At 65.6% G+C, this 163,345-nt stretch carries 149 protein-coding genes, 1 tRNA gene and 1 pseudogene; 75 read left to right on the forward strand and 76 right to left on the reverse strand.

Features of this window, described 5'->3' with window-relative positions; all coding sequences use genetic code 11:
- The first annotated feature begins 687 nt into the window (after nucleotides 1-687).
- Nucleotides 688-2,721: a M23 family metallopeptidase gene (locus ACFQU1_RS15340; protein ID WP_378134103.1), complete on the forward strand. Its 2,034-nt coding sequence runs from the start codon at nucleotides 688-690 to the stop codon at nucleotides 2,719-2,721.
- Nucleotides 2,722-2,753: 32 nt separating this feature from the next.
- On the opposite strand, the gene gluQRS is transcribed toward ACFQU1_RS15340, so the two are convergent.
- A complete protein-coding gene (gluQRS, locus tag ACFQU1_RS15345) occupies nucleotides 2,754-3,662 on the reverse strand; it encodes a tRNA glutamyl-Q(34) synthetase GluQRS (protein WP_378134105.1) in 909 nt (302 codons plus the stop codon).
- 41 nt (nucleotides 3,663-3,703) lie between these two features.
- Between gluQRS and ACFQU1_RS15350 the strand changes: the two genes are divergently transcribed.
- Together ACFQU1_RS15350 and ACFQU1_RS15355 are read left to right on the forward strand one after the other, a co-directional pair.
- Entirely contained in the window at nucleotides 3,704-4,444 is a 741-nt protein-coding gene (locus tag ACFQU1_RS15350; protein ID WP_378134107.1) for a DNA-3-methyladenine glycosylase family protein, read from the forward strand.
- A gap of 75 nt (nucleotides 4,445-4,519) precedes the next feature.
- Nucleotides 4,520-5,200 carry an alpha/beta hydrolase gene (locus tag ACFQU1_RS15355; RefSeq protein ID WP_378134390.1) on the forward strand — a complete coding sequence of 227 codons (681 nt, stop codon included), beginning with the start codon at nucleotides 4,520-4,522 and terminating at the stop codon, nucleotides 5,198-5,200.
- Between the two features lie 32 nt (nucleotides 5,201-5,232).
- Here ACFQU1_RS15355 and ACFQU1_RS15360 read toward each other — a convergent pair whose 3' ends face one another.
- On the reverse strand, nucleotides 5,233-5,553 hold the full coding sequence (locus ACFQU1_RS15360) for a DUF1476 domain-containing protein (RefSeq protein WP_378134392.1): 321 nt from the start codon (nucleotides 5,551-5,553) through the stop codon (nucleotides 5,233-5,235).
- 319 nt (nucleotides 5,554-5,872) lie between these two features.
- Between ACFQU1_RS15360 and purC the strand changes: the two genes are divergently transcribed.
- From purC to grxD, 8 genes are all read left to right on the forward strand, one after another.
- Nucleotides 5,873-6,667, forward strand: coding sequence for a phosphoribosylaminoimidazolesuccinocarboxamide synthase (gene purC / locus ACFQU1_RS15365; protein ID WP_378134109.1), 795 nt, complete (start codon nucleotides 5,873-5,875; stop codon nucleotides 6,665-6,667).
- A 92-nt stretch (nucleotides 6,668-6,759) separates the two neighbouring features.
- Nucleotides 6,760-7,272, forward strand: a complete 513-nt coding sequence (locus ACFQU1_RS15370) for a hypothetical protein (protein ID WP_378134111.1) — start codon at nucleotides 6,760-6,762, stop codon at nucleotides 7,270-7,272.
- Between the two features lie 104 nt (nucleotides 7,273-7,376).
- Nucleotides 7,377-7,619, forward strand: coding sequence for a phosphoribosylformylglycinamidine synthase subunit PurS (gene purS, locus ACFQU1_RS15375; RefSeq protein ID WP_378134113.1), 243 nt, complete (start codon nucleotides 7,377-7,379; stop codon nucleotides 7,617-7,619).
- Between the two features lie 4 nt (nucleotides 7,620-7,623).
- Nucleotides 7,624-8,307 carry a phosphoribosylformylglycinamidine synthase subunit PurQ gene (purQ, locus tag ACFQU1_RS15380; protein ID WP_378134116.1) on the forward strand — a complete coding sequence of 228 codons (684 nt, stop codon included), beginning with the start codon at nucleotides 7,624-7,626 and terminating at the stop codon, nucleotides 8,305-8,307.
- A 3-nt stretch (nucleotides 8,308-8,310) separates the two neighbouring features.
- Nucleotides 8,311-9,117, forward strand: a complete 807-nt coding sequence (locus ACFQU1_RS15385) for a DUF72 domain-containing protein (RefSeq protein WP_378134118.1) — start codon at nucleotides 8,311-8,313, stop codon at nucleotides 9,115-9,117.
- A gap of 244 nt (nucleotides 9,118-9,361) precedes the next feature.
- Nucleotides 9,362-11,572, forward strand: coding sequence for a phosphoribosylformylglycinamidine synthase subunit PurL (gene purL / locus ACFQU1_RS15390; protein WP_378134120.1), 2,211 nt, complete (start codon nucleotides 9,362-9,364; stop codon nucleotides 11,570-11,572).
- Between the two features lie 29 nt (nucleotides 11,573-11,601).
- A complete protein-coding gene (locus tag ACFQU1_RS15395) occupies nucleotides 11,602-11,838 on the forward strand; it encodes a BolA family protein (protein ID WP_378134122.1) in 237 nt (78 codons plus the stop codon).
- A 54-nt stretch (nucleotides 11,839-11,892) separates the two neighbouring features.
- Entirely contained in the window at nucleotides 11,893-12,231 is a 339-nt protein-coding gene (grxD, locus tag ACFQU1_RS15400) for a Grx4 family monothiol glutaredoxin (protein ID WP_378134125.1), read from the forward strand.
- A 183-nt stretch (nucleotides 12,232-12,414) separates the two neighbouring features.
- On the opposite strand, the gene ACFQU1_RS15405 is transcribed toward grxD, so the two are convergent.
- Complete coding sequence (locus ACFQU1_RS15405) at nucleotides 12,415-13,053, reverse strand: TlpA family protein disulfide reductase (RefSeq protein WP_378134127.1); 639 nt, start codon at nucleotides 13,051-13,053, stop codon at nucleotides 12,415-12,417.
- Nucleotides 13,054-13,376: 323 nt separating this feature from the next.
- Here ACFQU1_RS15405 and ACFQU1_RS15410 point away from each other — a divergent pair, with 323 nt between their 5' ends.
- From ACFQU1_RS15410 to ACFQU1_RS15465, 12 genes and pseudogenes are all read left to right on the forward strand, one after another.
- Nucleotides 13,377-13,619 (forward strand): lipoprotein, encoded by a 243-nt coding sequence (locus tag ACFQU1_RS15410; protein ID WP_378134129.1) that lies wholly within the window; start codon nucleotides 13,377-13,379, stop codon nucleotides 13,617-13,619.
- Between the two features lie 42 nt (nucleotides 13,620-13,661).
- Nucleotides 13,662-14,863, forward strand: a pseudogene (gene lysA / locus ACFQU1_RS15415) (diaminopimelate decarboxylase).
- A gap of 309 nt (nucleotides 14,864-15,172) precedes the next feature.
- The gene (locus tag ACFQU1_RS15420) at nucleotides 15,173-17,743 is read left to right on the forward strand and encodes a TIGR02302 family protein (RefSeq protein WP_378134131.1); all 2,571 of its coding nucleotides are present in this window, start codon (nucleotides 15,173-15,175) and stop codon (nucleotides 17,741-17,743) included.
- A gap of 159 nt (nucleotides 17,744-17,902) precedes the next feature.
- Nucleotides 17,903-18,082, forward strand: a complete 180-nt coding sequence (locus ACFQU1_RS15425; RefSeq protein WP_378134133.1) for a twin transmembrane helix small protein — start codon at nucleotides 17,903-17,905, stop codon at nucleotides 18,080-18,082.
- Nucleotides 18,083-18,381: 299 nt separating this feature from the next.
- Nucleotides 18,382-18,861 carry an acyloxyacyl hydrolase gene (locus ACFQU1_RS15430; protein ID WP_378134135.1) on the forward strand — a complete coding sequence of 160 codons (480 nt, stop codon included), beginning with the start codon at nucleotides 18,382-18,384 and terminating at the stop codon, nucleotides 18,859-18,861.
- A gap of 14 nt (nucleotides 18,862-18,875) precedes the next feature.
- Nucleotides 18,876-19,463, forward strand: coding sequence for a cob(I)yrinic acid a,c-diamide adenosyltransferase (locus tag ACFQU1_RS15435; protein ID WP_378134137.1), 588 nt, complete (start codon nucleotides 18,876-18,878; stop codon nucleotides 19,461-19,463).
- Entirely contained in the window at nucleotides 19,460-20,176 is a 717-nt protein-coding gene (locus tag ACFQU1_RS15440; RefSeq protein ID WP_378134139.1) for a rhomboid family intramembrane serine protease, read from the forward strand. Before ACFQU1_RS15435 ends, ACFQU1_RS15440 begins: the two co-directional genes overlap by 4 nt.
- Nucleotides 20,177-20,418: 242 nt before the next feature.
- Complete coding sequence (locus ACFQU1_RS15445) at nucleotides 20,419-21,168, forward strand: electron transfer flavoprotein subunit beta/FixA family protein (protein ID WP_378134141.1); 750 nt, start codon at nucleotides 20,419-20,421, stop codon at nucleotides 21,166-21,168.
- 1 nt (nucleotide 21,169) lies between these two features.
- On the forward strand, nucleotides 21,170-22,114 hold the full coding sequence (locus tag ACFQU1_RS15450; RefSeq protein ID WP_378134143.1) for an electron transfer flavoprotein subunit alpha/FixB family protein: 945 nt from the start codon (nucleotides 21,170-21,172) through the stop codon (nucleotides 22,112-22,114).
- Nucleotides 22,115-22,188: 74 nt separating this feature from the next.
- Nucleotides 22,189-23,070, forward strand: a complete 882-nt coding sequence (locus ACFQU1_RS15455) for a 3-hydroxybutyryl-CoA dehydrogenase (RefSeq protein WP_378134145.1) — start codon at nucleotides 22,189-22,191, stop codon at nucleotides 23,068-23,070.
- Nucleotides 23,071-23,249: 179 nt separating this feature from the next.
- Complete coding sequence (locus ACFQU1_RS15460; protein WP_378134147.1) at nucleotides 23,250-23,819, forward strand: HNH endonuclease; 570 nt, start codon at nucleotides 23,250-23,252, stop codon at nucleotides 23,817-23,819.
- Between the two features lie 437 nt (nucleotides 23,820-24,256).
- Nucleotides 24,257-25,561, forward strand: coding sequence for a multidrug effflux MFS transporter (locus ACFQU1_RS15465; protein WP_378134149.1), 1,305 nt, complete (start codon nucleotides 24,257-24,259; stop codon nucleotides 25,559-25,561).
- A gap of 5 nt (nucleotides 25,562-25,566) precedes the next feature.
- On the opposite strand, the gene ACFQU1_RS15470 is transcribed toward ACFQU1_RS15465, so the two are convergent.
- The 5 genes from ACFQU1_RS15470 to ACFQU1_RS15490 form a co-directional block, all read right to left on the reverse strand.
- Nucleotides 25,567-26,316, reverse strand: coding sequence for a peptidase (locus ACFQU1_RS15470; protein WP_378134151.1), 750 nt, complete (start codon nucleotides 26,314-26,316; stop codon nucleotides 25,567-25,569).
- Nucleotides 26,317-26,372: 56 nt separating this feature from the next.
- A complete protein-coding gene (locus ACFQU1_RS15475; protein ID WP_378134153.1) occupies nucleotides 26,373-27,203 on the reverse strand; it encodes a transglutaminase domain-containing protein in 831 nt (276 codons plus the stop codon).
- Nucleotides 27,204-27,338: 135 nt separating this feature from the next.
- Nucleotides 27,339-28,280 carry an alpha-E domain-containing protein gene (locus ACFQU1_RS15480; RefSeq protein WP_378134394.1) on the reverse strand — a complete coding sequence of 314 codons (942 nt, stop codon included), beginning with the start codon at nucleotides 28,278-28,280 and terminating at the stop codon, nucleotides 27,339-27,341.
- A gap of 88 nt (nucleotides 28,281-28,368) precedes the next feature.
- A complete protein-coding gene (locus ACFQU1_RS15485) occupies nucleotides 28,369-29,793 on the reverse strand; it encodes a circularly permuted type 2 ATP-grasp protein (protein ID WP_378134155.1) in 1,425 nt (474 codons plus the stop codon).
- Between the two features lie 213 nt (nucleotides 29,794-30,006).
- Nucleotides 30,007-31,827 carry a M3 family oligoendopeptidase gene (locus tag ACFQU1_RS15490; RefSeq protein ID WP_378134157.1) on the reverse strand — a complete coding sequence of 607 codons (1,821 nt, stop codon included), beginning with the start codon at nucleotides 31,825-31,827 and terminating at the stop codon, nucleotides 30,007-30,009.
- A 334-nt stretch (nucleotides 31,828-32,161) separates the two neighbouring features.
- Between ACFQU1_RS15490 and ACFQU1_RS15495 the strand changes: the two genes are divergently transcribed.
- The 3 genes from ACFQU1_RS15495 (at nucleotide 32,162) to ACFQU1_RS15505 (ending at nucleotide 37,856) form a co-directional block, all read left to right on the forward strand.
- Nucleotides 32,162-33,655 carry a sigma-54-dependent transcriptional regulator gene (locus ACFQU1_RS15495; RefSeq protein WP_378134160.1) on the forward strand — a complete coding sequence of 498 codons (1,494 nt, stop codon included), beginning with the start codon at nucleotides 32,162-32,164 and terminating at the stop codon, nucleotides 33,653-33,655.
- A gap of 132 nt (nucleotides 33,656-33,787) precedes the next feature.
- Entirely contained in the window at nucleotides 33,788-35,800 is a 2,013-nt protein-coding gene (locus ACFQU1_RS15500) for a L,D-transpeptidase family protein (protein ID WP_378134162.1), read from the forward strand.
- 400 nt (nucleotides 35,801-36,200) lie between these two features.
- A complete protein-coding gene (locus tag ACFQU1_RS15505; RefSeq protein WP_378134164.1) occupies nucleotides 36,201-37,856 on the forward strand; it encodes a DUF882 domain-containing protein in 1,656 nt (551 codons plus the stop codon).
- Between the two features lie 91 nt (nucleotides 37,857-37,947).
- On the opposite strand, the gene ACFQU1_RS15510 is transcribed toward ACFQU1_RS15505, so the two are convergent.
- Entirely contained in the window at nucleotides 37,948-38,205 is a 258-nt protein-coding gene (locus ACFQU1_RS15510) for a DUF2312 domain-containing protein (RefSeq protein ID WP_378134166.1), read from the reverse strand.
- Between the two features lie 197 nt (nucleotides 38,206-38,402).
- Nucleotides 38,403-39,263, reverse strand: a complete 861-nt coding sequence (locus tag ACFQU1_RS15515; RefSeq protein WP_378134168.1) for an N-formylglutamate amidohydrolase — start codon at nucleotides 39,261-39,263, stop codon at nucleotides 38,403-38,405.
- 252 nt (nucleotides 39,264-39,515) lie between these two features.
- Between ACFQU1_RS15515 and ACFQU1_RS15520 the strand changes: the two genes are divergently transcribed.
- Together ACFQU1_RS15520 and pyk are read left to right on the forward strand one after the other, a co-directional pair.
- A complete protein-coding gene (locus ACFQU1_RS15520) occupies nucleotides 39,516-39,971 on the forward strand; it encodes a DUF1036 domain-containing protein (RefSeq protein ID WP_378134171.1) in 456 nt (151 codons plus the stop codon).
- Entirely contained in the window at nucleotides 39,968-41,398 is a 1,431-nt protein-coding gene (pyk, locus tag ACFQU1_RS15525) for a pyruvate kinase (protein ID WP_378134173.1), read from the forward strand. The genes ACFQU1_RS15520 and pyk overlap by 4 nt, the downstream gene beginning before the upstream one ends.
- An 8-nt stretch (nucleotides 41,399-41,406) precedes the next feature.
- Here pyk and ACFQU1_RS15530 read toward each other — a convergent pair whose 3' ends face one another.
- The 4 genes from ACFQU1_RS15530 to cpdR all read right to left on the reverse strand — a co-directional run bounded on the left by ACFQU1_RS15530 (nucleotide 41,407) and on the right by cpdR (nucleotide 43,008).
- Complete coding sequence (locus tag ACFQU1_RS15530; RefSeq protein ID WP_378134175.1) at nucleotides 41,407-42,021, reverse strand: tetratricopeptide repeat protein; 615 nt, start codon at nucleotides 42,019-42,021, stop codon at nucleotides 41,407-41,409.
- 131 nt (nucleotides 42,022-42,152) lie between these two features.
- A complete protein-coding gene (ykgO, locus tag ACFQU1_RS15535; protein WP_378134177.1) occupies nucleotides 42,153-42,278 on the reverse strand; it encodes a type B 50S ribosomal protein L36 in 126 nt (41 codons plus the stop codon).
- 58 nt (nucleotides 42,279-42,336) lie between these two features.
- Nucleotides 42,337-42,411, reverse strand: a tRNA-Val gene (locus ACFQU1_RS15540).
- Between the two features lie 237 nt (nucleotides 42,412-42,648).
- Nucleotides 42,649-43,008: a cell cycle two-component system response regulator CpdR gene (cpdR, locus tag ACFQU1_RS15545; protein WP_378134179.1), complete on the reverse strand. Its 360-nt coding sequence runs from the start codon at nucleotides 43,006-43,008 to the stop codon at nucleotides 42,649-42,651.
- Nucleotides 43,009-43,166: 158 nt separating this feature from the next.
- Between cpdR and ACFQU1_RS15550 the strand changes: the two genes are divergently transcribed.
- Both ACFQU1_RS15550 and hisN read left to right on the forward strand, forming a co-directional pair.
- On the forward strand, nucleotides 43,167-44,057 hold the full coding sequence (locus ACFQU1_RS15550) for an N-formylglutamate amidohydrolase (RefSeq protein ID WP_378134181.1): 891 nt from the start codon (nucleotides 43,167-43,169) through the stop codon (nucleotides 44,055-44,057).
- A gap of 333 nt (nucleotides 44,058-44,390) precedes the next feature.
- Complete coding sequence (hisN, locus tag ACFQU1_RS15555; RefSeq protein WP_378134183.1) at nucleotides 44,391-45,173, forward strand: histidinol-phosphatase; 783 nt, start codon at nucleotides 44,391-44,393, stop codon at nucleotides 45,171-45,173.
- Here hisN and ACFQU1_RS15560 read toward each other — a convergent pair.
- On the reverse strand, nucleotides 45,140-46,135 hold the full coding sequence (locus tag ACFQU1_RS15560) for an alpha/beta fold hydrolase (RefSeq protein ID WP_378134185.1): 996 nt from the start codon (nucleotides 46,133-46,135) through the stop codon (nucleotides 45,140-45,142). The two genes, hisN and ACFQU1_RS15560, sit on opposite strands and share 34 nt — an antisense overlap.
- A gap of 213 nt (nucleotides 46,136-46,348) precedes the next feature.
- Between ACFQU1_RS15560 and ACFQU1_RS15565 the strand changes: the two genes are divergently transcribed.
- The gene (locus tag ACFQU1_RS15565; protein ID WP_378134187.1) at nucleotides 46,349-46,825 is read left to right on the forward strand and encodes an Hsp20 family protein; all 477 of its coding nucleotides are present in this window, start codon (nucleotides 46,349-46,351) and stop codon (nucleotides 46,823-46,825) included.
- A gap of 88 nt (nucleotides 46,826-46,913) precedes the next feature.
- On the opposite strand, the gene ACFQU1_RS15570 is transcribed toward ACFQU1_RS15565, so the two are convergent.
- Nucleotides 46,914-47,714 (reverse strand): hypothetical protein, encoded by an 801-nt coding sequence (locus tag ACFQU1_RS15570; RefSeq protein WP_378134189.1) that lies wholly within the window; start codon nucleotides 47,712-47,714, stop codon nucleotides 46,914-46,916.
- A gap of 95 nt (nucleotides 47,715-47,809) precedes the next feature.
- Nucleotides 47,810-48,871 (reverse strand): threonine aldolase family protein, encoded by a 1,062-nt coding sequence (locus ACFQU1_RS15575; protein WP_378134191.1) that lies wholly within the window; start codon nucleotides 48,869-48,871, stop codon nucleotides 47,810-47,812.
- A 597-nt stretch (nucleotides 48,872-49,468) separates the two neighbouring features.
- Between ACFQU1_RS15575 and gltB the strand changes: the two genes are divergently transcribed.
- Both gltB and ACFQU1_RS15585 read left to right on the forward strand, forming a co-directional pair.
- Nucleotides 49,469-54,151, forward strand: coding sequence for a glutamate synthase large subunit (gene gltB, locus ACFQU1_RS15580; protein WP_378134396.1), 4,683 nt, complete (start codon nucleotides 49,469-49,471; stop codon nucleotides 54,149-54,151).
- Nucleotides 54,152-54,328: 177 nt separating this feature from the next.
- On the forward strand, nucleotides 54,329-55,753 hold the full coding sequence (locus ACFQU1_RS15585) for a glutamate synthase subunit beta (RefSeq protein ID WP_378134193.1): 1,425 nt from the start codon (nucleotides 54,329-54,331) through the stop codon (nucleotides 55,751-55,753).
- A gap of 56 nt (nucleotides 55,754-55,809) precedes the next feature.
- Here ACFQU1_RS15585 and ACFQU1_RS15590 read toward each other — a convergent pair whose 3' ends face one another.
- The 5 genes from ACFQU1_RS15590 to ACFQU1_RS15610 all read right to left on the reverse strand — a co-directional run bounded on the left by ACFQU1_RS15590 (nucleotide 55,810) and on the right by ACFQU1_RS15610 (nucleotide 62,446).
- Nucleotides 55,810-57,045, reverse strand: coding sequence for a GDSL-type esterase/lipase family protein (locus ACFQU1_RS15590; protein WP_378134195.1), 1,236 nt, complete (start codon nucleotides 57,043-57,045; stop codon nucleotides 55,810-55,812).
- Nucleotides 57,046-57,230: 185 nt separating this feature from the next.
- Nucleotides 57,231-58,553: a lytic murein transglycosylase gene (locus tag ACFQU1_RS15595; RefSeq protein WP_378134197.1), complete on the reverse strand. Its 1,323-nt coding sequence runs from the start codon at nucleotides 58,551-58,553 to the stop codon at nucleotides 57,231-57,233.
- A 96-nt stretch (nucleotides 58,554-58,649) separates the two neighbouring features.
- Nucleotides 58,650-60,242 (reverse strand): outer membrane beta-barrel protein, encoded by a 1,593-nt coding sequence (locus tag ACFQU1_RS15600; RefSeq protein WP_378134199.1) that lies wholly within the window; start codon nucleotides 60,240-60,242, stop codon nucleotides 58,650-58,652.
- 243 nt (nucleotides 60,243-60,485) lie between these two features.
- Nucleotides 60,486-61,508 carry a ferrochelatase gene (gene hemH / locus ACFQU1_RS15605; RefSeq protein ID WP_378134398.1) on the reverse strand — a complete coding sequence of 341 codons (1,023 nt, stop codon included), beginning with the start codon at nucleotides 61,506-61,508 and terminating at the stop codon, nucleotides 60,486-60,488.
- A gap of 110 nt (nucleotides 61,509-61,618) precedes the next feature.
- Nucleotides 61,619-62,446, reverse strand: coding sequence for an AraC family ligand binding domain-containing protein (locus ACFQU1_RS15610; protein WP_378134201.1), 828 nt, complete (start codon nucleotides 62,444-62,446; stop codon nucleotides 61,619-61,621).
- Nucleotides 62,447-62,726: 280 nt separating this feature from the next.
- On the opposite strand from ACFQU1_RS15610, the gene ACFQU1_RS15615 reads away from it, so the two are divergent.
- Complete coding sequence (locus ACFQU1_RS15615) at nucleotides 62,727-63,140, forward strand: DUF2000 family protein (RefSeq protein ID WP_378134203.1); 414 nt, start codon at nucleotides 62,727-62,729, stop codon at nucleotides 63,138-63,140.
- Nucleotides 63,141-63,146: 6 nt separating this feature from the next.
- On the opposite strand, the gene ACFQU1_RS15620 is transcribed toward ACFQU1_RS15615, so the two are convergent.
- Nucleotides 63,147-66,683: an indolepyruvate ferredoxin oxidoreductase family protein gene (locus ACFQU1_RS15620; protein ID WP_378134205.1), complete on the reverse strand. Its 3,537-nt coding sequence runs from the start codon at nucleotides 66,681-66,683 to the stop codon at nucleotides 63,147-63,149.
- Nucleotides 66,684-66,951: 268 nt separating this feature from the next.
- On the opposite strand from ACFQU1_RS15620, the gene ACFQU1_RS15625 reads away from it, so the two are divergent.
- Together ACFQU1_RS15625 and ACFQU1_RS15630 are read left to right on the forward strand one after the other, a co-directional pair.
- Nucleotides 66,952-67,602, forward strand: a complete 651-nt coding sequence (locus ACFQU1_RS15625) for a DUF1007 family protein (protein ID WP_378134207.1) — start codon at nucleotides 66,952-66,954, stop codon at nucleotides 67,600-67,602.
- Nucleotides 67,599-68,633 (forward strand): nickel/cobalt transporter, encoded by a 1,035-nt coding sequence (locus ACFQU1_RS15630; protein WP_378134209.1) that lies wholly within the window; start codon nucleotides 67,599-67,601, stop codon nucleotides 68,631-68,633. The genes ACFQU1_RS15625 and ACFQU1_RS15630 overlap by 4 nt, the downstream gene beginning before the upstream one ends.
- On the opposite strand, the gene ACFQU1_RS15635 is transcribed toward ACFQU1_RS15630, so the two are convergent.
- Together ACFQU1_RS15635 and ACFQU1_RS15640 are read right to left on the reverse strand one after the other, a co-directional pair.
- Complete coding sequence (locus ACFQU1_RS15635; protein WP_378134211.1) at nucleotides 68,630-69,391, reverse strand: DUF1045 domain-containing protein; 762 nt, start codon at nucleotides 69,389-69,391, stop codon at nucleotides 68,630-68,632. The two genes, ACFQU1_RS15630 and ACFQU1_RS15635, sit on opposite strands and share 4 nt — an antisense overlap.
- Complete coding sequence (locus ACFQU1_RS15640; RefSeq protein ID WP_378134213.1) at nucleotides 69,388-70,587, reverse strand: amidase; 1,200 nt, start codon at nucleotides 70,585-70,587, stop codon at nucleotides 69,388-69,390. Before ACFQU1_RS15640 ends, ACFQU1_RS15635 begins: the two co-directional genes overlap by 4 nt.
- Before the next feature lie 213 nt (nucleotides 70,588-70,800).
- On the opposite strand from ACFQU1_RS15640, the gene ACFQU1_RS15645 reads away from it, so the two are divergent.
- The 11 genes from ACFQU1_RS15645 (at nucleotide 70,801) to ACFQU1_RS15695 (ending at nucleotide 80,699) form a co-directional block, all read left to right on the forward strand.
- Nucleotides 70,801-71,058, forward strand: coding sequence for a hypothetical protein (locus ACFQU1_RS15645; protein WP_378134215.1), 258 nt, complete (start codon nucleotides 70,801-70,803; stop codon nucleotides 71,056-71,058).
- Between the two features lie 89 nt (nucleotides 71,059-71,147).
- Complete coding sequence (locus tag ACFQU1_RS15650; protein ID WP_378134217.1) at nucleotides 71,148-72,752, forward strand: glucan biosynthesis protein; 1,605 nt, start codon at nucleotides 71,148-71,150, stop codon at nucleotides 72,750-72,752.
- Between the two features lie 47 nt (nucleotides 72,753-72,799).
- Complete coding sequence (locus ACFQU1_RS15655) at nucleotides 72,800-74,404, forward strand: glucan biosynthesis protein (protein ID WP_378134400.1); 1,605 nt, start codon at nucleotides 72,800-72,802, stop codon at nucleotides 74,402-74,404.
- Nucleotides 74,405-74,761: 357 nt separating this feature from the next.
- Nucleotides 74,762-74,893, forward strand: a complete 132-nt coding sequence (locus ACFQU1_RS15660; RefSeq protein ID WP_378134219.1) for a hypothetical protein — start codon at nucleotides 74,762-74,764, stop codon at nucleotides 74,891-74,893.
- A 2-nt stretch (nucleotides 74,894-74,895) separates the two neighbouring features.
- Nucleotides 74,896-75,651 carry a zinc ABC transporter ATP-binding protein AztA gene (aztA, locus tag ACFQU1_RS15665; protein WP_378134221.1) on the forward strand — a complete coding sequence of 252 codons (756 nt, stop codon included), beginning with the start codon at nucleotides 74,896-74,898 and terminating at the stop codon, nucleotides 75,649-75,651.
- A 1-nt stretch (nucleotide 75,652) separates the two neighbouring features.
- Nucleotides 75,653-76,519 carry a metal ABC transporter permease gene (locus tag ACFQU1_RS15670; RefSeq protein ID WP_378134223.1) on the forward strand — a complete coding sequence of 289 codons (867 nt, stop codon included), beginning with the start codon at nucleotides 75,653-75,655 and terminating at the stop codon, nucleotides 76,517-76,519.
- A 45-nt stretch (nucleotides 76,520-76,564) separates the two neighbouring features.
- Entirely contained in the window at nucleotides 76,565-77,491 is a 927-nt protein-coding gene (locus ACFQU1_RS15675; protein ID WP_378134225.1) for a metal ABC transporter substrate-binding protein, read from the forward strand.
- Nucleotides 77,492-77,760: 269 nt separating this feature from the next.
- Entirely contained in the window at nucleotides 77,761-78,723 is a 963-nt protein-coding gene (locus ACFQU1_RS15680; RefSeq protein WP_378134228.1) for a CobW family GTP-binding protein, read from the forward strand.
- Between the two features lie 34 nt (nucleotides 78,724-78,757).
- The gene (locus ACFQU1_RS15685; RefSeq protein ID WP_378134230.1) at nucleotides 78,758-79,756 is read left to right on the forward strand and encodes a WD40 repeat domain-containing protein; all 999 of its coding nucleotides are present in this window, start codon (nucleotides 78,758-78,760) and stop codon (nucleotides 79,754-79,756) included.
- A complete protein-coding gene (locus ACFQU1_RS15690; protein WP_378134232.1) occupies nucleotides 79,756-80,040 on the forward strand; it encodes a hypothetical protein in 285 nt (94 codons plus the stop codon). Before ACFQU1_RS15685 ends, ACFQU1_RS15690 begins: the two co-directional genes overlap by 1 nt.
- Before the next feature lie 131 nt (nucleotides 80,041-80,171).
- Entirely contained in the window at nucleotides 80,172-80,699 is a 528-nt protein-coding gene (locus tag ACFQU1_RS15695; RefSeq protein ID WP_378134234.1) for a DUF2937 family protein, read from the forward strand.
- A gap of 24 nt (nucleotides 80,700-80,723) precedes the next feature.
- Here the strand turns inward: ACFQU1_RS15695 and ACFQU1_RS15700 are convergent, their stop codons facing one another.
- Nucleotides 80,724-81,068, reverse strand: coding sequence for a hypothetical protein (locus ACFQU1_RS15700; RefSeq protein ID WP_378134236.1), 345 nt, complete (start codon nucleotides 81,066-81,068; stop codon nucleotides 80,724-80,726).
- A 256-nt stretch (nucleotides 81,069-81,324) separates the two neighbouring features.
- On the opposite strand from ACFQU1_RS15700, the gene ACFQU1_RS15705 reads away from it, so the two are divergent.
- Nucleotides 81,325-82,080 carry a class I SAM-dependent methyltransferase gene (locus ACFQU1_RS15705; RefSeq protein ID WP_378134238.1) on the forward strand — a complete coding sequence of 252 codons (756 nt, stop codon included), beginning with the start codon at nucleotides 81,325-81,327 and terminating at the stop codon, nucleotides 82,078-82,080.
- Nucleotides 82,081-82,277: 197 nt separating this feature from the next.
- On the opposite strand, the gene ACFQU1_RS15710 is transcribed toward ACFQU1_RS15705, so the two are convergent.
- From ACFQU1_RS15710 to ACFQU1_RS15720, 3 genes are all read right to left on the reverse strand, one after another.
- Nucleotides 82,278-83,708, reverse strand: coding sequence for a homospermidine synthase (locus tag ACFQU1_RS15710; protein WP_378134240.1), 1,431 nt, complete (start codon nucleotides 83,706-83,708; stop codon nucleotides 82,278-82,280).
- A gap of 111 nt (nucleotides 83,709-83,819) precedes the next feature.
- On the reverse strand, nucleotides 83,820-84,377 hold the full coding sequence (locus tag ACFQU1_RS15715; protein ID WP_378134243.1) for a GNAT family N-acetyltransferase: 558 nt from the start codon (nucleotides 84,375-84,377) through the stop codon (nucleotides 83,820-83,822).
- 113 nt (nucleotides 84,378-84,490) lie between these two features.
- Nucleotides 84,491-85,621: a type III PLP-dependent enzyme gene (locus ACFQU1_RS15720; RefSeq protein ID WP_378134245.1), complete on the reverse strand. Its 1,131-nt coding sequence runs from the start codon at nucleotides 85,619-85,621 to the stop codon at nucleotides 84,491-84,493.
- Nucleotides 85,622-86,223: 602 nt separating this feature from the next.
- Here ACFQU1_RS15720 and ACFQU1_RS15725 point away from each other — a divergent pair.
- Complete coding sequence (locus tag ACFQU1_RS15725; RefSeq protein WP_378134246.1) at nucleotides 86,224-87,819, forward strand: glucan biosynthesis protein; 1,596 nt, start codon at nucleotides 86,224-86,226, stop codon at nucleotides 87,817-87,819.
- Between the two features lie 59 nt (nucleotides 87,820-87,878).
- Here the strand turns inward: ACFQU1_RS15725 and ACFQU1_RS15730 are convergent, their stop codons facing one another.
- Entirely contained in the window at nucleotides 87,879-88,658 is a 780-nt protein-coding gene (locus ACFQU1_RS15730) for a creatininase family protein (protein WP_378134248.1), read from the reverse strand.
- A 268-nt stretch (nucleotides 88,659-88,926) separates the two neighbouring features.
- Here ACFQU1_RS15730 and ACFQU1_RS15735 point away from each other — a divergent pair, with 268 nt between their 5' ends.
- Nucleotides 88,927-89,361, forward strand: coding sequence for a MarR family winged helix-turn-helix transcriptional regulator (locus ACFQU1_RS15735; RefSeq protein ID WP_378134250.1), 435 nt, complete (start codon nucleotides 88,927-88,929; stop codon nucleotides 89,359-89,361).
- 33 nt (nucleotides 89,362-89,394) lie between these two features.
- On the opposite strand, the gene ACFQU1_RS15740 is transcribed toward ACFQU1_RS15735, so the two are convergent.
- On the reverse strand, nucleotides 89,395-89,931 hold the full coding sequence (locus ACFQU1_RS15740; RefSeq protein WP_378134252.1) for a hypothetical protein: 537 nt from the start codon (nucleotides 89,929-89,931) through the stop codon (nucleotides 89,395-89,397).
- Nucleotides 89,932-90,313: 382 nt separating this feature from the next.
- On the opposite strand from ACFQU1_RS15740, the gene ACFQU1_RS15745 reads away from it, so the two are divergent.
- The gene (locus ACFQU1_RS15745; protein ID WP_378134254.1) at nucleotides 90,314-91,348 is read left to right on the forward strand and encodes a DMT family transporter; all 1,035 of its coding nucleotides are present in this window, start codon (nucleotides 90,314-90,316) and stop codon (nucleotides 91,346-91,348) included.
- On the opposite strand, the gene ACFQU1_RS15750 is transcribed toward ACFQU1_RS15745, so the two are convergent.
- The 4 genes from ACFQU1_RS15750 to ACFQU1_RS15765 form a co-directional block, all read right to left on the reverse strand.
- The gene (locus tag ACFQU1_RS15750; RefSeq protein ID WP_378134256.1) at nucleotides 91,312-92,214 is read right to left on the reverse strand and encodes a carbohydrate ABC transporter permease; all 903 of its coding nucleotides are present in this window, start codon (nucleotides 92,212-92,214) and stop codon (nucleotides 91,312-91,314) included. The two genes, ACFQU1_RS15745 and ACFQU1_RS15750, sit on opposite strands and share 37 nt — an antisense overlap.
- 26 nt (nucleotides 92,215-92,240) lie before the next feature.
- Nucleotides 92,241-93,179, reverse strand: coding sequence for a carbohydrate ABC transporter permease (locus ACFQU1_RS15755; RefSeq protein WP_378134258.1), 939 nt, complete (start codon nucleotides 93,177-93,179; stop codon nucleotides 92,241-92,243).
- Nucleotides 93,180-93,396: 217 nt separating this feature from the next.
- The gene (locus tag ACFQU1_RS15760; protein WP_378134260.1) at nucleotides 93,397-94,710 is read right to left on the reverse strand and encodes an ABC transporter substrate-binding protein; all 1,314 of its coding nucleotides are present in this window, start codon (nucleotides 94,708-94,710) and stop codon (nucleotides 93,397-93,399) included.
- A 148-nt stretch (nucleotides 94,711-94,858) separates the two neighbouring features.
- Entirely contained in the window at nucleotides 94,859-95,923 is a 1,065-nt protein-coding gene (locus ACFQU1_RS15765) for an ABC transporter ATP-binding protein (protein ID WP_378134262.1), read from the reverse strand.
- 210 nt (nucleotides 95,924-96,133) lie between these two features.
- On the opposite strand from ACFQU1_RS15765, the gene ACFQU1_RS15770 reads away from it, so the two are divergent.
- Nucleotides 96,134-97,102, forward strand: coding sequence for a 2-hydroxyacid dehydrogenase (locus ACFQU1_RS15770; protein ID WP_378134402.1), 969 nt, complete (start codon nucleotides 96,134-96,136; stop codon nucleotides 97,100-97,102).
- Nucleotides 97,103-97,355: 253 nt separating this feature from the next.
- Here ACFQU1_RS15770 and ACFQU1_RS15775 read toward each other — a convergent pair whose 3' ends face one another.
- From ACFQU1_RS15775 to ACFQU1_RS15795, 5 genes are all read right to left on the reverse strand, one after another.
- The gene (locus ACFQU1_RS15775) at nucleotides 97,356-98,102 is read right to left on the reverse strand and encodes an SDR family oxidoreductase (protein WP_378134264.1); all 747 of its coding nucleotides are present in this window, start codon (nucleotides 98,100-98,102) and stop codon (nucleotides 97,356-97,358) included.
- A gap of 15 nt (nucleotides 98,103-98,117) precedes the next feature.
- Nucleotides 98,118-99,254 (reverse strand): GNAT family N-acetyltransferase, encoded by a 1,137-nt coding sequence (locus tag ACFQU1_RS15780; RefSeq protein WP_378134404.1) that lies wholly within the window; start codon nucleotides 99,252-99,254, stop codon nucleotides 98,118-98,120.
- A complete protein-coding gene (locus ACFQU1_RS15785; protein WP_378134266.1) occupies nucleotides 99,254-100,108 on the reverse strand; it encodes an isocitrate lyase/phosphoenolpyruvate mutase family protein in 855 nt (284 codons plus the stop codon). The genes ACFQU1_RS15780 and ACFQU1_RS15785 overlap by 1 nt, the downstream gene beginning before the upstream one ends.
- Nucleotides 100,105-100,269: a hypothetical protein gene (locus ACFQU1_RS15790; RefSeq protein ID WP_378134268.1), complete on the reverse strand. Its 165-nt coding sequence runs from the start codon at nucleotides 100,267-100,269 to the stop codon at nucleotides 100,105-100,107. Before ACFQU1_RS15790 ends, ACFQU1_RS15785 begins: the two co-directional genes overlap by 4 nt.
- A gap of 117 nt (nucleotides 100,270-100,386) precedes the next feature.
- Nucleotides 100,387-102,189 carry an IlvD/Edd family dehydratase gene (locus ACFQU1_RS15795; protein WP_378134270.1) on the reverse strand — a complete coding sequence of 601 codons (1,803 nt, stop codon included), beginning with the start codon at nucleotides 102,187-102,189 and terminating at the stop codon, nucleotides 100,387-100,389.
- A 201-nt stretch (nucleotides 102,190-102,390) separates the two neighbouring features.
- Between ACFQU1_RS15795 and ACFQU1_RS15800 the strand changes: the two genes are divergently transcribed.
- Entirely contained in the window at nucleotides 102,391-103,572 is a 1,182-nt protein-coding gene (locus ACFQU1_RS15800) for a pyridoxal phosphate-dependent aminotransferase (protein ID WP_378134272.1), read from the forward strand.
- A 49-nt stretch (nucleotides 103,573-103,621) separates the two neighbouring features.
- Here ACFQU1_RS15800 and ACFQU1_RS15805 read toward each other — a convergent pair whose 3' ends face one another.
- From ACFQU1_RS15805 to ACFQU1_RS15830, 6 genes are all read right to left on the reverse strand, one after another.
- Nucleotides 103,622-104,491 carry a tellurite resistance TerB family protein gene (locus tag ACFQU1_RS15805; RefSeq protein ID WP_378134274.1) on the reverse strand — a complete coding sequence of 290 codons (870 nt, stop codon included), beginning with the start codon at nucleotides 104,489-104,491 and terminating at the stop codon, nucleotides 103,622-103,624.
- Nucleotides 104,492-104,585: 94 nt separating this feature from the next.
- Nucleotides 104,586-107,720 (reverse strand): efflux RND transporter permease subunit, encoded by a 3,135-nt coding sequence (locus ACFQU1_RS15810; protein WP_378134276.1) that lies wholly within the window; start codon nucleotides 107,718-107,720, stop codon nucleotides 104,586-104,588.
- 52 nt (nucleotides 107,721-107,772) lie between these two features.
- Nucleotides 107,773-108,852: an efflux RND transporter periplasmic adaptor subunit gene (locus ACFQU1_RS15815; protein ID WP_378134278.1), complete on the reverse strand. Its 1,080-nt coding sequence runs from the start codon at nucleotides 108,850-108,852 to the stop codon at nucleotides 107,773-107,775.
- On the reverse strand, nucleotides 108,849-109,481 hold the full coding sequence (locus ACFQU1_RS15820; protein WP_378134280.1) for a TetR/AcrR family transcriptional regulator: 633 nt from the start codon (nucleotides 109,479-109,481) through the stop codon (nucleotides 108,849-108,851). The genes ACFQU1_RS15815 and ACFQU1_RS15820 overlap by 4 nt, the downstream gene beginning before the upstream one ends.
- Before the next feature lie 94 nt (nucleotides 109,482-109,575).
- Complete coding sequence (locus tag ACFQU1_RS15825) at nucleotides 109,576-110,139, reverse strand: sigma-70 family RNA polymerase sigma factor (RefSeq protein WP_378134405.1); 564 nt, start codon at nucleotides 110,137-110,139, stop codon at nucleotides 109,576-109,578.
- On the reverse strand, nucleotides 110,139-110,420 hold the full coding sequence (locus ACFQU1_RS15830) for a NepR family anti-sigma factor (protein WP_378134282.1): 282 nt from the start codon (nucleotides 110,418-110,420) through the stop codon (nucleotides 110,139-110,141). The genes ACFQU1_RS15825 and ACFQU1_RS15830 overlap by 1 nt, the downstream gene beginning before the upstream one ends.
- 837 nt (nucleotides 110,421-111,257) lie before the next feature.
- Here ACFQU1_RS15830 and ACFQU1_RS15835 point away from each other — a divergent pair.
- Nucleotides 111,258-111,434 (forward strand): DUF1328 domain-containing protein, encoded by a 177-nt coding sequence (locus ACFQU1_RS15835; protein ID WP_378134284.1) that lies wholly within the window; start codon nucleotides 111,258-111,260, stop codon nucleotides 111,432-111,434.
- Nucleotides 111,435-111,746: 312 nt separating this feature from the next.
- Here the strand turns inward: ACFQU1_RS15835 and ACFQU1_RS15840 are convergent, their stop codons facing one another.
- The 3 genes from ACFQU1_RS15840 to ACFQU1_RS15850 all read right to left on the reverse strand — a co-directional run bounded on the left by ACFQU1_RS15840 (nucleotide 111,747) and on the right by ACFQU1_RS15850 (nucleotide 114,628).
- Entirely contained in the window at nucleotides 111,747-112,214 is a 468-nt protein-coding gene (locus ACFQU1_RS15840) for a hypothetical protein (RefSeq protein ID WP_378134286.1), read from the reverse strand.
- 165 nt (nucleotides 112,215-112,379) lie between these two features.
- The gene (locus tag ACFQU1_RS15845) at nucleotides 112,380-114,074 is read right to left on the reverse strand and encodes a histidine kinase dimerization/phosphoacceptor domain -containing protein (protein WP_378134288.1); all 1,695 of its coding nucleotides are present in this window, start codon (nucleotides 114,072-114,074) and stop codon (nucleotides 112,380-112,382) included.
- 254 nt (nucleotides 114,075-114,328) lie between these two features.
- Nucleotides 114,329-114,628 (reverse strand): NepR family anti-sigma factor, encoded by a 300-nt coding sequence (locus tag ACFQU1_RS15850; protein WP_378134290.1) that lies wholly within the window; start codon nucleotides 114,626-114,628, stop codon nucleotides 114,329-114,331.
- A 205-nt stretch (nucleotides 114,629-114,833) separates the two neighbouring features.
- On the opposite strand from ACFQU1_RS15850, the gene ACFQU1_RS15855 reads away from it, so the two are divergent.
- Nucleotides 114,834-115,649, forward strand: a complete 816-nt coding sequence (locus ACFQU1_RS15855; RefSeq protein WP_378134292.1) for a response regulator — start codon at nucleotides 114,834-114,836, stop codon at nucleotides 115,647-115,649.
- 213 nt (nucleotides 115,650-115,862) lie between these two features.
- Here the strand turns inward: ACFQU1_RS15855 and ACFQU1_RS15860 are convergent, their stop codons facing one another.
- The 4 genes from ACFQU1_RS15860 to topA form a co-directional block, all read right to left on the reverse strand.
- Nucleotides 115,863-116,315 (reverse strand): hypothetical protein, encoded by a 453-nt coding sequence (locus ACFQU1_RS15860; RefSeq protein ID WP_378134294.1) that lies wholly within the window; start codon nucleotides 116,313-116,315, stop codon nucleotides 115,863-115,865.
- Nucleotides 116,312-116,653 carry a YqjD family protein gene (locus ACFQU1_RS15865; protein ID WP_378134296.1) on the reverse strand — a complete coding sequence of 114 codons (342 nt, stop codon included), beginning with the start codon at nucleotides 116,651-116,653 and terminating at the stop codon, nucleotides 116,312-116,314. The genes ACFQU1_RS15860 and ACFQU1_RS15865 overlap by 4 nt, the downstream gene beginning before the upstream one ends.
- A 239-nt stretch (nucleotides 116,654-116,892) precedes the next feature.
- The gene (locus ACFQU1_RS15870) at nucleotides 116,893-117,093 is read right to left on the reverse strand and encodes a CsbD family protein (RefSeq protein ID WP_378134298.1); all 201 of its coding nucleotides are present in this window, start codon (nucleotides 117,091-117,093) and stop codon (nucleotides 116,893-116,895) included.
- A 162-nt stretch (nucleotides 117,094-117,255) separates the two neighbouring features.
- Nucleotides 117,256-120,000, reverse strand: a complete 2,745-nt coding sequence (gene topA / locus ACFQU1_RS15875; protein WP_378134301.1) for a type I DNA topoisomerase — start codon at nucleotides 119,998-120,000, stop codon at nucleotides 117,256-117,258.
- 268 nt (nucleotides 120,001-120,268) lie between these two features.
- On the opposite strand from topA, the gene ACFQU1_RS15880 reads away from it, so the two are divergent.
- Nucleotides 120,269-121,375 carry a sulfite oxidase gene (locus ACFQU1_RS15880; protein WP_378134303.1) on the forward strand — a complete coding sequence of 369 codons (1,107 nt, stop codon included), beginning with the start codon at nucleotides 120,269-120,271 and terminating at the stop codon, nucleotides 121,373-121,375.
- A gap of 36 nt (nucleotides 121,376-121,411) precedes the next feature.
- Here ACFQU1_RS15880 and ACFQU1_RS15885 read toward each other — a convergent pair whose 3' ends face one another.
- The 7 genes from ACFQU1_RS15885 to ACFQU1_RS15915 all read right to left on the reverse strand — a co-directional run bounded on the left by ACFQU1_RS15885 (nucleotide 121,412) and on the right by ACFQU1_RS15915 (nucleotide 128,231).
- A complete protein-coding gene (locus ACFQU1_RS15885; RefSeq protein ID WP_378134305.1) occupies nucleotides 121,412-122,185 on the reverse strand; it encodes a VOC family protein in 774 nt (257 codons plus the stop codon).
- Nucleotides 122,186-122,324: 139 nt separating this feature from the next.
- Nucleotides 122,325-123,116, reverse strand: a complete 792-nt coding sequence (locus ACFQU1_RS15890; protein WP_378134307.1) for an alpha/beta fold hydrolase — start codon at nucleotides 123,114-123,116, stop codon at nucleotides 122,325-122,327.
- Nucleotides 123,117-123,131: 15 nt separating this feature from the next.
- Complete coding sequence (locus ACFQU1_RS15895) at nucleotides 123,132-123,878, reverse strand: carboxymuconolactone decarboxylase family protein (RefSeq protein ID WP_378134309.1); 747 nt, start codon at nucleotides 123,876-123,878, stop codon at nucleotides 123,132-123,134.
- Between the two features lie 20 nt (nucleotides 123,879-123,898).
- Entirely contained in the window at nucleotides 123,899-126,037 is a 2,139-nt protein-coding gene (locus ACFQU1_RS15900; RefSeq protein ID WP_378134311.1) for an acetate--CoA ligase family protein, read from the reverse strand.
- A 34-nt stretch (nucleotides 126,038-126,071) separates the two neighbouring features.
- A complete protein-coding gene (locus ACFQU1_RS15905) occupies nucleotides 126,072-127,277 on the reverse strand; it encodes a CaiB/BaiF CoA transferase family protein (RefSeq protein WP_378134313.1) in 1,206 nt (401 codons plus the stop codon).
- A 42-nt stretch (nucleotides 127,278-127,319) separates the two neighbouring features.
- A complete protein-coding gene (locus ACFQU1_RS15910) occupies nucleotides 127,320-127,775 on the reverse strand; it encodes a MaoC family dehydratase (protein WP_378134315.1) in 456 nt (151 codons plus the stop codon).
- A gap of 12 nt (nucleotides 127,776-127,787) precedes the next feature.
- Nucleotides 127,788-128,231, reverse strand: a complete 444-nt coding sequence (locus ACFQU1_RS15915; protein ID WP_378134317.1) for a hypothetical protein — start codon at nucleotides 128,229-128,231, stop codon at nucleotides 127,788-127,790.
- A 213-nt stretch (nucleotides 128,232-128,444) separates the two neighbouring features.
- Between ACFQU1_RS15915 and ACFQU1_RS15920 the strand changes: the two genes are divergently transcribed.
- Entirely contained in the window at nucleotides 128,445-129,344 is a 900-nt protein-coding gene (locus tag ACFQU1_RS15920) for a LysR family transcriptional regulator (protein WP_378134319.1), read from the forward strand.
- Nucleotides 129,345-129,356: 12 nt separating this feature from the next.
- Here ACFQU1_RS15920 and ACFQU1_RS15925 read toward each other — a convergent pair whose 3' ends face one another.
- Both ACFQU1_RS15925 and ACFQU1_RS15930 read right to left on the reverse strand, forming a co-directional pair.
- Nucleotides 129,357-130,124, reverse strand: a complete 768-nt coding sequence (locus tag ACFQU1_RS15925) for an alpha/beta fold hydrolase (RefSeq protein ID WP_378134321.1) — start codon at nucleotides 130,122-130,124, stop codon at nucleotides 129,357-129,359.
- A 10-nt stretch (nucleotides 130,125-130,134) separates the two neighbouring features.
- Nucleotides 130,135-131,013: an MBL fold metallo-hydrolase gene (locus ACFQU1_RS15930; RefSeq protein WP_378134323.1), complete on the reverse strand. Its 879-nt coding sequence runs from the start codon at nucleotides 131,011-131,013 to the stop codon at nucleotides 130,135-130,137.
- Nucleotides 131,014-131,270: 257 nt separating this feature from the next.
- On the opposite strand from ACFQU1_RS15930, the gene ACFQU1_RS15935 reads away from it, so the two are divergent.
- The 11 genes from ACFQU1_RS15935 (at nucleotide 131,271) to ACFQU1_RS15985 (ending at nucleotide 141,738) form a co-directional block, all read left to right on the forward strand.
- Entirely contained in the window at nucleotides 131,271-132,080 is an 810-nt protein-coding gene (locus tag ACFQU1_RS15935; protein WP_378134325.1) for an ABC transporter ATP-binding protein, read from the forward strand.
- A 7-nt stretch (nucleotides 132,081-132,087) separates the two neighbouring features.
- On the forward strand, nucleotides 132,088-132,963 hold the full coding sequence (locus tag ACFQU1_RS15940) for a branched-chain amino acid ABC transporter permease (protein ID WP_378134327.1): 876 nt from the start codon (nucleotides 132,088-132,090) through the stop codon (nucleotides 132,961-132,963).
- A complete protein-coding gene (locus ACFQU1_RS15945; protein WP_378134330.1) occupies nucleotides 132,960-134,009 on the forward strand; it encodes a branched-chain amino acid ABC transporter permease in 1,050 nt (349 codons plus the stop codon). Before ACFQU1_RS15940 ends, ACFQU1_RS15945 begins: the two co-directional genes overlap by 4 nt.
- Nucleotides 134,010-134,053: 44 nt before the next feature.
- The gene (locus tag ACFQU1_RS15950; RefSeq protein WP_378134332.1) at nucleotides 134,054-135,262 is read left to right on the forward strand and encodes an ABC transporter substrate-binding protein; all 1,209 of its coding nucleotides are present in this window, start codon (nucleotides 134,054-134,056) and stop codon (nucleotides 135,260-135,262) included.
- A 5-nt stretch (nucleotides 135,263-135,267) separates the two neighbouring features.
- Entirely contained in the window at nucleotides 135,268-136,032 is a 765-nt protein-coding gene (locus ACFQU1_RS15955; RefSeq protein ID WP_378134334.1) for an ABC transporter ATP-binding protein, read from the forward strand.
- A gap of 11 nt (nucleotides 136,033-136,043) precedes the next feature.
- Entirely contained in the window at nucleotides 136,044-136,808 is a 765-nt protein-coding gene (locus tag ACFQU1_RS15960) for an enoyl-CoA hydratase/isomerase family protein (protein ID WP_378134336.1), read from the forward strand.
- A gap of 25 nt (nucleotides 136,809-136,833) precedes the next feature.
- Nucleotides 136,834-137,823 carry a D-2-hydroxyacid dehydrogenase family protein gene (locus tag ACFQU1_RS15965; protein ID WP_378134338.1) on the forward strand — a complete coding sequence of 330 codons (990 nt, stop codon included), beginning with the start codon at nucleotides 136,834-136,836 and terminating at the stop codon, nucleotides 137,821-137,823.
- Nucleotides 137,824-137,902: 79 nt separating this feature from the next.
- Entirely contained in the window at nucleotides 137,903-139,984 is a 2,082-nt protein-coding gene (locus ACFQU1_RS15970) for a 3-hydroxyacyl-CoA dehydrogenase NAD-binding domain-containing protein (protein WP_378134340.1), read from the forward strand.
- Between the two features lie 131 nt (nucleotides 139,985-140,115).
- The gene (gene phnN, locus ACFQU1_RS15975) at nucleotides 140,116-140,721 is read left to right on the forward strand and encodes a phosphonate metabolism protein/1,5-bisphosphokinase (PRPP-forming) PhnN (protein ID WP_378134342.1); all 606 of its coding nucleotides are present in this window, start codon (nucleotides 140,116-140,118) and stop codon (nucleotides 140,719-140,721) included.
- Between the two features lie 176 nt (nucleotides 140,722-140,897).
- Entirely contained in the window at nucleotides 140,898-141,422 is a 525-nt protein-coding gene (locus ACFQU1_RS15980) for a DUF4142 domain-containing protein (RefSeq protein WP_378134344.1), read from the forward strand.
- Nucleotides 141,423-141,471: 49 nt separating this feature from the next.
- Nucleotides 141,472-141,738, forward strand: a complete 267-nt coding sequence (locus tag ACFQU1_RS15985; RefSeq protein WP_378134346.1) for a hypothetical protein — start codon at nucleotides 141,472-141,474, stop codon at nucleotides 141,736-141,738.
- A gap of 181 nt (nucleotides 141,739-141,919) precedes the next feature.
- Here ACFQU1_RS15985 and ACFQU1_RS15990 read toward each other — a convergent pair whose 3' ends face one another.
- The 3 genes from ACFQU1_RS15990 to ACFQU1_RS16000 form a co-directional block, all read right to left on the reverse strand.
- Entirely contained in the window at nucleotides 141,920-142,297 is a 378-nt protein-coding gene (locus ACFQU1_RS15990) for an SPW repeat protein (protein WP_378134348.1), read from the reverse strand.
- 153 nt (nucleotides 142,298-142,450) lie between these two features.
- Entirely contained in the window at nucleotides 142,451-143,677 is a 1,227-nt protein-coding gene (glf, locus tag ACFQU1_RS15995) for a UDP-galactopyranose mutase (protein WP_378134350.1), read from the reverse strand.
- Nucleotides 143,670-144,692, reverse strand: coding sequence for a glycosyltransferase (locus ACFQU1_RS16000; RefSeq protein ID WP_378134352.1), 1,023 nt, complete (start codon nucleotides 144,690-144,692; stop codon nucleotides 143,670-143,672). Before ACFQU1_RS16000 ends, glf begins: the two co-directional genes overlap by 8 nt.
- A gap of 236 nt (nucleotides 144,693-144,928) precedes the next feature.
- Here ACFQU1_RS16000 and ACFQU1_RS16005 point away from each other — a divergent pair, with 236 nt between their 5' ends.
- Both ACFQU1_RS16005 and ACFQU1_RS16010 read left to right on the forward strand, forming a co-directional pair.
- Nucleotides 144,929-146,272 carry a beta-glucosidase gene (locus ACFQU1_RS16005; protein ID WP_378134354.1) on the forward strand — a complete coding sequence of 448 codons (1,344 nt, stop codon included), beginning with the start codon at nucleotides 144,929-144,931 and terminating at the stop codon, nucleotides 146,270-146,272.
- Nucleotides 146,265-148,139 (forward strand): ABC transporter ATP-binding protein, encoded by a 1,875-nt coding sequence (locus ACFQU1_RS16010; RefSeq protein WP_378134356.1) that lies wholly within the window; start codon nucleotides 146,265-146,267, stop codon nucleotides 148,137-148,139. The genes ACFQU1_RS16005 and ACFQU1_RS16010 overlap by 8 nt, the downstream gene beginning before the upstream one ends.
- A gap of 101 nt (nucleotides 148,140-148,240) precedes the next feature.
- Here ACFQU1_RS16010 and ACFQU1_RS16015 read toward each other — a convergent pair whose 3' ends face one another.
- Nucleotides 148,241-148,702, reverse strand: coding sequence for a DUF2231 domain-containing protein (locus tag ACFQU1_RS16015; RefSeq protein WP_378134358.1), 462 nt, complete (start codon nucleotides 148,700-148,702; stop codon nucleotides 148,241-148,243).
- 143 nt (nucleotides 148,703-148,845) lie between these two features.
- Between ACFQU1_RS16015 and ACFQU1_RS16020 the strand changes: the two genes are divergently transcribed.
- Both ACFQU1_RS16020 and ACFQU1_RS16025 read left to right on the forward strand, forming a co-directional pair.
- Nucleotides 148,846-150,537, forward strand: coding sequence for an alpha-amylase family glycosyl hydrolase (locus ACFQU1_RS16020; RefSeq protein ID WP_378134360.1), 1,692 nt, complete (start codon nucleotides 148,846-148,848; stop codon nucleotides 150,535-150,537).
- A 79-nt stretch (nucleotides 150,538-150,616) separates the two neighbouring features.
- Complete coding sequence (locus ACFQU1_RS16025; protein WP_378134362.1) at nucleotides 150,617-152,209, forward strand: alpha-amylase family glycosyl hydrolase; 1,593 nt, start codon at nucleotides 150,617-150,619, stop codon at nucleotides 152,207-152,209.
- Between the two features lie 6 nt (nucleotides 152,210-152,215).
- Here the strand turns inward: ACFQU1_RS16025 and ACFQU1_RS16030 are convergent, their stop codons facing one another.
- Nucleotides 152,216-152,869, reverse strand: coding sequence for a class I SAM-dependent methyltransferase (locus ACFQU1_RS16030; protein ID WP_378134364.1), 654 nt, complete (start codon nucleotides 152,867-152,869; stop codon nucleotides 152,216-152,218).
- 233 nt (nucleotides 152,870-153,102) lie between these two features.
- Between ACFQU1_RS16030 and ACFQU1_RS16035 the strand changes: the two genes are divergently transcribed.
- Entirely contained in the window at nucleotides 153,103-153,447 is a 345-nt protein-coding gene (locus ACFQU1_RS16035; protein WP_378134366.1) for a DUF2934 domain-containing protein, read from the forward strand.
- A 53-nt stretch (nucleotides 153,448-153,500) separates the two neighbouring features.
- Nucleotides 153,501-154,280, forward strand: coding sequence for a DUF2243 domain-containing protein (locus tag ACFQU1_RS16040; RefSeq protein ID WP_378134368.1), 780 nt, complete (start codon nucleotides 153,501-153,503; stop codon nucleotides 154,278-154,280).
- 10 nt (nucleotides 154,281-154,290) lie between these two features.
- Here the strand turns inward: ACFQU1_RS16040 and ACFQU1_RS16045 are convergent, their stop codons facing one another.
- The 3 genes from ACFQU1_RS16045 to ACFQU1_RS16055 form a co-directional block, all read right to left on the reverse strand.
- The gene (locus ACFQU1_RS16045; protein ID WP_378134370.1) at nucleotides 154,291-154,611 is read right to left on the reverse strand and encodes a hypothetical protein; all 321 of its coding nucleotides are present in this window, start codon (nucleotides 154,609-154,611) and stop codon (nucleotides 154,291-154,293) included.
- Between the two features lie 104 nt (nucleotides 154,612-154,715).
- The gene (locus ACFQU1_RS16050; RefSeq protein ID WP_378134372.1) at nucleotides 154,716-155,786 is read right to left on the reverse strand and encodes an AI-2E family transporter; all 1,071 of its coding nucleotides are present in this window, start codon (nucleotides 155,784-155,786) and stop codon (nucleotides 154,716-154,718) included.
- Nucleotides 155,787-155,808: 22 nt separating this feature from the next.
- The gene (locus ACFQU1_RS16055; protein ID WP_378134374.1) at nucleotides 155,809-156,690 is read right to left on the reverse strand and encodes a cytochrome c oxidase assembly protein; all 882 of its coding nucleotides are present in this window, start codon (nucleotides 156,688-156,690) and stop codon (nucleotides 155,809-155,811) included.
- 228 nt (nucleotides 156,691-156,918) lie between these two features.
- Here ACFQU1_RS16055 and ACFQU1_RS16060 point away from each other — a divergent pair, with 228 nt between their 5' ends.
- A complete protein-coding gene (locus ACFQU1_RS16060) occupies nucleotides 156,919-158,091 on the forward strand; it encodes a sensor histidine kinase (protein WP_378134376.1) in 1,173 nt (390 codons plus the stop codon).
- A gap of 162 nt (nucleotides 158,092-158,253) precedes the next feature.
- Here the strand turns inward: ACFQU1_RS16060 and ACFQU1_RS16065 are convergent, their stop codons facing one another.
- The 6 genes from ACFQU1_RS16065 to ACFQU1_RS16090 form a co-directional block, all read right to left on the reverse strand.
- On the reverse strand, nucleotides 158,254-160,008 hold the full coding sequence (locus tag ACFQU1_RS16065; protein WP_378134378.1) for a DUF6600 domain-containing protein: 1,755 nt from the start codon (nucleotides 160,006-160,008) through the stop codon (nucleotides 158,254-158,256).
- A gap of 129 nt (nucleotides 160,009-160,137) precedes the next feature.
- Nucleotides 160,138-160,419, reverse strand: a complete 282-nt coding sequence (locus ACFQU1_RS16070; protein ID WP_378134380.1) for a DUF1236 domain-containing protein — start codon at nucleotides 160,417-160,419, stop codon at nucleotides 160,138-160,140.
- A gap of 221 nt (nucleotides 160,420-160,640) precedes the next feature.
- Complete coding sequence (locus ACFQU1_RS16075) at nucleotides 160,641-161,033, reverse strand: DUF1236 domain-containing protein (RefSeq protein ID WP_378134382.1); 393 nt, start codon at nucleotides 161,031-161,033, stop codon at nucleotides 160,641-160,643.
- Nucleotides 161,034-161,438: 405 nt separating this feature from the next.
- A complete protein-coding gene (locus ACFQU1_RS16080) occupies nucleotides 161,439-162,194 on the reverse strand; it encodes an anti-sigma factor family protein (RefSeq protein WP_378134384.1) in 756 nt (251 codons plus the stop codon).
- A gap of 32 nt (nucleotides 162,195-162,226) precedes the next feature.
- On the reverse strand, nucleotides 162,227-162,730 hold the full coding sequence (locus ACFQU1_RS16085; RefSeq protein ID WP_378134386.1) for an RNA polymerase sigma factor: 504 nt from the start codon (nucleotides 162,728-162,730) through the stop codon (nucleotides 162,227-162,229).
- 364 nt (nucleotides 162,731-163,094) lie between these two features.
- Nucleotides 163,095-163,345 (reverse strand): hypothetical protein (locus tag ACFQU1_RS16090; RefSeq protein WP_378134388.1); only part of this gene is annotated, 251 nt, incomplete at its 5' end.

The raw sequence follows: 163,345 nt of genomic DNA on the forward strand, positions 1-163,345 counted from the left end.
ACACAAGCCGAAACCCGCATCAAACCCAAACCCGAAACCAGAAGAAACCCGCAAGGACACCGCCGCCTACGCTTCTCTTCCTCTCAGATATAATTGTCAAAGAGCAGTCCGGCCGAAGCCGGCACCTTCTAACTAAGCCGACGAGAAGCTGTCCCGACTTTGAATGTCGGGCATCGCGCCCCGTCTCTCTTGGGAAGAAGTCCGTCGCTGAAACCGTCGTCGGCCAGCGCCAGTGATGGGGTATATAAGGACCTCTTCCGAGGCTGTCAACACGCCCGTGACGCTTTCATGACGAAAACCACCGAGAGATGCCAGCCTCAGTTCAACCCGTTGCAAAGCCTCATGATTCCAGACGTGCTCCCTGTGCAAAGCGACGATCGCCCCGGAATGCCCACCCATTTTCCCTCTGGCCCGCCCGTCGGCCGCGGACGCCTCACTCAGGCCACAGTCACCCCGTTCCTAGGATAGCGACTGGCATATCGAGCGACCCCTCCGGCAGACGATGCAGATTCAGGAGATCGCCGGCTCGCAGCCGCGCGGATCACATAGTTCCAAGCTCCTCGTGAAGCTCCGGCCGATCAAACGGATTTTGCTCCACGGACGAAGCGCGTTGCCTGCGCGCTGGCGATTGCTATACGTGAACCTAGTCTGCATGCTCGGAACCCGCCGGAGGGAGCACCACTCGCCTTGACGTTTCACCGTCACCCCATAGGTGATTTCACCGACTCGACCCGCGAGCGGAGCGAGCGCGGCTATCAGGTCGTCGATCTCGGGGAAGAGCCGCCCCTGGAGCCGGCCGGGCTTTCGGCGCGCCAGGACCGCCCGGCGATGAACCTGCGTTGGCTGGTGGGCAGCGTGCTCACCGGGGTGAGCGGCACGGCGCTTCTGGGTGCGGCGATCTTCGTCTCGCTGCAGGGTGAGACGAGCTTTGCGGCCCTGCCGGAGACGGTCGGCCCGACCGCCTTCCACCAGACCAGCAGCGACGGCAACGGCGATGTGCGTCGCGGCGACAAGCTCGTCCGCACGCAGGATTTCATCGCCGCCAAGCAGAGCTTCAAGGCGCCGATGACAATTCGCGTCGGCAACCGCGAGGTTATCAAGGTCCGCTCCTTCGTGCGGCTCGCGACGAATCTGTCCATGACGAGCGGCACCTACGCGACCGATATTCCACCCTTTAACCCCATGCAGCTCCTCGCCGACGATCAGGGCGACGAACCAACGGCCGAACCGGCGCCGGAAACCGCCGATGCGGACGTCTCCCTGGTCAAGAGCGATCTGGCCGGCGTGACGGTGCCGGACAGCGCCCCGCATCTGTCCGACGAGGAAGCCATCGCCCAGGCGGAAGAGGATGTGCGCCTCACCGCGGAGAGCGGCTCACGCCCCGCCCTGCCGCTTCCGCCGCAGCTGATGCTGACGCGTACGCTCGGCCAGCCTGCCGAAACAACGGCGCTCGCCTATGCGAGCCCCGGCGACGCGCCCTTTACCGGGCTCGACGTCCGCGTCATCCCGGAGAATGTGACGGTCGCGCCGAAAGGCGAGAACGCACCGGCCAAGGGGTCGTCGACCGAAGAAAGCCTTATCGTCCTGAAGAACGGCGAGACGCTCGAGGACGTGCTGAAGGCCAACGGCGCGACACCCGAAAGGATCGAGGCGATCATCGCCGCGTTGGGCGGCGCCGAACGGATACGGGCGCTCGGCGAAGGCCAGCAGGTCAAGCTGCTCATTGCGCCGCTCGACCCAGGTGACGACAAGGCGACCATCGTCAGGGTCACCCTGCTCGACCAGCGCGCCGTCGAGGCGATCGCCGCCGTCAATGATCAGGGCATCTTCGTGCCGGTCGCAGTCGCCCAGGACAGCAGCCCCGACGCGAAGACGGCAGCGGTGGACGAGGAGGCAGAAGAGGACGACGGCAGCGGCACGCGCCTCTATGACAGCCTCTATGAAACGGCGCTCAAGAACAGTATCCCCGCCCCGGTCGTCGCCGAACTCGTGCGCGTCTTCGCCTCGGACGTCGATTTCCAGCACCGCGTCGATCCGAGTGATTCGGTCGAGATCTTCTACGCGGACGGCGACGATGACGACGGCCAGCGGCCCGAGGTGCTCTACGCGTCGCTGAGCGTAGGCGGCGAGACGAAGCAGATCTTTCGCTTCCAATCGCCGGACGACAACTCCGTCGAATATTTCGACCAGGAGGGTCGTTCTCTGAAGAAGTTCCTTCTGCGCAAGCCTATCTCCGCCGGCATCATGCGCTCTGGCTTCGGCATGCGCTATCACCCCATCCTGCATTATTCCAAGATGCACACCGGCGTGGATTGGGCTGCCAAGATCGGCACTCCGATCGTCGCCGCCGGCGACGGCGTGGTCATCAAGGCAGGCTGGGCGTCAGGCTATGGCCGGCGCATCGAGATCCAGCACGCCAACGGCTATGTCACCACCTATAATCACCAGTCGGCCTTCGCGCGCGGCATCAAGCCGGGCGTCCAAGTCCATCAAGGCCAGGTGATCGGCTATCTCGGGGCAACCGGGCTCGCGACCGGGCCCCACCTGCACTACGAGGTGATGGTCAACAGCCATTTCGTCAATCCGCTGAAGATCAAGCTACCGCGCAGCCATGAACTCGACGGCGACCTGCTCGTCGAATTCCGGCGCCAGCGCGACCAGACGCGCGAACTCCTCGCCAAGGCCACGCCCACCAGCAACGTGGTGGCCGAAACGCGCTGAGCCAGGGCTCTTCGGCCGTCGTTTTGCGTTAACTAACCGGGCGGCGCAAAGCCGAGCGCACGGCGCAGCGCGTCTGCCGTGACGCCTCTTGCCCTCAGATCACGCAAGGGCTCGGATCGCCGGCTCTTCGCAAGCTTCTTTCCCACGGGATCGCTAACGAGCGCGTGGTGATGGTAGCGCGGCGCGGGCAAGTCGAGCAGCACCTGGAGCAGTCGGTGGAGATCGGTCGCTGATTCGAGATCGCCGCCGCGCACCACATGGGTCACGCCCTGGCGGGCATCGTCGACAACGACGGCGAGATGATAGCTCGTACCGATGTCCTTGCGCGCCAGCACGACGTCGCCCCAGCGAGCCGGGTCGGCGACGACATCCTCCTCATGGCCCGCGGGGTCGAAGCGGCGCCAGGTGAGCACAGCCCCCGCCATCGCCAGGGCGCGCGCCATGTCGAGGCGCCAGGCGACAGGCTCGCCGGCCGCTATCCGCGCCTCCGCCTCCGCCGGATCGAGCGCCGGCACCAGCCCGGGATGACGCGGCGCGCCGTCCGGGTCACGCGGCCAGGACCGGCCGGTCGCCGCCTCGCGGGCGGCAACCGCCGCCGCGATATCCTGCCGGCTGGCAGCGCAAGGGTAAAGCAGCCTCATCTCCTTCAGGCGCGCCAGTGTGGCCGCATAGACGGCCCCCTCCGCCGACTGCAGCAACACAGGCGTCTCCCACCTCAGCCCGAGCCAGGCGAGGTCCTCGTAGATCGCCTCTTCGAAATGCGGGCGGCAGCGGGTGGCGTCGATATCCTCGATGCGCAGCAGAAAGCGCCCGCCCCAGCCCGCAGCGAGCTCCGCATTGAGGAGAGCGGAATAGGCATGGCCGCGGTGCAGATAGCCGTTCGGACTGGGCGCGAAACGGAAAATCGGCTGCATCCGGCCGGCGGATGGGCCATGGTTCATCCATCGCTCCCCTTATAAGTCATCCCATCTATAAGTCCCCAATGACCATCATCGATTCCGAAGACGTTCTCACTGCGCATCTCGACGCCCTGATCGTCCAAGATCCGCTGATTGGCCGGCTCGTCACGGCCGGCGCCAAGCCGCCGCTGCGCCGCCGGACGGCGGGCTTTGCGGATCTGGTCGCCATCATCATCGCACAACAGCTCTCGACGGCGAGCGCCGACGCGATCGGGAAGCGCCTGACCGCCCGCTTCCCCGATCTCGCGCCGGCCGATATCGCAGCGGCGGACGAGGCGGAGCTGCGCGCGGCCGGGCTCTCCGCAGGCAAGATCAAGACGCTGAAGGCGCTCGCTGCTGCAATAACCGCGGGCGACCTGGTTCTGGAGGACCTCCATCGCCTCTCCGCTGAAGAGGCTGAGCGGGCGCTCGTGGCCGTGCACGGCATCGGCCGCTGGACGGCGGAAGTCTATCTGCTGTTCTGCACGGGACATCCGGACATCCTGCCGGCGGGTGATCTTGCTCTGCAAGAGGCGGCACGACTGGCGCTGGGCGCCGAGTGGCCGCACGACCGGCGTCCGACGGACAAGGAATTGCGCGCGATCGGCGAGCGTTGGCGCCCCTGGCGCGGCACGGCGGCGCGCGTGCTCTGGGCCTATTACCGCCTGGCCAAGGGACGCGAGGGCATCGTCCCGGCGACCCCGGTCGCGACCAGTGATGCCGCGGCAGGCCGAACCGGCGCGAAGGGCCGGCGACGTGGGGCTGCCAATCCCAAACCGGCATGATAAAGCAGGACGCTCGTCGGAGCGCTTCGCCAGGAGCCTTCCGAGCCCCTCATGCGCCCGATCAGCCTGGACATCATGGCTCAAGACCTGAATGGACCGAGATTGCCTGCCAAGAGCGGCACGGCCAAGCAGCTCGTCGTTTTCCTGCATGGCTATGGTGCCGACGGCAGTGATCTTATCGAAATCGGCCGACAGTGGCAGCCTTGGCTCCCGGATGCCGCCTTCGTGTCGCCGCATGCGCCGGAGCCTTGCGCCGGCGCGCCTATGGGGCGGCAGTGGTTTCCACTGACCTTCCGCGACCCGAACGAGCGCTGGCGGGGCGTATGCCATGCCGGCCCGACGCTCGACGCTTTCCTGGATGCCGAGCTCGCCCGCCATCAGCTCAGCCCGGACAAGCTCGCACTGGTCGGCTTCAGCCAGGGCACGATGATGGCGCTGCACGTCGGCCTGAGGCGGCAGATCGCGCCGGCCGCCGTCCTGGGTTATTCCGGGCTTTTCGTCGAGCCTGAAGCGTCGGTGCCGGATCCGGCCGCCGATGGACCCTTCGCCCGCCCGCCGGTGCTTCTGGTGCATGGCGACGCGGACGAGGTCATCCCCGCCGCCGCCTTGTTTCTCTCAGCAAATGCCCTCGCCAAGCGCGACGTGGCCTGCGAATGGCATCTCTCCACCGGGATCGGCCACGGCATCGACGGCGAAGGCCTGCGTCACGGAGGCCTGTTCCTGACGCGGGCCTTCGGGCTGCGCTATCCCGCCTAGGCGCGAATCGGGCGAGGCGCCCGCCGGCTCGCTCAGCCGGCGAGAACCTCCATTTTGGCCTTCGCCAACAATTCCTCCATCATCTGGCGGATCGCGTCGTCGGACTCGGACACGTTCGCCTCGTCGAAGTCCTTGCGGATCTTCCGGAACACGTCTTCGTCACCGGACTCCTCGAAATCAGCCATGATGACGCTTCTGGCATAAGCCTCGGCATCAGCGCCGGACTTGCCGAGCTTCTCCGCGGCCCATAGGCCGAGCAGCTTGTTGCGCCGCGCCATTGCTTTGAAACGCAGCTCCTCGTCATGCGCGAATTTCTTTTCCGCGGCGTCCCTGCGCTCGTCCATACTGGCCATGGTTACCCGCTCCTCCTCCATTGATCGGCTCAAGCCGCATATAGCCGCAGGAGCCGTCCAGCACCAGAGGGCGAGCGCGGGGAAAGCCTCGGCCCTACGCCGGGGGTGCGCCGGATCGCCACCCCCGCTTGATCGGCTTGCCTCAGAGGCCATATCGCAGCGCAGCAGCTGCCACGGCCTTTCGCCATCATTGTGCAATTGCGGCCAATCAGCTAGGTTGCGCGGTGCGGGCGAGGGCAATGTCCGTTCAGAGCCAAGGCCTCGAAGGCTCCCCGCCCCTATCGAGCCGCGGACTATTTCTTAGGAGCCACGGCAGTCCATGGACTTCCTCAAAACACGGTATACGCCGATGAATCGCCGCCGTCGTATCTACGAGGGCAAGGCGAAGGTCCTCTATGAGGGACCCGAGCCTGGCACTTTGATACAGCACTTCAAGGATGATGCGACCGCCTTCAACGCCAAGAAACACGAGGTGATCGACGGCAAGGGAGTGCTCAACAACCGCATTTCCGAATATGTCTTCCAGAACCTCAACGACATCGGCGTGCCGACGCATTTCATCCGCCGGCTCAATATGCGCGAGCAGCTGATCCGCGAGGTGGAGATCATTCCGCTCGAGGTGGTGGTGCGCAACGTCGCTGCGGGGTCGCTGTCGCAGCGTCTCGGCATCGAGGAGGGCACGCAGCTGCCTCGCTCGATTATCGAGTTCTATTATAAGAACGACGCGCTGAACGACCCGATGGTCTCGGAGGAGCACATCACCGCCTTCGGCTGGGCGACTCCCCAGGAAATCGACGACATCATGGCGCTTGCCATCCGCGTCAACGACTTCCTCTCCGGCCTCTTCCTCGGCGTCGGCATCCGCCTCGTCGACTTCAAGATGGAAACCGGCCGGCTCTGGGAAGGCGACATGATGCGTATCGTCGTCGCCGACGAGATTTCTCCCGATTCCTGCCGGCTGTGGGACATCAAGTCCGCCGACAAGCTCGACAAGGACCGGTTCCGGCGTGATCTCGGCGGCCTCATCGAGGCTTATTCCGAGGTGGCCCGCCGCCTCGGCATCCTCGGCGAGAACGAAAATCCCGGCCACGCGGCACCACGCCTCGTGCAGTGATCGCCTACGCCTTGCAGAAACGGCGACAACGGGGGCCCGACGGCCCCCGTTCCATTTGGCTCGGGCTCGGCAGGCCGAGCGCTCTCCTCTCCTTGGGGGCCGCCGTCGCGCTCGCCGCCTGCATGCCTTTCGCCGAAGGCTTTGTCGGCCTGCCCGAATCGGCGGGCTGGGAGGCGCTGCCCGTGCAGGACTGGCTGGTGGACGGGCTTGTGCCCGACAAGATGTCGATCTGCCAGCGCCCGGACTGCCCGCATGATGCGGTGGTTGCCCGCTTCACCGTCGACGGCGATGTCGACGGCGGGCTCGAGGCCCTGCGGCGCCGTCTGCTCGAGGGTTTTGGGACTGGGCAAAGCGGCGCCGACAGAGGCAAAAAGCCGGGCAGCACGATCGTCGTCCGCAAGCTGGCTGCCGGCCAGACCGGCGGCATGGAAGTGACCATGCGCTCCAAGGCCGATCCCGCCCGTTCGGTCGTCGCCGTCCTCGCCGAGCGCCCGTCCGGAGGCAAGACCGAGCTCGTCCTCTCCATCGCGCTCACCGAAGCCGTGGCCAAGGAGAACGCCTTTGCCGCATTGGGCACGAGCACGGCGGGAGCGGCGGCTCGCTGACAATGCCGCTCCCTCTTTCAAGGGGGTTTGATGCGCCAACGCTTGAGCCCGCGCGCGTTTTTCTCTATGCGATGGGCTTGGTCAGCCCCGCCCGGAGAGCCTTGATGAAAGCGCGTGTGATCGTCACCTTGAAATCGGGTGTGCTCGATCCCCAGGGCAAGGCTATCGAGGGTGCGCTCGCCTCGCTCGGCGTCGAGGGCGTCGCCAGCGTGCGCCAAGGCAAGGTCTTCGACGTGGAGCTCGCAACCTCCGACGCCGCGGGCGCCGAGGCCGCCCTCAAGCAGGCCTGCGAAAAGCTTTTGGCCAATACGGTGATCGAGAATTACCGCATCGAGGTGGGAGCCTGACCCGATGAAAGCCGCCGTCGTCGTCTTCCCCGGCTCGAATCGCGACCGTGACGTCGCGCGCGCCTTGACCGTGGCGGGAGCCGAGGTTGCCATGGCCTGGCATGCCGATGCCGCGCTGCCGGCCGGCACCGACCTCGTCGTGCTGCCCGGCGGCTTCAGCTATGGCGATTATCTGCGCTGCGGGGCAATCGCCGGCCGCGCGGTGATCATGGATGCCGTCAGGGCGCATGCCGCGCGCGACGGGCTCGTGCTCGGCATCTGCAACGGCTTTCAGATCCTGTGCGAATCCGGGCTGTTGCCGGGCATCCTCATGCGCAATTCGGACCTGCATTTCGTCTGCCGGCGGCAGTGCCTCAAGGTGGAGCGCACCGACACGGCCTTTACGCGCGCTTACAAGCCCGGCCAGGTCGTCGATGTCTGCATCGCCCATGGCGAAGGCAATTACGTCGCCGATCCCGAGACGATCGCCCGGCTCGAAGGTGAGGGCCTGGTGGCCTTTCGCTACTGCGACGCGGCGGGCGACATCGCGATGGCCAATCCAAACGGCTCCATCAACGCGATCGCCGGCATCTATTCGCCGGGCCGCAACGTGCTCGGCATGATGCCGCATCCCGAGAACCTGATCGATGACCTCGTCGGCGGCACCGATGGCTATGGGCTCTTCCACGGCCTGGCGCAGGCGGCCTGAGCCGTGAGCGCAGCGCAAGGCCGCATCCACGTCGGCATCGGTGGCTGGAATTTCGAGCCTTGGCGCGGCGTCTTCTATCCGCAGGGGCTCACCCAGGCCAAAGAGCTGCAGTACGCCAGCCGCCAGGTGACAGCGATCGAGATCAACGCCACCTATTACGGTTCGCAGAAACCGGCGAGCTTCCGCCGCTGGGCGGAGGAGACGCCGGACGGCTTCGTCTTTTCAGTCAAGGGCCCGCGCTTTGCCACCAACCGCAAGGTGCTGGCGGAGGCGGCTCCTTCCATCGAGCGGTTCATCGAGAGCGGTGTGACCGAACTCGGGGCCAAGCTCGGCCCCCTCCTCTGGCAGCTCGCCGGGACGAAACGCTTCGAGCCGTCGGATATGGAGGCCTTCCTCGACCTTCTGCCAGCCGAACACGCGGGCGTGCGCCTGCGCCACGTCATCGAGGCGCGCCACCCGAGCTTCCGCGACCCGGCTTTCTTGGCCCTTCTCAAGGCGCGCAACATGGCGGCCGTCGTCATCGACGATCCCGACTATCCCATGCTGCCCGACGTTACCGCCGATTTCGTTTATCTGCGGTTGGAGCGCTCGCAGGACAACGAGCCGACGGGCTATGCCGCAAACGACCTCGACGTCTGGGCGAAGCGCGCCCGCCTCTGGGCCGAGGGCGGCGAGCCGGCGGACCTCGACCGCGTCGAGCCCCTGCCGAAGGACAAGGCCGGGCCGCGCGACGTTTTCCTCTATTTCATCAGCGGCGCGAAGGTGAGAAACCCCGCCGCTGCCATGGCCATGATCGAGCGGCTAGGGTAAGAGGCTCACCATCACGGCCGTTGGCTGGAACATTTCGGTCATCCCGGACCCGAGCGCAGCGAGGTGTCCGGGATCCAGAACCGATGCCATATAGCGGAGGGCGCCGGCATCGTCGCGCCTCTCGCCTCGGCTCCATCGTTTCTGGATCCCGGGCTCAAGCCTGCGGCTTGCCCCGGGATGACCTCGTGACGGAAGGTCGGGGTGCCATTCCCCGGCCATGACAGGGAACAGGCTGAAGCAACCGATGCTCCGCAACGACATTGCCATCACGCCGCAGCTCGTGGCCGAGCATGGGCTGAAACCCGACGAATACGAGCGCTTCAAGGCGCTCATCGGCCGCGAGCCGACGCTGACGGAGCTCGGGATCGTCTCGGCCATGTGGAACGAGCACTGTTCCTACAAGTCCTCGCGCCTGCATCTGCGCGGCCTGCCGACCAAGGCGCCGTGGGTCATCCAGGGACCGGGCGAGAACGCCGGCGTCATCGACATCGGCGACGGCCAGGCGATCGTCTTCAAGATGGAGAGCCACAACCACCCCTCCTTCATCGAGCCCTACCAGGGCGCGGCGACCGGGGTCGGCGGCATCCTGCGCGACGTCTTCACCATGGGCGCACGACCGATCGCCGCGCTCAACCTGCTGCGTTTCGGTGCGCCCGAGCATCCCAAGACCCGCCACCTGGTGGGCGGCGTCGTCGCCGGCATCGGCGGCTACGGCAATTCCTTCGGCGTGCCGACGGTCGGTGGATCGGCGAATTTCCACACGCGCTACGACGGCAATATCCTCGTCAATGCCATGGCGGTCGGTCTCGCCCGCTCCGACGAGATTTTCTATGCCAAGGCGACCGGCATCGGCCGTCCCATCGTCTATCTCGGCTCCAAGACGGGCCGCGACGGCATCCATGGCGCCACCATGGCCTCGGCCGCCTTCGAGGCCGATGCCGAGGAGAAGCGCCCGACGGTACAGGTGGGCGACCCCTTCGCCGAAAAGCTCCTGCTCGAAGCCTGCCTCGAGATCATGGCCAAGGGCTGTGTCATCGCCATCCAGGACATGGGGGCCGCCGGCCTCACCTCCTCCGCCGTCGAAATGGGCGCCAAGGGCAATCTCGGCATCGAGCTCGACCTCGACAAGGTGCCCTGCCGCGAGGCGGGCATGACGGCCTATGAGATGATGCTGTCGGAGAGCCAGGAGCGCATGCTCATGGTGCTCGACCCGGCCAAGGAGGCCGAGGCCGAGGCGATCTTCCGCAAATGGGGCCTCGATTTTGCGGTGATCGGCCGCACCACCGACACGCTGCGCTTCGTCGTGAAGCACCAGGGCGAGGTGATGGCGGATCTCCCCATCAAGGAACTCGGCGACGAAGCACCGATTTACGACCGTCCCCATGCCGTGCCGCCGAAGCTGCCGGTCATCGCGCCCGAGGCGGTCAACGCCCCCATGCCGAATGGCGAGGCGCTCGTGAAGCTCCTCGGCACGCCCGACCTTTCGTCCAAGCGCTGGGTCTGGGAACAATATGACCACATCATCCTCGGCAATACCGTGCAGACACCGGGCGGCGACGCTGCCGTCGTGCGTATCGAGGACGGGCCCAAGGGCATTGCGCTGACGACGGACGTGACGCAGCGCTATTGCGAGGCCGATCCCGCCGAGGGCGGCAAGCAGGCGGTGGCGGAAGCCTGGCGCAACCTCACCGCCGTCGGCGCGACGCCGCTTGCGCTGACCGACAATCTCAATTTCGGCAATCCCGAGCGGCCCGACGCCATGGGGCAACTGGTCGAGGCGATCCGCGGCATCGGCGAGGCCTGCCGCGCGCTCGATTTCCCCGTCGTTTCCGGCAATGTCTCGCTTTACAACGAGACGCGGGGGCGCGGCATCCTGCCGACACCGGCCATCGGCGGCGTCGGCCTTGTCGCCGACGTCACCAAGACCGCGAGCCTCGCCTTCAAGGCAGCTGGCCAAGCCATTCTCCTCGTCGGCGAGACCAAGGGCTGGCTCGGCCAATCGGTCTATCTGCGCGACATCTGCGGCCGCGAGGAAGGCGCGCCGCCGCCGGTCGACCTTGCCGCCGAGCGCCGCAACGGCGATTTCGTACGCGGCCTTATCGTTGCGGGCCGCGTCACCGGCGTGCATGACCTCTCCGATGGTGGGCTCGCCGTGGCGCTCGCCGAAATGGCCATGGCCTCCGGTATCGGCGCGACCATCCCGAACCTGCCGGCCGGGTTGCCGGCGCATGCCTTCCTCTTCGGCGAGGACCAGGGCCGCTATCTTCTCACGGTCCGGCAGGAAGAGATCGCCGCGCTGATGGACGGGGCCGCGGCAGCCGGTGTCCCGGTCGGCCTCATCGGCACCACCGGTGGCGACGCGTTGCAGCTGCCCGGTGAAGCCCCCATATCAATCAATGCCTTGAAAAGCCGTCACGAAGCTTGGCTGCCGGACTATATGGCGGGTAAGCTCTGAAGACAGGCTTCTGGAGGACGTAAACTGCCATGGCGATGGATGCCCACGACATCGAGGCTCTGATCAAGTCCCATATACCCGATGCCGTCGTCGAGATCCGCGACCTGGCCGGTGACGGTGACCACTATGCGGCGACGGTGGTCTCGCCCTCCTTCAAGGGTAAGACCCGCCTGCAGCAGCACCAGATGGTCTATGCCGCGCTGCAAGGCCGCATGGGCGGCGTGCTGCATGCCCTTGCGCTGACGACGAGCGCACCACAAGATTGAGCACATGCTAAGGGCGCCCTACACGCTTGGCGCCTCGTAAAGGACGTAAGACCCATGACCGATGCCCGCGCCCTAATCGACAACGCCGTCAAGACGCATGACGTCGTGCTCTTCATGAAAGGCACGCCGCAGTTCCCGATGTGCGGTTTCTCCGGCCAGGTCGTCCAGATCCTGGATTATATCGGCGTGACCTATGAGGGCGTGAATGTCCTCGACGATGCCGATATCCGCCAGGGCATCAAGGACTATTCCAACTGGCCGACGATCCCGCAGCTCTATGTCAAGGGCGAGTTCCTCGGCGGCTGCGACATCGTGCGCGAGATGTTCCAGTCCGGCGAGTTGCAGACCCACCTCGCCGACAAGGGCGTCCAGGTTCGCCAGCCGGCGGCGTAAAGCGCTGCGTAGCTTCTTCGGCAAAGCAACGCCGAGTCATCCCGGGGCCGAGCCAAGCGAGGAGCCCGGGATCCCGAAACGATGCCGTCGGACGCAGGCCCGCGCGGCTGACCTTGCGTCCGCGGCTGATCCCAATTCGTGGCCAGATCTGGATCTCAGGCGCGCGCCCAGAACGGCGTAAGTTCAGGACTTCAGCGCCGCCCGGATAAGCGCGAGCGCGTCGTCCGAGGCCCATTCCGCCGGCCCCGCAAGGCTCGCCACCATGCAGCCGTTGTGGTCGACGATCACCGTCGTCGGCATGCCGAAGGCTTTCCCCTCCTCCTTCAGCGCCTGGAAGACCTTCGCCTCCGGGTCGGCATAATAGGCGAGCCGTGTGATGCCGTTCTCCTTGAGCCAGGCATGCGGCTTGTCGGTATTGCGCGTGTCGATATTGATCGCCACGACCTGGAAGTCCTCCCCGCCGAGCTTCGTCTCCAGCGCATCGAGCGCCGGCATCTCGCGCCGGCAGGGCACGCACCAGGTCGCCCAGAGATTGACAAGCACGGTCTTGCCGCGGAAATCGGCGATGCTGTGCGTCGCCCCCTCCGCATCGCGGAAGGTGAGCTGCGGCATTGGCCTCGGCGTCTTTTCAACCTGCACGGCGGCAACTTCGCCGCGCGCCAGCGGGCCGAGCGCGGCGGCGGTGCTCCGAGCCGCCTGGCAGACGCCCCCCTCCCCCGCGGATGCGCGCCAGTGGTAGACGGCAGTGCCAGCTGCGGCGACGACGCCGAGCGCAAGGACGGCACCCAGGATCCGCAGGCGCGGCGATGTGGTCAAGCGCATGGATAGCCTTCGGCAAATCAGCGATGGACGTAACGAATGTCTGCCTCCTATAAGGGCAGCGTCCGGCGAAATCGAGGTGACCGACCGGCGCAGGCTGCGGTGGGGCGTGGCCAAGTCCGGCCTTCGCACGCGATCGTGATCGGCGCCGCAACGGCTGAGGCAGGACGAGCGTAGCGCCACGACCATGCTCGCCGGGGCTGACATCGCCGCGTTGGCCATCGCCACGACGAGCCGGCGCGAGCATGATCTTGACAGGGCTCGCGCTCGCTCACGGTTTCGCTATAGTGCCGCCGCCATTCGGAGATTCCCTAGTGACTGGACCCATGCTGCCGAGCCCTCGCGCCCTCGCCCGTGCCGCGCTCCTCGCGGCCGTCCTGACAGGGGCTCTCGCAGCCTGCGGCAGACGCGGGCCGCTCGAGATGCCGCCCGATCCGAACGCGCCGAAGCAGGAAGAGCAGACGGGGCCGCAGACGCCGACATTGACGCCCGTTCCCACCCAGCAGCAGCGGCGCAATACCGGCTATGTGGTGCCGAACAAGCCTTTCATCCTCGACAAGATCCTGTAGGAGAAGGGCGGACAGACGCTGTCTGCCGTCCGAGCGCATTTCATGCACCATTTTGCTTATACGAACGGGGTCATGCACGCCGAGGGCGTCGATCTCCGCCGCATCGCGGCCGAGGTCGGCACGCCCTTCTACTGCTATTCGGCGGCAACGCTCACGCGTCATTACAAGGTCTTTGCGGACGCCTTCGCGGATGTGCCCTCGCTCGTCTGTTACGCGCTGAAGGCCAACTCCAACCAGGCGGTGATCGCGACGCTCGCGCGGCTCGGTGCCGGCGCCGACATCGTCTCCGAGGGGGAATTGCGGCGCGCCCTCGCGGCCGGCATTCCCCCCGAACGCATCGTCTTTTCCGGCGTCGGCAAGACGAAGGCCGAGATGGCCTTCGCGCTCCAGACCGGCATTCGCTGCTTCAATGTGGAGTCGGAGCCCGAACTCGAGGCGCTGTCCGAGGTCGCGAGCGGAATGGGGCGCACGGCGCCGGTTTCGCTGCGGGTCAATCCGGATGTCGATGCCCGCACCCATGCCAAGATCTCGACCGGCCGCTCGGAGAACAAGTTCGGCATCCCGCTGACCCGGGCGCGGGAAGTCTATGCCGGGGCCGCTGCCCTGCCTGGCCTCGTCGTCCGCGGCGTCGACATGCATATCGGCAGCCAGATCACCGATCTCGGCCCGGTCGAGGACGCCGCCCGACTGCTGGTCGAACTAGCGCGCGATCTGATGGCGGCAGGACATCCGCTGGAGCACATCGATTTCGGCGGTGGCCTCGGCGTGCCTTATGAGGAGGCGAAGGACCCGCCTCCCGACCCCGCCGCCTATGCGGCCATCATAAAGCGCCATGCGAAGGGTCTCGGGCTCACGCTCTTCTTCGAGCCGGGACGGATGATCGTCGGCAATGCTGGCATTCTGGTCACCCGAGTCACCTATGTGAAGAGCGGCGAGGGCAAGACTTTCGTGATCTGCGACGCGGGGATGAACGACCTCATCCGGCCGACGCTCTACGAGGCGTATCATGACATCAAGCCGGTGGTGGCATCCGCCCCGGACGCGCGACCGATCCAGGCCGACGTGGTCGGACCGGTCTGCGAGAGCGGCGATTATCTGGCGCTCGGCCGCAACATGCCGCCGGTTGCGGCGGGCGANCGCTCGTCCCTGAGGTGATGGTCAGCGGCGATGACTACGCCGTGGTGCGACCTCGGCCGAGCTTCGAGGCGTTGATCGGTCTCGACCGCCTACCCGCGTGGCTGTGATCGGCCCCGGGCTTTTCCTCAGCTTCTGACGTGCTACCTTAAAAAGGGCTCGATCTTTTGGTCGGCTTGGGTGTTGCGCGTGTCGGCGGGCGCCCGAGGGACCGATCGGCTGTGGATGGCACCGATCCAGGCCGATGACGTGAGATGGAATTCGGGTCGGGGCTCGGGTCGATTGAGAGCGCAGGATGCGGGCGCTCTTTAAAATGGCGGCTCTGCGGGCCCGTGCATCACCCGTTTTGTCTGTAATGTGAGTGGCAGGTCTGTCGGAAGCGCGGCACAGTTTCCGGACCCTGCTCAGGAGATCCAGGAATGCAGGACGCTCCACCGCCTCCGTCGCCGGCCGCCGGATCGGACCGCGCTTTGACGCGCCTGGAAAAGCTGGTGCAGCGCGCGCGCCTTGCTCTCTTATGGGAGCGGCTTTGGCCGGCGCTCTGGCCACCCGCTGCTGTCGTGGCGCTCTTCCTGGTCGCTTCCTGGCTCGGGCTCTGGGCGATCGTGCCGGCCGGCTACCGCGGAGCGGGCGTCGGCCTTTTCGCGCTCGCTTTCATCGCCTCGCTCTGGCCCTTGGCCCGTCTCAGCTGGCCTTCACGGTCGGCCGCGCTCCATCGTCTCGACCGCGATTCCCCCGTTCCCAATCGCCCGGCGAGCACCTTCGACGACACCCTTGCCATCGGCCGCGGCGATCCGGCGACGGTCGCCCTGTGGGAAGTGCATCGTCGGCGCACGCGCGCTGCCATCGACAGGCTCACGGTGAGGGCACCGCGCCCCGGCATGACCGGGCGCGACCGCTATGCGCTTCGCGCCATTCCCATCCTCGCCCTTATCGCGGCTGCTTTCGTCGCTGGGCCCGACGCCGGCTCACGGCTGCTCACCGCCTTCGACTGGCGCAATGCGCCGGACGCTGGTCCCGCCTTCCGCATCGACGGCTGGATCGATCCGCCGCTCTACACCCGCGTGCCGCCGGTGATGCTCGATCTGGCGCGTGCGGACGGAAACCCGGTGCGTGTGCCGGTCAAAAGCACGCTCGTGCTGCGCTTTGCCGGCCAGGGCGGCATTACCCTTAAGCCCGGCGCTGGACTGGCGGCGGTGCCTGCCGCGGCTGACGCCGCACCCGGCATCGAGGAGCACCGGTTCACGATCACCGGTGATGCTCGGCTCGATCTCGACGGACCGGACGGAGCGGCCTCGCTCGCGATCACCGCCATCCCGGACCACCCGCCGGAAATCCGCCTGAGCGGCGAGCCGGAAACCAATGGCCGCGGCTCGCTCACCCTCGCCTATCGCCTCAAGGACGATTACGGCATCGCCTCGGCGGAGGCGGTGTTCGAGCCCCAGGACGGCACGATCAAGCGGTCCCTCGTGCCGCCGCCGCGCATTCCGCTCGCTCTCCCCGGCGATCCCGCGGCGGACGAGGACACCCGCACGACGACGGATCTCTCCGCCCATGCCTGGGCTGGCGGCCGTCTCAGGATGACGCTCGTCGCTCGCGATGAGGCTGGCCAGGAGAGCCGCAGCCAGACGGTTCTGGTCACGCTCCCGCAGCGGCCCTTCACCAAGCCGTTGGCGCGCGCTCTGGTGGAGCAGCGCCGCAACCTCATCATGAATCCGGACGACACGAAGCGTGTCCGCACGGCGATCGAGGCCCTCATGGTCGCACCGGAGGACTTCACGCCCAAGGAGAGTGAATACCTCGGCCTGACCATCGTCGACAATCGACTCGCGAAAGCCAAGAGCGACCCGGACCTCCTCGACGTGGCCGAATTCCTGTGGGAGATGGCGGTTCAGATCGAGGACGGCGACCTCACCCAGGCCCAGCGTGACCTCAAGGCTGCGCAGGAGGCGCTCCGTCAGGCGCTCGAGCGCGGCGCGAGCCCCGAGGAGATCAAGCGTCTTACCGACGAACTGCGCCAGGCGCTCAATCGCTTCCTCAACGAATTCGCGCAGCAGCAGATGCAGCAGCCGCAGAACCAGCAATCGGCGCGCCAAGATCCATCGCGGACGATCACGCAGGACGATCTGAACCGCATGCTCGACCGCATGGAGCAAATGGCGCGCGAGGGTGCAACAGCCGAAGCCCAGAACCTGCTCGACCAGATGAAGGATATTCTGGACAACCTGCAAGGGTCGCAGCAGGCCGGCCAGGATCCTCTCGGCCGCGAGATGCAGCAGTCGCTCAACGAGCTCGATTCGATGATTCGCGACCAGCAAGCACTGCGTGACGACACCTACCGCCAGGACGGCGGGGAAAACTCCGAGCTCAGCCCGCCCCGCCGCGGCCGCAACAGCCGGCGCCAGCAGGGTCAACAAGGCCAGCAGGGTCAGCAGGGGCAACAAGGTCAGCAAGGCCAACAGGGCGAGCAGGGTCAGCAGGGCATGTCGAGCGAGGAACTCGCCCAGCGGCAGCAGGCCTTGCGCCAGCGCCTCGAAGAGCTCAAGCGCCGCATGAAAGGCATGGGGATGCAAGGCGAGGAGGGGCTCGACAGCGCCGAGGAGGCCATGCGCGACGCGGAGGGCCAGCTCGGCCAGGGCGAAACGGGCGAAGCGCTCGATTCGCAAGGCGAGGCGCTCGAAGGTCTGCAACGCGGTGCCCAAGGCATGGCGCAGCAGATGCAGCCCGGCGACGGTCAGGGCAACGAACAGGCCGGCAACGGCCAGCCCGGCCGCAGCGGCAGGCAGAGCGGCATGCGCGACACTGACCCCCTTGGCCGGCCAACCCGCAACCGGGATTGGTCGGATGGGCGCGTGCGCATCCCGACGGCTGAAGAATCGGCCACTGTCAGGGCCCGCCGCATTCTCGACGAGTTGCGCCGGCGCCTCGGCGATCAGCTCAGGCCGCGCGAGGAGCTCGACTATCTCGAACGCCTGCTGAGAAACCAATAGGTCGCAGGACCATCAGGACCCTCGTTTTCCGGTCCTGGAGGCTCTACATGGAGAGGATAGCCGGGCGCCACGCGCCCGGTCCGACGGCGTCGGAGCAGCTCCTTTCGCATTTCAGCGGAAATGCGAAAGCTCTGGACGCCAGCCTGAGAGGATCATCCCATGTTAGCAGCCGTTCCCATCGCGATCGGCGCCGTGGCGGTCGTGCTTGTGCTCGGCCTCGTCAATATGATGCGCGGCGGCAGCGGCCAGCGCTCGCAGAAGCTCATGCAGATGCGCGTGCTTCTGCAATTCATCGCCGTCCTCGTCATCATGGCCGTCATCTGGATGCGCAACGGCTGAGGACAAGCGAGCCAGCGTGGCCGTACCCATATGGCAGTTTGCGCGGATGGTGGCGCAAACGTTGCAGTTGCGCCACGTAGCTGTGCGAAATCGAGCGAGCGTGAGAAGAACTCTGGCCGCTGTGTGCGGCGGTTGGTAACGATATCGTCAGCGTTTGTTGGAAGTAGCTGATGAGATTGCTATCGACCGCCCTGATTAGCGCGATTGTCTCGGCCGCGATGGCAGGCCAAGTGCAAGCTGCGGACCTCCCCTCCCGCTCGGCGCCCCCCGAAGCTCCGCCTCCGGCACCAGCCACGATCATGCAGCCGCGTTTCCTTTCGGAATTGCGTTTCGGGGTGAGTGCGCAAGACCCCTGGAGCCCGGAGGAAGGCTCGGTCAACATCACCGGCGAAGTCCTAACGGGCAAGCTGTTCACGGCCGAGAGCGCCACGCTCGATCTCTTCATTCCGCGTTTCCACGTGGGCGGCAGCGCCAATACGGCGGGCCAGACGAGCTTCGCCTATGCCGGCTTCACCTGGACGGTGCCGATCACCCAGGCGCTATTCGTGGAAGCCACCTTCGGCGGGGCGATCCATAATGGCGAGACGGGCGAATTCGTGGGCCGCGATCACAGTGCCCTCGGCTGCTCGCCGCTGTTCCGTGAATCGGCATCGATCGGCTGGCGATTCGACGAGCACTGGAGCGTGATGGCGACGATCGAACATCTCTCGAACGCAGGGCTGTGCGAGCAGAACCGCGGTCTCACCAATGTCGGTGCGCGCATCGGCTACTCCTTCTAGGGCATCGGAGGCAAATGGTCCGGCTCAACCGCATCTACACCAAGACGGGCGACGACGGTTCGACCGGTCTTGCGCGGGGCGGCCGGCGGCGCAAACACGATCCGCGGGTTGCCGCTTTCGGCAGCGTCGATGAAACCAATGCCTTCATCGGCCTTGCGCGGCTGCAGCCCCTCGCCGTGGAAGCCGACGCCATTCTCGCCCGGATCCAGAACGATCTCTTCGATCTCGGCGCCGACCTCGCGACCCCCGAAGGCGACGCCTCCGAAGACGCTGCGAAGAAGGGCGAAGACCTGCGCGTCACGGCGAGCCAGGTGGAACGCCTCGAGGCCGATATCGACCGGCTGAATGCGGAGCTTTCGCCGCTCAAGTCCTTCATTCTGCCCGGCGGCACGCCGGCCGCCGCCGCGCTGCACGTGGCGCGCACGGTCTGCCGACGGGCCGAGCGGCTGGTTGTGGCGCTCGCCGACACGCCCGGCGAAACGGTCTCGCGCCCCGCATTGATCTATCTCAACCGCCTGTCGGATCTTCTGTTCGTCCTGGCGCGGCACGCCAACGGCAAGGGAGCCGGTGACGTGCTGTGGGTGCCGGGTCAGAATAGATGACGTTTCTCCCCCTCTATGACGGCGTGCCCATGCGCAATATGCGCACGCCTTACGTCACCTATGGCATCATCGCCTTCTCGACGATCGCTTACCTCGCCATCTGGCTCGACTTCCTGCCGATGCCGGAAGAATCGATCTCGGCAAGCTTCGGCCTGATCCCGGCCGTTCTTTTCGGCAGCGTCGTCTTGCCCGATGGACTGCCCGTGCTGCCGACCGGCTCGACGCTGGTGACGAGCCTCTTCATTCATGCGGGATTACTGCATCTCGCTGGCAATATGCTGTTCCTGTGGGTGTTCGGAGACAATGTCGAGGATGCGCTGGGGCATCTGCGCTTCCTCGTCTTCTTCCTGCTGTGCGGCTTGGCGAGCAGCCTGGCTTATGCCTTTTCGGTACCGGATTCGGAGCGCCCGCTGATCGGGGCTTCCGGCGCCGTCGCGGGGGTGGTCGCCGCCTATCTCATTCTGCATCCGCGCGTGCGCGTCTGGGGATTGTTCTTCTTCCGCATCCCGCTCCATCTGCGCGCCTTTTGGGCGATCGGCTTCTGGCTGATGATCCAGGTCGCGGAGATCTGGCTCAATATCGACGACTCCGTCGGTTGGCTCGCACATATCGGCGGCTTTGCGGCCGGCGCTCTGCTGGTCATCGTCCTGCGCCGCAAGAACCAGCCGCTGCTCGGTGCCGGCGACGGCCCGCAACTCACCGGCGATGTGTAATCGAAAGGTAAGGCGCCGTTGACAAGCCGGAAGACGCATCGTTACGGTCGCGCGGCGCGTTAAACGCTGGCGGGCGCATGCGTCGCTCAAAACTTTCGGCCAAGCGCTAGATCGTTCGGGCGCTCCCGTCCGGGAGGGCCGAGCTCAGTTTGACGCCGGCCGACAATCCTGTCCCGTCCTCTCGCTCGGAGGCGGGCGGGCAAACCTGCCGCAAGCGAGGATGCGCGAAGGAGAGTGGCTCGATGAAGATCCTTGTGCCCGTCAAGCGCGTGGTCGATTACAACGTTAAAATTCGGGTGAAGGCGGACGGCTCGGGCGTCGACCTCGCGAATGTCAAGATGTCGATGAACCCGTTCGACGAGATCGCCGTTGAAGAGGCCTTGCGGCTGAAGGAAGCGGGCAAGGCGAGCGAGGTCGTGGCCGTCTCCATCGGCCCGGCGCAGGCTGCCGAGACCATCCGCACGGCGCTCGCCATGGGCGCCGATCGCGGCATTCATGTGAAGGTGGACGGGCGCGTCGAGCCGCTCGCCGTGGCCAAGATCCTCAAGTCGGTGGTGGGCAAGGAGGAGCCGGGGCTCGTCATCCTCGGCAAGCAGGCGATCGACGACGATGCCAACCAGACCGGCCAGATGCTGGCCGCCCTTCTCGGCTGGCCGCAAGGCACCTTCGCCTTCAAGGTGGTGATCGGCGACGGCGTGGTCGATGTCACCCGTGAGATCGACGGCGGCCTGCAGACCGTGTCGCTGAAGCTGCCGGCCATCGTGACGACGGACCTGCGCCTCAACGAGCCGCGTTATGCTTCTTTGCCCAATATCATGAAGGCCAAGAAGAAGCCGCTCGAGGAGATAAGCCCGGAGACGCTCGGCGTGGATGTCGCGCCTCGACTGACGGTGGTGAAGACGACTGAACCGACGGGCCGCAAAGCCGGCGTGAAGGTGGGCTCGGTCGCCGAACTCGTCGACAAGCTCAAGAACGAGGCAGGAGTTCTCTGATATGACGACGCTGCTCGTCGCCGACCATGACAACGCCACTCTTTCCGACGGAACGGCCCGCGCCCTGACCGCGGCCCGCCAGCTCGGCGCCCCCGTGCATATCCTCGTTGCCGGCGCGGCTGCCCGGCCGGCCGCCGAAGCCGCCGCCAAGCTCGAGGGCGTGGAGAAGGTTCTGCTGGCCGAAGACGCGATCTACGCCCATGCCTTGGCCGAGCCGCTCTCGGCGCTCGTCGTCGGGCTCGCCTCGTCATACGACGCGATCGTCGCGCCGGCCTCGACCTCGGGCAAGAACGTTCTGCCGCGGGTTGCGGCCCTGCTCGATATCGCGCAGATCTCCGACGTCACCAAGGTCGTGAGCCCGACCACCTTCGAGCATCCGATCTATGCGGGCAATGCCGTAGAGACCGTCGAGACGAACCAGCCCAAAACGGTTCTGACCGTGCGGACGGCGGCCTTTTCGGCGATGCCTGCAGGCGCCTCGGCACCCATCGAGACGGCTCAGCCGGCCACCGATCCTGGTCTGTCGCAGTTCAAGGGCGAGGAAGTCGCAACGACCGATCGGCCGGAACTCGGCTCGGCCAAGATCATCGTGTCCGGCGGACGGGCACTCGGTTCGGCGGAGAATTTCGCAAAAGTGATCGAGCCTTTAGCCGACAGGCTCGGCGCCGCCATCGGCGCGTCCCGCGCAGCGGTTGATGCAGGCTACGCACCCAACGACTGGCAGGTTGGGCAGACCGGCAAGGTGGTTGCGCCGGAACTTTACATCGCCGTGGGCATTTCTGGCGCGATCCAGCATCTCGCCGGCATGAAGGACTCGAAGGTCATCGTCGCCATCAATAAGGATGAGGAAGCTCCCATCTTCCAGGTGGCCGATTACGGACTGGTCGGCGATCTCTTTCAGATCGTGCCCGAATTGGCCGAGGAGATCGCGAAGATCGGACGGTGAGTGCCTTTCGAGCATGCGAGATGGCCGACGTTCGGTCATGACCCACGTGAACGGCAAACCATGAGGCTGGTGTCATGTCGATCGACATTCGCAAGATAGGCATCGTCGGTGCCGGACAGATGGGCAGCGGCATCGCCCATGTCTGCGCTATCGCGGGCTACGACGTGGTCCTCAATGACGTGGACGACGAACGGATCAACAACGGCCTCGCCACCGTCAGCGGCAGCACGGCACGGCAGGTCTCGAAAGGCCTCATCACCGAGGAGAGCCGCCAGGAAGGGCTGAGGCGCATCCAGACGTCGCTCTCCTTCGAGGCGTTCGGCGATTGCGATCTCGTGATCGAGGCGGCGACGGAAAAGGAAGCGGTGAAGCGCAAGATCTTCACCGACCTCTGCCCCGCCTTGCGCTCCGATGCGATCATCGGCACCAACACCTCCTCGATCTCGGTCACACGGCTTGCCGCCGCGACGGATCGTCCGGAGCGGTTCATCGGCATTCACTTCATGAATCCCGTGCCGGTGATGCAGCTCGTGGAGATCATCCGCGGCATCGCGACCGAGGATCCCACCTTCAAGGCGATCCTGGATTTTGTCGCCCGTCTCGGCAAAACGGCGACGGTGGCGGAGGATTTCCCGGCCTTCATCGTCAACCGCATCCTGTTGCCGATGATCAATGAGGCGATTTACGTGCTCTACGAGGGGGTCGGCTCGGTGGACTCCATCGATACGGCCATGCGCCTCGGTGCCAATCATCCCATGGGGCCGCTGCAGCTCGCCGATTTCATCGGCCTCGACACCTGCCTGTCCATCATGCAGGTGCTTTACGATGGCCTGGCGGATTCCAAATATCGGCCCTGCCCACTGCTTGTGAAATATGTCGAGGCGGGCTGGCTCGGCCGCAAATCCGGCCGCGGCTTCTACGATTATCGCGGCGACAAGCCGGTTCCGACCCGCTGATGGTGGGTGATACGAGCCCCGGCCGGGAGACCGGCCTCGTGGCTGTGTGGAAGGCACCGATCGCGCCTGCGGCCATGAGCGCGCGTTTGGCACCTTTCACAATAGCGACACAGCTCATACACTACCACGTGCTTGGTCTCGGTGTTCGCCAATGAGCGATTCGCTTAGGAGGCGGTGCGGTGACGATCCACGTCCCCAATCCGGTGTCGCCGGAGGGTTGCCCAGCTCTGGTACTCAACGCCGATTATCGGCCGTTGAGCTACTATCCGCTGTCGCTCTGGAACTGGCAGGATGCGATCAAGGCGGTGTTCCTCGATCGGGTCAATATCGTCTCTGAATATGAGACGATGGTCCGAAGTCCCACCTTCGAGATGCGCCTGCCGTCGGTCGTCTCCCTCAAAACCTATGTCCAGGCGTCGCGGCAGCCGGCTTTCACGCGGTTCAACGTATTCCTGCGCGATCGCTTCACCTGCCAATATTGTAACGCCCGCGACGACCTCACCTTCGATCACCTGATACCGCGCTCGAAGGGCGGACAGACGACCTGGGACAACGTCGTGACGGCCTGTTCCGCCTGCAATTTGCGCAAGAGCGATCGTCTGCCGCGGGACGTCGGCATGTGGCCGGCACAAGCCCCCTACCAGCCCTCCGTTCACGACCTGCACCACAACGGCCGCCACTTTCCGCCGAACTATCTGCACGAAAGCTGGCTCGACTACCTCTACTGGGATACGGAACTCGAGCCATAGGCGGTTCCGCCACGCTCAAAAAATTTTTGTGGCAGTGCGGAACCAATCGCTGGACCCGCGGTTTTCCGTCCGGTGCTTATTCCCCCCAAGGAGCACCCTTCCCCGCCTACGTGCCCCCCGCGCAGGCGCGGCAAGCTAGCCCGCCCGCACCCCCCGCGGGCGGGCGTTTTGTTTCTGGCCCGCTTTCGCGATCATCTTCTCGGAACTGCCCCCAGCTGCGGCTGGGCCTCGGCGCCCCATGCGCGCGCATGCATCAACTGCTTGGCCGTCATTGCTCCCATGCAGCGGGGCCCCTTTCGCAACCGCGAAGGCGCCGTTAGAAAGGCGCCAAGGGTTGCTGCGCATGATCATTTTGCGCCGGCCCGCCTGACCCCACGTCCCTTCCGGCTCTGCATCCACGTCTCACGGCGTCGATGTGCCGGGAACGAGCTTGTCCCATGAGCGCGCCAGTCGATCAGTATGGCTTTGGATCGAGCCGGTCCAAGGTTGCTCCTGCGTTTGACGCAACCGGCGCGGAAGCGAATCCGAGCGGAAAGGCGGTTCCCGTGCCTGGCGAACGTGTTCTCACCCGCCCGGCGCTCGTCCTCGGCATATTGTCGACGATCGGGCCGGTGGCGATCGACATGTATTTGCCGGCCTTTCCGGCCATCGCCGAGAGCCTCCACACCAACGTCGGCCGGGTACAACTCAGCCTCGTCAGCTTCTTCGCGGCCCTGATGGTCGGCCAGCTCATTTATGGCCCGATTTCGGATGCCATAGGCCGTAAGAGGCCGCTCTATGCGGGATTGGGGCTGTTCGTCGTCGCCTCGATCGGCTGCAGCATGGCCCAGAGCGTCGAAGCGCTGATCGTGCTGCGCTTCGTGCAGGGGCTGGGCGCCTGTGCGGGCATGGTGCTGAGCCGCGCCATCGTGCGCGATCTGCACACGGGACGGGATGCGGTGCGCCTCATCTCGCTGATGATGCTCGTGCTCTCCGTCTCGCCGATGCTGGCGCCGCTCGGCGGCAGCCTCTTGGTCGAGTTCGCCTCCTGGCGGATCATCTTCTTCGTCATTGCCGCCGGCGCGCTGTTTTGCGCCTGGCTCATGTGGCGGTCCCTGCCGGAAACGCACCCGCCGGAAAAGCGGACGCGGGGCGGTTTGAGGTCCGCGCTTGCCGCCTATGCCGTGCTGGTCACCGATCTGCGCTTCCTCGGTGCCGCCTTGGTCGTTGGCTGCACGCAGGGCGTCATACTCTCCTATCTCGCCGGCTCGCCCTTCGCCTTCATCGAGATCTACGGCGTGCCGCCGGTGCTCTACAGCGCCATCTTCGCGGCCAATGCGGTGGGCTTCATCGGCGGCGCCCAGCTCAATTCGCTGTTCATCAGCCGCATCGGCCTGGAGCGACTCATTCGCATCGCAACCAGCGCACTCGCCGCTGCGTCTGTGCTCCTTCTTGGGCTGACGCTCACCGACATGGCTCCGCTGCCGGTGTTTGTGGGGCTGCTCTTCCTGTGCTTCAGCACGCTCGGTTTCATCATGCCGACGACGACGGTTTTCGCCCTCGAGTCGCATGGCGCGCGGTCCGGAGCGGCCTCGTCGCTTTTGGGCGCCCTGCAGTTCGGCTCGGGCACCATTGCCGGCAGTCTCGTCTCGTTCTTCTTCGACGGTACGACATTGCCGATGGTCGCCACGCTGGCCGGCTGCGGCGCGGGCGCCGGGCTGATGGCGGCCGCCTCATTGCGGCGGCGCAAGGCGGCAGTGTAACAGCCTCAGCCCGACGAGGGTGCATAAGGCGGTTTCGGAATCGCCATATGCGCCGCCTTGAGCGCATCCGACCAGCGCTGGCTGAGATCGGTGAAATAGGGTTCGCCCGGTTCGATGCGATGCGCGAGCTCGATCCTGTGCGTGTGGCGGCGCATCACCAGCAGGTCGATCGGCAGGCCGACCGCGAGATTGGAGCGCATCGTCGAATCCATCGAGATGAGCCCGATCTTCAAGGCGTCGTAGAGGTCGGTGTCGGAGGCGATCGCCCGGTCGAGAATGGGCTTGCCATATTTGTTCTCACCGATCTGCAGAAAGGGCGCATCGGCCCCGCATTCGATGAAGTTGCCTGCGGAATAGACCATGAAAAGGGTCATGGGCCCGCCGCGAATCTGGCCGCCGAGCAAGAAGGACACGTCGGCGGACACATGCGCGTCGTCGAGTGCTTGGCCGATCTCCTGGAGCACCTGCCGCACCGCATGGCCGATGAGTTGGGCTGCCCGGAACATCGTCGGCGCGGTGAGAAGCGTCTCACGCTCGGCGACGCCCGGCAGCGCGACGCCTTCCTGCAGAAGTGCCAGAACCGATTGCGAGACGGAAAGGTTGCCCGCAGTCGCAACGCCCATCACGCGCTCGCCGGCAGTCTCGAACACGTGCAGCTTGCGGAAGGTCGAGACATTGTCGAGGCCTGCATTGGTGCGCGTGTCGGCAATGAGCACGAGCCCGTCCCTCACCAGGAGGCCGGCACAATAGGTCATCTGAAGGTCCCTGGTCGCGGCGTTGGCCGGCTATGTGACTGACGGGCGCAAGCTTTTCAAGCTTGCGACTGGCGCTGAGCAGCATCCTCGACGGTCAGCTTCACATTGAGATGCTCGCCGGCGCCACCATAGCGGCTGCCACGCACCGGGGCTGCCCCGAGATAATCGAGGCCGATGGCCACCCTGACATGCGCGTCGGTCGGGCTGATGCCATTGGCCGGGTCGAAGCCCACCCAGCCGATGTCGGGCAGCTTGGCCTCCACCCAGGCATGCGCCGCCTCCTGCTCGACCATGCCGTCGGCCCGGGCGAAATGGCCGGAGACATAGCGGGCAGGAATCCCGAGATGGCGCGCTGCAGCGATGAAGATATGGCTCAAGTCCTGGCACACCCCACGCCGCATGGCGAAAGCCTCGGTCGCGGTTGTCGTCACCTCGGTCGGGCAGGTGTCGAAGGCGACCTCGCGATTCACGGCGCGCAAAAGGCCGTGCAGTATGCTCAGTCGGTCCGGACCATGCTCCGCCGCGATGGCATCGGCGAAATCGCAGATCGCCGGGTCGGCCTCGGTGAGTGGCGTCGAACGCAAGAAGACGGTATCCGGAAAGCGCTCCACGCTGCCGCGGACGACGCCATTCGTATCGGATGTCTCCACCTCGCCATTGACGAGGACGGTCAAGCCCGCAAGCGGACCGGCGAGCGACAGCGTATGGGTGATATTGCCGAGCGAATCCTCCCCAGCTCTGATGCGGCTGTCGACATCCACCTCGACGCGCCAGCGCAACACGCGCAGGCCCTCGTTGGGCCGAGGCGTCAGGCGCAGGATCTGCACCACGGACCGCGCCGGGACGTCATAGGCATAGGTCGTCGCATGAGCGATGCGGATACGCATGGGGTCTCCGTCAGAGCACCAGGAGAATACTAGGTTTCGGCGCGAAAATCCGCTGCGATCGAAGCCCATGCCTCAAAGGCCCGCACCGTCGTCGTCAGCCGGAGCATCGGGAATGGCCACACACCGCGAGGGCGATCACGACAGATATTGATCGGCGATGGCTGCGCCCAACCGGTTATGCTCGGCCAGAAAGGCCGTGATGAACTCATGCAGGCCGGACTGGAAGATGTCCTCGATCCGAGTGTTGGTCAGTCGGCCGAGCGCCGCGCCGGCAAGCCGCTGGCTTGTGCCTCGCCGGCCATAGGCGTCTGCCATCAGGTCGAGATGCCCGACGATGGAATCATAGCAATAGGTCAATGAGCGCGGCATCTGCCGGTTCAGAATGAGGAGATCGGCGACGAGCCAGGGCTTCACGGCCTCGCGGTAGACCCAACGATAGGCGGTGAGCGCCGAGACTTCGCGCAGAATGGTCGTCCATTGGAAATAATCGAGGCTGCCGCCCACCTGCTCGGTCGCGGGCAGGAGGACATGGTATTTGACATCCAGAATGCGCGCGGTGTTGTCGGCGCGCTCCAGCGCCGAGCCGACACGCAGGAACCAATAGGCGTCGTTGCGCAACATGGTGCGCGAAGCCGAGCCGTCGAAGGCGAGCGCCACCGCCTTCACCCAGTCGAGGAAACGCGTGAAATCCTCACGCTGCATGGATTTTCCATCGAAGCGCTGCAATTCGTGCCAGGCGTCGTTGATCGCCTCCCACATCTCCACAGTGAGCGCGGTGCGCACGGCCCGCGCATTGGCCCGCGCCACGGCGAGGCAGGAGCGGATCGAGGATGCGTTATCCGGGCTGAAGGCCAGGAATTCGCGCACGGTGAATTCGTTGGCCGTGTCGTAGCGCATGTGGAAGGCGCCGGCGACGCCGGCGGTCGCCACCGCGCTCTCCCACTCCGTCCCCGTGGCGCCGTAGCTCGACGGCAGCGAGGTGAGCCTCAGCGTCGCATCCAGAATGCGTGCGAGGAAATCCGCCCGCTCGACGTAGCGAGCGGTCCAGAAAAGATTGTCTGCAGTGCGCGACAGCATCGGTTGAACTTTGTTGTGGGCCGGGCGAGCCAATGGCGAGGACGACATCAGCTCCGCGCCGGCATGGCTCGGACGGATGGTCTCGACCTCAGGCATCGAGCACCCATGTGTCCTTGGTCCCGCCGCCCTGGCTCGAATTGACGACGAGGGAGCCTTCCTTGAGCGCAACACGTGTGAGCCCGCCCGGGACGATCCGCACCCCATCCGTGCCCGTCAGCACGAAGGGCCGGAGATCGACATGGCGGGGCGCGATGCCGGCAGCGACGAAGGTCGGACAGGTGGAGAGCGCCAGCGTCGGCTGGGCGATGAAGCCGTCAGGCGAATGTTTGAGCTTGCGCCGGAACTGGTCGATTTCGGTCGCGCTGGCATGCGGACCGACGAGCATCCCGTAGCCGCCGGAACCGTTGACTTCCTTCACGACGAGTTCGCCGAGATTGTCGAGCACATAGGCGAGCGCGTCCTTCTCGCGGCAGCACCATGTCGGGACATTGTTCAGGATGGGCTCCTCGCCGAGGAAGAAGCGGATGATCGCCGGCATGTAGCTGTAGATCGCCTTGTCGTCGGCGACGCCGGTGCCAACCGCATTGGCGAGCGTCACATTGCCCGCTTCATAGGCGCTCATCAGACCGGGCACGCCGAGGATGGAATCCGGCCGGAAGACGAGCGGATCGATGAAATCGTCGTCAATGCGCCGATAGATGACGTCGACGCGCTTCGGCCCGTCGGTCGTGCGCATATAGACGATGTCGTCCGTGACGAAGAGATCTGACCCCTCCACCAGTTCGACCCCGAGCTTGTCGGCGAGGAAGGAATGTTCATAGAAGGCCGAATTATACTGGCCGGGGGTCAGCAGCACGACGGTTGGATCGCGGCTGGCACCACTCGGGGCGACCGACCGCATGGTGGCGAGCAGTGCATCGGGATAGTTCTCGACGGGCGCGACCCGGTGCTCGGAGAAGAGATCCGGGAAGAGGCGCATCATCACCTCCCGGTTCTCCAGCATGTAGGAGACGCCCGACGGCGTGCGGACATTGTCCTCCAGCACGTAGAAGGTGCCCTCGTCGACGCGCACCAGATCGATCCCGGCCATATGGACATAGATGCCGTGCGGCACGGGCCGGCCGACCATTTCGAGCCGGTAGTACGGATTGCGATAGATCAGGTCCGGCGGCACGACGCCGGCCTTCAGGCTCTCGCGCGGCCCGTAGAGATCGCGCAGAAAGGCATTGAGCGCGTTGACCCGCTGACGCAGGCCGCGCTCGACCCCCTGCCACTCCTCTTTCACGAGGATGCGCGGGATGATGTCGAAGGGAATGAGACGCTCGCTCGCATCCGCTTCGCCATAGACCGCGAAAGTAATGCCGACACGCCGAAAGAAAAGCTCCGCCTGGCTACGGCGGGTGGCGAGAAGATCGCGCGGCGCGCTGTCGAGCCACTGCTTCAGCCGCTCATAAGCCGTGCGGACACTGCTGGCCCCGGCAGTCAGGCCGTGCATCTCGTCGAAGGCCGTCATGGATCGCCCTCCGTCGTCGGCAGCCGAGTGGCTGCCCCAGGATAGGAGGTCGCAAACGGCATGCCAATAGGGCGATACCGGCACCATCCAAGGCGCCGCTCGCTTTCGCTGGGGCTATGGCCGAGGTGCTCCGGCCTGTCTGCTCGCCGATGTCCGTCGAGCAGACAGATCTGCCTAGAATTTATGCATTCGCCGAGAAGACGAGCGCCGCCCTCAGTCCTCCATCACCTCGAGCTCACCGATGAGATCCGCGATCATCGATAGGCCGATCTGCCAGAAGGCCGGATCGCGGGCATCGAGCCCGAAGGGGGCGAGCAGCTCGGTGTGATGCTTGGTGCCGCCGGCCGAGAGCATGGCGAGATATCGCTCGGCAAAGCCGTCCTGGGACCGCTGGTATACGCCATAGAGCGAGTTCACCAGGCAGTCGCCGAAAGCATAGGCATAGACATAGAAGGGCGAATGAATGAAATGCGGAATATAGCTCCAGAAGGTCTCGTAGCCCTCGCCAAATCGGATCGCCGGCCCAAGACTCTCGCGCTGCACGTCGAGCCAGATCTCTCCGAGCCTCTCGGAGGTGAGCTCACCCTCGCGCCGCTCGGTGTGGACCTTCAATTCGAAGGTATAGAAGGCGATCTGGCGCACGACCGTATTGATCATGTCCTCGACCTTGGCCGCGAGCATCGCCTTGCGCTGCAGGGGGTTCGCCGTCGCTGCGAGAAGCTTGCGGAAGGTCAGCATCTCGCCGAAGACCGAGGCGGTCTCGGCGAGCGTGAGCGGCGTCGGCGCCATCAGCGCGCCATTCGGCGCCGCCAGCACCTGATGAACGCCGTGGCCGAGCTCATGGGCGAGCGTCATGACATCGCGCGGCTTGCCCTGGTAGTTGAGCAGCACATAGGGATGGGCTGACGGAACCGTCGGATGGGCAAAGGCGCCCGGCGCCTTGCCTGGCCTCACCGGCGCGTCGATCCAGCGCTCGTCGAAGAAGCGGCGGGCGATGTCGGCCATGCGCGGCGAGAAGTCACCATAGGCCGTGAGCACCGTCTCGCGCGCCGTGTCCCATGGAATCGTCGGCGTCGCCACCTTCGGCAGCGGTGCGTTCCTGTCCCAATGGTCGAGGGTCTCGCGTCCGAACCAGCGGGCTTTCAGCGCATAGTAGCGGTGCGACAGGCGCGGATAGGCCTCGTGCACGGCGGCGACCAGAGCATCGACCACCTCCCGCTCGACACGATTGGCGAGGTGGCGTGAATCCGCCACATGCGCGAAGCCGCGCCAGCGATCGGAGATCTCCTTGTCCTTGGCGAGCGTATTGGTGATCAGCGTGAAGGTGCGCAGATTGGTGCGGAAGACTACTGCCAGGGCATCGGCGGCGGCCTTGCGCACCGCCCCATCCGGATCCTGCAGCTTGTTGAGCGTGGGCTCGAGCGTCAGCTCTTCGTCGCCGACCCGGAAGCGCAGCGCCGACATGGTCTCGTCGAAAAGACGGTTCCAGGCACCGCGGCCGGTCACCGCCTTCTCGTGGAAGAGCTGCTCCAGCTTGTCGTCGAGCTGGTAGGGCTTGTCCTTGGCGATGTCCTCGATCCAGGGCCGCCAATGGGCGAGCGGCTCACTCCCCGTGGCCGCGGCGAGCAAGCCTTCGTCCAGCCGGTTGAGCTCCAAGGTGAAGAACAGGAGATGCGAGCTCGCCGCCGTCAGCCGGTCCTGCGTGTCGCCGTAGAATTTCGCGCGCGCCGGATCGCTCGTGTCGCCCGCATAGAGCAGCGAGGCATAGGACATCAGGCGCCCGAGCAAATCCTCCAGCGCTTCATAGGTCCTGAACGGCTCGGCGAGCGCCTCGCTCGCATTGCTGCCCCTCACCAGTTCGTCGAGCCGCCCGCGATAGCTCTCGGCAAAGGCCTTGCTGTCCGCCTCGGCCAGCGCGAGATCGGCCGCGAATTCCGGCGAAGCCATGCCGGGATAGAGATGCGACAGGTCCCATTCCGGAAGGGCCTCTGAAGGATCGGCGGCCACCGTTCCCGCGCTTTCGTTCATCGTCATGGCATCTCGTTTCTTGGACGGCGTCGTCGCCGGTGGCACCGGCGACAGGATGGGATTCACGATATCTGGCGTCTTGTGCCGGCTTGATCAACGGCTGTTGGTGCAATCTCGATCAGCCGCGCTTTTCCTGGACGTCATTAACAAGAGCTTTACACTTGTCACCGAGCATTGCGCCGAAACGATACAGCGCGATTCGGCAGAAAGGAGGGTGTGTGGCGAAGGCGAAAGCGCTCCTGATCACCTCAGCTCCGTCGCTACGGAACGCACGCTGTCCCGTCACCGCCTGCGTAGGACCACTGCCCTCTCCCCATTTCTCCAACCTGTCACGGCCGGCATGACGAGCATCCTCATCGTCGACGACGATCCTGTCCAGCGTCGCCTTCTCGAAGGCATGATCCGCCGGTTTGGTTATGAGGCCTCCATCGTTGAAACGGGCCAGGCGGCTATCGAGCGGTTGAGCGCGCCGTCCTCATCGCCCTTCGATCTGGTCATTCTCGATCTCGTCATGCCGGAACTCGACGGCATCGGCGTCCTGGGCGCCATGCGCGAGCGCGGCATCGAGGTTCCCGTCATCGTCCAGACCGCGCATGGGTCGATCGAGACGGTCGTCTCGGCCATGCGTGCCGGCGCTGCCGATTTCGTGGTCAAGCCTGTCGGCGCCGAGCGCCTGCAGGTCTCCATCAAGAATGCCCTGCGGACCGGTGCGCTCGAAAGCGAGATCCGGCGCATGTCGAAGCGCGCCGCCGGCGCGCTGTCGATCAAGGATGTCTCGACGCGCAGCGCCGACATGGCACGGGCGTTGCGCCTCGCCGAGCGCGCGGCGAAATCCATGATCCCGGTGCTGATCGAGGGGGAATCGGGCGTCGGCAAGGAGGTCATCGCCCGCGCCATCCAGGGTTCCGGCGAGCGCCGCGGCAAGCCCTTCGTCACCGTGAACTGCGGCGCGATCCCCGAGAATCTCGTTGAGTCCATTCTCTTCGGCCACGAAAAGGGCTCGTTTACCGGCGCGACCGAAAAGCACGTCGGCAAGTTCGTCGAGGCGAGCGGTGGCACCCTCTTTCTCGACGAGATCGGCGAATTGCCGCTCGACGCCCAGGTCAAGCTCCTGCGCGCGATTCAGGAGGGCGAGGTCGACCCGGTCGGCGGGCGCAAGTCCGTGAAGGTGGACATCCGGCTCATCTCGGCGACCAACAAGAGCCTGCTCGAGCTCGTCAAACAGGGCAAGTTCCGGGAAGACCTCTACTACCGCCTCAATGTCTTCCCCATGACGCTGCCGCCCTTGCGCGCGCGGCGGGAGGACATCCCGGGGCTTGCCATGACCTTCCTCGCGCGCTTTGCCGCCGAGGAAGGCAAGCGCGTGCGCAGCATCGCGGCCGAAGCCCTGGAGATGCTGACCAATTACACCTGGCCGGGCAATGTGCGCCAGCTTGAGAACGTGATGTTCCGCGCCGTCGTCCTCGCCGACGGCGATGAATTGACCACGGCCGAATTTCCGCAGATCGCGGCCCAGATGCAGGGCTTCGAGGTGCGCGTTCCGCCCGTGCCGCCGGCAGACGTGGCTGCCTCCGCTCCCCCCTCGCCCGAGGTCGTCAGGGTGGAGGTGCGCGATCCCAACTCAATTCCGCTGCTCGACGAGAAAGGGGAACTGCGTCTGCTCGAGGAGGTGGAGGCGGAAGCCATCCGATTCGCGCTGCGCCACTATCGCGGTCACATGTCGGAGGTCTCGCGCAAGCTGGGCATTGGGCGCTCCACTCTTTACCGAAAACTCAAGGATATGGGGTTAGTGGAGAATGAGGACGGACCGGATCCGGCAACCGACGCAGCCTGAACCGTGACCGTTTGGACACGCTGCCGGAGAGTTTGCGCTTCGGGGCCTACGGTCTAGCTCAACGGCTTGTTTCGATTACCCGGGGGCGACATGAAGAGGTTCGGTATGGCATGCGCCAGCGGGGAAGTTGTGATGCGGACTGTGGTCGTGAGGTCAGCCTTTCTCAGTCTCGGCATCGCCTTGACCTTTCCAGCAGTCGCCCTCGCAGCGGGGCTGCCCAGTGATCTTCCCGGCCCGGCCGACAAGCTCTCGCCCACCACCGTGGAGATGGCGCCGGCGACGACCGGGAGCATTTCCGATCTGCGCCCGAGCGTCGACGGCAAGCTCGACGAACTAGGCAAGGCCAGCGGTGACGCTGATCCCGCTGAGACTGCGCCTAACGCCGAAGCGGCCCCAGGCAAAACACCCGGCGAGGCCTCCAGCCCGACCTCCACCGACGAGCAAGGTACGGGTGATAAGCAAGGCACTCGCGAAGCCGCCCCTGGCGATGCCGTCGCGAAGACACCGCCTACTGAGGCCGACAAGGAAGCGGCCCCGTCCGCCGCGACCAAGGAGGCAGCGCCGAGCAAGGATGAGGGCGCGGCTCCGGCCACCGCCGCCGCCGCGCAGCCCTCCACACCGCCAGCGGCACCCGCCGACGGTTTTCCGCAGATCGCGGTTCCGGACGTCGTCGTCAGCTTTCCGGCGGCACCGCCCAAGACCGGTATCGCCACTTATCTGGAAAGCCACGACGTTCCGAGGTCGGCCAGACTCGACAAGGCCGAACGCGAGGCGATCGCCGCCTTTTACGCCGAACGCGCCTTTATGCCGCTCTGGCTCACCGGCGATCAGTGGACCGCCGGGGCTCGTCGCGTCATCGCCACGCTCGAACAGGCGGATGACGAGGGTCTCTACAGCTCCGACTATCCCATCCCGATCATCGACGTGCTGCCGAAGGCCGATAGAGCCGAGGCGCTCGCCGAGGCGGACATCAAGCTGTCGGCCTTAGCGGTGACCTACGCGCGCGACGCCCGTGGCGGCCGTCTCAATCCGCGCCGGGTTTCGTCGCTTCTGGCCCCCACCCTCGATCAGCCCTCGGCCGATACGGTATTGCGTCTTCTGTCGCAGGCGGCCGACCCTGGCACGGCGCTGGAGGGGTACAATCCGCAACAGGCCGCGTACAAGGCGCTCAAGACGAAGCTCGCGGAGGTCAGGGCCGCCCGCCCGACCGCCCCCATGGTGCGTGTGCCCAATGGACCGGTGCTGAAGGTCGGCATGCGCGATCCACGCGTGCCGCTGGTGCGTGCCCGTTTCGGCCTCGACTCCGGCGACAGCACCTATGACGAACAGGTTGCGGCGGCAGTCGCAAGTTTTCAGAAGGAGCAAGGGCTGCCGGCGAGCGGCGTTCTCAACCGCCAGACCGTGGCGGCGCTCGCGCCCGCTCACAAGGACTTGCCCGACGAGCGCGCGATCATCGTCAATATGGAGAAGTGGCGCTGGCTGCCGGCCGACCTCGGCGACCGCTATCTGATGGTCAATATCCCCGCCTACACGCTGAGCCTGATCCAGGACGGCAAGGTGGAACACAGCGCCCGGGTTGTTGTGGGCAAGCCGCAGACGCCCACACCCGTCTTCTCGCATGTCATGCAGCACGTCATCGTCAATCCCTACTGGACGGTGCCGCCGTCGATCATCCGCAAGGAATTCCTGCCGGCGATGGCCAAGGATCCCGGTTATGCGGAGCGGCGTGGCTATGAGGTCATCCGTCGCGGCAAGAGGATCATCATTCGCCAGCCCCCTGGCGACCGTAATGCCCTGGGGCATATCAAGTTCATGTTCCCCAACGACTATGCGGTCTATCTGCACGACACGCCGAGCCGCAACCTGTTCAAAACGGAACGGCGGGCCTATAGCCACGGCTGCGTTCGCGTCGATAATCCTTTCCGTCTTGCCGAACTCGTGCTCGGCGCGGACACGGGCTGGACGGAGGCCAAGGTCAAGAAGCTTGTCGGGCGCGGTGAACGGCTGATCAAGCTCGCCCATCCCCTGCCGATCCACCTCGTCTATTTTACGCTGTCCGTAGATGAGGACGGCAAGGTCACGAGCCGCGACGACATCTACGGTTTTGATCGCCGCTTGATGCAGGCGCTCGGCCTCACCGGCTGACGCCTCGACGCGGGTGATCGGCCCGGGCGCGGCAGGCCCGCCAGCCGGACAGAACGCAGTCGCTTTGCGCGAGGCTGGTCAAACCGACCATCAGCCTCGACGCGCATCATTTCCCCTTATCGCCATTGCTGCATAAAAAGCACGTCTTGCCCCTTCGCGAGGGCGAGGTTAACGTGGCCTTAATTCTTCTCGGCAAGAGTTCGCCTATTGTTCAGCCGCCGCATGGTCCCCGGTGCCCATCCGCGGTCCCGGGCATGTAGCCTCGCAACAGACGAGTTCACTTTTGCGATCAATGGACGCAGCCCAGGTTCCGGCGCGGAACCGATTGTCTCGTATCATCTGCAGCTTAGCAGTTGCTTGCGGCGCTTTTGTTTCGGGAACGACCGGTCTTCAGAACGCCGTGGCGAATGGTGACACGCGCACCATTTCACTGGTCCATCTGAATTCACACGAGAGCTTGACCGTCACCTTTCGACGCGACGGACGCTACGATCGCGATGGCCTCAAGCAACTGAACTGGTTCCTGCGCGACTGGCGCACCCAGGATATGACCACCATGGACCCCAAACTGTTCGACATGCTCTGGGCGGTCGAACGGGAAGCGGGTTCGCGCGGCCCCATCCAGGTGCTCTCCGCTTACCGGTCGCCCAATACCAACGCCATGCTGCGGCGGCGCTCGCGCGCGGTTGCCGAGCACAGCCAGCACATGCTGGGGAAAGCGATCGACTTCAGTCTGCCCGACGTGTCCATGGCCAAGGTGCGGGCGATCGGCATGCGCTTGCAGCGAGGCGGCGTCGGCTATTATCCCAATGTGCCCTTCGTTCATCTCGACACAGGCAGCGTCCGCGCTTGGCCGCGCATGCCCCGGGTCGAGCTCGCCCGCCTCTTTCCGGACGGGCGCACCGTCCATCTTCCGAGCGACGGCAAGCCGCTTGCAGGCTACGACCTCGCCCGGGCCGACATTCTCCGCCGCGGCGATGCGGTCGCCGGGGTAAGCTATGCGGAGGCCCAGTCTACCTCGAGCGGCCAGGGCCGCAGCCTCTGGGCCAGGCTCTTCGGCGGCAGAGAAGAAGAGGAGGAGGACACCGCCCCTGTCCCGGCACGCGGACGCACCGTTGTCGCGGCACGCCAGCCGGCCCCGCAGGCGGAGCGTGTGGCGGATGCCCGCTCCGGCGACGATGCCGGGACCCGCAGCTTCTTCCTGCGACAATCGCCGGCAGCCCGTAGGGAGCCTGCGGAGACGCAGCCTGCCCGGCAGCCCGCTCCGGTCGCCGTCGCGTCCCTCGCCGATACCGCACCGGCCGCGCCGACGCAGTTGCCGGTTCCCCGGCCGGCGGATCTCCTCCCCGCCGCCGCTCCGGCACCGGAGGCAGCCGATGCCGCTCCCGTGGGGGTCGCGGCGCTCATGCCCAAGCAAATGCCCATGCCCAAGCAAATGCCTATGCCCTTGCCGCCGCCACGGCCGCAGGACACCCAGGTGGCGCGGCTCGTCGACGTTCCCACGCCGCCGGCTCGCCCGACCGTCGTTGCAGCGCTCGCGCCAACGGCCTCATCGGCACCGGCCGTCGCTGCCCCGCCCCCGCACACGGCGGACAAAGCCCCGGCGAGCCCAGAGTCGATGGAGGCACTCGTTGCCTTGGCGACGACGGCTCCGGCCCAGCCGAAGCGCGCGCTGTCGCCTGCCGCGCCGGTGGTAGCGGCCATGTCCTATGCGCCGCCTAGCCATGCGGTGCCGCCGGCCCGCCCGGCCGTTCCGGCTCAGGCTTCCTCGCAGGCAGCGCGCTCACCAGGCAGCAGCGCGCGACAGGGGGCGGCTCCCAACCCGCTGCAGCCCTTGTTCCGGGCTGAGGTCACGGGCGTTCGGCCCGCGCAGAATCCGAATGTGGTCGTCGCTCAGGCCCGGCTCGTTGCCGTCGCCGATCGTCCGGTCGCACAGGCGCCGCGGCAGGTCGTGGCGAGTTCCTTCGCAAAGAGCCCATCGTCGGATCTCAGCTTCGGCGCCTTCACCGGGCCGGCCGTGAAGCCCCTGCCTACCGTGCAATTCACATCGCGATAAGGGCGACCCGAGCGGCTTGCTGATACAGCAAGCGAGTAACATCGCTCCGCTCGTCCCCCGGCCTTCGCCGGGGTGCCGATCGGAGCGGGTCTTATCTGTTCATGCCGAGCGCTTGCATATAGAGCTCGAGAATCGCGTCCTCTTCCGCGCGCTCATCCGGCGGCTTCTTGCGCAATTGCACCAGCTTGCGGACAGCCTTCGCATCGAAGCCGCGGCCCTTCAATTCGCCGTAGACCTCCTTGATGTCGCCGGCGATCGCCGCTTTCTCCTCCTCCAGGCGCTCGATCCGCTCGATGAACTGCTTCAGTTCGTCGGCCGCCACGCCCGATTCCGCAACGTCTGTCACCATATCCTTGTCACCGCCATTTTTCTCTCTGAAAGCCGAGGGACGCTCGACCTCGGCTCTCCGACTGATCCGCTGGATTGAAGGCTTTACCCGGTTTGACGGGAATGGGAAACGTTCTGGACGATGTCCCGTAAAGGTTGATGATTTGCCAATGGCGCCCGGCCGTCACGGCCTGCCATGCCGAACGCCGTGATTGCCTTTCAGCGGGCGCATGCAATCGCCGCCGCCGCAGAGCCCTGGCGATCCGTGCGGCTCGGATGCGGGACGGCGCCGCTGCGAATCACCGGCCTGAGCAAGGGCAGAACGACCCTGGCGAGGCGGTCGCCCCAGGCATTTGCCCCAGCGTCGTCGCCGATCAGGTCCTGGCGCACTTCGATGAGCGCATTGGCGAGGCCATGAACCGTCGCATGACGAAAGACGACATCGCCGCGCAAGGCGCCGTCATAGGGCTCGTTGTCGCCGACGGTCAGATCGCCTTCGGCGCGCAGCGCCTCGATGAGCGGAACGGCAAGCCGCGGGTCTGCGTCCCAGAGGATTCCGACTTGCCACGGCCGCGGCCAGCCCCGCCACACAGGCGTGAAGCTGTGGACCGACAGGACGACCGGCGCGATCCCTCGCGCGAAGAACGCGTCGATCGTGGCGGTGATCGCTGCGTCATAGGGCCGGTAGAACCGGGCAATGCGCCGCTCGACCTCGACCGCGTCGACCCGCGCATTGCCGGGCACGACCGCACCGTCCGACAATCGCATCACCAAGGTAGGATCGTCCGTGCCGCGGTTGGGATCGATCAGCAGGCGGGAGAAGTTGGTGAGGACGGCCGGGGCGCCAAGCCGCATCGCCAGGCGCCGCGCAAGTGGCGCCGCGCCGATGTCGTAGGCGATATGACGCTCGAGCTCGGCGGCGGGCATGCCGAGCGCATGATAGTCGGCGGGAATGGTATTGGCGGCATGATCGCACAGGACGAGCACGCCGGTGGCGAGATCGCCCGCGATGACCTCGACGGGATGTTCCGCCGGGGGTGCGAGGGCACTTGGAGACGAAAAAGATGGCAGGCGGTTCATCGTCGGCTCGGCAGGGGAAACGCGGCAGGAAGATCTGGCAGGGAACTTGAGCAGGGAATTTGGCAGTTGACGCAAAGTGCCACAGCCCATCTTTGCCGGCGAGTGTCATGAGGTCGCCAAAACTCGCTTTCATGGTGGATATATGCGGCTTCGTCGTTGTCTCCTGCTCCTTTGCCGCCGCGCTCTCAGCGCGTTGACACGCCCTGCCGAAAGCGGGCACATGAGCACCAGTTGCAACGCTTCTGCTTCGCCATGAAAACTGATCTCCTGTCCCATGCCCGGGGGGTGCTCCTGCTGCTCGCCTTGGCCGGGGGCGCTACCCTGTTGTCGACGCCGGCGCGAGCCGATCTGCGTCTGTGCAACATGACGTCGAGCCGGGTCGGTGTCGCGCTGGGCTACCGCGACGGCCAGGGCTGGATCAGCGAAGGCTGGTGGAATCTTGGGGTGCGCAGCTGCCAGACCTTGCTGCGCGGCCCGCTCGCGGCCCGCTACTACTACGTCTATGCCGTGGACTATGACCGTGGCGGCGAATGGACCGGCCGTTCCTATCTCTGCACGCGCGAGCGGGAATTCAGCGTTCGCGGCACGAATGATTGCCTTGCCCGCGGCTTCGACAGGACCGGTTTTTTCGAGGTCGATACCGGCCAGCAGAAGAGCTGGACCGTACAGCTCACCGATGCCAACAGACCTGGGAGCAGAACACGATGAGACGCATGCGCCGCGTAAAGATCCTCGCGACTCTCGGCCCTGCGTCCAACGATCCCAGCATGATCGCCCGGCTCTTCAAAGCCGGTGCCGATGTCTTCCGCATCAATATGAGCCATACGTCGCGTGAGGATCTAGCCGAACGCGTCGCGGCCATTCGCTCCGTCGAGGAGAAGTTCGGGCGGCCGATCGGCATTCTCGTCGACCTGCAGGGGCCGAAGCTGCGAATCGGCACCTTCGAGGATGGCGCGGCCATGCTGAAGGAGGGCGACCGCTTCGTCCTCGACGACAATGACAAGCCGGGCAATGCCAAGCGCGTCCATCTGCCGCATCCGGAAATCCTGGCCGCTCTCGAGCCCGGGCACACGCTGCTGATCGACGACGGCAAGATCAAGCTCGTCTGCGAAAGCGTCGGTAAGGGCAAGGCGACCACGCGGGTGGTGGTGGCCGGCAAGATCTCCAATCGCAAGGGCGTCAGCCTGCCCGATACGATCATCCCCGTCTCGGCCATGACGCCCAAAGATCGCTCGGACCTGGAAGCGGCCGTCAATATCGGCGTGGACTGGATCGCATTGTCCTTCGTGCAACGGCCGGAGGACCTCGCGGAGGTGCGCAAGGTGACGCGCGGCCAGGCGCTCGTAATGGCCAAGATCGAAAAGCCGCAGGCGGTGGCCCGGCTTGCCGAAATCATCGAGGCGTCGGACGGGCTGATGGTGGCGCGCGGCGATCTCGGCGTCGAGATGCCGCTCGAACGGGTGCCCGGCATCCAGAAGCTCATCACGAGCGCCGCGCGGGCCCAGGGCAAGCCGGTCGTCGTGGCGACGCAGATGCTCGAATCGATGATCACCGCGCCCGTGCCGACCCGCGCCGAAGTATCGGACGTGGCAACAGCCGTGTTCGACGGCGCCGATGCCGTGATGCTCTCCGCGGAAAGTGCCTCGGGCCAATATCCCATCGAGGCGGTCGCCACGATGAACCGCATCGCGGAGGAGATCGAATCGGACGTTACCTACAATGCGATCATCCACAGCCTGCGGACGGAGCCGGAGGCAACCGCCGCCGACGCCATCGCCAATGCCGCCCGCAGCATCGCGGAGACACTGGGCCTGAAGGCCGTGATCGCCTGGACGTCCTCCGGCGCGACCGGGCTCAGGATCGCCCGTGAACGCCCGCTGACCGCGGTGCTGACGCTGACGCCCAATCTGACCGCCGCCCGCCGCCTCGCCATTGCCTGGGGCGTGCATGCGCTGGTGACGGAAGACGCGCGGAACATGGATGACATGACGGACCGCGCCTGCAGCATGGCCCGGGAGGAAGGTTTCGCCGAGATCGGCCAACGCGTCATCGTCGTGGCCGGCATCCCCTTCGGGCGGCCCGGCGCGACGAATACGATCCGCATCGCCTACATCACGCCCGAAGGCAGCGCCTGACGACCCGCTCAGATGTCGCGGCCGTTGACCTCGATCTTGAGCTGCTCGACGGCCTTCTCGACATCCGGCAGATGCGGCGCGATGGCGAGCGCCCGTTCGTAGGCGGTGAGTGCCGCCTTCTTGTCCCCCACCTCACGGAAGAGGACGCCGAGCCCGGTCCAGGCGACGTAGTGGCGCGGCTCCCGGACGATTGCCTGGCGCAGATCGAGGATCGCCTGCTGCTCGTCTCCCAGGGAGGTGAAGATCAAGGCGCGCTTGTTCCAGGCCTCCGCCCAGTTCGGTTCGAGCGCGAGGACCCGGTCGAGCAACTCGATCGCCAGTTCGTCCTTGTCCATGGCAGCCGCCGTGATCGCCCGGCTCATGAGGAGGTCGGCCGTGTCGCTGCCCGACTGCAGCCAGCGCCGTTCGATGAGCCGCGTAATGCCCTTCGTCTCGTCCTCGTCCTGCGAGGCGGCCAGCCGCTCGAACAGGCGGTCGAGCGCGGCATTGTCGGAATCGGCCGGAGCCGGAGAGGCGCTCGCGGGCGGCGACGGCGGCGGTGGAGCGGACTGCGCCACGCCGCGCGTGGGCGCGGCGAGCACGAGCATCAGGACCGTGGCGAGGAAGGCCGATGAAATACGCATGGGTCTATTGTAGCGCGGCGGTCGCGAGCGTCAAAGCCGCGGCGTGCACGACCGCGTGAGGTCCGCCAACGCAGAAAGCCCGGCCATCCGGGCCGGGCTTGCCTGCAGACAGATGCCTGGATCGCGGGCGATCAGCCCTGGCGAGCCTTGTACCGCTTCTGCGTCTTATTGATGATGTAGACGCGGCCCTTGCGACGCACCAGCTGGTTGTCGCGATGTCGGCCGCGCACCGATTTGAGCGAGTTGCGGATCTTCATGTTCGTCTCCGTCCAGGCCGGTCCTGGAACAAGTCCGGTACCTGGCCGATAAAAGCGATGGTGGGCGCGACAGGGATCGAACCTGTGACCCCTACGATGTCAACGTAGTGCTCTCCCGCTGAGCTACGCGCCCAACGCCTGCCGAACCCGACCGTAGCGGCCGTATTCGCCGGCGAATGACTTTGCCCGCCGTCATTTTCGAGCATTCGCGCATCATCCCCGATGCGCGGAAACCGGAATGTCGGCGGAGACGACAACGGCCACACAGTAAGGCCGATGTCGAGAACGTGTACGGGCACGTCCCGTGGGCCGCGGATATAGCTTGCCGGGGCCGCGAGTGCAAGCGCGTGATCGCGCTTTTCCGCCGAGGTCAAGCCGCAAGCAGCTTCTCGACCTCGTGCACCAGTTCGCGCAGGTGAAAAGGCTTGGACAACACCTTGGCGTCCTTGGGCGCCTGCGAATCCGCATTGAGCGCGACGGCGGCAAAACCCGTGATGAACATCACCTTTATATCGGGGTCGAGCTCCGTCGCACGCCGTGCGAGTTCGATGCCGTCCATTTCCGGCATGACGATGTCGGTGAGGAGGAGCTCGAAGGGCTCCTCCCGCAACCGGTTATAGGCGGACAGCCCATTATCGAAGGACGCCACGTCATAGCCGGCGTTCTGCAGCGCCTTCACGAGGAAGCGCCGCATGTCGTTGTCGTCTTCGGCGAGAAGAATTTTGTTCATGGCTTCACGTACGCGTCACCTCGGATAGTTCATATCCATAAAGCGGCTCTGTCGTAAACAGGCGGTGAAAGCGAAGCCATTCATTGGACAGGCGCTGCCAAAAAAGCCAGATTATGGGTGAGCGAAACGCCGAAGCCCCCATAATGCCGATTGCCGGAATGTCCTATCCCGTCGAACCGGAATTCGAATCCCCCTTCGAATTGGCGGAGCCGACCGAGCAAACGGTGGCTGCCGTGTTCAATGCCCCCCATTCCGGCCGGATCTATCCGCACGCCTTTCTCACCAGCGCAAGGCTCGACCCCTTCAGCCTGCGCCGCTCCGAAGACGCCCATGTGGACGCGCTCTTCGCATCCATGGTCGATCTCGGCGCCCCGCTCCTCGCCGCCAACTTTCCTCGCGCCTATCTCGACGTCAATCGCGAGCCCTATGAGCTCGACCCGCGCATGTTCGACGGCCGGCTGCCGCCCTTCGCCAACACCCGCTCCCTCAGGGTGGCGGGCGGGCTCGGCACGGTGCCGCGCATCGTCGGCGACGGCCAGGAAATCTATCGCGACAAATTGCCGGTCAGCGAAGCGCTGCGCCGGATCGAATGGCTCTACAAACCCTATCATCGCACGCTGCGCCAGCTGATTGCCCGCACCATGCGCCAGTTCGGCGCGGTGCTTCTGGTCGATTGCCATTCCATGCCGTCACTTGGTGCGGCGCGCGGCGAGCCCTCACGCGCCGATTTCGTGCTCGGCGACCGCTACGGGACGAGCTGCGCGAGCATCATCACCGACCGCGTCGAGACGGAATTGCGCCGGCGCGGCTACCGCGTGGTCCGCAACAAACCCTATGCAGGCGGCTTCATCACCGAACATTATGGCGAGCCGTCAGCCCGACGGCACGCTCTGCAGATCGAGATCAACCGCGCGCTTTATATGAATGAACGGGATCTCGAACGCTCGCCCCATTTCGACACGGTGGCGGTGGATTTGACCGGCGTGTTCTCCAAGATCCTCACCGCCCTGCCGGACGATCTCCTGCCACGGCCGATCGCCGCCGAATAGCGGTCGCCGAATTCATCAGGCAAGAAAAAAGGCCGTACACTGACGCGCACGGCCCAAGTCTAGGGAGGAAACGCCCAAGGAGGGCAGCGATACGTCGCCGTACCGCATTGCAATAATATGCCACCGCACCGCACAAAACGCAAGAGTCGCTGACCTATTTTTTTGAATTATGGTTAAGCCTCAGTTAATTTCGGCGCGAGGCCGGCCGCTGCGAGCTGGGGTAGCCGGCTTCGGGCGCATGGCCCCGCGCTTTTCCATGGCAGCTCGATAGACTACACGAACCAGCAAGACGGGCACGCCCGTTGCAGCCGCAACACCCAAGCGCGAGGCCTCATGACCGCCGTCGACATCTCCCGCTTCATCGATGACCTCGCCACCCAGTCCGGCCAGGCGATCATGCCCTTCTTCCGCTCGGCCCTCACCGCCGAGGACAAGTCCGACGGGCGGGACTTCGATCCGGTAACGGAGGCGGACCGCGCCGGTGAGGCGGTGATGCGCCATATGATCAAGACGACCTTTCCCGACCACGGCATCACCGGCGAGGAATTCGCCGACGAGAATGCCGAGGCCGAATACGTCTGGGTGCTCGATCCGATCGATGGCACGAAAGCCTTCATTTCCGGCCTGCCGCTCTGGGGCACGCTGATCGGCCTGACGCACAGGGGCTCTCCCACCTACGGCCTCATGCACCAGCCGTTCACGGGCGAGCGTTTCGCGGGCGATGGTCGCACCGCCCATTATCGCGGACCGGCGGGCGAGCGTTCGCTCGCCACACGGCCCTGCGCCAGCCTCACCGAGGCGACCATCTCCGCCACGACCCCACAGATGTTCTCAGGCAAGACGCTCGAGGCCTATCGGCGGGTGGAGAGCGCCTGTCGCATGCACCGCTACGGCTGCGATTGCTATGCCTATTGCATGCTCGCCGCCGGACATATGGACCTCGTCATCGAGACCGGCCTGAAGCCCTGCGACATTCTTCCGCTTATCCCCATCGTCACCGGCGCCGGCGGGATCGTCACGGACTGGCAGGGGAACCCGGTGACGGGCGGCGGCAATGTGGTCGCCGCAGGCGACCCGCGCGTTCACGCCATGGCGCTCAAGGCCTTGTCCGCCTGAGGTGGCTGCCGGCCGAGATCATCCGTGCCGGGGATGAAGGCGTCGAAGGCCGCCCAGAATGCCGACCGGATGCTGTCCCGCTCCATCAGGAGTTCATGGCGGGCGCCGGGCAACACGATCACATGCCCGGATTTGAGATGTAGCGCGAAGCGCTCGATCACCGGCGTCGAGACGACCGTGTCGGCGCCGGCCGCGACGATCAGGACCTGCGCCTTGATCGCCTCGGCGGCACGGCGCGTCCCGAGCTGCGCCATCAGCCGATAGGCCGCCTTCACCCAGCCGATGGTCGGATCGCCGAGGCCGACCTGCGGTGCGGCGGCCGTGATCGCCGCGTTGCGTGCATAGCGAACGGGATCCGACGTCAGCCGATTGTCGCGAAACGGCTTGGTGGAGATGGCCGTTGCCCCGCCGCCCGGAACGAACTGGCGCGCAAAGCCGATGGCGCCAAGCACTTCCGCGAGGCAGCGCACGAGCCTCGGACGTTTCACCAGGGCGACCGAGAGCATCGGCGCCGAAGCGACGACGCGCTCGAAACGGGTCTCACCATGGCCGAGGCAGTCGAAAAGAATGGTCGCGCCCATGGAATGGGCCAGCGCGAAATAGGGCGCCGGGCAATGACGGGTCACGACCTCGGTCAAGACCGCATCAAGGTCTCGGCGATAGCGCTTGAAAGAGGCCACATGCCCTTTTCTGGCATTAGCGACCTGGCGGTCCGAGCCCCCCTGGCCACGCCAGTCGAAGGCCACGACGACGAAGCCGCGATTGGTGAGATCGGTCACCGTCTCGAAATATTTCTCGATGAATTCCGCCCGCCCCTGCAGGATGCACACCGTTCCGCGCGGGCTCTTGCGGCCGCGCGGCGACCAGCGTGCGACCCGCAGATTGACGCCGTCGCTCGCCGCCACTTGGCTAACGACGGCGCCGGGCGGCACCGGATTGTCGGGCGTGGCGAAGAGCTCCACGGCAGGGCCTCAATGCAGCCGATCATGCGATTCCGGCTCGGGATTGGAACTATATTCGCTCGGCCGCAAAGAGGCCATGACGCCGGTGCCTCACAGTCTTGAAAAGCTGCCGCATCCGCCCCAAATCGGTGTCGTGCAGGCCATACCGGCTGCACGCGACACCCGGCCTGATGGCGGGTGCTCCGCATGTCGCTTCTGAAGGAGGATATGCTTATGCGTCAGTTCGATTTCGCTCCCCTTTACCGTTCCACGGTTGGCTTCGACCGGCTGTTCTCGCTGCTGGACCAGGCAGCGGGCGTCGACAGCACTCCGTCTTATCCGCCCTACAACATCGAGCGCACGGGCGAGAACGCCTATCGCGTCTCTGTTGCGGTTGCCGGCTTCACGGATGCCGATCTCGCCGTTGAGGTGAAGGAGAACACCCTTTCCATTCGCGGCGAGAAGAAAGTCGCCGAGAATGACGAGAGGGCGGAGGTACTCTACCAGGGTATCGCCGCGCGCTCCTTCGAGCGCCGCTTCCAGCTCGCCGACCACGTCCAGGTAAAGGGCGCGGTTCTCGAGCACGGCCTGCTTCATGTCGATCTCGTCCGCGAGATCCCGGAGGCCAAGAAGCCGCGCCTGATCCCGATTGCGGCTACAGCAGCCGACAAGGCGAAGGTCATCGAGACCGGGGCCAAGGAAGCCGCGTAATCTCCCTTTACCGACACGACAAAGGCGCCCGCGAGGGCGCCTTTTTTATTGCCTACGGATAGAGGCCGGGACCTGCCCCTCGGCTTCGTCAGAAGGACGGTGGGCCGACCTCTGGCAGATCGGGCGGTGCGATATCGACATCGCCCGGCCTCTGCGGCTGCGCGGGCTCGGCCCGGGGCACGCTGGGAGCCGGTGCGGGCGTCGCTTGCGCTACCGGTGCAGGCGTGTCTGCCGGTTTTACGGACGGTTCCGTCCCGGTCGCCAGCCCCCGCGGGCGCACCGGCGGATGCGGCACCTTGGGCGTCACCGCGATCTTCGGCATGGGCGGCGCCGGGATCACACGCGGTTCGGGCAGTTGCGCGGGCTCGCGGGCGGCAAACCGTTCGCGGTAGCGCGACTCAGGCCCCGGCTCCAATCGTGCCAGCGGAGGCGGCCCGTCCAATTCCTCCTCCTCTTCCCAGTCCCGCGACGCCGAGGCGAGAACGCGACGGCTGACGATGGTGCCGTCGAAGGCATCGACCATCAGACGCGTGAGATCTCCGCGCCCATCCACCGCATGCACGATATAGACGTCGCCGCGCCGGCGAAGCGGCCCCTCGACCGCAAAGCCGCGGCGTTCGACCATCCGGACCACCGCCTCAGGCGGCATCAGTTCGTCGCCATAGACATCGGGGGGAGGCGGAGCGGCCCGCCACCCCCGCGCCCACGGCGGAGGAGCCTCCGGTATCGGCTCGGGCGGCAAGGGCTGAAAAAATCCCGGCGGGCGGTCGAAGAACTGCGCCGCCGCAGGTGCTATGCCGGCCACAACCGAGCCGCCGGCCGCAAGCATGATCGCGCCCGCAAGCCGGCCGATTCCAGCAGATGACTTCCGAATGCCTGCGCCTGTCATGAAGAACTCACTCGATCCATACGCGTCATGATGCGATTCTAGGGTCGATTGAGGCGCCTATACGGCATGTTAACGCTCTCTTTACGATCTTCGCCTCAGGAGGCGCGTGCCACATGCCCGAGAAGCGCATCCACCTCGGCTTCCGTGGTCGCAAAGGACGTGACGAGCCGCACGACCACCTCGCCTGCATGCGGCGCAGCCTCGGGCGGCAGACTTGCTGTCGGCCATTCATAGTAGACGAACCCCGCATCCTTGAGCGTGGCATGGAGGCCGGTCGGCAGCACCGCGAAGATTTCATTGCCCTCGACCGGCAGGCCGAGCCGGATGCCGCGTGCCGCGAGGCCGCCGGCGAGCCGGTCGGCCATGGCATTGGCGTGGCGGGCGAGCGCGAGCCAATGGTCGTCGGCGAGATAGGCGTCGAGCTGGGCCGAGAGAAAGCGGCCTTTCGAGAGGAGATGCCCGGAGCGTTTGCGGCGCTCGGCGAGGTGATCCGCCCGCGCCGGATCGAAGACCACGATCGCCTCGGCGGCGAGGCAGCCGTTCTTCGTCGCGCCGAAAGAGAGGATATCGACACCCGCCTTCCAGGTGAGTTCCGCGGGGCTCACCCCGAGGCGCACCAGCGCATTGGCGAAACGCGCTCCGTCCATATGCACGGCGAGCCCATGGCTGTGGGCGAGATCGGCGAGCGTGGCGATCTCGGACGGCTTATAGACGGTGCCGACCTCCGTTGCCTGCGTCAGCGTGAGCGCAGCCGGCTTCACGGCATGGGGCGGTGGTGCATGCGAGGCCTCCGCGAGATGAGCCGCGACCACATCCGGCGTCAACTTGCCGCAGAGGCCGGGAAGGCCGACAAGCTTGGCCCCGCCGGAGAAGAATTCCGGGGCGCCGCATTCGTCCTGGTTCACATGCGCCTCTACATGGCACAGAACCGAGCCCCATGGCGGCGCGAGCGCGGCGAGGCTCAGCGCATTGGCCGCAGTGCCCGTAGTCACCAGAAAAACCGAAAGGTCGCGTTCGAAGACGGCCTTGAGCCGGTCCGTCACGCGCGCTGCGATCGTGTCGTTTCCATAGCCGGCCGCCGCGCCTTGATTGGCGCGCGCCAGCGCGTCCATAACGATCGGGCTCGCGCCGACCACATTGTCACTGCCGAAATTCACCGGCCCCTCCGCTGTCTGATGCAGGAAGCGAGATTAGAGAAGGGACGACACTTGTGGAATGAGACGCTTCGGCGCCCCTCAAATTTAGGCATGCGCTGGCTGCAGTGCCGCGATCGATCAAGGATAAAGGCTACCCGCGAAAGATCATTGCGAAAAATGGGCCTGCGCGGCCATATTCTTTCGTCTTATGCCGTCCGCAGGAATTTTCTGTAACAGTCAGTTAAATTGGGCGCTTGTGCGGCGGAAAAAAATCTGGCATGTTCCGCTGACTTAGGACAGTCATGCTGTCCCATTCCAGCGGCTTGGCCGAATGCGGCGGGCCGAGACGATACGCGGTTCTGAGATGGCACGCGCCAAAGCGACGAAACGAGACCAGAAAGCCGCCCCCCGCGCAAAGCGGGGATAGCGGGCGCCGCGACCCTTCCGGTTGCAGCCCGCCGAGGTGCGGGCGCGGCGCGCAGCGCGACCGGACCTCCTGAAGACGAGATCGGCATGGCGGCACCTCTGGTGTCGACGTGGCGTCCTGTGCGACGAACGGGGGTCGTGGGAGGAAGGGTCGAGATGGCAGAGCATCGGTCACCATCGCATCCGGCTGAGATGAAGCTGCAAGGCGCGCGCCCGACGGGCACCGCGCGGACGGCGGTGGATGTCGGCTTTCCGCCGGCGCAAGGCCTCTATGATCCGCGCAGGGAGCATGATGCCTGCGGCGTCGGCTTCGTCGCCGACCTCAAGAACCGCAAAAGCCATGCGATCATCGAGCACGGGCTCGCGATCCTGCATAATCTCGACCACCGTGGCGCGGTCGGGGCAGATCCCAAGGCCGGCGACGGCTGCGGCATGCTCGTGCAGATCCCACACCGCTTTTTCGAGGACGAGTGCCGCCGGCTCAGTATCGACCTGCCGGTACCCGGGCATTATGCCGTCGGCCATCTCTTCATGCCGCGCGACCCGGAAGGTTTTCGGCTCGTCATCGAGATCGTCGAGCGGGTCGTCGCCGAAGAGGGCCTCACCTTCCTCGGCTGGCGCGACGTGCCGGTGGACAACACCGGTCTCGGCGAGACGGTGAAGCCGACCGAGCCGCTTCACCGGCAGCTTTTCATCGGCTGGGGACCGGCAACCACGAACCAGGACGAGTTCGAGCGGCGCCTCTTTATCGCCCGCAAGGTGATCTCGAACGCCATCTACGACATGAAGGATCCGCGCACGGCCGGCTATTACCCGGTCAGCCTGTCTTCGCGCACCCTCGTCTATAAGGGTATGCTGCTCGCGACCCAGCTCGGCGAATATTACGCCGACCTGCGGGATCCGCGCTTCGAGTCGGCGCTGGCGCTCGTCCACCAGCGCTTCGCCACCAACACCTTCCCCACCTGGTCGCTCGCACATCCCTATCGCATGGTCGCCCATAACGGCGAGATCAACACGCTCAGGGGTAACGTGAACTGGATGGCGGCGCGCCAAGCCTCCGTCGATTCCGACCTCTTCGGCAACGATATCGTCAAGCTCTGGCCGATCTCCTACGAGGGCCAGTCCGATACCGCCTGTTTCGACAACGCCCTCGAATTCCTCGTGCAGGGCGGCTATTCGCTCGTCCATGCCATGATGATGCTCGTGCCGGAAGCTTGGGCGGGCAACCCGCTGATGAGCGAGGAGCGGCGCGCTTTCTACGAATATCACGCAGCCCTCATGGAGCCATGGGACGGCCCGGCGGCGATCGCCTTCAGCGATGGGCGCCAGCTCGGCGCCACCCTCGACCGCAACGGCCTGCGGCCTGCCCGCTATGTGGTGACCGACGACGATCTGGTGGTCGGCGCATCGGAAATGGGCGTGCTCCCCATACCCGAGGAGAAGATCGTCAAAAAGTGGCGGCTGCAGCCCGGCCGCATGCTTCTCATCGATCTGGAGAAGGGCCGCATCGTCTCCGACGAGGAGATCAAGCAGGAGCTCAGCACGAGCCATCCCTACAAGGAGTGGCTGAAGCGCACCCAGATCGTGCTGGAGGAGCTGCCGCCGGTGCAGGCGCGTGAATCGCGCACCGACGTCAGCCTCATCGATCGCCAGCAGGCTTTCGGTTATACGCAGGAAGACGTGAGGCTTTTGTTGCCGCCCATGGCCGTGACCGGCCAGGAGGCGGTCGGCTCCATGGGCACGGACACGCCGATCTCGGCGTTGTCGCAGCGTTCCAAGCTGATCTATACCTATTTCAAGCAGAACTTCGCCCAGGTGACGAACCCGCCGATCGACCCGATCCGCGAGGAGCTCGTCATGAGCCTCGTGTCCTTTATCGGGCCGCGGCCGAATATCCTCGATCTCGAGGGCACCTCACGGAAGAAGCGGCTCGAGGTGCGCCAGCCCATCCTGACCAATGAGGATCTCGAAAAGATCCGCTGCATCGGCCATTACGAGGATGTCTTCGACACCAAGACGCTCGACATGACCTTCCCGGCCCTGCAGGGCGCGGCGGGCATGGAGGGGGCGCTGCAACGCCTGTGCGAGCGTGCCGAAGCGGCGGTGGCGGGCGGCTACAACATCATCATTCTCTCCGACCGGATGGTGGGGCCGGACCGCATCGCGATCCCCGCCCTCCTCGCCACCGCGGCCGTGCACCACCACCTCATCCGCAAGGGCCTCCGGACCTCGGTCGGCCTGGTCGTGGAATCGGGCGAGCCGCGCGAGATCCATCACTTCGCCTGCCTCGCCGGCTACGGCGCGGAGGCGATCAACCCCTATCTCGCCTTCGAGACGCTGCTCTCGATGCACGAGGCGCTCGACTTCCCCGAGGAGGTCGACGCGGACGAGATCGTCAAGCGCTACATCAAGTCGATCGACAAGGGGCTGCTCAAGGTGATGTCCAAGATGGGCATCTCCACCTACCAGTCCTATTGCGGTGCGCAGATCTTCGACGCGGTCGGCCTCCGGAGCGACTTCGTCGAGCGCTATTTCTTCGGCACCGCGACCTCCATCGAGGGCGTCGGACTGCCTGAGGTCGCCGAAGAAACCGTGCAGCGCCACAACGATGCGTTCGGCGATGCGGCGATCTTCCGCAACGCGCTCGATGTCGGCGGCGAATACGCCTACCGCATGCGCGGCGAAAACCATGTTTGGACGCCGGACACAGTGGCCACCCTGCAGCATGCCGTGCGCCTCAACGCGCGCGAGCGCTACCAGGATTTCGCCAAGCTGGTCGACGAGCAGGGCAGCCGCGCCAATACCGTCCGCGGCCTCTTCCGCATCAAGAATGCGCGCGAACTCGGCCGCGAGCCGGTGCCGCTCGCGGATGTCGAGCCCGCCGCCGAGATCGTGAAGCGTTTCGCGACGGGCGCCATGTCCTTCGGCTCGATCTCGCGCGAGGCGCACGAGACGCTCGCCATCGCCATGAACTCCTTCGGCGGCAAGTCGAACACCGGCGAGGGCGGCGAGGAGCCGGAGCGCTTCGTGCCGCTGCCGGACGGCCGCTCGCGCCGCTCGGCCATCAAGCAGGTGGCCTCGGGCCGCTTCGGGGTGACGGCGCATTATCTCGTCAATGCCGACGTCATGCAGATCAAGGTGGCCCAGGGCGCCAAGCCAGGCGAGGGCGGGCAGCTGCCCGGCCACAAGGTCGACGCGATCATCGCCAAGGTCCGCCATTCGACGCCGGGGGTCGGCCTCATTTCGCCGCCGCCGCACCATGACATCTATTCGATCGAGGACCTGGCGCAGCTCATCTTCGACCTGAAGAACGTCAATCCGTCGGCGGATGTGTCGGTCAAGCTGGTGTCGGAGGTGGGCGTCGGCACGGTCGCGGCGGGCGTTGCCAAGGCGCGCGCCGACCACATCACCATCTCGGGTTTCGAAGGAGGCACGGGCGCGAGCCCCCTCACCTCCCTGAAGCACGCCGGCTCCCCGTGGGAGATCGGTCTCGCCGAGACCCAGCAGACGCTGGTGCTCTCGAACCTGCGCGGACGTGTGGCGCTGCAGGTCGACGGCGGGCTGAAGACCGGCCGCGACGTGGTCATCGGGGCCCTGCTCGGCGCCGACGAATTCGGCTTCTCGACGGCGCCGCTGATCGCCGCCGGCTGCATCATGATGCGCAAATGCCACCTGAACACCTGCCCGGTCGGCGTAGCGACCCAGGATCCGGTGCTCAGGAAGCGCTTCAAGGGCCTGCCGGAGCACGTGGTCAACTACTTCTTCTTCGTCGCCGAAGAGGTGCGCGAGATGATGGCCGAGATCGGCGTGCGCCGGCTCGACGAGCTCATCGGCCATACCGAGATCCTCGACAAGACGGAGGCGATCAACCACTGGAAGGCCAAGGGGCTCGATTTCACGCGCCTGTTCCACCGGCCGGAGGTGGACGCGCATGTGGCGATCCGCCATGCCGAGCGCCAGCGCCATCCGGTCGACGCCATTCTCGATCGCGACCTCATCCGCGACGCGGAACCTGCGCTCGCGACCGGCGAGCCGGTGGTTCTGACGCATGCGATCAAGAACACCGACCGCACCACCGGCGCCATGCTCTCCGGCGAGATCGCCAACCGCTACGGCGAGGAGGGGCTGCCCGACGACACCATCACCGTCAAGCTCAAGGGCACGGCCGGGCAGAGCTTCGGCGCCTTCCTCGCGGCCGGCGTGACGCTTGAGCTTGAGGGCGATGCCAACGACTATGTCGGCAAGGGCCTGTCGGGCGGCAAGGTCATCATCTATCCGCCCGCCAACACGCGGATCGTGCCGGAGCAGTCGATCATCGTCGGCAACACCGTGCTCTATGGCGCGACCGCCGGCGAATGCTACTTCCGTGGCGTCGCGGGCGAGCGCTTCGCGGTGCGCAACTCCGGCGCCATCGCGGTTGTCGAGGGCACCGGCGACCACGGCTGCGAATATATGACCGGCGGCGTGGTGGTCGTCATCGGCGAGACCGGGCGCAATTTCGCGGCCGGCATGTCCGGCGGCATCGCTTATGTGCTCGACGAGGATGGCACCTTCGCCAAGCGCTGCAACCTGTCCATGGTCGATCTCGAACCGGTCGAGGAGGAGGAGGACCTGCTGGAACGTCTCCACCACCACGGCGGCGATCTGGAGACGAAGGGCCGCATCGATATTCTCGACGACCTCTCCCGCCACGACGAGGAGCGGCTCATGCAGCTCATCGCCAATCACCTCAAATACACCGGTTCGACACGAGCCAAGACTATTCTCGACGGCTGGCAGAACTACCGCACGAGGTTCGTGAAGATCATGCCGGTTGAATACCGGCGCGCAATTCGCGAAATGGAGCGTGCGCGCACGCTGCAGGCGGCGGAGTAGTCAACAGGCCCGCGGTCCACCCTCCCCTCGAGGGGGAGGGTCGGCGCGCAGAGCGCGCCGGGGTGGGGTGATCGCAGGCTCAGCTTTCTCACCCCCTCCCGGCCGCTGCGCGGCCGACCTCCCCCCTCAAGGGGGAGGTAAAGGTGGGTTCGACCGCGCAACGACTGGAAAAAGACGATGGGCAAGGTCACAGGTTTTCTCGAATACGACCGCCAGGAGCAGAAGTATCAGCTCGCCGGCGACCGTATCCGCCATTTCCGCGAATTCACTCTGCCCCTCGACGAAAAGGACGTGGGCCGGCAGGCGGCGCGCTGCATGGACTGCGGCATCCCCTATTGCCATGGCCCCACCGGCTGCCCGGTGCACAACCAGATCCCGGACTGGAACGACCTCGTCTATAGCGGCGACTGGGAGGAAGCCGCGCGCAACCTCCATTCCACGAATAATTTCCCGGAGTTCACCGGACGCATCTGCCCGGCGCCCTGCGAAGAGGCCTGCACGCTCAACCTCGAGAATGTGCCGGTCACCATCAAGACGATCGAGCAGGCGATTGCCGACAAGGCCTGGGCGAGCGGCTGGGTGCAGCCGGAAATCCCCGCCGAGCGGACCGGGCGGCGTGTCGCGGTGGTCGGCTCGGGGCCGGCAGGACTTGCTGCCGCCCAACAGCTGGCGCGCGTCGGCCACGAGGTGCATGTCTTCGAGCGCGAGCCCAAGGCCGGCGGCCTGCTGCGTTACGGCATTCCCGACTTCAAGATGGAGAAGCACCACATCGATCGGCGCGTCGTGCAAATGGAGGCTGAAGGCGTCGTCTTCCATTACGGCATCAATGTCGGCGTGACCAAGCCTTTCGCCGAGCTCGAAGCCGAATTCGATGCGGTCCTGATGTCCGCCGGCGCGGAACATCCGCGTGATCCCCAGCTGCCTGGGCAGGAGCTCGACGGCGTGCATTACGCCATGCCCTATCTCGTGCAGCAGAACCGCCGCAATGGGCGGGAGAACTGGCCGGACGAAAAGCCGATCCTGGCTGCCGGCAAGCATGTGGTCGTCATCGGCGGCGGCGACACGGCGTCGGACTGTGTCGGCACGGCCTTCCGTCAGGGCGCGCTGTCGGTGACACAGCTCGACATCCGCCCGCGTCCCCCCGTCATGGAAGACAAGCTGACGATCTGGCCTTATTGGCCGACGAAGCTCAGGACCTCGTCGAGCCAGGCGGAAGGGGCGGAACGCGAGTTTCAGGCGGCGACCCTGGGCCTGGTTGGAACGAAGGGCCGGCTCACCGCGGTGCGTTGCGCGCGCGTCGACGAGAAGCGCGAACCCATCCCCGGCAGCGAGTTCTTGCTCAAGGCCGACCTCGTCTTCATCGCCATCGGTTTTGCCGGCCCGCTCGTGGACGGGCTGGTCGAGCAATCGGCGGTCTCCCTCGACCGGCGCGGCAATGTGCTCGCCGATACGGAGGCCTATCGCACCTCGCGCGACAAGGTCTTCGCCGCGGGCGACATGCGCCGTGGCCAGTCGCTCGTCGTCTGGGCGATCCGGGAAGGCCGGCAGGCGGCTCGCGCCATCGACGAATTCCTCATGGGAACGACCAATCTGCCGCGGTGAACGGCGCTCCGCCTCGATCTCCGTGAGGATATCGGAAGGTATGGGCGGCGGCCTGCCTACTGCGGCGGCGGCCAGGTGAAATCGTCGGCGCGCCCCGGCCGCGGATCGGGTGCGCGGCCGGTGTCGTAAACCCGCTGGACGAGTTGCCCCCCGTAGCCGGACAGGACGGGCGGACGATCCGCCAGTGCCCCGCCAGCCGCCATCTCGCGGCGGGTCAAAGGCAGGATGGGCCCGGCGAGCACCGGCGGCGGCGGGATGGCGAGCGCGCCCGGCTCCGGAGGTGCCGGCAGGCCCGCGAGCAATCCTTGACCATCCTTCGCGCCGGCTTCCCCGGACTGCGGCAGGGCGAGCACGGTGGCGTTGTTGCGCTCCTCCAGGATTCGGCGGATCTCGAGCTCCACGAAATGTGCGGCCTTCCGCGCGCCGGCCTTGGTCAAGTGGATGCCGTTTGAGCTGCGCAGGCGCACCGTGCGGCCGTTGATATCCGGGCCATAGGCTGTGAAGCGGTTGTCGTCGTCGGCGAAGGCTTCCCAGATGTCGACGAAAGGCTCGTCGGCCTTGGCCGCTCGCTCGCGAAACAGGGCGTTGAGGCTCGACATGTCGGCCGAATAGCGCGCGCTCTGCATGGGCGGCAGGCCCACCCAGATGAGCGGCACCTGCTTTTCCGCAAAAGCGGCCTCCATGGCGTCGATCCGCGCCATGTAGAGCTCGCGCCAGCGATCGGAGCCGAAGTCTGCGGAGGTGTCGCCGTCGCGCATGAGTTGGCGATCATTCGAGCCAATGATGAAGACACCGACCGTGACCGGGTCCTTGCTCGCCAGCCGCTCGCGGGCGGTTTTCAGCCAGTCGAAATAATCGTCGCGGACAAGGCCCGAATTGCCGCTGACCTTGCGCGAAACCTCGATCGTCGGCACCTCGGCAAAGGCATCTTGCAGACCGTCGGCGAGATCATCGGCGAAGGCATCGCCCATCACGTAAATGAAGGTGTCGGCGGGGGGCTTCGGCTCCTGCGCCTGGTCGCGCACGACGACCGGCGCCGGTGCCGGCGCACGCCGCGGGCGTTTGCGGCGCGTCGTTGGTCGGGTCGCGCGGCGCGGCATCATCTGCTGCGGCGGCGGCCGAGTCTGCTGCCGGAAAATGCCGTCGAGAAAGCGCGTGAGGGGATCGGCTTGCGCAAGGGCGGGCGTTGCCGTCGCGGCGTTCAGGCCGGCAAAGGCGAGCGCGCCAAGACCGATGCCCGCCGCGGCGACGAGAACGGCGAACAATACTCCAAGTCGCGGGCTGGCTCGCATGGTCGGCTCGTGCGTTGGCGGGGGACGGCGGTCGGTGGTACCCCGGTCACTCTCGACGCAACACCCTCACGCCCATAACGGTTGCGCAACACGTCTACCTTTAACGCAGAACGCAACGGACAGAATGCAACTTTCGGCGAGCGCATCGGGGGCTAGCCGTCTCGCATGGCCTGCGGCTCGCCGATTCAGCCGGACGTATTGCGGCGCAGACGTTCCAGGAGCGTCAGGCTGGGATAGCTGTCGGCGGGCAGGCCCGCCCTCTCCTGATAGGCTGCGATGGCCGCTCGCGTCTGCGCGCCGATCTTGCCATCCGGTTCGCCAACCTCATAGCCGTGAGCCTGGAGATGCCGCTGCAGCTCGACGCTCTGCATGCGATCGAGCGGGCGGTCCTCCACCGGCCAGGGGGCCTGAACGGGCGGTCCGCCGTAGAGCCTGTCGCCGAGGAGTGCCACCCCGAGCGCATAGGCGTCCGAATTGTTGTAGCGCTTGATGACGTTGAAGTTCTTCGTCACGAGGAAGGCCGGGCCGCGCGCGCCGGCCGGCAGCAGAATCCGCGCTTCGCCGGCCGCCGGCATCGCTCGTCCGTCCATCCGCCGCACGCCGGCCGAGGCCCAGGCCGAGAACGGCTGCATGCTCGCCCCATAGGTGAGGCCGCGCGGCAGCTTGACCTCGAAGCCCCAGGGCAGACCCGTCTGCCAGCCGTGCTTCTTCAGGTAGTTGGCGGTCGAGGCGAGCGCATCGGGCGCCGAACCCCAGATGTCGCGCCGCCCGTCGCCCGTGAAATCGACGGCATAAGCCATGAAGCTCGACGGCATGAACTGGGTCTGACCCATGGCGCCTGCCCAGGAGCCGATCATCTTGTCACGGTCGACATGGCCTTGTTCGAGGATCACCAGGGCGGTGACGAGCTCCTTGCGGAAGAAGTCGCCGCGATAGTTCTCGTAGCCCAGCGTCGCGAGGGCGCGGATGACGTCGTTGTTGCCCATATTGGAGCCGAAGTTCGTCTCCATGCCCCAGACGCCGGCGATCGCGCGGCGATCGACGCCATAGACCTGCTCCACCTTGACGATGGTCGGCGCGGCATCCGCGATGGCAGCCGTGCCACGCTGCAGGCGCTGCTCGGAAACGGCCGAGGCCAGATACTCCCATACGGGCTTGACGAACTCCGACTGCTTCTTCGTGAGCGCGATGACCTTGGGATCAGGGGCGACACCCGCGAAGGCACGCTCGAAGGTCCGCCGCGAGACGCCCCGGGCCTTGGCCTGTTGCCAGACGTCTTCGGAGAAGGCGACGAATTCCCGCGATGGTCTCTGCAAGGATCCCTCGGCGACTACGGATGATCGGCTTTCCGGCGGGCTCGTTGAAATCGACGAGGTCGTCAACTCCCCGACCGCCGAACAGGACACCTGCCCCAAGCCGACGAGCAGGAGGGCGGAAAAGCGCAGGCCCGCGGCCAAGGCGCCGCGCTGCGTCCCACGTTGGCCGGCGAGCCCCCCTCTGACCTCCATTCACGATCTCCGACGTATGAACTGATTGAACCTCCCCTAGTGGTTGCTTGATAACCTTTCAAAAAGGTTGAAAGGAGGCACGGGGTTGCGCCGGCTTCAGCGCTGCAACCTGAGACCCACCAGAAAGACATTGGCCGTATAGTCGGAATCCGGAGATGTGCTCTTCAGGCGGTCGTGGGTGAAGCTCGCCCGGAAAATGAGTGAGCGCGTGAGCTTCCAGTCGAGCCGGACTTCACCGGTGAGCCCATGCTCCTTGATGTAAACGCCCTGATAATCGCTGTCGGTGAGGTCAAGTATGCCGGTGAGCGTAAGGTTGCGGCGCAAGGCATGGTCCACCTCGATGCCGGCCTGGCGGACCACGACGCCGCTCGACCCGAGGACCGTCGTCTCGCCGAGGGTGCTCGATGCATTGAGCTTGACCGTGGTCAGGGGCGTCGCATTCCAGACGAGCGAGGCGCGGCCGATCGGGCCGTTGAGATCGTCGAGGCGCGGGTCGTCGTAGACGCGGCGTTCGTAGCCGGCCGCGATCTCTCCGGTCAGCAGATCGTTGAAATTGACGGTGGTGCCGAGGCTGACACCTGTGCCGTTCGAACTGCGTGCATAGCCGGAGTCGTCGATGCGGTTGTCGTAGCGGCGCTTGTCGAGGCGCCCTTCGAGGAAAGGCGAGAAGAACGGGCTGATCTCGTAGCCGGTGCGCAGGCGAAGCGCATATTGGGTGTAGTTGCGATCCTCCTGGCTGAGCGTGCTGCCGTCCGCGAGCTTGGCATTGCCGTAGATGCTGCGGTCGATATCGCCGTAGGCGCCGACCGAGAGGCGATTGAACGTGTGCACGAGGCCGGCCGTGCCACCGCCGGTGAAGGTAAGCGGCTGATTGACGACGCCGTTCGGCAGATTGGGGTTGCCCGGCTGCTGCGTCGAGAGCTGGAAACGCCCCTCGCTCTCGAACTGCGTGCCGCGCAGCACGTCGAGCTTGAGGTTCACGAGCCCATCGCCGGAGGGGCGATTGACATCGCTCATGCCGACGAAGGCGTCATAGGCGCCACGCAAATAACCGGTGAGCGAATGCCGTCCCCAATCGGACTTGAGGTCGACCTCACCTAGGGTCCGCAGCATCGTGGCGCCTTTGACGCCCGTGTTGATGCGACGCGGGTTCGAATCGTAACCGATGTCGGCCTCGATCGACGGCAGGAAGATCAGGCCGCCCATCCTGACCCCGAGCTGTTCGTAGGGGTCGTCCGCGGGCCGCCTCGGCCGTCTGCGTTCTGGCGTCGCGGCAGGTGCTTCGCCCTTGAGATCTGCATAGACCCGGTTCTGCACACTCGTGCGTGGGGTCGACGACGGCGGTCCCAGCTGGCCGTAGACCGAGGGCCGCAGCGGACCACCACCGATGTCGCGCGTGCGCAGCATCATCGGCGAGGGATCGAACAGCGGCGCCGTGTCATCCGCCGGCGGTGTCAGCAGAAGCGGCCCGGAATCGCCGCGTAGAAGCGCGAAGGGCTGATCGTCATCGCCAGTATTGGCGCGTGTGGCCGAACCCGATGACGATGAGGAGGACGAGGACGTCGGCAGCTCGGTTCCACGTAGGGTGCCGAAGGGACCGTCATTCTCGTCGGCATCCTGCGCTCTCGCGCCCGTCGTCGCGCCGGCGAGGGCAACGGCAGCCACGGCCAGAAGTGCGATCGACGTCATCGGACGGAATCGGCCCCAATCGCACGCCAAGGCTTCACGCTCACCGCTTGATGGCGGGATCGACATCCCGCCAAGGCGCGAAGGCAGCACCTCGCCGCTTCGCATGGTTAACGAAGGCTAGGCGATCAGAGTTAATGGTTGGTAAGCAGGTGCCGAATTTGCGAGACGCGTGCGCCCTTCCCCATTAGTCGCGGGAAGGCGAAGGGCCGGCTGCGATCAAACCATCAGCGCAGGCGCGGCTGCTCAGGTGCGCCGCTGCCCGATCCAGCCCTGCAGCTCGCGCAAGGCGAGATGGCCGATGACGCGCATGCCGTCCGGCGAGTCGTTGAGGCAGGGAATGGCCGCGAAATGCTCGCCGCCGTGATGGCGGAAGATTTCCGCATTCTCACACGCAATCTCTTCGAGCGTCTCCAGGCAATCGGCGGAGAAGCCCGGCATGACGACCGCGATGCGCTTGATACCGCGTTCGGCAAGCGACTGCACGGTGGCATCCGTATAAGGTTTGACCCATTCCGCCCGGCCGAAGCGCGACTGGAAGCTCATCATGAAACGGTCGGGGGAAAGGCCCATGGCCTCGCGCATCAGCTCCCAGGTCCTGACGCAGTGGTCGTAATAGGGGTCGCCTTTCAGGATGTAGTCCTGCGGAACGCCGTGGAAGGACGCGAGAAAGACCTCCGGCTCGAAATCGAGCGCAGCGACGCTCTTCTTCAGCCCGGCGACGAGCGCCTCGATATAGACGGGGTCGTCGTAATAGGGCGGCACCACCCGAAGCGTCGGTTGCCAGCGCATGGTCATCAGCGCCTCGAAAACCTTGTCGCAGGCGGTTGCCGTCGTCGCCGCCGCATATTGCGGATAGAGCGGCATGAGGAGAATGCGATCGCAGCCCTTCGCCTGCAGGGCACGGATGCCGTCCTTCATCGACGGCTTGCCGTAGCGCATCGCCCAATCGACGACGACGCGGTCGTCGATCACCTTCAGCGTTGCCTCGAGCTTCGCCGCCTGAGAGCGGGTGATGGTCTTGAGCGGCGATTCATTCAGCTGCTTGTTCCAGATGGTGGCGTAGTCCTTGCCCTTGCGGCCGGGACGCGTCGTCAGGATGATGCCGTTCAGAATGAACCACCACGGGATGCGCGGCGTCTCGATCACCCGTTGGTCCGAGAGAAACTCCTTCAGATAACGCCGCATCGACCAATAGTCGGTGCCCTCGGGGGTGCCGAGATTGGTGACGAGAACGCCGATGCGTCGAGGCACATCGGATGCGCGCATGGGCTCGACGGCGGATATCGTTTCGAAAGGCTGCGACACGGTGGCTCCAAGGCTCGTCTGCTGCCAATGTAGGACGCACCCGGCCGCAGTCCAACTGCCGCAACGCCGCGCTATGGGGATGGGCTGCTCGCCAGGCCGAGATCGCGGCGATAGGCGCCGGGCGTGATCCCATAGGCACGCTTGAACAGGCGTGTCAGATGCGGCTGGTCGACGAAGCCGACCGCGGCCGCGACATCGGCAGGCGCGTCACCCGCCGCCAGCCGCCGCTTGGCGGCTTCGAGGCGAATGGTGCGCAGATAGGCGCTCGGCGGCAGGCCGAAACGTCGGCTGAAGCCGCGCAGCAGCTGGAACCGGCCGAGGCCGGCAACCTCCGCCAGATCCTCCACCGTGAGCCGTTCGGCCATCTCCTCATGCATGAGCTCGCGCACCCGCGCGAGCGTCGACGGCAGCCGCTCGCCGAGGGGCCGGCCCTCGCCCGCGAGGCCGACGAGCGCTTCGACAAGGCTGAAATAGGCCTCGCTCACCGCGAGCACATCGTCGTCACGATCGACCTCGCGGGCGTAGCGCAGGATCGCGGCGGCGAGCGGCGGATGATCCGCAACCGCGGCGCGAAAGCCGGTGAGCCTGCCCCGCTCGCGCGCCGCCGCTTCGAGCCGCGGCGCGTCGAGATAGAGCATGCGGTAGATCACGCCCTCGGAGGTGCTGGCATGGCCGTCGTGCAGGTCGAGCGGCGCGAAGAGAATGGCCGACCCCGGCCGGGTGCGGTGGCGGACGCCGCGGCACCAGAAACTCTGCGAACCGGCCTCCGTCACGCCGATGGCATAGGTCTCATGGGCGTGCCGGCTATAGGCATGGCTGTGCAGCCCTGCCCGCAGCGCCTCGACGCCGCGCTGCTCATCGCGCCGCGTGTGAAACCAGTCGTTAGGAACCCCGCCCATCGCACCCGCACCTGCGTACAAGACCGGCGGCCGCCACGCCGTCATGCTCGTCCCATTATTACGAGAACCAATCGACATTCACCGTTGGTCGCGATGGGCGCTTTACCCTCCCCTTGAGGGGGAGGGTCGGCGAGCGTTGGCGAGCCGGGGTGGGGTGAGGCCTATCCCAACCTGATCCACCCCCTCCCGGCCGGCTCTGCCGGCCGACCTCCCCCCTCGAGGGGGAGGTGAGCGAACCGACAGACATTAAAGGTCGATTGCCCAAACGCGAGGATAGCCCATGCGATTCGACACCAAGATCGCCATTGTCGTCCGGGACGATATTCCGACCTGGCAGAAACTCAACATGACGGCCTTCCTGGCGAGCGGCATCGCCGGTCGGCTGCACGAGACCCTCGGCGAGCCCTATCGAGACGGCTCGGGGCGCGGCTATTGCGCCATGTTCCGCCAGCCCGTCTTGGTCTTCGCCGCGCCGGGCCAGGAGGCGATGCGGGCGGCCTATGAGGCGGCCTTCGCGCGTGAACTGACCATGGCCATCTTCACTGACGATCTGTTCACGACGGGCCATGACGACGCCAATCGCGCCGCCGTCGCGACTGTCGCCGCCGCCGACCTGTCGCTCGCGGGGCTCGCCATCCATGGGCCGAAGAACGCCGTCGACCGCGCCCTCAAGGGGCTTCCCCTCCACGCCTGAGGCCGCTCATTCCGCCGCCACCGCAAGCGGCGGCTCGCTGTTGCGAAAGCGCGCGAGGAGCTCCGCCTCCTCGAGCTTGGCCTTTTCCAGATGCCGTTGCTTGACATGGCCGAAGCCGCGGATCTTCTCGGGGACGGCAGCGAGCGCGACCGCAAGCGCATGGTTGCTCCCATCGAGCCTGGCCAGGATCTCGTCGAGAAGCGCCTCGTAGTCGGCGATCAGCTTGCGCTCGAGTTGCCGTTCCGCGCTGCGGCCGAAGATGTCGAAGGCCGTCCCGCGCAGGATTTTCATTCCGGCGAGCAGGCGGAACGCCGGCAGCATCCACGGGCCGAAGGTCAGTTTGCGCGGATGGCCATGGGCATCCTTCGGACTGAGGATCGGCGGCGCGAGATGGAATTCAAGCCGCATCTTTTCGCCGGTAAAGGTCGCGGCGAGCTGGCGGGCGAAATTGCCGTCCGTATAGAGCCGCGCCACCTCGTATTCGTCCTTGTAGGCCATCAGCTTGAACAGGTTGCGCGCGACGGCCTCGGTAAGCCCCGTTCCCCGCATCACCTCGGCCTCGTGCGCCTTCACCCGCTCGACCAGGGCGCGATAGCGCTCCGCATAGGCTTTGTTCTGATAGGCCGTCAGGAACTCGACGCGGCGCGCGACGATCTCGTCCAGGCTTTGCGAAAGATGCCGCGCGGCGGTCGGCTCCTTGGCCGGAGCGACGAGGCCGGCAACCAGCTCCGGCTCCAGCATGGCGCGACGGCCCCAGCGGAAGGCGGCGATGTTCATGGCGACCGCCTCGCCGTTCAAGGTAATCGCCTTTTCGAGCGCCGCCGCCGAGACCGGCACCTTGCCCTGCTGATAGGCATAGCCCAGCATGAACATATTGGTGGCGATGGCATTGCCGAGGACGGCGGTCGCGATCCCCGTCGCGTCAACGAAAGAGACGCCGCGGTCGCCGGTCGCCGCGCTGATGGCGCGCTTGATGCGCTCGACCGGCAGCACATAATCGGCATTGCGGGTGAAATCGCCGGGATGGACCTCCGCCGTATTCACGACGAGCGCCGTCTCGCCCTCATTGACGGCCGCGAGCACCTTCTTCGAGCCGGTGACGACCAGATCGCAGCCGAGCACGAGGTCGGCCTCGCCGGCGAAGACGCGGATGGCATGGATGTCCTCGGGCGCCGCCGCGAGCCGCACGTGGCTATAGACCGCCCCACCTTTTTGCGCGAGCCCCGCCATGTCGATCATGCCGCAGCCCTTGCCTTCGAGATGGGCGGCCATGCCGAGGATGGCGCCGACGGTCACGACGCCCGTGCCGCCGACGCCGGTGACGATGATGTTGTAGGGCTTGTGGCCGAGCACCGGCCGCGCAGGCTCGGGCAGGCTCGTCTCCCAGCCCTCCCCCTCCGCGGCAACGGCGGGTTTCGGCGGCGTCGCTTTGCGGGGTGCGGCGCCATGCACCGTCACGAAAGACGGGCAGAAGCCGTTCACGCAGGAAAAGTCCTTGTTGCAGTTCGACTGATCGATCTGCCGCTTGCGCCCGAACTCGGTCATCAGCGGCTGCACGGAGACGCAGTTGGAAGCGACGCCGCAATCGCCGCAGCCCTCGCAGACGAGCTCGTTGATCATGACGCGCTTGTCCGGGTCCGGGTATGTGCCCTTCTTGCGCCGCCGGCGCTTCTCGGCCGCGCAGGTCTGGTCATAGATGAGCACGGTGACGCCGGGTGCGGCCGCGAGCTCGCGCTGCACGGCGTCCAGTTCGTCGCGGTGGTGGCGCGTCAGTCCGGCCGGCCAGCGGATCGACGGCGGATATTTGTCCGGCTCGTCGGAGACGAGCGCGATGCGCTCCACGCCCTCGGCGCGCACCTGGGCGGCAATCTTGTCGACGGTGAGATCGCCCTCGACATGCTGGCCGCCGGTCATGGCGACAGCGTCGTTATAGAGGATCTTATAGGTAATGTTGGTCTTGGTGGCGATCGCGAAGCGCAGCGCCAGAAGGCCGGAATGCTGGTAGGTGCCGTCGCCGAGGTTCTGGAAGACGTGGCCGCGCTTCGAGAACGGCGCCTCGCCGATCCAGTTGACGCCCTCACCGCCCATTTGGGTGAAGCCGTCGGTGGCGCGGTCCATCCACTGCACCATGTAGTGGCAGCCGATTCCGGCATAGGCGCGCATGCCCTCCGGCACCACCGTCGAGGAATTATGGGGGCAACCCGAGCAGAAGTGAGGAACGCGAGTGCCGGCGTCCGCCGTCTCGGCGAGGACGCGCTGCGCCTCGCGGATGCGCGCGACACGCGCCGCCAATTCGTCGCTCGGGCGATAGCGCAATACCCGTTCACCGATGGCGATGGCGATGTCGTTGGGATCGAGCGCGCCCTTGACCGGGAACAGCCAGTTGCCCTGCTCGTCCTTCTTGCCGACGCAGATCGGCTGATTGGCTGAGCCGTAGAGCTCCTCGCGCACCTGCACTTCGATGAGCGAGCGCTTCTCCTCTACGACGATGATCATGTCGAGGCCGGCGGCGAATTCCATGAGCTCCAGCCGGCCGATCGGCCACGGGCAGGCGATCTTGAAGAGCCGGATGCCGAGATCGTTCGCGCGCACCTCGTCAATGCCGAGATCGTCGAAGGCCTGGCGCACATCGAGATAGCTCTTGCCGACGGTGACGATGCCGATCTTCGGGTTTCGCCCGCCTGACGTGATGATCCGATTGAGCTTGTTGGCGCGCAGGAAGGCCAGCGCCGCGTCGCGCTTGTATTCGTGGAGGCGCGCTTCCTGCTCCAGGATCTTGTCGAAGGGCCGGATATTCAGCCCGCCCGGCGGCATCAGGAAATCTTCGGGCGTGACGATGTCGAGCCGGTCCAGCGAGCCGTCGATGATGGCGGTCGATTCGACCGTGTCCTTGACGCCCTTGAGCGCAACCCAGGTGCCGGCAAAGCGGCTCATGGCGAAGCCATAAAGGCCGTAGTCGATGATCTCCTGCACCCCGGCCGGGTTGAGGATCGGGATCATCGTGTCGACGAAGAGGAACTCCGTCTGATGCGCAACGGTGGAGGATTCGGCCGTGTGGTCGTCGCCCATCAGGGCGATCGCCCCGCCGTGCTGCGACGTGCCGGCCATATTGGCATGGCGGAAGACATCGCCGGAGCGGTCGACCCCCGGCCCCTTGCCGTACCAGAGCGTGAAGACGCCGTCGTATTTGCCCTCCCCGCGCATCTCCGCCTGCTGGCTGCCCCAGCAGGCCGTGGCCGCGAGGTCCTCGTTGAGGCCGGGCTGGAAGACGACTTCGGCATCCTTCAGCTGACGCGCGGCGCGGAAGAACTGCTGGTCGAGCCCGCCCAGCGGCGAGCCGCGATAGCCGGAGACGAAGCCCGCCGTATTGAGGCCCGCCCGCCGGTCGCGCTCCTTCTGCATCAGCATCAGGCGCACGATCGCCTGCGTGCCGGTGATGAAGACGCGCCTTTTGGACAGGTCGTATTTGTCGTCTAGGGAGACGTCGTGAAGCGACGCGGCAGAAAGCCGCGAAGTGCCGTGTTTATCGGACTCACGCGCCATGTCCTCCTCCTCCCGCGCCCCAGGGCGCCCGACGTGCCGATTCCCGGTCTTGTTGTCGTCGAATTAAGTCAGTGATGCTGACATAACTCGCCATTTCCGTCAAATGAGACATGAGCATGCGCGAGCCTGGCGGCAAGGGTTGCGTCTTCGAGTCTCTTGCGTCTTGCTTTCGCCGCACTGGCCGGCAAAGCCTTTTTCAATCTACGATGGCCGCCATAAATCCTTCATTAATCCGCGAGCACGGCCGATCGCCTCATTTGGACAGGACATGCGCCGCATCACACGTCTTCTCTGGCTCATCCTGCCGCTGGCCGCCGGCCTCGCGTCCCCGGCGCTTGCCCATCCGCATGTCTGGGTCACGGCGAAAGCCGACATCGTCTATGACGACAAGGTCCAGGTGACGGCCGTCCGCCATATCTGGACCTTCGATCCGGCCTATTCGAGCTATGCCACGCAAGGGCTCGATAAGAACGGCGACGGCAAACTCTCCCCCGAGGAGCTCGCCGACCTCGCCCGGGTGAATGTCGAGTCCTTGAGCGAATTCCATTATTTCACGAAGGGCAAAGCCAACGGCAAGCCGGTCGTCTTCGCCTCGCCCATCGATTACGGCCTCACCCTAGACAACGGTCAACTCACCTTAAGCTTCACGTTGCCGGTGAAGACGCCGACGCCAGCCAACCGCATCTTTGCGCTCGAGATCTACGACGGCACCTATTTCGTCTCCTTCACCATGGCGGATGGCGATGACGCGGTCCAAACCTCCGGCGCACCGAAAGGCTGCGCCAAGACGATTACCCGACCGCATCAGCCCGATCCCGCCCAACAGCAGCAACTGTCGGAGACCTTCTTCAACTCGCTGACCGCGACCTCGAATTTCGGCTTCCAGTTCGCCAACCGCATTCTGGTGGCCTGCCCGTGAGCCGCGACGAGACTTTCGGCAGCCATCCCGACGCTGCGGGCGGCCTTCCGCCGGCCCGGCATGCCCGCGTCCTGCAGCTCGGCCTTGCGGTCGGCGCGCTTCTCGTCATCGGCCTTGCGCTCGTGGCGGTGGGTTTCGGGCTCCATGCCTGGCTGACACCGCCGCCCGCCCCGCGCAGCCCCTTCGGCACCGGGCTGATGGAGGCGGCGCCCGCGGCGACCGGCATCGGCGCCATCATCCTCAACGTGCAATCCGAGTTCTACCAGGCGCTCATCCGCGCGGTGCAGGCGCTGAAGCAGGACGGGGCGGCCTTCTGGACGCTTCTCGCCATCGGCTTCATCTACGGCATCTTTCACGCCGCCGGCCCTGGCCACGGCAAGAGCGTGATCTCCGGCTATATCGTGGCCAGCCGCCAATCGCTGAAGCGCGGCTTGATCTTGAGCTGGGCCGCGGCGGTCCTGCAGGCGCTCGTCGCCATCGTCATCGTCACGGCGCTCGCCGTAATCCTCAAAGCGACGGCCGCATCGATCAGCGCCACCGCCCGGGCCATCGAGCTCACGAGCTTTGCCGTCGTCGTGGTCGTCGGGCTGGTCGTGCTGTGGCGCAAGACGGGCAGCTTTCTCGCCGTCCTGGACCGAAAGCGCTTTGCCGAGGCGGCGCCGAGCCACGTGCACATCCCGCCACCTGCCACCCTCGACCGTCTGCACAACTGGCGGGAGATGGCCGGCATCGTGCTCGCCGCCGGCATCCGCCCCTGTTCGGGGGCGATCATCATTCTCGTCTTCGCGCTGGCGCAGGGCCTCTTCGCTGCGGGGCTCGCGGCGACCCTCGCCATGGCGGTCGGCACGGCGCTGACGACCGGCGCGCTCGCCGCGCTCGCGGTCTTCATGAAGAGCCTTGCCCTCAGCATTGCCGGCGGCCGCAGCCGCGGCCCCGTCGTCGTCGCCGGGCTGGAGGTGCTCGCCGCCGCTTTCGTCGCGCTGACGGGCGTCGCGCTTCTTTTGGGCCTCTGGGCGACCGGTGGCAGCTAAACGGCGACAACCTGCTCAAAATCCTGTCGGGCGATGACGCGGAACCGTGCCGGCTCGCCGTTCTCTCGCATCGCCTGCTCCTGTTTGAACAGCACCAGCTGGTCCACGACGACGGGGACCGATGGCACCACTTCCTCGTAGAGCGTGGCAAGCCCCGCAACGACGGACTCCACCTCGGCCTCCGGCACGCGGTTCGTCAGCGTCATATGGAAGCGGAACTCCTCGAAAACGTAAGGATAGCCGTAGCGGTCGAGATAGGCGCGCTGCTGGCCCGTGAGCTTGTCCGGCCGGCGCTTTTTGTATTCGGCCTCGGTCAACGCCGCGCGAAAGGGCTCGAAGGCCTCGACGGTCGCCCGCTCCAGCGCCGCAAGCGCCGGCGCCGGCTCCCGTTCCGCGAGCGCGATGAAGGCGCCCGCGCCGGGCTGCCGTCCGACCGCACGCAAGGCGAGTGGCGCGAGCTGAAAACGGCGCCGCTTGGCGGCAAAGCTTGCGAAGGCGGCAAGGAGCGTGGCTTCGCTGACCTGCGGCGCGAGGCGAAAGGGCGCCTTGAGAGTTGCATGAAAGCCATAAACGCGCGGATGCGTCGTCAGGGCGCGAAAGCGCTCCGCATCGATGCCCGCCGGCACGCGCTGGACCATGTCCGCGCCGCTTTCGGCGTCGTAGCCGAGAATGGCCGAGCCGAAACGCCCCAGCGCGCTGTCCGGCGGCGGCGCGAAATAGACCGCGTAGCGGGCCGGCTGCGGCAATGCCCCGCTCATGCGATACGAACCGCCGCTGCCCGATGAAAACGGCGCGCGAGCGCGATGAGCGCCCGATCCGAGCCGGCGGGCCCGAGCAGCGACAGCCCGAGCGGCGCCCCATCCTTATCGGCAACCGGAATGGTGACCTGCGGCAAACCCGCCAGCGATCCGGGCACGAGCAGTTTCTGGCAGCGGTTGCGGAAGTCGTCGAGCTCCGCGTCGGTGGCGGCGACCAGGGGCGCGATATCCGGCACTGTCGGAAGAACGAGAACCCGGTCGGACCCGAGAATGCGGTTCAGCCGCGCACGAAACATGTCCCGGCGCCGCGCCGCATCCTCGACATCGGCATCGCTGATGCTGCGCGCGAAGGCGAAGCGCTCGCCGATACCCGGCCCGAAGGGCGGCTCGACGCGCTCGATGAAGGCGCCATGCGCCGTCCATACCTCGCGGCCCTGCAGCACCCGAAACGCAGCGGTGATCTCGTCGATATCGGCGATATCGAGTTCAAAGCCGCGCAAATCGCCGAGGCGCAGCGCCGCCCGCTCCACCGCGGCGCGCAGTGGCGAGGCCGCGGCGGGATCAGCGATGGCGAAGAGATCATCGGCGACCAGCAGCTCCGGCTCGTCCCCGAGCGGGGTCGTATCGTCGCCGAGCAGCACCTCGCCGACCGTCTCGAACAGGGCGACGTCGCGCGTGAACCAGCCGGGCGTATCGAAGCTCGATGCCATCGGCGCCACGCCTTCGAGCGTCAGACGGTCCTGGGTCGGCCTGATGGCAAAGAGCCCGCAGAAGCTGCCTGGCGCCCGCATGGAGCCGCCGGTGTCGCTGCCGAGCGCAATATCGGCGAGGCCGCCCGCAACCGCCGCCGCCGAACCGGACGACGAGCCGCCGGCCACGCGCCCCGGCGCCGCAGCATTCACGGGCGTGCCGAAATGCGCGTTCTTGCCGACGATGGAAAAGGCGAACTCCTCGGTGATGGTTTTGCCGACGAAGCGTGCGCCGGCTTGCAGAAGGTGCTCGACGAGCGGCGCCGTCGCGGTGCGGATGCCGGAGGCGGCGAGCATCAGCGGACTGCCGAGGCTCGTCGGATAACCGGCTACGTCGTAGAGATCCTTGACTGCGAGCCGCTGGCCCGCGAGCGGTCCGTCTGCGGCGGAGGCAACCGGCACCTGGGGATAGGGCATGAAGGCGTGCAGCGGATCATCAAAAGGCATCGGCAGATCCTTGGGCGGCATGTGGGACGCGGACTGATGCGGGCGTGAGGTTCAATCGAATAAACAGACCATCGTTGCGGTTCAACCGCCGGACGTGCCCGCAAGACGGTAACGACGAGAAGGCGCAATCTTGCATGAGGAGGCCGCTTTGAGGTAGTGGGGAAGCTGCAAAGCGCGTGGATGCGCATCCGCCCGATCCGACGAGGAGCAGCAGTGCCCGAATCCAACCCGTCCCGGCTCAGGCCGTCGAGCCTCCTCACGGTGGCGAGTGCGATCGTGCTGGTCGGCGTGGAGGTGCTGGCGGTTGCTCTTGCCGCCGGCTGGGCAATCGCCGGGCTCTTTCAGCTCGGCCGGACTATCGAATTTATCTTCATGGGCATCTTCAGCCTGCTAGCGATCTGGGCGATCATCGGTTTTGCCCGCAGTGCCCTCAAGATCGAGCCGCTCCACGGCTCGGACAACCAGGGCTGACGGAAGAGACCGCAAGGCCCGACATCGTCGTGCCACGATTGCCAGCGACAGGGTGTCCATAAGGTCCTCTCTAGCTGCCGAACGGCTCCATGACCGAAAACAAAGCGCTTCTCGACCGTCGCACCTTTCTCGCTTCGGCCGCCGGCACCGCTGTGCTGGCCGCGACCGGCTTTTCCACGGATGCGCTGGCCGCAGCCGCCCTGAAGCTCGGCGCCAAGTCCGACTTTTCCTTCGAAGGCCTCGTCGCACGTGCCAAGGCGCTGGCCGCGAAGGACTACGTCCCGCCGCTGCGTCCCCCCGCCGCCATCCTCGACCAATTGACCTATGAGGAACACGGCAAGATCCGTTTCAACACGGATTACGCGCTCTTCGGCGACGGCCCCGGGCGTTATCCGGTAACCTTCTTCCACCTCGGCAAATTCTTTCAGACGCCCGTGCGGATGCATGTAGTGGCGAGCGGCCAGGCGCAGGAAATCGTCTACGACGACAGCTATTTCGACATGCCGCCCGACAGCCCGGCGCACAACCTGCCGCGCGGCAGCGGCTTCGCAGGGTTTCGCCTGCAGGAAAGCCGCCTGAGCGACAAGCTCGACTGGCGCAAGAACGATTGGGTGGCCTTTCTCGGTGCCTCTTATTTCCGCGCGATCGGCGAGCTCTATCAGTACGGTCTTTCGGCGCGCGGCATCGCCGTCGATGTCGCAGTCGCCGGCCAAGCCGAAGAATTCCCGGATTTCACCCATATCTTCTTCGAGACGCCGACGGGCGACGGCGATGCGGTCACCGTCTATGCGCTGCTCGATGGGCCGAGCCTCGCCGGCGCCTATCGCTTCGACATGCGCCGCGAGACCGGCGTCATCATGGACGTCGACAAGCAGCTCTTCCTGCGCAAGGACATCGCGCGCTTCGGCGCGGCGCCGCTGACCTCCATGTACTGGTATTCGGAGGCGATCAAGCCGGCCGCCGTGGATTGGCGGCCGGAGGTGCACGACTCCGATGGGCTCGCGCTCTTGACCGGTGTCGGGGAACGCATCTGGCGACCGCTCAACGATCCGGCGCGGATCACCGCCTCGACTTTTGCCGACAGCGATCCGCGCGGCTTCGGCCTTCTGCAGCGCGACCGCAATTTCGAGCACTACCTCGACGGCGTCCATTACGAGCGGCGACCGAGCCTCTGGGTCGAGCCGCTGGACAAATGGGGAAAAGGTTCGGTCACCCTGGTCGAACTGCCCACCGACGACGAGATCCACGACAATATCGTGGCGATGTGGGTGCCCGAGGAGCCGGCCAAGGCGGGCTCGACGCATCACTTCCGCTACCGTCTGCACTGGCTCGCCGACGAGCCCTTTCCGAGCCCGCTCGGCCGCTGCGTCGCCACGCGTCTCGGCAATGGCGGCGAGCCCGGCAAGCCCCGGCCGAAGGGGGTGCGCAAGTTCATGGTGGAGTTTCTCGGCGGCCCGCTCGCCGATCTGCCCTTCGGCGTCAAGCCCGAACCCGTTCTCTGGGCCTCCCGCGGCACCTTCTCCTATGTGTTCACGGAGGCCGTGCCGGACGATGTGCCCGGCCATTGGCGGGCGCAGTTCGACTTCACGGTCGCCGGCTCGGAACCGGTGGACATGCGCCTCTATCTCAAGGCCAAGGACAGGGTTCTAACCGAAACTTGGCTCTACCAATATAATCCTTTCGGGAACGCCTGAACCGGCTCGTCCCGCTGCGCCACTCCGCCGAGAGTATTGCCTTGTCCATGCTCACTCGCCGTATGCTCGCCCAGGTCATGGTCGCGGGCCTTTTTGCCGAAGCGCTCGACGCCGGGATGGGCGGCCTTGGCGGCGCAGCCTTGGCGCAACCGTCCGGGCAGGCGGGGCCACAAGGGCTCAAATTCGGCCGTCCGCAGTCGTTCTCCTATGCGGGGCTGAAGAAGCTCGCCGAAGAGCGTGCGGCGAAGCCCTACGTCTCGCCACCACGTCCGGATCCGGCGATCGTCGAGCAGATCGACTATGACGCCCATGGCAAGCTGAAGTTCAAGCCGGAATACGCGCTCTATGCCGAAGGCAAGTCCCCCTTCCCCATCACCTTCATGCATGTCGGCCGGTTCTTCCCCAAGACCGTGCAGATGTTCTCGGTGAGCGGTGGCAAGGCGCGCGAGATCCTCTACCAGCCGTCCTATTTCACGATGAACCCGGACAATGTGGCGAGCAAACTGCCGCCGCAGCCCTCCGCCTTCGCCGGCTTCTGGGTGCGTGAGCCCGGGCCGAAATGGCGCGAGGAGGAGCCCTGGGCCACTTTTCTCGGCGCCTCCTATTTCCGCGCTGTGGGCGAACTGGGACAGGTCGGCCTCTCGGCGCGCGGCATCGCCGTCACGCCCGGCGCCGGCGTGCCGGAGGAATTTCCCGACTTCGTGGCCTTCTGGTTCGAGCCCTCGCCACCCGACAGCGACACGGTGACCGTCTATGCGCTGCTCGACGGCCCGAGCCTGACCGGCGCCTACCGCTTTCTGATGCACCGCAGCCGCGGCGTCATCATGGACATCGAGGCCTCGCTGAACCTGCGCAAGGCGATCGAGCGCATCGGCGTCGCCCCGCTAACCTCCATGTACTGGTATTCCGAGACGGCCAAGCTCACGGCCGTGGACTGGCGGCCGGAGGTGCACGATTCCGATGGCCTCGCCATCTGGAACGGCGCCGGCGAGCGCCTGTGGCGACCGCTGAACAACCCGCCGTCCATCACCATCTCGAGCTTCACCGACGAAAAGCCGCGCGGCTTCGGGCTGATGCAGCGCGACCGCAATTTCGACGACTACCAGGACGGCGTGCGCTACCACCTGCGCCCCTCCGCCTGGGTGGAGCCCGTGGGCGATTGGGGACGCGGCACTGTGCAACTCGTCGAGCTGCCGACCGACGACGAGATCCACGACAATATCGTCGCCTACTGGAACCCGGCCGAGCCGACGAAGCCCGGCGACAAGCTCTTCTTCGCCTACCGGCTGTATTGGCTTGCCGATGAGCCTTTCCCGTCGCCGCTGGCGCGCTGCATCGCCACGCGCCTTGGCCTTGCCGGGAAGGCGGGGGAGCCGCGACCGGAGGGCGTGCGCCGCTTCATGGTGGAATTCTCCGGAAAGCCGCTCGCCGATCTCGGCCCGAATGTCTCGCCGGAACCGGTGCTCTGGGCGTCCCGCGGCACCTTCAGCGGCGCTTTCACCCAGCGCGTGCCGGGCGAGGCGCCGGACCGCTGGCGCGCCCAGTTCGACCTCGCCGTCTCCGGCAAAGAGCCGGTCGACATGCGCCTTTTCCTGCGCTCCAGCGGCGCGGTGCTGAGCGAGACCTGGCTCTACCAGTACCATCCGTTTTGAGGGGGCCTGACACTCGGTCTTGAGATTGGGCCCGGTGCTGCTGACCAATTGCGGCCGCGGCCAATGTCGAACGGCATCGGTTCTGGATCCCGGGCCCGGTGCTTCGCACCGTCCCGGGATGACGAGCGCATCGGTCATCCCGGAAGGCGAGCGAAGCGAGCCTGTCCGGGAACCAGAACCGATGCGGTGAGACTGCGAGGAACGAGCGCAAAAACCGCTGTGTGGAGCTCGTGAGGCGACACACAGCTCGGCGTGAGTCCGCACACACCGCCCCTCAGCCACGCCCGGGATGCTGTTGACACGGCTCCCGGCCTGTGACTTTTGTAACGTTAGAACATTTACTCATCAGCCGGCCGCATGTCTCCGAACCGTCCCATCGCCGCGGCGCCCACGGCGTCGCTCCTCAGACTGTCGGCTTGGCAGCGGCTCGGCATCAGCCTCGGCCTCGTCGCCCTGATGTGGCTTGCCGTCTGGTTGGTGGTGAATTGACGATGCGTGCTGTGCCGACGAACAATGCCATCCGCTTCGAGGATCTGACGCTCGGCTATGATCGTCATCCGGCGGTGCATCACCTCGACGGCGAGATCGCGGCGGGGAGCCTCACGGCCGTTGTCGGCCCGAACGGCGCCGGCAAATCGACCCTGCTCAAGGGCATTGCCGGCGCGCTGCCACCGCTCGACGGCCGCATCAAGCTGGCCCAGGCGCGCGCGGCCATCGCCTATCTGCCGCAGGCGATGGATATCGATCGCAGCTTCCCGATCACCGTCTATGATCTCGTTGCCATGGGCCTGTGGCGCCGCGTCGGGCTCTTCGGCGGCATCGGCAAGGCCGATCGCGCGCGCATCGAGGAGGCGCTCACGGCCGTCGGATTGACCGGCTTCGAGCGACGCGCCATCGGCACCCTGTCGGGCGGGCAGATGCAGCGGGCGCTCTTCGCGCGGCTTCTCCTGCAGGACGCCGATATCATCCTGCTCGACGAGCCCTTCACCGCCATCGACGCCAAGACGACCGCCGACCTGCTCGATCTCGTGCGCCGCTGGCACGACGAGAAGCGCACCGTGGTCGCGGTGCTGCATGATCTCGAACTCGTGCGGCGCGTCTTCCCCCAGACGCTGTTGATCGCCCGCGAGCCTGTCGCCTGGGGCAAGACCGAGGAGGCGCTTGGCGGCGACAACCTCCTGCGCGCCCGGCGGATGATCGAGGCATCGAACCCCGACGCGCCCTTCTGCGATCGGCCGGCGGCCTGATATGCTCTACGACCTGATCGTCGCGCCTTTCGAGTTCGATTTCATGCGCCGCGCGCTGGTCGGCACGCTGGCGCTGGCGCTCGCCGCGGGCCCGGTTGGCGTCTTCCTGATGCTCAGACGCATGAGCCTGACGGGCGACGCCATGGCCCATGCGCTATTGCCGGGCGCCGCCCTGGGCTATCTCGTCTACGGCCTGTGGCTCCCCGCTATGACGGTCGGCGGGCTGTTCGTGGGCATCGCGGTGGCGCTGCTCTCGGGGCTCGTCACGCGCCTGACGGCGCTCAAGGAAGATGCCTCGCTCGCCGGCTTCTATCTCGTCTCGCTGGCGCTCGGTGTGACGCTCGTCTCGCTCCGCGGCTCGAATGTCGACCTCCTGCACGTGCTTTTCGGCTCCGTGCTGGCGCTCGACGACGCCGCGCTGTTTTTAATTGCCGGCATCTCGTCGGTGACGCTCGTCGCGCTCGCCCTCATCTACCGGCCGCTCGTGCTCGAATGCGTCGACCCCGGCTTTCTGCGATCGGTCAGCCGCGCCGGCGGGCCGGCCCACATCATCTTTCTCGCCCTCGTCGTGCTCAATCTCGTCGGCGGCTTCCAGGCGCTCGGCACGCTGCTCGCCGTTGGGCTGATGATGCTGCCTGCGACGAGCGCGCGCATGTGGACGGCTGAAATCACGCGGCTCGTCATCACGGCCACGCTGATCGGCATGGGCGCGGGCGCTCTGGGCATCGTCCTGTCCTATCACCTCAGCTTGCCGACAGGCCCCTGCATCATTCTGGTGGCGGGCATCGTCTACATCCTCTCGCTCGCCTTCGGCACCGCCGGTGGTCTCGTCTGGCGGCTCTTGCCGCAGCGCCATTACGCAGCCTGAGGCATCATTCTGCACCCAAGAGGTCGTTCAAAAAGGTCGTTCATCATGCGCAAGAAATGTAACGTTATATCGTTAACGATGCTTGCAATCGGACTGCTCGCCGGTGCACCAGCACGCGCTGAGGACAAGCCGATGCCGGTCGTCGCGACCTTTTCCATCCTCGGCGATCTCGTGAAGAATGTCGGGGGCGATCGCGTCACCGTCGACGTGCTGGTCGGCGCGAACGGCGACGCGCATGTCTTCTCGCCCTCGCCCGCCGACGTGCGCAAGGTAGCGAATGCCAAGCTTCTCTTCGTCAACGGCCTCGGCCTCGAAGGCTGGATGCCGCGGCTTGCCAAATCGGTCGGCCGCAAGGTGCCGGAGGTCGTCGCGAGCAAGGGCATCACGCCGATCGAGGGCGCCGAGGAAGAGGGCGAAACCGGCGCGGGGCATGGTCACCATCACCATGACGATCCCCATGCCTGGCAGTCTGTCGCCAATGCCGAGACCTATGTGCGCAACATCCGCGACGGGCTGATCGCCGCCGACCCGACCGGCAAGGCAACCTATGACGCCAATGCGGAGGCCTATCTCGCCAAGCTCGCCGCGCTTGACGCCAAGGTGAAGGCGACAATGGCGGCTATTCCGGCCGACCGGCGCGTCATCGTGACGACCCATGATGCCTTCGGCTATTTCGCCGCAGCCTATGGCTTGAAGGTGCTGCCGCCGGAAGGCGTTTCCACCGAGAGCGAGGCCTCGGCCAAGGACGTCGCCAAGATCATCCGCCAGATCAAGACGGAGAAGATCCCGGCCGTCTTCCTCGAAAATATCTCCGATCCCCGGCTGATTCAGCAAATCGCCCAGGAGACCGGCGCCAAGATCGGCACGCCCGTCTATTCCGACGCGCTGTCGCCGTCGGACGGCCCCGCACCGACCTATATCGCCATGATCGAGCACAACATTCAGGCCTTCAGCGACGCGCTCAAGCCGTGAGGTGCCGGACTTTTGCGCCTTGGTCATTCCGTGGCAGCCGAAGGCCAGCCGGATATCCATGAACAATGTGACTGGCCGGATTTCACTGGCAGTATTCAACGGATCCCGGGCTTCGCATGGCCCCGGGATGACGCCGAGGCCACGACCCGGCCCTTGAGCCGGCCGGCGCAGGTGAATATGTAAGCGAGACGCGTTTTTCCGGACGACGGGCCGCCAGCGCAGCGCGCTATGCCCGCCCGGTCCCGGCCTCCAGCGGAGCCTGAATGTCCATGTCCGATAAAATCCCTGTCACCGTGCTCACCGGCTATCTCGGCGCGGGCAAGACCACGCTTCTCAACCGCATTCTCTCCGAGCCGCACGGCCAGAAATTCGCCGTGGTCGTTAATGAGTTCGGCGAGGTCGGCATCGACAACGAGCTCGTCGTCGGCGCCGACGAGGAAGTGTTCGAGATGAACAACGGTTGCATCTGCTGCACCGTTCGCGGCGACCTCATTCGCATCATCGACGGCCTCATGAAGCGCAAAGGGCAGTTCGACGCCATCATCGTCGAGACGACCGGTCTCGCCGACCCCGCACCGGTGGCGCAGACCTTCTTCATGGACGAGGACGTGGCCGAGAAGACCCGGCTCGACGCGGTCGTCACGGTCGCAGACGCCAAGTGGCTGACCGAGCGGCTGAAGGACGCGCCCGAAGCGAAGAACCAGATCGCCTTCGCCGACGTCATCATCCTGAACAAGACCGATCTCGTGACGCCGGAGGAACTTGCTGCCGTCGAGGGGCGCATCCGCGCGATCAACCCCTATGCCACCATTCACCGCACGCAGCGCGCGGCGGTGGACATCGCCGACGTGCTGGGCCGCAATGCCTTCGACCTCGAGCGGGTGTTGGAGATCGAGCCTGCCTTCCTCGAGGAAGGCCACCATCACCACCATGACGAGGACATGCAGTCCGTCTCCATCACCATACCCGGCGAGGTGGATCCGGCGCGGTTCATGCCCTGGGTCAACGAGCTGGTGCAGCGCGAGGGGCCGAATATCCTGCGCTCCAAGGGCATTCTCGCCTTCAAGGACGAGCCAAAGCGCTTCGTCTTCCAGGGCGTGCACATGATTCTCGACGGCAACTTGACGCAGGACTGGAAAGCCGGCGAGAAGCGCACGTCGAAGATCGTCTTCATTGGCCGCAATCTCGACCGGGACAGCCTGCGCAAGGGCTTCCTCGCCTGCGCCGCCTAGGGCGCTTTCTCGCGGACCAGCCGAGACAACACGCATGACCGTCGCTTCATCACCGTCCCTTAGCGAGCACGTGCAGGCCATCGCGGCCGGCGCCCATGTCACCGGGCTCGCGTGGCTCGGGACGAAGGCCGCCTTCGCGCTCGGTGACGGCCATGTGCTTCTGACCGACGGCGGCGAGGAGACGCGTGTGCCGACCCATCCCGGCGGCAGCGCCCTGGTGGCGGCGGGTGCCGGCGACGTGCTGGTGACCGGCGGCGACGACGGCCGCATCGTCGCCACGGCTGCTGATGGCTCGACCAGCGAGCGCGGCGAGGAAAAGGGCCGGTGGATCGACGCGGTCGCCGTCGGGCGCGACGGCGCGATCGCCTGGAGCGCCGGCAAGACGGTGCGCGCGCGCGACGGCAAGGGGCAGTTGCGCAGCTTCACGGCGCCGACCACGGCACAGGGCCTCGCCTTTCTGCCGAAGGGCTATCGCCTCGCGGTCGCCCATTACAACGGCGTGAGCCTCTGGTTCCCCAATACGGATGCAACGCCGGATGTGCTTGCCTGGAAAGGGTCGCATATCGGCGTCACAGTTTCGCCTGACGGCAGTTACATCGTCACCGCCATGCAGGAGAATTCTCTGCACGGCTGGCGACTGGCGGACCGCAAGGACATGCGCATGTCGGGCTATCCCGGCAAGACGCGCTCGCTCGCCTGGTCGCATGACGGCCAGTGGCTCGCGACCTCCGGCGCCGATGCGGCCATCATCTGGCCCTTCGACAAGCAGGGCCCCATGGGCCGGGCGCCGCGCGAATGCGGGGTGCGCACCTCGCGGGTCGCCCGCGTCGCCTTCCATCCCAAGGCCTATGTGCTCGCCGCCGCTTATGACGATGGCATGGTGCTCCTCATTCGCCTCACGGACGCCTCGGAGCTGCCGGTGCGGCAGGCGACCGGTAAGCCCGTCACGGCGCTCGCCTGGGATGCCTCCGGCCGCAGGCTCGCCTTCGGCGATGCGGAGGGCGACGCCGGCATCCTGACGCTGCCGACCTGATGCGCTTCGGCCTCTTCGGACGGAAGGAACGGCCGGAGAGCCAGGCGCTCGTCCAGATCAAGGCCTGGGTGAAAGAGCTGTCCGGCGTGAGCGACGAGACGGTCGTCAGCGCCAACGAGATCATCTGCGCGGATCCCTCCTGCCCCGGCGCGGAAACCGTCATCCTCCTCATGGAGCCGGGACGGGCGACACGTGCGCTCAAGGTGAGCCTCGCGGCCGAGGAGGTCACGCGCGACGACATCGCAGCCGCCATTGCCGCCGACCACGCGGACAAGGCGAGTTGAAGGCTCCCGTTGGACAGCGACTAACCGGCGGCAGCGTCGGCGTTGTGTGCAGATGTGGAACGTAGCGGGCGCGCTGCTGTTGTCCGGTTAAGATAGCCGGGCCCGAAGCCCCAACACGTGATTCGCCGCCCATGCTGAAGATGTCGCGCACACTAGGCTTCGCCACCGGCCTCCTGGCGGCCGTTGCCGGCACGCAGCTGCCGGAATTCGCGCAGCAATACCGCCAGCGGCTCGGCGGCGCCATCGACGAATTGCGCACTGTGATGCAACGGTTTGATGCCGACGCGGCGGTCTCGGGCATGGACCGCAGCGAAGCCATGCGGCGGCTCACCGAAAGTTCCGACGCCTTCACGAGCCATCACGGCTCCAGCATGGGCGAGGCGGCGGTACGGCTGGAGCGCCTCCAGGCACAGCAACGCGCCTTTGCCGAGTCCGGTCCGCTGCAGAGGCTCGTCGTCTTCGCCCATGGGACCGATCCGATCCTCGTCGCCAATACCTGGCGCGACTTCGAGCCGGCGACCCCGGTCACGATCGAGAGCTTCACGATCGGCGGGCTCGCCTTCTTCCTCGGCTACGGCCTCATCCGCGCGCTCGCAACGCCCTTCCACCGGCTCAGTCGCCGCCGCCGGCTGCGGGCGGAAGGGCGGATGCGCGCCTGATTCGGTTCCGCGGTCGGCTGGCGATCAACCGCTCTGACGCTGCCGTTCCATCTGGGGAAACACGACATAGAAGCCGAGGCCGTCGCGAGCCGGCAGAGGTAGCAGGCGCTCGACGATGCCGCGGCGCTTGCCGTCGAGCAGGAGGCGTCCGATCGGCTGGAACAGGGTCTCGCCGCTCGTCGGCGTCGCGGGATCCATCAGGATCGCGACAGTGCGCACCGGTCGGCCGCCGCGACCGGAAAGAAGCGCGACGACATGCGCCTCCGCCTCGGCCTTCGCCGTGCCGCGCAGGTCGATAACCGCCTCCGCCTCATGGCGCCCCATGACCCCCCGGAGCTTGTCCGCGTAAAACTCTTCAAAGAAGGGCATAGGCTTTTACTCGCGCTTCCGATCCGTGACGCCGAGGCGCAACTTGTCGCGCCGGCATCTCCCTCACTCATGCCGAAAATAGAGCATGTCTCGAAAAAGTTGCGGATTGTCCAAACCAAAGCACGACTTTTCCCAGAATGGCACGCCGGCGGGGGTATCCCCTGGTTCATGAGGCCCACCGCAGCGGCACGCATCTTGCCCCTCCAACGCACAGAACTGCAACCGTCAAGCGGCGCTCGTTCGCACAGGGGGCAAGATGCTCGATTTTCGTAATCTGTCGGCCGTCATGGCAGCGCAGCGGCCTGATTGGCATTCCGACTGGGCCTGGGACAACTACAAGGACACGCTCGTCGCCTTGATCAGGACCTATCGCCTCAGCCGCCTGTGCGAGATAGGCGGTGGACGAGATCCGTCCTTCTCGGCACAGGAAGCGGCCGAGCTCGGGATTACCCTCACCATCAACGACATCAGCGCCTCGGAACTGGCCAAGGCACCTCCCGGCTTTGCAACTGCCTGCTTTGATATCGCTGGAGACCTCTCCCACGCGGGGCTCGCGCCCGAGCAATTCGATCTCATGTTCTCGCGCATGGTCTTCGAACATGTCGAGGATGTTCGACAGGCCTGGCGCAACATCCACATGCTGCTCGCCCCGGGGGGCATTGCCCTTGCCTTCTTTCCCACGCTCTACGCCTTGCCGTTCGCCGCCAATCACATAGCGCCGGAATGGCTGTCGAGCGCGATCGTCAAGACCTTCTATCCCAATCGCGGCGAGGCTGTCGACGACCCCAAATTCCCGGCCTTCTACGACTGGTGTTTCTCCAGCGAAGACAAGATCGGGCCCATGCTGCAGGAATGTGGCTTCAGCGATGTCGCGATCCAACCCTTCTGGGGCCACGGCTATTTCAACCGGCTGCCGCTCGCGCGGCAACTGGATGATGCGTTCAATGCCTTCGCCGCCAAGCGCGATTGGCGCGCGATGACGGCCTATGCCTATGTGCTCGTGAGGAAGTAGCGGCCACACAAACAGGTCGAGCCTGCAAGCGCCGCCGTTGGTCATCCCGGGTCCGGCAACGCCGGGGCCCGGGATCCAGAAACGATGGCGCACGAAATTATCAGCGCCGTTTTCGCCCCTTCGTAGTCCCGCATCGGTTCTGGATCCCAGGCTCGCGAGCTCACGCTCGCGCCCTGGGATGACTGCGAGCGAGAAATCTACCGCACGATGACGTTCTTGAACTGCCAGGGATCGTCGCGGTCGATGTCCTCGGGAAAGAGCACGCCGCGGTCGACGAGCGGCGTCCAGTCCGTATATTGGCCGATGACCGGGCCGAGATAGGGCATCTGCACCTCGAGGCAACGGCGGAAATCCATCTCGTCCGCTTCCACGACGCCCATCTCCGGGTTTTCCAGGGCCCAGACGATGCCGGCAAGCACGGCCGAGGTCACTTGCAGCCCCGTGGCATTCTGGTAGGGCGCGATACGCCGCGTCTCCTCGATGGAGAGCTGCGAGCCGTACCAATAGGCGTTCTTGCCGTGGCCGTAGAGGAGGACGCCGAGCTCGTCGATGCCATCAACGATTTCATCCTCGTCGAGAATATGCCAGTCCGGCTGCTGCTGCCATTGCGCGCCCGACATCTCGTGGAGGGAGAGAACGGCATCATCGCAGGGGTGATAGGCGTAGTGACAGGTCGGCCGGTACAGGACCTTCTCGCCCTCGCGCACCGTGAAGAAGTCGGCGATCGAGATCGCTTCGTTATGCGTGATGAGAAAGCCGTGCTGTGGGCCGGCCGTCGGCGTCCAGGAGCGCACGCGCGTGGCGGCACCGGGGCGCATCAGATAGATGGCCGCGCCGCTGCCGAAATCATGACCGCGCCCTTCCGGCGGCAGGCTCTTCTCGTGCGTGCCCCAGCCGAGTTCCGCCGGCTGCAGTCCTTCCGACACGAAGCCCTCCACGGACCAGGTATTGACGAAGACGCCGCGCGGCTTCGGTTTCTTCGCGCGCTGGGTGTCGCGCTCGGCGATGTGGATGCCTTTGACGCCGGCTTGGCTCATCAGCCGCGCCCAATCTTCACGCGTCGTAGGCTCCGGCGTCGCGATACCGAGGTCCTGGGCGACATTGATGAGCGCCTGCTTGACCATCCAGGACACCATGCCCGGATTGGCGCCGCAGCAGTTCACGGCCGTGCGGCCGCGACCGAGCGCGCTCTTCAGGGTCAAGACCTCGCTGCGAAGCGCATAATTGGAGCGTTGCGACACTGTGAGCCGCGAGTCGGTGTAGAAACCGGGCCAAGGCTCGGCGACCGTGTCGACGTAGAAGGCGCCGAGCTCCCGCGCCAGCCGCATGATGGCGACCGACGAGACATCCACCGACAGATTGACGATGAGCCCGGGCCCCGGTCCGACCTTGAGGAGCGGCTTCAACAGATCGTCGAAATTTTCGCGCGTGACCGCCTCCTGGATGAAGCGGATGCCGCGCTCGTCGAGAAGCTGCCGGTCCTTGTCCTTCGGGTCGATGACCACGAACTTCGACCTGTCATGGGCGATATGCCGCTCGATGAGCGGCAGCACGCCACGGCCGATCGAGCCGAAGCCGATGAGCACGATGGGGCCTTCGAAACGGGCATGGACGGGCCAATCGGTCATTCTTCATCTCCTCAGGCAGGCGGACAGGCTGCCTGCATACGGGCAAAAGTCTGGGGACACGGGATCACCCCATGTCCCCGTTTCCGACATCAAGGTCAATCCTTTATGACGTCAGGCAGCCTGCGCCACGGCAGCGGGGATCTCCGCCACGGGCAGGAGCGCACCGGTGCCGATCACCAGGCCCCTGGCGCCGGCGAGTGCTCCCGGCACGAGCTCGCGCGCCAGGAAACGCTCGCGCTCATAGGGGCCGGGCAGGCTGAGCCGCTCGGTCAGAGCGGCCGAGAATCCGAAACGCGCGTAATAGGGCGCGTCGCCGACGAGCAGCACCGCGCGATGGCCAAGGGCCTCGGCACGCGCCAGTCCTGCACGCATCATGGCCGCGCCGAGGCCGACGCCGCGCAGTTCGGGCGCAACGGCCAGCGGGCCCAGCAGCAGCGCCGGATTTGAGGCAGCGGCCGTGACATGCCAGAAGCGCAGCGTCCCGACGAGCCGGCCGTCGGCATCATCCGCCGTCAGCGCCAGCCCTTCGGCCGGCAGCCGGCCCTCGCGCAGCCGCTCGCAGGTCTTCAGGAACCGAGCCTCGCCGAAGCAGCGGTCGAGCAGAAATTCACGGGCTGCCACGTCGGCAGCCGTTTCGGTCCGGATGGTGAGGGGCGATACCATGGTCATGGCCGTCATCCTTCGTGCGGCAGGGCTGTGGCCCTGCGCGCCCGCGACAATTCCAGAGCAAGGGGGAAGAGGATGCCGGTGTGCCGGCATCCTCGCCGACGGTGCGAAGCCCGTCAGATGTGGTAGGCGCGCAACGGCGGAAAGCCGTTGAAGGCGACGGCCGAATAGGTCGTCGTATAGGCGCCCGTTCCCTCGATCAGCACCTTGTCGCCGATGGCGAGGCTGACCGGCAGCGCATAAGGTTCGCGCTCATAGAGCACATCCGCCGAATCGCAGGTCGGGCCTGCGATCACGCAATCCGACACCGCATCGCCGTCGCGCGGCGTGCGGATGGGATAGCGGATCGCCTCGTCCATCGTCTCAGCGAGACCGCCGAATTTGCCGATGTCGAGATAGACCCAGCGCAGCGTCTCCTCGGCGCTCTTGGTCGACACGAGGACGACCTCCGCCTCGATCACGCCCGCATCGCCCACCATGCCGCGGCCGGGTTCGATGATGGTCTCCGGGATCGCATTGCCGAAATGCCGGCGCAGCGCCTGGAAGATGGCATTGCCATAGACCTCGACCGCCGGCATCTCCTTGAGATACTTGGCCGGAAAACCGCCGCCGAGATTGACCATCGACAGATGGATGCCGCGCTCCGCGCAGTTGCGGAAGACCTCTGCGGCAGCCGTGAGCGCCTGGTCCCAAGCCTCCGGATTGCCCTGCTGCGAGCCCACGTGAAAGGAGACGCCATAGGCCTCGAGCCCGTTGCGATGCGCATGCTCGAGCACGCTGACGGCGAGCGACGGCTCGCAGCCGAACTTGCGCGACAGCGGCCATTCGGCGCCGGCGCCATCGCACAGGATGCGGCAGAAAACGCGCGCGCCCGGCGCGGCGCGGACGATCTTGTCCACTTCCGCGACGCAGTCGACGGCGAAAAGGCGCACCCCGAGCGCATAGGCGCGGGCGATATCGCGCTCCTTCTTGATGGTATTGCCGAAGGAGATGCGATCCGGACCGGCGCCAGCGGCGAGCACCATCTCGATCTCCGCGACCGAAGCCGTATCGAAGGAGGAGCCGAGCTCAGCCAGCAGCGAGAGCACTTCCGGGGACGGATTGGCCTTCACGGCGTAGAAGACGCGCGTGTCCGGCAGAGCCCTGGCGAAAGTGAGATAATTGTCGCGCACGACCTCCAGGTCGACCACCAGGCAGGGGCCGTCCTCGCGTCGGTTGCGCAGGAATTCGCGAATGCGCTCGGTCATGGCACTCTCCCAAAGGTCATAAGGGGCGCGCATAGCGCCCGGCATGATGCGGATTGACAGAGATCGCGCCGACGCGCTTTGGAGACGCGACGACGGCGACGGCTGCAAACCGACCGTGCTGCCTTGGATTGGATGGGAGAATCCCGTCCGCACGCCCGGCAATGATGGACAAGCCTCTTCGGTAGCCCGGGCCGGCCTTTGGAAAGCCGGCAGAGACCAAAAAAGCCCGTTCCGTCGTTGCTTTAAGCCGCGTCCCCCGTGGAGAACGAGGTGCGCCGGTTTCGCCTCCGGCTGCCAGTCAAGTGGTTCGGAACCACCTCGCATCCTCCTGAGGAGTTTGCGATGTGTCCCGGGCGGCTGTCCGGCCTCTTGTCCGGATGCCCACCGACTAGCACACGGCCACAGGCACGTGCGAAATTGGGCAGGGCTGTAGATAGATGCGATCGGCCCGAAGCTCAAGACCTGTAACGACAAAAGCCGAAAAAAAATCGCGGCCTTCGGCTGGCCCACCCGTGGCCCCCGTTATGCCGCAAATCTCATGGCATGGGCTGGGGAATGTCTTTAATGATGCCGTGCTGTCGCTTCCTTGCTAAATCACTCTCATGAAACAGCTCTCGCGCCGCCGCTTTCTCGAAATGCTCTCCGCGACGGCGGGCCTTGCCCCGACGGTTGCTCTGTCGCAGGCTGCCGCCCCGCAGGGGAACCCGCCCCCGCAGCCGCCGCCTCCGGCAGCCGCGCCCAGGCCGCAATTCCTCTATGACGATGTGGTGCGCCGGGCGCGCGAGCTCGGCAATGTGCCTTTCGAAAGCACGCAACCCGTCTTGCCGGAGCCGTTGGCCCAGCTCGACTATGACAGCTATCGCAACATCCGCTTTAGGCCGGAACGGGCGCTGCTCGGTGCAAGCGGCGGCCCCTTCCGCATGCAGCTGTTCCACCTCGGCTTTCTGTTCAAGCGGCCGGTCACGGTCAATATCATCCGCGAGGGCGTGCCGACGCCCGTGCCCTATTCCACCCAGCTCTTCGATTATGGGCCGCACAAATTCGAGCGGCCGTTGCCGGTCAACATGGGCTTTGCCGGTTTCCGGCTGCACTACCCCCTGAACGACCCCCGAAGCTCCGATGAGTTGATCGCCTTCCTCGGCGCGAGTTATTTCCGCTTCCTCGGGCGGGACCAGCGGTACGGTCTTTCGGCGCGGGGACTTGCGATCAATGCCGGCGGCGAGGAGGAATTTCCTTTCTTCCGCGAGTTCTGGATCGAGACGCCGGCTCCTGGGACCGACCGTGCTGTGATCTACGGTCTGCTCGACAGCGCCTCGATAACCGGCGCTTTCCAGTTCCTGGTCTATCCGAGCAAGCAGACGGTCGTGGACGTGACGGCGACGCTCTTTCCACGCCGCACCGTCAACAAGCTCGGCGTCGCTCCCCTCACCTCGATGTATTTCATCGGCGAAAACGATCGGCGGTTCCTCGATGAATACCGTCCCGAACTGCATGATTCGGACGGCCTGCTCATCCACTCCGGCACAGGCGAGTGGATCTGGCGCCCCCTGCGCAATCCGAAGGAACCGGTCATCTCCGCCTTCGTGGACAACAAGCTCCACGGTTTCGGCCTGCTGCAGCGCGACCGCGCCTTCGAGCATTACCAGGATCTCGAGGTGAATTACGAGCTTCGGCCCGGCTATTGGGTCGAGCCCCGCGGCGACTGGGGCGAGGGGCAGATCGAGCTGGTGGAACTGCCGACCGACAGTGAGGCCAACGATAATATCGTCGCGAGCTGGGTGCCGAAGACCCCGGCCGAACCCGGCCAGACGCTGGTCTATCGCTACCGCATTACTGCGGTCAGCAGCGCAGAGGATCTCCACCCCGGCGGGCGGGCCGTCAACAGCTATCAAACCAAGGCGAAGGCGACCGGCGCGCCCGAACCGGTAAAACCCGGCACGCGGCGTTTCCTGATCGATTTTGCCGGCGATGATCTCGCCTTCTACGAGCACGACCCCAGCTTGGTGCAAGTCGACGCGTCGATCTCGGCGGGCCGGGTAACGCGCACCTCGCTCGTGCCCAATCCCAAGATCGGCGGCTTGCGAGCATCCATCGACGTCGAGGTTGAGCCGGGCCAGGCGGTCGATATCCGCGCCTTCCTGCGCACCGGAAATCGCGCGCTGACGGAAACCTGGATCTATCCCTGGAAGGCGGAGTGAGACAACGCTTCCGTCATTCCGGGCAGCCAAAGCTCCGCTCGTCCGTTTGACGGCTCACCTCACAGCGAAAACCGCTGCACCTCGCGCAAGAGCGTGATGAAGGCATTGGCGCCATGCTCTGCGGCCGCCTCGCCCTTGGCGGCGGTCGCCGCGCTCGCGTCGCCCACCACTCCGGCCGGGTTGAGATCCTGCGCCATCCAGGCAAAGCCTGCCGGCCGGGCAAGCCGCAGCCAGGTAAAGTCCTTCTCCATAGCCTCGCCGCGCGAGGCGAAGGCCGCCGCCTCGCCCATGCGCACCTTGTCGGGTGCAAAGGCGAGCATCAGCGATGTCTCGATGTCGCCGCCATGGATGCCCAGGCGCTGCTCGGCCTCACCGAAGAGGCCGATGGGATAGCCGAAACGCTGCCATGACACGGTCACGACGACGAGACCGAGCGTCACCCGCAGGGCCTGCGCGACGAGGTCCACCACCGCCGAATTGCCGCCGTGCGACGACAGGATGACCAGCTTGCGGCACCCGGCACGCTGAACGCTCTCGCCGATGCGCGTCCAGGCGGCGATCGCTGCTTCCGGCGAAAGCGTAAGCGTTCCGGGAAAAGCCCGGTGTTCCTCGGAGAGGCCGATCGTCTGCACCGGCAGAAAGGATACCGGCATATCGGCCGGCAGCCGCGCAACGACCCGGGCGAGATAACCCTCCATGATCATGGCGTCGGTGCCGAGCGGTAGATGCGGCCCGTGCTGCTCCACGGCGGCGACCGGCAGCACGGCGATGACGTCCTGCATCGGCAGCCGGCTCATATCCGCGGTCGTCAAATCCGACCAGAATGGCGATGGCAGCATGGCGCGGTCCTCCTCACGCGTGCGCCGTTACCTGCGACGAACATGCCGCCAAGGCAAGGGCCAACCTGCAAAACCGGGCCGTGAGGGGGCAATCAGGGCGATCTAGGAGCGTGCGCTGTGCGAATGTCATTGCATCGTCATGGCGAGCGACACATTATTTCGACGGCAATCTTTACTGTTTCATCGTGAAGCTGAAAGATTGCCGCTCACTCGCGGAAAAGGGCTTGGGGGAATGAAGCATCCTGTTGCCAAGAGTGTCGGTTGGGCCTTGGTCTATGCGGCCCGGCTGCATCGTTCACGAATTGGCGAGCGTCTTTCTGCGATCGGGCTGTTTCCCGGTCAGGAGCAGGTCCTGCAAGCGCTCGCCTCGGGCGAGACATCGACCATGGGCGAACTCGCCCAAGTGCTCCGCGTCAAGCCGCCGACGGCATCCAAGACGGTCGCCCGCCTCGCCGCGCAAGGGCTCGTCGAACGGCGCGCCGAGCCGGGCGACGCGCGTGTCATCGTCGTCAGCCTGACACAAGCGGGCGCGGACAAGGTGGCCGCGATCGACAGCCTGTGGCGGGAGATCGAGGACGAACTGCTCGAGGGCTTCGACGGCAAAGACCGCAAGCGCTTGCGCAAGCTCTTACGTAAAATGGCCAAGAACCTGGCCGGCGACAGCGACGACGACGTCGAATTCGAAGAAACCGCCGCCGCCTGACCCGCGCTGGTGCGATGGTTCGCAGCCACCTGATCAGTGCGGCCGTGCCGGCTCGCTGGCGGGCAGGACCTGCACGTCGAGAACGGGCCGGCCGGAGGCGTCGTGGCGCTCGCGGTGCACGACCCTGTCGCCGGGCTTGAGGAGCCCGAGATCGACCTCCCTGTCCGGCAAAACGGCGGTCGCTCGGTTGTTGACGAAGACGATGACCTGGTGACGCCGCATGGCCGCCGCTGCGGCCCAGGCCTTGATCTGCCGAAAATAAGGCTCTTTGCGCCAGGCGGCCGGCTTGCCCGGATCGACATAAACCACCAGCCGCGCGCCGCCGTGCTCGGCGGCCAGCACGAAACCGGCACGCTCCGGCTTCCACTCCGGCCCGAGGAAGGCCTGGGTCAGCCAGAGGCAGGCGAAGGTGCGGCACTCTTGCGGACGGTTGTCATAGTCGCCGCAGCCGATGCCGATCTTGCAGCGGGGACACCAGGCACCTTGCGGCTTGCCGAGCGCCGCGATGCCGAGAACCTTGCAACACAAGGAACAGGTGCCGCAACTGCGCTCCGCGCCGGGTGACGTCATGCGAAGGCCCTGGGCATCGGATGCGTAGCCGACAGACTGCCGACGCAGCCGACCGAGCGCGCGCTCCAGAGCAGGCGCCAGGGCATCGGCAAGCGAGTGTGCAGACGGTGCGGCATATCCGTCACTCTATGGTTCCGCACTGTCTCCGTCTACTCGCCAGCGCAGGCCCGCCGACGGCACGGACTGCAGCCCTTGCAGGGGAGCGTTGCGGCAGTTCGTCTCGTGCGACATCGGGCCGTGCAGTATCCTTGATATTCATTGAGGCATGACCCGAGGCCAGCCGCTTGATGGCTTTCGCGGATGCCCACACAGGTCCGACTATGAGGCTCAAATGATCGCGTTCTTCTGGGCCTTGCAGTCCGGCGAGGGATTGCACTGACACATGCTGGCGCGTCTTCGTTCGCGACATGATCGGCCGGCCTCCGCCCTTCGCCGCAACGCCACAGCATCCAATAAGACGGCTCCGGACGAGCAGCAGCCCCCCGGCCCGGCGCATGAGCGGCCGGGCCATCGCGGCCGGCTGGTCGCCATCGCCTTTGCTCTCGCCGCTGTTCTGGGCTTTGCCTGCATTGATACCAGCGGCAAGTGGCTCAACCAGTACATGGATCCGCTGCAGACCGTCTGGGTGCGCTATTTCGGCAGCGTCGTCTTCGTTCTGGCGCTCGTCAATCCGCTGGGCCGGCCGCGCATCTTCGTGACCCGGGCGCCCGGCCTGCAGGCCACCCGCTCGCTGCTGCTCCTGGTCTCGACTATCCTGAACTTCTGGGCGCTCGTTTATCTGCAGCTGTCGGAGATGAGCGCCATTTCCTTCTCCGCGCCGCTCATGGTGGCGCTGCTGGCCGGGCCGCTCATCGGCGAATGGGCGGGGCCGCGACGGCTCGCCGCCATCGCGGTCGGCTTTCTCGGGGTGCTCGTCATCACCCGGCCGGGTCTCGGCGGCTTCCAGCCCGCCGCCCTGCTTTCGGTGGCCAGCGCCTGTGCCAGCGCGGGCTATACGCTGACGACGCGCATGCTCGCCGCACGCGACCCGCCGGAGACCACGATGGTCTATTCAGGTGCGGCAGGGGTCGTGCTGCTGACGCCGATCATTCCCTTCATCTGGACGGAGCCGGCCTCCCTGCTGATCTGGGGCGTGATGGTGCTGTGCGGCTTCGCCGGCGCGGTCGGGCACTGGTTCTTGATCCTCGCCTGCCGCCATGCGCCGGCACCGGTCCTCGCCCCGTTCAGCTACACCCATATCATCTGGGCGACGCTACTGAGCTACTGGGTATTCGGCCAGGTGCCCGATGCCATGACCCTCGTCGGCGCAGGCATCGTCATTGCCTCGGGCCTCTATCTCCTCCACCGCGAGCGCATCGTCGCGAAAGCCCCGGTCTCGGCTCACTCCTTGACCGCGCCCGTCATTGACGACACGTAGTGCTCGACGAAGAAGGAATAGAGGATGACCACCGGCAGCGACCCGATGAGCGCGCCTGCCATCAGCGATCCCCATTCATAGACGTCGCTGCGCACCAGTTCCGTCAAAACACCGACCGGCACGGTCTTGTTTTCCGACGACTGGATGAAGGTGAGCGCGTAGATGAACTCGTTCCATGAGAGCGTGAAGGCGAAGATGCCGGCCGAGATGAGCCCCGGCACCGACAAGGGCAGCAGCACCTTGATCAGGATCTGCCAGCGCGACGCACCGTCGATCAACGCGCATTCTTCGAGCTCATAGGGGATCGAGCGGAAATAGCCCATGAGCAGCCAGGTGCAGAAGGGCACGAGGAAGGTGGGATAGGTGAAGATCAGCGCGAGCTTGGTGTCGTAGATGCCGAAATTAAACACCATGAGCGCGAGCGGGATGAACAGGATCGACGGCGGCACCAGATAGGCGAGGAAGATCGCAAGCCCCACATATTTGGCGCCGGAGAACCTGAGCCGTTCGATGGAATAGGCCGCAAAGACCGCCGTGACGAGCGACACCACGGTGGCCGCCACCGAGATGACGATCGTGTTCCACAACCAGCCCGGATAGGAGGTCTCGAACAGGAGATAGCGAATATGTTCGAGCGTGGGCTGGACGACCCAGAAGGGGCTGTAGTGCTCGTAGTCGGTGAGCTGGTAATTCGGCTTCACCGCCGTGATCGCCATCCAGTAGAACGGGAACAGCAGCACGAAGACGAAGACGAAAAGCGGCAGATAAACCGTGACGATCCGGCGCGGAAGACGCTCGAGATAGCGCATGCCGCCTTCGTCGCCTTCGATTGCGGCGGCGTTTTTGTTGGCTGTCGCAATGGCCATGTTACTTCACCTTTCCTGCGGCGCGTTTAGTCGGCGCCGCCCTGCTGCCAGCGACGGCGCTGCAGCCCGAAATAGCTGAACAGAATGGCGGCAAGCAGGAAGGGGATCATGGCGACCGCGATGGCCGCGCCCTCCCCCAGATTGCCGCCCGGAATGGCGCGCTGGAACGAGAGCGTCGCCATGAGATGAGTGGCGTTGAGCGGCCCGCCGCGCGTGAGCACGTAGATGAGCTGGAAGTCCGTGAAGGTGAAGAGCACGGAAAAGGTCATGACGACCGCGATGATCGGCGTCAGCATCGGCAGAGTGATGTGCCGGAAGCGCTGCCAGGGCGTCGCGCCGTCCAGGGTCGCCGCCTCGTGCAGCGACTGCGGGATCGTTTGCAGGCCGGCGAGAAGCGAGATCGCGACGAAGGGAATGCCGCGCCAGACATTCGCGGCGATCACCGAGGCGCGCGCATTGGTGGCATCGCCGAGGAAATTAATGTTTGCGTCGATCAGCCCCAGCTTGATGAGCGCCCAGGACAGAATCGAGAACTGCGCGTCATAGATCCACCAGAAGGCGATCGCCGACAGCACCGTCGGCACCACCCAGGGCAGGAGCACGATGGCCCGGAAGAACGCCTTGAACGGCAGATGCTGGTTGAGGATGAGCGCCAGCCAAAGGCCGAGCGCGAACTTCAGGATCGAAGCCGCCACCGTATAGAGGATGGTGTTGAAGACGGACAGCCAGAACACCGTGTCGGTCCAGAGCGACTCGTAGTTCTCGAGACCGATGAAGACCCCCGCGCGACCGATTCGCGTGTCGGTAAAAGCGAGCCAGACGCCGAGCCCGAGCGGATAGGTCAGAAAGACGAGGAGGAAGACCGCCGCCGGCAGGAGGAACAGGAAGCCGAGCAGGTTGCGTCCCTGGGACAGGTCGAAGCGCGGCCTTGCACGCGGCTCGGCTCTGGTCACCGCAATGGTCATACTCACTCCTCGGGATCAGGGCAGCGATGAGATCTCTCATCGCGACTGTCAAAGCAGGATCGGATCAGCCATAAGCGCCCACCCTGCGCCGTGGATGTCTGCACGCAGGGACGACGGCTCCACCGCCCGTTCGATCGGCCGGCTGCTCTACAGGTTAGCCGGCGCGGGATGCACCGGAGAATATATCTCCCAAGCATCCCGCGCCATCAGACTGGTATTAGACCTTGTAATAACGGTTGGCGCGCTGCTCGGCGCGCTTGGCCGCTTCTTCCGGCGTGCGCTGACCCGTCGCCGCCTCCGCGACCATGTCCACCACGATGTAATCGGCCATCACCGCAGCCGAGGCATAGCCGAGCGGGCCGGCATAGCCGTTTGGCCTCAGCGTCTCGGACGCCAGCGCGTAAGGCGCATGCACGGGATCGGCCTTCCACACCGGGTTGTCGGCGAAGGCCTTCAGCGGCTGGCAGCAATAAGCGCTGGCGCCCTGCAGCCAGGCGTCGAACTGCGGCTTGTCATACATGAACTGCAGATAAGCGAGCGCTGCCTGCGGGAACTTCGTGTATTTAAAGATCACCGCGGACGTCGTCTGGTGCAGTTCCACCTTCTGGCCGACTGGCCCGACCGGGAAATTGGTCGTCCTGATGTCCTTGGCCACGTCCGCGAGCTTCGGGTCGTTCTTGGCAGAGTAGTAGAGCGACACGCCATTTGCCGTCACCGAGACCTCGCCTGCGAGGAAGGCGCGGTTGTTGTTGACGTCGAGCCAGCTCTCCGTCCCCGGAATGAAGTTTTTATAGAGTTCGCTGACATAGCGCAGGGCTGCGACGGTCTCGGGGCTGTTGATGACCACCTTGCCGCTCTCGTCCACCATCTTGCCGCCGTGGCTCCACATCACCCAGTGGCAGAAGTTGTTGCCGTCGCCGACACCATGGCCGAGCGTGAAGCCGACGGGATGGCCCTTGGCTTTCAAAGCCTTGCACAATTCGAGAAAGGCGTCGGTCTTGTCGGGGAAGGTCGAGAACCCCGCCTCCTTGACCCAGCTGTCGCGATAGCAGACGGCATTGCCGATGGCCGCCAGCGGCACGGCGATGAATTTGTCGTCGCGCTTGGCATAGCCCTCGAGACCCGGATACCAGCCGCCGTATTTGGCGCCGAGCGAATTGGCGAATTCGGTGACGTCGAGAAGCTTGTCCGGATATTGCTGGGCGTCGTCGAACCAAACCCAGACGATATCGGGGCCGGAGCCGACATTGGCGGCAACCGCCGCCTTCGGCCGGATGTCCTCCCAGCTCTCCTTGTCGATCCTCACCTCGACGCCGGTCGCTTCGGTGAATTTCTTCGTATTCGCGAGCCAGGCATCCTCTTCGCCCTTCACGAAGGGCGACCAGCGCAGCACGCGCAATGAGGCGCCCTTCTCCGGCGTATAGGTCGGGGCCGACTGGGCGAAAGCCCCCTTGCCGAGCAGTGGCAGGCCCGCAGCACCGGCAGCCAAGCTGCCACCCGCGATCATCAGATCGCGCCTTGAAATCGTCATTTGCGTTCCTCCGGAAAGCAGCCTTTTTTCGAGCCGGCGCCCTCTGCCTTCCCCATTTGCAATAATGACCGCCGGCACGTCCGTTGTCTCAGTTCAATCGATCTAATCGAAGACGTCGGTACCCTGAAAGGGGCACCGCGACGACGCTTCAGATGCGGCTGCCCGTTTCCTGATCGAAGAGGTGAACGAGAGCCGGGTCGGGCGCGAGCGGCACGGTGTCGCCTGGACCGACCGTCACGCGTTCGCGGAACACGCCGACGATATCCTGGCCGCCGAGCTTGGCGAAGACCTGCGTTTCCGAGCCCGTCGGTTCCACGACCACCACCTCGGCGGGAATGCCCCGTTCCGCATCGATTACGAAATGCTCGGGACGGATGCCGTAGACCACCGGCCGGTTGTCGGAGCCTTGCGGCACGTCCTTGACCGGTAGCGAGAGGCCGCCATCGGTGACGAAGCGAGGCTGGCCATCGGCGACGATCTTGCCCTTGAGGAGATTCATCGCCGGTGAACCAATGAAGCCGGCAACGAAGAGATTAGCCGGCCGATCATAGAGATCGAGCGGCGCGCCCATCTGCTCGACGACACCGTCGTGCATCACCACGATCTTGTCGGCCATGGTCATGGCCTCAATCTGGTCGTGCGTCACATAGACGGTCGTCGTCTTCAGCCGCTGGTGCAGTTCCTTGATCTCGGTGCGCATCTGCACGCGCAGCTTGGCGTCGAGATTCGACAGCGGTTCGTCGAAGAGGAACACCTGCGGATCGCGTACGATGGCGCGCCCCATGGCGACGCGCTGGCGCTGACCGCCCGAGAGCTGCCGGGGATATCGGTCGAGAAGCTGGGTCAGCCCCAGGATCTCAGCCGCGCGGTTGACCCGCTGCTTGATCTCGGCCTTCGGCGCATTCTTGAGCTTCAGCGAGAAGCCCATGTTGTTCGCGACGGTCATATGCGGATAGAGCGCATAGTTCTGGAACACCATGGCGATGTCCCGCTCCTTCGGGGGGACATCATTGACGACCCGCTCACCGATGCGGATCTCACCGCCGGTGACGCTCTCGAGGCCGGCCACCATGCGCAGGAGGGTCGACTTGCCGCAGCCGGACGGTCCCACCAGAATGACGAATTCGCCGTCGGTGATGTCGATGGAGACACCATGAATGACCGGCGTCGCGCCAAAGGCTTTACGGACGTCCCTGATTTCTACGGATGCCATGGTTGAATGCCGCCTCCCTTGTGCCGTTTTACGGCCCTGCTATTGAGTGCGTCTGGAGCCGCACGATCCTTGCATGGCCATTCTATGGGATCATGCAACGGCTAGGCTAGCTATCACAACGGCGAATTTCAATAATCGGACAATTCGGTGTGAGGGGCCGCGGAAGGCCGCACCAGCCACGACGAGGAGAGATCAGTGAGCCAGGAATCAATGGGCGGGCCGGCGGGCAAGGTGGAGCTCCTGATGCCCGCCCCCATGCAGCCGATCGTGGCGGAGCAGCTCGCCAAGCAGTTCACCCTCCACAGGTTGTGGGAGGCGGCCGACAAGAACGCTTATCTCGACGAGCGCGCCGGCGGCGTTCGCGGCATCGTCACCGGCACTGCCGTGGATGCGGCTCTCATCGACCGCCTGCCATCGCTCGAAATCATCGCGAGCTTCGGCGTCGGCTATGACAAGGTCGACGCGGTGCATGCGGCCAAAAAGGGCGTCATCGTCACGAACACGCCAGATGTGCTCACGGAGGAGGTTGCGGACCTCACCTTGGGCCTTCTTCTCGCCACCGTGCGGCAACTGCCGCAGGCAGACCGCTACCTCCGGACCGGGCGGTGGCTCGAGAAGCCCTTCCCCTTCTCGCCGACGCTGCGCGGACGCAAGGCCGGCATCCTCGGCCTCGGCCGCATCGGCAAGGCGGTGGCGAAGCGCTGCGAGGCCTTCGGCCTCGAGGTCGCCTACCACGGCCGCCGCGCTCAAGCGGATGTGTCTTACCGCTACTATGACAATCTGGTCGCAATGGCAGAGGCGGTCGACATTCTGATCGTCGTCATTCCCGGCGGCAAGGAGACCGATAAGCTCGTCAATGCCGAGGTGCTGAAGGCGCTCGGCCCCGACGGCATCCTTATCAATGTGGCGCGCGGCACGGTCGTCGACGAGGAGGCGCTGATCGCCGCGCTCGTCAATGGCACCATTTGGTCGGCCGGGCTCGACGTCTTCGCGCATGAGCCACAGGTCCCGGCGGAACTCATCGCGCTCGACCATGTCGTGCTGCTGCCGCATGTCGGCTCGGCCACCGAGCATACGCGCAATGCCATGGGCCAGCTCGTCATCGACAACATCAGGTCGTGGTTCGCTGGCAAAGGGCCGGTGACAGCAGTCGCTGAAACGCCCTGGCCGAAGCGGTAGATCAATAGTAGGCAGTCGGTCGGGTTTGCCTCTCCCCCTTGTGGGGAGGGGTAAGGGGTGGGGGTGGTTCCAGCACCGCGAAGACGCTTACAGTCGGGGCGACCGATCGGCACGCGATGCGCTCACCACCCCACCCCGGCTCGCTTTGGCTCGCCGACCCTCCCATAGCAAGTCGGGTGCTCCCGACTTGCGCATTTTATGGCATCTCGGGCAAGCCCGAGATGCCGGGGAGGGTCAAACCCACCGTTTGTCTTCAGAGCGCGAAGCCGCCGTCGGCGAGATGGATCTGGCCGGTGGTATAGCTCGCCTCGTCGGAGGCGAGATAGACGGCGAGCCAGCCGATTTCCTCGGCAGTTCCCAAACGCCCCATCGGCTGGCGATCGATGAAGGCCTGGCGAACGGTCTCCACCGGCTGGTTCGTCTGCGCGGCGAGCGTCGAGATACGCTCATCCAGCGACGGCGAAACGATCGTGCCCGGGCAGATCGCATTGGCGCGGATGCCGCGCTTGATGAAATCCGCGGCGACAGCCTTGGTGAGGCCGATGACTGCGGCCTTAGTCGCGCCATAGGCATAGCGGTTGGGAATGCCACGCACCGAACCGGCTCCCGACGCGATATTGACGATCGAGCCCTTGCCCTTGTCCAGCATGCCCGGCAAGAAGGCCTTGATGGTGCGGTGCATCGACTTGACGTTCAGGTCGAAGGAGAAATCCCAATCCGCTTCCGAACAGTCGAGCACGCTGCCGTGGTGGACGAAGCCCGCGCCATTGAGCAGCACGTCGATCGGCCCGACCTCCTTGGCAAGTGCTTCCACCGCTTCGGTCGAGCGCACGTCGAGCTTCTTGCAGGTCGCGCCATCGAGACCGGCGAGCTTGGCCGTGTCGAGATCGGTCGCGACGACCGTGGCGCCCTCTCGCAGAAAGAGTTCCGCACAGGCCCGGCCAATGCCCTGCCCTGCCGCGGTCACCACGCACAACTTGTTCGAAAGGCGCCCTGCCATCGTTTGCTCCTCGTCCTAGGCTGTCGCCAGACCCTTCATCATGTGCACGATGATGCGGTCGGCCAATTGCTCTTCCCGCTCGATCACATAACCGTTGCGGGCATACCAGGCTATATTCTTCGTGAGTTTCTTGCCCGTGCAGAGACGCAGCACGGAGCGGCCCGATGCCTCGGCCCGGTTCTCCGCAAAGCCGAGGAGCCGCTTGCCGAGCCCGCGCCCCCGGAAAGTGGGCAGCGTGCCGACGCTCGCGATATAGAGATCATCCGGCCGCAGCGTGAGGATGAGCGCCCCGACCGGTATGTCGCGGTCCTCCGCGAGCCAGACTTCATCCCGCGCCAACACCGCATCATAGTCCTCGCGCAGCGGCAGAGGCTCGACGCCGAGGACGTCGCGATTGCCGACGAAGGCGGCATGCTGCAGGGCAACGAGCGCCTCCCGGTCGGCCTCCCCGGCCCGGCGCAGCCTCACGCGCGCCGACAAGGCGTCCCGGTTGAGCGAAGCGAGTGAGGTCTTCTGCCGGCCCTCGGCATCGAAGTTGTCGGGATCGAGCCATTGCGCGAAGGCTGCCCGGCGTGCCGGCCATTCGCCATCGAGCATCGAGAACCAGGCCGTGTCGCGATTGCGGCCCTTGACGATCATATGCTGGTGGAACACACCCTCGAAAACGAAGCCGAAGCGCAGCGCCGCACGCTGGGAGGGCGCATTCAGCGTGTTGCATTTCCACTCGAACCGGCGATAGCCGAGGTCGTCGAAAGCGTAAGCCGCGAGCAGCGCGACGGCTTCTGTGGCGATCGGCGTCCGCTGCAGGCCAGGCGAGAAGAGCACATGGCCCACTTCGATCACGCCGTGCTGCGGCCTTATCTCCATGAGCGCGAGCCAACCGAGCGCCCGCTCGCTCGTGCGGTCGACAACCGCATAGGTCAGCGGATCGTCGAGGCTCGCGCGTTGCGTGAGGAAGGTGCGAAAATCGGCCGGATTCGGAAAGGGGCCGTAGGGCATATAATCCCAGAGATGGTCATGGCCGGCGACGGCTGCCCAGAGGCTGTCGCCGTGCCGGGCGGCATCGAGCGGCTCGAGCCGACAAGAACGCCCGTCAAGCGGCGCACGCGCCGGCGCACCGCGTGCAGGCCGAGGCCCGGCCGCAGCCTGCATCACTGCGATCTCCGGCCTTTGGCGAGGTCCTGGCGGAAAAAGCCGTTGATCTCCTGGAAGGGAACCGCCGTCTCATAGGCCGAGAGATTGCCTTGGGCGAGATCGCGGGCCGCCTGCATGAAGCTGCCCCAGGCGACGCGGCAGAGCCCAGAGCCGCCGCTGACGCAGCGCACGCCGAGATCCTCGAGCTCCTTCAAGCTGACGAGCATCGGATCATGCGCGAGAACCTGCACCGACTTCGGCGCGACGGCTTTGACGAGGGTGGCGATCTGCTCGCGGGTCAAGGCGCCGGGCGCGTAAAGGCAGTCTGCGCCGGCCTCGCTATAGGCGATGAGCCGGTCCACGGCCTGCTCGAAGCTTTCGCCCCCGCCCTGCAGGCTGTCCGTGGTCGCGGTCAGCACGGCGCCTGCCGCGACATCATCGATGACCGCACGCGCCGCCGCGATGCGCTCGGCCGCGAGTTCGACCGGAAAGAGCGGCCGGTTCTTGTCGTTGGTCTTGTCCTCCAGCGACAGGCCGGCAACACCCGCCGCGAGACAGATGCGCACGTTGGAGGCGACGCCCTCCGGTTCATGGGCATAGCCCGACTCGAAATCGGCACTGACGGGCAGATGCGTCGCCGCGACGATTTCGCGGATGTGGTCGAGCATCATGTCGCGCGGCACGGCCCATTCCATGTCAGGGAAGCCCTGCGAAAAGGCGATGCCAGCGCTCGTCGTCGCGAGCGCCTTGAAGCCGAGATGCTGGAGATAGCGCGCCGTGCCGATGTCCCACGGATGGGGCATGACAAAGATGGACGATGCTTCGTGGAGCTTGCGCAAAGCCCGCCGCCGCTGCTGAACGGTCGTCGTCACGGCTCCTCCCAATGTCGGTAGCTCACCCCTGCCGGGCCGCCGCCCCAAAGCCGCCAGCGTGTTTCCTCCAACACGACATTGGCGTTCACATTGTCCGCACGGACGGCGCCATAGTCATTATAGCGCGCAAGGACCCACCCCGACGTCCGGACCCATCGCATCAAGCACAGCTCCAGGCGCGCTGCAACACCGCCAAAGCAGGGGCGCCTTGCATTGAACGCGCAACTCGCCGCCCCCTGGCTTGGGAGCGGCGAGCGCGTCGAGCCGTCAGTGGGCGTTCAGTGGTTGTCGCGCGGAACGCCGTAGGTTTCCGCAACCCGCTGGTATTTCACAGCCGGCTTCAGCACCATACCGTCGGAGAGCTGGTCCACCATGCCGCGCTGGATTTCCTGCCAGGGCGTCTGGCTCGGCGGATATTTGTAGCCTCCGGCCTGCTGAAGCTCGGCACGGCGGCGAGCGAGCTCCTCGTCGGAGATCAGGATATCGGCGGTGCGCTTGCCGAGGTCGATGCGCACGCGGTCGCCGGTTTTCAGGAGGGCGAGCCCGCCGCCCGCGGCCGCCTCCGGCGAGGCGTTGAGGATCGAAGGCGAGCCGGACGTGCCCGACTGGCGCCCGTCGCCGATGCAGGCGAGCGATGTCACGCCGCGCTTCAGGAGATAGGCGGGGGCCTGCATGTTCACGACCTCGGCCGCGCCGGGATAGCCGATGGGCCCGGCGCCACGCATGAACAGAACGGAGTGCTCATCGATGCCGAGCGATTCGTCGTCGATGCGGCGGTGATACTCCTCCGGCCCGTCGAAAACGAAGGCCTTGCCCTCGAAGGCGTTGGGATCCTTTGGATTCGTGAGATAGCGGTCGCGGAACTCCTCGGAGATCACGCTCGTCTTCATGATGGCGGAATCGAAGAGATTGCCGGACAGCACGATGAAGCCGGCATCCTGCATCAAGGCATTCTCGAAGGTGCGGATGACATCGCGGTCCTCCGCCTCTCGGCCGCGGCAATTCTCGCCCATGCTGCGGGCGTTGACGGTGAGCGCCTGCTCACGGATGAGCCCGTGCTTCATGAGTTCGTTGACCACCGCCGGTACGCCGCCGGCACGATGGAACTCCTCGCCGAGATATTTGCCGGCCGGCTGCAGATTGACGAGGAGCGGCACCTCATGGCCGATCGTCTCCCAATCCTTGACCTCGAGCTCGACGCCGATATGGCGGGCGATGGCATTGATGTGGATCGGCGCATTGGTCGAGCCGCCGATCGCCGAATTAACGACGATCGCGTTCTCGAAAGCCTCACGCGTCATGATGTCGGAGGGCTTCAGGTCTTCCCACACCATCTCGACGATGCGCTTGCCCGTCTCGTAGGCGATCTGGCCGCGCTCGCGATAGGGCGCGGGGATAGCGGCGCAACCGGGAAGGCTCATGCCGAGTGCCTCGGCGAGCGCGTTCATGGTCGAGGCCGTGCCCATCGTGTTGCAATGGCCGACCGACGGTGCCGATGAGGCGACAAGGTCGATGAAGCGCTCGTAGTCGATCTTGCCCTCGGCGAGGAGCTCGCGCGCCTTCCACACGACGGTGCCGGAGCCCGTGCGCTCGCCATGGAACCAGCCGTTGAGCATCGGTCCGCCTGAGAGCACGATGGACGGAATATTGACCGTCGCCGCCGCCATGATGCAGGCGGGCGTCGTCTTGTCGCAGCCCGTCGTCAGCACGACGCCGTCGAGCGGGTAGCCGTAGAGCACCTCGACCAGGCCGAGATAGGCGAGATTGCGATCGAGCGAGGCGGTCGGGCGCTTGCCCGTTTCCTGGATCGGATGAACGGGGAATTCCATGACGACGCCGCCGGCGGCGAGAATGCCCTCGCGCACGCGCTTGGCGAGCTCGATGTGATGGCGATTGCAGGGCGAGAGATCCGACCCGGTCTGGGCGATGCCGATGATCGGCTTGCCCGACTGCAGCTCCTCGCGCGTCAGCCCATAGTTGAGATAACGCTCGAGATAAAGCGCTGTCATGCCCGGGTTGTCCGGATTGTCGAACCACTCCCGCGACCTGAGCTTGCGCTGCGCCTCACCGGAATTGCCCATGGCCATACCTCCCGCGCGCCGGTATCCCGACCGCTCCTTTGGATTTCCTCTAAATCATCATCAGAAATGGCGCCCGAAATCAATCGTCGGACGATTGCGCTGGCGTCAAGGCTCGGTTGCAAACCATCGCGCGGACCGGCCGCTCGTTGGAGTTGAACACGGCCGCGCGCCGCGCTAGGCCTCTTCGTCAGGAGGAAACTCATGCCATCCATTGTTCCGGCCTTTAGCCGCATCGGCGAGGAAAATGCCTTTGCGGTCCTTGCCCGCGCCACGGCGCTTGCGGCACAGGGCCGCGACATCATCAATCTCGGCATCGGCCAGCCGGATTTCGCGACGCCCCCGCATATCGTCGAAGCGGCCGTCAAAGCGCTGCGCGACGGCCACCACGGCTATACGCCGGCCACCGGAATCCTGCCGCTGCGCGAGAGCGTGGCCACCGACATCGACCGCCGCCTCGGCGTGACCGTCTCGCCGGACGACGTCATCATCGTGCCCGGCGGCAAGGTGACGATGTTCATGGCGATCATGATGTTCGGCGAGCCGGGCGCCGAGATCCTCTATCCGGATCCGGGCTTTCCCATCTATCGCTCGATGATCGAGTTCACCGGCGCGACGCCGGTTCCCGTGCCGATCCGCGAGGAGAACGGCTTTGCCTTCTCAGCCGAGGAAACGCTCGGGCTCATCACGCCGCGCACGCGCCTCCTCATCCTCAACTCGCCCGCCAATCCGACGGGCGGCGTGACGCCCAAGGCCGAGATCGACAAGCTGGTCGCCGGCCTTGCCGCCCATCCGAATGTCGCGGTCCTTTCGGACGAGATCTACGGGCAGATGGTCTACGACGGCGAGGCGCATGTCTCGCTCCTGCAATATCCGGAGATCCGCGACCGGCTCATCCTGCTCGACGGCTGGTCGAAGACCTACGCGATGACCGGTTGGCGCATGGGCTTTTCCGTCTGGCCGAAGCCCTTCCTGGAAGCCGCCCGCAAGCTCGCCGTCAATTCCTATTCCTGCGTCAATGCCGCGGCGCAATGGGCGGGGCTCGCCGCCCTCACCGGGCCGCAGGACTGCGTGACCGCGATGGTGGAAGAGTTCGACCGCCGGCGGCAGATCGTCGTCGAGGGCCTCAACGCCCTGCCCAATGTCAGCGCGGCAACGCCGAAGGGCGCCTTCTACGCCTTCCCGAATATCAGCCGCACCGGCTGGAAGGCAAAGCCGCTCGCCACCGCGCTTCTGGAGGAGGCGGGTGTGGCGGTGATCGGCGGACCGGACTTCGGCATTCTCGGCGAAGGCTACATCCGCCTGTCCTATGCCAATTCGGCCGAGAATATCCGCGCAGCGCTCGGGCGCATGCGCAACTTCCTGCTGGAGCGACGGCCGAGTTGAGGCGCCCACCTCCCCCCTCGAGGGGGGAGGGAATACCGGCGGGCTTGACCTACACCTTCGTGCTTGCCGCCGCCGTATCGAGATGGGCGACGAGCGCCGGGTCGAGCCCCAAGGCTTCGCTCAGATCCTTCAGAAAGGCCGTTTCCTCGGGAGTATCGGGCTCGATGGCGAGCCGCGCCGCCGTATAGATCTGGGCCGCGAGCTCAGGCGTCGTCGCCGCCGCCGCAAGCCGGTTGACCGACGCGGGATTGGCGAATTCCGAATCGAGAAAGCGGGTCGCCTCCAGGTCGAAGCCGGTCTGCTGCAGGCTGCCGACGATGCGCCCGCGTTCGGCCGGATCGATATGGCCGTCGCAGTTCGCCGCCGCGATCATGGCACGCACCAGGACGAGCGCCGTATCCTGCGAGGCCGCGCCGGCATCGAAGGCAGACCCTGTAGGCGCCGGCTGGGCAGGAAGCAGCGCTTGGGCGGAGGCCGGCGGGGCATCACCGCTTTGCCAAGCCTGATAGGCCTTGTAGGCGAGGCCGGCGATAAGGCCGAGGCCGCCGATCTTGGCCGCAGACGTCGTGATGGACCGGCCGGACTTGGAGCCGAGCAGAAGGCCGGCGAGCCCGCCCATGACGGCGGTTGCGGTCTGTTGCCCGGCCGGCGTCTGCAGAAAATCCCGGGCCCGCGTGACGAGATCGCCGACATTGGGCGTCCCGGCACGGCCCGGGGCGCCGGGCTGGGAAGCCTGGCCCTTGCCGCCGAGCTGGCTGAGCACGGTGCCGAGAAGGCCGCCGAGCCCCGCATTCGCATCGGGGCCGATATCGACGCCGGAAGCGGAGGGAGCGGAGCCAGGCTGGGCGGACCCGCCCTGCTGGCGCGGCGCGGAGGCTGAGGCGACGAGCACGTCGAGAAGCTTCTTGGCGTCGAACATGGTCCTCTCCGATTCAGGGTTGACGGAGAAGGTAAGGCGGGCCGGAACAAAGCGCCAGAGCGGCGGCGCGTCCTGATCGCGAGATGCGCCGCATCTATTCGGCCGGTGTGCTGCCCGAATAGCTTTCGCCGCCTCCCCGGCGCGCCGCCCGGCGTGCCCGTCGCGCGTCCCGGCGGGCCGCGAGATTGGCGAAGGCCATAAGCGCGGCGGGTGTCACGATGAGCGTCAGGATCGTCGCGAAGCCGAGGCCGAAGACGATGGCCGTCGATAGATGCATCCACCACTGGGTCGAGGGCGCGCCGATGGAGACGTCGCGGTTGACGAAGTCGAGATTGACCCCGAAGGCGATGGCAAGCACGCCGAGCACCGCGGTGACGGCCGTCAGCACGACCGGCCGGGCGCGCTCGCGGCAGGTTTCGATGATGGCGTCATAGGCCGCCACGCCCTCGCGTCGCAGACGGTCGTAGGTGTCGATGAGCACGATATTGTTGTTCACGATCACCCCGGCATTGGCGATGATGCCGATGCCGGTCATGACCACGCCGAAAGCCTGGCCCATGACGAGGAGGCCGATGAGAACGCCGATCGTCGACAGCACGACGGCGGACAGCACCAGGAAGACGCTGGAGAACTTGTTGAACTGGGCGAGCAGGATGGCGAAGATCAGGAACATCGCGGCCGCAAAGGCCTTCACCAGGAAGGCGCCGGCCTTCTCGCGCTCCTCATCCTCGCCTTTGAGCGTATAGGTCACCCCCTCCCCGAGATCGGCCTTGGCGATATCTGCCACCACGGCTTGCTGCACGGCAGCCGTCTGCACGCCCTCGGCGACATTGGCCGTGACCGTGACGACGCGGCGTGCCGCCACGCGATTGATGAGGCCGACCTTCTGCTCGGGCAGGCGCACCACGAAATTGCCGATCGGCACGGCGCCGGAGGCCGTATTGACGCGCAGGTCGTCGAGCTGGTCGAGGCTGCGGCGCTCTTCGGGAAAGCGCACGAGGATGTCGACCGACTTGTCGGTGTCGTTCGGGCGATATTCCGCGACCTTGACGCCGTTGGTGACGAGCTGGACCACCGTGCCGACGGTCATCGGGCTCGCGCCATATTTGGCGGCTTCGGCCTTGTCAACCTCCATGCGCCAGTCGACGCCCGGCAGCGGCAGGCCGTCGTCCACGTCGCGCGTGTCGGAGCGCGCGCGCAGGAGCGCGGCCGCCTTGCGCGCCGCCGGAAAGAGCTTGTCCGGGTCGAGCGATGAGATCTGCAGGGTGATCGGCTTGCCGGTCGGAGGGCCGGCGCGCGGCTGCGTCACCTCGATGACGACGCCGGGCAGGTCCTTCGTGCGCTGCCGGATCTCCTCCATGATCGCATGGGCGGGCCGGCGTTGGCGCCAGTCCACGAATTCGAACTGGACGGTGCCGACCGTGTCCTCGGTCACCTCGTCGGAGCCGCGCTGACCTTCGCCCGCTCGCGCATAGATCGTGCCGAGCTCCGGCATGCCGAGGAGCCGCTCCTCGACCTGGCGGACCATCTTGTCCTTCTCGGTGATGGAGAGATTGCCGCGCGCCCGCACCTGCACGAGGCCGAAGTCGGGCTCCACGGAGGGAAAGAACTCCACACCATGGCCAAAGCGTCCGTAGGTGACCACGACACCGACGAGCAGCAGCACGGCGAGGCCGAGCGTCGCGAGCGGCCGGCCGAGCGCCCGGCGGACGAGCCGCATATAGAGGCCGCGCTCGGCCACGCGCTCGTCATGGACATGCGTGGCGCGGCCGAGCATAGCGCCGAGCGTCGGCGTGAAGAACAGCGCGACGACGAGCGACGCCGACAGGGTCGCGATCAGCGTCAGCGGCAGATATTTCATGAATTCGCCGACGATGCCCGGCCAGAACATCAGTGGAGAAAAGGCCGCGACGCGCGTTGCCGTGGCGGCGACCACCGGCCCCGCCATGCGTTTGGAGGCGAGCGAATAGGCCTCCCGCGCCGGCATGCCCTCGGCCATGCGTCGCTCGGCGAATTCCGAGACGATGATGGCATCGTCGACGAGCATGCCGACCGCAAGGATGAGCGAGAAGAGAACGACGATATTGACCGTGAGACCGGCGAGCTGGAGCCCGAGAATGCCCGCCAGAAAGGAGGCGGGGATCGCGATGCCGATGAAGAGCGATGCCCGGCCGCCGAGCACCACGAGCATGATGACGATGACGAGCAGCACAGCGGTGATGACGCTGTTCTGCAGCTCGTGCAGCATCGAGCGGATGTCCTTGGACTTGTCCTGCGTGAAGGTGACCTGGACGGTGCCGGGCCATGTCTTGCGCAGTTCCTCGACGACCTTCTTCACTGAGTCCACGGTCTCGATGAGATTGGCGCCGGTGCGTTTCACCACCTCGACGGCGATGGCCGACTTGCCATTGACGCGCGTGATCGAGACCGCGTCTTTGAAGGTCGGGCGGACCTCCGCCACATCGCCGAGGGTCACGACGGCCGAACCTGTCGCGGCGATGGGAAATTTCAGCACGTCCTCCGGCTTTTCGATGAGCGCCGGCACCTTGACCGCGAAGCGGCCGGAGGCCCCCTCCAGCGCGCCGGCCGCGACCAGGCTGTTGCCGGCCGAGAAGGAGGCGATGAGGTCATCGAGGGAGATGCCGTAGCTCTTCATCAGCATCGGCTCGGCGATGATCTCGACCGCCTCGTCGCGTGCGCCGCGCAATTCGGCGGAAAGCACCCCCGGCACCTGCTCGATGGTGGTCTCGGCATCCCGCGCGAGCCGCAGAAGCGTGCGCTCGGGCACGTCGCCGCCGAGCGCGACCACGAGCACGGGAAAGAGGCTGAGATTAACCTCCTGCACCATCGGTTCATCGGCATCGCGCGGCAAGTCGCGTTTGGCCTGGTCGACCTTGGCGCGCACATCGGCGAGCGCCGCATCCGAATTGAAGCCGGCCTCAAATTCCACCAGCACATACCCGCCGCCCTCATAGGCCGCGGAGCGCATTTCCTTGACGTTGCTGACCGATTTGAGCTCGGTCTCGATCGGCCGGAGGATGAGCCGCTCGGAGTCCTCCGGGCTGATGCCGCGCTGGGTGACGTTGACATAGATCATCGGCACCTGGACGTCGGGCTCGGCCTCCTTCGGGATGGTGACATAGGCCGACCAGCCCGCCAGCAGCAGGAAGATCAGAATCGAGAGCGTCAGACGCGCATGCGAGATGGCGTAGTCGACCGGATTGGCCATGGTTCTCGATGCCTCAGCTCGAAAGCGTCGCGTGCGCCGGCATGGGCCCGGCTCAGCTCTTGATCAGGGTTTCGGCGGGCACGGCCTCGACGATCTCGCCTTCCTTGACGAAATCCTGCCCCTGCACGACGACGCGCGCGCCGTCCGGAACGCCGCTCAGCCAGACGTCGCTCGGACCGTCCTGGACGATCGTGACGTCATTGAATGCGACCTTGCCGTCCGGCCCGACGCTTCTCACACCGAGCCGCCCTTCGGAGGAAAAGGTCAGCGCCGAGCGCGGCACCTGGGTTGCCGGCACGGGGGCGAGCGCGAGCATCACCTCGCAGGTCACGCCATCGGGGATGCCATGGTCCGCATTGGGGATCTCCACATCGATCCGATAGGTGCGCGTCTGCGCGCTCGCAGCTGCCGAGATGAAGCGCACCCGACCCTCGACCTCTTCGCCGGTGATGACGCGCACGGTCGCTTTGTCGCCGAGCTTCACGCCGCTAAGCTGGCGCTCGGCGACTTCGACGACGGCCAGCATCGGATCAAGCGAGATGACATCGGCGACCGAGGCACCGGTCTCCAATGCCTGGCCCCGCTCTATGGGTACGGAATTGACGATGCCGCCAATCGGCGCGCGCACCTCGTTTTTCTCGAACTCTGCTTGAGCCTGGGCGAGGCTCGCCTCCGCCGCACGCAGTTCCGCCTCGAGCGAGGGCCTCTGGAGGGGCGCGAGATTGCCTTGCGCGATCAAGGTGAGGCGCGCCTTGAGCTCCGCCTTTCGTTGCTCCAGCCGCGCCTGGGCCTGGGCCACCATTGCTTCGCGGGCCTCATCCGACAGCACGGCCATGACGTCGCCGGTCTTGACGACCGAGCCGCGGCGCACCTTGAGATCGATGACCGTGCCGTTGGCACGGGTCGTCACCGTCACGCGCCGGTCGGCCTCCGTCCGGCCGGAAAGCACGATTTGCCGGGCGTGCATCTCCTGCCGGGTCTTGACCACGGCCACCCGAAAGCGCGGCACGACCTTCTCTTCGGCCTGGGCGGGCTTCGCCGAATGATCAGCCTCCCGCCCGAACACGCCGGAGCCGATCCAGATCGCCGCGCCGCAGACGACCACGACGGCGACAAGATAATTCGCTTTCATATTGAGGTCTCCACCGGCGCCGGGGAGAGTGCGATATCGCCCCTCAAAATCCCCTCGATTGTCGCCAGCAAGGCTTGCGTTTCACGGCGAGGGTCGAAATCCGGAGCCAGCGCCCGCCGCACGAAAAGACCGTAGCTCATGGCCATGACGAGTTCGGCGGTGGCGTGTTCGTCGACCCCTGCCGCCACCTCTCCCCGCGATTTGGCCGCAGCGATGAGCTCGACGAGGCGCACGACGATTTCACGATCGATCGATTCATTCGCCGCCGCGACGGCCTCGTTGACCGTCGCCTCGGCCCAGATCTGCAACGCGAGCACCGCCTTCTCGCGCGGCTCCTCCTCAAAATGCTTGCGCGCCAGCGCCCCGAGCACCGTCCCGATCCTGCAGCTGCTCGGAAAGCTCTCGAAATCCTCGATCAAGGCGGCGCGGTCGCGCTCGACGAGGCCCTCGACGATCGCGTCTTTCGATGGGAAATAGCGGTAGAGATTGCCGGGGCTCATGCCGGCTTCGCGCGCGACGTCCTGCATCGTGGCGCGATGAAAGCCGGCCTGAATGAAACGGCGCTCTGCGGCATCAAGGATGCGCTCGCGCCGTTCGGCCTGATCAAGATGCGAGGAATCGGTCAACACGCGATCCGTGAGAATGAACGTTCATTCTCACGGAGATGCGCGCCCGGTTGGCAAATGTCAAGCTATGCGGGATCTGCCTGTGCGCAAGCGTCGATCACCGACTGGCGCGGGACGAACCCGACCGGTCGAGGATCGCCTGCCATTCGGGTTCCGGCCCGAATTCATGGGCGGACTGCACCGCAAGCGTCCGCGCGAGGCGTGTGCGGGCACGGTTGACGCGGCTCTTGATGGTGCCCAAGGCGCAGCCGCAAATTTCGGCGGCTTCCTCATAGGAGAGACCCGCGCCACCAACGAGAATGAGCGCTTCCCGCTGATCGTCGGGGAGTTCCAGCAGCGCCTGCCGGAAGTCCCGCATGTTCATGTGGCCGTCCTGGGGCGGCGGCGAGGCCTGGGTCGCGGCGATGCGCCCCTCGACATCCTCCACTTCGCGGCTGCGCTTGCGGTATTCCGAGTAGAAGACATTGCGCAGGATCGTATAAAGCCAGGCCACCATATTGGTGCCCTCCGTGAAGGAGGTCAGATTGGCCCAGGCCCGAATGAGCGTCTCCTGAACGAGGTCGTCGGCCCGCTCGGGATTCCCGCAAAGGGAAATGGCGAAGGCGCGAAGATTGGGAATTGCCTTGAGCAGATCCTGCTTCACGCTGGCGCTTGAATCTATCACCTTTGGCTTTCCCCGCGATCGAGCTTCTCGAGCAGTTCCCGAAACCGATCCGGCAGGGGCTGCTGCAGGGTCGCCTGATAAAGACTCGTCAAGCGATCTGCGACATGCGCCGAAACGCCGTGAAGTCCGGTCTCAGCAGGCGCCGCCGCTGGAGCCCATCCCGCCGCGTGCTGAGAAGAAGCTGAATTCGCCTGCGATGTTTGCAGTCCGTCCACAACGTCCCCCGCCTGTCCGTCACCGGGACCATTAAGTCCCCCCATGTCGTCACTCCAGTCCATTTCGCTTCGGCGGTCGTCCGGTGGACGAGATAGCCCTTTCTGCTGGCACGACAAGTGAAGCCAACACCGTCCCCATCGCAACGCGGCGCGCAGCGAATGGTTCCGTTTAGAGACTGAAGCGCTCGATGAGGACGAGTGTATCGGGTCCCCGTTCAACAGATGGTTAGAGAGAAGCGCTAATTCCACGCCTTTCCGGTGGGAAACGATCTTTGACTGAATGCGGCAAGTTGTCGGGACGCATTCTTAGCTCGGTTCCCGCCGCGTTTCGTACGGAAAATCGCCGTTGGCTGTGCCGGCGTATTCGGCAGATGTCAGACCCCACCGAAATAGAGGATAGCCCCTGCTATGCAGGCCAGGGTGAGGCCGGCGGCAAGGACGAGAAACACCGGCCGACCGGACTTTCCCTGCCGTGCCCTGGTCGGTGTCGTCGAATGATCGTCCTGCATCGTCCAATACCCCGCGCTCTCTCTGCCAAGATCTCCAAGGCTGTCACGGAAGAACCGTTGCCGGCCGTCCTTGGTTCCGATTCCGGCGGTTGTTCCGCTTCCTCGGCTCGCCCACACAGACACGCGGCAAACTTTCATTCCGGTCCATAGCCGCATCACTGCCGGCGCGTCGAGCTGGCACAGGCCTGTCGGCCGCGATGCCGCCGCCGCTGGCGGAACCACGTTGCCAAGCTCCGATATCGGCGACAAGGAACTTCCCGCCAAGCTGGGCGTTGCCTTTGCACAACAACTCGTCGGCATCTTAAATACTGAGCAGGGAGTTCGCGGGGACTAAACGTCCCGATTTGATTAGCCACTTCGTGGAAATCAGAGCTTCAACAAGGAGTATATCATGATTGGCTGGGCAATAACATTTCTCATTGTAGCCCTGATCGCTGCAGTACTTGGCTTCGGCGGAATCGCAGGCACCGCCATGTCGATTGCGCAGATGATCTTCTATGTCGCGATCGTTCTCTTCGTGATCTCGGCGATCGTCGGCCTCGTCCGCGGGCGCCGATCGACGCTGTAGCGGCGGAGCCTCCCGGCGCAATTCTCGCTTGATCATTAGGCTCGGCGCCGCAAGGAGCCGAGCCGCCGCATTGGCGAGCGCACCCACTCGGGCAGCGCTCGCTTTCATCAGAAGACTTTCCCTTCCGTGGCGCCGACAGCGCCAAAAGGACTGCGGGCCGGAAGGCGGATGAGCCGTCGGCGCCGACCAAACGACATGCCTGAAGAATGCCCGCTCGGATGCGGCCTCTCTCCTCGAATGCCACGCGTGGAAACGGAGCGCTCGTTCAGGCGGGACGAAGGGCCTGGCCACCCGGCCATTGCACCGGATCGATTATAAGGGAAGCAGATCGGGGGGAAAGAAATGCGGCACCGGCTGGCCTGCCACATCCATGCATGTGATGAGGTCGGAGGAAACAGCCTTGTGCATAAGGTAAAAATCGAAACTTCTGGCATCCTCTCCGTAGTTCTCGGCCACTCCAGAATAGGCGCCCGACAGCTCTTCTAAAACAGTGGCGGCTTTTCTGTAGGCTTCTGCCGCCTTGGCATGCGCATCCGCCACCTTGGCTACGGTATTCTTGACGTCGCGAACGCTTTCGATCCTACTCTCGAACGAGTGGTCATCTTTCTCCAAGGACGTACGGACCCCCTCCAGCAGCTCACGAACGGTATTCAGGTCGCCTGCGATTTTCGCGCCATCTAAAGGGCGCGGCAGGCAAGCCGATAAAGGCAATTGCTTCTCATTGCTTATATCCAAGTTCTGAAGTTGCGCATCGGTTGTTGTTCCAATTCTATAAGCCATAACCACCTCCAATACCCGATCGAGGCGGCATATTGCTGCATCCCACAATGAGAACAACAACGAACCAGTGGCGCGACCTGCAGAAGGGACACCAGCCTATGCAAGTTTACAAGAAGATCAACAAATAGACGTAGTTAGCAGATCGCCACGCGGCGAAGTCGCAGATCAGCTACGCGCTTGGGCAGTGGCAGCCGTTTCGACGCTCGACGTTTCGAGAGGAATGAAAATCGCCCGTTCGCTCAGATCATCCGAGGCGAGTTCCGTCGCCGACAGCTGCCGCACATAGGCCCTCGTCAACCGATTGCGCAGGAATGAGAGTTGCACCGAGCCGCCCGGCGGGACGATCGATACAGCGAGATTGAGACCATCAGCGACGAGTTGTGCGCTCACCCTGACGCGCGATCGCTCCATGGCCGAAACGCTGCTTTCGACCTGCACGGAGTCGAGATAGGCCGGCAGCATGGCCGCGAGATAAAGGCCAATGCCGATAGCGCGGTCGAGATCGATGGTCGCTGAAACGGGCGGCACCTCGACCAAGACGCTGTTGGGCGGCAGATCGGCCGTTCGCCTCAGCCCGTCGACGGTGTCGCGCAGCAATTCGGCAATCGGCGCATCCGCCATTTCGCCATAACCGTAGCCGACGCGGTAGGCGACGGCCATTGCATTCACGTGATCCTCAATGAAGCGGATGTCGTCGCGCTGCTGTCCCGCGAGCGTCTGCTTATGAAGGCTGAGCAGGCTGACGATGACCTGGAAGTTGTTTTTGACCCGGTGATGCAGCTCCCGCAGGAGCCTTTCCTTGTCCGTGACCGCCGTGCTGAGCGCCGTCGCGTGATGGGCGATGTTGTCGGCCATATGGTTGAAGGCATAGCCCAGCTCGGCGAGCTCTAGCGGCGCCCGCGTGAGCCGCAATGCGCGCACCGAATAACGCCCGCTGCCGTAGACGCGGGTGACACGCTGCAGATAGACGATCCATTGGATCACTAAGCGGTCAACGGCGAGCAGGCCGCCGATCCCCGCCGCGCCGACCATCACCAAGGGCGGCAACAGCGCGACCCAGAGGATGTTGCGCTCGGCGGCGAAGAACGCGCGCTCAGGATAGCCGACGATCAGCGAAACGCCGGTGTTGGGCAGGTCGGTCTTGAAATAGCGGTAAGTATCCCCCGAACGTGAGACCGCAGTGACATTGCCGGGCCTATCCACCATCGCGGCGGGAAGCCAGCCTTCGTTGAGATCGCCCGCATGCCATTCGGCCAGGACCGTGCCCTCGGCATCGAAAATTGCGGCTGCATGCGTGATGTCCATGAAGCTGATCGCGAGACCGGAGACGACCCGGGCCTTGTTCACGACGACGAGGAGGATAGCCTCCTTGTTCTTGCCCCATTGCATGGCTGCGACCAGGTTGTCGCTGTCTTCGTCCAGCTTTTCTAGAACGAGAGGCGCGCCCTGTGAGAAGGCCCGCCGCACGACAGCGAGCCGTTCGGGCGGCATCCAGCGTCGGAAGTCACCGCTTGTTGCGCCGACCGAGCAGAAAAGCCCGGAGTTGTCGAAAATGGCCGCGGCCGCGTAATTAGGCTGCGCACCGATGAAACCGGCGAGTCCGCTGTCGCAGGTATCCCTCGAAATCGGCCCCTTCTCCGCGGCGGCATCGAGGGCAGCTCCGGCAAGCAGCGTGTCGCGCAACGGCTCGTTGACCTGAATGGCCATGGCCGAGGCCGCACGCTCCGCATTGTTGATCTTGGCTTCCCTCAGCGTCTGCTCGTGGGTGAAGATCCACACGATGGCGAGCACCACTGCCGGCAGCAGAACAAGCCCGAGCGTCAGAACGATCCGGCTGCGAAGGCTATGGGTGAACCTCATCGCACGGCGCCCGCAGGGCCGGTGGTCACATGCCGGAGGTGGGGGCTTCGCGTGCGGATGGAATCCAGCCCGAGATCATAGATGCAAAGACAGACCGCACTGACCGAAAACCGATGCCACATGCGAGACTTGCCCTTGACCTCAATTCCGCAGTGCCCCGGACCGTTCCCGGCCCACCGCAGAGCGCGCCCGCGACGGGCAATATCGGCACGTCCCACGGGAAGCATGGCGCAAGGCCGCCGTCGCGCATGCGCTCAGCCCGGACCCGCCTTTTTGTCCAAAGCTTCGAGGAGCTTGAGGAAACGCTCCGGCGTGGCTTCGTTCAAGACGTCGTCATACATCGACCGCAATTGTGCACCGATCTCGGCTTCCAAGTTGCTATCAATACCCGCTTGCGAGGGTCGCTGGTTAGCACCTGCTTGGGATTGCTCGGTCGGCGGCCTTTCGTCAGTTGGCACCATCCGCTTAGGACGCGGACGTTCCTCCTGGGTCATCAGCACCTCCGGTTGCCGCCATGCACCATCGCGACCTTCGATTTTGTCGAGCCTATTCAATGGTCACATCCATCGTCGCGAATGGAAACGCGGCAGGTTCTCAAAGGTTCCAGCAAGCTGGAACTTTTCGGTCCGTCACACGTTTTTGCAAAGGTTGGCTTACCGACAGTCGCTTTCCCCTCGCGCGAGCCCAGGCGTTGCCGCTAGACTTCGCCCGCTCTCGTGACTCATAGAAACGTCGAAGGCAAGGAAAAAGGGTTCATTCATGTCCCTCTCACAAGCGATTGCACCGCATCTGCCGTATCTGCGCCGCTTCGCGCGCGCCCTTTCCGGCACTCAGAGCGGCGGCGACGCTTACGCAGTCGCCACGCTCGAGGCCATCATGGCCGATCCGACGGAATTGCAACCTGGTGAAGACATGCGCGTGGCCCTCTACCGGATCCTGCTGCGCGTCTGGAAATCGGTACCGATCAACGGGACGGTCGATCCGCAGGAGTCTTCGGGTGCCGAGGCGAACGCCCAGCGCCGCCTTGAGGCGCTGCCGCCCGAACCTCGCGTGGCCTTCCTGCTCCAGGCCGTCGAAGGGCTCAATGTCGATCAGATCGCGACGACCCTGGACACGGACCGCGACAGGGTGCTCGAACTTCTTGCGCAGGCCAGCGCGGACATTTCCCAGCAGCTCGCCACCGATATTCTGATCATCGAGGACGAGCCGATCATCGCCATGGATCTCGAAGCCCTGGTGGAAAGCCTCGGCCATCGCGTTACCAACATCGCCCGCACCCATCGCGAGGCGCTCGCCGCGGTCGAGACGCAGAAGCCTGGTCTCGTGCTCGCCGATATTCAGCTGGCCGACGGCAGCTCCGGCCTCGATGCGGTGAACGATATCCTGGCCGGCATCGAAGTGCCCGTCATCTTCATCACCGCCTATCCCGAGCGGCTTCTCACAGGGCTGCGGCCCGAACCGACCTTCCTCGTCACCAAGCCCTTCAATGCCGACGCCGTGAAGGCGATCATCAGTCAGGCGCTGTTCTTCGACAGGCGCTCCCACCGCGCCGACAAGGTCGCGGCAACCGGCTGACCACGGCCGTTCGCCTTGGACGGGCATCGTCTGTCCCAGTGATCCGATTCCGACATTTGTCTCCGCGGTTGCGACGAGCAAATGTCGGAATCAAAAAGAACCGCCCGCAACGCTATAAACGCGTGGAGCCCTGAATTCGACGTTTGAAGGCGTGCTGGCGGCACGGGCTTCAAACGTCAAATTCTCGGTCCACGAGCGGGCAGACGATGCCCTTCATTTCCTGTCCAGCATCCTGCCGCCGATAAACCCCGCTACCGCCGCGGCCAGGGCGAGCTGAAAGGGTGAGAGGCCTTTCACGAGGTCTCGCGTCGCCATCATGGCGAGGTCTTCCGGGCGAAAGCCCGCACCGGGAACGCTGCCTGCTGCGGAGAGGCCGGGCGGCGGCACGGATCTCCCGCGCAACCGCCGCCGCCGCGCCGAACTGGCCCGCACCAACAGCACCACGCCCGCGGCGACGATGAACAGCCCGCACATGATGAGCGACGCATTGACGAGACCCACCTGCAGGCTCAGCCAGCAGGTCAGGGCGATGATGGCAAAGACGGCCGCGATGACGATGAGCAGAATGGCGGCGGCCATCAGCGCCGCTTCGACAAGGGCACGGCGCGCGGCAAACCTGGCTGGCGCCAAAGCGGTCGCCGCCAGTCGCGAGATGAGGCCGATCATCCCTTTCTGCTCATCAGCCCGAAGACGAGCCCCACGCCTGCCGCGATCAGCACGGCCGTAATTGGATTGCGCTCGATGCTCGCCTCGAGCTCCGAGGTCGCCGTCCGAACACCCTGCTGGGCATCGGCAGCCATCTGGCGGCCCGTGCGGGCCATGTCATCGGCGACCGAGCTCACCGTATCGGCTGCCCTGCCCACGCCGGTCTTGATCCGCGTGGCGGCCTGATCCGCCTCCTTCTGCAGCAGTTGCGCGATGCTGTCGGACAAACGTGCGATATCCGCGCGCAGCGTGGCGATGTCGGCGCCGTAATCGGTACCTTCATTCGGTTTTGTGGCCATCGGCTACTCCTGCTTGATCCTGATGACTGTCATAAGCCCGGCGGCAGGCAAGGCGACCGCCGAACGGCATGGCCGTTCTCTCGGTAACGGCGGCTCAGCGTGCCCGATAGTCCGCCGAAATCAAAATAGAAATCAGAAAAGGCGCAAGTAAAAGTCGCCCCGGGCTGACATAGCCGCTGGTACCAGGACGCGCCGCGGGCACACCCCAGCGGCAAAAAGATCGATGTAGTCCTGTGCCCCTACGAGGAGCCTTTCAACCAGGCATCGATTTCCTTTTCCGCCTGGTCTTTTGCATAGCCGTAGCGTTTCTGCAGTCTACCTGCGAGCTCCGTACGTCTTCCCTCGATGACGGTGAGATCATCGTCAGTCAGCTTGCCCCACTGCTTTTGAACGTTTCCTTGGAATTGCTTCCAATTGCCTTCCACTCGGTCCCAGTTCATGCCTGCTCTCCGAGAAATCGAACTCGACTGTACGGCACGAACGCACCCCGAGCGGCAAAGTTCCCTTGAGCGTGAGCATATGGCGCCGACGCCGAGCAGCATCCGTCGGCCCCGAAACCCACTTCGGCACGGTACCGAGTTCCGTAGATCGGTCCTCGATCGTCAGCGGATGGCGGCTTTGGTCCGCGGGCGTTCTGCGGCATCCCCCGTATCGGCGGCGTCATCACCGGCGGAGCCCGGAGACTTCTTCGTCGCGGCAGATGTCTTAGCCGAAGCCTTCTTGGCCGGAGCCTTCGCCGTAGAAGTCTTCTTGGCAGAAGCCTTCTTGGTCGCAGCCTTCTGGCCCGAAGCGGCCGGCTTCCTCGCGCCGCCACGAGCGCTCTTCTTGCCGCCGCCCGCCTCGCGGCGCGCTTTGAGAAGCGCGAGCGCCTCCTCCAGGGTCACGGCGTCGCGTTCCATGCCCTTCGGCAGTGTCGCGTTCGTCGTCCCGTCGGTCACATAGGGGCCGTAACGGCCGGCCTTGACGGCAATCGGCGCCCCGCCGTCGGGATCTTCACCGAGAGGGCGGCCTGGGTCGTTGGCACCACCGCGCCGCCCGCCGCCCTGCTCCTTCGCGACGATGAGATCGATGGCGCGATTGGCGCCGATCTCCAGCACATCGTCGTCGCGCCCGATATTGGCGTAAGTTCGCTCGTGCTGGACATAAGGGCCGAAGCGGCCGATGCCGGCGAGAATGGGCTTGCCCGTCTCCGGATGCGTCGCCACCTGCCTGGGCAGCGCGAGCAGCTTGAGCGCAATCTCGAGATCGACGAGATCCGGCGCGAGGCCCTTCGGCAAAGTCTGCCGCTTCGGCTTTTCGCCCTCACCGAGCTGGACATAAGGACCATAACGACCGTCGCGCAGGGTCACCTCGAGTTCCGTCTCCGGATCGCGGCCGAGCACCTTGGGGCCCTGATTGACCTCTCCTGCGCCCTCGCCCTCCCCGCCCGCCCCGGCGAGCTGCCGCGTATAGCGGCAGTCCGGATAATTCGAGCAGCCGACAAAGGATCCGAACTTGCCAAGCTTCAGCGACAGCCGGCCCGTGCCGCAGAGCGGGCAGATGCGCGGGTCCGAACCGTCGGCCTTGGGCGGGAAGATATGCGGGCCGAGCTCCTCGTTCAGCGCGTCGAGCACCTGCGTCATGCGCAGGCTCTTGGTCTCGTCGACCGCCGCGATGAAATCACGCCAGAAATCGCGCAGCACCGCCTTCCAGTCGATCTCGTGATTGGAGACGCGGTCGAGCTGCTCCTCGAGATCCGCCGTGAAATCATATTCCACATAGCGGCGAAAGAAGCTCTCGAGAAAGGCGATGACGATGCGGCCCTTGTCGTCCGGCACCAGCCGCTTCTTGTCCAGGCTCACATATTCGCGGTCGCGCAGCACGGCCAGGACGGCAGCATAGGTGGAGGGCCGCCCGATGCCGAGCTCCTCCATCCGCTTGACGAGGCTTGCTTCCGTATAGCGCGGCGGCGGCTCGGTGAAATGCTGGGTGGAGCGGATCTCGCGCTTCGTCAGCCGCTCTCCGGCGGCCATGGCCGGCAGGCGGCCGCCGTCCTCGTCCGTCTCGTCGTCACGGCCTTCCTGGTAGAGCGCGAGGAAGCCGTCAAACACCACCACCTGTCCGGTGGCGCGCAGGTCGAGCTGGCGGGCGCCCACCTTTGCGGTGATGTCGACCGTCGTACGCTCGAAGATGGCGGATTCCATCTGGCTCGCCACGGTACGCGTCCAGATGAGCTCGTAGAGCCGTGCCTGATCCGCGTCGAGATACCCGCGCACTGCCGCGGGCAGGCGGGAGAGGTCCGTCGGCCTGATGGCCTCGTGGGCCTCCTGGGCGTTCTTCGCCTTGGTTGCATATTTGCGCGGTGCGCCCGGCACATAACGATCGCCGAATTCCTGCGCGATCACCTGGCGTGTTCCGGCGACCGCCTCCGGCGCCATGTCGACGCCATCGGTCCGCATATAAGTGATGAGCCCGACCGTCTCACCGCCGATCTCGACGCCTTCATAGAGGCGCTGCGCAACCTGCATCGTGCGGGCCGGCGCGAGGCCGAGCTTGCGCGAGGCTTCCTGCTGCAGCGTCGAGGTCGTGAACGGCGGTTGCGGATGCCGCTTGGCGGGTTTGGCCTCGACATTCGCGACCTGGAAGGCGGCGTTGTCGAGATCGCGCTTGAAGGCCTCGGCCTCTTCGCCGCGGCCGATATCGAGCCGCGTGATCTTTTGCCCGTCGGCACCGACGAGCCGCGCCTCGAAAGTCGCATCGGCAGCCGTGGCGAGCACGGCAACGAGCGACCAATATTCGCGCGCCACGAAGGTCTCGATCTCGCGTTCGCGATCGCAGACGAGGCGTAGCGCCACCGATTGCACCCGCCCGGCCGAGCGTGCGCCGGGCAGCTTGCGCCAGAGCACCGGCGACAGCGTGAAGCCGACGAGATAATCGAGCGCCCGCCGCGCGAGATAGGCATCCACCAGCGCCTGGTCGATTTCGCGCGGATGGGCCATGGCCTCGAGCACGGCGTCCTTGGTGATGGCATTGAAGGTGACGCGCTCGATCGGCACGCCCTTGAGCGCCCTCTTCTGGGTGAGCGCCTCCACGACGTGCCAGGAGATCGCCTCGCCTTCGCGATCCGGGTCGGTCGCCAGGATGAGCTTGTCGGCATCCTTCACGGCGCGCACGATCTCGGCGATGCGCTTGGCCCCGCGATCCTCGAGCTCCCAGACCATCGCGAAATCGGCATCGGGATCCACCGAGCCGTCCTTGGCCGGCAGATCGCGGACATGGCCAAAGGACGCCAGAACCTCGTAGTCCGAACCGAGATATTTATTGATCGTCTTGGCTTTGGCCGGGGATTCGACGACGACGACCTTCATGAATGGCTGTCCCTGGGCAATCGAAAAGAGTGAAACGCGGTCCGGCACGAAGGAGAGGGCGATGGGCCCCCTAAGTGGGTGAAACCGCCGCCCAAGTCAAATTGTGGCAGCAGGTAATACCGCAGCTCAAGCTGTTCCGGCGGACCCCGCCGGCGCTCTTGGAGCCCCTTTCGCGGGTGGGGTGACAGCTCTGCAACGGACCCGCCGTTGACGGGCCATGCGGCGGCACTAACCTCGTCGCCGACCCGAGCGACCGCGAGGTGGACATATGCCCAATACCGATCAGCCTGCGCCGATCGTTCGACAGAAGTCGCCGCTGAACGTGGAATACCCCTTTTCCGCCTTGTCGCGCTGGCTTATTCCCGCCGATCAATTCTATGTGCGAAACCATTTCCCCACCCCCAACCTCGACGAGCGCATATGGCGGCTCGCCGTCACCGGCGCCGTGCGCAACGAACTCACGCTCGATCTTCCGGCGCTGCAGGCGATGCCGGGGACAGAGCTTGCCGCCGTCATGGAATGCGCCGGCAACGGCCGCGTCTTCTACGAGCCGCCCAAGGAAGGATTGCAGTGGCAGACCGGAGCCGTCGGCAATGCGTTGTGGTCGGGCGTGCTGCTGCGCGAGGTCCTGGCGCGCGCCGGCGTCAGCGCCAAGGCCGTCGAGGTGGTGCTGATCGGCGCCGACCGTGGCGTCATCGACGCGGGGAAGAAGACCGCCTCCCCCGGCCCCATCGCCTTCGCGCGAAGCCTGCCGCTGGCGAAAGCGATGTCCGACAGCGCGCTCCTCGCCTATGCCATGAACGACGAGCCGCTCGGCATCGAGCACGGCTTTCCCCTGCGGGCGGCCGTGGGGGGATGGTACGGCATGGCTTGGGTCAAATGGCTCGTCGAGATCCGCGTGGTCGAACGGCCCTTCACCGGTTATTGGCAGGCCCGGGACTATATCCGCTGGGACCATGGTCTGGGCGAACCGACGCTGGCGCCGCTGACCGAAATGGAAGTGAAGGCGCAAATCGCTCAACCCGTGAGCGGCGCAATCGTGCATGTCGGCCAGCCGGTGAGGATTTTCGGCGCCGCCTGGGCTGGCGAAGCGGGTCTTGCGCAAGTTCTCGTCTCCACCGATGAGCGGACATGGCAGGAGGCGCGGCTGCTCGGGCCCGCGACGCCTTTCGGCTGGCGATTATGGGACTATGCCTGGACACCACCTGCGCCAGGACATTATGGCCTGCGCTGTCGTGCGATCGACGCGACCGGTGCGACGCAGCCGGACGCACCGCAGCCCGACCGCGAGGGCTATGCCGCGAACTGGATCATCCCGATCCCAGTCCAGGCAGTCGTCGCGCCGGACGGTCCGGTCGACGACTTCGTTATATGAAGGAAGCGCGGCAGGAATGCCGCGCTTCGCAGCCCGTCAGCTCTTCGCCGGTTCGACGAGGCAGAACATCGCCCCTTGCGGATCGATGCATTGCAGGATCCAGCTGCCGCCGGGCACTTCCATCGGACCGTTGATGATCTGCCCACCGGCCGCCTTGACGCGCTCGACCGCAGGATTGATGCCCTCGACATTAAAATAATAGGTCCAGAAGGGCGCCGGCACAGAAGGCGGCCGCCGCATCATCCCGCCGATCGGCACGTCGTTATGGGCGAAGAGCTGATAGACGCCCATGGGGCCCATATCGAGCGCATCGGCCTTCGTCCAGCCGAACAGGCGAGCATAGAAGGCGAAGGCCGGTTCGAGATCGGTGGCATAGAGCTCGTGCCAGCCGGCTTGGCCGAGCGTACCACGCGGCGGGGCTGGCGGCTCCTCGGAGGTACCCTTGAACAGGGCAAGGACGGCGCCTTGCGGATCCGCCACCACCGCGAAACGGCCGACGCCGGGGATGTCGTCCGGCGCGCGATAGACGGTGCCCCCGATCTCGGTCAGTTCGGCCGACCGTTTGTCGACGTCATCGACCGCGACATAGCCGATCCAGCCTGGGCGCGCGCCCTGCTTCTTCGCCTCTTCCGGCACCGTCATGACGCCGGCAACGGGGTTCTCGCCGGCCGTCATCAGGGTATAGGACATGCCGGGCATGCCGGCATCCCGTGCTCCCCAGCCGACGACCTCTTTATAGAAGGCTTCCGCGGCGGACTGGTCGCTCGTCATCAGCTCGTACCAGACAAATCGGCCGTGGGAATTGGACATGGTCTTTCCTCCTTGCTTGGGACGAGCCTGGACCGAATGGACGTCGGCTCCGCCGGGCGGGGATCATCCTCCGCAATCGTGACGATATCCTGATAGCGTCGGTTTTTCCTCCGCCGCGCGCTGCAAGGCAGTGATTGCGTCAGCCCTGCACAAAGGGTGTGATGGCCTCGGCGACCCGTTCGGGAGTCTGGATGCTCATGAAATGCCCACCCTCGACGATGGCGAAACGCACATCCGGAATGGCCCGTGCCGCCGCCTCCACGATTTCCGGCGTGCCGAAAGGATCATGCCGACCGGCGAGCGCCAGCACCGGGCAGCGAATCGAGCCCAGCCGCTCCCGCACGTCGGCCTCGACCAGCATGCGATAGGCCGCCGCATAGCCCTGCGGGTCGGCGCCGAGCCAGCGTGCTTGCGCTTTCCACTTCTCGGCCGCGCTCCGCCAGAGCGCCTCGGGAAAAGCCTTGGGGAAGACATCGCCGGCAATCGCCCGCATGCCCTCCCTCTCGAGCTTGTCGGCTATGGCGAGCGCGGCTGCATGCCGTTCGGGCGGCACGCCGAGCGCCGGGCCGATCAGGACGAGACGCGCCACGCGCTCCGGAAAGCGGCAGGCGAAATGCGCCGCGACCGCGGCGCCGAGCGCCGCACCGGCGACGATTGCAGGACCCTGAAGGTCGAGAGCATCGAGGAGCGCCCGTATGTCTTCGCTGACGTCGTCCAGGGTAAGCGTGCCGGACACCTTCTCGGAAAGGCCCGCGCCGCGCATATCGAAGCGCAGCACACGCAAGTCGCCGGGGAGCAGCAGCACCAGGTCGTCCCAGCTGTTCAGGCTGCCGGCGAGTTCATGCACGAGCACCAGCGTCTTTGGTCCGGCGCCTGACAGGGCATAGCGCAGGGCGACGCCATTGCATTCGATCCACTCGGCCTCGGTCATCGCATGCCTCCGCTTTCATTCCACCAGCTTGCCGTTGATCACGTCTTCCCAGCCGGGAATGCCGAGCGTGCAGGAGTGGATGGAGATCGCCGCCGCGAGTTGCAGCACGGTGGCTATCTCTTCCGGCGTCGCCTCGGCCGCGAGCGCGCCCTTGATGTGCCGCCGCATGCCCGGCTCATGGAGCGCCGTCGGCGAGGCGCAGATGGCGAGCGCGATGAGCTCCTTTTCCTTTGCGGTCAGCGGCCCGGCATCCCAGACGGCGCGGCCGTAGGCCATATAGCCCTCGGCGAGATCCGGCGTGCGCGCGAGAAGGAGGTCGCCGGCCTCCGGCCAGTGGCCGGTCGCTGCGGCATAGCTCGCCTTGATCGCCTGCTCACCGGCATCGAGTGGCGGCGAGGCGGAAGCCCCCAGTTCCTCGCTCAGGATCGCCAGCCCGCTGTCGATCGGCTGCTGCGCCGCCATCACCGTGGTCAGCAGCAGCACCTGCAGGAGTTCTTCCTTGGTGGCGCCGGCCTGGAGCGCGAAGCCCATGTGCCGGCGCGCGCCGCGCTCGTACATGTGGTTCACCGAGATATCGATCGCGATATAGATGAATTCGCACAGCTTGCGATCAAGCACCTGCGAGCGCGCCGGCGCAGCCTGAAAGGCGATATAGGCTTGGAGAAACTCCGGCGCGTGCTCGAGGAGCACATCGTGGAAGCGCGCCCAATAGCCGCGCTCGCGCATGATCTCCTCTTTCAGCGCCGCCTTGTCGATCGCCATGCCGTCCTCTCCTTACCCGGTCACGGGCTATGCCGGCCGCCTTCGTCCGCTTTGGGCTTGCGCAAGGCAACCAGCACATCGAGCGCCGCGCCGGATTGCGGGAGCGCCACGAAGGGGTTGATCTCGATGCTCTCGATCACTTCGGCATGGGCTGCAGCAAGCGCCGCCAGCGTGGCGATCGCCCGCGCGAGGGCCTCACGATCGGCGGCTGGAGCACCGCGCCAGCCCGCGAGCACGGCGCTGGCACGCAATCCGTCGATCATGCGATGCGCAGCGGCCAGGCTGATCGGCGCCGGCGCAAACACCACGTCCTTCAACGCCTCGGTCATCACCCCGCCCAGGCCGAACATGACGACCGGCCCGAAATCCGGGTCGTTCTGGGTGCCGATGATGGTCTCGACGCCACCCTTCAGCATCGGCGATACGGTTGCCCCCGCTATGCGCGCTTGGCGCGCCCTGTCCCGCACGCTCGCCATCATCGTCGCCCAGGCGCGCCGCAGGGCGCCTTCATCGGCAATATCGAGCTGGACCCCGCCGACCTCCGTCTTGTGCTGGATATCGGGCGAGTCGATCTTCAGCACGACGGGATAGCCGACCTCGGCGGCGGCTCTCACCGCCGCCTCCTCGTCCGCGACGGCAAGCACGGGCAGAATGGGCAAGCCGAGCCGGGCAACGAGCCGGCCGGCGGCCGCAGCATCGGATGCGGCTTCGCGCAACAGATCGCGGTCGACCGCATCGAGGGTGACGGCAGGCTCGGTAGCCCGCGCGAAATGCTGGGCGAACTGGCGCAGCGCGCCGATGGCCCGGATGGCGCGTGTCGGATCCTCGAAGACGAGATAGCCGAGCGCCGCCATCTCGGCGCGGAACTCGGGCGAGGCGCGGGTCACGAGCGCCACGATCCTGTCCTGACAGCGCTCGGCGACTGCCGCGAGTGTCGGGCGCAGAAGGTCCGTCACGGCCGGCGTCTTGCCCATATGGGCCATGAAGACGACCAGCGTCGGGCAGTCCGTCTGGTCGGCCGCGATATCGATCACCTTGCCGAACAGGCGGAAATCATTCGCCACCTGTGCCGTCGTATCGATCGGATTACCGGTGCTGGCGAGCGGCACCACCTGCTTGATCGCCGCCTGCGCGGCCGGCGCGATCGGCGGCAGCACGAGCCCGGCGTCGGCCGCCGCATCGGCGAGCATGATGCCGACACCGCCGGAGGGCGTGATGATCACCGCCTCCGGCCCTTGCGGGAATTTGCCCTGGGCCGCGGCATAGGCGATATCGACAGCCTCTTCGATGCTCGTCGCCGGCCAGGCGCCATGCGCCTTGAGCACCGCATCGAAAACCTGCTTCGATCCCGCCAACATCCCGGTATGCGACATGACGGCGGCAAGCCCCGCCTCCGTGGCCCCCGGCTTGATGGCAATGACCGGCTTGCGCGCCTGCGACGCCGCAGCGAGCGCCCGGGTCAGCCGGCGCCCGTCGCGACAGCCTTCGAGATAGGCGACGATGACGGTGGTGGTCGGGTCCGCCGCGAGCCAGGCGATGCAGTCGGCGACATCGACATCGGCCTCGTTGCCGGTGGCGATGAAGTGGCTGAAGCCGAGCCCGGCCTCGGCGGCGAGCGCCATGATATAAGTGCCGACCGCCCCGCTCTGGCTCGCGATGCCGACCCCGCCGGGCTTCGGCCAGACATTGTCGAGCGCCGACGAGAAGGTGGCGTAGAGCCCCGCGTGAAAGTCGATGAAGCCGAGGCTGTTCGGCCCGAGCAGGCGCACGCCCTTTGCCATGCAGGCCGCCGCGATGCGCTCCTGCGCGGCAAGCCCGGCCGCGTCGATCTCGCCAAAACCAGCCGTGAAGAGCGCGATCGCCTTGACGCCCGCCGCAAGACAATCGGCAATCGCCCCCTCCGCCATGGACGCCGAGACGGCGACCACGGCAAGGTCGGGCGGCGCCCCTGCGGCACCGATGCTCGGCGCGCAGGCGAGCCCGGCGATCTCACTGCGGTTCGGATTGATGGGAACGACCGTGCCGCGGAAATGCTCCTTCATCAAGGCCACCGGCTTGCCGCCGATCTTGGCCGCATCGGAGGAGGCGCCGATCACCGCGACGCTCCGGGCCCTGAACATGACATCGAGTGATGCCGTCCGCGCCTCCCGTCCATCCATCGTTCCCACCCTGATGTTTTATGATTGAGCGCGTTCAGGCGCCGAGGGCACCGGCGGCCCGCAACGCGTCGATCTCTTTCTGGCTGAATCCGCACTCGGTGAGAAGCTCGTGGGTGTGTTCGCCCAGTGCGGGCGGCGGACGCCGCATCTCGGCCGGCGTCTCATGCAGCCGGAAAGGCGTGCCGACATAATTGCGCGCGCCCTCACCTTCCGGAAAATGGAAGACGCCGCCGACCGCCTGGAGCTGCGGGTGGTCCGCTGCCTTGCCGATCGTCTGCACGACGGCGACATTGACCTTGGCCGCGCTGAGCCTGGCATGGACTTCGGCATTGGTGAGCGCGCGCGTGACTGCGGCGATGGCTTCCACCACCTCGTGGCGCAGCCTGAGCCTCTCGGACGCCGTCTTGTATTCCTCCCGTGCGAGCCGGGCGGGATCGAGCGCCTCGGCGCAGCGGCGCCACATCTCGTCGCTCGGCGCGATGATGACGACATGGCCATCCCTGGTCGGGAAGGCCTGATTGGGCACGCTGAGATGATTGGCCGTGCCCATGCGCCGGTGCATTTTGCCGGTGAGCCAATAGTCCTGATAGAAATAGCTCATGAGATGCGCCGAGCTGAGCATCAGCGAGGTATCGAGCCGCTGTCCCTCGCCCGTGCGTTCCCGGTGATAGAGCGCCGCCAGGATGCCGCTGACGATGGCAAGGCTCGCATGGAGATCGATGATCGCCCCGCCGGCGCGCGCCGGGCCGCCGTCCTCTTCGCCGGTGATGCTCATGAGCCCGGAGAAGGCCTGCAGCGCAAGATCATTGGCGCCGATGTCGGCGAGCGGACCGACCGGTCCATAGGCCTGGAAGTCGCAATAGATCAACCCCGGATGGCTCGCGCGCATCGCCTCATAGCCGAGCCCCCAACGCTCCATGGTTCCGGGGCGGAAATTGTTTACCACCACATCGGCGCGGGCGATCAGCTTCGTCGCGACGCCGCGCCCGGCCTCGGTCGCCAGATCGAGCGTCAGGCTGCGCTTGTTGCGGTTGAAGGAGAGGAAAGATGGGCTCGGCCCGCCGCCCATCGCCTCGAGTTCCGCGCGGGTGAGGCCGAGATAGCGGCATTCGTCGCCGCCACGCGGGTCTTCGATCTTGATGATGTCGGCGCCGAGATCGCCGAGAATTTGGGTCGCATCCGGGCCCGCGAAGATGCGGGAGAAATCGGCCACCCGGATGCCGTCGAGCACATGCGCCATGAAGATCCCGATCGCATCAATGGGGCGTCGCAGCGCCCCTCCTTACGCCGCGGCGCGGACCACCGTGGCTTCGCCGACCGTGAGCTTCTTCTGGCTGTCGTCTTCGCACCAAACTTCCATCTCGATGGTGCGGTTGCCCGACGGGTCCTGCATCACGCGGGTGATGCGCGCGCAGGCAATGACGACCTGATCTTCGGTGATCGGCGCGATGTATTTCGTCCTGAGCCTCCCACGGCGCGTGACGTCGCGGCCGAAGAGGTCGATCAGGAGCCCCATGATCCAGTTGGTCGAGACCATGCCGTCGGCGATGATGCCGGGAAGCCCCTGCGAGCGCGCATAGTCGTCGTCGTCGTGAATGGTCGGCTCTTGCGTATGGATGCGGCCGTCGTCGGCGGCAACCGTCGGCTGGGCGTCCACATACCAGCGCATGCGCTCACGCGTCATCGGGCGCGGCGTGGTGCGAAATTCAGTGCCGGGTTGAAGATTGAGCTCGCTCATCGTCTCGCTTCCCTATGCCGCCTGGCCGCCCTGCTCGCGATAGGCGAGAATGACGCGGTCGGTGTAGCGGATCAGCAATTCGCCGGTCGCAACGCGCGTCAGCTCCATTTCGAGAACGACGTATTCGCGCCCCTTCTTGGTATAGCGCTCGCGGATGCGGCCGATGACGCTCAGCCGATCGCCGACGCGAACCTCGCCGAAGATCTCCGCATCATATTCGTAGTGGATGCGCGCCGTCGGTCCCGTACCGCCCGGGCAGGCGTGCCGGTAAAGCCGAAGCTTGTCGAGATGAATGAGCGTCGGCGGCATCACCTGATCGGCGATCCCCTGGAAGAGATCGTGATGCAATTCCACCGCATGGCAATATTCACGCACGACGAACGGGCTCAACACATATTCCACGGGGCCGAGAACGTCGCCGACGTCGAGGTCGACCACCGTCAATCCTGTCGCCATAAGCGGGCATCCTTGTCTTATTATCTATGGTCTTTCCGGGCGGAGCCCGGCGCTGCCTCCCGCAGCGGGCCAGCGTCTTGACTAGCATGGCGCCCAACTTGGCTGGAACTGACACAAGGCAAACAACATCTTTCCACTATCCGCAAAGATTGCCATATTCGGCCCCCGATCTTGGCAGTTCGTGGTACCGGGGGAGATTCGCCTGTGGAGTGGGTGCAGACGCTCAGATCCTTCGTGAACGCCGTCCAGCTCGGCAGCCTGTCCGGCGCCGGGCGCATGCTCGGCTGTTCGCCGGCTTCCGTCTCTCGCCACATCACCTCGCTGGAAGATCAGCTCGGCACGCAGCTCCTCAAGCGCTCCAGCCGCAATCTCGCACTTACCGAAGCGGGCGAGCTCTATTACGGCCAGGTCGAGCAGATCCTGCAGCAGCTTGCCGAGGCGAATGAAAGCATCAGCCGGCTACATACGAAGCCTCAGGGCGTGCTCAAGGTGCACGCGCGCATGCTCGTGGGCCAGCTCTTCATCGTGCCGCATCTGCCGGAGTTCCTCGCGCAATATCCGGAGATTTCGGTCGACCTGGTCTTATCCAACAATATCGCGCCGGTCATGGAACAGGGCACGGATGTGGACATCCGCATCGGGCGACTGGAGGATTCCTCCCTGATCGCCCGCAAGCTCCTGTCGAGCGAACGCGTGGCCTGCGCGACGCCCGCCTATCTCGCGCGCCACGAGCCGATCGAGCGCCCGCAGGATTTGAAGAAGCATAATTGCCTGACCTATCGCATCAATCTCGGCACCCCGGTCTGGCGTTTCCTCGACGCCCATCAGCGTGTCGAGGAGGTGCCGATCAAGGGCAGCTTTCAGACCGACTTCGGCTTCGCCCTGGTCGAAATGGCGCGCGCCGGCGTCGGCATCGCGCTGCTGCCGGACTGGTCGGTCCACGACGACCTGAAGAGCGGCCGGCTCGTGCGGCTCTTCCCGGACTACAAGGTCAGCCATATCGAATTCGAGAACGGCGTCTATGCCGTCTTTCCGAGATCGCGCCAGACCTCGGTGAAGCTGCGTCTCTTCATCGATTTCCTCGCCGGCGTCGTCCGGCGCGAACTGAGCTAGCCGGCGTTCTTGCTATTTCACCACCTTCGCCAGGAACGCCCGCAACGCCTCGAGGAACTGCTGCGGCACCTGGAAGGGAATGAAATGCGCCGCCTCCTCGAAGCGGACGATCTCGGCTTGCGCCACCCGCGCGGCGATCACCTCGGCGCTGTCGCGCGGCATCAGCACGTCGTTGCCGCCGGGAATGAGCAGCAGCGGACATTTGATCTGCGGCAGGATAGGCATGATGTCGATGTCGAGGAAGCCGAGCACGGACAGTGCGTAGCCTTCTGGGTCCTGCGCGACGTAGCGCTCGACATAGAGGTCGTAGCGCGCATCCCGCGGCATGCCGTGGAAGGAGCGCTCGGGGGCTGCCGGCAGCAGCACCTGCATGCCGTGCTGGCGCACCTCGTCGACGCGTGCCCGCAAGATGCCCTTGACCTCATCGGCATTGCGCACACCGGGATTGGTCATGACAAGGCCGGCCGCAAGGTCCGGATGGGTCGCGGCCAGGCCCGCTGCGACCATCCCGCCGATGGCGCAGCCGACGAGGACCGCGCGCGCTACACCGAGATCGCGCAAGACGGCGGCGAGATCGGCGGCATGGCCGGCCGCATCGACCGGCTGCGGCGGATTGGGCGTCTTCCCCGCTGCCTGCAGGTCCGGCGTGATGCAGAAATAGGAGCCTTCGAGGCCGGCCACAACCTCGTCCCAGAAGCGATGGTCGGTGCCGAGCGCGTGCACGAAGAGAATGGCGGGCTTTGACCTGTCGCCCCGGGTGACGACGTGAAGCTTCGTCATGGCGCGCTCCTCAGGGGACGACCGGCGAGGGCTCGAAGGCATAGCCGTCGCCCGCCCGGCGCACATAGCCGCAATAGGGCCAGCCGAAATGCCCGGGCAGGATCAGCGCCCCCGTCTCCGCCGCGTAGCCCAGCACCTTGGCGCGCGTTTCCCGCGCCAGATCCTGATTCTCGCAAAATTTGCTGTTCCAGTCCGGGTGATAGATCTGGATCGGACTATGCATCACGTCGGCGATGAAGAGGGCTTCCTGGCCGCCGGAGCGCGCCTTGACGCCCATCTGGCCGGGCGCATGGCCGGGAATGGGCACGAGCTCGACGCCCGGCAGGAGCATCTCGGTGCCACCGACGATGCGGGCGAGGCCTGCTTCGAGGATCGGCAAGACGCTGTCGTTATAGGTGTTCCAGGAGCCCGGCGGCCGGGCGGCCGCGCCGCGTTTGGGATCGCGCACCTCGAGCTCAGTCGCGGAAACGACATAGTCCGCCTTGGGGAACATCGGCACCCAGTTGTCGCCATCGAGCCGCGTATTCCAACCGACATGATCGACATGAAGATGCGTCAGGATGACCATGTCGACCGTCTCGGGATCGACACCTGCGGCGCGCAACTTCTTCGGAAAATCGGTCGCCAGCTTGTGAAAGCGCGGCGAGAGCGGCCTGTCCTTGTCGTTGCCGCCGCTCGTATCGATGACGATGGTCCTCTCCGGGGTTTTCAGGATCCAGGTCTGGATTGTGGAGAAGAGAACCTGTCGGTCTTCGTTGTAGAAGTTCGGCGCCATCCAGTGGCGGTGCTCAGCCAGCACCTCCTCGGTCCACGGCGTGAAAAGGCTGGTGGGCTCGTCCAGCACCACCTCCTCCACCCGTGAAATCTCGAAATCGCCCAGCTTGATCACCGGCTTCCTCCATTTTCACATTGTCGATTATAGCCGCGCATAAGGCGCCCATCTTTACGAAGCTCGCAATAATGGTTTGCACGGGCGGCTGTTTTGCCGGGCTTGCACGCTGAGCTACTGTCACCGCCATGCGAGGGGTGGCCAGGCAAGAGCCCCCCGCCAAAAATATCCCGAGGAAAATATCCCGAGGAGGAACGAGGCCCTTGGCCGCAGACCACGTCACAGGGCCGGCAATGCAGCCCTCGGCAGCTCACGCGGTGGCACGATCCGCTACGCTCGCGCGTGCCGACGGCAGCCCCGGCCGGGACTTGCTCACGCTCTCCGGCGTCAGCGTCGCCTTCGGCGGCATCAAGGCGCTGACGGCGGTCTCGCTCGCCGTGGCCGAGAACCGCGTAACGGCCGTCATCGGCCCGAACGGCGCCGGCAAGACCAGCCTCTTCAATGTCATTTCCGGCTTCTATCCGGCCGACGAAGGCAGCGTCACCTTCGCGGGCCAGGATCTCCTGCGCTGCCCTGCGCACCGCCGCTCGGCCCTCGGGATTTCGCGCACCTTCCAGAACATCGCGCTCTTCCCCGGCATGACGGTGGAGGAAAACATCAAGCTCGGCGCCCACTCCCAGATGCGCACGGGCCTCTTTGCAGCCGCCCTCTATCTCGGCCCCGCCCGGCGCGAGGAAAAGGCGATTACACAGCGCATCGACCAGGACATTCTCTCCCTGCTCGATCTGCGCGAATACCGCGATCGGTCGGTCTCGGGCCTGCCCTATGGCGTGCAGAAGCGCATCGAGCTCGCCCGCGCGCTCGTCAGCGGGCCGAAGCTTCTCATGCTCGACGAGCCTTTTGCCGGCATGCCCGCACCCGAGAAGGCGAAGATGGCGAGCTACATCCGCCGGATCGTCGGCGAGACGGACGTGACCGCGCTCCTGATCGACCACGACATGGAATCCATCATGAGCATGTCCGACCACATCGTGGTTCTGAATTTCGGCCGCGTGATCGCGGCCGGGAGACCGGCGGAGGTGCAGAACGACCCCGCCGTCGTCGAAGCCTATCTCGGCGGAGAGTGAGACGGGCATGCTGAGCCAGCTCCTCGAATTCAGCCTCGTCGGCATCGCCTCCGGCGGGATCTACGTCCTCGCCGCGCTTAGTTTCGTCATCGTCTACAAGGCGACCAGCATCTTCAACTTCGCGACGGGCGAGATGATGATGTTCGGCACCTATCTCTTCTATCTGGTCGACACGCAGCTCGGCTTCGGCTGGATCATCGGCCTCGGTGGCGCCCTCGTCGGATCGGCGGTCCTCGCCATGGCGATCGAGCGCTCGCTGCTCAGGCCCTTGCTCGGCCGCCCAGCGGTCGTGCTCGTCATGGTGACCTTGGGCATATCGAGCATCCTGCGCGGGGTCGCTTCACTGATCTGGGGGCCGGATATTCGCCAGCTGACTGAGATTCTGCCGCGCAAGCCTCTCTTTCTCGGCGACATTCTCATCCCCGGCAAGCTTGCCTGGGGCTTCATCATCGTCGGCATCATCGCCGGCCTGTTCATGGCCTATTACCGCTTCTCGCGCGCGGGCACGGCCATTCGCGCCACCTCCACCGACCAGATCACCGCCGAAAGCCTCGGCATCAACATCCGTGCCGTCTTTCTTTTGTCCTGGGGGCTCGCGGGCCTGCTCACCGCCGCTTCGGGCATCATTACCGGCTCGGTCAACGGCGTCACGCCGCAGCTCGGCAATGTCGCGCTCAATGTGCTCGCCGTGGTCATGCTCGCCGGCATGACGAGCGTCGGCGGCGTCGTCATTGCCGGGCTTTTCGTCGGCTGGCTGGAAACCCTCGTCGGCGCCTATCTTGGCGCCTCATGGCAGAGCTTCATCCCCTACCTCGTGGTGCTTCTTGTGATGTTCATCAAGCCGACCGGGCTTTTCGGCGAGCGACGGATCGAGCGCATATGAGCGGCCAGCTGACCTCGCCCGCAGCCGCCGCGCCGGCCGCCATCGCCAGGCCGTCCGGGCTCACGGAGGCTGTCGCCTGGGGGCTCATCGCCCTCGGCCTCGCCGTTCTGCCGTCCTTCGGCTCGGTCTATGTGATCTATATGGCCTGCCTCATCGCGATCAACGTCATCGCAACGGTCGGCCTCAATCTCACGGTCGGCTATGCCGGCCTCCTGTCCATCGGCCATTCCGCCTTCCTCGGCGTCGGCGCCTATGCGAGCGCCTTGATGTGGCTTCATCTCGGCACGCCGCTTGCGCTCAACATGCTCGTCGGCGCAGTCGCGGCCTTCGCCATCGGCCTCGTCTTCGGCGTGCCGGCGCTGCGCATCAAGGGCGTCTATCTCGCGATTGCGACGCTCGCCGCGCAGTATTCGCTTTATTTCGTCTTCCAGCAGTGGACCTCGGTCACCGGCGGCGACCGCGGCCTCTCCTTGCCGAAGGTGGATGTCTTCGGCCTCGGCGATACCGGCTTCTATTATGCGGTAGCGCTCACGGCGCTCCTCACCGCAGTCGCGGCGCGCAATCTCTTTCGCACGCGCATCGGCCGCTCCTTCATTGCCGTGCGGGAGAAGGATTACGCGGCGGAGGTGCTCGGCATCAATGTGGTGCGCACCAAGCTGATCGCCTTCGGGCTCGGCGCCGCCTATGCCGGCATCGCCGGCGCGCTGCTCGCCGCATTCCTGCGCATCGTCAACCCCGATCAGTTCACGCTGCCGGTCTCCGTCTTCTTTCTGGCCGCGGTCGTGGTCGGCGGGCGCGGATCGATCCTGGGCTCCATCCTCGGCGCGATCTTCATGACGATCATGCCGGAGATCCTGCGCTTCATTCTGGAACATATGGCGGGAAGCGGCGCGGATCTGGCGCGTCTGCTGTCGCCGCTGCGCGAAATCATCTTTGGAGGGCTCATCGTCGCCTTCCTGATCTTCGAGCCGCGCGGGCTCGTCGGTTTCGTCGAACGGGCATTCGGACGCGCGGAAACGGTCGAGGCACGGCAATCCGAACATTGACGGCCGGGATGTCATCGGCACGGGAGGGAACGACAATGCGTGGAATGACGAGACGACTTGCATTGCAGATGGCCGCAGCGACCGCCTTTGCCGGCTCGACCATCGCCGGGCTCAGGGCGGCCCTTGCCGCAGACGAGCTGAAATTCTGGATTCCGGTGCCGCTGACGGGGCCGCTCGCCATCACCGGCCAGGCCCAGCAGATCGGCTGGCAGCATGCCATCGACTGGCTCAACAAGAACGGCGGCGTGAAGGGCCGCAACATCGTCGCTTCCTTCTACGACGATGAATACAAGGTCGAGCTCGGCGTCGCCGGCTTCAAGAAGGCGGTGGCCGACGGCGACGTGATCTTCTCCGGCGGTGACGGCACGCCCTTCATCCGGGCCATCAGCCCGGACAACAACGAGACCTACAAGGTGCTGATGTCGAGCACCGGCCCGTCATCGGATCTCGTCGATACCAAGAAATACAAGTACCATTTCTTAGTGGGACCGACCTATACGGACCAGGTCGCGATGTTGTTCGACTATATCAAGGCGAATTTCAAGGGGAGCGCCGCCCCACGTGTCGCCTTCGTCTACAGCGCCACGGAATTCGGCCGCGATCCCCTCGAGAATATACGGGCCCGCGCCAAGGAGCAGGGCATCACCATCGCGCTCGAGCAAGAGACGAAATTCGTCGAGGTGGACGTGACGGCGCATGCCATCAACCTGCGCAATGCCAAGCCCGACTATGTCATCTTCCATGGCTATGCCGGTAATGTCTGGCCGGAGATCGTGAAGCTCCTGCGCGATTACCGCGTCGAAGCCCAGATCATGGGCACGCTGTTCAGTTCGCAGCCGGAGGTCATCAGCTCGATCGGCGATGCGGCCGACAATTATCTCGGCACGGTCTGCTTCGACCTTCTGGTCGGGCAGAGCCAAAAGCCGATGGTGAAGACCATCGACGGCTATCTGAAAACCTGGAAGGACAAGCCTTATACGGGCTATGCCAATATCGGCTACATGCAGAGCTGGGCGACTGCCCTGCTGCTGCGCGAGGCGATCGGCAATGCCATCGACAAGAATCTCGCCCTCAACGGCGACAATCTCATCAAGGAAATGACGGCGATCAAGGATTTCGACGGCGGCGGCGTTTTCGGAATGCCGATCAGCTTCGAGGATAACCGCATCCCCTATGGCGTCATCTACCGCTATACTTTCAAGGATGGGAAGATGACGGTCGTGGAAGCGGCGCCCTGGACGAAGGCGGAGTAGCCGCGATGGGTGCCGCCCTTGAGGTCGCCGGTCTCAGCGTCGTCTACGGTGCGGCGATCGAAGCCTTGGACCAGGTCTCACTCGCTGTGCCGGAGGGCGGCTTTGTGGCACTGCTCGGCGCCAATGGCGCCGGCAAGTCAACTATGTTGAAAGCGATCTCCGGCTTGCTCCGCTTCGAGAACGGCCGCGTGCGGGCCGGCCGGATCGTCTTCAACGGCGAGCCGATCGCGGGGCTCCCCTCCTTCGCCCTCGCCCGTCGCGGCATCCTCCATGTGCGTGAGGGGCGCTTCGTCTTCCCCACCATGACGGTGGAGGAGAACCTGGAAGCCGCCTCCTTCGCCAGGGGCAAGCGGACGCCCCAGGCGCCGCGCCGGGTCTATGACGAGATTTTCGGCTATTTCCCTGCGCTTGCGCGCCGGCGCAGCTCGCAAGCCGGCTATCTGTCCGGTGGCGAACAGCAGATGCTGGCCATCGGTCGCGCGCTCTTCGCCATGCCCGAGCTTCTCCTGGTGGACGAGGCCTCGCTCGGGCTTGCGCCGAAGATCGCCGCCGAGATTTTCTCGATCCTCGCGCGCATCAATGCCGAACGGCGGCTGTCTATTCTGGTCGTCGAGCAGAATGTCTCGCTGGCGCTGCGGCACGCGGCCTATGGCTATGTGCTCGAAAGCGGCAAGCTCGTCCAGGAAGGTCCGGCCGCGAGCCTGATGGATCGCGAGAACCTCTCCAAGCGCTATCTCGGCGGCCAGGCTGCCGCGCATGCCTCCCCTTGAAAGGTCACGTCATGGATTTGCAGACCTGCCGCCTCGAAGTCGCGGATTTCATCGCGACGGTCACCATGGACCGTCCGCCGGTCAATGCCCAGAACCGTCGGCTGCGCGAGGAAATGACCTGGCTTTTCGACAGTCTCAGTGACCGGGAGGACGTGCGCGTCGTGATCCTCACCGCCGCCGGCAAGATCTTCTCGGCCGGCGCGGACATCAAGGAACGCCCGTTGCTCGCCGCCGACGCGGGAGCCTATATCGGCCACAATCGGCTGACGCGGGAATTCTTCTATGCGGTCTCCGACTGCACGAAGCCCGTCATCTGCGCAGCCAATGGCCCGGCGATCGGCGCCGGCTTCGCGCTGATGCTCTATTGCGACATCATGCTATGCGTGGAGGACAGCTGGGTCAGCATGCCCGAGCTCGATGTGGGGCTCGCCGGCGGCGGCAAGCTGATGATGGAGCATTTCGGCCGCTCCTGGTCGCGGCTCATCTATTTCACCGGCCGCAAGATCCCGGCGGCCGAGCTTTACCGCCAGGGCGTGGTCAGCGCCTGCGTTCCGCGCGAGGCGCTGATGGACGAAGCGCGCACGATCGCCCGCGAGATCGCAGCCAAGAGCCCGCTCGCCGTCAAATGGGTGAAGCGCGGCTTCACCGTGGCCGAAGACCTGCCGCCGCGCGAAGCCTATCGCTACGAGCAGACGATCACTCACGACCTGTCGCGGACGCGTGATACCAAGGAGGCCCAAGCCGCTTTCGCGGAAAAGCGCAAGCCGGCCTTCTGAACGCCGGACCGAGCGGACAATTCCGATGCCCCAGCGCTGCGCAATTCTCGACGATTACCAGGACGTCGCCCTCGCCATGGCCGATTGGGGTGGCCTCGCAGGTGCGGTCGAGGTCGATCGCTTCGCCGACCATGTCGAGGGGCAGGAGGTTCTTGCGGCGCGGCTCGCGGACTACGACATCCTGCTCGCCATGCGCGAACGCACCGCCTTCGGCCGCGATCTCCTCGCGCGATTGCCGAAGCTGAAGCTTCTTCTCACGACCGGGATGTTGAATGCAGCGATCGATATGCAGGCGGCTGCGGAGCTCGGCATCACGGTGGCCGGCACGCGCGGCACCGTCGGCCCGGCCGCCGAGCTCACCTGGGGTCTGCTGCTCGCGCTCACGCGCCACATCCCGGCGGAGGTTGCCAATTTTCGCGCCGGCGGTGAACGCTGGCAGATCTCGGTGGGCAGCGGCCTCAAGGGCAAGACCCTCGGCGTCGCCGGCATCGGCAAGCTCGGGCAGCTGGTGGCAGGCTATGGCCGCGCCTTCGGCATGAACGTGCTCGGCTGGTCGCGGTCCAATACGCCGGAGCGCAGCGCGGCGCTCGGCATCGGCTTCGCCGCCTCGCTTGACGAGCTGCTCGCGGTCTCCGACATCGTCACACTGCATCTCACGCTGACGCCGGAGACCGCAGGCATCATCGGCCGGCGCGAAATCGGCCTGATGAAAGCCGGCGCCATCATCGTCAATACATCGCGCGGGCCGCTGATCGACGAGCCGGCGCTGATCGAGGCGCTGGAGAACGGCCGGATCGGCGGGGCAGCGCTCGATGTTTTCGATCGCGAGCCGCTGCCGGCCGACCACCCCTTCCGCAGGCTCGCTAATGTCGTCGCCACGCCGCATCTGGGCTATGTGACGGAAGAGACCTATCGCGTCTATTTCGCCGACGCTGTCGAGGACATCACGGCCTGGCTCGCCGGCTCGCCCCTGCGGGTTCTGAACGGCGTCGACGCGGCCCGGGCGCGGCGATGAGCCGAATTTCGGTATACCGAGGGAGTTCGGGCGTGCAGGGGGCACGCTCCAGAACGGCAGCGTAGAGCGAGGAAAGAGCATGACGTCGATCGGCAACACCAGCCCTGCGCCCGTTCGCTTCGAGATCGACGGCGATGTGGCCGTCATCGTCATCGACAACCCGCCGGTGAATGCGGGCTCGACGCCGGTGCGCGCCGGGCTGCGTGATGCGATCGCCCGCCTTGCCGCCGACCCCTTGCTGGTGGCCGGCGTGATCATCGGCCATGGCAATACCTTCATCGCCGGGTCGGATATCAAGGAATTCGGCGCGCCGCTGCAACAGCCGGAGCTGCCGGCCGTCATCGCCGACATCGAGGCCTGCGAAAAGCCCGTCGTCGCGGCCCTTCACGGGGCAGCATTGGGCGGCGGCTTCGAGCTCGCGCTCGGCTGCGATGCGCGCATCGCGGGGCAAGGCTCCGTGGTCGGCCTGCCGGAAGTGCAGCTCGGCATGATCCCGGGCGCCGGCGGCACGCAACGTCTGCCGCGGCTCGTCGGCATCGCGCGTACCATCGATCTGATCGTGGCCGGCAAGCGCATCAAGGCGGAAGAGGCGGCCTCCCTCGGCATCGTCGACCAGGTCGTCCCCGTCGCCGATCTCCGCGCCGCGGCAACGGCCTTCGCCCGCGGGCTCGGCGGTCGCAAGAAGCTCCTCGCCAGCCTTCCCGTGCCGGCGGAAGACGAGGCAGCGATCGCCGCGGCCGAGGCGGCCGGTCTGAAGGCCGGTCGCGGGCGCGAGGCGGTGCGTGAGGCCATCGCCTCGATCAAGCGGGCCGTCAGCGAGCCCTTCGATGCGGCGCTCGCCGAGGAACGCAAGGTCTTTCAGCGCCTGCGCGTCAGCGAGGAAGCCGCGGCGCTGCGCTACAATTTCTTCGCCGAACGCGCTGCCGGCCGCATCGAGAATGCAGCCGCCCACCCGCCGCGCACCATCCGCCATGTCGGCATCGCCGGAGCGGGCACCATGGGAGCGGGCATCGCCGCGGTCTTCACCGCCGCCGGCTTCGGCGTCACCCTGACGGACACCAATGCGGACGTGCTGAACCGCGCTGCCAGCCGCATCGCGCAATCCATTGGCGATCTCGTGCGATCCGGCCGGCTCGCGGCCGAGAAGGCGGCCGATGCCTCCGCTCGCGTCAGCTATGCCGCCGATCTCGACGCGCTCGCCGATGCCGATCTCGTCATCGAGGCCGTCGTCGAGGACGTGACGGTCAAGACGGCGGTGATGGAGAACCTCGGCCGGCTCGCCAAGGCAGGAGCCGTCATCGCCTCCAACACGTCCTATCTCGACCTCGACGCGCTGGCGGTTGCCAGCGGTCGCGCGGGCGATGTGATCGGCTTGCATTTCTTCGCGCCCGCCCATCGCATGCGTCTCGTCGAGGTGGTGCGCGGCGCCCAAAGCCTGCCGGAGGCGGTCAATACGGGGATGGCGGTCGCCAAGGCCCTCGGCAAGCTCCCGATCCTTGCCGGCGTCTGCGAGGGCTTCATCGGCAACCGCATCTATTCGCGCTACCGTGCTCAATGCGAATTCATGCTGGAGGAAGGCGCGCTACCGCACGAGGTCGACGGCGCCTTGGAGGCGCTGGGCTTTGCGATGGGGCCCTTCGCCGTTTCCGATGTTTCAGGCCTCGACATCGCCTGGCTGACGCGCAAGCGCAAGGCGCCGACCCGCGATCCGCGCGAGCGCTATGTGCATATCGCCGACCGCCTCTGCGAGTTGGGCCGGCTCGGGCGCAAGACCGGCGCCGGCTGGTACGACTATACGGATGCGGGAAGCGGCCGCGGCAAGGTCGATCCGGTCGTCCTGGACATCGTCCGCGAGGAAGCCGCGCGCCGCGGCGCTCCGCGCAGCTTTTCCGAGAGCGAGATCCAGCGCCGGGCGCTCGGCGCCATCCTCAACGAGGCAGCGCTCATTCTCGCGGAGGGCGTGGCCCGCTCCGCCGCTGAGATCGACCTCGTTCTGGTCAACGGCTACGGCTTCTCGAAATACCGCGGCGGACCGCTCTTCCTCGCCTCCCGCATGAGCGACGCCGAGGTCGAGGGCATCATCCGCGAGGTGGAGCAGGCGACCGGCCCGACTTTCCTGCGCGGCGACGTCAAGGCCATGCTCGATTCAATCAGGACCTGACGGCGGCCCGAGCTCCGGGGGGAGAGGCCGTGACAGGCGATCGGCCAGCGCTGTCTCTCGAACGGCTTGACGGCTGCAGCACAGTCGGGAAAGTCTGACGCGCTCGCATCCGGGCGACAGGGCGGTATCGCATGGGACATCACTCTGCTTGCGCAAGCGCCTCGTCCGACGGCGGCGCGAAGGCCGGCCAGCGCCTGGGCCCCGGCCGCGTTGTCCTGGTCGTCGGCCCGAGCGGCGCGGGCAAGGATAGCGTCTTGCGCGCGGCGATGGCTCGACTTGCGAGCGCCCCCCGTTTCGTTTTTCCCCGCCGAACCGTCACACGCCCCCCGTCGGCGGACGAAGACAATCTCAGCGTCGACGATGCCACTTTCGCGGCGCTCGCCGCGAGCGGCGCCTTCGCGCTGCACTGGGAGGCCCACGGCCATTGCTACGGCCTGCCGCAAACAATCGATCTTGCCGTTGGCCGGGGGGCCACCGTCGTGTGCAATGTCTCGCGAACCGTGATCGACGCGGCGCGTGCGCGTTATGCCGACGTGACAGTCGTCGGCATCACCGCAACCCACAGCGTGCTGGCGGCGCGTATCGCCAATCGCGCGCGCGAAAGCGGCGGTGCGCTGACGGCGCGGCTCGATCGCGCCCAAGCCTTTGCCGACCTGCGCTGCGATGTCGACATCGACAACAGCGGGCCTCTGGACAGGGCGGTCACCGCCTTCGTCTCCATTCTCGCAGACCGTTAGAGCCGATCGCGGCCGCCGGGCCTCGATCGCCGCCGCCGGCCCTCCGAGCGGTTCAAAGACGATCCCCGCGGCGCTGCGCCGCCCAATCTCTTCGGAACTGCCGACGCTTCCACGCGTTCAGGTACCGCAAGCCTTCAAAGGTAAAAATCCCGCGACCCTAGGAAAGGCACCTCACCATGAAACGGACAGTCCTTTTTGTCGTGGCAGCCGCGGCCATGGGCCTGAGCGGCTGCGTCAGCACGCCGGCTCCGACCTCGATGGCGATGATGACCAGCACGGCGCAATTCGTTCCTACGGCAACCGCCTCCAATACATTCGAGATCGAATCGAGCCGGATCGCGCTGCGCAAATCGCGTGATCCCGAAGTACGGCGCTTCGCCAATCAGATGATCCGGGACCACTCGAGAGCCGCGCGCCAGATGGTGGCGAGCGCCCGTTCGGCCGGCATCGCCGCGCCTCCGGCTGCGCTCGATTCTCGCCACCAGACCATGGTCGATCAACTCGCCGCGGCCCCCGCAGGGCAGTTTGATGCGCTCTACGTGCAGATGCAGCAGCAGGCGCATCAGGAAGCCGTCGCGCTCTTCACCGCTTATTCGCAGGGCGGCGATAATCCGACGATGGTGGCCTTCGCGCAGGAAACGCTGCCGACCCTGCAGATGCATTACGAGCACATTCAGGCGATCACCCAGCAGGCGCAGTAAAGCGGCTGGCTCGGGCGCCTCGCCCGAGCCGTCCCACCGGAGGACGTTCATGGCCGAGCCCAAACCCCATCCGGAGACTGCCGCAAACGACGGTGACAGGCACCGGCCCGACGACAGGAGCGCAGCCGATGTCGTCGAAAAGGACGGATCGGGCGAGCCGGCCAGCAAGCCGCTAGCGGACGACCGGAAGAACAACGCATCTCCAGCCGCAGGCCCGCATGCCGACCCGGACCTGACCAATGAGGACGCCACGCCGGGCTCGGGCACGCTCTCCCCGCCCGGCTCCGCAGACGGCACGGGCAGTACCAGCAGCTGAGCCGGCTATTTTCAGACACCATAGCGATTGAAGCCCAGGAAACGATTGAAGCCCAAGACGGCGTCGTGTCACGGCGACGTCTTGGGCTTGATTGACGTCTTGGGCTCGATTTTTGGGGCTGGACTTCTGGACCTCGGCGCGGGAGCGGGATCGTGCGCACAAAGGCGCACGATCGGCGGTGCTAGCGGGCCCTTGCCGTCGTTCCCGTCAGAGTGTCCGGCTCGCGGCGGGTCGAGATGCTGGCCACGATTTCGAAGAGGCCGATGATGAGATGCGGCCAGAATACGCGATCGGCGAAGCCGAAGAGCCACGGCGACGCCGCAAGCAGAAGGCCGCTCAATCCATCGAGTCCCAGATGGACAGGCATCGGAAGAATACGAACGGCCCCCAATTCGTAATTCGTCAACAGGCTATAGACGATTGTGGTTGCACCCAGGATCATGGGCACCCATTGCGCCGCTGTTCCGTCGGCAAAGCCGAGCAAATATGGCGCGATGATCAGGATGATGCCGACTATATAATCGATGATCCCGTGCGTACGTGTTGGTATGACTTGCATCGGTGCCTCCTCTCGGCGCGACGCCGTCAGGGTGATAACCGTCTTTGCCCTGATCGGCAGCGACGGCGGACCGGCTTGGTCCGCCGCCCTACGCCACCGAAGGAAACACTGGGCGACAACCGCCAGTTCCCCTGCTCATCCGATTATCGCCGGTCAGCTCTCGAACCGATGAAGAACCGGACGGCCCGAATCCCCGCCGACGACCGCTCGCCCACCGGTCGCGCTGCGCTGGCCGGCTAGAACGCCGAGGAGACGCTTATCGGCCGGCAGGCGATCGGCCCGCGGGATCACCTCGTCGAGCCGGCGGAAGGTCGCAAGCGCCTGCCCGACCACCTGGTCCATATTGTAATAGCGGTAGGTCGCAAGCCGCCCGACGAACCAGACATCCGGCGTCGCGTTGGCAAGCTCCTCATAGCGCTTATAGAGCTCCTGGTTCTCAGCGCGCGGCACCGGATAATAGGGATCGCCTATATCTGTCGGATACTCGTAGGTGAGCGCCGTCTTCGGATGATCCTGTCCGGTGAGATGCTTGTATTCCGTGACGCGGGTATAGTCTTTCGTCTGCGGATAATTGACCACTGCTACCGGCTGATGCCACGTCTTGTCGAGCGTCACATGTTCGAAGGCCAGTGAACGATAGGGCAGCTTGCCATAGCAGAAGTCGAAGTATTCGTCGATCTGTCCGGTATAGATCACGCGCTTATGCGGCACGATCGTTCGCAAGTCGCGGTAGTCGGCCTGCAGCATGATCTTGATATTGGGATGGCGCAGCATGCGCTCGAACATCCGGGTAAAGCCGTGTTTCGGCATCACCTGGAAGCGGTCGGCGAAATAGCGGTCGTCGGTGCAGGTCCGCGTCGGCACGCGTGCGGTGACCGATTTGTCGAGGTCGCTCGGGTCGAGCCCCCACTGCTTGCGCGTATACCCGCGGAAGAACTTCTCATAGAGCTCGCGCCCGACCTTGCTCACCACGACGTCTTCGGAGGTCTCGATGGTGTCGACCGGCTCGGCGCGTGCCGCAAGCCACGCCTCCACCTCCTCGTCGCAGGTCAGCGACAGGCCGTAGAGGCGGTTGATGGTCGTGCGGTTGATCGGAATCGGGACCAGCTGGCCGTCGACGTCGGCGAGAACGCGATGGCTGTAGTCCCGCCATTCGGTGAATGCCGAGAGATAATCCAAAATCTGTGCACTGTTCGTGTGGAAGATATGCGGCCCGTATTCATGGATCAGCAGACCGTCTTCATTATGCCGATCATAGGCATTGCCGCCGACATGCGGCCGCCGGTCGATCAAGAGCACACGTTCATTGCGCTGGGTGGCGAGACGTTCGGCCAAAACGCTGCCGGCGAAGCCCGCGCCGACGATCAGCCAATCAAACATGTGGAGCTCCTTCCATGGCGCGGGCGCGCACGGGTGTGATGACGGGTGAGGCCTGTGCGCGCCCATTGGCCCGGGCGGCGGCCTGGATGAGGTCGAGCATGCCGGCCCAGGTCTTGTCCCAGGACATCGTCTGGAGATGCCGGCCGACCTCGGCGAGCCAAGGCTCGCGCGGACGGGAGAGCACGCAATCGAGCTTGGCGACGAGTTCGGCAGGGCCGTCGGCGATCTCGACGAACCCCCTTTCGCCATAGGGTTTCACCACATCGGTGATCGCCGTCGATACGACGGGCACGCCCGCGGCAAGAAACTCCGGCGTCTTCGTGGGGCTGATGAAGCGGGTCGCCTCATTGAGAGCAAAGGGCATGAAGCCTGCGTCCCAATGGGCGAGATAGCGCGGCAGGTCCACATAGGCTTTGGGGCCGAGCCAGTGGATGTTCGGCTGCCGCGGCAGGACCGCGGGATCGATCTTGACCACCGGCCCGAGGATCACGAATTGCCAGTCGGGCCGAAGCTCGGCCGCCTCGCGCACGAGGTCGATATTCATGCGCTCGTCGATGACGCCGAAAAAGCCGATCCGCGGACGCGCGATGCCGGCCTGGTCATCCGGGTCGGCCTGCCCCTGCCGCGCGGCGCCGAAATGGGCCGCGTCGATGCTCGAAGGGAAAGCGTGAACGCTCTTGTGGCGGCCGCTCTTGGCGGCATAAAGGCTCATGCCGCCGGTGAAGACGAGATCGGCCCTGGCAAAAAGCTCTTGCTCGAGCGCCAGCAGCCGGGGCGGGGCGCCGAGAAATGCGGACAATTCATCCATATTGTCGTAGACGACGGCATCCGCCCTGAGATCGCGGCTGAAGGCCATGGCCATCGGCGTGTAATACCAAAGGACGCGCCCGGTGGGATCCGCATCCTGCAGGAACGCCGACAGGAGGCGCCGGATTTCGCCGGCCGCCGCCTCTTCGCCGAGCCCTGGGGGCAGGACGGGCACGACGACGATGACGCCTTGCGGCCGATCGCTCACAGATAAGTGGGGCTCTGCATCAATCTCGAAAACCGGTTCTTCGATGAACAGAACGCGATAGCGTTCAGTTGCACGGGACAAAAGATGCTGCGGTCGCTGATAAACGAAATCCCACCGCAGATGCGAAAAGCACACAAGATCGGGCCGGCAAGACCTGGCTTGCGCGTGAAACATCGAACTTCTCCACGTGGGCGCGCTGCCTGTCGGCAAAGCTTGGCTAATGAATGGGGGCCCGGATGCGAAACGATCTCGGCTTCGGATCTAACGATCTCTGCCCCAAAAAGTTCCTGTTTGTTAACTATTGCCCCAGGGCATGGGCCGATAAACCGATCGCGCCACTGAACCGAACCGCCGCTCGGGCATTCAGAGTCCTGGGTGGCACAAGCCGGGATGACCAGATGGAAGTCGAAAGTCCGTTCGAAAGCTTCTTCATGGGAGGGTTCGAATGCTCCACGCACCGTCGGCGCGACGGGACCCGTCTCGATCTTCTGGCGGCCACGCGCCACGATGAACTCGCTGAAGCCGACTACCGGTGCCTAGAGACCGTCGGCCTCAGAACGGTGCGGGATGGACTGCGCTGGCACCTGGTCGAGACGAGCCCGCACCGCTACGACTGGTCGAGCGCTCTGCCGATGATCCGGGCGGCTCACAGCACAGGCACGCAGGTGATCTGGGATCTCTGCCACTACGGCTGGCCGGATGACATCGACATCTGGTCTGCGGCCTTTGTGGACCGCTTCGCGCGTTTTGCCGGCGAGGCTGCGCGCATTATGCGAGAGGAGAGCGACGCTGTCCGCTTCTACTGCCCGGTCAACGAGATGTCCTTCTGGGCCTGGGCCGGTGGGGAGGTCGCGCGCATGAACCCGGCGACGCGCCATCGCGGCGGTGAGTTGAAACGCCAGCTCGCGCGTGCCGCCATAGCGGCGATTGAGGCCGTGCGTGCCGTGGATCGGCGAGCGCGCTTCGTCTATGCCGAGCCGGGCATCCACGTCACCACCCATTCCAAGCGGCGCAGCGACCGGGCCGCCGCCGAGGGCTACAGGCTGTTGCAATTCGAGGCTTGCGACCTCATCTCGGGCAAGCTCGAGCCCGAACTCGGTGGCCGGGCGGACTATCTCGACATCGTCGGCGTGAATTTCTATCCGGACAACCAGTGGCTATTCAACGGACCGACCATTCCCTTCGGCCACCACAGCTATCGCCCTTTCCGCGAGATTCTGTCGGAAACGCACGCCCGTTACGGCAGGCCGGTGATGGTCTCGGAGACCGGGGCGGAGGGCAGCGCTCGGGCCTCATGGCTCCATTATGTCTGTGGTGAGGTGCGAGCGGCGCTGGCCGCAGACGTCCCTGTCCTCGGCCTCTGCCTCTATCCGATCGTCGACTACCCCGGCTGGGAAAACGAACGCTGCTGTGATGTGGGGCTTTTTTCCGTGCCGGATGAAAATGGCAATCGCCGCGTCTGCGAGGCCCTGCTCGAAGAACTCGAGCGTCAACAGCTCATGATCGAGGCGGCGCGAGCCCCTCTACCCAGCTTGGCCGCGCCGCGCGGCCAGCTCAGTCTGGTGGCCAGCAATGACTGAAACGGCGAGCCTGCGCGAGGCGGTGATCCAGCCGGAGGCGCGCGCGACGCGCGCGGGCACGGAAGCCCTGCCGCATCACCTCACCTCCCCCGGCGCCTTCATCGGGCATTATCTTGCCCTCTGGCGCTTGCATTTCGGCGCGCTGGCGGTGCTCGTCCTGGCCGCCGCGTCCTGCGCCGTTGCCGTGCAGTATGCGATGAAGCTCCTCATCGACGCCATGGCGGCCGGCCCTTCGGACGAGGGCGCCGTCTGGTCGGTGCTGATGATCTTCATCGGCCTTATCGCCGGCGAGAGCCTCTTATGGCGGCTGAGCGGCTGGCTGGGTTGCCGGGCGACCATCGGCGCCGGCGTCAATATGCGCATAGACCTCTTCGACCACCTGAGCGGTCAACCGATGCGCTATTTCACGGAGAATCGCGCCGGCTCGCTCGGCCAACGCATCACGGCGACGGCCGGTAATTTCGGCGCGCTCGCCAATGCGGTGGTCTGGCGGGTCGCGCCGCCCTGCGTCGACTTCATCGGCGCCATCATCGTCTTCTCCACCATCGATTGGCCCATGGCGATCGCGCTCGGGCTTTTCGTCGTCGCCGTCACGACCGGGCTGATCCGCTTCGGCGAGCGCGGTCGGCCGCTCCACCGGGCCTATGCCGCACAAGCGGGCGAGGCCGCGGGCGAGCTTACCGACATCATCTCCAACATGTGGGCGGTCAAGGCCTTCTCTGCCCGTGGCCGCGAGCGCCTGCGGCTCGACACCCGCTTCACCACCGAGGCGGGGGTGCAGCAGAGCAGCTGGATGTATACGGAGAAGACCCGCCTGCTCTATGACGTCATGCTGTGGATCATGGCCGCCGGCATGCTCGCCTGGGCGCTCTACCGCTGGCAAGCGGGCCTGGCAACGACTGGCGACGTGGTGATCGTCAGCGCGCTCACCTTCCGCATCCTGCACGGCGCGCGCGACCTCGTGCTCTCCTTCGTCGATATCGTGCAGCAGTTCGGCTATATCGAAGACACCCTGCGGGTCATCGGCCAGCGGCCGACGCTGACCGACGATCCCGAGCAGCGCGTGCTGCACGCCAAGGCCGGTTCCGTCGAGCTGCGCAACGTCAGCTTCACCTACGGCAGCCACGGACGCGAGGCGATCCATAACCTCAACCTTTATATTCCGGGAGGCCAGAAGGTCGGCATTGTCGGCCCCTCGGGCGCCGGCAAATCGACCCTCGTCAGCCTGATCCAACGCCTCTACGACGTTCAGGACGGCGAGGTGCTGATCGACGGCCAGCCGGTCCGATCGGTGACTCAGGACAGCTTGCGCAACGCCCTCGCCGTCGTGCCCCAGGAAATCACGCTATTCCATCGCAGCGTGATGGAGAACATCCGCTTCGGGCGCCCGGACGCGACGGACGAGGAGGTCTATGCGGCGGCCCGCGCCGCCCATAGCGACGGCTTCATCCGCTTCCTGTCGCAGGGCTACGACACGATCGTGGGCGAGCGCGGCACGAAGCTCTCGGGCGGTCAACGGCAGAGGATCGGCATCGCGCGGGCCTTCCTCAAGAACGCGCCGATCATCATCCTGGACGAGGCGACCTCCGCGCTCGACACCGAGTCGGAAATGGAGGTCCAACGCGCGCTGGTCGAACTGATGCAAGGGCGCACGGTGATCGCCGTCGCGCATCGGCTGTCGACCATCGCGGCCTTCGACCGTGTGATCGTCATGTGGAACGGCCGCATCGTCGAGGACGGCCGCGCAGTCGAGCTCAGACGCCGCGGCGGCCTGTTCGAGCGGATGTGGCGGCTGCAGGCCGAAGGACTGCCGGCAGACGCCGCGGCGCGGGCGGATACCGTGCCCCTGAATGCAAATCAGCCGTAGAGAGGCATCAGGGCGCCCACCAGCAACCGAGAGCGTTGTCGAGCGGGTTGGTTCACGTGACGCCGACTCGGGCTCTTGGCGCTCGACGAGCCGCAAGAGCTCTAGGCGCGCGGATCGTCCTCGACGGCGACGCGGTGCTTGTAGACAAGATCGCCGCCCTTCCAGGCCGTGAAGCCGAGGATCGCGGCGATCACGAGCGAGAGAATGAGGCCGAGCGGCAGCACGGCGTCTGCGCCGTACTGGTAGCGCCAATACCAGTTGAACAGCGCGATCAGCACGGCGATGACATTGCCGAGGGCATGTTGCCAGGCATCGTTGAGCGCACGGATGCGTGTGTCGCCCATGAAGTCGACGACGCCTGCGATTGCCGCCGCCAGCGCGGTCAGAATACCAGCCCCGAGAAGCCAGACACCCGCCGTCGCCCAGGCCGGGTTGCCCGTTGCCCAGAACACGACGTCCGTGAAGAGGGTCGAGAGGAAGAAAACGATCGGAAAGGGAATGAGCATCGGGTGGATCGGATGACCGCCGATCGTTGCCGTGCTGTCGGGATTTCTGAGACCCATTTTTGGCGCTCCTCCCATTGGTGCGGCTGCAACGGCAACGGTCACCTCGCCCCGCTTGTTCCGCGCGCGCAGCCTGAGGCGGGCGACCCGAAACAATCCCTGTCTTCGCCCGTTCCCTTCGCGCAGACCGTGGAGGTACGGGGATGAGGATCGAGATGGCCGGCAGCGGCGGCGCGCCGATCGACGAGCTGGCACAGCTGCCCCAAGCCGCGACCGAGGACGGCCGGGGTGCCCATGCGGGCGCCGGCGAGCTCACCTGGTGGCAGCACGCCGTCATCTACCAGATCTATCCGCGCTCATTTCAGGACAGCGACGGCGACGGCATCGGCGATCTCGCCGGGATCCTGGCGCGCGTCGACCATCTCGCACGGCTCGGCGTCGATGCGGTCTGGCTGTCGCCGATCTATCCCTCGCCCATGCTCGATTTTGGCTATGACATTGCCGATTTCACGGGCATCGATCCCGTCTTCGGCACGATGGAGACGTTCGATCGGCTGGTCGCGGCCCTGCACGAGCGCGGCATTCGTCTCATCGTGGATTTTGTGCCGAACCATACCTCCGACCAGCATCCCTGGTTCAAGGAGAGCCGCGCCTCGCGCGATAACCCGAAGCGCGAATGGTATGTCTGGCACGATCCGGCGCCGGACGGCGGGCCGCCGAACAATTGGCTCAGCCGCTTCGGCGGCAGCGCCTGGGACTATGACGAGGCGACCGGCCAGTATTACTACCATGCCTTCCTCAAGGCGCAGCCGGACCTCAACTGGTGGAATCCGGAGGTCAAGGCCGCCATGGCGGACCTGCTGCGCTTCTGGATGAAGCGCGGCGCCGACGGCTTCCGTATGGACGCGAGCGCCGTGCTGCTCGAAGACGACCGTTTCCGCGACGATCCTCCCAATCCCGATTTCGAGGAGGGCAAGACGCCGCCGCCCGAGCGGCTGAAGCGGGTTTATACGGATGACCGGCCGGAAACGCTGGCGATCATCGAGGAGCTACGGGGTGTCATCGACGAATTCCCCGACCGCGTTCTTCTCGGCGAGACGCAGGGCGCAACCGAGCGCATCGGCGCCTTCGACGGCAAGGAGCGCCCGGCCCTTCACCTGCCGCTGAACTTCGCGCTGATGGACGCCCCCTGGTCGGCATCGGAGCTCGCGCATGCGATCGAGGCCTATCTCGACGCATTGCCCGACGGCGCCTGGCCGGACTGGGTGATCGGCAGCCACGACAAGCCGCGCATCGCAAGCCGGATGGGCCAGGCGCAGGCGCGGATCGCGGCCATGCTCGCCTTCACATTGCCCGGCACGCCGATCCTCTACGCCGGGGACGAAATCGGGGTCGAGATCGTGCCCGTTCCGAGCGAGGAGGCGCGTGACCCCTTCGAGCGCCTTGTTCCCGGCTATGACCTCAACCGCGATCCCGAACGCGCGCCGATGCGTTGGAATGGCGGGCGGCAGGCGGGATTTACCACCGGCACGCCATGGCTGCCCGTGGGCGAAGGCATCGCCGCGCGCAATGTGGCCGTGCAGGAGGCCGATGCCCGGTCCATGCTGGCGCTCTATCGCCAGCTCATCGCGATCAGGAAGGCCGAGCCGGTGCTGCTGGCCGGCGAATGCGAGATTCTCCCCCCAGCGAGCGATGTGCTCGCGTTCCGGCGCCATCTGCACGGCGAGGAATTGCTCGTTCTCCTCAACACCGGAAACAAGCCTCAGCGCTTCAGCCTGCCCCGGCCGGGCCAGCTCGTGCTCACGACCCATCTCGACCGGGAGAGCGAAGGCCTTGCCGGAACGGTCGAACTCAGGCCCGACGAGGGTCTTCTCATCCGGACGGCCCATTTCTGACCGGCGTCCCGCCGCCGTCGCACGTCCATCACAGGGCGGCGGCTAGCATGCGCAATACGACATCGGAAGGAGATCCGACATGGCGGAGCTCGCCTGGTGGCAGAGCGGTATCATCTACCAGATCTATCCCCGTTCCTTTCAGGACGGGAACGGTGACGGCATCGGCGATCTGCAAGGCATCACGCGACGCCTCGATCATCTCATCTGTCTCGGCGTCGACGCCGTCTGGCTGTCGCCTTTCTATCAATCGCCCATGGCCGACTTCGGCTACGACATCGCCGATTACTGCAACGTCGATCCCATCTTCGGCTCGCTCGCGGATTTCGACCGCCTGCGTGAAGAGACGCGGCAGCGTGGCCTGAAGCTCATCCTCGATCTCGTCCCGAACCACACCTCCGACCGGCACCCCTGGTTCGAGGAAAGTCGCGCCTCGCGCCACAACGCCAAGCGGGATTGGTATATCTGGCGCGATCCGGCGGCGGATGGCGGGCCACCGAACAACTGGCGCAGCAACTTCGGGGGCAGCGCCTGGGAATTCGACGAGGCGACCGGCCAGTACTACTACCACGCCTTCCTGAAGGAGCAGCCGGACCTGAACTGGCGCAATCCGGCCGTGCGCGAAGCCATCTACGACGTTATGCGCTTCTGGCTCGACCGCGGTGCCGACGGCTTTCGCGTCGACGTCATCTGGCACCTGATGAAAGACGCCGAATTCCGCGATAATCCGCCCAATCCGGGGTTCCAGCCCGGCGACCCGGAGATCCGGCGTTATCTCGAGGTCTATTCCGCCGATCAACCGGAGATTCACGACGTCATCGCCGAGATGCGCCACGTTCTCGACGGCTATGCCGAGCGCGTGCTGATCGGCGAGATCTATCTGCCGCTCGAAAGGCTCGTCGCCTATTACGGCGCCGATCTCAAGGGCGCGCATCTGCCCTTCAATTTTCAGCTCGTCGAATCGCCCTGGAATGCGCGGACATTGGCGCGCATCGTCGAGGAATACGAGCGCGCGCTGCCCGCCGGCGGCTGGCCGAACTGGGTTCTCGGCAACCATGACAGGCCGCGCATCGCCTCGCGCGTCGGCCAGCCGCAAGCCCGCGTCGCGGCCATGAAGCTGCTCACCCTGCGCGGCACGCCGACGCTCTATTACGGCGACGAAATCGGGCTGGAGGACGCCGAGATCCCGCCCGATCTCGTGCAGGATCCCGCCGAGAAGAACGAGCCGGGCCTCGGCCTCGGCCGTGACCCTCAGCGCACGCCCATGCAGTGGGACCGCTCCGACAATGCCGGCTTCACAACGGGCAAGCCCTGGCTGCCGCTCTCACCGGACTGGCGGGAGCGCAACGTCGCGACACTTGCCGAGGACGAGCGCTCGCTGCTCACGCTCTATCGGCGCCTCATCGCGCTCCGCAAGGCAACGCCGGTACTTGTTGCGGGCAGCTATGTGCCGATCGAGATGACCAAGGACCTCTTCGCCTTCGAGCGGGTGAGCGAGGATGGACGCGTCGTCGTCGCGCTCAATCTCGGCCCCGAACCGGAGACCGTCGACTTCGGCGAGCGGCTGGCCCAGGGCCGCATCCTGCTCTCGACCCATCTCGACCGTGAGGGCGAGAGCGTGACCGGCCGGCTGGCGCTGCGTGCCGACGAGGGCGTGATCATCGCGGTGGGCTGACGGCGCTCAGACGCGGCGGAAGCGCACGAGCGTGTAGCTGCCGAGAAGACCAACCTTGCGGGTGTCGATGAGCTTGGTGCGCCCGTCTTCTTCCGCCCATTGCTCGAGCCGGGCGAGCGGGAATTCCGGGCGCAGACCAACCTTGCGCAGTGGCCGCGCGGCGATGCGTTCCACGGCGGCGGCAAAGCCCTGCTCGGAATAGAAATGATTGACCAGGATGATCTCGCCGCCTGGACGGACGACGCGGGCGCATTCGGACAGGACCTGCTCCGGCCGGGCGACCAGCGTGATGACGAATTGCGCCACGGTGCAGTCGAAATAGCTGTCCGGATAGATGAGCTTGTGGGCATCCATCACCTCGAGCTGCTTCAGATGCGGATAGCGCCCAGAGCGGGACTTTTCGCGGGCCTTGGCGAGCATCTTGGCGCAAAGGTCGATGCCGTGCAGCTGGACGCCGGCGTCCTTGTAGTGGTCGAGCGAAAGACCCGTACCAATGCCGATTTCCAGGATGCGGCCGCCGACGGACCGGGCTGCCTCTGCCGCCGACCGCCGCGCCTGCTCGAAGATGCCGCCGCAGACTACGTCGTAAACCGGCGCCCACAGCTGGTAGGCGCGATCGACCGCCGCGCCGTCGAGGTCATTCAGAGCCGTATTGTTCACGCCTGTCTCCCTTCGGGGCCCGCGACCTCCCGAGGCCGCGCAATTGCGAGAGCGGCCGGCGCCCTACCGGAACACCCGCGCATCCAACGCCCGCTTCATGATCCAGGTTCCGCGTAACTTCTCTATGACAGCGGAAGGCCATCGAGCTTTGGGAACGACTCACGGGCGCGCCCGTTCTCTCGGCGTGGGCAGCCCGCCGCAAGGTCGTTGCGGCGACGACGGGAGGAAGCGCCATGAATGCCGATCACGAGGAGCGGATTAAAGCACGCGCGCACGAGATCTGGGAGCGCGAGGGGCGGCCGGAAGGCCGCGATCATGAACATTGGGAGCAGGCCCGCCGCGAGCTCGATGACGAGATGGGGAGCGGCCAGGCATCGGAAGGCGAATCATCGGCTGGAGGCCAAGGATCGATAGGTGGGGCGGGCACGGCTGGCGCTGGCGGCCTGTCTACCGGATTGCAGCCCGGCGGAACGACCCCGGGCGGCGGCCCGGGCGCCAGTGTGGGGAGCATCGGCACCGGTGGGGGAGCGACCGGCGGCAGCGCCTCGGGTTCCGCCGACCGCGACAACAACACGTAGTCTAATCTGGCCGCCGGGTGCTTTCGCCGAGGCCGTGTTCACCAGAGGAAGCCATGGCTCAAGGCATTGGCACGCGCTTCGACGGGTCGGGCTACTTCCTCGGCTTTGCTCTCGGCGGCTTCTTCGATGGCATTCTCCTGCATCAGATCCTGCAGTGGCATCATCTGCTCAGTGCCATCAGCGGCATGGACATCCGCTTGCAGGTCGCTGCGGACGGCTATTTCCATGCGATCATGTATGTCATTGCCGCCATCGGCCTGTGGCTGCTCTGGACGGCGCTCCGCAGCCCCGGCCATCGCGCCGGACGTCGGCTCTTTGCCGCCATGCTGATTGGTTTCGGCAGCTGGCACGTGGTGGATGCCGTCCTCTCCCACTGGCTCCTGGGCATCCATCGCATTCGCATGGACAGCGGCAGCCCCCTGGCGTGGGATCTTCTGTGGCTCGCCCTGTTCGGCATCATTCCGCTCCTCGCGGGCTTGTTGATGCGCAAAGGTCAGGGCGGCGGTGGTACCCGTCGGCCGGTGCTGCGGGCCGTCGTGCCGTTGCTGGCCACGCTGCTGGTCGTCGGGGCAGGTGCGCAGGCGCTGCAGCCGGTGCCGGGCAGCGACTTCACCACGGTGCTGTTCCGGCCGGGAACCTCCCCACAGACGGTCTTTGCAGCCATCGCTGCGGCCGATGGACAACTGGTCTGGGCCGACCGCAGCGACGAGCTCGTCGTCATCCGGGTGGGAGACGGACGATCCGGCTGGGGTCTCTTCCGGCACGGCGCCATTCTCGTCAGCGGCGCGGGGCTGCCGTCCGGCTGCCTGAACGCGCTGCGCATCGATAGCTGAAGCGTGGACCTCAAGCACCGCCGATCGGCGTCGTGACTTTGCCCGTTCCGCCACAATCGGGACAGGGGGCGCCGTCGACCTCGCCGCTTCCCGCGCAGCGGCGGCAAACGTTCTCGCCGGCGCCGGGCGTACCCGGTGGGACGGCATCGGCATTCCCAGTTTCGGCCTGTTGCGAGCCTGCCAGCAACTGCCGGCGCACCCGCTCCACGGTGGCATCGTCGACATCGACGGGGTGGCTCGTGTCGTCGGGCAGGCCCGCCCCTGTCTGGCTGATCGTCTCGTCTCGCGGCCGGTCGTTGAGACCGGTGGTGATCTTCGGCTTTTTGTCCATGATATTCACCTCACGAGGGGGAAAACGCGCCAGGGCGGCATTGGCTGCGTGCGTGCCGAAAAATCTGCTGCCCAAGAGCCGTCCTTCACCACAAGAGCCGGCGTTCACGAGGCGGCGGCCTCATCCTCGCCGGGGACGCTCGTTTCCTCCTGCAACGCATCGCGCAGATAGAGCTGCTTCACGGCGACATAGGAGACGACCGTCAGGGGTGTCGCGAGCAGGATACCCAGGGGCCCGAACAGGACACCGAAGGCAACGAGCGCAAAGAGCGTCAAGGCCGGCGGCAGATCGACCGTTCGCCGTTGCACGAAGGGCAGGATGACGTTGCTCTCGACCTGCTGGATGACGAGATAGAGCCCGAGCACCCAGATCACGCTCGTGCCGTCATGCGCAAAAGCGAGCAGCACGGCAGGGATCACGCTCAGGATGGGCCCGACGACCGGCACAAATTCAGCAAAGCCGGCGAGCACGCCGAGCGCCAGCGCCGAGGGCATGCCGATGAGATAGAGCCCGGCGGTCGTCAGCACGGCCACGAGAACCATCGAGATCAGCTGCCCGATGAGCCACAACTGCAAGGCGGCGCCGGCATTATCGGCCGCAGCTGCCACATGATCCCTGATCCCCTGCGGGAAGAGCAGCAGGCAGCCGTCGCGATAGAAGCGCGGCCGCGCCGCCAGATAGACGCCAGCGACGACGACCAGCACGGCATTGGCGAGCACACCGACGAGACCTGTCGTGTAGCCGGCTACGCTCTGCACCACATTGCTGCGTGCGGCAAAGTCCTCGGCCTGGCGACTGATGCGCTCCGGCAGCGCGCTGATGCCGACGCGGTCGCCGAGCGCCGACAGCTGTTTCGGGAGTTCCTGCGAGAGCGTCGCCACCTGGCCGGAAATCTGCGCGCCGAGGAGGATCGTGAAGGCCGCAACGAGGAGAAGGATGAAGAGGCAGGCGAGAGCGAGCGCGCCCTTATTGCCGATCGGCAGGTGCCGCTCGGCAAAACCCGCGATGCTGCGCAGGATGATCGCGACGACGATCGCCCCGAAGATCAGGAGGAGGACGTTGAGGAGCTGCCACAGGACGAGGGCGAGGACGACGAGGCCGCCGACGATCAGCGTGACGCGCACGAGCCCCGCCGGCTGCCAGAGGTTCTCGACCGATGATTTCGACGGGCTCATCGCCTCCCTCCGGGCCACGGGATCATTGTCGCAAGGCAGCAGGGGCCTCCATCTCGGCGAGCACGCGGCCAAAGGCCCAAAGCGCCGCCACGACATAGACCAGCCCCATCGGCACCCACATGATGAGGCCGGCGAGCTGCTGGTCATCGAGAGGCGTGAGCCCGAAGATCAGCGCCCCCGGCGCCATGATCGGAAACCAGAGGTGACCGGAAAACGTGAGCAGCGCGCCGAGCATCCCCGTGTGAATGAAGGTCACGATAAGTGCCACGATCGCCCACCCTTGGAGGGCGGATCGCGATCGCACCGCCGTCATGACGCTGTTCCAGAACAAGAACCCGGTGCCGAGCAGCGACGCATACATCAGGAGATGAACGTAGACGTCGGTGAGCGCAGCCTCGTAAAGGCGCGGCACATGCCAGAACCAGATGAAGACGCCATAAGGCACGGCCGCCCAGCCGGGGTGGGTGACGAGCGGCCGGTTCTCGACCGCAGCATTGCCAACCCTCGCCCTTTGGAAACCGAGGAGGATAAGCGGCGGCGCCAGTGCGACGAGGATCGCATGCTGGATCATATGCGCCGAGGCGAGCGTCGCGGCCATGCGGCAAAGCGGGGACGCGACGGCGGCGGCGAGCGCCAGATAGCCGCTGGCAAATAGCATCGCCCGCTGTGGATCGGCGGCATGCGCGCGGGCGTGCCCGGCGTAGCCGAGCCCCAGGGCGAGGAGGGGAACGAGCACAGCCGGCGCGAAGCTCCAGGCGGTCCAGAGCCCTCCGGCCGCAACCGACGAGGTCGCGGTGAGGCAGAGTGTGAACAGATTGCCGGCGCCCGTTTGCGGGTTCGGCGCGACGAGAACGGCCGCGGCCGTCGACGCTGCCGCTCCGGCGATGAAGACCATGCGCTTCATCCCTCTCCTCCTCCTGCTCGCCGCCGTTCCGGCACGTCGACCGGAAACTGACGAGCGCAACCGCAGCCACTTGGGTGACAAACGGCCGGACGATGCCGAAGGATCCATGCCACGGACGATCGCCGCCCAATCACACAGCTCGCAACCCCTCGCGCACGGAATCGCCGGCTGCGGCCGGCGCTGATCGAAGCTGGAGGAACTCGCATCAGGCCGGATCGTTAGGCTTCCATGTCCCGGAAAGAGAGTTCGACTGATCTCGAGGCAAAACTGGCCCGTCTGCTGGATTACCAGCGGGCGCTCGCCGCCTTTTTGCGCATCGGTTCGGAGGGGCTCTCCGAGGAGCGCCTGCTGCATTACGCGGTCGCGCATGTCGCGAATGTCACCGGCATCAACCACACCAAGGCGCTGTGCTACCGGCCCGCACGGGGCGACCTGCTGACAGTGGCGGGCGTCGGCTGGAAGCCGGGCATCGTCGGACACAGCAGCCTGGCTATCGACAGGTCTTCACCCGCCGGCCGCGCAATCCAGACCGCCGCGCCCGTGATCGTGGAGGACTATACCGAGCAATCGGAATTCCGAATCATACCTGTATTGGAACAACACGGCATCGTTTCGCTCGTGAATGTCCCGGTCATGGTCGACGGACGGCTCTGGGGGCTTCTGGAGGTGGATTCGGAACAGCCGAGGATCTTCGATGATGCCGACGTGGGCTTTCTCACCGCCTATGCGAGCGTCCTGGGCAACTCGCTTCAACGGCTCGAAGCACAGCAGCGGGCGACGCAGGCCAAGGCGAACGAGGCTCTCAAGGATGCACAGGTGGATGTGCGCCTTCGCGAGCTGCAGCACAGGGTCAAGAACAACTTTCAGATCATCCTGTCGATCCTGGCCTTGCAGCGGCGTCAGTTCACCACGCCCGAGGGCCGCGAGCGCATCGGCAACGTCATGGACCGCGTGCAGGCGATCGCGCTCGCCCATGACCAGCTGTCCCTGACGGAAGGCCACGGCCAGGTGGAATTCGCCGATTACCTGCGGGCGCTCTGCGCCAATATCGACCCGCAGCGGGATAATGTGGCCATCGAGGTCGATGCGATGGCTGCCATCATGCCGATCGACCGAGCCGTTTCGGTGGGGCTGATCGTCAACGAGCTTGTTACGAATTCGCTGAAATATGCCTTCGGCGACAAGGGCGGCGTGATCCACGTCACATTCGCGGTCTATCCAGATCGGGCGGAAGCCTGCCTGACCGTCGAGGACAACGGCAAGGGCATGGGGCCACCTCGACCCGGCGGCCTCGGCCTGCAGCTCTTGGAGACCTTTGCGCTGCAACTCGGCGGCCGTGCCGTCCTCGACGAGGTCGAGATCGGCACGAAGACACGGGTCTGCTTCCCGCAAGCATCTTAGAACCTTTTCCCGAGCAAAGTAGACGCCGTTCGCGTCGAGACGACGCGACGGCGAGCCGTAAAGACGAGAAAGGCCCGTGGTGAGCAGCGAGACGGCTTGCGCGGGCCCGCCCGTCATCACGGGTTGTGGGGTGACGCGGCGCCGAGGCGCCGCGTCTGATCGTCAGCGGCCGCTCTGGCCGGGCGAAGGCTGCCCCAGGCCCGAGGGGCCGGGCTGGATCTTCTCCGGAATGGCCTGCGGCCCACCGGGCTGGCGATTGGACGGCGTGATCGACCCGGTCGTGTCGTCATCCGACGCGCCACCACGGCGCTCGCCGCGCGGCATGCCGCCGCCGTTGCGGTTTGCCGGCTCCATGGGCTGCTGTTGGCCGACGGTGCTGCCGCTGCGCCGGTCGGACGGCGAGGTCGAGCCCGTCGCACGATCGCTATCGCTCCGGCCCGCCGAGGTGCCCGGCCCATCCTGGCGATCGGCACGCGGCTTGTTGCCACCGCCCCGATCCGCCGGCTCTGCGGCCCGCGGCTGTGCGCCCATACGGTCGCCATCGCCGCTCTGCTTGCCGCTGAGCCCGGGGTTGGCCGGGGTTTGGCGGTCCGGCGAGGTGGACCCGGTGATATCCTGATCCTTGCGCTCGCGATTGGCGCGCTGGCGCGGCTCGGATGTCGTCGTGCTGCGCCGCTCCTCCGCCTGCCGGGCGCCCGTAGCTCCGGCCCGGTCACGCTCGCCGGTCATGCGATCGGTCTGATCGGTCGTGCTGCGACCCTTGTTTTCGGTCGCACGATCCGTGCTCTCGGTCCGGGTGCGTCCGTTCTCGCGCATCCGCACGTCGTCCTGCGCCGTCTCGTCGGTTGAACGCGGCCCGGTCGCGGTGCCACGCGTGCTCTCTGTAGACAGGCCCTGCTCGCGCTGACCCTGGCGGGTGCGTTCACGATCGGTGACTGTCCGGTCGGTGGTCGTCGCCTGATCCTGATCGAGCTTGTTCTGACCCTGACGCGTGATCGCGTCCTGACGCGTCGAGTCCTGAGTGCCGTCCTGGCGGATGGAACCCGTCGTCGTGCCATTCGGCTGCGCCCCATCCGTCTGGCGCGTCTCACGATTGACACGCGTGGTGGAGCGTGTCTCCGTCGAGATCTGGCGCACGGCGTCCGGCACGGGGGCGAGGTCCGGCCGTGGCAGGTTCTGCGACGTGATGCGCACACTGGCGCCACGCTCGATCATTTGCGGCCGCAAGGCGAGATTGACCGCATAGCCGTTGCGGCGCTCCACCGAGCCGATCACCGTGCTCTCCCGATACACTTGGACGAGTTCGTCCTCCTGGATGCGCACCCGGCTGATCGGCTCGCCGACGATCCGGTTTGCCGGCACGAAGACCCAGGTCTCCGTTTCTTCCGGCGCGCCTCTCTGGGTCACCGTCGTCGTCGAGCGGCGGGCGGTGCGGCGCGGCGCATTGTCCGGCGGCAGGGGACGCCAGCCGACATAACGGTCGCTGCGGCGCCATTCCACCCAGGCCGGCGCCCATTCGGTGCCTGCCACCCACACCCAGCCCTGGTTGGGATCGTCGTACCAGCGACCATAGTGATAGGTGATTTCCGCCCACGGCTCTTTCGATTCGAAGTACCAGCCGACCTCTTCGTTATAGATCCACTGACCGTTCGAATAAGGCTTCCAGTCCGCCGGCACGTCGGCGGGCTTCCAGACTTCCCCGAGCGTATCGACCCGCACGAGTTCGCCGTAGGGCTGCAGCCGGTCGAAGAAGCCGTCGGCGCTCACCCCCTGGGTCGTCGTGGTCGTCTCGACGCGGGTGCTCTGGGCCTGAGCCGCGGCGGGCGACAGCATCAATGTCAGGGATGCCGTCCCACCCGCTCCGGAGAGGACGAGCGCCGAAACGGCCGCCCCCAACAAAAATTTGCTCTTGGTCATGTTGATCTCCGTCCGTTAGGCGTTGTCCGCTTATGGTCTAGACGTCCTCTGGTCTTCCCGAAGAGAGCGCACTTCGCCTATGAGAAGAAGCAGGATGCTCTAATCTTCAGGCCGGAAACTTCTGGAGCGCTAGCGTAATCTTGCGATGATCTGTCGCGTGGCAGGATCGACGATGACCTCGTCTCCGTCGAACACCGCATAGCGATAGCGCTCGTAAATCGCGTAGCCCGCGGCATAGCGCGCCGGGATCGGCCGCAGCGCGATGGTTGTCGGCAGGCTTCCGTCCAGCTCCGCCCCGCCCTCGCCTGTTCCCGTATGCTCGCCCTCTGCCGGGCTCGCACGCTCCGCGAGGCTTGCGTCGCCGACGAGGCCGGCGGGCTCGATCGAGGCCGCCATCTCAGTCGCGCTCATACCCTCGGCACTGGCGGGAGAGGCGAGATCCGCGGTGCATTGAGACGCATCCCCCCTCGCGCCGGCCGATGTGAAAGCCAATGCGCCGACAACGATCAAGGCGAGGCTTGTTGCAAGCATCTTGTCCATAGCCGTTGTCCGCATCGACGGGCTGGCTTCGGGCGTTCGAGATACTCCGGGAGCGGACTATTCGGCCCGCTCCCGGAGGGCGCAAAAGGCCGTTATTCGACGACCTGCACCACTTTGCGGGTATTGCGGTCGACGATCACACGATGATCGTTCACCACCGCATAGCTATAAGTTTCGTATTTCGGGACGGGGTGAACCACCACCGTCTCGGGCAGAACCGTGCCGACGGTCACTTCTTCCTCGTAACGCACGGACGGCACGTCCTCCTGCATCACATAGGTCCGCACTTCCGGCGGCGGCGAGGTGATCGCGCCGAGGGTAGCCCCTGCAACGCCGCCCACGGCCGCGCCTACAGGGCCGCCAACCACCGCACCGGCGGCGGCGCCGCCGACTGCGCCGGGAACCGTGCCCGATTGGGCCATCGCCGCAGACGTCAGTCCGACGGTGAAGACCGCGGCGGCAGTCAACAGTTTGGTGGAACGCATGCTGTTATCCTCCATCTAGTTCTGATGTAGGATAAACGCGCAACAAAAGATTTTATTCCCGTTTGTTTTCGATTATTATCATAGGTTAGTTCATGAATTGAAAAGCGTGAGAGTATTAACGCGCAGATGACGAAATGGTTTCTGTTATCCCGGTAAATTGAACTATAAAGAAGCACATAAAAAAGCGTGAAAGACTTAACGCGATGCGACAGGTTTTGTTCCCCACCTGCTCAACGGTATGACGCAGGCGTGGGGGTGCAGTCCGGCCACGCTGCCGATGAAGAGCCCGCGAGAGCCGGTTCGCGCTTCGTTGGTCGCGACAGAGCTCTCGATTTTTGATGATGGGGTTTTCTTAGACGCGAACCGGCACCCGCGTCGCTCGAGCGGCGTAGCCGCGTCCGTCGTTCAACGCGTCAGTTCGGCAAGCGCCTTGACCTCGTCGGGCCCGGTGAGCGGCGCGCCGGCGCCCACGCTCTGCAGATAGTTTCCGACCACATCGCTGCCGTCAGCCGGCCTATAGCCGGTACTCTCCTCGCCGATGACGGCAAGGGTCACACCCCATTCGCCACCTTGCCGGCACGCAATGGCGTCGGCCTTACGGGGCGCCTGCGCCAGCTCGAACTCCCGGCAGAGCGCGCCGTTGGCCGTCCGTATGGTCGAAACGACCCGCAGGCGTCCCGAGGTGGTGTCTTCCTCATGACCCGAGCTGATCCGGTCGAGGCGTTCCGTCACGGTGGGACTTTGCAGGTCGGCCACGAGGCCGACATGGCCTGCTGCCGGGCCGGAGCGCGTGCCGGCGAGATAGCCCAGGCCGCCCGCAACGACGGCGGCAAGACAGGCGGCGAGCGGCAAGATCCGCCTTGACCAGCCTTGGGCCGCACCCTCTTGCCTGCCGGTTCGACCGCTCGCCGGCCGCGGCCCCCCTTCGACCGCGCGGATTTGCGCGAGGACCGCATCCTCGAGGGCGCTCGACGGCGCAGGAGCGACTTCGGCGAGGAAGGCGCTGCGGGCGATGCGCCGACTGCGAGCGAAATTCACCACCCGCGCAACCACGGCAGGATCGTCGCGCATGGCCTGTTCGACGGCGGCCGCGACGGTTTCGTCGAGCTCGCCGTCGGCAAAGGCCATCAGAATTTCGTCGCGAAGGTGGATGCTTGACATGGCAATACTCGAAGGTGATGCGCTTGTGGTGGTCAGGCAGCTTTGGTCGCCTCGACGAGTGTCTTGCGGGCTCGCGCGAGCCTGCTCATCACCGTGCCGATGGGCACACCCAGGATTTCAGCTGCCTCCTTATAAGCGAGGTCCTCCAGACAGACGAGCACGAGCACTTCCCGTTGCTCCGTCGGAAGGTCGTCTATGGCACGGCGAACGTCGGCCAGAGTCAGTTTGTGAAGAAGGGATTTCTCACCGTCTTCGCCCATGACATCCCCCACGATCTTGTCGTCTCCGGCAACCCCGCCCTTCAGACCCTCCGTTTTCTGCCGCCGGAGATTATCCAGCCAATAGTTGCGCAGGATGCGGAACACCCAGGCGTCGAAACGCGTGCCGGGGGTCCAACTGCCGGCACTCGCCAAAGCCCGTTCACAGGCACCCTGGACCAAATCATCGGCCAGCGATGGAGAGCGGCAAAGCGCCAGAGCGAAGCGTCTGAGGCGAGGCAGAAGCTTCACCAGTTCGTGTCCGATCGTCGGCGCCATATGTTTCCCGCGTCGGTATGAGGGACTAACGTTGGAGGGGCAGTTTTATTCCGTCGGCGTCGCGAAACCAGCAGCTTGAGCAGCGCGCGCCAGCTTGCTCAACGATTCTAGCCGCCAACTGGTTTCATGCTTCGTATCTGTCGGATCCTTCTGGCGCCTATCTCGTTATTGGCAGTGATTGCACACGATCGCCTGCCTAGTCAGTGGGCGATGATCGTGCTTGGCTAGGCCCGAAACGACGGCCGGGCCGCGGATCTGCGTAGATTGGAAACAGGCGAGAGCGAAGGCAGCGACGATGCGTGTGAAGCCTAGTTTGTTGGTTCTGGCCGTTGCTGCCGCGGCCTTGCCTGTCAGCCTGCAGATCTCATCGCTGGACAGCCTTCATCTGCATTTCGGCTCCATCAAGGCCCTTGCCGATCCCGGTGGGGGCAATGGTGGAGGCAATGGCGGCGGTAACGGCGGCGGCAATGGCGGGGGCAACGGCGGCGGAAACGGCGGTGGTAACGGCGGCGGCAACGGCGGCGGCAACGGCGGCGGCAACGGTGGCGGTAACGGCGGAGGCAATGGCGGCGGTAACGGCGGGGGCAATGGCGGCGGTAACGGTGGAGGCAACGG

It is taken from the genome of Chelatococcus sp. GCM10030263 (assembly GCF_042666455.1).
GTDB lineage: Bacteria > Pseudomonadota > Alphaproteobacteria > Rhizobiales > Beijerinckiaceae > Chelatococcus.

Coding starts and splice junctions, on each gene's coding strand:
- ACFQU1_RS15985 (WP_378134346.1), top strand. CDS start 141,472: ATGGCCGAGCCCAAACCCCATCCGGAGACTGCCGCAAACGACGGTGAC.
- ACFQU1_RS15710 (WP_378134240.1), bottom strand. CDS start 83,708: ATGACCGATTGGCCCGTCCATGCCCGTTTCGAAGGCCCCATCGTGCTC.
- ACFQU1_RS15775 (WP_378134264.1), bottom strand. CDS start 98,102: ATGGCAGGGCGCCTTTCGAACAAGTTGTGCGTGGTGACCGCGGCAGGG.
- ACFQU1_RS15565 (WP_378134187.1), top strand. CDS start 46,349: ATGCGTCAGTTCGATTTCGCTCCCCTTTACCGTTCCACGGTTGGCTTC.
- ACFQU1_RS16005 (WP_378134354.1), top strand. CDS start 144,929: ATGCGAAACGATCTCGGCTTCGGATCTAACGATCTCTGCCCCAAAAAG.
- ACFQU1_RS15455 (WP_378134145.1), top strand. CDS start 22,189: ATGTCGATCGACATTCGCAAGATAGGCATCGTCGGTGCCGGACAGATG.
- ACFQU1_RS15980 (WP_378134344.1), top strand. CDS start 140,898: ATGAAACGGACAGTCCTTTTTGTCGTGGCAGCCGCGGCCATGGGCCTG.
- ACFQU1_RS15670 (WP_378134223.1), top strand. CDS start 75,653: ATGCTCTACGACCTGATCGTCGCGCCTTTCGAGTTCGATTTCATGCGC.
- ACFQU1_RS15945 (WP_378134330.1), top strand. CDS start 132,960: ATGAGCGGCCAGCTGACCTCGCCCGCAGCCGCCGCGCCGGCCGCCATC.
- gluQRS (WP_378134105.1), bottom strand. CDS start 3,662: ATGAACCATGGCCCATCCGCCGGCCGGATGCAGCCGATTTTCCGTTTC.
- pyk (WP_378134173.1), top strand. CDS start 39,968: ATGAGACGCATGCGCCGCGTAAAGATCCTCGCGACTCTCGGCCCTGCG.
- ACFQU1_RS15910 (WP_378134315.1), bottom strand. CDS start 127,775: ATGAGCGAGCTCAATCTTCAACCCGGCACTGAATTTCGCACCACGCCG.
- ACFQU1_RS15960 (WP_378134336.1), top strand. CDS start 136,044: ATGGATTTGCAGACCTGCCGCCTCGAAGTCGCGGATTTCATCGCGACG.
- ACFQU1_RS15840 (WP_378134286.1), bottom strand. CDS start 112,214: ATGGCTTATAGAATTGGAACAACAACCGATGCGCAACTTCAGAACTTG.
- ACFQU1_RS15675 (WP_378134225.1), top strand. CDS start 76,565: ATGCGCAAGAAATGTAACGTTATATCGTTAACGATGCTTGCAATCGGA.
- glf (WP_378134350.1), bottom strand. CDS start 143,677: ATGTTTGATTGGCTGATCGTCGGCGCGGGCTTCGCCGGCAGCGTTTTG.
- ACFQU1_RS15925 (WP_378134321.1), bottom strand. CDS start 130,124: ATGACGAAGCTTCACGTCGTCACCCGGGGCGACAGGTCAAAGCCCGCC.
- ACFQU1_RS15880 (WP_378134303.1), top strand. CDS start 120,269: ATGCCCAATACCGATCAGCCTGCGCCGATCGTTCGACAGAAGTCGCCG.
- ACFQU1_RS15440 (WP_378134139.1), top strand. CDS start 19,460: ATGACGTTTCTCCCCCTCTATGACGGCGTGCCCATGCGCAATATGCGC.
- ACFQU1_RS16050 (WP_378134372.1), bottom strand. CDS start 155,786: ATGAGCCCGTCGAAATCATCGGTCGAGAACCTCTGGCAGCCGGCGGGG.
- ACFQU1_RS15795 (WP_378134270.1), bottom strand. CDS start 102,189: ATGGGCAATTCCGGTGAGGCGCAGCGCAAGCTCAGGTCGCGGGAGTGG.
- purQ (WP_378134116.1), top strand. CDS start 7,624: ATGAAAGCCGCCGTCGTCGTCTTCCCCGGCTCGAATCGCGACCGTGAC.
- ACFQU1_RS15955 (WP_378134334.1), top strand. CDS start 135,268: ATGGGTGCCGCCCTTGAGGTCGCCGGTCTCAGCGTCGTCTACGGTGCG.
- grxD (WP_378134125.1), top strand. CDS start 11,893: ATGACCGATGCCCGCGCCCTAATCGACAACGCCGTCAAGACGCATGAC.
- ACFQU1_RS15805 (WP_378134274.1), bottom strand. CDS start 104,491: ATGTTCGACGCCAAGAAGCTTCTCGACGTGCTCGTCGCCTCAGCCTCC.
- topA (WP_378134301.1), bottom strand. CDS start 120,000: ATGAAGGTCGTCGTCGTCGAATCCCCGGCCAAAGCCAAGACGATCAAT.
- ykgO (WP_378134177.1), bottom strand. CDS start 42,278: ATGAAGATCCGCAACTCGCTCAAATCGGTGCGCGGCCGACATCGCGAC.
- ACFQU1_RS15490 (WP_378134157.1), bottom strand. CDS start 31,827: ATGACGATGAACGAAAGCGCGGGAACGGTGGCCGCCGATCCTTCAGAG.
- ACFQU1_RS15450 (WP_378134143.1), top strand. CDS start 21,170: ATGACGACGCTGCTCGTCGCCGACCATGACAACGCCACTCTTTCCGAC.
- purL (WP_378134120.1), top strand. CDS start 9,362: ATGCTCCGCAACGACATTGCCATCACGCCGCAGCTCGTGGCCGAGCAT.
- ACFQU1_RS15830 (WP_378134282.1), bottom strand. CDS start 110,420: ATGGACTGGAGTGACGACATGGGGGGACTTAATGGTCCCGGTGACGGA.
- ACFQU1_RS15425 (WP_378134133.1), top strand. CDS start 17,903: ATGTTAGCAGCCGTTCCCATCGCGATCGGCGCCGTGGCGGTCGTGCTT.
- purS (WP_378134113.1), top strand. CDS start 7,377: ATGAAAGCGCGTGTGATCGTCACCTTGAAATCGGGTGTGCTCGATCCC.
- purC (WP_378134109.1), top strand. CDS start 5,873: ATGGACTTCCTCAAAACACGGTATACGCCGATGAATCGCCGCCGTCGT.
- ACFQU1_RS15940 (WP_378134327.1), top strand. CDS start 132,088: ATGCTGAGCCAGCTCCTCGAATTCAGCCTCGTCGGCATCGCCTCCGGC.
- ACFQU1_RS15590 (WP_378134195.1), bottom strand. CDS start 57,045: ATGCGAGCCAGCCCGCGACTTGGAGTATTGTTCGCCGTTCTCGTCGCC.
- ACFQU1_RS15970 (WP_378134340.1), top strand. CDS start 137,903: ATGACGTCGATCGGCAACACCAGCCCTGCGCCCGTTCGCTTCGAGATC.
- ACFQU1_RS16055 (WP_378134374.1), bottom strand. CDS start 156,690: ATGAAGCGCATGGTCTTCATCGCCGGAGCGGCAGCGTCGACGGCCGCG.
- ACFQU1_RS15750 (WP_378134256.1), bottom strand. CDS start 92,214: ATGGCCATTGCGACAGCCAACAAAAACGCCGCCGCAATCGAAGGCGAC.
- ACFQU1_RS16060 (WP_378134376.1), top strand. CDS start 156,919: ATGTCCCGGAAAGAGAGTTCGACTGATCTCGAGGCAAAACTGGCCCGT.
- ACFQU1_RS15360 (WP_378134392.1), bottom strand. CDS start 5,553: ATGGCCAGTATGGACGAGCGCAGGGACGCCGCGGAAAAGAAATTCGCG.
- ACFQU1_RS15690 (WP_378134232.1), top strand. CDS start 79,756: ATGCGCTTCGGCCTCTTCGGACGGAAGGAACGGCCGGAGAGCCAGGCG.
- ACFQU1_RS15895 (WP_378134309.1), bottom strand. CDS start 123,878: ATGGCGATCGACAAGGCGGCGCTGAAAGAGGAGATCATGCGCGAGCGC.
- ACFQU1_RS15515 (WP_378134168.1), bottom strand. CDS start 39,263: ATGAACCGCCTGCCATCTTTTTCGTCTCCAAGTGCCCTCGCACCCCCG.
- ACFQU1_RS15445 (WP_378134141.1), top strand. CDS start 20,419: ATGAAGATCCTTGTGCCCGTCAAGCGCGTGGTCGATTACAACGTTAAA.
- ACFQU1_RS15405 (WP_378134127.1), bottom strand. CDS start 13,053: ATGCGCTTGACCACATCGCCGCGCCTGCGGATCCTGGGTGCCGTCCTT.
- ACFQU1_RS15430 (WP_378134135.1), top strand. CDS start 18,382: ATGCAGCCGCGTTTCCTTTCGGAATTGCGTTTCGGGGTGAGTGCGCAA.
- ACFQU1_RS16085 (WP_378134386.1), bottom strand. CDS start 162,730: ATGGCGCCGACGATCGGACACGAACTGGTGAAGCTTCTGCCTCGCCTC.
- ACFQU1_RS15715 (WP_378134243.1), bottom strand. CDS start 84,377: ATGACCATGGTATCGCCCCTCACCATCCGGACCGAAACGGCTGCCGAC.
- ACFQU1_RS15950 (WP_378134332.1), top strand. CDS start 134,054: ATGACGAGACGACTTGCATTGCAGATGGCCGCAGCGACCGCCTTTGCC.
- ACFQU1_RS15550 (WP_378134181.1), top strand. CDS start 43,167: ATGTCCTATCCCGTCGAACCGGAATTCGAATCCCCCTTCGAATTGGCG.
- ACFQU1_RS15600 (WP_378134199.1), bottom strand. CDS start 60,242: ATGACGTCGATCGCACTTCTGGCCGTGGCTGCCGTTGCCCTCGCCGGC.
- ACFQU1_RS15510 (WP_378134166.1), bottom strand. CDS start 38,205: ATGGTGACAGACGTTGCGGAATCGGGCGTGGCGGCCGACGAACTGAAG.
- ACFQU1_RS15500 (WP_378134162.1), top strand. CDS start 33,788: ATGCGGACTGTGGTCGTGAGGTCAGCCTTTCTCAGTCTCGGCATCGCC.
- ACFQU1_RS16035 (WP_378134366.1), top strand. CDS start 153,103: ATGAATGCCGATCACGAGGAGCGGATTAAAGCACGCGCGCACGAGATC.
- ACFQU1_RS16075 (WP_378134382.1), bottom strand. CDS start 161,033: ATGCGTTCCACCAAACTGTTGACTGCCGCCGCGGTCTTCACCGTCGGA.
- ACFQU1_RS15770 (WP_378134402.1), top strand. CDS start 96,134: ATGGGCGGGCCGGCGGGCAAGGTGGAGCTCCTGATGCCCGCCCCCATG.
- ACFQU1_RS15635 (WP_378134211.1), bottom strand. CDS start 69,391: ATGAGCGGGGCATTGCCGCAGCCGGCCCGCTACGCGGTCTATTTCGCG.
- hemH (WP_378134398.1), bottom strand. CDS start 61,508: ATGCGCGCATCCGATGTGCCTCGACGCATCGGCGTTCTCGTCACCAAT.
- ACFQU1_RS15495 (WP_378134160.1), top strand. CDS start 32,162: ATGACGAGCATCCTCATCGTCGACGACGATCCTGTCCAGCGTCGCCTT.
- ACFQU1_RS15800 (WP_378134272.1), top strand. CDS start 102,391: ATGCCATCCATTGTTCCGGCCTTTAGCCGCATCGGCGAGGAAAATGCC.
- ACFQU1_RS16040 (WP_378134368.1), top strand. CDS start 153,501: ATGGCTCAAGGCATTGGCACGCGCTTCGACGGGTCGGGCTACTTCCTC.
- ACFQU1_RS16025 (WP_378134362.1), top strand. CDS start 150,617: ATGGCGGAGCTCGCCTGGTGGCAGAGCGGTATCATCTACCAGATCTAT.
- ACFQU1_RS15835 (WP_378134284.1), top strand. CDS start 111,258: ATGATTGGCTGGGCAATAACATTTCTCATTGTAGCCCTGATCGCTGCA.
- ACFQU1_RS15595 (WP_378134197.1), bottom strand. CDS start 58,553: ATGGAGGTCAGAGGGGGGCTCGCCGGCCAACGTGGGACGCAGCGCGGC.
- ACFQU1_RS15620 (WP_378134205.1), bottom strand. CDS start 66,683: ATGGCGCGTGAGTCCGATAAACACGGCACTTCGCGGCTTTCTGCCGCG.
- ACFQU1_RS16010 (WP_378134356.1), top strand. CDS start 146,265: ATGACTGAAACGGCGAGCCTGCGCGAGGCGGTGATCCAGCCGGAGGCG.
- ACFQU1_RS15625 (WP_378134207.1), top strand. CDS start 66,952: ATGCGCCGCATCACACGTCTTCTCTGGCTCATCCTGCCGCTGGCCGCC.
- ACFQU1_RS15465 (WP_378134149.1), top strand. CDS start 24,257: ATGAGCGCGCCAGTCGATCAGTATGGCTTTGGATCGAGCCGGTCCAAG.
- ACFQU1_RS15410 (WP_378134129.1), top strand. CDS start 13,377: ATGCTGCCGAGCCCTCGCGCCCTCGCCCGTGCCGCGCTCCTCGCGGCC.
- hisN (WP_378134183.1), top strand. CDS start 44,391: ATGACCGCCGTCGACATCTCCCGCTTCATCGATGACCTCGCCACCCAG.
- ACFQU1_RS15470 (WP_378134151.1), bottom strand. CDS start 26,316: ATGACCTATTGTGCCGGCCTCCTGGTGAGGGACGGGCTCGTGCTCATT.
- ACFQU1_RS15420 (WP_378134131.1), top strand. CDS start 15,173: ATGCAGGACGCTCCACCGCCTCCGTCGCCGGCCGCCGGATCGGACCGC.
- ACFQU1_RS16065 (WP_378134378.1), bottom strand. CDS start 160,008: ATGACCAAGAGCAAATTTTTGTTGGGGGCGGCCGTTTCGGCGCTCGTC.
- ACFQU1_RS15530 (WP_378134175.1), bottom strand. CDS start 42,021: ATGCGTATTTCATCGGCCTTCCTCGCCACGGTCCTGATGCTCGTGCTC.
- ACFQU1_RS15815 (WP_378134278.1), bottom strand. CDS start 108,852: ATGAAAGCGAATTATCTTGTCGCCGTCGTGGTCGTCTGCGGCGCGGCG.
- ACFQU1_RS15745 (WP_378134254.1), top strand. CDS start 90,314: ATGCTGGCGCGTCTTCGTTCGCGACATGATCGGCCGGCCTCCGCCCTT.
- ACFQU1_RS16045 (WP_378134370.1), bottom strand. CDS start 154,611: ATGGACAAAAAGCCGAAGATCACCACCGGTCTCAACGACCGGCCGCGA.
- ACFQU1_RS15720 (WP_378134245.1), bottom strand. CDS start 85,621: ATGACCGAGCGCATTCGCGAATTCCTGCGCAACCGACGCGAGGACGGC.
- ACFQU1_RS15755 (WP_378134258.1), bottom strand. CDS start 93,179: ATGACCATTGCGGTGACCAGAGCCGAGCCGCGTGCAAGGCCGCGCTTC.
- ACFQU1_RS15990 (WP_378134348.1), bottom strand. CDS start 142,297: ATGCAAGTCATACCAACACGTACGCACGGGATCATCGATTATATAGTC.
- ACFQU1_RS15355 (WP_378134390.1), top strand. CDS start 4,520: ATGGCTCAAGACCTGAATGGACCGAGATTGCCTGCCAAGAGCGGCACG.
- ACFQU1_RS15570 (WP_378134189.1), bottom strand. CDS start 47,714: ATGACAGGCGCAGGCATTCGGAAGTCATCTGCTGGAATCGGCCGGCTT.
- ACFQU1_RS15640 (WP_378134213.1), bottom strand. CDS start 70,587: ATGCCTTTTGATGATCCGCTGCACGCCTTCATGCCCTATCCCCAGGTG.
- ACFQU1_RS15780 (WP_378134404.1), bottom strand. CDS start 99,254: ATGCAGGCTGCGGCCGGGCCTCGGCCTGCACGCGGTGCGCCGGCGCGT.
- ACFQU1_RS15740 (WP_378134252.1), bottom strand. CDS start 89,931: ATGACGTCACCCGGCGCGGAGCGCAGTTGCGGCACCTGTTCCTTGTGT.
- ACFQU1_RS16015 (WP_378134358.1), bottom strand. CDS start 148,702: ATGGGTCTCAGAAATCCCGACAGCACGGCAACGATCGGCGGTCATCCG.
- ACFQU1_RS15965 (WP_378134338.1), top strand. CDS start 136,834: ATGCCCCAGCGCTGCGCAATTCTCGACGATTACCAGGACGTCGCCCTC.
- ACFQU1_RS15350 (WP_378134107.1), top strand. CDS start 3,704: ATGACCATCATCGATTCCGAAGACGTTCTCACTGCGCATCTCGACGCC.
- ACFQU1_RS15655 (WP_378134400.1), top strand. CDS start 72,800: ATGCTCACTCGCCGTATGCTCGCCCAGGTCATGGTCGCGGGCCTTTTT.
- ACFQU1_RS15685 (WP_378134230.1), top strand. CDS start 78,758: ATGACCGTCGCTTCATCACCGTCCCTTAGCGAGCACGTGCAGGCCATC.
- ACFQU1_RS15885 (WP_378134305.1), bottom strand. CDS start 122,185: ATGTCCAATTCCCACGGCCGATTTGTCTGGTACGAGCTGATGACGAGC.
- ACFQU1_RS15855 (WP_378134292.1), top strand. CDS start 114,834: ATGTCCCTCTCACAAGCGATTGCACCGCATCTGCCGTATCTGCGCCGC.
- ACFQU1_RS15475 (WP_378134153.1), bottom strand. CDS start 27,203: ATGCGTATCCGCATCGCTCATGCGACGACCTATGCCTATGACGTCCCG.
- aztA (WP_378134221.1), top strand. CDS start 74,896: ATGCGTGCTGTGCCGACGAACAATGCCATCCGCTTCGAGGATCTGACG.
- ACFQU1_RS15705 (WP_378134238.1), top strand. CDS start 81,325: ATGCTCGATTTTCGTAATCTGTCGGCCGTCATGGCAGCGCAGCGGCCT.
- ACFQU1_RS15760 (WP_378134260.1), bottom strand. CDS start 94,710: ATGACGATTTCAAGGCGCGATCTGATGATCGCGGGTGGCAGCTTGGCT.
- ACFQU1_RS15480 (WP_378134394.1), bottom strand. CDS start 28,280: ATGCTGTCGCGCACTGCAGACAATCTTTTCTGGACCGCTCGCTACGTC.
- ACFQU1_RS15585 (WP_378134193.1), top strand. CDS start 54,329: ATGGGCAAGGTCACAGGTTTTCTCGAATACGACCGCCAGGAGCAGAAG.
- ACFQU1_RS15810 (WP_378134276.1), bottom strand. CDS start 107,720: ATGGCCAATCCGGTCGACTACGCCATCTCGCATGCGCGTCTGACGCTC.
- ACFQU1_RS15725 (WP_378134246.1), top strand. CDS start 86,224: ATGAAACAGCTCTCGCGCCGCCGCTTTCTCGAAATGCTCTCCGCGACG.
- ACFQU1_RS15915 (WP_378134317.1), bottom strand. CDS start 128,231: ATGGCGACAGGATTGACGGTGGTCGACCTCGACGTCGGCGACGTTCTC.
- ACFQU1_RS15845 (WP_378134288.1), bottom strand. CDS start 114,074: ATGAGGTTCACCCATAGCCTTCGCAGCCGGATCGTTCTGACGCTCGGG.
- ACFQU1_RS15765 (WP_378134262.1), bottom strand. CDS start 95,923: ATGGCATCCGTAGAAATCAGGGACGTCCGTAAAGCCTTTGGCGCGACG.
- ACFQU1_RS15695 (WP_378134234.1), top strand. CDS start 80,172: ATGCTGAAGATGTCGCGCACACTAGGCTTCGCCACCGGCCTCCTGGCG.
- ACFQU1_RS15650 (WP_378134217.1), top strand. CDS start 71,148: ATGACCGAAAACAAAGCGCTTCTCGACCGTCGCACCTTTCTCGCTTCG.
- ACFQU1_RS15435 (WP_378134137.1), top strand. CDS start 18,876: ATGGTCCGGCTCAACCGCATCTACACCAAGACGGGCGACGACGGTTCG.
- ACFQU1_RS15905 (WP_378134313.1), bottom strand. CDS start 127,277: ATGGCGCATGTGCTCGACGGCATCCGGGTGGCCGATTTCTCCCGCATC.
- ACFQU1_RS15860 (WP_378134294.1), bottom strand. CDS start 116,315: ATGATCGGCCTCATCTCGCGACTGGCGGCGACCGCTTTGGCGCCAGCC.
- ACFQU1_RS15485 (WP_378134155.1), bottom strand. CDS start 29,793: ATGACGGCCTTCGACGAGATGCACGGCCTGACTGCCGGGGCCAGCAGT.
- phnN (WP_378134342.1), top strand. CDS start 140,116: ATGGGACATCACTCTGCTTGCGCAAGCGCCTCGTCCGACGGCGGCGCG.
- gltB (WP_378134396.1), top strand. CDS start 49,469: ATGAAGCTGCAAGGCGCGCGCCCGACGGGCACCGCGCGGACGGCGGTG.
- ACFQU1_RS15900 (WP_378134311.1), bottom strand. CDS start 126,037: ATGGATGGACGGGAGGCGCGGACGGCATCACTCGATGTCATGTTCAGG.
- ACFQU1_RS15865 (WP_378134296.1), bottom strand. CDS start 116,653: ATGGCCACAAAACCGAATGAAGGTACCGATTACGGCGCCGACATCGCC.
- ACFQU1_RS15680 (WP_378134228.1), top strand. CDS start 77,761: ATGTCCGATAAAATCCCTGTCACCGTGCTCACCGGCTATCTCGGCGCG.
- ACFQU1_RS15700 (WP_378134236.1), bottom strand. CDS start 81,068: ATGCCCTTCTTTGAAGAGTTTTACGCGGACAAGCTCCGGGGGGTCATG.
- ACFQU1_RS15610 (WP_378134201.1), bottom strand. CDS start 62,446: ATGGGCGGGGTTCCTAACGACTGGTTTCACACGCGGCGCGATGAGCAG.
- ACFQU1_RS16070 (WP_378134380.1), bottom strand. CDS start 160,419: ATGAGCGCGACTGAGATGGCGGCCTCGATCGAGCCCGCCGGCCTCGTC.
- ACFQU1_RS15730 (WP_378134248.1), bottom strand. CDS start 88,658: ATGCTGCCATCGCCATTCTGGTCGGATTTGACGACCGCGGATATGAGC.
- ACFQU1_RS15395 (WP_378134122.1), top strand. CDS start 11,602: ATGGCGATGGATGCCCACGACATCGAGGCTCTGATCAAGTCCCATATA.
- ACFQU1_RS15615 (WP_378134203.1), top strand. CDS start 62,727: ATGCGATTCGACACCAAGATCGCCATTGTCGTCCGGGACGATATTCCG.
- ACFQU1_RS16080 (WP_378134384.1), bottom strand. CDS start 162,194: ATGTCAAGCATCCACCTTCGCGACGAAATTCTGATGGCCTTTGCCGAC.
- ACFQU1_RS15520 (WP_378134171.1), top strand. CDS start 39,516: ATGAAAACTGATCTCCTGTCCCATGCCCGGGGGGTGCTCCTGCTGCTC.
- ACFQU1_RS15870 (WP_378134298.1), bottom strand. CDS start 117,093: ATGAACTGGGACCGAGTGGAAGGCAATTGGAAGCAATTCCAAGGAAAC.
- ACFQU1_RS15660 (WP_378134219.1), top strand. CDS start 74,762: ATGTCTCCGAACCGTCCCATCGCCGCGGCGCCCACGGCGTCGCTCCTC.
- ACFQU1_RS15790 (WP_378134268.1), bottom strand. CDS start 100,269: ATGCGATGGGTCCGGACGTCGGGGTGGGTCCTTGCGCGCTATAATGAC.
- ACFQU1_RS16020 (WP_378134360.1), top strand. CDS start 148,846: ATGAGGATCGAGATGGCCGGCAGCGGCGGCGCGCCGATCGACGAGCTG.
- cpdR (WP_378134179.1), bottom strand. CDS start 43,008: ATGAACAAAATTCTTCTCGCCGAAGACGACAACGACATGCGGCGCTTC.
- ACFQU1_RS15890 (WP_378134307.1), bottom strand. CDS start 123,116: ATGACCGAGGCCGAGTGGATCGAATGCAATGGCGTCGCCCTGCGCTAT.